General features: G+C 63.2%; 189 protein-coding genes, 5 pseudogenes and 2 riboswitches (2 of these 196 running past the window's edge). Of the genes and pseudogenes, 79 read left to right on the top strand and 115 right to left on the bottom strand.

Annotated features, from left to right (window positions below):
* The 7 genes from pqqF to ACP691_RS16730 all read left to right on the top strand — a co-directional run.
* Nucleotides 1–1,957, top strand: partial view of a pyrroloquinoline quinone biosynthesis protein PqqF gene (gene pqqF, locus ACP691_RS16760; RefSeq protein WP_426151303.1) — the 3' portion only. The gene continues 506 nt to the left of window position 1, outside the view; 1,957 of the gene's 2,463 nt are visible here — the last part of the coding sequence; its start codon lies beyond the left edge, outside the window; its stop codon occupies nucleotides 1,955–1,957.
* 138 nt (nucleotides 1,958–2,095) lie between these two features.
* Nucleotides 2,096–2,167: a pyrroloquinoline quinone precursor peptide PqqA gene (pqqA, locus tag ACP691_RS16755; protein WP_003243383.1), complete on the top strand. Its 72-nt coding sequence runs from the start codon at nucleotides 2,096–2,098 to the stop codon at nucleotides 2,165–2,167.
* Between the two features lie 99 nt (nucleotides 2,168–2,266).
* The gene (pqqB, locus tag ACP691_RS16750) at nucleotides 2,267–3,178 is read left to right on the top strand and encodes a pyrroloquinoline quinone biosynthesis protein PqqB (protein WP_426151305.1); all 912 of its coding nucleotides are present in this window, start codon (nucleotides 2,267–2,269) and stop codon (nucleotides 3,176–3,178) included.
* A gap of 81 nt (nucleotides 3,179–3,259) precedes the next feature.
* Nucleotides 3,260–4,012, top strand: coding sequence for a pyrroloquinoline-quinone synthase PqqC (gene pqqC, locus ACP691_RS16745; protein WP_426151307.1), 753 nt, complete (start codon nucleotides 3,260–3,262; stop codon nucleotides 4,010–4,012).
* Entirely contained in the window at nucleotides 4,009–4,284 is a 276-nt protein-coding gene (gene pqqD / locus ACP691_RS16740) for a pyrroloquinoline quinone biosynthesis peptide chaperone PqqD (RefSeq protein ID WP_426151309.1), read from the top strand. Before pqqC ends, pqqD begins: the two co-directional genes overlap by 4 nt.
* On the top strand, nucleotides 4,256–5,413 hold the full coding sequence (pqqE, locus tag ACP691_RS16735; protein WP_426151311.1) for a pyrroloquinoline quinone biosynthesis protein PqqE: 1,158 nt from the start codon (nucleotides 4,256–4,258) through the stop codon (nucleotides 5,411–5,413). The genes pqqD and pqqE overlap by 29 nt, the downstream gene beginning before the upstream one ends.
* A complete protein-coding gene (locus tag ACP691_RS16730) occupies nucleotides 5,379–7,211 on the top strand; it encodes an alpha/beta hydrolase family protein (RefSeq protein WP_426151313.1) in 1,833 nt (610 codons plus the stop codon). The genes pqqE and ACP691_RS16730 overlap by 35 nt, the downstream gene beginning before the upstream one ends.
* A 111-nt stretch (nucleotides 7,212–7,322) precedes the next feature.
* On the opposite strand, the gene ACP691_RS16725 is transcribed toward ACP691_RS16730, so the two are convergent.
* The 10 genes from ACP691_RS16725 to bioB form a co-directional block, all read right to left on the bottom strand.
* Nucleotides 7,323–7,481, bottom strand: a complete 159-nt coding sequence (locus ACP691_RS16725) for a YqaE/Pmp3 family membrane protein (RefSeq protein WP_011063854.1) — start codon at nucleotides 7,479–7,481, stop codon at nucleotides 7,323–7,325.
* A 302-nt stretch (nucleotides 7,482–7,783) separates the two neighbouring features.
* Nucleotides 7,784–9,559 carry an acyl-CoA dehydrogenase C-terminal domain-containing protein gene (locus ACP691_RS16720; protein WP_426151315.1) on the bottom strand — a complete coding sequence of 592 codons (1,776 nt, stop codon included), beginning with the start codon at nucleotides 9,557–9,559 and terminating at the stop codon, nucleotides 7,784–7,786.
* A 96-nt stretch (nucleotides 9,560–9,655) separates the two neighbouring features.
* Nucleotides 9,656–10,939 (bottom strand): diguanylate cyclase, encoded by a 1,284-nt coding sequence (locus ACP691_RS16715; protein ID WP_426151317.1) that lies wholly within the window; start codon nucleotides 10,937–10,939, stop codon nucleotides 9,656–9,658.
* A 310-nt stretch (nucleotides 10,940–11,249) separates the two neighbouring features.
* Nucleotides 11,250–13,055, bottom strand: coding sequence for a phenylacyl-CoA dehydrogenase (locus tag ACP691_RS16710; protein WP_426151319.1), 1,806 nt, complete (start codon nucleotides 13,053–13,055; stop codon nucleotides 11,250–11,252).
* A 247-nt stretch (nucleotides 13,056–13,302) separates the two neighbouring features.
* Nucleotides 13,303–13,593, bottom strand: a complete 291-nt coding sequence (locus ACP691_RS16705) for a pyrroloquinoline quinone biosynthesis protein PqqE (protein ID WP_426151321.1) — start codon at nucleotides 13,591–13,593, stop codon at nucleotides 13,303–13,305.
* A gap of 71 nt (nucleotides 13,594–13,664) precedes the next feature.
* Complete coding sequence (gene bioD / locus ACP691_RS16700; protein ID WP_426151323.1) at nucleotides 13,665–14,345, bottom strand: dethiobiotin synthase; 681 nt, start codon at nucleotides 14,343–14,345, stop codon at nucleotides 13,665–13,667.
* Between the two features lie 12 nt (nucleotides 14,346–14,357).
* Nucleotides 14,358–15,152: a malonyl-ACP O-methyltransferase BioC gene (gene bioC / locus ACP691_RS16695; protein WP_426151325.1), complete on the bottom strand. Its 795-nt coding sequence runs from the start codon at nucleotides 15,150–15,152 to the stop codon at nucleotides 14,358–14,360.
* On the bottom strand, nucleotides 15,149–15,856 hold the full coding sequence (locus tag ACP691_RS16690) for an alpha/beta fold hydrolase (protein ID WP_426151327.1): 708 nt from the start codon (nucleotides 15,854–15,856) through the stop codon (nucleotides 15,149–15,151). Before ACP691_RS16690 ends, bioC begins: the two co-directional genes overlap by 4 nt.
* A complete protein-coding gene (gene bioF, locus ACP691_RS16685) occupies nucleotides 15,849–17,021 on the bottom strand; it encodes an 8-amino-7-oxononanoate synthase (protein WP_426151329.1) in 1,173 nt (390 codons plus the stop codon). The genes ACP691_RS16690 and bioF overlap by 8 nt, the downstream gene beginning before the upstream one ends.
* 3 nt (nucleotides 17,022–17,024) lie before the next feature.
* On the bottom strand, nucleotides 17,025–18,083 hold the full coding sequence (gene bioB, locus ACP691_RS16680) for a biotin synthase BioB (RefSeq protein WP_426151331.1): 1,059 nt from the start codon (nucleotides 18,081–18,083) through the stop codon (nucleotides 17,025–17,027).
* An 83-nt stretch (nucleotides 18,084–18,166) separates the two neighbouring features.
* Between bioB and ACP691_RS16675 the strand changes: the two genes are divergently transcribed.
* The 5 genes from ACP691_RS16675 to rarD all read left to right on the top strand — a co-directional run bounded on the left by ACP691_RS16675 (nucleotide 18,167) and on the right by rarD (nucleotide 23,643).
* Nucleotides 18,167–18,904 carry a phosphoribosyltransferase family protein gene (locus ACP691_RS16675; RefSeq protein ID WP_426151332.1) on the top strand — a complete coding sequence of 246 codons (738 nt, stop codon included), beginning with the start codon at nucleotides 18,167–18,169 and terminating at the stop codon, nucleotides 18,902–18,904.
* Nucleotides 18,905–18,952: 48 nt separating this feature from the next.
* On the top strand, nucleotides 18,953–19,717 hold the full coding sequence (locus ACP691_RS16670) for a TOBE domain-containing protein (protein WP_426151334.1): 765 nt from the start codon (nucleotides 18,953–18,955) through the stop codon (nucleotides 19,715–19,717).
* A gap of 73 nt (nucleotides 19,718–19,790) precedes the next feature.
* Nucleotides 19,791–21,695: a PhoX family protein gene (locus tag ACP691_RS16665; RefSeq protein WP_426151336.1), complete on the top strand. Its 1,905-nt coding sequence runs from the start codon at nucleotides 19,791–19,793 to the stop codon at nucleotides 21,693–21,695.
* A gap of 49 nt (nucleotides 21,696–21,744) precedes the next feature.
* Complete coding sequence (locus ACP691_RS16660) at nucleotides 21,745–22,719, top strand: serine/threonine protein kinase (RefSeq protein WP_426151338.1); 975 nt, start codon at nucleotides 21,745–21,747, stop codon at nucleotides 22,717–22,719.
* Between the two features lie 36 nt (nucleotides 22,720–22,755).
* The gene (gene rarD, locus ACP691_RS16655) at nucleotides 22,756–23,643 is read left to right on the top strand and encodes an EamA family transporter RarD (RefSeq protein ID WP_426151340.1); all 888 of its coding nucleotides are present in this window, start codon (nucleotides 22,756–22,758) and stop codon (nucleotides 23,641–23,643) included.
* A gap of 212 nt (nucleotides 23,644–23,855) precedes the next feature.
* Here rarD and ACP691_RS16650 read toward each other — a convergent pair whose 3' ends face one another.
* Nucleotides 23,856–24,374: a glycine cleavage system protein R gene (locus ACP691_RS16650; RefSeq protein WP_426151342.1), complete on the bottom strand. Its 519-nt coding sequence runs from the start codon at nucleotides 24,372–24,374 to the stop codon at nucleotides 23,856–23,858.
* 185 nt (nucleotides 24,375–24,559) lie between these two features.
* On the opposite strand from ACP691_RS16650, the gene ACP691_RS16645 reads away from it, so the two are divergent.
* The gene (locus ACP691_RS16645) at nucleotides 24,560–26,749 is read left to right on the top strand and encodes a malate synthase G (RefSeq protein WP_426151344.1); all 2,190 of its coding nucleotides are present in this window, start codon (nucleotides 24,560–24,562) and stop codon (nucleotides 26,747–26,749) included.
* 84 nt (nucleotides 26,750–26,833) lie between these two features.
* Here ACP691_RS16645 and ACP691_RS16640 read toward each other — a convergent pair whose 3' ends face one another.
* The 3 genes from ACP691_RS16640 to ACP691_RS16630 form a co-directional block, all read right to left on the bottom strand.
* Nucleotides 26,834–28,168: an OprD family porin gene (locus tag ACP691_RS16640; protein ID WP_426151346.1), complete on the bottom strand. Its 1,335-nt coding sequence runs from the start codon at nucleotides 28,166–28,168 to the stop codon at nucleotides 26,834–26,836.
* A gap of 267 nt (nucleotides 28,169–28,435) precedes the next feature.
* On the bottom strand, nucleotides 28,436–28,879 hold the full coding sequence (locus tag ACP691_RS16635; RefSeq protein ID WP_426151348.1) for a response regulator: 444 nt from the start codon (nucleotides 28,877–28,879) through the stop codon (nucleotides 28,436–28,438).
* A gap of 215 nt (nucleotides 28,880–29,094) precedes the next feature.
* Nucleotides 29,095–29,598, bottom strand: a complete 504-nt coding sequence (locus tag ACP691_RS16630; protein WP_426151350.1) for an ATP-dependent zinc protease — start codon at nucleotides 29,596–29,598, stop codon at nucleotides 29,095–29,097.
* 188 nt (nucleotides 29,599–29,786) lie between these two features.
* On the opposite strand from ACP691_RS16630, the gene ACP691_RS16625 reads away from it, so the two are divergent.
* Together ACP691_RS16625 and ACP691_RS16620 are read left to right on the top strand one after the other, a co-directional pair.
* Nucleotides 29,787–30,674, top strand: coding sequence for an acyltransferase (locus tag ACP691_RS16625; RefSeq protein ID WP_426151352.1), 888 nt, complete (start codon nucleotides 29,787–29,789; stop codon nucleotides 30,672–30,674).
* A gap of 146 nt (nucleotides 30,675–30,820) precedes the next feature.
* Entirely contained in the window at nucleotides 30,821–31,516 is a 696-nt protein-coding gene (locus tag ACP691_RS16620; protein ID WP_426151354.1) for an RHS repeat-associated core domain-containing protein, read from the top strand.
* Between the two features lie 222 nt (nucleotides 31,517–31,738).
* Here ACP691_RS16620 and ACP691_RS16615 read toward each other — a convergent pair whose 3' ends face one another.
* The 14 genes and pseudogenes from ACP691_RS16615 to ACP691_RS16550 all read right to left on the bottom strand — a co-directional run bounded on the left by ACP691_RS16615 (nucleotide 31,739) and on the right by ACP691_RS16550 (nucleotide 48,494).
* Entirely contained in the window at nucleotides 31,739–32,302 is a 564-nt protein-coding gene (locus ACP691_RS16615) for a DUF2780 domain-containing protein (RefSeq protein ID WP_426151356.1), read from the bottom strand.
* Nucleotides 32,303–32,423: 121 nt separating this feature from the next.
* Entirely contained in the window at nucleotides 32,424–34,829 is a 2,406-nt protein-coding gene (locus tag ACP691_RS16610; RefSeq protein WP_426151358.1) for a glucose/quinate/shikimate family membrane-bound PQQ-dependent dehydrogenase, read from the bottom strand.
* A 408-nt stretch (nucleotides 34,830–35,237) separates the two neighbouring features.
* A pseudogene (locus tag ACP691_RS16605) lies at nucleotides 35,238–35,425 on the bottom strand (IS256 family transposase); the annotation flags it as partial.
* A 511-nt stretch (nucleotides 35,426–35,936) separates the two neighbouring features.
* Nucleotides 35,937–36,134: pseudogene (locus tag ACP691_RS16600) on the bottom strand (RHS repeat-associated core domain-containing protein); the annotation flags it as partial.
* Between the two features lie 553 nt (nucleotides 36,135–36,687).
* On the bottom strand, nucleotides 36,688–37,887 hold the full coding sequence (gene fdhA, locus ACP691_RS16595; RefSeq protein WP_426151360.1) for a formaldehyde dehydrogenase, glutathione-independent: 1,200 nt from the start codon (nucleotides 37,885–37,887) through the stop codon (nucleotides 36,688–36,690).
* Between the two features lie 111 nt (nucleotides 37,888–37,998).
* Nucleotides 37,999–38,856, bottom strand: a complete 858-nt coding sequence (purU, locus tag ACP691_RS16590) for a formyltetrahydrofolate deformylase (RefSeq protein ID WP_426151362.1) — start codon at nucleotides 38,854–38,856, stop codon at nucleotides 37,999–38,001.
* A gap of 103 nt (nucleotides 38,857–38,959) precedes the next feature.
* On the bottom strand, nucleotides 38,960–39,592 hold the full coding sequence (locus tag ACP691_RS16585) for a sarcosine oxidase subunit gamma (protein WP_426151364.1): 633 nt from the start codon (nucleotides 39,590–39,592) through the stop codon (nucleotides 38,960–38,962).
* A 30-nt stretch (nucleotides 39,593–39,622) separates the two neighbouring features.
* Nucleotides 39,623–42,640, bottom strand: coding sequence for a sarcosine oxidase subunit alpha (locus tag ACP691_RS16580; protein ID WP_426151366.1), 3,018 nt, complete (start codon nucleotides 42,638–42,640; stop codon nucleotides 39,623–39,625).
* Entirely contained in the window at nucleotides 42,637–42,969 is a 333-nt protein-coding gene (locus ACP691_RS16575; protein WP_426151368.1) for a sarcosine oxidase subunit delta, read from the bottom strand. Before ACP691_RS16575 ends, ACP691_RS16580 begins: the two co-directional genes overlap by 4 nt.
* Before the next feature lie 13 nt (nucleotides 42,970–42,982).
* A complete protein-coding gene (locus ACP691_RS16570) occupies nucleotides 42,983–44,233 on the bottom strand; it encodes a sarcosine oxidase subunit beta family protein (RefSeq protein ID WP_426151370.1) in 1,251 nt (416 codons plus the stop codon).
* A gap of 15 nt (nucleotides 44,234–44,248) precedes the next feature.
* Nucleotides 44,249–45,502 carry a serine hydroxymethyltransferase gene (gene glyA / locus ACP691_RS16565; protein WP_426151372.1) on the bottom strand — a complete coding sequence of 418 codons (1,254 nt, stop codon included), beginning with the start codon at nucleotides 45,500–45,502 and terminating at the stop codon, nucleotides 44,249–44,251.
* A gap of 156 nt (nucleotides 45,503–45,658) precedes the next feature.
* Nucleotides 45,659–46,858, bottom strand: a complete 1,200-nt coding sequence (locus ACP691_RS16560) for a hypothetical protein (RefSeq protein ID WP_426151374.1) — start codon at nucleotides 46,856–46,858, stop codon at nucleotides 45,659–45,661.
* A complete protein-coding gene (locus ACP691_RS16555) occupies nucleotides 46,855–48,180 on the bottom strand; it encodes a dTDP-4-dehydrorhamnose 3,5-epimerase family protein (protein ID WP_426151376.1) in 1,326 nt (441 codons plus the stop codon). The genes ACP691_RS16560 and ACP691_RS16555 overlap by 4 nt, the downstream gene beginning before the upstream one ends.
* 50 nt (nucleotides 48,181–48,230) lie before the next feature.
* Nucleotides 48,231–48,494, bottom strand: coding sequence for an XRE family transcriptional regulator (locus ACP691_RS16550; protein ID WP_426151378.1), 264 nt, complete (start codon nucleotides 48,492–48,494; stop codon nucleotides 48,231–48,233).
* A 372-nt stretch (nucleotides 48,495–48,866) separates the two neighbouring features.
* Between ACP691_RS16550 and ACP691_RS16545 the strand changes: the two genes are divergently transcribed.
* A complete protein-coding gene (locus tag ACP691_RS16545) occupies nucleotides 48,867–49,907 on the top strand; it encodes a threonine aldolase family protein (protein ID WP_426151380.1) in 1,041 nt (346 codons plus the stop codon).
* A 73-nt stretch (nucleotides 49,908–49,980) separates the two neighbouring features.
* Here the strand turns inward: ACP691_RS16545 and ACP691_RS16540 are convergent, their stop codons facing one another.
* The 3 genes from ACP691_RS16540 to gbcB form a co-directional block, all read right to left on the bottom strand.
* Nucleotides 49,981–50,283, bottom strand: coding sequence for a cell division protein ZapA (locus ACP691_RS16540; RefSeq protein ID WP_040259705.1), 303 nt, complete (start codon nucleotides 50,281–50,283; stop codon nucleotides 49,981–49,983).
* A complete protein-coding gene (locus ACP691_RS16535) occupies nucleotides 50,280–50,510 on the bottom strand; it encodes a hypothetical protein (protein ID WP_426151382.1) in 231 nt (76 codons plus the stop codon). Before ACP691_RS16535 ends, ACP691_RS16540 begins: the two co-directional genes overlap by 4 nt.
* Nucleotides 50,511–50,720: 210 nt before the next feature.
* The gene (gbcB, locus tag ACP691_RS16530; protein ID WP_426151384.1) at nucleotides 50,721–51,821 is read right to left on the bottom strand and encodes a glycine-betaine demethylase subunit GbcB; all 1,101 of its coding nucleotides are present in this window, start codon (nucleotides 51,819–51,821) and stop codon (nucleotides 50,721–50,723) included.
* Nucleotides 51,822–52,119: 298 nt separating this feature from the next.
* Between gbcB and gbcA the strand changes: the two genes are divergently transcribed.
* Entirely contained in the window at nucleotides 52,120–53,415 is a 1,296-nt protein-coding gene (gbcA, locus tag ACP691_RS16525; protein ID WP_426151386.1) for a glycine-betaine demethylase subunit GbcA, read from the top strand.
* Between the two features lie 102 nt (nucleotides 53,416–53,517).
* Here the strand turns inward: gbcA and ACP691_RS16520 are convergent, their stop codons facing one another.
* The gene (locus ACP691_RS16520; protein WP_426151388.1) at nucleotides 53,518–54,225 is read right to left on the bottom strand and encodes an RHS repeat-associated core domain-containing protein; all 708 of its coding nucleotides are present in this window, start codon (nucleotides 54,223–54,225) and stop codon (nucleotides 53,518–53,520) included.
* Nucleotides 54,226–54,381: 156 nt separating this feature from the next.
* Between ACP691_RS16520 and ACP691_RS16515 the strand changes: the two genes are divergently transcribed.
* The gene (locus ACP691_RS16515; RefSeq protein WP_426151390.1) at nucleotides 54,382–56,481 is read left to right on the top strand and encodes a TonB-dependent siderophore receptor; all 2,100 of its coding nucleotides are present in this window, start codon (nucleotides 54,382–54,384) and stop codon (nucleotides 56,479–56,481) included.
* A gap of 48 nt (nucleotides 56,482–56,529) precedes the next feature.
* On the opposite strand, the gene ACP691_RS16510 is transcribed toward ACP691_RS16515, so the two are convergent.
* The 7 genes from ACP691_RS16510 to ACP691_RS16480 all read right to left on the bottom strand — a co-directional run bounded on the left by ACP691_RS16510 (nucleotide 56,530) and on the right by ACP691_RS16480 (nucleotide 66,105).
* Nucleotides 56,530–57,309 carry an electron transfer flavoprotein subunit beta gene (locus ACP691_RS16510; protein ID WP_426151391.1) on the bottom strand — a complete coding sequence of 260 codons (780 nt, stop codon included), beginning with the start codon at nucleotides 57,307–57,309 and terminating at the stop codon, nucleotides 56,530–56,532.
* A gap of 10 nt (nucleotides 57,310–57,319) precedes the next feature.
* The gene (locus tag ACP691_RS16505; protein ID WP_426151393.1) at nucleotides 57,320–58,540 is read right to left on the bottom strand and encodes an electron transfer flavoprotein subunit alpha/FixB family protein; all 1,221 of its coding nucleotides are present in this window, start codon (nucleotides 58,538–58,540) and stop codon (nucleotides 57,320–57,322) included.
* The gene (gene dgcB / locus ACP691_RS16500; RefSeq protein ID WP_426151395.1) at nucleotides 58,540–60,504 is read right to left on the bottom strand and encodes a dimethylglycine demethylation protein DgcB; all 1,965 of its coding nucleotides are present in this window, start codon (nucleotides 60,502–60,504) and stop codon (nucleotides 58,540–58,542) included. The genes ACP691_RS16505 and dgcB overlap by 1 nt, the downstream gene beginning before the upstream one ends.
* Nucleotides 60,505–60,644: 140 nt before the next feature.
* Entirely contained in the window at nucleotides 60,645–62,705 is a 2,061-nt protein-coding gene (dgcA, locus tag ACP691_RS16495) for a dimethylglycine demethylation protein DgcA (protein WP_426151397.1), read from the bottom strand.
* Nucleotides 62,706–62,721: 16 nt separating this feature from the next.
* On the bottom strand, nucleotides 62,722–63,252 hold the full coding sequence (locus ACP691_RS16490) for a DUF5943 domain-containing protein (protein WP_426151399.1): 531 nt from the start codon (nucleotides 63,250–63,252) through the stop codon (nucleotides 62,722–62,724).
* Between the two features lie 62 nt (nucleotides 63,253–63,314).
* Nucleotides 63,315–64,292, bottom strand: coding sequence for a dipeptidase (locus ACP691_RS16485; protein ID WP_426151401.1), 978 nt, complete (start codon nucleotides 64,290–64,292; stop codon nucleotides 63,315–63,317).
* Between the two features lie 184 nt (nucleotides 64,293–64,476).
* On the bottom strand, nucleotides 64,477–66,105 hold the full coding sequence (locus ACP691_RS16480; protein ID WP_426151403.1) for a zinc-dependent metalloprotease family protein: 1,629 nt from the start codon (nucleotides 66,103–66,105) through the stop codon (nucleotides 64,477–64,479).
* A gap of 194 nt (nucleotides 66,106–66,299) precedes the next feature.
* Here ACP691_RS16480 and ACP691_RS16475 point away from each other — a divergent pair, with 194 nt between their 5' ends.
* From ACP691_RS16475 to ACP691_RS16465, 3 genes are all read left to right on the top strand, one after another.
* Entirely contained in the window at nucleotides 66,300–66,725 is a 426-nt protein-coding gene (locus ACP691_RS16475; protein ID WP_426151405.1) for a lysozyme inhibitor LprI family protein, read from the top strand.
* A 162-nt stretch (nucleotides 66,726–66,887) separates the two neighbouring features.
* Nucleotides 66,888–67,625, top strand: a complete 738-nt coding sequence (locus ACP691_RS16470) for a hypothetical protein (RefSeq protein ID WP_426151407.1) — start codon at nucleotides 66,888–66,890, stop codon at nucleotides 67,623–67,625.
* Between the two features lie 55 nt (nucleotides 67,626–67,680).
* The gene (locus ACP691_RS16465; protein ID WP_426151409.1) at nucleotides 67,681–68,244 is read left to right on the top strand and encodes a hypothetical protein; all 564 of its coding nucleotides are present in this window, start codon (nucleotides 67,681–67,683) and stop codon (nucleotides 68,242–68,244) included.
* Between the two features lie 6 nt (nucleotides 68,245–68,250).
* On the opposite strand, the gene ACP691_RS16460 is transcribed toward ACP691_RS16465, so the two are convergent.
* The gene (locus tag ACP691_RS16460; RefSeq protein ID WP_426151411.1) at nucleotides 68,251–69,192 is read right to left on the bottom strand and encodes a GlxA family transcriptional regulator; all 942 of its coding nucleotides are present in this window, start codon (nucleotides 69,190–69,192) and stop codon (nucleotides 68,251–68,253) included.
* Nucleotides 69,193–69,578: 386 nt separating this feature from the next.
* Here ACP691_RS16460 and ACP691_RS16455 point away from each other — a divergent pair, with 386 nt between their 5' ends.
* A complete protein-coding gene (locus ACP691_RS16455) occupies nucleotides 69,579–69,830 on the top strand; it encodes a hypothetical protein (protein WP_426151413.1) in 252 nt (83 codons plus the stop codon).
* Nucleotides 69,831–70,056: 226 nt separating this feature from the next.
* Here ACP691_RS16455 and ACP691_RS16450 read toward each other — a convergent pair whose 3' ends face one another.
* The gene (locus tag ACP691_RS16450; RefSeq protein WP_426151415.1) at nucleotides 70,057–71,160 is read right to left on the bottom strand and encodes a GlxA family transcriptional regulator; all 1,104 of its coding nucleotides are present in this window, start codon (nucleotides 71,158–71,160) and stop codon (nucleotides 70,057–70,059) included.
* Nucleotides 71,161–71,487: 327 nt separating this feature from the next.
* Complete coding sequence (locus ACP691_RS16445; RefSeq protein ID WP_426151419.1) at nucleotides 71,488–72,864, bottom strand: L-serine ammonia-lyase; 1,377 nt, start codon at nucleotides 72,862–72,864, stop codon at nucleotides 71,488–71,490.
* 427 nt (nucleotides 72,865–73,291) lie between these two features.
* Between ACP691_RS16445 and ACP691_RS16440 the strand changes: the two genes are divergently transcribed.
* The 6 genes from ACP691_RS16440 to betA all read left to right on the top strand — a co-directional run bounded on the left by ACP691_RS16440 (nucleotide 73,292) and on the right by betA (nucleotide 80,424).
* On the top strand, nucleotides 73,292–74,239 hold the full coding sequence (locus tag ACP691_RS16440; RefSeq protein WP_426151421.1) for a choline ABC transporter substrate-binding protein: 948 nt from the start codon (nucleotides 73,292–73,294) through the stop codon (nucleotides 74,237–74,239).
* A 65-nt stretch (nucleotides 74,240–74,304) separates the two neighbouring features.
* Nucleotides 74,305–75,150 (top strand): choline ABC transporter permease subunit, encoded by an 846-nt coding sequence (gene choW, locus ACP691_RS16435; RefSeq protein ID WP_040259682.1) that lies wholly within the window; start codon nucleotides 74,305–74,307, stop codon nucleotides 75,148–75,150.
* On the top strand, nucleotides 75,147–76,382 hold the full coding sequence (choV, locus tag ACP691_RS16430; RefSeq protein ID WP_426151424.1) for a choline ABC transporter ATP-binding protein: 1,236 nt from the start codon (nucleotides 75,147–75,149) through the stop codon (nucleotides 76,380–76,382). Before choW ends, choV begins: the two co-directional genes overlap by 4 nt.
* A 138-nt stretch (nucleotides 76,383–76,520) precedes the next feature.
* Complete coding sequence (betI, locus tag ACP691_RS16425; RefSeq protein ID WP_426151426.1) at nucleotides 76,521–77,120, top strand: transcriptional regulator BetI; 600 nt, start codon at nucleotides 76,521–76,523, stop codon at nucleotides 77,118–77,120.
* Between the two features lie 68 nt (nucleotides 77,121–77,188).
* Nucleotides 77,189–78,661, top strand: coding sequence for a betaine-aldehyde dehydrogenase (gene betB / locus ACP691_RS16420; RefSeq protein ID WP_426151428.1), 1,473 nt, complete (start codon nucleotides 77,189–77,191; stop codon nucleotides 78,659–78,661).
* A 56-nt stretch (nucleotides 78,662–78,717) separates the two neighbouring features.
* A complete protein-coding gene (betA, locus tag ACP691_RS16415) occupies nucleotides 78,718–80,424 on the top strand; it encodes a choline dehydrogenase (RefSeq protein ID WP_426151430.1) in 1,707 nt (568 codons plus the stop codon).
* Nucleotides 80,425–80,492: 68 nt separating this feature from the next.
* On the opposite strand, the gene serB is transcribed toward betA, so the two are convergent.
* On the bottom strand, nucleotides 80,493–81,710 hold the full coding sequence (gene serB / locus ACP691_RS16410) for a phosphoserine phosphatase SerB (RefSeq protein WP_426151432.1): 1,218 nt from the start codon (nucleotides 81,708–81,710) through the stop codon (nucleotides 80,493–80,495).
* Nucleotides 81,711–81,833: 123 nt separating this feature from the next.
* On the opposite strand from serB, the gene ACP691_RS16405 reads away from it, so the two are divergent.
* Nucleotides 81,834–83,321: a histidine kinase gene (locus tag ACP691_RS16405; RefSeq protein WP_426151434.1), complete on the top strand. Its 1,488-nt coding sequence runs from the start codon at nucleotides 81,834–81,836 to the stop codon at nucleotides 83,319–83,321.
* 149 nt (nucleotides 83,322–83,470) lie between these two features.
* Here ACP691_RS16405 and ACP691_RS16400 read toward each other — a convergent pair whose 3' ends face one another.
* The 10 genes from ACP691_RS16400 to ACP691_RS16355 form a co-directional block, all read right to left on the bottom strand.
* Nucleotides 83,471–84,178, bottom strand: coding sequence for a PqiC family protein (locus ACP691_RS16400; protein ID WP_426151436.1), 708 nt, complete (start codon nucleotides 84,176–84,178; stop codon nucleotides 83,471–83,473).
* Between the two features lie 161 nt (nucleotides 84,179–84,339).
* The gene (gene parC, locus ACP691_RS16395; protein WP_426151438.1) at nucleotides 84,340–86,598 is read right to left on the bottom strand and encodes a DNA topoisomerase IV subunit A; all 2,259 of its coding nucleotides are present in this window, start codon (nucleotides 86,596–86,598) and stop codon (nucleotides 84,340–84,342) included.
* A 7-nt stretch (nucleotides 86,599–86,605) separates the two neighbouring features.
* Entirely contained in the window at nucleotides 86,606–87,127 is a 522-nt protein-coding gene (locus ACP691_RS16390; protein ID WP_426151440.1) for a retropepsin-like aspartic protease family protein, read from the bottom strand.
* On the bottom strand, nucleotides 87,124–88,113 hold the full coding sequence (locus ACP691_RS16385) for an esterase-like activity of phytase family protein (RefSeq protein WP_426151442.1): 990 nt from the start codon (nucleotides 88,111–88,113) through the stop codon (nucleotides 87,124–87,126). The genes ACP691_RS16390 and ACP691_RS16385 overlap by 4 nt, the downstream gene beginning before the upstream one ends.
* The gene (gene parE, locus ACP691_RS16380) at nucleotides 88,110–90,014 is read right to left on the bottom strand and encodes a DNA topoisomerase IV subunit B (protein WP_426151444.1); all 1,905 of its coding nucleotides are present in this window, start codon (nucleotides 90,012–90,014) and stop codon (nucleotides 88,110–88,112) included. Before parE ends, ACP691_RS16385 begins: the two co-directional genes overlap by 4 nt.
* Nucleotides 90,015–90,043: 29 nt before the next feature.
* On the bottom strand, nucleotides 90,044–90,652 hold the full coding sequence (locus tag ACP691_RS16375; protein WP_426151446.1) for a YqiA/YcfP family alpha/beta fold hydrolase: 609 nt from the start codon (nucleotides 90,650–90,652) through the stop codon (nucleotides 90,044–90,046).
* A 54-nt stretch (nucleotides 90,653–90,706) separates the two neighbouring features.
* The gene (cpdA, locus tag ACP691_RS16370; RefSeq protein WP_426151448.1) at nucleotides 90,707–91,519 is read right to left on the bottom strand and encodes a 3',5'-cyclic-AMP phosphodiesterase; all 813 of its coding nucleotides are present in this window, start codon (nucleotides 91,517–91,519) and stop codon (nucleotides 90,707–90,709) included.
* 78 nt (nucleotides 91,520–91,597) lie between these two features.
* Nucleotides 91,598–91,930 (bottom strand): hypothetical protein, encoded by a 333-nt coding sequence (locus ACP691_RS16365; protein ID WP_426151450.1) that lies wholly within the window; start codon nucleotides 91,928–91,930, stop codon nucleotides 91,598–91,600.
* A gap of 199 nt (nucleotides 91,931–92,129) precedes the next feature.
* Nucleotides 92,130–92,582: a DUF1249 domain-containing protein gene (locus tag ACP691_RS16360; protein WP_426151452.1), complete on the bottom strand. Its 453-nt coding sequence runs from the start codon at nucleotides 92,580–92,582 to the stop codon at nucleotides 92,130–92,132.
* The gene (locus tag ACP691_RS16355) at nucleotides 92,573–93,190 is read right to left on the bottom strand and encodes an NUDIX domain-containing protein (RefSeq protein ID WP_426151454.1); all 618 of its coding nucleotides are present in this window, start codon (nucleotides 93,188–93,190) and stop codon (nucleotides 92,573–92,575) included. The genes ACP691_RS16360 and ACP691_RS16355 overlap by 10 nt, the downstream gene beginning before the upstream one ends.
* Nucleotides 93,191–93,323: 133 nt before the next feature.
* On the opposite strand from ACP691_RS16355, the gene ACP691_RS16350 reads away from it, so the two are divergent.
* The gene (locus ACP691_RS16350) at nucleotides 93,324–94,067 is read left to right on the top strand and encodes an RsiV family protein (protein WP_426151456.1); all 744 of its coding nucleotides are present in this window, start codon (nucleotides 93,324–93,326) and stop codon (nucleotides 94,065–94,067) included.
* Here the strand turns inward: ACP691_RS16350 and cytX are convergent.
* Nucleotides 94,027–95,325, bottom strand: a complete 1,299-nt coding sequence (cytX, locus tag ACP691_RS16345; protein WP_426151803.1) for a putative hydroxymethylpyrimidine transporter CytX — start codon at nucleotides 95,323–95,325, stop codon at nucleotides 94,027–94,029. The two genes, ACP691_RS16350 and cytX, sit on opposite strands and share 41 nt — an antisense overlap.
* A 47-nt stretch (nucleotides 95,326–95,372) precedes the next feature.
* Nucleotides 95,373–97,259: a phosphomethylpyrimidine synthase ThiC gene (gene thiC, locus ACP691_RS16340; RefSeq protein ID WP_426151458.1), complete on the bottom strand. Its 1,887-nt coding sequence runs from the start codon at nucleotides 97,257–97,259 to the stop codon at nucleotides 95,373–95,375.
* A 130-nt stretch (nucleotides 97,260–97,389) separates the two neighbouring features.
* A riboswitch (TPP riboswitch) is annotated at nucleotides 97,390–97,496 on the bottom strand.
* Between the two features lie 109 nt (nucleotides 97,497–97,605).
* Here thiC and ACP691_RS16335 point away from each other — a divergent pair.
* Entirely contained in the window at nucleotides 97,606–99,042 is a 1,437-nt protein-coding gene (locus ACP691_RS16335) for a TolC family outer membrane protein (protein WP_426151460.1), read from the top strand.
* A 144-nt stretch (nucleotides 99,043–99,186) separates the two neighbouring features.
* Here ACP691_RS16335 and waaA read toward each other — a convergent pair whose 3' ends face one another.
* Genes waaA through ACP691_RS16310 form a run of 5 tightly spaced genes read right to left on the bottom strand, consistent with a single transcriptional unit; the run spans nucleotide 99,187 to nucleotide 104,868 of the window.
* On the bottom strand, nucleotides 99,187–100,470 hold the full coding sequence (gene waaA / locus ACP691_RS16330) for a lipid IV(A) 3-deoxy-D-manno-octulosonic acid transferase (protein WP_426151462.1): 1,284 nt from the start codon (nucleotides 100,468–100,470) through the stop codon (nucleotides 99,187–99,189).
* A 48-nt stretch (nucleotides 100,471–100,518) separates the two neighbouring features.
* Nucleotides 100,519–101,274 (bottom strand): 2,3-dihydro-2,3-dihydroxybenzoate dehydrogenase, encoded by a 756-nt coding sequence (gene dhbA / locus ACP691_RS16325; protein WP_426151464.1) that lies wholly within the window; start codon nucleotides 101,272–101,274, stop codon nucleotides 100,519–100,521.
* 47 nt (nucleotides 101,275–101,321) lie between these two features.
* Nucleotides 101,322–102,197, bottom strand: a complete 876-nt coding sequence (locus tag ACP691_RS16320; protein ID WP_426151466.1) for an isochorismatase family protein — start codon at nucleotides 102,195–102,197, stop codon at nucleotides 101,322–101,324.
* Between the two features lie 14 nt (nucleotides 102,198–102,211).
* Entirely contained in the window at nucleotides 102,212–103,846 is a 1,635-nt protein-coding gene (locus ACP691_RS16315; RefSeq protein WP_426151468.1) for a (2,3-dihydroxybenzoyl)adenylate synthase, read from the bottom strand.
* Entirely contained in the window at nucleotides 103,843–104,868 is a 1,026-nt protein-coding gene (locus ACP691_RS16310) for an isochorismate synthase (RefSeq protein WP_426151470.1), read from the bottom strand. The genes ACP691_RS16315 and ACP691_RS16310 overlap by 4 nt, the downstream gene beginning before the upstream one ends.
* 388 nt (nucleotides 104,869–105,256) lie before the next feature.
* Here ACP691_RS16310 and fepB point away from each other — a divergent pair, with 388 nt between their 5' ends.
* Nucleotides 105,257–106,234, top strand: a complete 978-nt coding sequence (gene fepB, locus ACP691_RS16305) for a Fe2+-enterobactin ABC transporter substrate-binding protein (protein WP_426151472.1) — start codon at nucleotides 105,257–105,259, stop codon at nucleotides 106,232–106,234.
* Nucleotides 106,235–106,250: 16 nt separating this feature from the next.
* Here fepB and entS read toward each other — a convergent pair whose 3' ends face one another.
* Entirely contained in the window at nucleotides 106,251–107,528 is a 1,278-nt protein-coding gene (gene entS / locus ACP691_RS16300) for an enterobactin transporter EntS (protein WP_426151474.1), read from the bottom strand.
* A gap of 81 nt (nucleotides 107,529–107,609) precedes the next feature.
* Between entS and ACP691_RS16295 the strand changes: the two genes are divergently transcribed.
* From ACP691_RS16295 to ACP691_RS16285, 3 genes are read left to right on the top strand one after another with little or no spacing between them, the layout of a single operon-like run.
* A complete protein-coding gene (locus tag ACP691_RS16295) occupies nucleotides 107,610–108,596 on the top strand; it encodes an iron chelate uptake ABC transporter family permease subunit (RefSeq protein WP_426151476.1) in 987 nt (328 codons plus the stop codon).
* On the top strand, nucleotides 108,593–109,612 hold the full coding sequence (gene fepG, locus ACP691_RS16290; RefSeq protein ID WP_426151478.1) for an iron-enterobactin ABC transporter permease: 1,020 nt from the start codon (nucleotides 108,593–108,595) through the stop codon (nucleotides 109,610–109,612). The genes ACP691_RS16295 and fepG overlap by 4 nt, the downstream gene beginning before the upstream one ends.
* Nucleotides 109,609–110,427: an ATP-binding cassette domain-containing protein gene (locus ACP691_RS16285; RefSeq protein ID WP_426151480.1), complete on the top strand. Its 819-nt coding sequence runs from the start codon at nucleotides 109,609–109,611 to the stop codon at nucleotides 110,425–110,427. The genes fepG and ACP691_RS16285 overlap by 4 nt, the downstream gene beginning before the upstream one ends.
* A 107-nt stretch (nucleotides 110,428–110,534) precedes the next feature.
* On the opposite strand, the gene ACP691_RS16280 is transcribed toward ACP691_RS16285, so the two are convergent.
* The 6 genes and pseudogenes from ACP691_RS16280 to ACP691_RS16255 all read right to left on the bottom strand — a co-directional run bounded on the left by ACP691_RS16280 (nucleotide 110,535) and on the right by ACP691_RS16255 (nucleotide 119,120).
* Nucleotides 110,535–114,506: an enterobactin synthase subunit F gene (locus ACP691_RS16280; RefSeq protein WP_426151482.1), complete on the bottom strand. Its 3,972-nt coding sequence runs from the start codon at nucleotides 114,504–114,506 to the stop codon at nucleotides 110,535–110,537.
* Entirely contained in the window at nucleotides 114,503–114,709 is a 207-nt protein-coding gene (locus ACP691_RS16275; RefSeq protein ID WP_426151484.1) for an MbtH family protein, read from the bottom strand. Before ACP691_RS16275 ends, ACP691_RS16280 begins: the two co-directional genes overlap by 4 nt.
* A gap of 34 nt (nucleotides 114,710–114,743) precedes the next feature.
* Entirely contained in the window at nucleotides 114,744–115,997 is a 1,254-nt protein-coding gene (gene fes / locus ACP691_RS16270; RefSeq protein ID WP_426151486.1) for an enterochelin esterase, read from the bottom strand.
* 57 nt (nucleotides 115,998–116,054) lie between these two features.
* A complete protein-coding gene (locus tag ACP691_RS16265) occupies nucleotides 116,055–118,247 on the bottom strand; it encodes a TonB-dependent siderophore receptor (RefSeq protein WP_426151488.1) in 2,193 nt (730 codons plus the stop codon).
* Nucleotides 118,248–118,558: 311 nt separating this feature from the next.
* Nucleotides 118,559–118,855 (bottom strand): annotated as a pseudogene (locus ACP691_RS16260) (PIN domain-containing protein); the annotation flags it as partial.
* Nucleotides 118,856–118,880: 25 nt separating this feature from the next.
* On the bottom strand, nucleotides 118,881–119,120 hold the full coding sequence (locus tag ACP691_RS16255; RefSeq protein ID WP_426151490.1) for a ribbon-helix-helix domain-containing protein: 240 nt from the start codon (nucleotides 119,118–119,120) through the stop codon (nucleotides 118,881–118,883).
* A gap of 159 nt (nucleotides 119,121–119,279) precedes the next feature.
* On the opposite strand from ACP691_RS16255, the gene ACP691_RS16250 reads away from it, so the two are divergent.
* The 4 genes from ACP691_RS16250 to ACP691_RS16235 all read left to right on the top strand — a co-directional run bounded on the left by ACP691_RS16250 (nucleotide 119,280) and on the right by ACP691_RS16235 (nucleotide 122,671).
* Nucleotides 119,280–119,612, top strand: a complete 333-nt coding sequence (locus ACP691_RS16250) for a DMT family transporter (RefSeq protein ID WP_040259647.1) — start codon at nucleotides 119,280–119,282, stop codon at nucleotides 119,610–119,612.
* A 70-nt stretch (nucleotides 119,613–119,682) separates the two neighbouring features.
* Nucleotides 119,683–120,855: an NAD(P)/FAD-dependent oxidoreductase gene (locus tag ACP691_RS16245; protein ID WP_426151492.1), complete on the top strand. Its 1,173-nt coding sequence runs from the start codon at nucleotides 119,683–119,685 to the stop codon at nucleotides 120,853–120,855.
* The gene (locus ACP691_RS16240) at nucleotides 120,852–121,664 is read left to right on the top strand and encodes an aldo/keto reductase (RefSeq protein WP_426151494.1); all 813 of its coding nucleotides are present in this window, start codon (nucleotides 120,852–120,854) and stop codon (nucleotides 121,662–121,664) included. The genes ACP691_RS16245 and ACP691_RS16240 overlap by 4 nt, the downstream gene beginning before the upstream one ends.
* 35 nt (nucleotides 121,665–121,699) lie before the next feature.
* Nucleotides 121,700–122,671, top strand: coding sequence for a metal ABC transporter ATPase (locus tag ACP691_RS16235; RefSeq protein ID WP_426151496.1), 972 nt, complete (start codon nucleotides 121,700–121,702; stop codon nucleotides 122,669–122,671).
* A 33-nt stretch (nucleotides 122,672–122,704) separates the two neighbouring features.
* On the opposite strand, the gene hldE is transcribed toward ACP691_RS16235, so the two are convergent.
* From hldE to msbA, 3 genes are all read right to left on the bottom strand, one after another.
* On the bottom strand, nucleotides 122,705–124,126 hold the full coding sequence (hldE, locus tag ACP691_RS16230; RefSeq protein WP_426151498.1) for a bifunctional D-glycero-beta-D-manno-heptose-7-phosphate kinase/D-glycero-beta-D-manno-heptose 1-phosphate adenylyltransferase HldE: 1,422 nt from the start codon (nucleotides 124,124–124,126) through the stop codon (nucleotides 122,705–122,707).
* Between the two features lie 84 nt (nucleotides 124,127–124,210).
* Nucleotides 124,211–124,810 (bottom strand): sulfotransferase family 2 domain-containing protein, encoded by a 600-nt coding sequence (locus ACP691_RS16225; RefSeq protein ID WP_052469122.1) that lies wholly within the window; start codon nucleotides 124,808–124,810, stop codon nucleotides 124,211–124,213.
* A gap of 237 nt (nucleotides 124,811–125,047) precedes the next feature.
* Nucleotides 125,048–126,850, bottom strand: a complete 1,803-nt coding sequence (msbA, locus tag ACP691_RS16220) for a lipid A export permease/ATP-binding protein MsbA (RefSeq protein WP_426151500.1) — start codon at nucleotides 126,848–126,850, stop codon at nucleotides 125,048–125,050.
* 157 nt (nucleotides 126,851–127,007) lie between these two features.
* On the opposite strand from msbA, the gene ACP691_RS16215 reads away from it, so the two are divergent.
* Nucleotides 127,008–127,649 carry a phosphotransferase gene (locus ACP691_RS16215; protein WP_426151502.1) on the top strand — a complete coding sequence of 214 codons (642 nt, stop codon included), beginning with the start codon at nucleotides 127,008–127,010 and terminating at the stop codon, nucleotides 127,647–127,649.
* On the opposite strand, the gene ACP691_RS16210 is transcribed toward ACP691_RS16215, so the two are convergent.
* The 6 genes from ACP691_RS16210 to ACP691_RS16185 form a co-directional block, all read right to left on the bottom strand.
* Entirely contained in the window at nucleotides 127,646–128,803 is a 1,158-nt protein-coding gene (locus tag ACP691_RS16210; RefSeq protein WP_426151504.1) for an O-antigen ligase domain-containing protein, read from the bottom strand. The genes ACP691_RS16215 and ACP691_RS16210 overlap by 4 nt on opposite strands.
* Nucleotides 128,804–128,891: 88 nt before the next feature.
* On the bottom strand, nucleotides 128,892–129,848 hold the full coding sequence (locus tag ACP691_RS16205) for a glycosyltransferase family protein (RefSeq protein WP_426151506.1): 957 nt from the start codon (nucleotides 129,846–129,848) through the stop codon (nucleotides 128,892–128,894).
* Nucleotides 129,849–129,879: 31 nt separating this feature from the next.
* The gene (locus ACP691_RS16200) at nucleotides 129,880–131,283 is read right to left on the bottom strand and encodes a PIG-L deacetylase family protein (protein WP_426151508.1); all 1,404 of its coding nucleotides are present in this window, start codon (nucleotides 131,281–131,283) and stop codon (nucleotides 129,880–129,882) included.
* A complete protein-coding gene (locus tag ACP691_RS16195) occupies nucleotides 131,280–132,176 on the bottom strand; it encodes a GNAT family N-acetyltransferase (protein ID WP_426151805.1) in 897 nt (298 codons plus the stop codon). The genes ACP691_RS16200 and ACP691_RS16195 overlap by 4 nt, the downstream gene beginning before the upstream one ends.
* Entirely contained in the window at nucleotides 132,176–133,306 is a 1,131-nt protein-coding gene (locus ACP691_RS16190) for a glycosyltransferase (RefSeq protein ID WP_426151510.1), read from the bottom strand. The genes ACP691_RS16195 and ACP691_RS16190 overlap by 1 nt, the downstream gene beginning before the upstream one ends.
* Nucleotides 133,290–135,047: a carbamoyltransferase family protein gene (locus tag ACP691_RS16185; RefSeq protein WP_426151512.1), complete on the bottom strand. Its 1,758-nt coding sequence runs from the start codon at nucleotides 135,045–135,047 to the stop codon at nucleotides 133,290–133,292. Before ACP691_RS16185 ends, ACP691_RS16190 begins: the two co-directional genes overlap by 17 nt.
* 165 nt (nucleotides 135,048–135,212) lie before the next feature.
* Here ACP691_RS16185 and ACP691_RS16180 point away from each other — a divergent pair, with 165 nt between their 5' ends.
* Nucleotides 135,213–138,149, top strand: coding sequence for a dermonecrotic toxin domain-containing protein (locus ACP691_RS16180; protein ID WP_426151514.1), 2,937 nt, complete (start codon nucleotides 135,213–135,215; stop codon nucleotides 138,147–138,149).
* 33 nt (nucleotides 138,150–138,182) lie between these two features.
* Here ACP691_RS16180 and ACP691_RS16175 read toward each other — a convergent pair whose 3' ends face one another.
* The 8 genes and pseudogenes from ACP691_RS16175 to glnE all read right to left on the bottom strand — a co-directional run.
* Complete coding sequence (locus tag ACP691_RS16175; RefSeq protein ID WP_426151516.1) at nucleotides 138,183–139,622, bottom strand: lipopolysaccharide kinase InaA family protein; 1,440 nt, start codon at nucleotides 139,620–139,622, stop codon at nucleotides 138,183–138,185.
* A complete protein-coding gene (locus tag ACP691_RS16170; RefSeq protein WP_426151518.1) occupies nucleotides 139,622–140,374 on the bottom strand; it encodes a lipopolysaccharide kinase InaA family protein in 753 nt (250 codons plus the stop codon). Before ACP691_RS16170 ends, ACP691_RS16175 begins: the two co-directional genes overlap by 1 nt.
* Complete coding sequence (locus tag ACP691_RS16165) at nucleotides 140,371–141,105, bottom strand: lipopolysaccharide kinase InaA family protein (protein ID WP_426151520.1); 735 nt, start codon at nucleotides 141,103–141,105, stop codon at nucleotides 140,371–140,373. The genes ACP691_RS16170 and ACP691_RS16165 overlap by 4 nt, the downstream gene beginning before the upstream one ends.
* On the bottom strand, nucleotides 141,105–141,911 hold the full coding sequence (rfaP, locus tag ACP691_RS16160; RefSeq protein ID WP_426151522.1) for a lipopolysaccharide core heptose(I) kinase RfaP: 807 nt from the start codon (nucleotides 141,909–141,911) through the stop codon (nucleotides 141,105–141,107). The genes ACP691_RS16165 and rfaP overlap by 1 nt, the downstream gene beginning before the upstream one ends.
* Nucleotides 141,908–143,032, bottom strand: a complete 1,125-nt coding sequence (locus ACP691_RS16155) for a glycosyltransferase family 4 protein (protein ID WP_426151524.1) — start codon at nucleotides 143,030–143,032, stop codon at nucleotides 141,908–141,910. Before ACP691_RS16155 ends, rfaP begins: the two co-directional genes overlap by 4 nt.
* Nucleotides 143,032–144,093 (bottom strand): lipopolysaccharide heptosyltransferase I, encoded by a 1,062-nt coding sequence (gene waaC, locus ACP691_RS16150; protein WP_040259624.1) that lies wholly within the window; start codon nucleotides 144,091–144,093, stop codon nucleotides 143,032–143,034. Before waaC ends, ACP691_RS16155 begins: the two co-directional genes overlap by 1 nt.
* Nucleotides 144,093–145,139: a lipopolysaccharide heptosyltransferase II gene (waaF, locus tag ACP691_RS16145; protein ID WP_426151526.1), complete on the bottom strand. Its 1,047-nt coding sequence runs from the start codon at nucleotides 145,137–145,139 to the stop codon at nucleotides 144,093–144,095. Before waaF ends, waaC begins: the two co-directional genes overlap by 1 nt.
* Before the next feature lie 54 nt (nucleotides 145,140–145,193).
* Nucleotides 145,194–147,992: pseudogene (gene glnE / locus ACP691_RS16140) on the bottom strand (bifunctional [glutamate--ammonia ligase]-adenylyl-L-tyrosine phosphorylase/[glutamate--ammonia-ligase] adenylyltransferase); the annotation flags it as partial.
* Between the two features lie 517 nt (nucleotides 147,993–148,509).
* Here glnE and aceE point away from each other — a divergent pair.
* The 4 genes from aceE (at nucleotide 148,510) to msrA (ending at nucleotide 156,848) form a co-directional block, all read left to right on the top strand.
* Nucleotides 148,510–151,158 carry a pyruvate dehydrogenase (acetyl-transferring), homodimeric type gene (gene aceE / locus ACP691_RS16135; protein WP_040259619.1) on the top strand — a complete coding sequence of 883 codons (2,649 nt, stop codon included), beginning with the start codon at nucleotides 148,510–148,512 and terminating at the stop codon, nucleotides 151,156–151,158.
* Nucleotides 151,159–151,169: 11 nt separating this feature from the next.
* A complete protein-coding gene (gene aceF / locus ACP691_RS16130) occupies nucleotides 151,170–153,140 on the top strand; it encodes a dihydrolipoyllysine-residue acetyltransferase (protein ID WP_426151528.1) in 1,971 nt (656 codons plus the stop codon).
* 329 nt (nucleotides 153,141–153,469) lie between these two features.
* A complete protein-coding gene (locus ACP691_RS16125) occupies nucleotides 153,470–156,142 on the top strand; it encodes a putative bifunctional diguanylate cyclase/phosphodiesterase (RefSeq protein WP_426151530.1) in 2,673 nt (890 codons plus the stop codon).
* Nucleotides 156,143–156,200: 58 nt separating this feature from the next.
* Nucleotides 156,201–156,848 carry a peptide-methionine (S)-S-oxide reductase MsrA gene (gene msrA, locus ACP691_RS16120; RefSeq protein WP_426151532.1) on the top strand — a complete coding sequence of 216 codons (648 nt, stop codon included), beginning with the start codon at nucleotides 156,201–156,203 and terminating at the stop codon, nucleotides 156,846–156,848.
* A 186-nt stretch (nucleotides 156,849–157,034) separates the two neighbouring features.
* On the opposite strand, the gene ACP691_RS16115 is transcribed toward msrA, so the two are convergent.
* Together ACP691_RS16115 and putP are read right to left on the bottom strand one after the other, a co-directional pair.
* Nucleotides 157,035–157,871, bottom strand: coding sequence for a 23S rRNA (adenine(2030)-N(6))-methyltransferase RlmJ (locus ACP691_RS16115; RefSeq protein WP_426151534.1), 837 nt, complete (start codon nucleotides 157,869–157,871; stop codon nucleotides 157,035–157,037).
* A 73-nt stretch (nucleotides 157,872–157,944) separates the two neighbouring features.
* Nucleotides 157,945–159,435 carry a sodium/proline symporter PutP gene (gene putP, locus ACP691_RS16110; RefSeq protein WP_426151536.1) on the bottom strand — a complete coding sequence of 497 codons (1,491 nt, stop codon included), beginning with the start codon at nucleotides 159,433–159,435 and terminating at the stop codon, nucleotides 157,945–157,947.
* A gap of 322 nt (nucleotides 159,436–159,757) precedes the next feature.
* Here putP and putA point away from each other — a divergent pair, with 322 nt between their 5' ends.
* The 4 genes from putA (at nucleotide 159,758) to selO (ending at nucleotide 170,539) form a co-directional block, all read left to right on the top strand.
* Nucleotides 159,758–163,708, top strand: a complete 3,951-nt coding sequence (gene putA, locus ACP691_RS16105; RefSeq protein WP_426151538.1) for a trifunctional transcriptional regulator/proline dehydrogenase/L-glutamate gamma-semialdehyde dehydrogenase — start codon at nucleotides 159,758–159,760, stop codon at nucleotides 163,706–163,708.
* A gap of 173 nt (nucleotides 163,709–163,881) precedes the next feature.
* On the top strand, nucleotides 163,882–165,624 hold the full coding sequence (locus ACP691_RS16100) for a potassium/proton antiporter (protein WP_040259609.1): 1,743 nt from the start codon (nucleotides 163,882–163,884) through the stop codon (nucleotides 165,622–165,624).
* A gap of 110 nt (nucleotides 165,625–165,734) precedes the next feature.
* Complete coding sequence (mscK, locus tag ACP691_RS16095) at nucleotides 165,735–169,037, top strand: mechanosensitive channel MscK (protein WP_426151541.1); 3,303 nt, start codon at nucleotides 165,735–165,737, stop codon at nucleotides 169,035–169,037.
* A gap of 38 nt (nucleotides 169,038–169,075) precedes the next feature.
* Nucleotides 169,076–170,539 (top strand): protein adenylyltransferase SelO, encoded by a 1,464-nt coding sequence (selO, locus tag ACP691_RS16090; protein ID WP_426151543.1) that lies wholly within the window; start codon nucleotides 169,076–169,078, stop codon nucleotides 170,537–170,539.
* 118 nt (nucleotides 170,540–170,657) lie between these two features.
* Here the strand turns inward: selO and ACP691_RS16085 are convergent, their stop codons facing one another.
* From ACP691_RS16085 to ACP691_RS16070, 4 genes are all read right to left on the bottom strand, one after another.
* Nucleotides 170,658–171,290 (bottom strand): GAD-like domain-containing protein, encoded by a 633-nt coding sequence (locus ACP691_RS16085; protein WP_426151545.1) that lies wholly within the window; start codon nucleotides 171,288–171,290, stop codon nucleotides 170,658–170,660.
* Nucleotides 171,291–171,369: 79 nt separating this feature from the next.
* Entirely contained in the window at nucleotides 171,370–172,002 is a 633-nt protein-coding gene (locus ACP691_RS16080) for a GAD-like domain-containing protein (protein ID WP_426151547.1), read from the bottom strand.
* Nucleotides 172,003–172,074: 72 nt separating this feature from the next.
* Nucleotides 172,075–172,695, bottom strand: a complete 621-nt coding sequence (locus tag ACP691_RS16075) for a GAD-like domain-containing protein (protein ID WP_426151549.1) — start codon at nucleotides 172,693–172,695, stop codon at nucleotides 172,075–172,077.
* An 11-nt stretch (nucleotides 172,696–172,706) separates the two neighbouring features.
* Nucleotides 172,707–174,071, bottom strand: a complete 1,365-nt coding sequence (locus ACP691_RS16070) for a DUF6861 domain-containing protein (RefSeq protein ID WP_426151551.1) — start codon at nucleotides 174,069–174,071, stop codon at nucleotides 172,707–172,709.
* A 255-nt stretch (nucleotides 174,072–174,326) separates the two neighbouring features.
* Here ACP691_RS16070 and yccS point away from each other — a divergent pair, with 255 nt between their 5' ends.
* Nucleotides 174,327–176,528, top strand: coding sequence for a YccS family putative transporter (gene yccS, locus ACP691_RS16065; RefSeq protein WP_426151553.1), 2,202 nt, complete (start codon nucleotides 174,327–174,329; stop codon nucleotides 176,526–176,528).
* Here yccS and ACP691_RS16060 read toward each other — a convergent pair.
* Entirely contained in the window at nucleotides 176,503–177,264 is a 762-nt protein-coding gene (locus tag ACP691_RS16060; protein WP_426151555.1) for a substrate-binding periplasmic protein, read from the bottom strand. The genes yccS and ACP691_RS16060 overlap by 26 nt on opposite strands.
* Nucleotides 177,265–177,423: 159 nt before the next feature.
* Nucleotides 177,424–179,541: a putative bifunctional diguanylate cyclase/phosphodiesterase gene (locus ACP691_RS16055; protein ID WP_426151557.1), complete on the bottom strand. Its 2,118-nt coding sequence runs from the start codon at nucleotides 179,539–179,541 to the stop codon at nucleotides 177,424–177,426.
* A gap of 337 nt (nucleotides 179,542–179,878) precedes the next feature.
* On the opposite strand from ACP691_RS16055, the gene ACP691_RS16050 reads away from it, so the two are divergent.
* Nucleotides 179,879–180,553: a polysaccharide lyase family 7 protein gene (locus ACP691_RS16050; RefSeq protein ID WP_426151559.1), complete on the top strand. Its 675-nt coding sequence runs from the start codon at nucleotides 179,879–179,881 to the stop codon at nucleotides 180,551–180,553.
* A 71-nt stretch (nucleotides 180,554–180,624) separates the two neighbouring features.
* Here the strand turns inward: ACP691_RS16050 and fba are convergent, their stop codons facing one another.
* From fba to tkt, 5 genes and pseudogenes are all read right to left on the bottom strand, one after another.
* Nucleotides 180,625–181,689: a class II fructose-bisphosphate aldolase gene (fba, locus tag ACP691_RS16045; RefSeq protein WP_426151561.1), complete on the bottom strand. Its 1,065-nt coding sequence runs from the start codon at nucleotides 181,687–181,689 to the stop codon at nucleotides 180,625–180,627.
* Between the two features lie 171 nt (nucleotides 181,690–181,860).
* Complete coding sequence (locus ACP691_RS16040) at nucleotides 181,861–182,064, bottom strand: hypothetical protein (protein WP_040259596.1); 204 nt, start codon at nucleotides 182,062–182,064, stop codon at nucleotides 181,861–181,863.
* Nucleotides 182,065–182,365: 301 nt separating this feature from the next.
* Nucleotides 182,366–183,529 (bottom strand): phosphoglycerate kinase, encoded by a 1,164-nt coding sequence (locus ACP691_RS16035; protein ID WP_426151563.1) that lies wholly within the window; start codon nucleotides 183,527–183,529, stop codon nucleotides 182,366–182,368.
* A gap of 3 nt (nucleotides 183,530–183,532) precedes the next feature.
* A pseudogene (gene epd / locus ACP691_RS16030) lies at nucleotides 183,533–184,598 on the bottom strand (erythrose-4-phosphate dehydrogenase).
* A 75-nt stretch (nucleotides 184,599–184,673) separates the two neighbouring features.
* Nucleotides 184,674–186,671 (bottom strand): transketolase, encoded by a 1,998-nt coding sequence (gene tkt / locus ACP691_RS16025; protein ID WP_040259590.1) that lies wholly within the window; start codon nucleotides 186,669–186,671, stop codon nucleotides 184,674–184,676.
* Nucleotides 186,672–186,854: 183 nt separating this feature from the next.
* Here tkt and ACP691_RS16020 point away from each other — a divergent pair, with 183 nt between their 5' ends.
* The 4 genes from ACP691_RS16020 to ACP691_RS16005 all read left to right on the top strand — a co-directional run bounded on the left by ACP691_RS16020 (nucleotide 186,855) and on the right by ACP691_RS16005 (nucleotide 191,318).
* Complete coding sequence (locus ACP691_RS16020; RefSeq protein ID WP_426151566.1) at nucleotides 186,855–187,850, top strand: ArsR/SmtB family transcription factor; 996 nt, start codon at nucleotides 186,855–186,857, stop codon at nucleotides 187,848–187,850.
* Between the two features lie 21 nt (nucleotides 187,851–187,871).
* The gene (gene metK / locus ACP691_RS16015) at nucleotides 187,872–189,062 is read left to right on the top strand and encodes a methionine adenosyltransferase (RefSeq protein WP_426151568.1); all 1,191 of its coding nucleotides are present in this window, start codon (nucleotides 187,872–187,874) and stop codon (nucleotides 189,060–189,062) included.
* A gap of 118 nt (nucleotides 189,063–189,180) precedes the next feature.
* A complete protein-coding gene (gene ligB / locus ACP691_RS16010; protein WP_426151570.1) occupies nucleotides 189,181–190,926 on the top strand; it encodes an NAD-dependent DNA ligase LigB in 1,746 nt (581 codons plus the stop codon).
* Nucleotides 190,923–191,318: a DUF1090 domain-containing protein gene (locus tag ACP691_RS16005; RefSeq protein ID WP_426151572.1), complete on the top strand. Its 396-nt coding sequence runs from the start codon at nucleotides 190,923–190,925 to the stop codon at nucleotides 191,316–191,318. The genes ligB and ACP691_RS16005 overlap by 4 nt, the downstream gene beginning before the upstream one ends.
* 18 nt (nucleotides 191,319–191,336) lie before the next feature.
* Here the strand turns inward: ACP691_RS16005 and ACP691_RS16000 are convergent, their stop codons facing one another.
* The 3 genes from ACP691_RS16000 to ACP691_RS15990 all read right to left on the bottom strand — a co-directional run bounded on the left by ACP691_RS16000 (nucleotide 191,337) and on the right by ACP691_RS15990 (nucleotide 193,253).
* Nucleotides 191,337–191,723, bottom strand: a complete 387-nt coding sequence (locus ACP691_RS16000; protein ID WP_426151574.1) for an MAPEG family protein — start codon at nucleotides 191,721–191,723, stop codon at nucleotides 191,337–191,339.
* 19 nt (nucleotides 191,724–191,742) lie between these two features.
* Complete coding sequence (locus ACP691_RS15995; protein ID WP_426151576.1) at nucleotides 191,743–192,579, bottom strand: EamA family transporter; 837 nt, start codon at nucleotides 192,577–192,579, stop codon at nucleotides 191,743–191,745.
* 269 nt (nucleotides 192,580–192,848) lie between these two features.
* Nucleotides 192,849–193,253 (bottom strand): acyl-CoA thioesterase, encoded by a 405-nt coding sequence (locus tag ACP691_RS15990; protein WP_426151578.1) that lies wholly within the window; start codon nucleotides 193,251–193,253, stop codon nucleotides 192,849–192,851.
* A 168-nt stretch (nucleotides 193,254–193,421) separates the two neighbouring features.
* A riboswitch (S-adenosyl-L-homocysteine riboswitch) is annotated at nucleotides 193,422–193,538 on the top strand.
* 22 nt (nucleotides 193,539–193,560) lie between these two features.
* On the opposite strand from ACP691_RS15990, the gene ahcY reads away from it, so the two are divergent.
* The 4 genes from ahcY to ACP691_RS15970 all read left to right on the top strand — a co-directional run bounded on the left by ahcY (nucleotide 193,561) and on the right by ACP691_RS15970 (nucleotide 198,990).
* A complete protein-coding gene (gene ahcY, locus ACP691_RS15985) occupies nucleotides 193,561–194,970 on the top strand; it encodes an adenosylhomocysteinase (protein ID WP_426151580.1) in 1,410 nt (469 codons plus the stop codon).
* 93 nt (nucleotides 194,971–195,063) lie between these two features.
* Nucleotides 195,064–195,912 carry a methylenetetrahydrofolate reductase [NAD(P)H] gene (metF, locus tag ACP691_RS15980; protein WP_426151807.1) on the top strand — a complete coding sequence of 283 codons (849 nt, stop codon included), beginning with the start codon at nucleotides 195,064–195,066 and terminating at the stop codon, nucleotides 195,910–195,912.
* A gap of 208 nt (nucleotides 195,913–196,120) precedes the next feature.
* Nucleotides 196,121–196,852: a substrate-binding periplasmic protein gene (locus tag ACP691_RS15975; protein WP_426151582.1), complete on the top strand. Its 732-nt coding sequence runs from the start codon at nucleotides 196,121–196,123 to the stop codon at nucleotides 196,850–196,852.
* 266 nt (nucleotides 196,853–197,118) lie between these two features.
* Entirely contained in the window at nucleotides 197,119–198,990 is a 1,872-nt protein-coding gene (locus ACP691_RS15970; RefSeq protein ID WP_426151584.1) for a DEAD/DEAH box helicase, read from the top strand.
* A gap of 66 nt (nucleotides 198,991–199,056) precedes the next feature.
* Here the strand turns inward: ACP691_RS15970 and ACP691_RS15965 are convergent, their stop codons facing one another.
* Both ACP691_RS15965 and ACP691_RS15960 read right to left on the bottom strand, forming a co-directional pair.
* Nucleotides 199,057–199,656, bottom strand: coding sequence for a YceI family protein (locus ACP691_RS15965; RefSeq protein ID WP_426151586.1), 600 nt, complete (start codon nucleotides 199,654–199,656; stop codon nucleotides 199,057–199,059).
* A 34-nt stretch (nucleotides 199,657–199,690) separates the two neighbouring features.
* On the bottom strand, nucleotides 199,691–200,242 hold the full coding sequence (locus ACP691_RS15960) for a cytochrome b (protein WP_426151588.1): 552 nt from the start codon (nucleotides 200,240–200,242) through the stop codon (nucleotides 199,691–199,693).
* A gap of 282 nt (nucleotides 200,243–200,524) precedes the next feature.
* Here ACP691_RS15960 and ACP691_RS15955 point away from each other — a divergent pair, with 282 nt between their 5' ends.
* Complete coding sequence (locus ACP691_RS15955) at nucleotides 200,525–201,931, top strand: adenosylmethionine--8-amino-7-oxononanoate transaminase (protein ID WP_426151590.1); 1,407 nt, start codon at nucleotides 200,525–200,527, stop codon at nucleotides 201,929–201,931.
* A 36-nt stretch (nucleotides 201,932–201,967) separates the two neighbouring features.
* Entirely contained in the window at nucleotides 201,968–202,702 is a 735-nt protein-coding gene (locus tag ACP691_RS15950) for a 16S rRNA (uracil(1498)-N(3))-methyltransferase (RefSeq protein ID WP_426151592.1), read from the top strand.
* Here the strand turns inward: ACP691_RS15950 and ACP691_RS15945 are convergent.
* From ACP691_RS15945 to ACP691_RS15920, 6 genes are all read right to left on the bottom strand, one after another.
* Complete coding sequence (locus ACP691_RS15945) at nucleotides 202,683–203,141, bottom strand: chemotaxis protein CheW (protein WP_426151594.1); 459 nt, start codon at nucleotides 203,139–203,141, stop codon at nucleotides 202,683–202,685. The genes ACP691_RS15950 and ACP691_RS15945 overlap by 20 nt on opposite strands.
* Nucleotides 203,134–207,900 (bottom strand): Hpt domain-containing protein, encoded by a 4,767-nt coding sequence (locus ACP691_RS15940; protein WP_426151596.1) that lies wholly within the window; start codon nucleotides 207,898–207,900, stop codon nucleotides 203,134–203,136. The genes ACP691_RS15945 and ACP691_RS15940 overlap by 8 nt, the downstream gene beginning before the upstream one ends.
* A 63-nt stretch (nucleotides 207,901–207,963) precedes the next feature.
* Entirely contained in the window at nucleotides 207,964–210,009 is a 2,046-nt protein-coding gene (locus ACP691_RS15935) for a methyl-accepting chemotaxis protein (protein ID WP_426151598.1), read from the bottom strand.
* Between the two features lie 21 nt (nucleotides 210,010–210,030).
* Nucleotides 210,031–210,570, bottom strand: coding sequence for a chemotaxis protein CheW (locus tag ACP691_RS15930; RefSeq protein ID WP_426151600.1), 540 nt, complete (start codon nucleotides 210,568–210,570; stop codon nucleotides 210,031–210,033).
* 6 nt (nucleotides 210,571–210,576) lie between these two features.
* On the bottom strand, nucleotides 210,577–210,942 hold the full coding sequence (gene pilH / locus ACP691_RS15925) for a twitching motility response regulator PilH (RefSeq protein ID WP_040259571.1): 366 nt from the start codon (nucleotides 210,940–210,942) through the stop codon (nucleotides 210,577–210,579).
* A 55-nt stretch (nucleotides 210,943–210,997) separates the two neighbouring features.
* Nucleotides 210,998–211,399 (bottom strand): response regulator, encoded by a 402-nt coding sequence (locus tag ACP691_RS15920; RefSeq protein ID WP_040259569.1) that lies wholly within the window; start codon nucleotides 211,397–211,399, stop codon nucleotides 210,998–211,000.
* A 189-nt stretch (nucleotides 211,400–211,588) separates the two neighbouring features.
* On the opposite strand from ACP691_RS15920, the gene gshB reads away from it, so the two are divergent.
* From gshB to ACP691_RS15880, 8 genes are all read left to right on the top strand, one after another.
* Nucleotides 211,589–212,542, top strand: coding sequence for a glutathione synthase (gshB, locus tag ACP691_RS15915; RefSeq protein ID WP_426151603.1), 954 nt, complete (start codon nucleotides 211,589–211,591; stop codon nucleotides 212,540–212,542).
* Between the two features lie 100 nt (nucleotides 212,543–212,642).
* Complete coding sequence (locus ACP691_RS15910) at nucleotides 212,643–213,545, top strand: TonB family protein (protein WP_426151605.1); 903 nt, start codon at nucleotides 212,643–212,645, stop codon at nucleotides 213,543–213,545.
* A gap of 101 nt (nucleotides 213,546–213,646) precedes the next feature.
* The gene (locus tag ACP691_RS15905) at nucleotides 213,647–214,216 is read left to right on the top strand and encodes a YqgE/AlgH family protein (RefSeq protein WP_426151607.1); all 570 of its coding nucleotides are present in this window, start codon (nucleotides 213,647–213,649) and stop codon (nucleotides 214,214–214,216) included.
* Nucleotides 214,216–214,656 (top strand): Holliday junction resolvase RuvX, encoded by a 441-nt coding sequence (gene ruvX, locus ACP691_RS15900; RefSeq protein ID WP_426151609.1) that lies wholly within the window; start codon nucleotides 214,216–214,218, stop codon nucleotides 214,654–214,656. The genes ACP691_RS15905 and ruvX overlap by 1 nt, the downstream gene beginning before the upstream one ends.
* Before the next feature lie 16 nt (nucleotides 214,657–214,672).
* On the top strand, nucleotides 214,673–215,206 hold the full coding sequence (gene pyrR / locus ACP691_RS15895; protein ID WP_426151611.1) for a bifunctional pyr operon transcriptional regulator/uracil phosphoribosyltransferase PyrR: 534 nt from the start codon (nucleotides 214,673–214,675) through the stop codon (nucleotides 215,204–215,206).
* Nucleotides 215,203–216,207 (top strand): aspartate carbamoyltransferase catalytic subunit, encoded by a 1,005-nt coding sequence (locus ACP691_RS15890; protein WP_426151613.1) that lies wholly within the window; start codon nucleotides 215,203–215,205, stop codon nucleotides 216,205–216,207. The genes pyrR and ACP691_RS15890 overlap by 4 nt, the downstream gene beginning before the upstream one ends.
* Complete coding sequence (locus ACP691_RS15885; protein ID WP_426151615.1) at nucleotides 216,204–217,475, top strand: dihydroorotase; 1,272 nt, start codon at nucleotides 216,204–216,206, stop codon at nucleotides 217,473–217,475. The genes ACP691_RS15890 and ACP691_RS15885 overlap by 4 nt, the downstream gene beginning before the upstream one ends.
* 222 nt (nucleotides 217,476–217,697) lie before the next feature.
* Nucleotides 217,698–218,495 (top strand): lipopolysaccharide biosynthesis protein, encoded by a 798-nt coding sequence (locus tag ACP691_RS15880; RefSeq protein WP_426151617.1) that lies wholly within the window; start codon nucleotides 217,698–217,700, stop codon nucleotides 218,493–218,495.
* Here ACP691_RS15880 and ACP691_RS15875 read toward each other — a convergent pair.
* A complete protein-coding gene (locus ACP691_RS15875) occupies nucleotides 218,462–219,478 on the bottom strand; it encodes a hypothetical protein (RefSeq protein WP_426151619.1) in 1,017 nt (338 codons plus the stop codon). The genes ACP691_RS15880 and ACP691_RS15875 overlap by 34 nt on opposite strands.
* Before the next feature lie 42 nt (nucleotides 219,479–219,520).
* On the bottom strand, nucleotides 219,521–219,982 hold the full coding sequence (locus ACP691_RS15870) for an NINE protein (RefSeq protein ID WP_426151621.1): 462 nt from the start codon (nucleotides 219,980–219,982) through the stop codon (nucleotides 219,521–219,523).
* A 247-nt stretch (nucleotides 219,983–220,229) separates the two neighbouring features.
* Between ACP691_RS15870 and ACP691_RS15865 the strand changes: the two genes are divergently transcribed.
* Nucleotides 220,230–220,862, top strand: a complete 633-nt coding sequence (locus ACP691_RS15865) for a C40 family peptidase (protein ID WP_426151623.1) — start codon at nucleotides 220,230–220,232, stop codon at nucleotides 220,860–220,862.
* A gap of 37 nt (nucleotides 220,863–220,899) precedes the next feature.
* Here ACP691_RS15865 and ACP691_RS15860 read toward each other — a convergent pair whose 3' ends face one another.
* Complete coding sequence (locus tag ACP691_RS15860; protein ID WP_040259557.1) at nucleotides 220,900–221,934, bottom strand: type IV pilus twitching motility protein PilT; 1,035 nt, start codon at nucleotides 221,932–221,934, stop codon at nucleotides 220,900–220,902.
* 66 nt (nucleotides 221,935–222,000) lie between these two features.
* On the opposite strand from ACP691_RS15860, the gene ACP691_RS15855 reads away from it, so the two are divergent.
* The 8 genes from ACP691_RS15855 (at nucleotide 222,001) to ACP691_RS15820 (ending at nucleotide 228,329) form a co-directional block, all read left to right on the top strand.
* Nucleotides 222,001–222,693 carry a YggS family pyridoxal phosphate-dependent enzyme gene (locus ACP691_RS15855; protein ID WP_426151625.1) on the top strand — a complete coding sequence of 231 codons (693 nt, stop codon included), beginning with the start codon at nucleotides 222,001–222,003 and terminating at the stop codon, nucleotides 222,691–222,693.
* 22 nt (nucleotides 222,694–222,715) lie between these two features.
* Nucleotides 222,716–223,534 carry a pyrroline-5-carboxylate reductase gene (proC, locus tag ACP691_RS15850; protein WP_426151627.1) on the top strand — a complete coding sequence of 273 codons (819 nt, stop codon included), beginning with the start codon at nucleotides 222,716–222,718 and terminating at the stop codon, nucleotides 223,532–223,534.
* A 12-nt stretch (nucleotides 223,535–223,546) separates the two neighbouring features.
* Complete coding sequence (locus ACP691_RS15845) at nucleotides 223,547–224,137, top strand: YggT family protein (protein WP_426151629.1); 591 nt, start codon at nucleotides 223,547–223,549, stop codon at nucleotides 224,135–224,137.
* A 248-nt stretch (nucleotides 224,138–224,385) separates the two neighbouring features.
* Nucleotides 224,386–225,525 (top strand): homoserine O-succinyltransferase MetX, encoded by a 1,140-nt coding sequence (metX, locus tag ACP691_RS15840; protein WP_426151631.1) that lies wholly within the window; start codon nucleotides 224,386–224,388, stop codon nucleotides 225,523–225,525.
* 7 nt (nucleotides 225,526–225,532) lie between these two features.
* Nucleotides 225,533–226,153, top strand: coding sequence for a methionine biosynthesis protein MetW (gene metW / locus ACP691_RS15835; protein WP_426151633.1), 621 nt, complete (start codon nucleotides 225,533–225,535; stop codon nucleotides 226,151–226,153).
* 100 nt (nucleotides 226,154–226,253) lie between these two features.
* Nucleotides 226,254–226,850, top strand: coding sequence for an RdgB/HAM1 family non-canonical purine NTP pyrophosphatase (gene rdgB, locus ACP691_RS15830; protein WP_426151635.1), 597 nt, complete (start codon nucleotides 226,254–226,256; stop codon nucleotides 226,848–226,850).
* Nucleotides 226,847–227,995 carry a radical SAM family heme chaperone HemW gene (hemW, locus tag ACP691_RS15825; RefSeq protein ID WP_426151637.1) on the top strand — a complete coding sequence of 383 codons (1,149 nt, stop codon included), beginning with the start codon at nucleotides 226,847–226,849 and terminating at the stop codon, nucleotides 227,993–227,995. Before rdgB ends, hemW begins: the two co-directional genes overlap by 4 nt.
* 10 nt (nucleotides 227,996–228,005) lie before the next feature.
* Nucleotides 228,006–228,329 (top strand): DUF3392 family protein, encoded by a 324-nt coding sequence (locus ACP691_RS15820; protein ID WP_426151639.1) that lies wholly within the window; start codon nucleotides 228,006–228,008, stop codon nucleotides 228,327–228,329.
* A gap of 19 nt (nucleotides 228,330–228,348) precedes the next feature.
* Here ACP691_RS15820 and trmB read toward each other — a convergent pair whose 3' ends face one another.
* From trmB to ACP691_RS15800, 4 genes are all read right to left on the bottom strand, one after another.
* Entirely contained in the window at nucleotides 228,349–229,071 is a 723-nt protein-coding gene (gene trmB, locus ACP691_RS15815) for a tRNA (guanosine(46)-N7)-methyltransferase TrmB (protein WP_426151641.1), read from the bottom strand.
* 9 nt (nucleotides 229,072–229,080) lie between these two features.
* On the bottom strand, nucleotides 229,081–229,875 hold the full coding sequence (locus tag ACP691_RS15810) for a thiazole synthase (protein WP_040259851.1): 795 nt from the start codon (nucleotides 229,873–229,875) through the stop codon (nucleotides 229,081–229,083).
* An 84-nt stretch (nucleotides 229,876–229,959) separates the two neighbouring features.
* On the bottom strand, nucleotides 229,960–230,160 hold the full coding sequence (gene thiS, locus ACP691_RS15805; protein WP_040259545.1) for a sulfur carrier protein ThiS: 201 nt from the start codon (nucleotides 230,158–230,160) through the stop codon (nucleotides 229,960–229,962).
* Between the two features lie 72 nt (nucleotides 230,161–230,232).
* A complete protein-coding gene (locus ACP691_RS15800) occupies nucleotides 230,233–230,610 on the bottom strand; it encodes a DUF423 domain-containing protein (RefSeq protein ID WP_426151643.1) in 378 nt (125 codons plus the stop codon).
* Nucleotides 230,611–230,682: 72 nt separating this feature from the next.
* On the opposite strand from ACP691_RS15800, the gene mtgA reads away from it, so the two are divergent.
* Nucleotides 230,683–230,686 carry the 5' end (the start) of a monofunctional biosynthetic peptidoglycan transglycosylase gene (gene mtgA / locus ACP691_RS15795; protein WP_426151810.1) on the top strand. The gene runs 719 nt beyond the window's last position, so only the first 4 of its 723 coding nucleotides appear in the window; its start codon is at nucleotides 230,683–230,685; its stop codon lies beyond the right edge, outside the window.

The following is a 230,686-nucleotide window of genomic DNA, read 5'->3' as shown; positions in this document are numbered from 1 at the left end:
CAGCCTGCCGCTGGGCCGCGCGGATTTCCAGGTCGCCCTGCGGCAGTTCCACCTGGACCATTATCACAGCGGTCGCATGACCCTGACGCTGGTGGGCCCGCAGCCGGAAGACTACCTGATGCGGGTGGCCCAGCGCGCCGCGTCGGTGATACCGCGCGGCAAGCCACGTCCGGCCCCGGCCCCACCGCGGCTGCTGGATGACAGCGGCGAGCCACAGGCACAGCCCCCGGGGCCTCGCTTCAACCTGGCGTTCGCTTGCGAGGGCCTGCCCGAGGGCACGCCCCAGGCCATCGCATTCTTCAGCACCTGGTGCGCCAATGCCCAGCCCGGCGGCTTGCAGGCCGAGCTGCTGCGCCGGGAGTTGATCGAAAGCCTGCGGGTCAAGGTGCCTTATCAGTACCAGGACCAGGCCCTGATCGACATCGAATTCCAGCTTACCGCCAGCGGCCAGCAGGCCCTCCCCGCCATCAAGGCGCTGGCCTTCGACTGGCTGGAATTCTTCGAGGCAGTGGACGACTGGCCGATGCTGCGCGAGGAATATGCGTTACTGCAGAACCGCCAGCGGCTGACCTGCGGCGCCCTGGAGCTGGCGCGTCGGCTGGCCCAACCGCAAATACACGGGCCTTGCCTGGATGCCCAGGGTCTGAGCGCGCTACGCGCCTTATTGGGACAGTTGCGCCCGGAGCGGGCCTTGCATCCGCTGCCACCGTCACCGGCCGGGGCGTCTGTCATCAGCGCACATTGGCGGCTGCCCCAGCGCAATCGCTTCCTGCGGCCCAGCCGACGTCCCGAGCAGCCAGTGCCAGACCCGCGGGCCATGCGCTATGCCAGTGGCGCCGACAAGGCAGGCCATGAAGCTGAAGTGATACTGCGCTGGAACCTGGGCGGCTCGCACCAGCAGGGGTTGTGGCAAGTGGTCGATCGGGGCCAGCAGCGCCTGGTGCAGGAAGCGCGCCAAGCTGGGGTCAAGCTGTTGTTCACCCGCCTGGGTGAAGATTGGCAACTGCGCTTGAGCGGTATCGGCGAGCCCATGCCGGCGCTGCTTGAACAGGTACTGGCCGTATGTGCCGCCCCCCCACCCGAAGCCTGGCGCCACGCCGAAACCCTGCCGTCTACCCCGCAAACCCCTATTCGCGAACTGCTGCGCCAATTGCCCGAGCACTGCCTGGGGCTGTCACGCGTTACCGTGCGCCAGCAACCTGGAGATATCCAGCCCGGCAGGCTGCACAAGTTGTGGAGCGTGGCCCGTTGGGAAGGCTTGGCGGTGGGCTTCAATGATGCGAGCCGCAGCGCGCTGAACCTTGCCTTGCGCGCCATGCCGGGCCAGCCAGACCCTCGCATGCCAGCGCGAGCACGGCCGATGCAAGGCAAGCGTTGGCAACCCATTTCCGCGGCCAATGGCGAGCACGCGCTTCTGCTCTTCTGCCCCGCCCCAGCGGCCTCGATCGCGGAAGATGCCGCCTGGCGGTTCATCGCCCAGATCGCCCAGACGCCCTTCTATGAGCGGCTACGAGTGGAGCAGCAACTTGGGTATGCCGTGTTCAGCAGCTTCCGCCAGATCGCCGGCCAGCCCGGCCTGGTATTCGGCGTGCAGTCGCCAGGCACGGATCAGCCGGCGTTGCTGGGCCATATCGAACAGTTCCTCAAGCAGTTGCCGCGGTTGGTCGGCAACCTGGGCAGCGAGAAACTGGCGGGGCTACGGCAGGCGCTGCTCAACCGGCTCAAACCCGAAGAAATGGATAACGGCCAGTTGGCCGACACCCTTTGGCAAGCTCACCTGGGCGGCCATAGCGAGGGCTACCTTGGGCGCTTGCAGCAGGCCCTGGGCGATTTGCGCTCGGCCGACCTGGTCAGCGCGGCGTGGCGCCTGGTCAATGCCGAGCATGGCTGGCTGGTGCTGGCCAACGGCGGCGAGGCACCCAAAGGGTGGGCGGCGGGGACGGCATCTTTACCGTAACGGTAAAGCGCTTTCTTTTTTTTTAGCCTAACTGGCCGGTTACTTTCGGTACAATGGTGGCCTGACTCGGCTTGAACGTCCGCTCCTACGGGTGGACTAAACTATGCCGACCTATCATCCCTTACCGAGGATCTGCCCATGTGGACTAAACCTGCCTACACCGACCTGCGCATCGGCTTCGAAGTGACCATGTACTTCGCCAACCGTTGATCGCGCTGACTCCGACGGGCCTTGCTGCCGTCGGAGCCTTTCGCAAGCGACGCCCCGAACTTCCGGGGCGTTTTCATTTGCGCTCGACAGGGAGCCCTCATGTACATTCAGATCCTCGGCTCGGCGGCCGGTGGGGGTTTTCCCCAATGGAACTGCAACTGCCCCAACTGCCACGGCTTGCGCAAAGGCACGCTGCGGGCCCAGGCCCGGACCCAGTCGTCCATCGCCTTGTCCGACGATGGCGTGAACTGGATTCTGTGCAATGCCTCGCCGGATATTCGCGCCCAGCTGCAAAGCTTCGCCCCGCTGCAACCCGGCCGTGCGCTGCGTGACACCGGCATCGGCGCGATCATCCTGCTCGACAGCCAGATCGACCATACCACCGGCCTGCTCAGCCTGCGCGAGGGCTGCCCGCATCAGGTCTGGTGCACGGACATGGTCCACCAGGACCTCACCACCGGCTTTCCGTTGTTCAACATGCTCAGCCACTGGAACGGCGGTCTGCAGTGGCAACCCATTGGCCTGGACCAGCCCTTCACCGTGCCCGCCTGCCCCGCCTTGCGCTTTACCCCGCTGCCACTGCGCAGCGCCGCGCCACCCTATTCGCCGCACCGGTTCGACCCCCACCCTGGGGATAACCTGGGGCTGATCGTGGAAGACCTGAACACCGGCGGTCGCCTGTTCTACGCGCCTGGCCTGGGCCAGGTGGATGATACCCTGCTGGCGCGCATGGCCGAGGCCGATTGCCTGCTGGTGGACGGTACCCTATGGGAAGACGACGAAATGCAGCGCCGTGGGGTAGGCACCCGCACCGGGCGGGAGATGGGACACCTGGCTCAGAACGGCCCCGGCGGCATGCTCGAGGTGCTGGACGGGCTGAACGTACCACGCAAGGTGCTGATCCACATCAACAACACCAACCCCATCCTGGACGAGGACTCGCCGGAACGCGCCGAAGTGGAGCGCCGTGGCGTGGAAGTCGCCTACGATGGCATGAGCATCCGGCTATAGAAGGCAGCGAAGCTGGCGCAGGTGGCCTGCTGTCATGGCCCAGCCAGCTTCACCGGCAGTTACACAGACATGAGAGGCCCCATGAGCCAACACGCCATGACCCCGGCACAATTCGAACAGGCCCTGCGTGCCAAGGGAGCCTATTACCACATCTATCACCCTTATCACGTGGCGATGTACGAAGGCCACGCCACCCGCGAGCAGATCCAGGGCTGGGTCGCCAACCGCTTCTATTATCAGGTGAACATTCCGCTGAAGGACGCGGCCATCCTGGCCAACTGCCCTGACCGCGAAGTACGCCGCGAGTGGATTCAGCGCTTGCTCGACCACGACGGCGCGCCCGGCGAGGACGGTGGCATCGAAGCCTGGCTGCGCCTGGGCCAGGCCGTGGGACTGGACCCTGACCAGCTGCGCTCGCAGGAGCTGGTACTGCCGGGGGTGCGTTTCGCGGTGGATGCCTATGTGAACTTCGCTCGCCGTGCCAGCTGGCAGGAAGCGGCCAGCAGTTCGCTCACGGAACTGTTCGCCCCGCAGATCCACCAGTCGCGCCTGGACAGTTGGCCAACCCATTACCCCTGGATCGACCCAGCCGGGTATGAGTATTTCCGCACCCGCCTGGGCCAGGCCCGCCGGGACGTCGAGCACGGCCTGGCCATTACCCTGGCCCACTACACCACGGTAGAAGGCCAGCAGCGCATGCTGGAAATCCTGCAATTCAAACTGGACATTCTCTGGACCATGCTCGACGCCATGACCATGGCCTACGCGCTGGACCGGCCCCCTTACCACAGTGTGACCCGGGAACGGGTCTGGCACAAAGGCATTGCCCTATGACCTTCGACCGTACCCGCGTTCCCCAGTGGCGCCCTGGTTATCGATTCCAATATGAGCCTGCGCAGAAGGGGCACGTCCTGCTCTACCCCGAGGGCATGATCAAGCTCAACGCAAGTGCCGGCGCCATAGGCGCGCTGATCGATGGCCAGCGCAGCGTGGCGGCCATCATCGACAGCCTCGAACAGCAGTTCCCCGGCGTGCCGGAGCTGGCCGACGACGTCGAACAGTTCATGGAGGTTGCGCGTGAAAAGCATTGGCTCCAGCTCGTCTGAGCCAGCGGCCCCGCCCGTGGGCCTACCGCTCTGGCTGTTGGCCGAGTTGACCTACCGCTGCCCGCTGCAATGTCCCTATTGCTCCAACCCCCTGGACTTCGCCGCCCAGGGCAAGGAATTGAGCACCGAGGAATGGTTCCGGGTCATGGCCCAGGCGCGGGAAATGGGCGCCGCCCAGATCGGCTTTTCCGGTGGCGAGCCGCTGGTGCGCCAGGATCTGGCCGAGCTGATCGGCGAGGCCCGGCGACTGGGGTACTACACCAACCTCATCACCTCTGGCATCGGCTTGACCGAAGAACGCCTGGACAGCTTCAAGGCCGCGGGCCTTGACCATATCCAGATCAGTTTCCAGGCCAGCGACGAGCAGGTGAACAACCTACTGGCCGGCTCGAAGAAAGCCTTCGCCCAGAAGCTGGCCATGGCCAAGGCCGTCAAGGCGCGCGGTTATCCCATGGTGCTCAATTTCGTGACCCATCGACATAACATCGACCGCATCGACCGCATCATCGAGTTGTGCCTGGCGCTGGAGGCGGATTTCGTCGAGCTCGCCACCTGCCAGTTCTATGGCTGGGCGGAGCTCAACCGTGTCGGCCTGCTGCCGACCCGCGCCCAGCTGGAGCGCGCCGAGCGCATCACCAACGAGTACCGCGCGCGTCTGGAAGCCCAGGGCCACCCGTGCAAGCTCATTTTCGTAACACCAGATTATTATGAAGAGCGCCCCAAGGCCTGCATGAACGGCTGGGGCAGCCTGTTCCTGACCGTCACGCCGGACGGCACCGCCCTGCCCTGTCATGGCGCCCGCCAGCTGCCGGTGGCCTTCCCCAATGTGCGCGAGCATTCCCTGGACGACATCTGGTATCGCTCCTTTGGGTTCAACCGTTTCCGCGGCTATGACTGGATGCCGGAGCCTTGCCGCTCCTGCGACGAGAAAACCAAGGACTTCGGCGGCTGCCGCTGCCAGGCCTTCATGCTCACCGGCGACGCCAGCAACGCAGATCCGGTCTGCGCCAAGTCGGCCCATCACGGGGTGATTCTCGCCGCGCGCGAAGAAGCTGAATACAGTACAACGCCCATCGAAGAGCTGACCTATCGAAATGAGCGGAACTCAAAAATCATCGCACGGGGCTGAGCGCCTCGACGCCATGGCCGTCGTAGCCGCCGGACGCGACTTCGCCGAGCTGGCCCTGAGCGAGGCCGGCCTGTTCTGGAACGAGTTTCGCCCGGAGGAAGGCGGCTGCCGCCTGTACCACTGGCACAACGGCCACGCCCAATTGGTAACGCCCCCCGAGGTCAGCGTGCGCAGCCGTGTCTATGAATATGGCGGTGGGTCGTTCTGCGCGGGCCCGGACGCGCTCTTCTTCGTCAACGAGCGTGACCAGCAACTGTATCGGCTACCCCTGGCAAAGCGAACCGCGCCAGTGCTGCTCAGCGCTGGCGGCTACCGCTACGGCGGCCTGGCCTACCATCGAGGCCAGGTATTGGCGGTCGAAGAGTGCCCAGGTCAGCCCTACCCCAGCCATCGCCTGGTCGCCTTCGATGGTGCCAGTGGTGAGCGCAGCGTACTGGCCGAGGGGGCGGACTTCTACGCCGCCGCCACGCTCAGCCCTGCGGGAGACCGCCTGGCCTGGGTGGAATGGAGCCGCCCGGAACTGCCCTGGACCCGTACCCGGTTGATGTGCGCCCAGCGCGAGCGGAACGGTAACTGGTCGCGGCCCATCTGTATCGCTGGACAGGAAGAAGCCGAATCCCTGCAGCAGCCGCGCTTCGATGCTCAAGGCCGTCTCGGCTGCCTGAGCGACCGCAACGGCTATTGGCAGCCCTGGGCCGAGCAGGCATCCGGCTGGGGCCCCTTGCCCGCCGAGCCGGGCGATCACGCGGCGGCGCCTTGGCAGCTGGGCCCCGCCACCTGGCATCCCTTGGGCGAGGGCGGCTTTATCGCGACCTGGTTCAGCGAGGGGTACGGCCACCTGGGCGAGCGTCGGGCCGGGCGCGACCTGCGTGAATACGGCAATGGTTTCAGCCGCTTCCGCAGCCTGTGTGCTGATGACACCCATGTCTACGCCATCGCCGCCTCGCCTGTCAGACCGGCCTCGGTGGTGGCGGTAGACCGGGCCAGCGGCGAGCTTCAGGTACTGGCAGGCGCCGAGCCACTGCTTCCGGCCGAGCAGATCAGCCAACCCAGACCATTCTCCTATCCCAGCGGCGACGGTCAGGCCCATGGTTTCTTTTATCCTGCCGCCAGCGATGCCACGCAAGCACCTTTGTTGGTGTTCATCCATGGCGGTCCTACCTCGGCTACCTACCCGGTGCTGGACCCGCGCATCCAGTTCTGGTGCCAGCGTGGCTTTGCCGTGGCCGACCTGAATTACCGTGGCAGCAGCGGCTATGGCCGTGATTACCGCATGGCGCTGCATCAGCGATGGGGCGTAGTGGATGTGGAGGATGCTGGCAATGCCGTGACCTGGCTACGCGACCAGGGCTGGGTACGCAGCCAGCGCGCCTTCATTCGCGGCAGCAGCGCCGGCGGTTACACCACACTGTGCGCCCTGGCTATGCTCGATACGTTCAGCGGCGGCGCCAGCCTCTATGGCGTGAGCGACCCCAAGGCCCTGGCCCTGGAAACCCACAAATTCGAGGCGGATTACCTGGATTGGCTTATCGGCGATCCCGCCCGGGATGCCCAGCGCTATGCCGAACGCACACCCTTGATCCATGCGGAACGCATCCAGGTGCCGGTCATTTTCTTCCAGGGCGCGCTGGATACGGTAGTGGTGCCGGAGCAGACCGCCGCGATGGTCGCTTCCCTGGAGGCCAAGGGAATTCCCGTGCAAGCCCACTATTACCCGGAAGAGCGCCACGGGTTCCGCCTGGCCAGCAACCTGGCCCATGCCCTGGAATGCGAATGGGCGTTTTACGATAGCCTGTAGAGGCCAGCGCCTTTCGCTAGCTTGCGCTAGCTCCTACTACCTGCCATGAGCGGGAAAGCAATCCAGTAGGAAGCAGCGCCAGCTGCCGAAATCCCATATCCGCAAGCGCGCCTAGCGTTTGGCGATGATGTACACGGCATGCACGATGCCGGGGATGTAGCCGCATAGGGTCAGCAGGATGTTCAGCCAGAAGGCGCCACCGAAGCCGACTTGCAGGAAAACGCCCAGCGGAGGCAGGAGAATGGCGAAGATGATGCGGATCAGGTCCATGGCTTGGCTTCCTTGAAGGTATACCGAACAGACCTTGGCGCGCCGCTGCGGTTCAGTGGCGCAAAGGCTCCGGACCTTTATAGCCCGCAAACAAGAAACCCCGCCGAAGCGGGGTTTGCAGACTTGTTTCCCTGAAATCCTTGTCATCCCGCCAACCTTGGCAGTAATCCTTGTCGTGTCCCTTTTCTGTTCGGCGCTTCCTGCGCTACGTCCATGTGCACAAGATACCGAAGCCCCCCAAGGCCGCCAATCAGTCATTTCCACCAGGGTATGTAAGCTGTGGCTTACACCTTGTAAGCCCTTCAGAAGTCGGCCGCGTCCATGAGATAGAGCGACTCGCTGCCTGCCTTGACCGCCGCGGCCAGGGAATGGATGCGCGGCAGCAACCGAGCGAAATAGAACCGCGCCGTGCCCAGCTTGCTGGCGTAGAAGGTGTCCCCTTCACCCTTGAGCGCGGCCTGCGCCATGCGAGCCCACATATAGGCATAGGCGGTATAGCCGAACGCTTGCAGGTATTCGACCGAGGCTGCACCGATTTCCTGCGGGTTCGCCTTGGCCCGGTCCAATACCCAGTTCGTAAGTGCATCCAGCGTGTTCAACGCGGCCAACAAGGGGCCTGTAAACTCGCGCAGGTGGTCATCGCCGGCCTCGGCGAAAGCCCGCGCCTCGTCCGAGAACAGTTTGTAGAAGGCTCCGCCGTTACCCACTACCTTGCGCCCCATGAGGTCCAGCGCCTGGATGCCGTTGGTGCCTTCGTAGATCTGGGTGATCCGCACGTCGCGTACCAGCTGCTCCTGGCCCCACTCGCGGATATAACCATGGCCGCCGAATACCTGCTGGCCATGGACCGTGGTTTCCAGTCCGGCATCGGTGAGAAACGCCTTGGCCACCGGCGTCAGCAGTGCCACCAGGTTCTCCGCGCGGGTGCGTTGAGCAGCGTCTTCGGCGTACTTGGCCACGTCAAGCTGCATGGCCACATAGGTGGAAAACGCCCGCCCGCCTTCATTCAGCGCCTTCATGGTCAGCAGCATCCGGCGCACATCCGGGTGGACGATGATGGGGTCGGCGATCTTGTCCTTTGCCTGGGCGCCGGTGGGCGCACGGCTCTGCAAGCGCTCCCGGGCGTACTCGATGGCGTTCTGGTAAGACCGCTCTCCAGAGGCCAGGCCTTGGATGCCTACGCCCAATCGTTCGTAGTTCATCATGGTGAACATGGCCGCCAGGCCTTTGTTCTCTTCGCCCACCAGGTAGCCAACGGCGTCGTCGAAGTTCATCACGCAGGTCGCCGATGCCTGGATGCCCATCTTGTGCTCGATGGAACCGCAGGTCACGGCGTTGCGCTGCCCGAGGCTGCAATCGTCGTTCACCATCACCTTGGGCACCAGGAACAGGGAGATACCCTTGGGCCCGGCAGGCGCATCGGGCAGCTTGGCCAACACCAGGTGAATGATGTTTTCAGCAAGGTCATGCTCGCCACCGGTGATGAAGATCTTGGTACCGCTGACCCGGTAACTGCCGTCGCCCTGAGGAACGGCGCGGGTGCGGATGATCCCCAGATCCGTGCCGGCATGAGGCTCGGTCAGGCACATGGAGCCGGCCCAGACGCCGGCATACATATTGGGCAGGTAGCGTTCCTTCAGCGCCTCGCTGGCATGGGCGGCGATGGACAGACAGGCTCCGGACGTGAGCATGGGGTACAGGCCGAAGGCGAGGCTGGAGGCGTTGACCATCTCCTCGACCTGAGCCGAGATAGCCTTGGGCATGCCCATGCCGCCGTAGACCGGGTCGCCGCCAACGCCGACCCAACCGCCTTCAGCGTAGGTCTTGTAAGCTTCGACGAAGCCCTTGGGCGTAGTGACCACAGTATCGGCATAGTGGCAGCCTTCTTCGTCCGCGGCGCGGCTCAAGGGCGCGATCGCACTGGCCGTCAGCTTGCCGGCCTCTTCCAGCACCGCCATGGCGGTTTCACTGTCCACCACTTCTGCCAGGCCTGGGAGTGCAGCCCACTGCGCGGGCGCATCGAACACCTCTTCCAATACGAAACGCATATCACGCAGCGGAGCTTTGTAGTCGGCCATGGCAACCTCGCAGTAAAGGTACAGGGATGGCGCCAGTGTAGCCCAACAACAAATCAGAGACGTAGCGTCATGGCATGACCAAAACCGCCATAAAAGTCACGCAGCCTTGGTACGGATGGCGCCTCGCCGGTTTTGGCCCTGGGCGATCACACAGTTGCGTCCAGCCCCCTTCGCCGCATAAAGGGCCTGGTCGGCAGCCTTGATGACTTCTTCCGGGCTACGCTGCTCCAGTTGCCGCTCGGCCACGCCAATGCTGATGGTCACCGATACCTGGGAGGCGCCGCTGGCTCCGCGCCGTTGTCGGCCTTGCTGGTCATCCACCGGCCGGTCCGGGTCGCGCAAGTGAATGACGTAGGCGGCGATCACGCCGCGCACCACTTCCAGATGAGGCAGGCACTCCTCCAGCGTCTTGCCTGCGAACACCAGCGCGAACTCCTCTCCACCGTAGCGGTAGGCGCGGCCGCCACCGCCGATCTTGCCCAGCTTGCTGGCCACCAGGCGTAGCACCTGGTCACCTACATCATGGCCATGGGTGTCGTTGAAGCGCTTGAAGTGGTCCACATCGCTCATGGCGATCACATAATTGCGCCCCAACCGCTGCAGGCGCTCATTGAGCGCCCGCCGCCCCGGCAGGCCGGTCAGCTCGTCACGGAAGGCCATCTGGTAGCCCTCGTGGGCAACAGCCGCGGCAATCATCAGCATCACCTGGCTGCACATGATGTTCAGGGTGAACGGCAGGATGAAGGTCTTCGGCAGCATCCAGAACAGCCCTGCCAAGCCGACCAACTGGGCGGCATGCAAGGGCCTGGGGCTACGCACGTATTGCACCCCCAGAAGAACGAACATCAAGACGAAGACCGGATAGGCCAACTGGATCAGGCTCATCCATTGCCCATGCAACGCCGGCCAGCGTATGTCCGCCAGCCAGTTCAACAGGGCCTGGGGAAAACTTTGCTCGAGCCCCAGGGCTACGCTGCCCACCGCCAGCAGCACGGCGAAGCGGGCGACCATATCCTGGAGCAAGTGGGTGCGTTCCTGCCAGGCGCCGTAAAGCCCATAGAGCAGGGGCAACAAGAGGCAACAGAGATGGAAGATCACGGCGGCGTCTTCCCTGACCTTACCGTTGTCCCGGTAATAGTCGGTCTGGGTATCGAGCAGGAAATAGGCGATGTACACCGTCACCATGAGGAACAGCTCCCGCTGGCGGCGATAGACCGTGCAGTAGGCGCCGCCCAACAGCAGGACCAAGGTAGGAAGGACATTGAACAGCGACGTGAAGAACACATTCAGGTCCCGCACGTACGCTGCCGCCAGGCCCGCCACAAGCAGCAGGACAGACGGAACGAAATGGCTATAGCGATAGGCGGATAAACGCGGCAAGGGGACTGGCTCCGACCCAGCAGACAGGTTATGGCATTGTGCCTTTATTTGTATCGGCCTTGCCTGCGAAAGAATGAGGCATTCGTCAAAGGACGAAGCGAAACTCTAGCAGCTCGATACACATTAGCGGCGCAATTGGTCGGAAGGCTTGCTTGGAAAATTCGATTCATACAGCCGCGCAAGCGCGGCTGCCTGGAACTCTCCGGAAGGTTTTTGATGGGATCCAGCGACAGCGGCGAATGGCCGTGAATCAAGGCCGAATTCGCCAGCTTCGCTGGCTCCCACCGGGTGAATCAAGACAGCGCAGGCTTCAATAACCCAGGTCGAACGCCGCTTCGTCCAGTTCCATCAGGTTGCCGGCACCGGACAGCATGGCCGCCACGTGGGTACGGGTACGCGGCAGGATGCGCTGGAAGTAGAAGCGCGCGGTGCTGATCTTGGCCTTGTAGAAGGCTTCCTCGGACGTACCTTCGGCCAGCTTGGCGGCGGCCACACGCGCCATGTCCGCCCAGAAGTAGGCCAGGCAGGCGTAACCGGAGTACATCAGGTAGTCCACCGAGGCGGCACCCACTTCTTCGCGGTCCTTCATGGCGGCCATGCCCACTTTCATGGTCAGCTCGCCCCACTCCTTGTTCAATTGCGCCAGGGGCGCCACGAACTCGGCCACGGCGGCATTGCCTTCCTGGGCCTGGCAGAACTTGTGCACGATCTTGGTGAAGCCCTTGAGCGCCTCGCCCTGAGTCATCAACACCTTGCGGCCCAGCAGGTCGAGGGCCTGCACGCCGGTGGTGCCTTCATAGAGCATGGAAATACGACTGTCGCGTACATTCTGCTCCATGCCCCACTCGGCGATGAAGCCGTGGCCTCCGTAGATCTGCACGCCGTGGTTGGCGGCTTCGAAGCCCACTTCGGTCATGAAGGCCTTGGCGATAGGCGTCATGAAGGCCAGCAGGCCATCAGCGCGCTTCTTCTCTTCCTCGTCCTGGCTGTACTTGACGATGTCCACCAGCTTGGAGGTGAAGTACACCATCGCCCGGTTGCCTTCAGCGAAGGCTTTCATGGTCAGCAACATGCGACGCACGTCCGGATGCACGATGATCGGGTCGGCCGGTTTTTCCGGTGCTTTCGGGCCGGTCAGCGAACGCATCTGCAGGCGCTCGCGGGCATATTTGAGGCCGCCCTGGAAGGCGATCTCGGCATGGGCCAGGCCCTGCAGCGCGGTGCCCAGGCGCGCGGTGTTCATGAAGGTGAACATGCAATTCAGGCCCTTGTTGGCCGGGCCGATCAGGAAGCCGGTCGCGCCGTCGAAGTTCATCACGCAGGTGGCGTTGCCGTGGATACCCATCTTGTGCTCCAGGGAACCACAGGACACGCCGTTGCGCTCACCCACGCCACCTTCGGCATTGGGCAGGAACTTGGGCACGATGAAAAGGGAAATCCCCTTGGTGCCGGCGGGAGCATCCGGCAGGCGAGCCAGTACGATGTGCACGATGTTCTCGGCCATGTCGTGTTCGCCGGCCGAGATGAAGATCTTGGTGCCGCTGACCTTGTAGCTGCCATCGGCCTGTGGCTCGGCCTTGGTGCGCAGCATGCCCAGGTCGGTACCGCAGTGGGGCTCGGTCAGGCACATGGTGCCGGTCCATTGGCCGGACACCAGCTTGGTCAGGTAGGTGTGCTGTTGCTCAGGGGTGCCATGCGCGGAAATGGTGTTCATGGCGCCATGGGACAGGCCCGGGTACATGCCCCAGGACCAGTTGGCGGTACCCACCAGTTCGCTGATCGCCAGGCCCAGGGACTCGGGAAGGCCCTGGCCACCGTGTTCAACGTCATGGGCCAGGCTTGGCCAGCCGCCTTCGACGAACTGCTGGTAGGCTTCCTTGAAACCGGTAGGGGTCTTTACCCCTGCTTCGGACCAGGTGCAGCCTTCCAGGTCGCCGACGCGGTTGAGCGGCGCCAGCACCTGCTCGCAGAACTTGGCGCCTTCCTCGAGGATGGCATCCACCATATCCGGAGTCGCGTCCTGGCAGCCAGGCAGGCTTTGATAGTGCGCCTCGTAGCCGAGCAATTCGTCACGAACGAAGCGAATATCACGCAAGGGGGCCTTGAACTCGGGCATAACGAAAACCTCTGTGCTGAATCCGATGGGAGGTAAACCGCAATAATAGAGGCATCCACCCACGGCGGACGCGTCAAACAGGTGTTTGAAACATACGTTTATGCCAGATGGGTTGTCAATAGGCCCTTGGGTGCAGCCTGTCACCTCGAGCCAAAGCAAGACGCCCCGCCTACGCTAAAGCGCGGGCGGGGCGTCTGTGCATTCGGATGCTTAGTGAAGCAAGGTAACGAAGCGTTCAGTGAGCGCTTCAGGCATAGGTATCGATCATCGTTCCCAGTGCCCGGTCGGACGCCTTTTCCACCTTCGCCCCGGCCTCTACCTGCAAGGCTGCCTGGGTCATCTGCACCGTGAGCGCGGCCAGGTCGGTTTGCTGGCTGCTGTCCACGGCCTGGAGCCGTTGGGCCTGGTAGCCAGTGGATTGGCTCAGGGTAGGACTGTCGTTCGCCACGCCGGCCACGGCAGTGGCGGCGTTATCGAAGCGTGCACTGGCAGCCTGGATCAGGCTGAGGCCGGAATTCATCGAAGAGGTAATCTGCATGGCGGCGGTGCCCCTGCTTGGCTATGTGCCATCAGTGTACGCCGTCCACGGACGACGTAAAGCGACGTTGGTCAGGCCAGCCGGCTCAGGTCCAGATGGTCGGCCACTGCGGCAGCGCCGGGAAGGTCCAGGCGCGGCACTCCTCCTAGGCACGGGGCAGACAGCCGTTGGGCCAGGGTATCGAGGTTGGCGTCCAGACGAGAGGTACTAGGGTCGATGATGTTGGCCACCCAGCCCGCCAGTTGCAGGCCATCACGGGCAATGGCTTCGGCCGTAAGCACGGCATGGTTGATACATCCCAGGCGCACTCCGACCACCAGTATCACGGGCAGGCCCAAGGCAATGGCCAGGTCGGACAGGTTGTCTTCCCCGGCCAGGGGTACGCGCCAGCCACCCGCCCCTTCGATCAGGGTGAAGTCTGCCTGCTCGGCGAGCACCTTGCGCATGGGGGACAGCAGGGCCTTGGCGGTCAGCCCTACGCCTGCCTCTTGCGCGGCGATATGGGGTGCAATGGCCGGTTCGAAGGCGTAGGGATTGATGGCTTCATAGGGCAGCTTCAAGGTGCTTTCGGCCATGAGTGCCAAGGCGTCGCTGTTGCGTAGCGCCCCCTCGACCCATTCGCAGCCGGAGGCCACCGGCTTGGCGCCGAGAGTGCTCAGGCCTTGGCGTTTGGCAGCCTGAAGCAGCCCGGCGCTGAGGGTGGTCTTGCCGACTTCGGTATCGGTGCCGGTTACGAAATAAGCAGCAGTCATCAGTCTGTCTCCTCAAGCCTTGCTCAGAACGCCATACACCACTTGATAAGTGGCGGGCAGCCCGGCGGGGGTGCGCCAGCGTTCGTAGGCCTGCAGCATGGCGGCGACACGGGCGCGGCCGGTAAGGCCTCCCGGGCGGCCAGGGTTAAGGTTGTGGGCGCCGAGCGCCTTGAGTTCGTGAGTGAGGCCGCGTACGTCCGGGTAGTGGAGTACCCAAGGCCGGCATTCAAGCTCCAGCACCGTCAGGCCGCTCTCGGCGCACAGGCGCTGGTAGGTTTCGAACGCGCGGAAGCGGTTCACATGCACCTGCCCGTCGGCGGCCTCCCAACTGTTGCGCAACTCGGCCAGGGTGCCGGTGCATAGGCTGCTGAACGCAAAATGCCCCCCGGGCTTGAGCGCATCGCGCACTTGGGCAAGCACCCGACCGAAGTCGCCACACCATTGCAGCGCCAGGCTGCTGAATACCAGGTCCAGCGTGTCAGGGCGCAGAGGCAGGCTCTCTGCATCCGCGGCAATATGCCAGGCAGCCCCGCCCAGTCCACGCGCATGGGCGAGCATGCCCTCGGCGATATCCAGGGCCAGCCCTTGCGCCGAGGTAAAGCATTGGTCCAGCCGACGGCTGAAATGGCCGGTGCCGCTGCCCAGGTCCAGCCACAGGCGCGGCGTCAGCGTTGGAGGAAGCATGCTTAACAGATGCTCCCCGACCCCACGCTGGAAGGCGGCGACGCTGTCGTAGGTCGTGGCGGCGCGGGAGAACGAGGCCGCGACCTGACGCTTGTCCGGCAAACCGGCATGAATCTCGGTCATGCCGTCTCCTCAATGAACGCTGCCACTCGGACCGCCACCTCCGTGGCCGCCTCGTTCACCCAGGCATGGCATCCGGGCATCGTTGCCACAATGGCGCCTGGTGCCAGCTTGCCCAAGGCCGTGGCAGCCGCTATCGGCACCAAGGCATCAGCCTCGGCGAACAGGTGCAACTGTGGCAGTCGCAGGCGCGCCATGGCGGCTCGGTTGTCCAGCGCGGCCAGTAATCCCAGCGCGGCCGAGTCGGCATAGGCGGGGCCGCCCTCGGCCAACTGCTTGGCCAGGCCACGCGCAGCCGGGCTCCCCTGAGCGCAGAGCAGCGAGAAGCGCTTGAGCGTAGCGGCCCGGTCGGTTGCGCACAGCTGTGCAAAGCCGTCGAATACCTCTGGCGCCATGGCCGCAGGCCAATCCTCGCGGGCGACGAAACAGGGGTTGCTGGCAAAGGTAATCAGCCCCGGGCAAGCCGCGCCACGACGCGCCGCCAGCGCGGTTGCCAGCATGCCGCCCAACGACCAGCCCAGCAGCCAGGCACCTGCGGGCACTACCTGGTCCAGCGCGGTCAGCGCTGCCCCAGCGGCGCCTAGCTGTGGCAGCGGTATGAGTTCCACCTGCACGCCCGGGCGAGCGGCTTCCAGCGCCTTGGCCAAAGGTTGCAATGGCTCCAGGCCCAACCCCCAGCCCGACAGCAGGGCCAATACTTCACTCATCCAAGGCCCCCAGTTGCGCCTGGCATTCAGCCAAACCCTCAAGCAGGCGCGCGACTTGGGCCTGGCTATGGGCCGCGCTCAGGGTGACTCGCAAGCGGGCGCTGCCGGCCGGCACCGTGGGCGGGCGAATGGCCGTGACCAGCAAGCCGCGTTCGCGCAAACGCCCGGACCACGCCATGGCACGCTCGCTACTGCCCACCACGATGGGCTGGATGGGCGTGTGGCTGGGCATCAGGTCAAGGCCCAAGGCCTGGGCACCGCTGCGAAACTGCTCTACCAGGGCCGCCAGGTGCTCCCGCCGCCAGGTTTCCCGGCGCGCCAACTCCAGGCTCTTCAAGGTTGCGCAAGCCAGCGCGGGGGGCTGGCCGGTGGTGTAGATGTAAGGCCGGGCGAACTGGATCAAGCACTCGATCAGGGCTTCGCTACCGGCGACGAAGGCGCCAGCGGTGCCGAACGCCTTGCCGAGGGTGCCGACCAATACGGGCACCTCCTCCAGGCCAAGACCGAAGTGCTCCACGATGCCGCCTCCCTGGGCGCCGAGCACACCCACGCCATGAGCATCGTCCACCATCAGCCATGCATCCCTGGCCCGGGCCACCTGGGCAAGGGCAGGCAAATCGGCGAGGTTGCCATCCATGCTGAACACGCCGTCGGTGATCACCAGGGCGTCTCCCTGGGCGCCCGCCAGTCGGCTGGCCAGGCTGGCCGGGTCGTTGTGCAAATAGCGAGAGAAACGGGCACCGCTGAGCAGGCCCGCGTCCAGCAGGGACGCATGGTTGAGGCGATCCTCGAACACACTGTCGCCTTTGCCTACCAAGGCCGTCACGGCCCCCAGGTTGGCCATGTAGCCTGTGGAAAACAGCAGGGCGCGGGGTCGCCCGGTCAATTCGGCCAGGGCTTCCTCCAGCGCATGGTGCGGGGCGCTATGGCCGATCACCAGATGCGATGCCCCGGCACCTACGCCCCAGCGTTCGGCACCGTCGCGCCACGCCTTGATCACCTCCGGATGATTGCCCAGGCCCAGGTAATCGTTACTGCAGAAAGCCAATAACCGCTGGCCATCCACGACTACGTCTGGCCCTTGGGGACTTTCCAGGGTGGGACGCTGGCGATAAAGGCTTTCAGCGCGCCGTTGAGCCAGGCGCGCCTGAAGGTCGAACGCCATGCCTTACACGGCCGCCGCGTCGTAGAACAGTTCGCCGCTACGCTGCTCCACCAACGCTTGCTCGATCGCCGCCTGGTGAACCTCGTCGTCATGCTCTTCACGGGCCTCCGGGCGGATACCCAGGCGGGCGAACAGGCGCATGTCCTTGTCCGCCTGAGGGTTGGCGGTGGTCAGCAGCTTCTCGCCGTAGAAGATGGAGTTGGCTCCGGCCATGAAGGCCAAGGCCTGCATTTGTTCGTTCATCTGCTCGCGACCCGCGGACAGCCGTACATGAGAACGGGGCATCAGGATGCGCGCCACGGCCAGCATGCGAATGAAATCGAAGGGGTCGACGTCCTCGGCATTTTCCAGCGGGGTGCCAGCGACCTTCACCAGCATGTTGATCGGTACCGACTCCGGATGCTCCGGCAGGTTCGCCAGTTGAATCAGCAGGCCGGCGCGGTCGTCCAGGGACTCGCCCATGCCCAGGATGCCGCCGGAGCAGATCTTCATGCCCGCGTCGCGGACATAGGCCAGGGTCTGCAGGCGCTCGCCATAGGTACGGGTTGTGATGATGTTGCCGTAGAACTCCGGCGAGGTATCCAGGTTGTGGTTGTAGTAGTCCAGGCCGGCTTCGGCCAGGGCCACGGTCTGGTCACGGTCCAGGCGCCCCAGGGTCATGCAGGTTTCCAGGCCCAGCGCCTTGACTCCACGGACCATCTCCAGCACATAAGGCATGTCCTTGGCCGACGGATGCTTCCAGGCCGCGCCCATGCAGAAGCGCGTGGAACCAATGGCCTTGGCGCGGGCGGCTTCCTCGATGACCTTCTGCACTTCGAGCAGCTTTTCTTTCTCCAGGCCAGTGTTGTAGTGCCCGGACTGTGGGCAGTACTTGCAGTCTTCCGGGCAGGCGCCGGTCTTGATCGACAGCAGCGTGGAAACCTGAACCTGGTTGGGATCGAAGTGGGCGCGGTGCACGCTCATGGCCTGGAACAGCAGGTCGTTGAAGGGCTGGGTAAAGAGGGCCTTGACTTCGGACAGGGTCCAATCATGACGCAGCGGGCTGTTCAGGCTGGCGCTCATCGGGGTTTCCTTGTTTTATGCAGAGGCGCCGGGCGACCACGCCTGGCGGTTCACGGTAGTAAACAAATGGTCAAGGAAGGCCCATGCGCTGTCAACCGCTACGCGACCTGCTGGTCGACATATGCTCAAAATTTAATCAAACCTGTTATTTCTGTGGGGCCCGCGGCGATAACCCTTACCCGCTCTGCTCGGGCTGCGAAGAGGATTTGCCCTGGGCCCGCCAGCGTTGCCTGCACTGCGCGCTGCCGCTGACCTTCGATAGCCAGTGTTGCGCGAAATGCGAAGTGGCACCGCCGCCGTTCGCCTGCGTCGAAGCCCCCTGGACCTACGATTTCCCTCTGGATGCAGCCATCCTGGCCTTTAAACACAGGGGAAACCGCCCGATGGGTCGACTGCTGGCCGACAGGCTTGGCGCTTGGCTCACTCACCGCTACCAGCAGGGGCTGCAGCGGCCCCAGCAATTGCTGGCCGTACCGGTGGCGGCCAAGCGCTTGCGCCAGCGCGGCTTCAACCAGGCGCAAGCCTTGGCCGATGACCTATCGAGACGGCTGCGCATCCCGGCACCGGCCGGTAGCCTGGTGCGCCTGCGCAACACGCCGGCCCAGCAAGGCCTGGACCTGGTTGCCCGACAAGGCAACCTGAAGGGGGCCTTCGCCTTGAGCGCGAAGGCGAAGGTCCAGGGCCTGCACCTGGCCATCGTCGATGACGTCATGACCACTGGCGCGACCGCGACGGCCCTGGCAAGGCTACTGCTCGAGGCAGACGCCCACCGGGTGGATGTCTATTGCCTGGCCCGTACCGCCAGTGGCGTGGTGGCTTGACGAGGGGCCAGGCGCGGCGCAAGGTCATGGCTTTGCGCGAACCTGGCCATGTCTTTACCGCCCGAACTGTCCCACTACTTCTGGCAGCGCCCACAGCGGATCGCGTTGTTGCAGCACATTGCCGAACAGGGCTCCATCACCCGGGCGGCGCGAGCGGCCGGCCTTAGCTACAAAGGGGCCTGGGACGCCATCGACGAGCTCAACAACCTGGCGCCTTGCCCACTGGTGGAGCGCAGCGTGGGAGGCCGAGGCGGAGGCGGCGCGCGCCTGAGCGAGGACGGCGCCCGCGTGTTGCGGCTGTACCAGCGCTTGCAGGCGCTGCAAGCCCAGATCCTGGCAATCGCTGAAGATAGCGCCGACCTGGACCTGCTTGGCCGCTTGCTGCTGCATACCAGCGCGCGCAACCAGCTGGCCGGCAAGGTAACGCTGATCGAGCGGGCCGAGGGCATGGACCTGATCCACCTGGACCTGGGCGGTGGGGTAGCGATAAAGGCCCGGATCACCCCGGACAGTACCCGTCGCCTGCGGCTGGCCCTGGGGGTACCTGTCAGTGCGCTGATGAAAGCAGGCTGGATCCAGCTGCAAGGCAGCCAGACTTCACCCGCGAACGGACACAACGCCCTGCTGGCTCGCGTCGAAGCCCTTGAGCCAGCTGACTCGGGGCCAGCCGAGGTACGCCTGGCCCTGAGCAATGGCCTAACCCTTTGCGCCCTCGCCGATGGCGAGCAAGTGCAAGCCCTGGGCTTGCGGACCGGCACCGATCTGCTGGCCTGCTTCGACCCTGGCTCCGTGCTGCTGGGGCGGCCGCTCTGACGGGTGACGGCATCGTCACCAAACCGTCATGAGGTCTGGTTAACGTGGCGGGCTGAACCGCAGGGAGCCGACCATGACCACTTATAACGACAACGAACAGCCCACCGATCTCGAACGCTATGTAGGCCTGAGCCGGCGCCGTTTCATCGGCGCCGGGGCCCTGTGCGGCGCCGCCATGTTCCTTGGCGGCGGCCTGCTGGCTCGCAGCACCTTGGCCCAGGCAGTGGAAAACGCCAAGGGGTCGCTGCTAGGCTTCGACTCCATCGCCGCCGTTACCACTGACACCGTTACCTTGCCGCCAGGCTACCAGGCCAAGGTACTGATCAGTTGGGGCCAGCCGCTGCATGCTGGCAGCCCCGCCTTCGACCCCAGCGGGCGGGCCGATGCGAAAACCCATGAGCAGCAGTTCGGTGACAACAACGACGGCATGAGCTTCTTCCCGTTCCCGGACGACCCTGACCGCGCGCTGATGGCGATCAACAACGAATACACCAACTATCGCTATCTGTACGAGCACGGAGGCCAACCTGTGTCGGCCGCCGAGGTGCAAAAGGCACTGGCCGTGGAGGGGGTCTCGGTAATCGAGGTGCGCCGCGAACAAGGCCAATGGCGCTTCGTGCAGGGTTCGAAGTACAACCGGCGTATCCACGGTAACACGCCCTTGCGTTTCAGCGGCCCGGCCGCGGGCGACGAGTTGCTCAAGACCGCCGCCGACCCCAGCGGGCGCCAGGTGTTCGGTACCTTCCAGAACTGCGCCAACGGCAAGACGCCATGGGGTACCTACCTTACCTGCGAGGAGAATTTCACCGACTGTTTCGGCTGCAGCCAGCCGGACGCCAAGCTCGACGCCGCGCAAAAGCGCTACGGGCTGGCCCCCGCCAGCAAAGAAATTGGCTGGCACACCCATGACGAACGCTTCGATGTTTCACGCAACCCCAACGAATTGAACCGCCACGGCTGGGTGGTGGAAATCGACCCCTTCGACCCGGCCTCCACCCCGGTCAAGCGCACTGCGCTGGGCCGTTTCAAGCACGAAAACGCGGCCGTGGGCGAAACCGCCGATGGCCGGGCGGTGGTGTACATGGGTGACGATGAACGCGGGGAGTTCATTTACAAATTCATCAGCCGTGACCGCATCGACCACGCCAACCCCAAGGCCAACCGCGACCTGCTCGACCACGGCACCCTCTACGTCGCCCGCTTCGACGCCGGCGACGGCAATCCGGACCGGCCCAAGGGCCGCGGCGAGTGGGTGGCGCTGGAGCATGGGCGTGATGGGCTGGACGCCCAGGCCGGCTTCGCCAGCCAGGCACAGGTCCTGGTGCATGCGCGCCTGGCCGCAAGCGCGGTCAAGGCCACGCGGATGGACCGCCCCGAGTGGATCGTCATCAGCCCCCTGGACGGCCAGGTGTACTGCACCCTGACCAACAACGTGAAACGCGGCGAGGACGGTCAGCCTGTGGGTGGGCCGAACCCGCGCGAGAAGAACGTCTACGGTCAGATCCTGCGCTGGAAGCCCGAGGCCAATGACCACGGCGCCGCAGCGTTCGAATGGGACCTGTTCGTGGTGGCGGGCAACCCTCAGGCCAACCCTCAAGGGCCCAAGCGCGGCTCGGCCAACATTACCGCGCAGAACATGTTCAACAGCCCGGACGGCCTTGGCTTCGATGCCAGCGGGCGGCTGTGGATACTGACCGATGGGGACGTGAGCAATACCGGTGATTTCGCAGGCATGGGCAACAACCAGATGCTCGCCGCGGACCCGGCCACGGGCGAGATCCGCCGGTTCATGGTGGGCCCGGTCGGCTGCGAAGTCACTGGCATCGCCTTCGCGCCAGACTATCGAACCCTCTTCGTGGGCATTCAGCATCCCGGTGAGAACGGCGGCTCAACCTTCCCTGAGCACCTGCCCAATGGCAAGCCGCGTTCTTCGGTGATGGTGATCACGCGTCAGGACGGTGGCTTGATAGGCGCCTGAGGCGGCGGCGTGCGCTACCATGTGTAGCCACACGCGCCCAGGAGCCGGCATGTCTCACCCCTTCGATACACTCACCCCCGACCGGGTACTCGATGCTGTCGAAAGCATCGGGTACCTGTGCGACGCCCGGGTTACGGCCCTCAACAGCTACGAAAACCGGGTGTATCAGGTCGGCATCGAAGACACCGAGCCCTTGATCGCCAAGTTTTACCGGCCCGGCCGCTGGAGCGATGCCGCCATCCTCGAAGAGCATGCCTTCACCGCTGAACTGGCCGACTGCGAGGTGCCCGTGGTTGCGCCCTTGGTGCGTGACGGTGTAAGCCTGTTCGCCCATGGCGAGTTTCGCTTCGCGCTCTTTCCCCGGCGCGGCGGTCGCGCGCCGGAGCCTGGCAACCTGGATCAACTGTATCGGCTCGGGCAGCTACTAGGACGGCTGCATGCGGTAGGCGCCAGCAAGCCCTTTCTGGCTCGCGAAGCGCTGACAGTGGATAACTTCGGCAGCGCCTCGCTGACTACTCTCCTGGACGGTGGCTTCATTCCCGCCAGTCTGCTGCCGGCCTACTCCAGCGTAGCCAGGGATGTATTGGCGCGGGTCGAGGCCGCCTTCGCCAGCACAACGTTCGCATCGATTCGCCTGCATGGCGACTGCCACCCTGGCAACATGATGTGCCGCGACGAAGTTTTCCACCTGGTGGACCTCGACGATTGCCGCACCGGCCCGGCAGTGCAGGACCTGTGGATGATGCTGGCTGGCGACCGTCAGGAGCGGCTCGCCCAGTTGGCCGAGCTCATGGACGGCTACAATGAATTCCACAGCTTCGACCCCCGGGAGCTGGCGCTCATCGAACCGCTGCGTGCCTTGCGCCTGATGCATTACAGTGCCTGGCTTGCGCGCCGCTGGGACGACCCGGCCTTCCCGCGAAGCTTCCCCTGGTTCGGCAGTGAGCGTTACTGGGGCGACCAGGTACTGGCGCTGCGCGAACAATTGGCCGCCCTCGGCGAAGAACCGTTACGGCTGTATTGAGCGAAGCTATCCCTTCGAACCTGACAAGGACTAATCATGCAAACCGCCAACCCCCGGCGCGGCTACGTTCTGGGGCTGACCGCCTACATAATCTGGGGCGTATTCCCGATCTATTTCAAACTGCTGCAAAGCGTGCCTTCGATGGAGATCATCGTTCAACGCGTGCTCTGGTCCGCGGTCTTCGCGGTATTGACCCTGTTGGTGTGGAAACACCCTGGCTGGTGGCGCCAGCTTGTGGATAACCCGAAACGGTTCCTCGTGCTCATGTGCAGCGGCAGCCTGATCGCAGGCAACTGGCTGGTGTATGTCTGGGCGGTGAACAACGGGCGCATGCTCGAGGCCAGCCTGGGCTATTACATCAACCCCTTGGTGAATGTGCTGCTGGGCATGCTGTTGCTAGGGGAGCGTCTGCGCCGCCTGCAGTGGGTCGCCGTAGGCCTGGCGGTGATTGGCGTGGTGCAGCAGCTATGGCTGGTAGGCAGTCTGCCTTGGGTATCCCTGGCCTTGGCGCTGAGCTTTGCGTTCTATGGCCTGATCCGCAAGCAAGCCCCCGTCGCGGCCCTCCCTGGGTTATTGGTGGAGACCTGGATGCTGTTGCCCCTGGCGCTGGGTTGGCTGTTGCTGCATGGCGATGCGGTCACGGCCCAGCCTGAATTCTGGAGCACCTCGGTGGCCTGGTTGCTGGTGGCAGCCGGGCCGGTAACCCTGGTGCCTTTGCTGTGCTTTACGGCGGCTGCGCGCGACCTGCCTTATGCCACCTTGGGCTTTCTCCAATACGTGGCCCCGACCCTGGTGTTGATCCTGGCGGTCAGCTTCTATGATGAGCACCTGAGCACAGGCAACCTGATGGCCTTCGCTTTCATCTGGCTAGCTCTGGCGGTGTATAGCCTGGATGTGTGGCAAGTATTGAGAAAAAACCGCTGATCAAAAAACGAACAACCTGCTACAGCCTGCGATATTCGCGGGCTGTAGCTGAACATCCCAGGGTTATCCACAAGCTGGTCCACTCAGGCTGTGCACAAGACCCATGCTTCTGATCATATTTTGATCACCTCTCTACAAACCTTGCCAACCGCGACATGCAGCGTTCACCCCCCAGGTTATCCACAGCTGGGTTCAAGTTTTCCATGAATAACCTAAACGGCTGCCGTCAGATTCAGCTCTACGAGCAATTCGTCCGCCAAGGCTTCGAAGGCTCGCTGCAGGTCCGCAAGCGCAAGACCTTCTGGCACGGCAAGTTGCGCTTGGGCCTGGAATAGCGTCTCGTTGCTCATGGGCGCGGGACACACCGCTGTGGATAAGCGCTCCACATTTACGCCCAGCCCAGCCAGCAACCGAGAGATATCACGCACGATGCCCGGCCGGTCGTTGGCGGTAAGGCTAAGGTCGACCGGCTTCCAACGCCCCGTTTCCAGCGACGCGGTAGGTTCGCTCAACACCCCGATGCCTCGCTCTTTCAACCGCCCGAGCGCCTCTGTCAGCATCGCCTTCTGGCTGGCAGGAACTTCGATCCGCAAGATACCGGCAAAGTGGCCGCCCATGCGCGCCATCTGGCTTTCCAGCCAGTTACCCTGGTGTGCGGCGACACACTCGGCGATGCTTTCGACCTGGCCGGCTTTATCCGGGGCCAGTACAGTCAACACCAGTTGTTCCACGGCGGCTCTCCCTTGGGTTTGGCTCTGCAGTATAGGCAAGCCCCGCCTACCGGCTGCGCTCGGCACGAATTCGCGGTGACCGCTCAGTCTCATTTTGCCTAATGCGAAGGCTCATGTAGTATCCGTGAAAAACCACTACATAACCGAGTGGGTCCCTCCACGCGACACCTTGAGTGAGGCAGGCAATGACCGAGTATGTCCAAGTAGGCAACTTGCAGGTAGCCCAGGTACTGCGCGATTTCGTCAATGACGAGGTCATTCCCGGCAGCGGCCTGGACGCGCAGGCGTTCTGGGCTGGCGCGGCCGAGGTGATCGAGGCCTTGGCCCCGCGCAATCGTGACCTGCTTGCCCGGCGCGACGCGCTTCAAGCCCGCCTGGACGCCTGGCATCAGGCCCGCCAGGGCCAGCCACACGACGCCATGGCGTACAAGGCCTTCCTGCAGGACATCGGTTACCTGGCGCAGACGCCAGCGGAATTCACCGTGACCACCGCGAATGTGGATGACGAAATCGCCCGCATCGCTGGCCCCCAGCTGGTGGTGCCGGTGATGAATGCGCGCTTCGCATTGAACGCCTGCAACGCGCGCTGGGGTTCGCTCTACGATGCGCTCTACGGCACCGATGCCATCAGCGAGGCGCAGGGCGCGGAGCGCGGCAAGGACTACAACCCGGCACGAGGCGCCAAGGTGGTTGCCTTCGCCAAGGCCTTCCTGGACCAGGCGGCGCCTTTGACAGAAGGTTCTCATGCCCAGGCCACCGCTTACTCCGTCGAAGATGGCACGCTGCGCATAACCCTGACGAACGGGCAAAAAGCCGCGCTGGGCAATCCCGCCCAGTTCGTCGGCTATCAAGGGGCGCCGCAGGCACCGCAGGCGGTGTTGCTCGAACATAACCGTTTGCATTTCGAGATTCAGCTCGACGCCAGCAGCCCGATCGGTCGCACCGACCCGGCGGGCATGAAGGACGTGCTGATGGAGTCGGCCCTCACCACCATCATGGACTGCGAAGATTCGGTCGCCGCGGTGGATGCCGACGACAAGGTACTGGTGTACCGCAACTGGCTTGGGCTGATGAAGGGCGACCTGGCCGAGCCGGTGAACAAGCAGGGCAAGGTGTTCACCCGGACCCTCAATCCGGACCGCGTCTATTCAACGCCCAATGGCGAGTCGTTGACCCTGCATGGCCGCTCGCTGCTCTTTGTGCGCAATGTGGGCCACCTTATGACCAGCGACGCCGTACTGGACCAGAACGGCCATGAAGTGCCGGAAGGCATACTGGACGCGCTCTTCACCAGCCTGGCGGCGCTGCACGACCTGCGCGGCAACGGCAGTCGGCGCAACAGCCGCACAGGCTCGGTGTACATCGTCAAGCCGAAGATGCACGGCCCGGATGAAGTGGCCTTCGCCAACGAACTGTTCGCCCGGGTCGAAAGCGTGTTGGGGCTTGCGGCCAATACCTTGAAAATGGGCATCATGGACGAGGAAAGGCGCACCACGGTGAACCTCGAGGCTTGTATCCAGGCAGCGCGCGAGCGCGTGGTATTCATCAATACCGGCTTCCTGGACCGTACCGGGGATGAAATCCACACCTCCATGGAGGCCGGCCCCATGGTACGCAAGGCCGAGATGAAGGCCCAGCCGTGGATCGCCGCCTACGAGAACCGGAACGTGGATGTCGGCCTGGCATGCGGCCTGCGAGGCCGTGCTCAGATCGGCAAAGGGATGTGGGCCATGCCGGACTTGATGGCCGCCATGCTGGAACAGAAGGTCGCCCATCCGCAATCGGGCGCCAACACCGCCTGGGTACCCTCGCCTACCGCCGCGACCTTGCACGCCTTGCACTATCACCAGGTGGACGTATTCGCCCGTCAGGCCGAACTGGCGAACCGCGAGCCCGCCCGGCTGGATGACATCCTGCGCATCCCGGTGGCGCCGGAGGCCAACTGGAGCGAGGAAGCGATCCGCCAGGAACTGGATAACAACGCCCAAGGCATTCTTGGCTACGTGGTGCGCTGGATAGACCAGGGCGTGGGTTGCTCCAAGGTGCCGGACATCCACGATGTAGGGTTGATGGAAGACCGCGCCACCCTGCGGATCTCCAGCCAGCTTCTGGCGAACTGGTTGCGCCATGGCGTGGTGAGCCAGGCCCAGGTGGTGGAGAGCCTCGAGCGCATGGCACTGGTAGTGGACCGTCAGAACGCCTCGGACCCGGCCTACCGGCCCATGGCACCGGCGTTCGGCAGCAATATCGCGTTCCAGGCCGCGCTGGAACTGGTGCTCGAAGGCGCGCGACAGCCCAATGGCTACACCGAGCCGGTGCTGCATCGTCGGCGCCGCCAGTACAAGGCTGCCATGGGTTCGTCCAGCACCGTCTGAACCTATAGGAGCCAGCGCCAACTGGCGAAGCGGCGCGGCAATCGCAAGCTCGCCCGCTTCGCTGGCTCCTGCAGGCTAGGCGGATTACAGCAACGGCAAGCTGTAGCTGACGATCAGGCGATTCTGGTCCTGGTCGTAGTCACCGCTGACGTTGGTGCGCAGCATCCCGTTACGCCAGCCGAAGCCGACACCTTTGAAGGTGCCGCTCTGGACCACGTAGTCCACCGCGATGTCACGTTCCCACTCTTTGGTATCGCTACCGCTGGTGGCTTCGATCCCGGTGCCCTTGAGGTAGGTGACCGAAGCGGTCAGCCCCGGGATGCCAACCTGGCTGAAGTTGTAGGCATACTGACCGAAGCGCGTTTGTTCACCAGCCCGGGTGAAGGTGGAAATCAGACGGTCGGTGAACAGGTAGAGGCTAGCACCGCCAGCGCCTTCGTTGACCAGGCCGCTCTGGTTCAACTGAACGAAGTTGCTGTTATCGGAAACGCTCTGATAACCGGCGGTGAAGGAGTGACCGCCCAGAGCGTAGGTGAAGATGGCGCTCCAGGTGTCGTTGTCGATCTTGCCGTTGGTGCCATTGCTGTACCCACCCACCTTGTAGCCCGCGGCACGGCCACCGGCCGAGTCGTTGGCGCCATCGGCGTCGGTCTTGAAGTAACGCAGGTCAGTCTTGAAGGACTGGTCCTTGCTGATCGGGTAAACGTGCACCAGGCCCGCGAAGTGCTGCTTGTAATAATCTTCCAGGTTGGCGTAGTAGTACTGGGCGGTCAGCTGGTCATTGATCGTGTAGTCGGCACCACCGAACCAGAACTCGTTGCTCTCCTGGGTGCCACCCGATACCGCCATGCCGGTACGGTTGGTGGAGGCACGACCCACCACATGTTCAAGGCGACCAGCCGTCAGCTTGAGGCCGTCGATTTCATTGGAGGTGATCATGCCGCCTTCGAAGGTCTGCGGCAGCAGGCGACCGTCGTTGGACACCAGGATCGGCAGCTTGGGCTGCAGGTTGCCGTAGCGCAGCTCGGTCTTGGACAGGCGCACCTTGCCGGTCACACCCGCGTGGCTCCACTGGTCTACCGCGTCACCATTGGACTCCGAAGGAATCATGGTGCTGCCCTGGTGACGGCCGCTGCCACTGTCCAGGGTCAGGCCCAGGAGCGCCTGGGCATCCAGGCCGAAGCCTAGGGTCCCGTCGGTGAAGCCGGATTTATAGTCGAGAACGAACCCTTGCCCCCACTCGGCCAGCTTGCTGCCCGCGCTTGAGGTTTGTTCCCGGTAATCGTTATTGAAGTAGAAGTTGCGCATCGACAGCGTAGCCTTGCTGTCCTTGATGAAATCGGCGAGGGCCAGCGTTGGCAGGCACAACCCAGCGCCCACGGCCAATGCGCTCAGCCGAGTCTTGGTGGTTACAGTCATTTGGTGCTCCCCATGTGTTTCTAATTTTTGCGGGGGCATAGATATCAGGCAGGTGACATGTCTTGCAATGGTGTGTTGCGTGTTATGTAACAAGCCGATGCGCTTCAATACGCTTGAGGAAGGAATCCAAGACTTGGAGAAACGCCAAAAAGCTATCAGTTGGCTTGATATGCATTAAAATTCGCCGATAAATGCAATCCAGGGACTAGGTTTTTTGAAAGCAGGCTATGCAAAAAAGATCTGAAGAATGGAGTTTTTATTCGGACGTCAGTTCATACCCAGCTCGCGCCTAACCAGGGTAATGAGCTGATAGGGATCAATGGGTTTCAGGAGAAAGTCTACGACGCTCAAGTGCATGGCCTCGATCGCATCTTTTACACCAGCGTCGCCTGAAACGATGATGATAGGCAGCGCCGCTCGCTCTGACTCGCGTATCCGGCGTACAAGGTCCAATCCCGAGGCGGGCGCCATGCGTAGGTCTGTAACCAGCAAGCCTAGGGTACGGTCGCTCATCAGCAGCTCGAAGGCCGATTGGGCATCGCTCGCAGTCGAAGCCTGCACCCCATGCAAGGCCAGAATCTGCGCCAGCAACTCACGGGCATCAGCATCATCGTCCACAATGAGCACGCCCGGAGGCGCCAACCTGGGCACCAGCAAAATCTCATTAAGGGCCTCGCGCTCCTCGTCGCTGAGGATATCCAGGTCTGACATCGGGCTCGCCATCCGTTACTTGCAAAACAGGTCTGACGCGCGCCTTGGCCAAGCCGGCGGGCGCGACAGGCTGCATAAGGTGCAGCATAGCCCTGCGCTTGCCAACCTGAAAAAGCCCTGTTTCACAAGCGATACCTACAACCGGCGTCAGTTGGCCTCGTATCGCGACCAGGCGGGCCTCAGGCGATACTCCTTACCAATCCCGATACCTACGGCTAGCATTCAGGCTGGCCGGCGACATAGCGCCGCGCCGGATTCACCGCCGCGCCGAACTCGCGCAAGCCCTTGGCGCCAATCAGCAGGGGATAGTTGAAGCTGCTACGGTCGGTGAGGTTCACCTCGATAGTCTGCTTGACATCGCCCAGGCACATTTCCAAGTCGATTACGGGGCGATGAGCAACCTCGACCCCCTCTTCGTCCCCATCGTTTTCATCAGCACGGCTTTTGATTCGGCTCGTACGGGAAACCTTGTGCTCGTACACCTTGCCGTCCGAGTCCTTGGTGGCAAGCTGGAAGCGTACCCAGTCTTCGCCGTTGCGGATGAAGGTTTCGATATTGCGCGCTGACAGCGAAGCCGTGAGCGCTCCGGTATCCATCTTGGCTTTGAGCGTCTGGCCCAGCTCTGGCAGCTTGAAGTATTCGTAGCGGCCATACAGGGTAGGTTCGGCGGCCAAGGCCGGTAGCGATAACAGCGACAACAGGGCAAGCACGGCTTTCACGGACGTATTCCTTAGGGGGCGCGAAAAATTAGAGCGTTGCGCGACTATAAGTTCGGCAAAAGCTAAGGTAAGGGCAAGTGGAAGAAGAAAAAGTAAAACTTTCGTGAAGTCCCGCTCAGTCGGATGCATTTGGCGCAGCCGCGACACCCCATTATGATGTCGGCCTCCTTTCATATACGAGTGCGTTCATGCTTCGCCTGCTCAATGGCTGCCTCACCGCTTCGCTGCTGCTCATCAATACCCTGGTATTCATCGGCCCGTTGACAGTGCTTGCATTGGTGAAATTGGTGACACCGCCCCGCATGCGCGACAGGGCGTCTCGTGGGGTGATGTGGATCGCCGAAACCTGGGCGGAGATCGACAAGGCCATCTTCGCCCTGTGCACGCCTACTCGCTGGGACATTCGTGGCCTGGAAGCGCTGCATGTGGACGCGTCCTACCTGGTGGTGAGCAATCACCAGTCGTGGGTGGACATTCCGGCACTGATCCAGGCGTTCAACCGCCGCGCGCCCTTCTTCAAGTTTTTCCTCAAGAAAGAACTGATCTGGGTACCGCTGCTGGGCCTGGCCTGGTGGGCGCTGGACTACCCTTTCATGAAGCGCTACAGCAAGGCATTCCTGGACAAGCACCCACACCTGCGTGGCAAGGACCTGGAGATCACTCGCAAGGCATGTGAGCTATACAAGCGCCAGCCGGTAACCGTGGTGAACTACCTGGAAGGCACTCGCTTCACCCAGGCCAAGCATGACCAGCAGGCCTCGCCCTTCCGTCATTTGCTCAAGCCGAAGGCTGGCGGCGTGGCTTTCGTGCTCGCCGCCATGGGCGCCCAGCTGAATCAGTTGCTGGACGTGACCGTGGTCTATCCCAGCCAACGCATTCCCGGATTCTGGGACCTGCTCTGCGGCCGGGTGAACAAAGTGATCGTGGACATCCGCGCCCGCGCCATCGACCCGGCCCTTATCCAGGGCGACTATGAGAACGACCCCGCCTTCCGTCAGCAGGTGCAGGCCTGGGTGAACGAGTTGTGGGCGGAAAAGGATGCCCGCATCGAAGCGCTACGGGCGCGGCACGGCTAGGGCCCAGGCGTTCCTATGGGCGGCGACAGGAATAAAAGAGCCAAGCGGACATAGAGGGTTTGCTTTCGCGCATCTACCTGTCCTGTCAGGTACTCAAGGTTTGCAAAGCGGCGTACGTTCGAGCTTTGTTCAACCGAGGCAAAGATATGAGACTGCTGGCTTCAGACTCATTGCATACCATCCTTCAGGCTGGAAGCTCCAGACGAAGCTACATGCCGTTTGGTGCGGCGCTACCCTGGGGCTCTGGCAACTCAGGCTTACATGGGCAGCTGAACGAGCCGAATCTCCATGGTTACCTTCTAGGCCATGGCTATCGGCATTATCTGCCTACGCTCATGCGGTTCGCCAAGTCGGATTCTCTGAGTCCGTTCGCGGCAGGAGGGCTGAACAGCTACGCATTCTGCATGGGTGAGCCTGTCAACCAGCAGGATATAAGCGGCGCCGCTCCACTTCCAAAACTACTCAGATTATTCAAGAAAACCCCAAAGTTTGATACTCAGTTTCCTGTAACGATCAGAAACGCCAGTAATGGTCGAACGCTGGTTGTCGCCGACGAAGCCAACGCTAAGCTGATCTTCAAAACGACCATGAAATTCAGCGCCGATGCCTGGACTGATGTCGACTCCCTCCGCACTGGGAACAACTTTTTACAGTTGACTGATCGAGCTTTCAGAAAACAGGAGATGCTCAAAGACTTGAGTAAGGACTTACGTGTCTCACGCACTTATTACGAAAGGCGAGCTCGGAAGGTGAACCACCTGTTTCCGGAGTGGCCAGGCCCATGGAGGGAACCTGGGCCAATGGTTAACCACCGGCGGGCGGTGCCGAATGAGTACCGATAGTGTTTCCTGACTCTGATCAGGGAAGGCAGCGTTCAAACCGCCTTCTTCTTGAACCGACCCGTGCTTGGAAGACAGGGCCTCTTACCACTGTGTAAAGGATGCAGAAATCACCAACGAGGCTTGCAAGCCGTACAAGCGCCAGCGGTGACTACAGTGAGTTCCTCGAAAGGCCCGTTCCGTAGAGAAAGACACCTGTATCGAAGCGCCAAGGTTGCGGCATGCTTAGGGCTTGGCACCCCACAGGGAGGCCAGGCTGGACAGCGCCGAGCCGTTGGCGCCCTGCTGGCCCAGATACTGAAGAATGATGGGCGCGAACTGGCTGACCATAGTGCTGTTCATGCCCAGCTGGGTGAAGGCGCTGTTCATGTCCTGGGCGGTCTTGACGTTCGTCAGGGCATTGTTCAGCGCGTTGGCTTTCTGGCTATCCGACTTGCCCATCAAGCCACTCAAGCCCACCAGCCCGCCCAGGGCATTGTTGCCGGAGAGCTTGTCCAGGCCCGGAACCGACTTGCTAAGCTCCTTGTATTGGGCGGCGGGTAGTTGATTCTTCGCCAGGCCCAGCATCGCCCCGGTACCGCCAATGGCCTGCTCCGGCGTGATGTTCAGTTGGGTACCCAGCGTATTCAACAACCCCGCCGCCGGTGCCGCGGCAGCCACAGGCGCGCCGTTCTGCTTGCCGTTCTGCAGGGTAGCGGCGGCATTCACCGCGTCATTGAGGTTGAAGGCCATGGCCTGGCCGGCTACCAGAGCAAGGGAAAACGCCAGCAGGCTGGGTGAGATACGCATCGGGTACTGCTCCTGAAACACATACGGAAGACCCTTATTGGACGCGACTGGGCCAAAGGGTTCAACCTCCGGCCTCGATAAAGGAAGGCAGAGCCAAGCCCGCCTTCCGATCGAAGCGGGATCAGTCCCGATCTGGCAAAGCGAACGCCATCACCATATCTCCACGGTCCGGGGACTGGCGCGCGCCGCCCACGGTCAGCAGCACGTACTGCTTGCCGGTTTTCGGCGATACATAGGTCATGGGGCCGGACTGACTACCTACTGGCAGGCGAGCCTTCCAAACTTCGTTACCCGTGCGCGAATCATAGGCGCGCAGGTAGAAGTCCTGGGTGCCGGCGAAGAACACAAGCCCGGACTGAGTAGCCAGGGAGCCGCCCAAGGTAGGCATGCCAATCGGGATCGGCATATGCATGCGGATACCCAGCGGGCCGGTGTCCTGGACGGTGCCCACCGGCACCTGCCAAACCATTTTCTTGGTTTTCAGATCGATCGCCGACATGGTCCCGAACGGCGGCTTCTGGCAAGGGATGCCTACAGCCGAGAGGAAGCGCTGACGCATGGCGCCATAGGGAGTGCCCACTTGAGGCACTACGCCCATTTCGATGCCGTTGGAGTTCTTCGGCATGTTCTCGCGCTTGATCATGTAGTTGGCCAGGCCCAGGCGCATGTCGTTCACGAACATATAGTTCGTGGTCGGGTCCACCGACACGCTGCCCCAGTTCATGCCACCCAGGGAGCCTGGGAATTGCAGCGCGTGATCCAGCCCTGGCGGCGTGTAGACGCCTTCATGGCGCATGCCCTTGAAGCTGATGCGGCACAGCAATTGGTCGAAAGGTGTCGCGCCCCACATGTCCGCTTCGGCAAGGGTCTGGTTGCCAATGTTCGGCAGCTCCACCGAGAACGGCTGAGTCGGCGAATAACGTTCGCCTTCCAGGTTGCCTTGAGGTACCGGACGTTCTTCCACCTTCGCCAGCGGCACGCCGGTTTCCCGGTTGAGCATGAAGATCATGCCCTGCTTGGTTACCTGCACCAGTGCCGGATCGGTACCGCCGTGATCGTTGGGCACATCGTAGAGCAGCGGCTGGGCCGGCAGGTCGAAGTCCCAGAGGTCGTGGTGGGTGGTCTGGAAGTGCCAGCGCACCCGGCCAGTGCCCACTTCCACCGCCACGATCGAGGAACTGTACTTGTCGTCCTGCGCCGTGCGAGTGCCGCCGAAGAAGTCCGGCGTGGCGTTGCCAGTGGGCAGGTACACCAGGCCGAGCTTGGCGTCATAGGCCATGGCCGACCATACGTTCGGCGTGCCGGGAGTGTAGGTCTGACCGGCAGGCGGACGCTTGGTGGTGTCCGGGTTGCCCGGATCGAAGGCCCAGGCCAGTTCGCCGCTGTGCACGTCATAGGCACGGACCACCCCCGGCGGCTCGCCAGTGGACCAGTTGTCCGCTACTCGGCCACCTACGATGACCTTGTCACCCGCTACGAGTGGCGTAGAGGTTTGCTGGTAGAAGCCGGGCTTGACCTCACCCATGTCTACTTTCAGATCGACCACGCCGTGGTCGCCGAAGTCTTCGCAGGGCTTGCCGGTATCGGCGTCGAGGGCCACCAGACGAGCATCGCCGGTGGGCAGGAAAAGTCGCTTTCGACAGGCCGCGGCCGGTATCGAAGCCGCTGACGCAACGGCCACATCCATGACAGCGGTGGCGGAGGCCTCGGCGTCGTCGTGGTATCCCAGGCCACGGCAGCGCTGCCAGTTAGGCGCGCTGCCCTTGGGATCGAAGGTCCATTTCTGCGTACCGGTATCGGCGTCCAGGGCGAATACCTTGCCGTAGGCGGTGCAGGCGTAGACGGTATCGCCGATTTGCAGAGGCGTGTTCTGGTCTTCGGCGCCCGCGCCTGTACTTTGCGGAATGTCGCCGGTGTGGAAGGTCCAGGCGACTTGCAGTTTGCTCACGTTCTCCCGGGTAATCTGATCCAGCGCGGCGAAACGGTTGCCGTGCGTGGTATTGCCCCAGTGCTCCCAGTTCTTCTGCTCACTGCCTGGCGCCACAGGTTGCACCGGAGGCGCGGTTTCGCTGGCCACCAGAACATTTTTTGGCGAGAACATCGCCACCAAGGTAGCGACCACGCCTACTGCCAGCACACCGGCAATACCGTAAGCCGCGCGGCCGCCGGGCTGACCAGCGGCGCGCTTGAGGCTGGGGTACGCCAATGCCACTACCAGCGCGATCACGGCGAAGGTCAATACACGCGAGACCAGCGGCCAGTATTCCCAGCCCGCGTCCCATACTGCCCAAAAGCCAGTCAACACAAATGCTGCGGCATATATCCAGGCGCCCCGAGGATCACGCCGGGCGATCAACAGGCCGGCCACGATCATGGCCAGCCCCATCAGTAAAAAGTACCAGCTCCCGCCCAAGGTCGTCAGGTAAACACCCCCCGCCCCAAGGAACAGGCCCAGAAGCGCGATGATCACGCCCAAGGCTCCCAGAAGCAGATTTCGCGGGCCTGCCGCACGATTTTCAGTAGTCATCAACCCTATACCTTGATTTCTTCATTCTTCGACCGAATCGGCTGCATCGAGCAAACACTCAGCCCCAGGTCAACAATGCTTATTAACCAACCAGTTCGTTTTCCAATAGTACCAAAACCGGCCGTTCAGCTGCGACAAATTGGCTCACCTGTACAGGAAGAAAGACTGTTACGCCCCGAGCAATAATTCAGCGTTCCGTCTTCCCTACCGGGTAGCCCTTGCAATGCTTGACACGTCGTAGCTGGCGATGCACCCGAACGACCGCTGGTAAAGGTTAGTCGACTGCTACCCAGGCATACCGCATCGAAGACTGACACCTAGCCATAGGGCGCCCTCGAAGCCCGTTCTAGTCGCCCTTGAGTCATGCAAGGGCGATACAGAGCCTTTCGTGGACACGGTGCTTTCCAATCATGTCCCGAGGGGAGTAGTGCAACTCGTGATGGCTCTGGCCACCAAGTTTGCCGTTTGGTCGGCCACGGCCGATAGCTTGGCCCGTGGACTGTCGTTGACGACCTCGTAAACCTCCAACCGTATATATCGCCTTCGCAGGCACGGCTGTTCTGCTCCAATAGCACCGCGCCTACCAGCCGCGCTGCAGAGTCGCCTCGATAAACACTAATGGATGGCCTGTCGGGCGACGTCGAAACCCAGACCTTCGAGGTAGCGAGCCGGCCGCTCCAGCCTCATGGCATCAGGGCGAAAATGCCCCGAGTGATTGGTCAGGAGTATTTCGCCAAGCGATCCTTTACTCAGCATTCCAGCGCTCTCGACCGGTGCGCCAGGCATAAGCTCCGCCACGACCGCGTGGGATATATAGCGCTGGCCACCCTTGGCCCCGCTGGGGGACACAATGAGTCGATCGTCGGCAAAGACAAACTTGTATTCAACACCTGTATCGAGTCGCACAACGTCTGGCGTCGTGGTGATAATACGCCGAGGATCTTGCCTATAGTTTTCTGCGAACAGGTTGTACTCAGCTTCCAAGTGTTGCGGGTATCCGTTACGCAGCCCCTTGACGCTAGTATCCCTGGAAACCTTGGAGCCCCCGCGTGATTTCCTGACGCCACGCCCGAGCAACCGCCTAAAGAGTTTCGCTATGGAGGCCGCGCCGCTGGGGTCGATCCTGTTGACAGGATCACTCAGGCAATAGCCATAAGCATTGCGGCCGCCATGCCCGAAAGGCGAAAGCACGTCGGGCTGAATGAAACGGCCAAGAGAAGAAAGGTAGGCTCGATAACCACGCCCGACCACAAGTCCCGACTGTGGTACTTCGAATTTTTTGCCTTTGTAGTAGGTCGATTGCATCAAGTCCCGAAAGTGCGCCCCGAAGGGGGTCATGCGCCCACCCGGCAGTGAATGAGACCCGCTCATCAACCAGTCAGTCTTTATTGATCGAAAGGAATTTTGAGACCCCAAGACATTGTCCTCGAATTTTAGTTTTACAGCGATGCAACTTATACAGTCTCATTCAGGGAACCCTATGCTGTAAACCTGACCAAATATCAGGAAAGTTTTATCGGGGTTTTCCAGTATCGCGATCATGACACTTCTTGACGGCTCACTGTGGTACTGGGAAGGGTATTGTCGCCACCCTGGTAGCCTTTGCCGGCAACCAAGGTTGGTCTGGCGTAAACGGGCGAGGCTGCCGCGACCTTTACATACCGACAGCGGGTTTCACTTACACTGGGCAGTTATTTTCAAGCTTGAATCGGCCGCCCCCTATTAAGGCCGAATAAGAAGTTAAGACGCCATTCAGGAACAACCTTCGTTCACGGATATGGAGCGCAATATTCCATCTCAAGACCTTATACCGTTAGGCGAAACGGAAGCGCGCCGCAGCGTCGCGCTTCCGTTTTTATCATGCCGCGCTGAACAATCCATGCGGGTCGATCACGAATTTCTTCGGTACCCCCGCATCGAATTCGCCATAGCCCTGGGGCGCCTGATCCAGGCTGATCACCTGCACGCCGACCACCTCGGCAATATTGATTCGGTCCCACATGATGGCTTGCATCAGTTGCCGGTTGTATTTCATGACCGGAGTCTGCCCGGTGTGCAGGCTGTGGGACTTGGCCCAGCCCAGGCCGAAGCGGATGCTCAGGCTGCCCAGCTTGGCGGCGGCGTCGTGGGCGCCGGGGTCTTCGGTGACGTACAGGCCGGGGATGCCGATTTTCCCGGCCACGCGGGTGATCTGCATCAGCGAGTTGAGTACCGTGGCGGGCGCTTCCTGTTGCGCGCCGGCGTGGCCATGGCCGCGGGCTTCGAAGCCGACCGCGTCCACGGCACAATCCACTTCCGGCTCGCCCAGGAGATTGGCGATCTGTTCGTGCAGCGGTGTGTCCTGAGACAGGTCGGCGACCTCGAAACCTTGAGCCTTGGCGTGAGCAAGGCGCGTAGGGTTCACGTCGCCGACGATCACCACCGCGGCACCCAGTAGCCGGGCCGAGGCAGCGGCCGCCAGGCCTACCGGGCCAGCGCCAGCCACATACACCGAGCTACCTGGCCCGACGCCAGCCGTCACCGCGCCATGATAGCCGGTGGGCAGGATGTCCGAGAGGCAAGTGAGGTCACGAATCTTTTCCATGGCCTTGTCGCGGTTGGGCAGCTTGAGCAGGTTGAAGTCCGCGTAAGGCACCAACACATATTCAGCCTGCCCTCCAGTCCAGTCGCCCATGTCCACATAGCCGTAGGCACCGCCGGCACGGGCCGGGTTTACCGTCAGGCATACGCCCGTGTGTTGCTCCTTGCAGGAGCGGCAACGACCACAGGCCACATTGAAGGGTACCGACACCAGGTCACCGATTTGCAGATGCTCCACGTCGCTGCCCTTCTCGATCACCTCGCCGGTGATTTCGTGGCCCAGTACCAGGCCCACCTGGGCGGTAGTGCGTCCGCGCACCATGTGCTGGTCCGAGCCGCAGATGTTGGTGGAAACGACTCGCAGGATCACGCCATGCTCGATCTTGCGGCCGCGGGGGTCTTGCATCTTCGGGTAGGCGATGGGCTGGACTTCGACCTTGCCGGTTCCCAGGTACACAACGCCACGATTGTCAGCCATGCTTGTTTTACCTCGCTCTTGTTGTTTTTTTGAGCCCCAAGCTTCACGCAGCAAGCTGCAGGAGACGGCTATGCACGCGAGCTTCGTGCCGCTTACGGCTTGCAGCCGTTTCTAAAGCACTACCGTGCGGTTTGCGTTCAGGAACACCCGCCGCTCGATGTGATAACCCACGGCCCGGGCCAGGGTGAGGCACTCGATGTCCCGCCCCTTGGCCACCAGGTCTTCGGGGTAGTGGGCATGATCCACAGCCTCGACGCCCTGGGTTATGATTGGCCCTTCGTCCAGATCGTTGTTGATGTAGTGGGCAGTGGCGCCCACCAGCTTCACACCCTTGTTGTAGGCCTGGTGGTAGGGCTTGGCACCCTTGAAACCAGGTAGCAGGGAGTGATGGATGTTGATGGCCCAGCCATCGAGTCGGCGGCATAGCTCTGGCGAGAGCACTTGCATGTACCGGGCAAGGATCACCAGTTCGGCGCCAGTGGCCTCGATCACATCGAGCACCTTCCGCTCCTGGGCAGGTTTGTCAGCCGGGTCCAGCGGGAAATGATGGTAGGCAATGCCGTGCCAACGGGCCAGGGGCTCCAGGTCGGGATGATTGGATATCACCGCCGTCACGTCCATGTTCAGCTGGCCGATGCGCTGACGATAGAGCAGGTCGTTCAGGCAGTGGTCCGCCTTGGACACCATGATCACTACCTTGGGGCGGTAACCGGGCGCGGTCAGCTCGATGTTCATGTCGAAGCCGCCTACTCGCTCCGCCAGGCCGGCGCGGAAGCCTGCTTCGTCGAAGCCGGCGGGCTGGCGGAACTCGATACGGATGAAAAAGCGCGTCGAGAGGCGGTCATCGAAAGAGTGATGCTCCGTTACATAGCAGCCTTGCTCGAACAGGTAGCGGGTCACGGCGTCCACTGTGCCGAGGCGGCTGGGGCAATCGGCCGCGAGAATCCAGGTGTCGGGGTTGCGGCTCATGGGGCTCTCCGAATGTAGGGTGGAGCTGTGGGCAGGGCCTGCCGGCGAACGGGCAGCAAGGCTTCCGAATTCGCCAGCGGACCCTGGCTCCGACGCGAACAGATTAGTCCACGACCGCCAATCCATATTCCGCGCTTGCGTCCTGCAGCCAGAGCCACCAGTAATCGGCGAAACTACGTCGTATCACCAGCTCCCAGGTGTCTTCGCCCATGCGCCGGATATTGAGCTGCGACTTGGCGAATACCGTGCCCACGCCCTTGCCCACTGGGAAATTGTTCGGATGCACGTCATAGCTGGTCGATTTCATCAGCACCTGGCGCACATTCGGTCCGCTCAGCTCTAGCACTGTCTGCCCACCGCTCACATTGACGACCTGGATGTGCAGCCCCGCCAGAGCCTCGCGCAAGCGCTGCTCCAGGGCATACTCCTCGCCACGCGGGCAGATCAGCAACCACTCATCCGGGCCCATCCATTGCAGCGTGGTTTCGCCGCTCCCTACCACGTTCAGCGCCATGGGCAGCTCCAGGCCCAGGGCCTTGTGCACGCCTGCGGCGAAGGCCGGGTCCTTGGCATCGCCGCGCAAGCTAAGGTGCCCCAGCAGCTTTTTTTCCCGCAGCGTTACACCAGCACCTGCACGGCCCTTGCCCACCAGGCTGGGGAGGTCGGCATGGTGCAGTGGCGACTCGGCCTTGGCCGTCTCTTCAGGTCGCTGGGCATATACGTTGACTGTGCTCATTTCAAAGGCCTTCCGTTAAGGAGTGGTGGCTCATACGTTTTGCCGCTCACCTTTAGGGTCAACGAATACCGAACCGCAGATCTCCGCCTCGATGGAGCGGCCGTCGGCCAAGGGTGCCCACACCTTCTGCCCCATGCGCTTGAGCCCGCCCTTGACCACCGCCATGGCGAAGGAACGGCCCAAGGTGCTGCTCATGTAGCTGGAAGTCACGTGGCCGACCATGTCCATGGGAATGGGTTGTCTGGGGTCGAATACCAGTTGCGCGCCTTCCGGCAATACACGGTTCGGGTCCACCGGCTTGAGCCCTACCAGTTGCTTGCGGTCTTCGCGAACGCAGTCTTCACGGTTCATGCCGCGCCAGCCGATCCAGGAGAACGGTTTGGTCCGACCGACGCACCAGCCCATGTTGAGGTCGTCAGGCGTCATGGAGGCATCGGTGTCCTGACCCACAATGATGAACCCCTTCTCGGCTCGCAGCACGTGCATGGTTTCGGTGCCGTATGGCGTGAGGTTGTAGGCCTTGCCCGCTTCGGCAATGGCTTCGAGCACGCCCATGGCATAGTCCGCCTGTACGTTCACCTCGTAGGAAAGCTCGCCGGTGAAGGAAATCCGGAATACTCGCGCCGGTACGCCCGCCACCTTGCCCTCCTTCCAGGTCATGAATGGGAAGGTGTCTTTGTCCAGGTCGATGTCAGTCACCTGGCTTAGCAGCTTGCGGCTGTTGGGGCCGGAAAGAGTCAGGGTCGCCCAGTGATCGGTGACTGAGGTGAAATACACCTTCAATTCGGGCCATTCAGTCTGGTGGTACAGCTCCAGCCACTGCAACACCCGCGCGGCGCCGCCGGTGGTGGTGGTCATCAGGAAGTGGTTGTCGGCCAGGCAGGCAGTCACCCCGTCGTCGAAGACCATGCCGTCTTCCTTGCACATGAGGCCATAACGCGCTTTGCCCACGTCCAGCTTGGTCCAGGCGTTGGTATAGACGCGGTTGAGGAATTCCCGGGCGTCCGGCCCCTGGATATCGATCTTGCCCAGGGTCGAGGCGTCCAGCAGGCCCACGCTTTCGCGCACGGCCTTGCATTCACGCGCCACGGCGCTATGCAGATCCTCGCCTCGACGAGGGAAATACCAAGGCCGTTTCCACTGGCCCACGTCCTCGAACTCAGCGCCCTGCCTGACATGCCAGGCATGCAAGGCGGTAAAGCGCACGGCGTCGAACAAGTGGCCACAATTGCGCCCCGCTACCGCGCCAAAGGTCACGGGCGTGTAGTTGGGGCGGAACATGGTGGTGCCCATCTCCGGAATGGAAATGCCCCGCGAACGGGCGGCGATGGCCAGGCCGTTGATGTTGCCCAGCTTGCCCTGGTCGGTACCGAAGCCCAGCGCGGTATACCGCTTGACGTGCTCCACCGACTCGAAGCCTTCGCGTGTGGCCAGTTCGATGGCGGCGGCGGTGACATCGTTTTGTTGGTCCACGAATTGCTTGGGGGCACGCGCGGTGGTCTTGTCGTGGGGTACCTGGAACAGCGCCAGGGCCGGTTCCTCGGCCCGGCTCACGGTCTTGGGCAGCACGCCCTCGACGATCTTGAAGCCGGTCTCGGCCGCGGCACGAGCGCCGCCCTCGAAGCCATCGGCCAGGGCATCACCCAGGCTGTAGACGCCGTTGATTCCGCCCACGCAGACGCGCTTCTGCGGCGCCTCGCCCGGCACGAAGCCGAGAATATCTTCACGCCACACTGGCCGGCCGCCCAGGTGAGATGCCAGATGCACCACCGGGCTGTAGCCCCCGGAGCTGCCGACCAGGTCACAGTCCAGCCATTCCCCCGGGCTGGTGACTTTCATGGCGCGAGGATCGATGGCAGCTACCCGGGCGCCGGTGACCCGGCGCGTACCCCGAGTTTCGATGACTGCGCTACTGGTCAGCACAGGCACGCCCTGGGCACGGGCCTCATCGACCAGCGCGCCACGTGGGTTGGGCCGAGCATCCGCGACGGCCACGACTTGCAAGCCCGCCTCCAGCCAATCCAGCGCGGCCCGGTAAGCGTGATCGTTGTTGGTGCTAAGCACCAGCCGCTTGCCCGGAGCTACGCCATACCGACGCACATAGGTGGAGATGGCGCCGGCCAGCATGTTGCCCGGCAGGTCGTTATTGCCATACACCAAGGGCCGTTCGTGGGCCCCGGTGGCGAGCACGACGCGCCCGGCGCGGACCCGGTGTACCCGCTGGCGCACCTGGCCTATCGGCGCGCGGTCGCCGAGGTGGTCGGTAAGGCGCTGATGGATGGTCAGGAAGTTATGGTCGTGATAACCATTCACAGTGGCGCGCGGCAGCAAGGTGACCTCGCTCAGCCCGCCCAGCTCAGCCAGTACACGAGCGACCCATTCCCCGGCGGGGCGACCGTCCAGGGTTTCCCGGGTATCCAGCAGGCTGCCGCCGAATTCTTCCTGCTCGTCGGCCAGGATCACCCGCGCGCCACTACGGGCCGCCGCCAGGGCTGCCGCCAGGCCGGCAGGGCCCGCGCCTACCACCAGCACATCACAATGCTGGTTCATGTAGTCATAGGTATCGGGGTCGTTCTCCAACGGGGAACGGCCCAGCCCAGCGGCCTTGCGGATGTACTTTTCGTAAGTCATCCAGAAGGACTGCGGATACATGAAGGTCTTGTAGTAGAACCCCGGCGGCATGAGCTTGCCGCCCACCTTGCCGAGGATGCCCATCATGTCATTGTTGACATTGGGCCAGCCATTGGTGCTGCTAGCCACCAGGCCCGGATAGAGGGCCTGCTGGGTAGCACGCACGTTGGGGATCTGCGTCGCTTCGGTAGCGCCCAGTTGCAGCACGGCATTGGGCTCTTCGCTGCCAGCGGCGACGATGCCTCGTGGCCTGGAATACTTGAAGCTACGCCCGATCACGTCCACGCCGTTGGCCAGCAGGGCGGAGGCGAGCGTATCGCCTTCAAAGCCGAGGTAGCGCTGGCCGTTGAAGGTGAATTCGATGCGTTTGTTGCGGTCGACACGGCCGCCGTGGGACAGGCGATTGACCTGGCTCATACCTTTTCCCCTTGCACGCGCGCCTGGCCCGGGGCTTGCGCCACGGGCTTCTGAGTGACCTGGGGCTTGGCCCCGATCGGGTAGGTTTCGTAGATCTCGTAGGTAAGGGTGTCGCGGCTCATGTTGAAGTAGCGGCGGCAACCGGCCGCGTGGTTCCAAAGTTCGTGGTGGATGCCACGCACGTTGTCACGGAAGAACATGTAGATGCCCCACTCCTCGTCGCTACAGGCGCCGGGGTCCAAAGGGCGGGCGATATGCGCTTGGCCGGCGACCTGGAACTCCTCTTCGGAACGGGTTTCGCCGCAGTACGGACAGAAGATGTGCAGCATGATGAGGCTCCGGTCAGTGGGCGACGGCGGCGGCGCCGTGTTCGTCGATAAGGGCGCCGTTGTAGAAGCGCTCGATGGAGAAGGGCTTGGCCAGCGGATGCATTTCGCCCTTGGCCAGGCTGGCGGCGAAGACATTTCCTGAACCCGGGGTGGCCTTGAAGCCGCCGGTGCCCCAGCCGCAATTGAAGAAGAGGTTCTTGATCGGAGTTTTGCTGATGATCGGGCAGGCATCAGGGGTGGTATCGACGATGCCGCCCCATTGCCGGTTCATGCGCACTCGGGAAAGGATCGGGAACATCTCGACGATGGCCTGCAGGGTATGCTCGATCACAGGATAAGAACCACGCTGACCATAGCCGACCCAGCTATCGATACCGGCGCCTATCACCAGGTCGCCCTTGTCGGACTGGCTGATGTAACCGTGTACGGCGTTGCTCATGATCACGCTGTCGATGATCGGCTTGAGCGGCTCGGACACCAGCGCCTGTAGCGGATGAGACTCCAGCGGCAGACGGAACCCCGCCAGGCCAGCCATGTAGCCGGAGTTGCCGGCGGTGACCACCCCTACCCGCTTGGCGCCGATGAAACCACGGTTGGTTTCCACGCCTACCACGGCGCCGTTTTCCTTGCGGAAACCCGTGACCTCGGTTTGCTGAATCAGGTCCACGCCCAGGGCGTCGGCCGCCCGGGCGAAGCCCCAGGCTACCGCGTCGTGGCGGGCAACGCCGCCGCGCCGTTGCACGGTGGCGCCCATGATTGGGTAGCGAGTATTCTTCGAGCAATCCAGGTAGGGAATTTCATCGGCCACCTGCTGGGCATTCAGCAATTCCCCGTCCACCCCATTGAGGCGGTTGGCGCTCACGCGGCGCTCGGAGTCACGCATGTCTTGCAGGGTATGACAAAGGTTGTAGACGCCCCGCTGGGAGAACATCACGTTGTAGTTCAGGTCTTGGGAAAGGCCTTCCCAGAGCTTCATGGCATGCTCGTACAGGTGTGCCGATTCGTCCCACAGGTAGTTGGAGCGCACGATGGTGGTGTTGCGCGCGGTGTTGCCACCGCCCAGCCAGCCTTTTTCCACCACGGCGACGTTAGTGATGCCGTGCTCCTTGGCCAAGTAATAGGCCGTTGCCAGGCCATGTCCGCCGCCGCCCACGATGACCACGTCATAGACCGGCTTGGGCGCGGGTGTGCGCCACATGCGCTGCCAGTTTTCATGATGGCTGAGGGAGTGCTTGAAAAGGCCGAAGCCTGAATAACGCTGCATAGTCGGTACTCCAGCTCAGCGGTAAACCGGGAACTCAGCGCACAGGGCACTGACCTGCGCGGCCACATTGGCTTCCACATCGGCGTCGCCGAGATTGTCGAGGATGTCGCAGATCCAGCCGGCCAAGCGCTGGCACTGTTCGGCCCGGAAGCCCCGGCTGGTGACGGCCGGGGTGCCGATGCGCAGTCCGGAGGTCACGAAGGGCGACTGTGGGTCGTTGGGCACCGCGTTCTTGTTTACCGTGATGTGCGCTCGCCCCAAGGCCGCGTCGGCGTCCTTGCCGGTCAGGCCTTGGCGAATCAGGCTGACCAGGAACAAGTGGTTATCGGTGCCGCCGGAGACGACATCGTAGCCACGCTCGATGAACACACCTGCCATGGCCTGGGCGTTGTGGATCACCTGCTGTTGGTAGGCCTTGAAGCCTGGCTCCAGAGCTTCCTTGAAGCATACGGCCTTGGCGGCTATCACGTGCATCAGAGGCCCGCCCTGACCGCCGGGGAATACCGCGGCGTTGAGCTTCTTTTCCAACTCTTCGTTGCGCCGGGCCAGGATCAGCCCTCCACGCGGGCCGCGCAGCGTCTTGTGTGTGGTGGTGGTGACCACGTCGGCAAAGGGCAGTGGGTTCGGGTAGAGCCCGGCGGCCACCAACCCAGCTACGTGGGCCATGTCCACGAACAGATAGGCGCCCACCTTGTCGGCGATTTCACGGAAGCGAGCGAAGTCCAGCGTCTTGGAGTAGGCCGAGAAGCCCGCGATCAGCATCTTTGGCTTGCATTCCAGGGCCAAACGCTCGACCTCCTCGTAGTCGATCAGGCCCGTGGCACTATCCAGCCCGTACTGCACTGCGTTGTACAGTTTCCCCGAAAAGCTGACTTTCGCTCCGTGGGTCAGGTGACCGCCGTGGGCCAGGCTCATGCCCAGCACGGTATCGCCCGGTTGCAACAGCGCCAGGTAAACCGCGGCGTTGGCCTGGGAGCCGGAGTGGGGCTGCACGTTGGCATAGTCGGCGCCGAACAACGCCTTGGCGCGATCGATGGCCAACTGTTCGACCTGGTCTACATACTCACAACCGCCGTAGTAACGCTTGCCCGGATAGCCTTCGGCATATTTGTTGGTCAAGCCGCTGCCTTGGGCCTGCATCACTCGCTTGCTGGTGTAGTTTTCCGACGCGATCAGCTCGATATGGTCTTCCTGGCGCTGCTCCTCAGCATTCATCGCCGCCAGCAGCGCGTCATCGTATCCCTGGATCTGGTCTTGCTTGCTGAACATCGCGGATCTCCCAGCGCTGCGGCGCCTGTTGTAGGTGCATTGGCAGCGATGGTAGGGCTGGCGCCGGTGCGTCAGATGCCTATGGGCGCCACGCATCGGCGCGATTACGACATAAGCGCGACACTCATTCGGCAGCCGGATAGTGCCACGCCGCAGTCAGGGCGAGGTGGTACCGCGAGCGAAGGCGTGAGTTGTCTTGCATTGAGCTATCACGCCTAGTACGCCGGTACAGGTCACTAGCATGGCACCTGCCATAAGCAGCGCTGGCATAGAGGGCCGATCCCCCGCCAGGTACAGCACCAGCCCTACAATCGGCAACACTGCCTGCCCCGACAGCACCATCAGCGAGGCCACCCGCGCCAGCCTCTGCGGTGGTACCAGGCGAATACGCAGGCTTCGGCTGAAATTGTTCATGAACACCTTGCCGCCAATGCTCAGGCCATAGAGCGCGAGGAAGCCAGGCAAACTTCCTTGGGCGGCCAGCATCGACGCACCGGCGACAAGAGTGACCAGGCTGGCCAGCATATACAGGCGTAGCGCGGGTATGCAGGCAAGCACCCGCGGGTAAAGCAGAGTCGCCGCCACGCCACAGGCACCCGCGCAAATGTCGAGAAACGCGAAATACTGGATGGGCAGTTGCATGGCGCGATCGATCAGCGCCACCGTACTGGCCTCGACCACACCGTCGAAAGCGTTGTTGCCGATCGCTACCAGGATCAGGCACAGCAACGCGGGGGTCGTCAGCAACAAGCGCGCGGCCCCGCCATTGGGCAGTGGCCTTTGGATCGTTGCCTCCTGCGGCTGGTTCGGAATCCTTCGGTTGAAGCAGTAACAGATGGCGTTGGCCATATACATCGTGGTCGCGATCAGCAGCAGGCTCACCGCCCCGCTGGCATAGCCCAGCAAGCCGGCGACAGGCCCGAGGGCCATGGCGAATTGGTCGATCCGCCCGAGGATATTCACGTCGTGATCGATACGATGACTGGCCAGGGCGATCATCTTTTCGTAGGCAATCAGGCTTTGTGCGCTACCGATGGCCACCAGGCCACTCAACAGGCCACCCGACAGGGTGACCACCAAAGGCTCCGGTCGGTGCCACATCAAGGCTGCAACCGCCAGGCAAGCTGCCGCCTTGATGACATCTGAAACGACAGAAACCAGCCGCACACCCCAGTGATCGATGAACGCCCCTACCAAAGGTGTCAGCAGGATGCGCGGCAGCCAAGCCATGGCGTAAGCCAATCCCGACCAGGCGAGGCTTTGTGTCACGCCATAGATCATCACCGGCACCAGAAACAGCAGAAGCGCATCCGCAGTGAGCACTAGAAGCAACAGTGCGGCAAGGGCTCTGGTCACTGGACGGGCTCTGCGGACGTGGCTTGAGGCGCTCGAGTGAGCACGACTTTCACTTGTTTACCGGTAGCCGGATCCTGAATCAAAAACGCCTTCGGCGTTTCAAGATCAGACTCGCTGGCAACGACACGCGCTTGCAGCGCGGCTAGGGATTCTAGATAGGCCACGGAGGCGGGCCGCTGATGAGGATCGAGTATGGGGTAAGTCGTGTCCGTCAGGGGCCAGTCGATGACATCCTTGCCAGGTTGATAAGCGCCTTCCGCGTCGAGGTAAAGCACCGGTCGGTTCAGCGTGTAGATACTCCCCATATTGAAAAGCGCATGAGCCACGCCAGGCGGAATGATGAGCTCGACCTGGGGATCGCAAGCGAATACAAGCCACTCTTCCTTATGAAGGGCCGGCGAGCCACGCCGCATATCCACAAGCTTCAAACCGATCATGCGGTGCCCCTCGCCCAGGAAGGTCAGATGATCTTCTTGACCTAGGTGTATTCCGTAAGAATCAAAATCGTAGGCCTCTTCCCCATGGTCAACCACATAGAATGGCGAAGGGCCAGGCACTGGCGAGATATAGCTATCTGGGCCAGTGGTTACCCGAGGGTGCCGCCTAAAGGAGACGCCCTCGATAGTGGAAGCGGGCAAGGCCTCCCGCTCATCCGGCTCAGGGGAATTGGCCTTGAGCATCAAGCGCACCTGCCGGCTATTGGCCAAGGTAAAGGTTCGCGTTTCAGCATGAGGCATCTCGGTCTCACCCATGGCTCTTAGCTGATACTCGCCTATTCGATAATAAACGGCATTGGCTGCCGGCTCGCTCATGGGAACGACGCCCTCTATAGTCGCAGGTGGGATATCCAGCGGCAGATTGATAATGTCGCTTTCCGGCATCCATCCCAGAGATGATTTGATCAAATCCTCCAGGGGAGGCAAAAACAGGTCATACGCATTGAGCGTTATTATGCCTTCCAGCCCATTGAACGTATGCGCTACACCGGGAGGTATGATCAGAGTACGCGCTGAAGATGGCGTGAACTTGAATTCTTCTACGCGACGGAAAGTGGGCGAATGCTTCCTGCAGTCGATAAAGCGTCCAACTATTGTTTTCCGACTGGCTCCCAGAAAGGTCAGCACATCCTGTTGACCAAGATGAATCCCGTATTGACCGTAATCAAATCTTCGCTCACCGTGAGTCACAATATTCACAGGGCGGGTAGTTGGAAAAGGCACTACGTAGGTCCCAGACTTTCCGTTGCTTACTCTCCACCGTTCAACCCAGCGTAGGCCTTCGATGGAAATCTGGGTATTCATGGTATGGACTTCTGTCAGCATAACGCCTGCCTCCCGACTGGCCAGGCGCCGACCGACGCCTGGCCTTAGGTTTAGATGCTCATGATCTGGGCATTGAAGCCAGCCCTTCTGGCGCTTTCCAGAAGCGTATCGAGGTTAGTGGTATCCAGTTTTCGGTACTGTTCATCGAGAGGGGCAGCCTTTATCCCGGCCAAGTAGGCAAGCCGATCACCGGCATCTACCACCTTGTCTTTCGCAGCCCTCATCAGCTCAAGAAAGCTGTTATCTTGAACAGCCAGTGCGTCATTCACTTTTGGAGCGATCTCATAAAAACCAGCGACTTCAGATGCGTTCATACAGATGTCTCCGCTGCTTATGGATTGATTGGCGCGCTACAGGCGCAATTACATACTTGACCCTTAAAAGCGGTTCGTCAAGCCGAATATCATTCGACTTTACTTGCTTAACGCCTGGAAACTTCAATCACAGATAAAAGCAAGGGACACTTTCTGAAGTGTTTGAAGGAATTTTCTGAAAGATTGCCATAAACAATCTCTTTACATGAAATCAGCCATAATAAGGAAATACCATGCAACAACTCTTCTGAACCTTAGGTTCGCTTCTGACCTTCCTTCGCACGCCAACCGAGCGCTGGGTGTCACGCCTACCTCTATAGGTCGTCAGAAAAGTTCGCTACAGTGGCGCGGTCGACCCATCAGGACCTGCCCATGACAGATCAAAGCCAGCAATTCGCCAGCGACAACTATTCCGGCGTGTGTCCTGAAGCCTGGGCGGCGATGGAGGCAGCCAACCAGGGTCATCAACGGGCCTATGGCGAGGATGAGTGGACAGCCCGGGCCGCCGACCATTTCCGTCGGCTATTCCAGACCGATTGCGAGGTATTCTTCGCGTTCAACGGCACTGCCGCCAACTCCCTGGCCTTGTCGGCGCTGTGCCAGAGTTATCACAGCGTCATCTGTTCAGACGTGGCCCACGTGGAAACGGATGAGTGCGGAGCGCCTGAATTCTTTTCCAACGGCTCCAAGCTGCTCACGGCCCGTAGTGAAGGGGGCAAGCTTACGCCCGAGGCCATTCGTGAGATCGCCCTCAAGCGCCAGGATATCCACTACCCCAAGCCCCGCGTCGTGACCCTGACCCAGGCCACCGAAGTGGGGACGCTCTACCGTCCCGAGGACGTCGCCGCCATCAGCGCCACCTGCCGCGAGCTGGGGCTGAACCTGCATATGGACGGGGCCCGCTTCGCCAACGCCTGCGCCTCCCTGGGATGCAGCCCGGCGGAATTGACCTGGAAAGCGGGTGTGGATGTGCTCTGTTTCGGCGGCACCAAAAACGGCATGGCGGTAGGCGAGGCGATTCTGTTCTTTCGCCACGACCTGGCCGAAGACTTCGATTACCGTTGCAAGCAGGCTGGGCAACTGGCTTCGAAGATGCGATTTCTTTCGGCGCCTTGGGTGGGGCTGTTGGAAGGCGACGCCTGGCTGCGCCACGCCCGTCACGCCAACGAATGCGCCCGATTGCTGGCGCGATTGATCGCTGACGTTCCGCAGGTAAGCCTGATGTTTCCCGTAGAGGCCAACGGCGTCTTCCTGAACATGGCACCGGCGGCCATCAGCCGGCTGCGCGAGCGCGGCTGGCGGTTCTATACCTTCATTGGCGGAGGGGCCAGGTTCATGTGCGCCTGGGACACCGACCAGGCGCGGGTACGGGAGTTGGCCGCCGACATCCGCGCCGTCACCTCTGAACCTTGATGGTAGGAGCTAGCGGCAGCTAGCGAAGTTCGGCACTGGGCTGCCTCCTGCCTCAGGAAGCAGCACTGGCGAATCACTCAGCCGCCCGGCTGACGGTACGCTCCAGTTGCTCTACCGTGGCATTGACCTTGTGCTCATACTGAGCCAAGGCCTCACGGTGCTCCTTGCGAGCATCGAGGATCTGCGAGCAGAGATTCATGGCCGTCAACACCAGCAGGCGGTCCCCGACCAGAGTCGGGTGCTTCTTCTTGGTTTCGGCGAGGCTGGACTTAAGCATCATCGCCGCTTCGAACAAGGCTTCTTCCTGCTCGGCCGGCGCGCGCAAGGTGTAATCGTTGCCGAGTATCTCGACCACCCGCGTGGTGTTCTGGCTCATGCGTCGGCCGCGGCAGGGCTGACCCGCTCGATCAAGGCCTGGATACGCGCCGCGGTGGCGCCTTGCTGCTCTTCCTGTTCCAGCAAGGTGAGCTGCAAGCTGTCGTTCTCTTCCCGGGCCTGCGCCAACTCGACGGTGAGCGCGGCATGGGCCTCGGCCAGCTGACGGTTTTGCTCCAGCAGCTGGCCAACCAGCGCTTCCAATTTATTCAGGGATGCTTCCAACATGGGGTACTCGAAACCAGGATGAACATGTGAAGGGCACGTACGATAAGAAAAAAGCGCGCGCCTCGCCAGTGCGAAGCAGCACGCCATGAAAAGGAAAGGGCCCGCCACCACGCGATGGGCCATGGACTGACAGAAAAGTGTGCGGTTCCGCACAAAACATGACAATGGACGGACGGTCTTCAGGATTCCCGTCCGAAACGGCACTGCGGCTTAATACTCGATCCGCACATCCCCCTTGGGCACGCTACAGCAGGAAAGGATGTACCCCTCGGCTTCGTCCTCCTCGGTAATGCCGCCGTTGTGGTCCATTTCCACCTCACCACTGAGCTTGAGCACCTTGCAAGTGCCGCAGATGCCCATGCCGCAGGCCTTGGGAATGGTCAGCCCGAGCTTGGCCGCCGCCGCATGCACGGTTTCCCCCGGGGCTACCCGAATGCTCTTGCCGGTGTCCACGAACTCGACCTGATGCAATTCGGCGGCAGGCACTTCCGGCGCATCGGCTGCCTGCTCGGCCTGCTCCACCGCATCGGCCTTGGCTTCCGGCGGGGTGGCACCGAAGGATTCCTCATGGTAACGGCGCATGTCGAAGCCGGCCTGCTCCAGCAAACGCTTCACCGCTGTCATGTAGGGGGTGGGCCCACAACAGAAGACCTCCCGCTCCAGGAAATCAGGAGCCATCAGTTCCAGCATGGCCCGGTTCAGGTAGCCCCGATAACCGGCCCAAGGCTCGCCCAGGCCGTGCTTCTCGCAGATGACATGCAGGGCGAAATTGCTGATGCGCGCGGCCATTTGCTCAAGCTCGCGCTGATAGATGATGTCCCGGGGAGAGCGGGCGCTGTGCACGAAGATCATGTCCACATTGGCGTTGGTGTCGTAGAACCAGCGAGCCATGGACATGACCGGCGTGATGCCTACGCCGCCGCTCAGGTAAAGCACCTTGGGCGAGGGGAAATCGATGGCGTTGAACAACCCCACCGGCCCGTGCACGGCCAGCTCCTGGCCTTCATGAAGGGTATCGTGCAGCCAGTTCGATACTCGCCCGCCAGGCACGCGCTTGATGGTGATCGAGAAACTGTAGGGCACCGAGGGTGAACTGGAGATGGTATACGAACGCATCACCTGCTGGCCGTCGATGTCCAGCTCCAGAGTCACGAACTGCCCCGGCTTGAAAAAGAACATCACGGGCTGATCGGCCATGAAACAGAAGGTGCGCACATCCCAGGTTTCCTGGATCACCTTGACGCAGCGCACCAGGTGTCGCCCATTGGCCCACGTCTGAGTATTCACCGGGCTCAGGAAATTATTGGACATGCTCGCCTCTCCATAGCCGACCGCCGGCCTTCTGCTGGATTCTGCGTGGCGACGGGCGGCTGCTCTTTCCCATTCGCGACATTCACATGCTTGTGGCGACCAGCCTTGCCAGCATGGGCTTGGCGCGTCGGGAACGGATGCGGCCATGTCGTCCATGGATAAGGATCCGACCCGCACCGCACGCACACTCGCCGCAGATTGAACGCAACCTGCGACCAGGTTCGCGGCGAACCGTGAAGCGCATCACGCGCGCCCCCAAAAGCCCTGCCGCCGGCGCGCCGGCCTCGAGGATAGAACGATGGACGTCACCCAGAACCTGAGCCTTGGCGACCCCCTGGAACCCGCGCGCGCCGCTACCGCCCATATGCTGCAGACCCGGGAACGCACCTATTCCTTGCCACAACCGTTCTATACCGACGAGCGTCTTTTCGAGATCGACATGCAGGAGATCTTCCACAAGGAATGGTTGATCGCCGGCATGACGTGCGAGATTCCCAAGAAGGGCAACTACCTGACCCTGGAAATCGGCAAGAACCCGGTCATCGTGGTACGCGGCGCCGACAATGCCGTCCATGCTTTCCATAACGTATGCCGTCACCGGGGCTCCCGCCTGTGCGCCGGTGAAAAGGGCAAGGTTGCCAAGCTGGTATGCCCCTATCACCAATGGACTTACGAGCTGGACGGCCGGCTGCTGTTCGCCGGCAGCGAAATGGGCGATGACTTCGATATGAAGGCCTTCGGCCTCAAGCCGGTGCACCTGAAAACCGCCGGGGGCTATATCTTCATCAGCCTGGCGCAGAACCCGCCGGCCATCGATGAGTTCCTCCAGACCCTGGGCCACTACATGGAGCCCTACGACATGGAGAACACCAAGGTCGCGGTGCAGACCACGCTGCGGGAGAAGGCCAACTGGAAGCTGGTGCTGGAGAACAACCGCGAATGCTACCACTGCAACGGCTCACACCCTGAACTGCTCAATACCTTGCTCGAATGGGACGACACCAACGATCCACGCGCCGACCAGGCCTTCAAGGATCACGTGGCGCATTCGGCCGCGGCCTGGGAAGCAGAAAAGATCCCTTACCTGCACGCCAGCTTCGGCCTGCGCAATCGCATCGTACGCATGCCCTTGCTCAAGGGTACGGTGTCCATGACCATGGATGGCAAGCCGGGCTGCAACAAACTGATGGGGCGCATCCAGAACCCGGACCTGGGCTCCATGCGCATCCTTCATTTGCCCCACTCCTGGAATCACTGCATGGGCGACCACGTCATCGTGTTCACCGTATGGCCCATCAGCGCCCAGGAGAGCATCGTGACCACCAAGTGGCTGGTACACAAGGATGCGGTAGAGGGGGTGGACTATGATCCAACGCGCCTACGCCAGGTATGGGATGCCACCAACGACCAGGACCGTCGCCTGGCCGAGGAAAACCAGCGCGGCATCAATTCCACCGCCTACCAGCCCGGGCCCTATTCGAAAACCTACGAGTTTGGCGTGGTCAACTTCATCGACTGGTACAGCGAGCGGATGCTCAACAACCTGGGCGCGGCCCCGGCCCCTTATCTCAAGGGTGTCGCGGCTCACGAGTGAGGTTCGATCGGGCCGGCGACCACCGCAGGCCTATGGCCGAGGCGCTATAGGCCGCGGAACCGATCCGGCCGACCACCGTCGCGACCATGGCCAGGCCGGTGCTCAGCGTGGTTGCATGCGAGCAAGTTCATAATGCCCTCTACGGGGGCCGATGGTCATTCCACGGCGCACACCCAATAGACGCCCGAAGAATTTCCTCGAGCCGCTGTTACGGAGCTGGGGTACCGCCACGGATAACCGCAACGCGGCGGAGCCGAGCCCCAAGCCGATGGATGCCCAGGTCAGCGCCGTTCTCTGCGAGCTGTCCTCGGCCACCACTCCAGCGGTTATGCCTGATGCCACCGCTGCAAGGCCGGCCAGGATCGCCAAGCGCAGCCCCCACATCATGCGCGCCGGGGTAGTTTTGGCACTTCTGGTACCAATCATGACGGCCTGTAGGACAGCACTGGCGCCACCCGCCACGATACTGCCGATGATCAGAGGGGTGAACGCCGCTCCGGTAGGATCCGTTCGATTGACAGGGTCGACGCCGCAGTAGGCGTAGGGACTCAGGCCACCGACACCGAACGGGCTATGGCGGTCCGGCTGTGCGAACCGCTTCGGGCTCGGCAGGTATGCACGATAGCCATTGCCAAGCAGGTACAGATCACCGTCCGCCGAGCGCCACTGCCCCGTGAAGGCGACCTGCCCAGGGCCGGGCGCAATGCCTAACCCACCAAACGGCTCATGATTCAAGCGCTGTGTCTGTCGGCAACGCGTACGCAGGATGACTGTCTGGCTTCGCTCGGCCATCAAAAGTCGGATCGGCATGAAAGTGCTCAAAAAAAATTCAAGTATAGGCTGCCTGGTCGAAGGCAAGAGCTGGCAGATACACCAGGTTTTTCAAGGAGTTAAGCAATTGCAGCTATACGATGGCTGCGCACTTAAATAGAATGGTTATCATTAACATTCAACCTGGTTATCTTGATGCTTACTTCTTCTTCCCGAACAGTGCTTGCCTGGACAATGTGCGCGCTGCCCTTGGCTACTTTCGCGCAATCCGAATCAGCGACTGTCGAGTTGGGCCCCATTCAAGTCCAGGGCGAAGCGGCGGATGCATCCGCCGGCTACCATCGCGACCAGGCCAGCACCGCGAGCAAGTCCGAAGTACCCATTCGTGACGAAGCCCAGACCCTCAATGTGGTTACGGAACGAACCCTGCAAGACTTTGCGCCAACTTCCCTGGACGATGCGCTCAAGTTCGTCAGCGGCGTTTCCCAAGGCAATACTCTGGGCAACACCAAGGACGCCTTGGTCAAGCGCGGCTTCGGCACCAACGATGACGGCAGCATCCTGCGCGACGGCGTGCGCTCGGTGGTAGGCCACAACCTGAGTGCCACCACCGATCATATCGAAGTGCTCAAAGGCCCCGCCTCTTTACTGTATGGCGCGCTGGAGCCTGGCGGCCTGGTGAATGTCATCAGCAAGCGCCCGCAATATACCCAGAGCACGACAATCACCGGCTCGGCCTACAGCGAAGGTGGCGGCACCCTCAGCGTGGACACTACAGGTCCTCTGGGCGAAAGCGGGCTGGCCTACCGCCTGGTAGCCGAGCGGCAGCACGAAGACTATTGGCGCAACTACGGCACCAACGAGCATACCCTGGTGGCGCCATCCCTGAGCTGGACCGGCGAGCGCGCCAGCCTCACGCTCTCCTACGAGTACAACGACTACAGCAGCCCCTTCGACCGCGGCACGGTGTTCGTCGACGGCCACCCCGCCGCTGTGAGCTACAGCACGCGGCTCGACGAGAAATGGGCCAAGGCCGTGGGCATCTCGGAAACGGCCCAGGCGCAGTTCGAGTATCAGCTCAGCGATACCTGGAAAACCCGGGCGACCTACGGCTGGAACAATGATCGCTATAGCCTGGCGATCGCACAGCCTTCCACCTTGGTGAACGGTACTCTGAGTCGGCGAGCCAACGGCGGCCACTATGATTATGAAACCCGTTACGCCAGCCTCGATTTCATAGGCGAGCAGCAACTTTTCGGCCAGCGCCACGACCTCCTGACAGGTGTGGATAACGAAGCCAGCGACAAGTACCGAGGTAAAACATACCGTAATAAGGTGTCATCAGGTTTCAGCATCTACGACCCAGCCTACGGGGCGATGGCTGAACCGAGCCTGGTAGATCCTGCTACCAGTAACCTGCGTAACGAGCTGACCTCCACTTCGGTATATTTCAAGGACAACTGGCACCTCAACGACCGTTGGATCGCGGTATTCGGCGGGCGCCAGCAACATTATGATCAATACAGTATCCAGGGAATCCCCCGCGCCAGTACCCCAAACCGCGACGACAACGGCGAAGCCTTCATCCCCTTCGTCGGCCTTGTGTACCAACCCAACGACGCCTGGGCCCTGTATGGCAACTACAGCCGCTCCTTCGTGCCTAATGACACGGTGGACGACACTGGGCACACCTTCGATCCGGAGGAAGGTCGCAGCTATGAAGTGGGCGCCAAGTACACGCCGTCCTCTGCGCTGAACGTCAACGTCGCGCTTTTCGATATCGTCAAGACCAACGTGGTCACCGAGAATGCCCTGGGCGAGTCCGAGGCCGCCGGCAAAGTCGGCTCGCGCGGCCTGGAGCTGGATGTCACCGGCCGGCTGGCGCCCCGCTGGGACCTGATCGGTACCTACGCCTACACCCACACGGAAATTCTCGACGACCCGGACAACCAAGGTCATCGGCTGAACGACGCCCCAAAGCACACCGCCAGCCTCTACCTGAGCCATCACTTGCGCATGCCTGACGCTACCGGCCAATGGCATGCCGGAGCCGGGGCCCGTTACGTGGGCGAACGTGCCGGGGATAACGCAAACAGCTATTGGATGAGCAGTTACACCGTGGCTGATGCCTTCCTGCGCTGGGACCTGCCCACTGCTGGCTACAAGACACGGCTGCAGTTGAACGTCGATAACCTGTTCAACAAACAGTATTACCCTTCGAGCACTGGCAGCGAGTTGCAGGTGAATGTAGGAGAGCCGCGCACCGCGAGGCTGACTGCCAGCGTAACCTTCTAACCCGCCCTGCCCAGGTCCTGACCGGGCCAGCGTAACCAGGCCGGGCGGTTACGGCGATCGACGCATTACCCCTTCCTCGACCAGCAACTTCAGGATCGCCGCCGCCCCCTCCTCCGGGGTCACGCCCTTCAGAACCTTGCCACCGCCGCCGCTGGCCTTGGCGGTGGCGGCCTTCATGCGGTCCGCCCCGCTCTTGGCCTTGATTACCTTGAGCCGCTTGGGCCGCGCCCGGGCGGGCTCGAGTTCGGCATGGGCCAGCAAGCTGTCTTCGACCAGTTCCACTTCCTGTGCCTGGAGCCGTCCACGGCGGGCCGGACCATAGGCGCTTTGCCGAGGCTTGGGGCCGGCGCTGTCCACGGTCGCGACCATGGGTAGGCGTACCCGCAAGCGCCGACGCTGCCCCCGAGGCAACGCCTGTAGCACCTGCGCCACACCATTTTCGATGCGCTCCACTTCAGCGAGGCCTACCACTACTGGCCAGCCAAGGCGCTCACCCAGCAGATAAGGCAGCATGCCCGAGCCTTCGCCGGTCTCGGCCTGGCTGCCGGTCAATACCAGCTGCGCGCCGGTGTCGCGCAAGTAATCGGCCAGGCCGGGCAAGGCATCAGCCCCGGCGGGCTGTTCCAATACGTCCAGGCTGTCCACGCCCATGCCCAGGTAGTCACGCAGCACAGATTGCCGCGGGTCGCCAGCGTGTACGACTCGCAGGTGTTCACCGGCCAGGCGCAAGCCCAGCTCCAGGGCGCGAGCATCCTGCTCGGCGCGACGGGGACGTCCGGAAGTGGGGTGGGCGCCCACCGATACCAAGGTCACGATTTGGGTACTCATCTACAGAGCCTCAGGCAGCGTTGCGTTCGGCGCCACGGCGCCAGGCATTCACGGCGTTCATCAGCGCCAGCAACAGCGCCGTGCTGTCACCGATCACCGAGAGGTCGGCGCGCTTGACCATGTCGCAGGCCGGATCCTGATTGATGGCGATCACCTTGTCGCAGGCGCCGATACCCTGCAAATGCTGGATGGCGCCGGAGATCCCGACGGCCACATACACCCGCGCGGTAACCCAGGTGCCACTGGCCCCTACCTGCCGCTCCCGGGTCATGAAGCCGTCGTCCACGGCCACTCGGGAAGCACCTTCGGTGGCTCCCAGCGATACCGCGGCCTGGTGGAACAGTGGCCAGTCCTTGACCCCGTTTCCGCCGGAAAGAATGAATTCGGCCTCGGCCATGGGAATGGCAGCGGGGTCGACGGCCACCGCGCCAGCATCCTCGATACGTCCGAGCGTGCGGGCTACGGGGCATGCCAGGGTCACCGGCAAGGCTTCATGACGGGCGTCATCCACGGGCTCGGCACACTCGGCGGCGGCCAGGATAAAGCGAGGCAGCGGCTGCGTCAGGTCGTGCTGCCCCGCGCCGGCACGGCCCTGACACAATCCATCCTTGAGCTGCCAAACCCGGGTCGCGGGGCGTTCGCCAAGGCGCGCCGCCAGGCGCCGCCCCAACTCGCCGCCGCCGTCATGGCTGTCAGGCATCAGCCAGTAACGAGGGTTGAATTCAGTATCCGCCGTTTGCAAGGCTTGCACTCGCTGCTCGGGCGCGTACCCGTTGTATTGCGCGCCGCTGAGGGTCAGCAGCCGGTCCACCCCGGCGGTGTCGAATGCCGGCTCCTTGTGCTCGCCAAACACAATCGCCAGCACGGCCCCTTCTTTTCCAGCCAATCGCCGGGCCAAGCCAAGAAGGTCGCGATCATGACTGCTCAGACGGCCGCCAACCAGATCTGGGACCACCGCCACGAGGAACGTCGGCGCCGGTATGCTGCGCAACGGTAGCTGCGGCTCGGCTTGGGCGATACGCCGTAGGTTCCCCCCCTGCTGGGCGCCGCTGCGATCGATGCGACGTATGCCGTTGGGGCCCATGAAACCCACCGCATGGGGGTTCTTGCGCACCACGCCTGAAGGGCCCTGCCATGCCGCCTGCTGGGGTTGCAGGCTGCCATGCAAGGGGTGCAAGCGATTGCGGGCGATCCACTCGGCGCGTGGGTCCCGCCGTAGAAACTGGCTCATCAGTTCACCTCCGCTATTTCGCGGGCACTGGCCCGCGGCGTCGCCACCGCCGCTGGCGCTTCCACCAGCGCGTCAGCCACCAGCTCGGCAATGTCCTTGATTTCCGGACGAGGGGCGACCACCCCCTCCAACATGGCCGTGCACTGCGGGCAGCCTACTGCCACCAGCTCGGCGCCGGTTTCGCGAATGTCGCCCATGCGCATGTCCGGAATACGCTGCTTGCCGGGAATGTCAGTGATAGGAGCGCCCCCGCCTCCACCGCAGCAACGAGACCTGAACCCTGAGCGCTGCATTTCCTTCACCTCGATGCCCAGGCCACGCAGCACCTGGCGCGGTGCTTCGTACTCGCCGTTGTAACGCCCCAGGTAACAAGGGTCGTGGTAGGTCACGCTGCCGCCTCGATAGGGCGTCAAGGTCAAGCGTTGAGCGCTCATCAGGTCGGCCATGTAGGTGCTGTGATGATGCACCTCATAATGTCCGCCGAAGGCCCCGTATTCGTTCTTCAGCACATGGAAGCTGTGGGGGTCGCAGGTCACGATGCGGTTGAAGCGGTATTGGCCAAGGCTGTGGATGTTGCGCTTGGCCAGAAGCTGGAAGGTAGCCTCATCACCCAGGCGACGAGCCACGTCACCACTGTCACGCTCTTCCACACCCAGCACGGCGAAGTCCACCGCGGCGGCCTTGAGCACCTTGACGAAGGCACGCAAGGTGCGTTGGTTGCGCATGTCGAAGGCTCCATCGCCCACCCAGAAGAGCACGTCGGCCTGTTTCACTTCAGCCATCAGGGGCAGCGCCAGATCCGTAGCCCAGTGCAGCCGTCCGCCGGGAGCGAAGCCGCCGGGGTTGTCCGTGGCGATCAGGTTTTCCAGCACCTCGGCGCCCTTGTTGGGCGTCGCGCCCTTTTCCAGGGTTAGGTGACGGCGCATGTCGACGATGGCATCCACGTGCTCGATCATCATTGGGCACTCTTCCACACACGCGCGGCAGGTGGTGCATGCCCACAGGGTATCGGCGCTGACCAGGCCATCGACGATAGGCTGGTGGGCATTGCCGCCGTGATCACCCAAGGGCCTGCCCTTGCCGTCAGCCGAGGGATAGGGGCTGCCGGCGTAGCGCGCGTCGGTTCCGCCTGCCAGGCCGATGACCATGTCCTGGATCAGTTTCTTGGGGTTCAGTGGCTGGCCAGCGGCGAACGCCGGGCACATGGCCTCGCAGCGGCCGCATTGCACACAGGCATCGAAGCCCAGCAGTTGGTTCCAGGTAAAATCCTTGGGTTTCTCCACCCCTAGCGGCGCGGCGGCGTCCGTCAGGTCCAGGGGTTTCAGGCCACTGGAGCGCCCACCACCGAAACGTTCAGGCCGACGGTGCCAGGCCAGGTGCAAGGCACCGGCGAAGGCATGCTTGAGCGGCCCGCCCCAGGTCATGCCGAGGAACAGCTCGCACACCCCCCAAAGCACGCCTAGTGCCAGCAGTGCCGCCAACACCCAGCCCCCAAAATCGACAGGCAATACCCCCGCTACAGGCAAGGTGGCGATAAAAAAGCTGCCGGCGAACATCAGCAAGCTCTTGGGCAAGCGCATCCAGGGCCCTTTGGAGAGACGCGCCGGCGGGTTCAGACGGCGCTTGTAAACGAACAGCGCGCCGCAGAACATCACTGCGCTGGCGACCAGCAAGGCGATGCCCAACACTCGGTGATGCCAGCCGAAGCCATGCACGGCCACGGCCAACACCGCCGCCAGGGCGAAGCCGCCCGCGGTGGCCACGTGGGTATTGGACATATACCGATCCCGCGCCACCACATGGTGCAGATCCACCAGGTAACGCCGGGGCATCGCTAACAAGCCGCCTAGAAGACTGACCTTCGCGCGCCGTCCCTGGCGCCACAAGGCCACGCGGCGAGTCGCGCCCAGCAGGGTCAAGGCCAGGGCGGTGAACAGCAGGATGGGGAGAATGGTCTTCAGCATGGCACAAAGGCCTCCGGCAAAACCAAGCAACACGGGCCCCGGCGGGAACCAGCGAAGCTGGCGAATGTGCTGACGCCTTTGGGCGTTATTCGCTAGCTCGCGCTAGCTCCCACCGATACGCGCGTTCGAAGGCGGCGGTATCAGAAATCCTTGCACAGCCGCAGGGCGTCATAGATGGCCGCGTGCACGTTGCGCTGGGCCACGCAGTCGCCGATGCGGTACAGCAAGTAGCCCTCACCCGGCTGGCTTAGCGCCGGTTGTGGCTCGATGGCGAACAGGGCTTCCACGTCGATCTGCCCCTTGTTGCGCGAGCCCTCCTTGAGGCCGTAGTAGAGGGTTTCGTCCGGGCGCACGCCGTTCTCGATCACCACCTGGTCCACTACCCGCTCTTCCTTGGCGCCGGTGTACTCGTTCTCCAGCAATGCCACCAGCTTGTCGCCTTCGCGGTAGACCTTCTCCAGCATCAGGTCCCCGGTCATGATGACTTCCTTGGGGTAAAGGCTGCGGTAGTACGTGGGGAAAGTGGTGCCGCCCATGGCCACGCCGGGCTTGATGTCGTCGGTGACGATTTCCACCTGGCTGCCTTTGTCCGCCAGGAAATCAGCCACGGACATGCCCGTGAACTCGCAGATGGTGTCGTACACCAGCACGTTCTTGCCCGGCGCGACCTTGCCGTCGAGCACGTCCCAACTGCTCACCACCAGGCCCTCGGCGGCGCCCCAATGCTCATTCTGCTCCACGAAGGGATGGCCACCGTTGGCCAGCACGACCACATCCGGGCGCAGGTCCATCAGGGTGTCGATATCCGCCGCCGTACCCAGGCGCAGGTCCACATTCAGGCGCGCCAATTCCAGTTGGTACCAGCGGGTAATGCCGGCGATCTGGTCACGCTGGGGCGCCTTGGCGGCGATGGTGATCTGCCCGCCGAGTTGTTCCTTTTTCTCGAACAGGGTCACATCGTGGCCCCGCTCCGCCGACACCCGCGCAGCCTCGAGGCCAGCGGGGCCGGCGCCAACGATGACCACCTTGCGTCGGGGCCCGCTGCTTTTCTCGATGATATGGGGCACACCCATGTATTCCCGAGAGGTGGCCGCGTTCTGGATGCAGAGGACGTCCAGCCCTTGGTACTGACGGTCGATGCAATAGTTGGCGCCCACGCACTGCTTGATCTGGTCGACCTTGCCCATCCTGATCTTGGCGATGAGATGCGGGTCGGCGATATGGGCTCGGGTCATGCCGACCATGTCCACGTAGCCGCCCTCCAGGATGCGGGTCGCCTGGTTGGGGTCCTTGATGTTCTGGGCATGCAGCACCGGGACCTTGACCACCTCCTTGATGCCGGCCGCCAGGTGCAGGAACGGCTCCGGCGGATAGCTCATGTTCGGAATCACGTTGGCCAGAGTGTTATGGGTGTCGCATCCGGAACCCACCACGCCGAAGAAGTCCACCATGCCAGTGGCGTCGTAGTAGGCCGCGATCTGCTTCATGTCCTCATGGCTCAGGCCGTCGGGATGGAATTCATCGCCACAGATGCGCAGGCCCACGCAGAAGTCATCGCCCACTTCGGCACGTACCGCCTTGAGCACCTCAAGGCCGAAGCGCATGCGGTTCTCGAAGCTGCCACCCCATTCATCCGTGCGCTTGTTGACCCGGGGGCTCCAGAACTGGTCGATCATGTGCTGGTGCACGGCCGACAGCTCCACGCCATCCAGGCCGCCGGCCTTGGCGCGCCGGGCCGCCTGGGCGTAGTTGCCGATCACGCGCAGGATCTCTTCGGACTCGATGGTCTTGCAGGTGGCCCGGTGCACGGGCTCGCGAATGCCGGAGGGCGACATCAGGGTCGGCCAGTGCTCGCCATCCCAGCGAGAGCGGCGGCCCATGTGGGTAATCTGGATCATGATCTTGGCCCCATGCTTGTGCATGGCGTCGGCCAGGTTCTGAAAATGCGGGATGATACGGTCGGTAGACAGATTCACCGACTTCCACCAGCCCTGAGGGCTGTCGATGGCCACGGTGGAGGAACCGCCACAGATGGCCAGGCCGATGCCACCCTTGGCTTTCTCTTCGTAGTATTTGACGTAGCGTTCGGTGGTCATGCCGCCATCGGTGGCGTACACCTCGGCATGGGCGGTACTGAGCACCCGGTTGCGGATGGTGAGCTTGCCGATCTGGATCGGCTGGAACATCGCTTCGAAAGCCATGGCACGGTCCTCGGGGTTACAACGGCTTGACGACGAACAGGCCGTCGTCGTGGCCCGCTTCGGAGCCTCCGTACACTTGTTCAGCCCGGGTGCGCAGGCTACTGCCACGCGCCGCCAGGATCTGGTCCAGGGCCCCGGCGAACCAGCCGGTGAACATGTAGTCCACCTTGCGCCCGACCTTGCCGTAGACGTAAACGAACGCCGAGTGCTCCAGCTTCACGCTGGCGGTGCCTTTATCCAGATCGATTTCCTGGATCTTGAACAGCCCCCAGCCGCGCTGGGACAAACGTTTCATGTAGTGTTCGAATACCGCTACCCCTTCCAGGCCATGGCATTCGGCCTCCTTCTCGCACCAGTGCCAGGCCGACTTGTAGCCGGCTTTGTAGAGGATCTCGGCATAGGCGTCGGCGCCCAGCGCTTCTTCGATCGCCATGTGGTTGTTTACGAAGAAGTGTCGCGGCACGTACAGCATGGGCAACGCGTCGGTGGTCCAGACGCCGGTCTCGCTGTCGACTTCGATGGGCAATTCGGGGGCGTGCTTGGCCATGGAACTTAGCTCCAGTCAAAAGATGTTCTAGTCGCTTGCAGGGGTGTTGCGGCGGGAATTACCTATTCACCCCAGACGTCCGCAAGCACGTTGAGCCAGTTCTCGCCCATGATCTTGCGCACCACCCGCTCACCATGACCGCGTTTGAGCAGCGTTTCGGTGAGGTTGGGGAATTCGCCCACAGTGCGAATGCCCAGGGGGTTGATGATCTTGCCGAAGTTGGTCAGCCGCCGGGCGTAACCCTTGTCGTGGGTCAGGTACTCGAAGAAGTCCTGACCATGGCCCTGAGTGAAGTCCGTGCCGATGCCGATGGCATCCTCGCCGACGATGTTCATCACGTACTCGATGGCCTCGGCGTAGTCGTCGATGGTCGAATCGATACCCTTGGCCAGGAAGGGCGCGAACATGGTCACGCCGACGAAGCCGCCATGGTCGGCGATGAACTTGAGCTCGGCATCGGATTTGTTGCGCGGATGTTCCTTCAGGCCCAGGGGCAGGCAATGGGAATAGGTGACCGGCTTCTTCGATTCGAGAATCACTTCTTCGGATGTTTTCGAACCCACATGGGAAAGGTCGCACATGATGCCCACGCGGTTCATCTCGGCCACCACCTCGCGACCAAAACCCGACAGCCCGCCGTCGCGCTCATAACAGCCGGTGCCCACCAGGTTCTGGGTGTTGTAGCACAGCTGCACGATGCCCACGCCCAACTGATTGAACAGTTCCACGTAGCCCAGCTGATCCTCGAAAGCGTGAGCGTTCTGGAAGCCGAACAGGATACCGGTCTTGCCCTGTTCCTTGGCCCGACGGATGTCAGCGGTAGTGCGCACCGGCATCACCAGGTCGCTGTTCTCGCGGATCAGCTTCTGGCTAGCGGCGATGTTGTCGCAGGTGGCCTTGAAGCCCTCCCACACCGACACGGTGCAATTGGCGGCGGTAAGCCCCCCCTTGCGCATGTCCTCGAACAGCTCGCGGTTCCACTTGGCGATGATCAGCCCGTCTATGACGATGCTGTCGGCGTGCAGTTCGGCTGGGCTCATGGCTGGGCTCATCAGGCGGTTCCCCTTGTCAGCGGTCGCCGGATCGTTCGCCGGCGCTTTCGGGCCAGCATATGCCCCCACGCCAGGGGGCCCGGATGCAAAAACGACCGGGGGATTGCCGAAAGCGTCAAGGACATAGAACAGACCGAGCCTACGGGCAGTCGGCCCGGCTGTCGTGCATCTATCAGCGGTATTCCAAACGACGAATATTGCCCAACACCGGTGGGCTGAGCTGCTCGATGAAAACACCCTCGGGCAGGTCCTGTTTGCTATCTAAAACCTTGATGCTGTAATCACCAGACCGTATGTTGCTATAGCAAGCGGCAGCGGGGTTCCCTACCGCCGCCTTGAAACAAAGCCTGACAGCCTCATGGGCCCCGATTATCCGGGCTGACTGGACTCTAGCGCCCATATCGGCACAATCCGGCCCGCTTTCCGTGATCGTTTTCGTTTCGTTTCGGCTTAAAACGATGGGGCAAGAGCGACCAGTGAAATTTCGGCCTTCGAAGAGCTCAACGACCACGGATGAATCGGGTGAAGGATAAAAGTCTTCTACCGCTTCCCTGCGTTCGTTGAGAAGTCGCGCGACGTCGTTATGCTCGACCGTTCCAAGAGGCTCCTTTTGATAAGTCAGGCGAGGGTTGGAAAAATGACCAAGCTGCGGGCAGGAGGGAGAGCAATCAGCGGACATCTGAGTCCTGAATCGCCCGGCTGGTAGCTTGTAGCCCCACATATAGGGAGGGCTGCCTGGGGCATTACCCGGCGCCCAGTTATGGTCCGCTCCCAGGGTGTGACCCAGCTCGTGGCCCAATGAGCCATAGCACATCACGATGGCAAATGCGTTTGTCTTGTTGGCATTGCGGTATGCCCTGCCGCAAACATTTCCTTTATCGGAAATCACTACGACCACATCCGCGCGGTTAACTTCACGCACTTTTGCCAAGTTTTTGCCAAACGGCACCTGCGGGTTTGCAGCCTCGTTCAGTATTTCTATATCCGTTTTCGTAGTCTCGTCATAGTCCGCATCGTATATCGCTGCTATTTCATAAGTGATGTCCACTTGGCTATTGCGCAATACAGCGTTGGCTTGTTCCACTGCCTGGACGATCCTGGCATGTATCGCCGGGTCTCGTTCCCTTGGATAATCCGTAGTCACCATGAGCAACCGAATGGTGCTGTGTGCGCTCTTTGGGGCGCCAAGGGGCAGGCCTAGGTTATCGCCTTTAGGACTGGAGATTGGCTCGCCCTCGGGCGGCAGCTTGGCCTCGTCCACTCTCACCAGTGCATGCTGTCCTGGACTCAGGTATTCCAGATGGTAAAGCTGGCCATCTACTCGGAGGCTGCCCACCAGCTTGTCGCCATCCCTGACGATGGAAATGGTGTTGAACGGATCGACCTTTATTTCAGAGGGCAAGGCAGTTGAAGCCTGCGGAGCACGAAGTATGCCGCCTTGCCATCCTTGCATGCCGTCAAAGGCATCGCTGAAGTGCTCAAGGGCGAATCTTACGCTTTTGCCATTGGGCATTGGCAGCTCGAGGTCTGGGCTGCTGGCGGCCACTAGTTGTGGTTGCGCATTTATCAACCATATATCCTGTACAGCAGGGTTGCTGAGCAGTGTCGCAAGATAGCCGCCCCCTGCCCCTTTCTGCTGAATTTCATTCCGATCCATAGGTTGCAGCTCGAACAACCTGCGTTCTTCTGCCACGCCCGCTACTGCGACGTTGCTCAAAAAATACATGAACATCAACCAGGCAACTGGCCGTTTTGTGTCGTCGCCCTTGCGAGAGGGCCGTCTCCTGAAAAGCGTCATCATCGACTGGGTTCCGTGGTGAGAATGAAATCCCAGAACACCATGGCGGTGGTAGAGGGTCCAGCTAGCAGAACTGCCAGGATCAGTGTCTTGAAACCGACGCAGGAATAAGTGAAACATTGGGGGCAGGCTGTTAATCAGTTGTGCCTTCAGCCAAAATTGCTGAATTCTTTCCTACATTCCCAAGGGGCGTGGCAATGAAAGCGTGGTTAGGGATACTGGCATTGATCGCAATGGGCGCGCAGGCCGATGACGACGGCCCCACCCCTTGCGACAACGTGGAAACCAGCCAGCAGAGCCTGGAGTGCTCGGTGTACAATCGCAAAACCGCCGAGAGTGAGCTCAACGACGCCTACAATGGCCTCAATGCCCGGATCAGCGCGCAATACGGCGACCAGCCCGCGCTGCTCAAGGATTACCTGGCCAAGGTCAAGGCCGCCCAGGACCTTTGGCGCAAACTGCGCGACGCCGATTGCGCGGTCGAGGTGCTCGAGGCTGACAAGGACGGCAACTCCAGCCAGACCGCCCTTAACGACTGCATGGCGCAACGCAGCGATGAGCGTAGCGAGTACCTGCAGACCATCGGCACCCAGGGCGACGAGAACGACGCACCGGATCAATAACCCCCAGGCTCGTCGCCACCGCCCGCCAGGCTCCGGATCAGGCGCCTGGAACCGCTTGCCGGTTACCGCTGCTTACCATTCCCGCCATAGTGCCCGCGACCTGCAAGGGGTCGATACAGGCCGGGGCACTCTTTTGCCCTTTCACATCAAGGAATGGAAACCATGACTACCGAAGCGTTCGTGAGCCAGTTGCCGATGCCTAAATCCCCCATGGAGCAAGCCATCGAGGCGCTCAAGAAGGAAGGTGAGGAACGCGTGCTGCTGATCGGCAATACCGTCTGCATCTTTGCCGATAACGTGCCTGGGGAAGTGGCGGAAGACGTTGCCGCCAGCATGCGGTTGATTGGCTTGTCGTCAGAGAAAGCCTTCGACAAGGAAACCCAGCAGCGCGAGTGGTACAACTACTATACCAATGGCCTGGCCAAGCTGGGCTGGACCATGACAGGCGCGGCCCACACCGAGGAAGCCATGGAGCAGGAAAGATCGACCCTGGCCGATATCGCGGTCGGCCTCATCGTTCGCGATTTCGGCCCACACCACCGCATGGCCCGCTGCCTGCGGCGCGGCCTGGGCTTCATCGATCAGGCCCCAGCGGCACGAGGGCTGTTCGAACGCTCCACCACCAGCGTCTCGGGCCGATCCAGTACCTTCCAGGCTGTGGACTGCGAAATCAGCCCACAAGGTATGCCCATCATGCACATGAAAAGCTTCCAGATCGCCTATGACCGTGTTCTGACCGCCGGCGAAGCACTGTCCAGGCAATTGGAAAAGGGATCGACACGGGTGTACCGAGCCTCTCAGCAAGGCACCTTCAGCCGCCGGCAGTTCGACGCTCTTCGCGACGCGGTGAACCGTAAGCTGGCGTCCCAGGCCGACGATATCCTGGGGTTGGACATCTGACCTGGCCTGCAAGCGCCGTTTCCTTGAGACGGCGCCCTCACGCTGGAGGCCCGCGATGATCACCCCACCGCCTACATCGCCCCTGTATGAAGATGCCTTGGCGACGTTGCGCCTGGCGACCTTGCTCGCCACAAGCGCCCATCACCCGGAGAAGGCAGCCCCAGGCTGGCTGGAAGCGCTCATCCAACAGTTGCAGCTCTTCGGCTGGGACCCGGCATCCCGGGAGCAGCTCAACGTGGTCTATACGCCGACGGCCGACATCTGGAAAGCGGTGTTCCTAGGCCAAATGCCCGATCGACAAAGGCTCAATACCCGCTTCAAGAGCCTGGTCGGCCATGTGATTCGTACTCGGTCAGATGGAACGCAGCCATTACCACCCTCTGTGAGTGATACGAACATCGCCACCCACTTGCAAGCCCGGATACAGCTACCTACCGACGCGCCAGCGCGGCTACGGCTGGTCCAGACCTCAGGGTCGCCCGACCCGCAAGCGCCGAAAACGCGGCTCCCTGTAGCACGCACGCGCTGGGAAGGGATCTGGAACCCAGGCCGATTCGAAACTCAGCGTCCCTATATCGAACATCGCTTGCAGGCCTTCGAACAAGCCGCCCTCGAATAGCACGGCTTAGCCAGACAACGAACGATCGTCTCGCGGCGGTCGCCCGAAGCGCCCTTTGTAGCGTCGGGCAAAATAGGACGGCAGCTCGAAGCCGCAGGCAATGCTCACCTCAGTCACGCTCATGTCGGTCTGGCGCAGCAGCTGACGCGCCTTGTCCAAGCGCAGGCCAAGATAAAAATTGCTGGGTGTGTCCTGTAAATGCAGGCGGAATAGCCGTTCCAACTGACGCCGGGTGACCTGCACGGATTCAGCCAGCGCGGCAGTGGTCAGCAGCGGCTCAGTTTGCTGCTCCATGGCGGCGATGACCTGCATCAGCTTCTTATTGCGCGTGCCGTAGCGCGAGGCCAGGGCCATGCGCTGGTGGTCCTGCCGCGGCCGGATCCGCCCCAGTACGAACTGCTCGGACACCTGGATTGCCAATGCGCTGCCATGGGCCTGGCTGATCAGGTCCAGCATAAGGTCGATAGAGGCGGTGCCACCCGCGCAGGTAATGCGGTGGTCATCGATCTCGAATAGCTCCTGGGTAACCTGAACCTGCGGCCAACGCTCTCGGAAGGCATCCAACGCCTCCCAGTGCAGAGTAACCCGAGCCTGGTCCAGCAGCCCGGCCGCGGCCAGCACGAACGCGCCGGTATCGATGCCGCCGAGGGTGCCCTGGGCCGCGGCCACCCGCCTAAGCCAGGCACGCAAGGTCGGTGAGAAGGCTTTCAGTGGCTCAAAACCGGCCACCACGAACAGGGTCGCGCCACGCTCCAAGGTTTCGAGGCCGGCATCGGCATTGATCGACATGCCATTACTGGCCAGCACGGCGCCGCCCTCCAGGCTCAGGATTCGCCAATGGTAAAGCCCTGGGCAGAAACGATTGGCCACGCGCAACGGTTCGGTGGCGTTGATGAAGCCCAAGGCGGAAAAACCGGGGAGCAGCAGGAAATGGAACACCTTGGGCATGGCGTAGGCTCCGCTTGAATGGCTGTGTAATAGCGCAGCGGTTGGCAATGTGCAAGTGGCGGTCGCCGCCGTGCGAATGTGCCAGCAAGCGGGGGCGTAGCCTGATTTCAAGGCGCGTAGACGCCCTTTCCCATAACACCATGCCGAAGAAGCTCGCCCATGACCCGTTTGATCCGCTGTGGTGTGCTGTTACTGACCGCTCTTGCCCCCCTCGCCTAGGCCGCGGACCAGGCCAGTTGCAAGGTCATCGCGTTGCCAGAACGCGTGGCGCTTGGCTGAAAACGACACCTTCGTGCCCACGGCTGCCATTGACAGCGAACGCCTATTGCCCCGCGGCCGGGGCCTGAACACAATCGGCCAATCCACTCGACGGAGGAAGCCGAGCCATGATGCACACCGACTTGATCGACCAGGAAGACCTGCTGGGGCAGTTGCGTGCCCTGGGTTTCGAGATGCCGGCCGGAGCCACTGCCGAGCAAGCCTGCGAATGTGCGGTACGTGGCCTGGATGCCCACCGCGCCAAGGCGCTACGCGGTATGGTGGAGCAACTGCTCGGCGGCCGCGCGACCTTGTTGCCCGTTGTACGCCAGGCCATCGACCGCAACTTGCTGCCGGCGCTGGCTTCTTTCGCCCGATAACATATTGGCTGCGGCGGCTAGACGTGGTGGGGGGCAGGCCTGCCGCTGCCAAGGCCGGCGCCCCCCCTTGTAGCAGGCCGCCCTGGCGGCGACCGGGGGTAATGAGGGTCAAACCCTGTCGCGAGCAAGCTCGGCTGCTACCGCCGATACCGGGCCCCACCCCCGTTAAACCCTGTCGCGAGCAAGCCAGGATGGCTAGCTCGGTTACGAAGATTATCGCGGGCGGTCATAAACGAACACTGGCGAAGGTCGACTCGTTTCGCGCCTGGCTGAGGGCGGCCAACGGGCCGGACAGCGGTGCCAGCACCGCGGCCTGGGGAATGGGTAACAGGGCCACGGGCTGGCTGGTGTTGGAACCGACCCGCTCGTCGCGCGGTGGAATGCCGAAGTATTCCCGATAGCACTTGGAGAAGTGTGGGGTAGACACGAACCCGCATACCGAGGCCACCTCGATGATCGACATGGGCGTTTGCTTGAGCAACTGCCGCGCCCGGATCAACCGCAGCTTCAGGTAATAGCGTGACGGCGAGCAATGCAGGTACTTCTGGAACAACCGCTCCAGCTGGCGCCGTGACACCGAGACGTATACCGCCAGTTCGTCCAGATCGATGGGCTCCTCCAGGTTGGCTTCCATCAGGGCCACGATCTCCTGCAGCTTGGGCTGGTTGGTACCCAGCATATGCTTGAGCGGGATGCGCTGATGATCCTGTTCATTGCGGATACGCTCGTAGACGAACATCTCGGAGATGGCGGCGGAAAGTTCTCGACCATGGTCGCGGCTGATCAGGTGCAGCATCATGTCCAGTGGCGCGGTGCCGCCGGAACTGGTGAAACGGTTACGGTCCAGGGTGAACAACCGGGTGCTTACGTTTGCCCTGGGGAAAGCCTCCTGCATCGCTGCCAGGCACTCCCAATGCACGCTGCAATCGAAGCCGTCGAGCAATCCGGCACAGGCCAGGGCCCAACTGCCGGTGCAAACGGCACCCAGGCGGCGCGATTGCCGCGCCTGGCTCTGCAGCCAAGTGACATGCTCGCGCTTGACCGCGCGTTGAATCCCTACCCCACCACAGACGATCGCCGTGTCGATGGCCGGCGCCTGGTGCATGGCCGCGTCCGGGGTGATCTGCAAGCCATCGCTGGCCCAGACCTGGCCACCATCCACGCTCAAGGTCGTCCAACGATACAACTCGCGCCCTGAAAGCTGGTTAGCCATTCGCAAAGGCTCCACGGCCGAAGCGAGAGAGATGAGCGTGAAGTTATCCAGTAGCAGGAAGCCGATGGACTGGGGCGCGCGGTTCTGGGGTTGAGCCCCGGCGTTGGACAACGTCATCGCGGTATCTCCTCTCGTTCAGGCAAAGGTGGCCAGAAGCACTGGCTCTTGTTTTCGTCCTTTGACATGGAGCAATTGCCATGCCGAACTTTGAACAGCCGTTCAACGACGCCTGAAAACGACGTCGCAAACAGTCTGGCAAGGAGAAGGGGGCCGGGGCTCTCGACGCGTTGACCTCAAAGTGCCACTGCCTGCTATGGGCAATTCCGTAGCAGCAAGCGCGCTAAAACGGGGCTGATAGCGCAGCGGGTGTCACCAAGCGATGCATCCACCAAGCGATGCATCCGAGGCGCCACTGGAAAGAGCCAGCGAGGCGCAGAGCGTCGGCTAGCACTCCACGGTGCTGACGGCCAGGCCGCCGCGAGACGTTTCCTTGTACTTGTCATGCATGTCGGCCCCGGTGTCGCGCATGGTACGGATCACCCGATCCAGGGAAATGAAATGATTGCCATCGCCACGTAGAGCCATCTGCGCGGCGTTGATGGCCTTAACCGCGGCAATGGCATTGCGCTCGATACAGGGTACCTGCACCAGGCCGCCTACCGGGTCGCAGGTCAGGCCAAGATTGTGCTCCAGGCCAATCTCGGCGGCGTTCTCAAGTTGTTCCGGGGTCGCCCCCAGCACTTCGGCCAGGCCGGCGGCAGCCATGGCGCAGGCAGAGCCCACTTCGCCCTGGCAGCCCACTTCGGCGCCGGAGATGGACGCATTCTTCTTGCACAGGATGCCCACCGCGGCGGCGGCCAGGAAGAACCTGACGATATCGTCCTCGCTGGGCTGCTCGCTGAACTTCATGTAGTAATGCAGCACAGCGGGAATGATGCCCGCCGCCCCGTTGGTGGGCGCGGTAACCATGCGGCCACCAGCGGCATTTTCTTCGTTCACCGCCAGGGCGAACAGGTTCACCCATTCCATGGCGGTCAGGGTCGAGCCGATCACGTTCGGCTTGCTCAGGTCCCGGAGGCTGCGATGCAGGCGCGCTGCCCGCCGGCGTACCGCCAGCCCGCCGGGCAAGGTGCCCTCCTCGGCCAGTCCTTGGTGAACGCAGTCTTGCATGGCCTGCCACAGCCGCAGCAACCCTGCGCGGATATCCGCCTCGCTGCGCCACACCTTTTCGTTTTCCAGCATCAGGGCCGATACGCTCAACCCATGGAGCTGGCAAAGGCGCAACAACTCGGCGGCGCTATGAAAGTCATAGGGCAGTTCCGTGGTATCGCTGCCTGAGCCACCGGCCGCGGCCTGAGCCGCATCGACCACGAAACCGCCACCTACCGAGTAATAGGTTTCTTCCAGCAACACTTGGTTTTCACCTTCGGCCAGCAAGGTCATCGCGTTCGGATGGTACGGCAGGCTCTCCTCCAGCAGCCGCATGTCTCGCCTCCAGTCGAAAGCCACTGGGTAGCGACCATCCAGCATCAGTTGCCCAGCGCTCTTCACCCGGTTCACGGTCGGCAGGATGGCGCGCGGGTCCACGCTGTCCGGCCAGGCGCCATTGAGCCCCATGATCACGGCGTTATCGGTGCCGTGCCCCACCCCCGTGGCGGAAAGCGACCCGTACAGCCTCGCTTCTACCCGCCGGACCCGGGCCAGCACCTTGCGCTCGCGCAATGCCTGGGTGAACAGCGCCGCGGCCCGCATGGGCCCCACGGTGTGGGAACTGGACGGCCCAATGCCAATCTTGAACAGGTCGAACACGCTGATAGCCATGACCGGCGAACCTCCTGCATGGGCGCGAAGGCCCGGTGAAGACGACGGCCAAAAGGCTCGACCGCCGCCCGTTGGCGGCATCATTGGGCTTTTGCCGGGCCGCGGGGCGTCTGCAACCGACCCAGCCTTGCCCAACAACGCCCTGCCCGGGGGAGGCCGTTTTTATCAGGCCACAGCCGCGCAAAAGGCTGGGGCATGCCCTGGCGCACCGGATACGACCTCATCGGCACTGGATACGACTCTGCCTGTACTGGATACGACTCACCCAGTAGGCGTTTGCCCGGCGCTGTTGGATGATCGAAAGCGCCCCGCCCGTGCCGCGAGCCTGGCCTGATGGCCGAACCTCTGCCTGGCCGCGCCACCCTGGCGCTTGCAACGCACACGATAACGGCGTCAGCCGCATAGAAAACACCAAGGAGTCCACCCGATGAGATCCGTACCATCGCTATTGCTGGCCGCCGCGTTGTGTTTGCCGTTGGCGGCCCAGGCCGCCGAGCCGGAGCAATGCGGCACCGTCAATTTCTCGGACGTAGGCTGGACCGACATCACCGTGACCACGGCCGTCACCAGCGCGGTGTTGCAATCGCTGGGCTACAAGACCAGAACCACGATGATCTCGGTGCCGGTGACTTACAAATCGTTGGCCGATGGCAAGAACATGGACGTTTTCCTGGGCAACTGGATGCCGACCATGGAAAACGACATCAAGCCCTACCGTGAAGCCGGTACGGTGGAAACCGTGCGCGCCAACCTGGAGAACGCCAAGTACACCCTGGCCGTGCCCGAAGAGCTGTGGAGCCAGGGGCTCAAGGATTTTGCCGATCTGCCCAAGTTCAAGGACCAGCTCGATGGCAAGATCTACGGCATCGAGCCCGGCAACGATGGCAACCGGTTGATTGAGTCGATGATCGACAAGAATGCCTTCGGCCTCAAGGACGCAGGCTTCAAGCTGGTGGAGTCCAGCGAGGCCGGCATGCTCGCCCAGGTGGATCGCGCCCAGAAGCGCCACGGCGGCATCGTCTTCCTGGGCTGGGAACCCCATCCCATGAATACGCGCTTCAAGATCAGATACCTTACCGGTGGGGATGATTTCTTCGGCCCGAACTTCGGCCAAACCACCATCTATACCAATACTCGCAAGGGCTACGTCCAGGAATGCCCGAACGTGGGCCAGTTGCTGAAGAACCTGTCGTTCAGCTTGAGCATGGAAAGCGGGCTGATGGGCAATGTGCTGGATGACAAGATGAAGCCGGACGCCGCCGCCAAGGCCTGGCTGAAGAAAAACCCGGAGGTGCTCGATACCTGGCTCGCCGGCGTGACCACGCGGGATGGCCAGCCGGGCCTGGAAGCCGCCCGGGCCAGATTGACCCAGTAACTGCCGATACCCGGCAGGCCAACCTGCCGGATCTTCCCATCACTGCGCAGGTAGGTGCTCATACCATGCTGACAGACCATAAACTCCCGCTTGGCGAGCATATAGCCGCCTTCGTCGACTGGCTGACCCAACACGGCGCCAGTGTGTTCGACTGGATCGCCTCCAGCCTCGAAGCCATGATCCACGGCCTCACGGCAATGCTTACCTGGTTCCCCCCACTGGCCCTGGTGGCGATCTTCGCCGGGCTGGCTTATCTGATCCAGCGCAAGATCAGTCTGGCCGTGTTCGTGGCCTTGTCGTTCCTGCTGATTCTCAACCTGGGCTACTGGCAGGAGACCATGGAAACCCTCGCCCAGGTGACCTTCGCCACGGTGGTGTGCGTGGCCATCGGCGTGCCGCTGGGCATAGTCGCGGCCCACCATCCGTTGTTCTACACCCTCATGCGGCCGGTACTGGACCTGATGCAAACCGTGCCCACCTTTGTATACCTGATCCCGACCCTGACGCTGTTCGGCCTGGGCGTGGTGCCCGGGCTCATCTCCACGGTGGTGTTCGCCATCGCCGCGCCTATTCGCCTGACTTACCTGGGTATCTGCGACGTGCCTCATGAGCTGATGGACGCTGGCAAAGCCTTCGGTTGTTCGCGCCGCCAACTGCTTACGCGGATCGAGTTGCCCCATGCCATGCCCAGCATCGCCGCCGGGGTAACCCAATGCATCATGCTGTCGCTGTCCATGGTGGTGATCGCTGCCCTGGTGGGCGCCGATGGCCTGGGCAAGCCGGTAGTCAACGCACTCAATACCGCCGATATCGCCTTGGGGTTCGAAGCCGGCCTGGCTATTGTGCTACTGGCCATCATGCTCGACCGGATCTGCAAACAGCCCGATGTAAAGATCGGAGGTGACGCATGAGCATCATTCGCTTCGAAGACGTGGACGTCGTATTCAGCAAGCACCCCAAGGAGGCCCTCAAGCTGCTGGACGAAGGCCTTAGCCGGCCGGAAATTCTCAAGCGCACCGGGCATGTGGTGGGTGTGGAAAAAGCCAACCTGGAAGTGAACAAGGGCGAGATCTGTGTGCTGATGGGGCTGTCCGGCTCAGGCAAGTCCAGCCTGCTGCGCTGCATCAACGGGTTGAACAGGGTCAGCCGTGGAAAACTGTTCGTCGAGCACGAAGGCAGTCAGATCGATATTGCCTCCTGCACCGCCGCGGAACTGAAAATGATGCGCACCAAGCGTATTGCCATGGTGTTCCAGAAATTCGCGCTCATGCCGTGGCTGACCGTGCGGGAAAACATCAGCTTCGGCCTGGAGATGCAGGGCCGGCCCGCGGAGGAGCGCCGCCGCCTGGTGGACGAGAAACTGGAGCTGGTGGGACTGACCCAATGGCGCAACAAAAAGCCCGATGAGCTTTCCGGTGGCATGCAACAGCGGGTGGGCCTGGCACGCGCGCTGGCCATGGACGCGGACATCCTGCTGATGGACGAACCCTTCTCCGCCCTCGACCCGCTCATTCGCCAGGGCTTGCAGGATGAACTACTGGACCTGCAACGCAAGTTGCAGAAAACCATCGTGTTCGTGAGCCACGACCTGGACGAAGCTCTCAAGCTGGGTAGCCGTATCGCCATTATGAAAGACGGCAAGATCATCCAGTATTCACGCCCGGAAGAAATCGTGCTCAACCCGGCCGACGACTACGTGCGTACCTTCGTGGCCCATACCAACCCATTGAATGTGCTCTGTGGCCGCAGCCTGATGCGGCCCCTGGCAGCTTGCAAGCACTTGGACAATGACGTATGCCTGGACCCAGGCAGCAATATCTGGCTGAGCCTTGGCGAACAGAACGCCCTCAAGAGCGCCCGCATGGGTGACCTGCCCTTGAACGTACAGAGCTGGCATCCCGGGCAACCAGTGGAGAACCTGGGGCGGCATCCCACGCTGGTCAGTTCGGACATCGGCATGCGCGAAGCGCTGGAGATCCGCTATCACACCGGCAACAAGCTGGTGTTGCATGAACACAACCAGATCATCGGCATTCTTGGCGATACCGAGCTGTACCACGCGCTGCTCGGCAAAAGCCTGGGCCAGCCGGCGCAACCCGCCCCGCGCAACGATGCGGTCGTTCCCTTGCGCAAAGCCAACTGAAACCGAGACGGTCGCCAGACACGCTGGGCGACCGCCGCTCATGAATCGCAGCCACCCATTCTTATTTGAACGATCAATCAAAATAAAATAGACTGCCCTGGTCGATGCCATTGAAGTGTCCAGCCAGGAGATCAGCCCGTGCCCAAGGTCGGAATGCAGCCCATACGTCGCCAGCAGTTGATCGAAGCCACGCTCCAGGCCGTCGACCAGGTAGGCATGGCCGACGCCAGCATCGGAGTGATCGCCAAGACCGCTGGCGTCTCCAACGGCATCATCAGCCATTATTTCCAGGACAAGAACGGCCTGATCGAGGCCACCATGGGTTACCTGATGCGTGCCTTGGCCACCAACGTGGCCGCCCGGCGCCAGGCGTTGCGGGAAGAGAGCCCTCGGGCCCACCTGAGGGTGATCATCGAGGGCAACTTCGACGCCAGCCAGGTCAACGGCGCCGCCATGAAGACCTGGCTGGCGTTCTGGGCAGCGAGCATGCACCAGCCTTCGCTGCATCGTCTGCAGCGCATCAATGACCACCGCCTGTATTCCAACCTGTGCTGGCAATTCCGGCGGGTACTTCCAGTAGGCCAGGCCCGCGCGGCCGCCCGCGGGTTGGCGGCCCTGATCGACGGCCTCTGGCTGCGTGGCGCGCTGTCCGGCGATGCCTTCGACACCGATCAGGCACTGCGCATCGCCTACGAATACCTGGACCTGCAACTGGCGAAGCAAGCGCCCACCGCCTGAATCGGTGGCCTATCGCCTTTAACCGTGCCGGCGTCCGCTGGCGCCCCAGAACTCAAGCGAGGAACGACATGGCCCGTTTCGGATTGCAAAAACTCTATATCGATGGCGGCTACGTGGACGCCAGCGGCGATGGCGTCTTCGATGCCATCAACCCGGCCACCGGTGAAGTGCTGGCACAGGTACAGCGCGCTACCGCCGCCGATGTCGAGAAAGCCGTGACCAGTGCAGAGAAAGGCCAGAAGATATGGGCGGGGATGACCGCCATGGAGCGCTCGCGCATCCTGCGCCGTGCCGTCGACCTGCTGCGCGAGCGTAACGATGAGCTGGCGATGCTGGAAACCCTGGACACTGGCAAAGCCTATTCGGAAACCCGCTATGTGGACATCGTCACTGGCGCCGACGTGCTGGAATACTACGCCGGCCTGGTACCCGCCATCGAGGGCGAGCAGATTCCCCTGCGCGAGACGTCCTTCGTCTACACCCGTCGCGAACCCCTGGGCGTTACTGTCGGCATCGGAGCCTGGAACTACCCCATCCAGATCGCATTGTGGAAATCCGCGCCGGCATTGGCGGCGGGTAATGCCATGATCTTCAAGCCCAGCGAAGTCACCTCCCTGACCACGCTCAAGCTGGCGCAGATCTACACCGAAGCCGGCCTGCCCGATGGCGTGTTCAACGTACTGACCGGCAGCGGTCGGGACGTAGGCACTTGGCTGACCGAGCATCCGCGCATCGAGAAAGTGTCGTTCACCGGCGGCACCGACACCGGCAAGAAGGTCATGGCCAGCGCTTCGAGTTCTTCGCTCAAGGAAGTAACCATGGAGCTGGGCGGGAAATCGCCACTGATCATCTGCGCCGATGCCGACTTGGACAAGGCCGCCGACATCGCGATGATGGCCAATTTCTATAGCTCGGGCCAGGTGTGCACCAACGGCACACGGGTGTTCGTGCCCACTTCGCTGAAAGCGGCCTTCGAGGCCAAGGTGCTCGAGCGGGTGCGGCGTATCCGGGTAGGCGACCCGCAGGCCGAAACCACCAACTTCGGCCCGCTGGTGAGCTTCCAGCACATGGAAAGCGTACTGGGCCATATCGCCAAGGGCAGGGCCGAAGGGGCGCGTCTGCTCTGCGGCGGCGAGCGCCTGACCGAAGGTCCGCTGGCCCGGGGCGCCTACGTGGCACCCACGGTATTCACCGACTGCACGGATCAGATGACCATCGTGCGCGAGGAAATCTTCGGGCCGGTGATGAGCATCCTGGCCTATGAGAGCGAAGACGAGGTTATCCGTCGCGCCAACGACACCGATTTCGGCCTGGCAGCCGGAGTGGTGACACCGGACCTCAACCGCGCCCATCGACTGATCCACAAGCTCGAAGCCGGTATCTGCTGGATCAACGCCTGGGGCGAATCGCCGGCGCAGATGCCCGTGGGGGGCTACAAGCAGTCCGGTGTCGGCCGCGAGAACGGCATCGCTGCCCTGGCCCAGTACACGCGCGTCAAGTCCGTGCAAGTGGAACTGGGTGACTACGCCTCGGTGTTCTGAGGCCGCTATTTGTCCGCGGCCTGCCGAGCAGGCCGCCTGCATCCAAAAGGTGCCCTATGACCAAGGAATACGACTACATCATCATCGGTGCCGGTTCGGCCGGTAATGTTCTGGCCACGCGGCTGACCGAAGATCCGGGGGTAAGCGTGCTACTGCTCGAAGCCGGTGGCCCGGACTACCGCATGGACTTTCGTACCCAGATGCCGGCCGCCCTCGCCTTCCCGTTGCAGGGTCGCCGCTACAACTGGGCCTATGAAACCGACCCTGAGCCACATATGAACAACCGTCGCATGGAGTGTGGACGGGGCAAGGGGCTGGGAGGCTCATCGCTGATCAACGGCATGTGTTACATCCGCGGCAATGCCCTGGACTACGACGGCTGGGCGGCGCTACCGGGTCTGGACAACTGGTCGTACCTGGATTGCCTGCCCTATTTCCGCAAGGCGGAAACCCGGGATATCGGCCCCAACGACTATCACGGTGGGGACGGGCCAGTCAGCGTGACCACACCCAAACCCGGTAACAACCCATTGTTTGCCGCCATGGTCGAGGCCGGGGTGCAAGCGGGCTATCCGCGCACCGACGATCTCAATGGCTACCAGCAGGAAGGCTTCGGCCCCATGGACCGCACCGTGACACCCAAGGGCCGTCGCGCCAGCACGGCCCGTGGCTACCTGGATCAGGCCAAGCGCCGTGACAGCCTGACCATCGTTACCCACGCCCTGACCGATCGTATCCTGTTCGAGGGCAAGCGCGCCGTGGGCGTAGCCTACCTGGAAGGCGACGCCACCAGCCCCACCGAGGCACGGGCGCGTCGCGAGGTTCTACTGTGCGCGGGCGCCATCGCCTCGCCGCAGATTCTTCAGCGCTCCGGGGTGGGGCCGGCACCGTTGCTCAAGGAGCAAGGCGTTCCCCTGGTGCATGAGCTGCCGGGCGTGGGCGAGAACCTGCAGGACCATCTGGAAATGTACTTGCAGTACGCCTGCAAGCAACCGGTCTCGCTTTACCCTTCGTTGCTATGGTGGAACCAGCCGGCCATCGGTGCCGAATGGATGTTCAACGGCACCGGCATCGGTGCCAGCAACCAGTTCGAGGCCGGGGGATTCATTCGCAGCCGGCCGGAGTTCGCCTGGCCTAACATCCAGTATCACTTCCTGCCGGTCGCCATTAACTACAACGGCAGCAATGGGGTGAAGGAACATGGCTTCCAGGCTCATGTCGGCTCCATGCGCTCCCCTAGCCGGGGCCGTGTGCGCATTACCTCCCGTGACCCACGCAAACACCCAAGCATCCTGTTCAACTACATGTCCACCGAGCAGGACTGGCAGGAGTTTCGCGACGCGATCCGCATTACCCGGGAGATCATGGCGCAGCCGGCGCTGGACCCGTACCGTGGTCGCGAGATATCTCCAGGTATCGATGTGCAGAGCGATGAGGAGCTGGATGCGTTCGTGCGTGAACATGCCGAGACCGCCTTCCACCCCTCCTGCTCTTGCAAGATGGGCACGGACGACATGGCGGTGGTGGACGACCAGGGCCGCGTTCATGGCCTGCAGGGCCTGCGCGTGGTTGATGCTTCGATCATGCCGATCATCACCACCGGCAACCTGAACGCGCCGACCATCATGATCGCCGAGAAGATTGCCGACCGCATCCGTGGTCGCCAGCCCTTGCCACGCAGCACCGCCAGTTACTACGTGGCCGGGGATGCGCCGGTACGCGGAGCGCCGGTGCGGCCGGTCGCCGAAACCACAACGGCTTGAAACCTGTGGAGCCAACGAGCTGGCGAATAGGGCTGGGAACGCCTGCCTGATTCGCCGGTTTAGAAGGTTCAGCCCCGCAACAGGCGCTCTTCCACACCCAGCAGGTACAGGACGCCATCGAGCCCAAGGCTAGAGATGGCCTGCTTGGCCGAGGCCCTGACCAAAGGCTTGGCGCGGAAGGCCACGCCTAGCCCGGCCAGGGCCAGCATGGGCAAGTCATTGGCGCCATCGCCCACGGCAATGGTCTGTTCCAGGGCCAGGCCTTCCCGAGCCGCCAGCTCGCGTAGCAGGTCAGCCTTGCGCTGGGCATCGACGATAGGCTCCACCGCCACCCCGGTACATTTGCCGTCTTCGACCTGCAGCTCGTTGGCATAGACGTAGTCGATGCCAAGCCGGGCTTGTACCTGGCGGGCGAAGTAGGTGAACCCACCCGACAGGATGGCTGTCTTGTAGCCCAGACGCTTGAGCCCGGCAAACAGGGCCTCGGCGCCATCCGTCAGGCGCAGGGAGGCGCCGATCTCGTCCAATACGGAGACGTCCAGCCCCTTGAGCAAGGCCATGCGCTCGGTGAAGCTGGCGCGGAAATCGATTTCACCACGCATCGCGCGCTCGGTGATGGCCGCTACCCGATCACCGACACCGGCGGCCTTGGCCAGCTCGTCGATCACTTCGGCCTGGATCAGGGTAGAGTCCATGTCGAACACGGCCAGGCAGCGATGGCGGCGATTGAGGTCATCCAGCTGCAGGCCCAGGTCCACGCCCAGGTCCTGGGCGGCGCTCAATAGCTCGGCACGCAGGGCCTCGGTGTCCAGGGGGGCACCCTGCAGGCGTAGCTCGATACAGCCGTGGCCAGTGGCAGGCGTTTGCGAAGACACCGCCAAGGGCCGGGAAAGACGGTCGATACGCTCGATGGCCAGGCCATGCCGCTCGATGATGTCGCTTACCTGACGTAGTTGGGCGGCGCTCAGGCCATGGCTGAGCAGGCTGAGCACGTAGCGCGGCTGGTCCTGTGCCTGGGCCCAGTGCTCATAGCCGGCCAGGTCCAGCCGTTGGGCCTGCACGCTCAGCGCCGAATCCGTGCCGAGGCCACGCAAACGGTCGGCCAGCGCCTCCAGGGCGAGCCCGCCCTCGGCTTGCGCCATGACCGCCAGACTCAGGTTGCCATGCAGTACCGCCTGGGCGACATCCAGCAGCTTGAGGTCAGCGTCGGCAAGCATGCCGGTGAGCTCAGCGCTCAGCCCTGGCCGATCCTGGCCACTGACGGTGATGAGGACGAATTCGCGCAAAGCCCACCTCGATATTGGCAAAAAAAGCGCATTCTACCCAGTTTCGGTGCCCACGGGCGCTTTGAACCCCAGGGGTCGCTCGCTATACTGCGCAGCACCTTACAGCCTCAAGAGCCGAGCGCAGTGAACCGGCCCACGCCAGTCAAAAACGATAATTTCTTCCTGCTGATCTTCCGCGCCCTGCGTCACCGCCGCGTACCGATAGCACTGCGCATTGCTACCCACAACGTGATTCTGGTCGCGGTGGCGCTGCTGATCTACGCCTGCGTGATGGGTCTGCAATTCAAGCAGGCCATGCATGACCAGGCCGACGCGGTGGGCCAGAGCCTGACCACCCAGACAGCGGTGTCCGCCACCGAGCTGCTCGTTTCCAACGACATCCTCAGCCTTAACGTACTGCTCAACAATCTGGTGAAGAACCCGCTGGTGGCCCATGCCGCCATCTTCAGCGGAGACAACCGCGTGATCGCCGAGGCCGGGCAGAAGCCCAAGCCGGGCTTGATGACCATGTCCGGCGGGGTCTATGAAACGCGGCTTTCCTTCCAGGATGTGAACACCGGCACGCTGCGGGTAAGCCTGAACATGGACCAGTTCCAGCAGCCGATGACCATCAGCCTGCAGAGCATGGGCATCCTGAGCGCCATCCTGCTGGCCCTGGCCTTGGCCCTGAGCCTGCGCATCGGCCGCAACCTGACCACCCCTCTGCTGCAACTGCGGGTGTGGCTGCGCCATGTGGACCCCTACACGCCCGCCATTGACCGTCAGGATGAGATCGGCGACGTGGCCCGGGACCTTCACGCCAAGTACGCGCCCGAGCCACCTCCAGAGCCGGAGCCGGAGCCGGAAGCCGAGGAAGAAGCGCCCGCCGCCCCTGCCTTCGCGCCCTTTACCGGGGCCGCGCCCAAGCCCGCGCCCGCGGCCCGTCGCGTACTGGCCGAGGAAGACGAGGAAGATGACGCCGCCTTCGCCGACCTTGGCGACCTCAGCGTGCCAGGCCCCTCGGCCATGTCGGCAGCCCCGCAAGCCCCAGCCGAGCCTCAGTACAGCGTGGTCCTGGCGGTGCAGCTCGGCTCACAGGAACAACTCAAGCGCCTGCCCCGCGCGCGGTTGCAGGAGCTGTTCGACCGTCATCGCGGCTTCCTGGCCCAGGCAGCGTCCCTCTACCAGGGGCATGTGAACCACCTGGTCGACGGTAGCAGCCTGGTGCTGTTCCACACCCACGACGGAGGTGACGATTACCTCACCAACGCCATCTGCTGTGGCGAATTGCTGCGGGCGCTGGGTCACGAGTTGCAGATCGAAGTCGCCGACAGTGGCATTACCCTACAGCTGCAGTTGGGCCTGGCCCTGGCTGACTCACTGCACGGCCTGGATCAAACCGCCCTGGTGGCCACTGACGCCGCCCGCGCCGCCGTGGCCCTGTCCCAGCACAGCCGCAACCTGCTGCTGGTGGAGCGCAAGGTCAATGAAGACCCGCTGATCCGCCAACGGGCACGCATCCGCTCCATCGCCAGCCCGGAAGGCGCTTCCTGTGTGGAACGCTTGCTGGAGCCCTACCCTTCGTTGCTGGAGAAACAGCTGGCGCGCATTGCCGATCGGCGCCCCCGTTAAAAGAAAAACTCCGAACGGGGTTTCCAGGAGCGTCTCGTAGCAGCCGGCCTTGGTTGCGACCGGGCCGGGCACCTCATCGTGAGCCCCGGTCGCCGGCAAGCCCGGCTACGAGCTCGAAAACGCCTTATCCCTCGAAATGCGGACGACCGTCAGAACCGAAATACTTCCGTGTTGTTGCGCACCGGCGTAGCCAAAGGGATCTTCGGCTTTTCCGGCTCGTCCTTCTTCACCTGGCTGGCGCTGGGCTTGCGCGACTCGTCGGCCAGGGCAGGCTGGTTGGCCAGGGGCTTGACCGCCGCGCTGATCTGCGCGGCCAGGCGTTGCAGGAGCATGCCCTGGGCCTGGACCTGCGCCATGGTGCTGCCGTCGTGCTTCTCCTCTAGATGTACCAGCTTGCTGTCGCGAACCTGGCCGCGACGATCGAGTACACGCCACTGAGCGTCCAGCACCGCGGGCTGAGCATGGCCGGAGTCCAGGCGAGTGATGGACAACAGCACCTGGGCGTCTGGATTGAAGTTGGCCGTGGTCGGTGCCAGGACCACCCGTTGGGTATCCAGACGCCAGGCCATTTGCCGCAACAACAGCTGGTCGATGTCCGCGCTCAGGCTGCCTGCCCAGCGCCCATCGGTGGCGGCGGTGAGGCTGCCGTCCTTCTGCCGTTGTAGCAGCGTTTCACGCTGCAGGTAGTCGGCAATGGAGACTGGCCCCAGCAAAACGGACATACCGCTGCCTTGCTTGGGCTGGCCGGGGTGGCCACTGTCGAGCTGATACAAGGCCACGGGTTGGTGAACGCTGCAACCGGCCAGGCCGAGCATACCGGTGAGCAATACAGCGAAAGGAAGGCGCAGAAAATTCATGATTCCATCCAGGCGGCCCGCTTCGACCGGGCCACAGTGATACCGATACCGATGGGCGCCATAAGGTCCGCGCCACAGGGCCCATATCATCCGTGAATACCGCGCCGGACTCCAGCGTCCAGTGACCGGCTACCGGAATCCGACAGCCGGTCGACGCCAGCCTATGCGCCCGGTTCCACCACCAAGGCATCGACGCGCTGGAAACCTCGCGGCAGCTTGTTACCCCGCCGGCCGCGTTCGCCCTTGTAGTGTTCCAGGTCATCGGCCTTGAGCGACAGCGTGCGCTTGCCCGCTTGCAATACCAGGGTCGCGCCGTCGCCAAGGACGGCCAGGTCGGTGACGTATTCATCTCGGCTGGCGACCCGCTCCCCCGGCACGCCGATGATCTTGTTGCCCTTACCCTTGCCCAGCTGTGGCAGGTCCGCCACCTTGAATACCAGTAGCCGCCCTTCGGTGGTCACTGCCGCCACCCACTCGTGCTCGCGATCCTTGAGCGGCCGCGGCGCCATGACCTTGGCTCCGGTGGGCAGGCTGATCAACGCCTTGCCGGCCTTGTTCTTGGCCTGCAGATCCTCCCCCTTGACCACGAAGCCGTAACCGGCATCGGAGGCGACCACATAGAGCGCGTCATCATCAGGCAGCAACAGGCATTCGAACTGCGCGCCTGGGGGCGGCGTCAAGCGGCCGGTCAATGGCTCGCCCTGGCCACGGGCCGAAGGCAGGCTGTGGGCCGGCAGCGAGTAACTACGCCCCGTGGAATCGATGAATACCGCGTACTGGTTGGAGCGGCCTGGCGCGGCGGCCTTGAAGCCATCCCCGGCCTTATAGGAAAGCGCCGTTGCGTCGATGTCATGGCCCTTGGCGCAGCGCACCCAGCCCTTTTCCGACAACACCACTGTCACCGGCTCGGTGGGCATCAGCTCGTTTTCCGACAGGGCCCTGGCTTCGGCACGCTCCACGATGGGCGAGCGGCGGTCGTCGCCATAGGTCTTGGCATCGGCCAGCAACTCGCTGCGTACCAGCTTTTTCAGCTTCGCTTCGCTGGCCAGCAATGCCAGCAACTTTTCCCGCTCCTTGGCCAAGGCTTCCTGTTCGTCGCGAATCTTCATTTCTTCGAGGCGCGCGAGCTGACGCAGGCGCGTGTCGAGAATGTAGTCGGCCTGGGTTTCGGACAGGCCGAAGCGCTCGATCAGTCGCGCCTTCGGATGGTCCTCGGTGCGGATGATATGGATGACTTCATCGAGGTTGAGGAAGGCCACCAGCAGGCCTTCGAGCAGGTGGAGGCGGCGCTCGACCTTGTCCAGCCGGAACTGCAGGCGTCGGCGAACCGTCCGCACCCGGAACTCCAGCCACTCCTGCAGCAGTGCCCGCAGGTTTTTCAACTGTGGGCGGCCATCCAGGCCGATGATGTTCATATTGACCCGGTAGGTGGTTTCCAGGTCGGTGGTGGCAAACAGGTGCTGCATCAGCTCGGCCGCGTCCACGCGGTTAGAGCGAGGGATGATGACGATCCGGCAGGGGTTCTCGTGATCCGACTCGTCGCGCAGGTCTGCCACCATGGGAAGCTTCTTGGCCTGCATCTGGGCGGCGATCTGCTCCAACACCTTGGCCCCGGAAACCTGGTGCGGCAACGAGGTCACCACCACGTCCCCGTCTTCAACCCGGTATACCGCGCGCATCCGAACCGAGCCGCGCCCGTTCTCGTACATCTTCAGCAATTCGTGACGCGGCGTGACGATTTCCGCTTCGGTCGGGTAGTCCGGGCCCGGCAGATGCTCGCAAAGCTGCTCCACGCTGGCACTCGGCTCATCGAGCAGACGCACGCATGCGGTAGCGACTTCACGCAGGTTATGCGGGGGCACATCGGTTGCCATGCCCACCGCGATGCCGGTGGTGCCGTTGAGCAGGATATTGGGCAGCCGCGCCGGCAATACCGCGGGCTCGTCCAGCGTACCGTCGAAGTTGGGTACCCAATCCGCCGTGCCCTGACCTAGCTCGCTGAGCAGCACCTCGGAATAACGGGAAAGGCGGGCCTCGGTATAACGCATGGCGGCGAAGGACTTCGGATCGTCCGGGGCGCCCCAGTTGCCCTGGCCGTCGATCAAGGTGTAGCGATAGCTGAAGGGCTGGGCCATCAGCACCATGGCCTCATAGCAGGCCGAGTCGCCATGGGGGTGGAACTTGCCCAGCACATCGCCCACGGTACGCGCGGATTTCTTGTGCTTGGCGTCGGCGTCCAGGCCCAGCTCGCTCATGGCGTAGACGATACGCCGCTGTACCGGCTTGAGGCCGTCGCCAATATGCGGCAGCGCCCGATCCATGATCACGTACATGGAGTAGTTGAGGTAGGCCTGTTCGGTGAAGTCAGCCAGGGACCGGCGCTCCACGCCATCCAGGCTGAGATCGGTTGATTCGCTCATGCAAGCCTCATCGATGGATGTTCTGGCGTAACAGCATGGTGCCGTCACGCAAGGTGAATTCAAGACGTTTCAGGGCGCTCATGCCGAGCAGTACTTGCTCGCCTGGCAGCCCGGGCACCACCACGGCGCTGACCTGGGTCAGCCGGATCTCGCTCAGTGCCAGAGCATCCAGGCGGGTGCGATAGCCCGCGGTGTTGCCATTGGCGGTATGCAGCATGACCGGTGCGCCCTTCTCCAGGCCGAGCCGGCTCGCCAGTTCGGCGGGAATCGCTACCTCGGTGGCACCCGTGTCGACCATGAAGGTCACGATTTGCTCGTTGATCCGGCCGTCGGCCACGAAATGCCCTTGCCGGTTGGCGCGCAGGGCAACTTCAACGAAACCCGCGCCATGACTGGCAACTGGCGAACGATTGGGGTTTTCTTGTTTCTGCTCCCAGTCACCAAAGAACCGCGTGGCCAGGTAGAGCCCGGCAACCCAGGCCAGAACCAGCAGCCAGCGGCCGGCCGAGCGCCCAGCTACCGAGCTCATGGTGCCTCCCAGCCGCCAACGGGCGCGGCGAACCGCCATACCACCGGGCGGCCCTCGCCGTCGGCGCGTACCCAGTCGTTATTGTCAGTGCCTATCCAGGCTCCAGTATCGTCCAGGGCAAGCGCTTCGGTCAGTCCATAGGGCTTGTCATAGCGCCGCGAGGGCGCCAGGCCGGTCTCGGCGAACGACCAGCAGCGCTCCACCGCAGCGGTATCGGGGTCGCGCCGACAGACCTTGTAGGCGTTGCGCTCCAGGGTGAACAGCTTGCCCTTGAAATAGGCCAGGTCCGAAAAATCCTTGGCGTAGCTGAGCCCGATGCGCATGACTGGCGGCACTTCTTCAGAGCCGCCTTCGCTCAGCAGCACGCAGGGCGTACCGCAATGCCAGCCTTCGGCTTCCAGGCGCAGGCCCAGCAGGCCGCGCCGTTCCCGTTCTGCGGCCAGCCACAGCCGCTGGCCGCTTGGGTCAATGGCAAGCCCTTCGAAGATGGCGTTGAAGTGGTGCAACAGGCCCTGCTGTCGGGCTTCGGCCACCAGGCCACCGGGCAAGGGCAGCCATCGGGCCTCACCGCCGGGGCTCAGGCGCAGCACAGCGGCCTTGGCTTCGCTCACCAGATAAAGCTGGTGCCGGGCGTCACAGGCGATGCCTTCGAAATCCAGGCTTCCGCCTCGGATCAATCCGGCCGCCGTTGCCCGCGCGACTATACTCCAGGGCAGCCCCATGTCCGGCGCGGCTGGCGCGGTGAAGGTCAGTGGCTTGCCCTCCCACACTGCATCGGCACGATCCAGGCGATACACCTGGTCGTCGTCGCGGTCCGACACCGTCCACAGCTCGCCATCGCAGGACGCCAGACCCGAAAGGTTGCCGCCACGCATGCCTTGGACGGGGTATTCGCCAAGCAGGCTCAACTCCGGCACTTCATTGGCGGCCTGGGCCGAACCCAGGGATGCCATCAATAGCCAGGCCGCGAGCGCGGTTCTGATCAACTGAGCACCTCGGCCAGGTTACCCTTGGCCTCCAGCCAGGACTTGCGGTCCCCCGCGCGCTTCTTGGCCAGCAGCATGTCCATGACCTCGCGAGTGCCGTCCACGTCTTCCAGGGTCAGTTGCACCAGGCGCCGAGTGTTCGGGTCCATGGTGGTTTCGCGCAATTGCGGCGGATTCATCTCACCCAGGCCCTTGAAGCGCGTGACCTGAGGCTTGCCGCGTTTCTTTTCCGCCACCAGCCGGTCAAGGATGCCATCGCGCTCGGCTTCGTCCAGGGCGTAGTAGATTTCCTTGCCCAGGTCGATGCGGTACAGCGGTGGCATGGCTACATAGACGTGGCCGGCATCCACCAGCGGGCGGAAATGCTGGACGAAGAGCGCGCACAGCAGGGTCGCGATGTGTAGGCCGTCCGAGTCGGCGTCTGCCAGGATGCAGATCTTGCCGTAGCGCAGCTGGCTCATGTCCGTGGCACCCGGATCTACCCCGATGGCCACCGCGATATTGTGCACTTCCTGGCTGGCCAGCACTTCGTTGCCGTCCACTTCCCAGGTATTGAGGATCTTCCCGCGCAGCGGCAGGATGGCCTGGTATTCCTTGTCCCGGGCCTGCTTGGCGGAGCCACCGGCCGAGTCACCCTCGACCAGGAACAGCTCGGCCCGGGCCGGGTCCTGCCCGGCGCAGTCGGCCAGTTTGCCTGGCAGCGCGGGCCCTTGGGTGATGCGCTTGCGCTCGACCTTCTTGCTGGCCTTCAGGCGCCGGCCGGCATTGCTGATGGCCAGCTCCGCCAGTTGCAGACCCAGTTCAGGATGGGCATTGAGCCACAGGCTGAAGGCATCCTTGACCACGCCGGACACGAAGGCCGCCGCCTCGCGGGACGACAGGCGCTCCTTGGTTTGCCCGGAGAACTGCGCGTCCTGCATCTTCATGGACAGCACGAATGCGATCCGCTCCCAGACGTCCTCCGGTGCCAGCTTAAGGCCACGGGGCAGCAGGTTGCGGAACTCGCAGAACTCGCGCATGGCGTCGAGCAGGCCCTGGCGCAGGCCATTGACGTGGGTACCGCCCTGGGCCGTGGGAATCAGGTTGACGTAGCTTTCCTGCACCGCGTCCCCGCCCTCCGGCAGCCAGAGCAAAGCCCAGTCAACGGCTTCCTTGTTGCCGGCCAGGCTGCCGCAGAAGGGCTCCGTCGGCAGCCGGGCGAACTCGCTGACGGCGTCGGCCAGATAGGAGCGCAAGCCATCTTCGTAGTGCCACTCGGTTTTTTCGCCGCTGGCCTTGTCTTCGAAGGTGACCGACAGGCCAGGGCACAGAACGGCCTTGGCCTTGAGTACGTGCTTGAGACGGCTGATGGAAAACTTGGGCGAATCGAAGTATTTCGGGTCCGGCGCGAAATACACGCTGGTGCCGGTATTGCGCTTGCCCACCGTACCGATGACCTGCAGGTCGCTGGCCTTGAAGCCGTCGGCGAAGGTCATTTCGTATTCCTGGCCGTCGCGCTTGACCCGCACCCGCACCAGGGTGGAGAGCGCGTTGACCACGGAAATGCCGACGCCATGGAGGCCGCCGGAAAACTGGTAGTTCTTGTTGGAAAATTTGCCACCGGCATGCAGCTTGGTCAGGATAAGCTCCACGCCCGGCACGCCTTCCTCGGGGTGGATGTCCACCGGCATGCCGCGACCGTTGTCGATCACTTCCAGGGAGTGGTCGGCATGCAGGATGACCTGGATAGCGGTGGCATGCCCCGCCAGGGCTTCGTCCACGCTGTTGTCGATGACTTCCTGGGCCAGATGGTTGGGCCGCTGGGTGTCGGTGTACATGCCCGGGCGTTTGCGCACCGGGTCGAGGCCCGAGAGGACTTCGATGGCGTCGGCGTTATAAGAGCTAGCGCTGGGAGTGGCCATGGGGTCTCTTCGTCAATCGTAAATTAGGGTCACAAGGTGGCAAGGTCCAGGGCCGCGCAGCGCTCAGGCGGCACGCCGGCCAGGCGCAGCAGTTCAGGCAGGCGGTCGGCGAAGCCCTGGTAGCTATGGTCCCCGCCCTCTCGCACATCGAGGGCGCAGCCTTGGTAGAAGGCTTCGGCATGGCGGTAGTCCAGGGTTTCGTCCGCGGTTTGCAGCCAGACCTGGAACCGTTCGCCGGCCTGGGGCGGCGGCACCTCCAGCTCGGCCAGTGCCTGCACATGGTCCGCCGTCAGTTGCCATTCTTCTCCGGTGTACAGGTTCCGCTGCACGCCCAGGTAGCCATCGAACAGCCGATGCGGGTTCACCGCCGGGTTGATCAATACGGCCGTCAGGCCATGCCGCTGCGCCAAGTGGGTGGCATAGTAGCCCCCAAGGGAGCTACCGACCAGCAGGGGTTTACCCAGGGTTACAATCGCCTCTTCCAATTGGGCCAGCGCTTGGCGCGGGTGATGGTGCAACGCGGGCACGCTTACCCGCTCGGCCAGGCCAAGCTGGCGCGCCGCCTTGATCAGTTGCTGTGCCTTGCGCGAGGCGGGCGAGCTATTGAGCCCATGGATATACAAGAGCGAAGGGGCCACGGAGCCTCCTGGGGTACGGTCAAGACAGCCGAGTGTATCCCACCCCCGGCCGAATCAATAACCGCTGCCGCCGAAGTCCGCCGCGAACTCGAACCCAGGCACCCGCGATACGTCTGTATCCAGGCTACCGTCCGGGTGCAACCGCAGCCACCGATAGCCAGGCGCGACACGGTCCAGGGAAAAGTCTTCGCTCAGCGGCTCGAACTGTACGCAGGTTGACGGGGTGGCCAATAGGCGCACTCCGTTGCGCTCACGGTCCAGGCGCTGGTGGATGTGCCCCCAGAGCAATACCCGTACCTGAGGATAACGGTCGATGATCTCCAGGAAGGCGTCGGCATTGCGCAGGCCGATGGGCTCCATCCATTTGCAGTCGATGGAAATCGGGTGATGGTGCAGACACACCAGGGCATGACGATCCGGCGCTTCGTTCAGCGCCCGCTCCAGCAGTTCCAGCTGGCTATCGGCCAACCAGCCCGGCACCGAGCCGCTGACCGAGGAATCCAGCAGTACGACGCGCCAGTTGCCGATATCGATCACCGGCTGCATCACATCCGTATGGCCGAAATGCTCGGCCATCACCGCTGCCTCATCATGATTCCCAGCCAGCCAACGGTGGGGAGCCTCGATGGCAGCGGTCATGGCCTGGAAGCGCTGGTAGGACTCCAGCGTGCCATCCTGGGACAGATCTCCGGTGGCCAGCATCAGGTCTACATGCGGCTGCTCGGCCATCACCCGCTCCATCACCTGGGCCAGGCTTGCCGCGGTATTCATGCCCAGCAGCGTGCCCTCTTGTTCGGCGAACAGATGACTGTCGGTGATCTGCAGCAGCAAGACCGAGGATTCTCGCGAGATATGAGGGTTCGGCAAGGCCCGGCTCCTGGGGAAGACACGTCGAGCATTATGGTGCAGTTTCGGCGGTTGCGCCTAGATGGAGGATTGTCGAGCCTAACGATCCCTGGCTAATTCCTCGGCGTCGGTAAGGCGCTGGATATCCTTCCAGATTTCGCCTACATAGGGGTCGGACAGGGCATAGACCCCGTGCCCGAGACGCATGACCAGATTCTCGGCTACAAGCGCGTTCAGGATGGGCTGGATTTCGTCGACCCTCACGTCCCGGCCAATGGCCTTTGAATAATCGGCGGCCGCCTCCGCTGAGTAGAGTTTTTTCACGGGCTTATCGGATGACGCGATGCGCCCGAAGATCTCCATGGCTAGGCTGCCAAGTTTTTCCGGTACGGCGTAGTCCGGAAATAAAAAGCCCGGATCGAAGATTCTCATCGAGAACCCCAGGATGAAGCAGTTGATGAGCCATCTGCTCGGCCAGTTGGTATCGATGGAAAATCATGAGTTATCCGGAATCATGGCTGAGCAATAATTATTGGCTGTCCATAATTCTGAATAATAGCCACGCAGCTGTCCAGAAGCCGATGTTTGCCGGATATGAGGCTCATGCTAGGGTCAGCATGGCAGGAACCCGCTACCTCACATACTCATACTCATGCCCACACGCCAGGCAATGGCTCAGCCATTCCCCCAGGAACAGGTTCAGCTGCGCCTTTTCATCCGGCTGGTGCATGGCCGCGTTGGGATAGGGGTAGATGCCTTGGAAGCGGCGGGCATGCTGGGCGCCGATGACCTCGGCCATGCGCGCGTCGTGGTACACCTGCACCTCCATGCGCGGTACCGGCAGCCAGGGCAGGCTGTGCTTCTGGCTCACGCTCAGGGTGGTGGTATAAGGGCTGGCCTGGATCACCTCCAGGCTCAACACGCCAAGCGTCTGGTCGCCCTGGGTCATGCCGATCTGGCGAAAGCGCTGCTCGCCACGCATGCCCGGCAACAGCCGCATCAGGCGTGCGTAGTTGGCCTCGCAGGCCGCTTGCAACGCGGCCAGGTCGACCCGATAGCGCTCGCGCAACAGATTCACTTCCACAACCCCCTGACTTCATCGCGGTTCAGCGCCAGCCATTGAATGGCGATCAGCGCGGCCGCGTTAATGATTCGGCCATCGCGCACGGCCTGCAGGGCATCCTCGAACGCCCAGACCCGCACGCGAATGTCCTCCCCCTCTTCCTCCAGGCCATGCAGGCCACCGGCCCCTTCGCTGCTACAGCGCCCCAGGTAGAGATGAACGTATTCATCGCTGCCACCCGGCGAAGGGAAATACTTGGTGATCGGCCACAGGGCCTGGAACTTCAGCCCAGCTTCCTCTTCCGCTTCCCGATGCGCAACCGCTTCGGGGGTTTCATCCTTGTCGATCAACCCGGCGACCATCTCGACCAGCCAGGGGTTGGCGACCTTGCCCATGGCACCGACACGGAACTGCTCGATCAGCACCACTTCGTCACGTTGCGGGTCGTAGGGCAGCACGCACACCGCGTCGTGGCGCACGAACAGCTCACGGCTGATTTCCTTGCCCAGGCCACCGGCGAACAGTTCATGGCGCAGGAATAGCTTGTCGACCTTGTAGAAGCCCTTGAAGCAATTTTCCCGCTTGGTGATCTCGACCTTCGTTGGCACTGAATGGTTAGCGTCTGTCATACGAATCCTCTTTTTCCATCGTCAGGGCCGCATCATTGCAGCCCTTGTGCCTGATCTTGAGTGTTCGGCCCTATGGAGAACCGATCGCTGCGTTTATAGTCCAAGCACGATCCTATACCCGCGAAGGAATACCATGTCACCCTTGAAAATGTCGGCGCTGGCGCTTGCAGTCTTGAGTCTTGGTGCCTGCCAAAGCCTTTTTCAACCGGATTACGACAAACCGCTGAAAACCGAACGCGAGGCCTGGGAGCATATCAAGCCCGGCTGCGCCACCGCAGAATGCCCGCTGGTCAACCTCGATACCGTGCACTTTCCCGACGAACCGGCCCTCGATGCCCTGACCCAGCAGCGCCTGCTGCGCATGACGGACAACAATCCGGACGTACCCCAGGCGACCTCCCTGTCCGCTTATGAACAGCAATTCTTCAGCATGGCCGAATCGGGCAACTCCACCTACCTGCAAGCCAAGGTAAGAGAGCAGCATGACGGGCTGGTGATCGTGGAGCTTTCCAGTTACCTGGACACCGGCGGCGCCCACGGCATGCCGGGTCGTGGATTCATCACCTGGTCACGACAGCAGCACAGGGCGCTGGCCCTGGCCGACATGCTCGTGCCAGGCCAGGAAACAGCTTTCTGGATGGCGGCCCAGGAAGCCCACCGGGGCTGGATGATCGCCTCCAACCTGGACAAGGACCCGGAGTTCGTGAAGCAGTGGCCTTTCCAGCGCACGGAAAACATCGCCCTGGCGTCCGACGCGGTGGTGCTTAAATACAATGTTTATAGCATCGCGCCGTACGCCATGGGTCATATCGAGCTGAAGATTCCGTATGCCCGGCTTAACGGGGTGATTCGGCCAGAGCTGCGCCCGCGCCGTTGAGCACCCGCGAAAGCCCCAGGTGGAGCGTGCCGGCGGCAATCAACGACGGCAAGGTGGCGCCCAGGTCGGGGCAATAGCGCGCCAAGGCCTGGTACAGCGCAATCCCAGCCACCCAGGCCAGCAATGCGCCGCCGCGCCAGGCCGTTCCCTGACCAAGGGTTCGGCGCTGGCGCAGCAAATAGTGATCCACCAGTACCACGCCGAACAGCGGCGCGAATACCGAACCGATCAGCAACAGGAAGTTCTGGTACTGGGCCAGGGGCGCAAAGGCGGCGATCAGGGTACAAACGACGCCCACCGCAACGGCTAGGTGCTCCACCTTCAAGCGAACCAACAGCCCGCTGGACACAGCGGCCGAGTGGATATCGGCGAAGGCGTTTTCGGACTCATCCAGCAAGATCAGCAGCAAGGGGACGCCCATGCCCGCCCCCGCCAACGCGAGCAATAGCGCATTGGCTTCCCCGCTGGGCGCGAATGCCAAGGTATAGGCCACGCCCAGGCTCATCAGCCACAGGTTGCCCAACATGAAGCCCAGAGCCGTGCCGGTGAATACCGGGCGCGCGGCCCGACCAAAGCGGGAATAGTCGGCGATCAGGGGCAGCCAGGAGAGCGGCATGGCAATGGCAATATCGAAGCCGGCGGCGAACGCCAGGCTGCCATCCCCGGCACGCCCCCAGAGCGCGGCCAGGTCCGCCTCGCTGAGCAGGTTCCAGGTCAGCCAAGCGCAGGCACCGAGCAGCAGCCAGATCCCCCACTTGCGCAACACCCGCCGCACGAAGGTCAAGGGCCCGGTAGCGGCCAGGGCCGTGGCCAGCGCGCCGAAGGCCAGGGTCCAGGGCAGGGGGTTGGCCCAGGCGCCGCCCTCTCCCCAGCGGTTGGCGGCCAATAGACTGGCGGCATCGCGCATGACGATCAGTTCGAAAGCGCCCCAACCGATCAATTGGCACAGATTCAACACTGCCGGGAGCGCAGCGCCTCGGCGGCCCAGGCTGGTTTTCAGGGAAGCCATGGCCGAGAGCCCGGTGTCGCTGCCGATCACCGCGGTCGCGGCCAGCAGCAGCACCCCGATCAAGGTGCCGAGTGCAATGGCCAGGACGCCTTGGGCCAAGCCGAGCCCGGGCGCCAGCAGAGCGCCGGTTTGCAGCACCATCAGCCCCACGCCAAGGGAGAACCATAGGGTGAAAAGGTCCCGGGCGCCGAATACACGGTGGTCCGCGCTCACGGGAAGGTCAGGGGAATACTGGGTCAAGGGTCGAATCTCGAATGAAAAGAAAGACGCGCCCGGCCTGGCCAGGCGCGGGAGAGTCAAACTTTCTGGTACAGCTGGCTACCTTCGGCGCGGAAACGCTCGGCCTGAGCCTTCATTCCGGTTTCCGCCTCCAGGTCCACGCTGGGAATCTGGTTGGCGGCGTACTCGCGCACTTCCTGGGTGATCTTCATGGAGCAGAATTTCGGCCCACACATGGAGCAGAAATGCGCCACCTTCGCCGATTCCTTGGGCAGGGTTTCGTCGTGGTAGGCTCGGGCCGTGTCCGGGTCCAGGCCGAGGTTGAACTGGTCTTCCCAGCGAAACTCGAAGCGCGCCTTGGACAGCGCATTGTCTCGGATCTGCGCCCCTGGATGGCCCTTGGCAAGGTCCGCGGCGTGCGCCGCGATTTTGTAGGTGATGATTCCCGTCTTCACGTCATCCTTGTTGGGCAGGCCCAGGTGTTCCTTGGGCGTGACATAGCAGAGCATGGCGCAGCCGAACCAGCCGATCATGGCGGCGCCGATCCCGGAGGTGATGTGGTCATAGCCGGGGGCGATGTCGGTGGTAAGCGGGCCGAGGGTGTAGAACGGAGCTTCGTCGCAGCACTCGAGCTGCTTGTCCATGTTCTCCTTGATCAGTTGCATGGGCACATGGCCGGGCCCTTCGATCATGCACTGCACGTCATGCTTCCAGGCGATCTTGGTCAGCTCGCCCAGGGTTTCCAGTTCGCCGAACTGGGCCTGGTCGTTGGCATCGGCGATCGAGCCCGGGCGCAAGCCATCTCCGAGGGAGAAGCTCACGTCGTAGGCCTTCATGATTTCGCAGATGTCTTCGAAATGGGTGTACAGGAAGTTCTCCTGGTGATGAGCCAGGCACCACTTGGCCATGATGGAGCCGCCGCGGCTGACGATGCCGGTCACTCGCTTGGCCGTGAGCGGCACATAGCGCAGCAGCACACCGGCATGGATGGTGAAATAGTCCACCCCCTGCTCGGCCTGCTCGATCAGAGTGTCGCGGAACAGCTCCCAGGTGAGGTCTTCGGCGATACCGCCGACCTTTTCCAGGGCTTGGTAGATAGGCACCGTGCCGATGGGCACTGGCGAGTTGCGGATGATCCACTCACGGGTTTCATGGATATGCTTGCCGGTGGACAGGTCCATCACCGTGTCCGAGCCCCAGCGGATGCCCCAGGTCAGCTTGGCCACTTCCTCCTCGATGGAGGAACCCAGGGCGCTGTTGCCAATGTTGCCGTTGATCTTCACCAGGAAGTTACGCCCGATGATCATGGGCTCCAGCTCGGGGTGGTTGATGTTGGCAGGAATGATCGCCCGGCCCCGGGCAATTTCCTGACGCACGAATTCCGGAGTGATTTCCTTGGGAATGCTCGCGCCGAAGCTGTGCCCGCCATGCTGCTGGCTCAGCAGGCCCGCCGTCCGGGCTTCCTGCAACTTCATGTTCTCGCGAATGGCCACGTATTCCATCTCGGCGGTGATGATGCCTTGGCGGGCGTAATGCATCTGGGTCACATTGGCTCCGGCCTTGGCCCGACGCGGGTTGCGCACATGGGCGAAGCGCAGCCGGGCCAGGGCCGGGTCGGCCAGCCGTTGCTGACCGAAGCGGGAGCTCAGGCCGGGCAACCGCTCGGTATCGCCGCGAGCGTCGAGCCAACCTGCGCGCACGTCACCCAGGCCCTGGCGAACGTCGATCCGCACGTCCGGATCGGTGTAGGGGCCGGAAGTGTCATACACCAGCACCGGCGGGTTGATCTCCCCGCCGAAATCCGTCGGTGTCACATCCAGGCTGATCTCCCGCATGGGTACGCGGATGTCCGGGCGCGAGCCCTCTACATAGATTTTCCGCGACCGTGGGAAGGGTTGCACCGATTGCTGGTCGACCTGGGCCGATTCGCTGAGGTAGGTGGCGCTGTGTTGTTGTTCGCTCATACAGGTTCTCCAGCCAGGCAAGGGGGCGTCGGAGCGAACCTGTGGCCGGATTGGGCCCGTGGAGTTGTGCTGGAGCGGAGCGCGTGCATGAACACGACATCCCGGACCGAGCACAAGAGCACTCGCCGGGAGGGCGAGAAATCTTGTTCCCTACGCAGGCATCAACCTGATCAGGTTCAACGGGATCCGGACATATCCGATCTCAGCCCCTCGCGTGGGGCACCCCGACAAGAACGGAGCAGAGTCTAGCCACATAGCAGTGGTAACGCCAACTTCCCTGGATAATACTTGCCTACGGGCGGTCTGACCGACCACGCAGCGGCTGATTTCATGACAAGGACTGACTATGTTTCGCGCGATACCGCTGGCGGTAGGCATGATGGGTTTGCTCGGCGGCCTGGCACAGGCCGCCACCGCTCCGCTGGCCAGCCAGACCGACCTGATGAGCGTCTACCAGCAGGCCGTGGAGAACAACGCTGACCTGGCCGCTTCCCGCGCCGATTTCGCCGCCCGCCAGGAAGCCGTGCCCCAGGCGCGGGCCGGCCTGCTACCCAACCTGTCGGCTGGCGCCGACGTCAACGATACCCGTCAGGCCCTGGACAAGCCGGCCATGACCGCCAACCGCAGTGGCACCTCCTACCGGGCAACCTTGAGCCAACCGATTTTCAGGGCCGATCGCTGGTTCCAGCTCAAGGCCGCGCAGGCCAGCGATGAACAGGCTGGGCTGGAGCTCTCCGCCACGGAGCAGAACCTGATCCTGCAAACCGCGGAACGCTACTTCGCGGTATTGCGCGCCCAGGACAGCCTGGCCACGGCGCGGGCCGAGGAAAATGCTTTCCTGCGCCAGCTGGACCAGTCCAAGGAACGTTTCAACGTTGGCCTGACAGACAAGACCGACATGCTTCAGTCCCAGGCCAGCTACGATACCGCCCGGGCCAACCGCAGCACGGCCGAACGCCAGGTGGCCGATGCCTTCCAGGCCTTGGTCACCCTCACCAACCGCGATTACAACGCCCTGCAAGGCGTGGTGCATACCCTGCCGGTATTGCCGCCCCTGCCCAACGACGCGTGGGCCTGGGTAGACACGGCCACGCAGCAGAACCTGCAACTGCTGGCCAGTAACTTCGCCGTGGACGCGGCCGAGCAGACCCTGCGCCAGCGCAAGGCCGGCCATGCCCCTACCCTGGATGCGGTGGCCCAATACGAAAAGGGCGATAACGACAACTTCGAGCTGAGCAACCCTGCGGCCCGGGATGGGCTGGTGTACGGCAGCGATGTGGAACGTCGCACGGTGGGCCTGCGCCTGGAGATCCCCTTGTACAGCGGCGGCCTGACCAGCTCCCAGGTACGCGAGGCCTACCAGCGCTTCAGTCAGAGTGAATACCGCCGCGAGGGGCTGCGCCGCCAGGTAGTGGAAAACACCCGCAACCTGCACCGGGCGGTGAATACCGACGTGGAACTTGTGCAGGCGCGCAAGCAATCGATCATTTCCAACCAGAGCGCGGTAGAAGCCACCGAGATCGGCTATCAGGTGGGCACACGCAATGTGGTGGACGTGCTCGACGCGCAGCGCCAGCTGTATGCGTCCGTGAGGGACTACAACAACAGCCGATACGACTACATCCTCGACAACCTGCGCCTGAAACAGGCCGCGGGTACCCTCAGCCCGCAGGATCTGCAAGACCTAGGCCGCTACCTCAAGCCCGATTACAACCCCGACAAGGATTTCCTTCCACCGGACCTGCAAGCTCAGGCCCAGGCGTTGCTGAAGCCGAATCGATGAACGCTGGCAGGCTAGCCCTTCGCGAGCTCCGCCCGCTTCCTACAGGCAGACATCCTGATGTAGGAAGGGGGCGAAGCTCCCGAAGAAGCTGGCACCCGGTAGGCGACGAACAGGTTCGCGAGCTGCGCCCGGCTACAGGCTGCGCTACCGCTGGCCCGGCATAAGATGGGCCACAGCCTCCAGCAACCGCTCCAACGCGCCCTGGTTGGCGCGCATCACGGTCAGGCCCGCCTCGCCCTGGCGCCGGGCGGCCTGGGGCAGCTCCACCAGGTGGCGCACCGCATCGGCCAGGCCGCTCGCATCATCGACCACCTGCAAGGCCTCAGCCTGGGCCAGCCGTTCGGCAATATCCTGGAAGTTGAACAGATGGGGGCCGCTCAGTACTGGCTTGCTCAACGCCGCCGGCTCCAGCAGGTTGTGACCGCCGTTGGGTACCAGGCTGCCACCGACGAAGGCGATGTCGGCCAGCGCGTACAGGAAAAGCAGCTCCCCCATGGTGTCGCCGAGCATCACCTGGGTATCAGCGCCAACGGCCTCGCCGGTGGAACGTCGCGACAGCGTCATGCCGGCCCCCGTGATAAGCGTAGCCACCTGGCCAAAGCGTTCCGGATGGCGAGGCACCAGAATGAGCAGGGCATCAGCATGATGCCGCAGCAGCTCGCGGTGGGCGGCCAGGATGATTTCATCCTCGCCCTGATGGGTGCTTGCGGCTATCCATGCCGGCCGCTGGCTCGCGCCCCAGAATTGCCGCAGCGCCGCCGCCCGCTCGGGCAAGGCCGGGTCGGGGTGCAGGTCGTATTTGATCGAGCCGGTCACTCTCACACGCTCGGGCCGGGCACCGAGTTCGCGGAAACGCTGGGCTTCGGTTTCAGTCTGTACCGCCAGCAGGCTCATGCGCGCCAGCATGGGCGCGGTAAGGCCGGCAAAGCGAGCGTAGCCCCGGGCCGATCGGGCCGAGAGGCGGCCGTTGGCCAAGGCAACTGGCACCTTGCGGCGGGCGCACTGATCCACCAGGTTGGGCCATAGCTCGGTTTCCATGACAATGGCCAGGCACGGGCGCACATGGTCGAGAAAACGCCCCATGGCCCAAGGCAGGTCATAGGGGAGGTAGCAGTGTTGGACCCGCGGCTCATGGCCGAACAAAGCCTTGATTCGCTCCGAACCCGTGGGGGTCATGCAGGTCAGGGTGACCGGCAGCTGTGGATAACGCGCCAGCAAGGCCTTGACCAAGGGCGCCGCGGCAATGCTTTCACCTACCGAAACGGCATGCACCCAAAGCCCGCCCTGGGCCATGGGTGGCAAGCCGCGAGCGAAGCGCTCGCCGAGGCGCTCGGCATAGGCCGGCGCCCGGCGCGCGCGCCACCACAGGCGCAGGGCAATCAACGGCAGGGCCAGGTGAAACAGGGCGGTATAGAGGGGTCTGTTCATGGCGGCGCAGTGTACCCCAAGGGCTGCGCCCTGACACCGCTCCTCAGCCTAGGCCGCCAGGGTCGCGCCACCGTCGACCACGATATCCTGCATCGTGATATGGCTGGCCAGGTCCGATGCCAGGAACAGCACGGTGTTGGCGATTTCGTCCGGGCGAGCGATCTTGCCCAGGGGAATGCTCAGCTTGTACTGCTCGGGCAGGCCGTCCACCAGGCGTTGCAGTCCCGCCTCGTCGCCGACCATGTCGCGCAGCATGGGCGTGTCGGTCGACCCCGGCGACACAAGGTTGCAACGCACGCCATGTGCCGCCAGCTCCAGCCCGACGCAGTTGTTCAGCGCGACCAGGGCGGCCTTGGAGGCGCAGTAACCGGCCATGTTCAGCCGGGGCACATGAGCCGCGTTGGAGGCGATGCTGACGATCGCGCCGCTGCGCTGGGCCTTGAATACGGGCACCAATTGGCGGAATAGCAAGAACGGCCCGGTTACGTTCACCGCCATGCAGGCGTTCCAGTCTTCCAGGCTCAAGCTGTCGCTGTTGCCCAGGCGCAGGATGCCGGCACCGTTGACCAGCACGTCCACGCGACGGCGCTCGTTGAGCAGTTGCTGACACACCTGCTCCACTTGCTGGGAGCTGGTCACATCCAGCGTGACCGTGCGGAACGGGTAATCGGATTCGGCGAAAGCCTTGTCCAGCCCCACAACCTCCGCTCCGGCGGCCTGGAAGCGCATGGCCGTATGCAAGCCGATGCCTTGGCCCGCGCCAGTGACCCAGACGCGCTTGCCGGTGAAGTCCAACGTATTCATGAAAAGGCTCCGAGAGCCGACCGTCGGTCGGCCCATGAAAGTGGAAATCAGGCCGCGGACGGCGCCTTGCTGCTAATGATCTTCAGCCAGCCGTCCAGGGTAGGTTGCGTGGCCAGCTCGGCGAAGCTGACCTCAAGCCCAAGGCGCTGCCAGGCGGACACCAGGGTCATCACCTGCACGGAGTCCAGCCCATAGTCCATCAGGTTGTCCGAGCCTTCGGGCAGGTCGTCGTCCTGATCCAGGTAAGGCGCCAGCTCGGCCAACAACCAGGCCTGGTCGAAGCGTGGCGCGGCCTTGCCAGTCAGCGCCTCGTAGCCAATCACGCTACCGCAGCGGGTAGCCACGTAGCGCAGGGCCATGCGGTGTTCTTCTTCGGAGAAGTCACCCACTGCATCGCCAATGAAGAATGGCTGGATGTCGCGCATGAAGGCATCGGTAGCGGTGACCATGCAGCCGATGTGGGCGTAAACGCCGCAGATCAGCAACTGATCACGGCGCCACTCTTTCATCAGGTCCTGCAAGGGGGAGCGCAGGAAGGCGCTGTAGCGCCATTTGGTCAATACGGTGTCATGGCTGGCCGGCGCCAGCGGAGCCACCACTGCCTGCAGGGCAGGGTCGGCCGTGGTCAGGCCCGGCCCCCACATATCGTTGAGCAGAGCGCGGTCTTCCGGGCTCTGTTCGGTGGGCTGGGCGGTGTAGACCACCGGAATGCCCTGGGCGTCGCACCACTGGCGCACCTTGGCGATGCGCGCCACCAACGCTTCCACCAGCGGGCTATCGTCACCCCAGAAGGCGGTGAAATACGCCTGCATGTCGTGAATGAGCAACACCGCCCGCGACGGGTCCAGCGTCCAGCTCACCTTGTTGGCCGGGAAGCTGTCCGGGGTGGGCAGTGCATAGGATGCAAGTCTTGGAATAGCCATGTCTGAAAGCCTTATCACTGTTCGCTTGAAGACGCCTGCAGGGCATTGCGCAGGCGCTGCTTGTCGATCTTGCCGACGGCGGTGAGAGGTAGCTGCTCCAGGAACTGGAAGCGATCCGGCAGCTTGAATTCGGCCACGCCCTGGGCACGCAGGTATTTGCGTAGGGCCGCGGGCTTGAGGGCGCTGTCACTGGCCACCACACAAGCGCAGCTCTTCTCGCCCATGAGCTCATCCGGCATGGCGACCACTGCCGCATGGGTAATGCCGGGATGCTGCAACAGCAGGTTTTCCACCTCGGCCGCGGCGATCTTTTCTCCGCCCCGGTTGATCTGGTCTTTCACCCGGCCAACCACGCGCAGATAGCCCTTGGCATCCTGTTCGACCAGGTCTCCGGAGTAATAAAAGCCTTCGGCGTCGAATACCTGGGCATTGTGCTCCGGGCTCTGGTAATAGCCCCTGAAGGTATAGGGGCCTCGTGTCGCCAGCATGCCGGGCTGCCCCTGGGGCACAGGCTGGCCGTCTACATCCATTACACGGATCTCATCGTCCGGGCTCATCGGGCAGCCCTGGGTGGTGAAGATGCGCTCGGGCTCGTCGTCCAGGCGGGTGTAGTTCACCAGGCCCTCGGCCATGCCGAACACCTGTTGCAACTGGCAGCCCAACTCAGCGGGAACCCGACGGGCCAGGGCTTCGGCGAAGTTGGCACCGCCTACCTGGATTGTCTTGAGCGAAGCCAGGCGTGGCAGGTGCCCAGGCGCTTCCTTCAGCCACAGGGCAACCGCGGGAGGCACCAGGGGTACCCAATCGACCTGGTGCCGCTCGATCAGCGCAAAGCAGTTCAAGGGTTCAGGATCGCGGGCCATGACCACGGTACCACCGGCCACGAACACGCCCAGCACCCCAGGCGAACTCATGGTGTAGTTATGCCCCGCCGGCAGCGCGCAGAGGAAGCGGGTTTCCGGGCTCAGCTGGCAGATCTCCACGCTACGGCGCACGCTGTAGTAGTAATCATTGTGCGTGCGGGGAATCAGCTTGGGCGTACCTGTGCTGCCACCTGACAGCTGGAAGAAGGCGACCTGGTCTGCCGGGGTAGGTGTCGGTGCATAGCCCTCAGCGGGCGCGGCAAGGCAATCGGCCAGGCTTAGACAGCCGGTAGGCAATGGCGCGCCCTCGCTGGCCTCGAGCACAACGGCATGCAGGCTCGGCGACACATCCCGGAGCTCGTTGAGGAAATCGCCGTTGGCGAACAGCGGGTGCTGGGTCGAGCCAATGACCAGACGCGGCTGGATTTGCCTGGCATAGGCAAGCAATTCCAGACGCTGGTGGCTGAACAAGGCGTTGACCGGGGCGACACCCAGCTTGAGCAACGCCAGGTAGGTGATGAAGAACTCGGCCTGGTTCGGCAGTTGCACCAGGGCGGTGTCATGGGTACGCAGCCCCTGCTGATGAAGGGCCGCGGCCAGACTGGCCGACAGGCTATCGAGCTGGGCGTAGCTGAAGCTGCGCTCCCCGCACAGGATGGCCGGTGCCTCGGGCCGCTGACGCATCTGCTCTTGCAGGATGTGGGTCATGGGCAGGTCGAGCCAGTAACCCTTGGCCCGATAACGCGCGGCCAGCTCGGCCGGCCAGGGTGTGAAAGCGATGCTCATGCCTGGCCCTCCGCCAGGCCGCAGGCCGCCAGCATGGTACCCAGCTTGGCCTGGGTTTCGGCCCATTCCGCCGCCGGGTCGGACGCCTCGACGATACCCGCCCCCGCGAACAGACGCAGCCGATCCCCAACCACGGTGCCGCAGCGGATGGTCACTACCCATTCACCATTGCCGGCCGCATCGCACCAGCCCACCATGCCGGTGAACAGCCCGCGCTCGAAGGGCTCGACCAGGTTGATCAGCTTGCGCGCCAGATCCGTGGGCGCCCCGCAGACCGCGGGGGTGGGATGCAGCTTGCAGGCCAATTGCAAGGAGGAATGCCGAGGGTCGCGCAGCTCGCCTTCCAGCGCGGTGGACAGGTGCCACATGGCAGCGGTGCTCAGCAGCGAAGGCTGCTCCGGGATGTGCAACTGTGTGCAATGGGGGGTCAGGACACGGCGAATATCCTCGACCACCAGACGGTGCTCGTAGTGGTCCTTCTCCGAGTTCAGCAAGGCGTCGGCCACGCTCCGGTCTTCCTGGGCATCGACGCGGCGTTTCGCCGAACCGGCCAAGGGATTGCTGTACAGGCGGTTGCCGCGCTTGCGCACCAGCAGCTCCGGGCTTACCCCGATCAACTCGCCTTCTCCAGGCAAGGGAATGCGGAAGTGATAACCCTGGGCATTCTGTTGCGCCAGGCGCGCCAGGATATTTTCCACCTGCACGGGCCCGTCCAGCTGAAGCTCAAGCATGCGTGAGAGCACTGCCTTGCGAATGGTGCTGCTACGGAAGTTGGCGATCGCCTGGCTGACAGCCGCCTTGAAACCCGCTTCGTCCGGCACGCTGCGCTGGCTCAGTACGGTGGGCGCCGAGCCCGCCGCGCCTGGCTGCGGGCGAGCAGGTTCGCCCTCAACCCAACGGTATCTGGCAGGCACGTATAGACAGGAAGGCTCGGTGGTGTCGAAGGGGATGGCCCCCATCAGCACGGGCTGCTCGATGCCGGCGGCTCGCGCCCTTTCGAAAGCCTGCTCTACCGCGACCATCAGGGCTTGACCCCCGGATGTGGCCGCCGGCGTTGTGATGGAGCTGAAAACCCCCTCCCCGCGAAGGCACCGGGTACCTGAGCGGAAAAGAAATTCGGCGGTATCGGCTGTAGGGACGGCCATCCCGGACCCGCTGTCCAGCGCAAGGCTAGTCACAGAAGCTGCGGTCATATTTTTTCACCAAAAGCGTAACGAGAATTGTTATCAAACTATTTCAGGGTAGGTAGCCAGCTATCCTATGTCAATGCTGGCATCCCCCTGCCAGCGTTTTTATCAATAGGTAACCGTCTGAATACGAAGGCTTAAAAGCCTGAAAAAACGGCCGGGTTGCGAACTCACTGAAGGCCGCCGAAAATGCGAGTCTTTCTCGTCTCCCTGGGAGTCACTGATGTCGTCTCGCCCCCTGCTCGGCTTTCACCGCCTCGCCCAATGCCTGGCACTAGCATTCACCCTGGGCCTTGCCCTGGTGGCCCAGGCCGATGAAGGCTGGCCACGTACCCTGCCTAGCCGCATGGGCGAAGTGACCTTGGACAAGCCGCCGCAGCGCATCGTCTCCACCAGCGTTACCCTTACCGGTTCGCTGCTGGCCTTGGACGCCCCAGTCATCGCCAGCGGCGCCACGGCACCGAACAACCGCTTCGCCGATGGGCAAGGGTTCTTCCGGCAATGGGGCGAGGTGGCCGCGCAGCGTCAGGTAAAACGGCTATACATTGGAGAGGCCAACGCCGAAGCCGTGGCGGCCGAGGCGCCAGACCTGATCATTGTCAGCGCTTCGGGCGCCGACTCCGCCGCCGCCCTGTACAGCCAGTTCTCGTCGATTGCCCCTACGCTGGTGGTGGACTACGACGACCAGAGCTGGCAAGACGTGATGCGCCTGCTGGGCCGCGCTTCGGGCCATGAGGCTCAAGCCGAGGCGCGCATCGATGCATTTTCCCAGCGGGTCACTGCGCTCAAGGGGCGGTTGCAACTGCCTCCGCAACCTGTAACCGCATTCGTGTACAACGCCTCCGCTCGCCAGGCCAATCTGTGGACTGGCGAGTCCGCCCAGGGCCGCTTGCTGACTTCCCTGGGTTTCGAACTCGCAACGCCGCCGTCGGACCTTCCCATCTTCGTCAGCCAGGGCAAACGCAAGGACATCGTGCAGGTGGGCGGCGAGCACCTGGCGGCGGGGCTGAACGGGCAGAGCTGGCTGATGTTCGCCGCCGAAGCCAGCGACGCGGACGCGCTCAAGGGCAATACTTTGCTGGCCCACCTGCCAGCGGTGAAGTCACAGCACTTGTACGCCCTCGGTAACGATACCTTCCGGCTGGACTACTACAGCGCGGGGCATTTGCTGGATCGCCTCGAAGCGGCCTTTGTCCACTGAGCGACTCCCGACCGTCTCAAGAGGCCGTCGCCGGCCCAAGCCGCCGCAGCCCGGTCAGGCCCAACGCGATCATCAACCCAGCCAGGACGGCGGCCATGCCGAAGCCGGTAGCCGCGGCGGTGGGGCTGACCCAGGCGCCAAGCCCACCGAGCAAGGCCGCGCCCACGGCGTCGCCGCAGATGTTCTGGGCGGTCCATAGGCCATTGACTCGCCCCAGCAAGGCATCCGGTGTCTGCGCCTGGATGATCGCGTATTGCAACAGAGCGTTGATCGCGCTGAGGTAGCCGAACGCGGCCAGGCAGAACCAGGCCAGGCTGAACCCGGGCGCCAGGCCGAACAGCAGGATGCAGGCAAAGGCGCCCATGGCCGTGAACAGCATCAGTTGCCCCGGCTTGGCGTGCGCGCCCACCCGCCCGCTTGTGAGGGTGCCAAGCGCCGCGCCGAAAGGGGTCGCGGCGAAGAGCAGGCCAAGCTGGCCCCCTTGCAGATGCCAATCAGAAGCCAGCGCCGGATACAACACACGCACGGCGCTGGCCATGGTCACCAAGGCCCCGACCAGGGCCACCGCGCCCACCACCTTGTTGGTGAGCAGGAACTTCAAGCCTGTGGCCAGAGCGCGCAAGGGATGTTCCCGTTGCGCCTGGGGCGCCGGCAAGGCGGGTAGCCGCAGCAGCAAGAGCACGGTCAGCAGCGTTCCGAAAGCGGTCGCCAGGTAATTCCAGAGTACGCCGCCCTGAGCGATCAACAGGCCACCAAGCAAGGGCGAGGCTACAGTGCCCAGGCGCACGGTGAGCTGGCTGATCGCCCCGGCGCGCACCATGTTTTCCCGCCCGACCAATGCCGGCGTGGCCGCCAGCAGGGCGGTCACGCCAATGGCGCCGAAGAAGCCGTCCCAGCAACCCAGAACATAAATGGCCAGCAGCGAAGGCTCGGGCAACGCGGCGTTGAGCGCAAGGCTCAGGAAACCGAGCCCGCAGGTCGAGCGTGCCAGCAAAATCAGCCGCCGCCGCTCGTAGCGGTCAGCCAGCACGCCACCGAACACCAGCCCGACGAACATCCCTATGCCGGTAAGGGTCACGCACAGGCCTACCTGAGCGGGCGAGCCGGTCATGGCCTGCACCTGTACCGCCACGGCCATGGCCAGCAGGCCCAGGGAAAGGATGGAAATCAGCCGGGCAATGAATACGGCGCGAAAGGCGGGATGGGTTCTGAGCAGGCTCAGGTCGATCAACAATGAAGGTTTACTCATGCTCACCACGGCGGGAAAGGTTTCTACATCGGAGTCGCCGGGCATGGTAGCATCCGATACTCAGTGGCATTGGACAATGCTTCGTATTACCGCAGATACATGCAGCCGCTCGAGTAACCGCTTCCCATGCGTTTTGCCTTTACCCTCCTTGGGCTGGGCCTTGCCTTGTCGTTGGCCATTGCGCTCAGCCTGCAGGTCGGCGCCAGCTATGTTCCCTTGGCCGAGGTCGCCCATGCCCTGGCCGGCCAGTGCGCCACCCCTGTCTGCACCCTGGTCACCGATGCACGCCTGCCGCGAACCCTGGCCGGCCTGGTGGCGGGCATCGCTCTGGGCACCGCTGGAGTGCTGATGCAAACCCTGACGCGCAACCCGCTGGCTGATCCCGGGGTGCTCGGGGTCAATGCCGGCGCCAGCTTCGCCATCACCGTCGGCATCGCCTTCTTCTCCGCCCAGAGCCCCTTTGCCTATCTGGCCTGGGCCTGTGCCGGGGCCCTGGCCGCCGCGCTGCTGGTTACGCTCACGGGCATGGCCAGTGGGCGCCGCTTCAGCCCGGTACGCCTGCTGTTGGTCGGGGTAGCCCTGGGCGCCGCGCTGGAAGGCCTCGGCTCGGGTATTTCACTGCTGCACCCGCTGGTGTACGACCACGTTCGCTACTGGCAGGCAGGCTCCCTGGATATCCGTGACTTCGCCCTGCTGCACTGGGCGGCGCCCGCCATCATCGGCGGCGTGCTGCTGGCCCTGAGCCTGGCTCGCTCGCTGGACAGCCTGGGACTGGGCGATGACCTGGCCGCGGCCCTCGGAACCGGTGTGCTGCGTACACAGGTACTGGGGTTGGTCTGCATCACCCTGCTATGTGGCGCTACCACGGCGCTGGTGGGGCCGGTCGCCTTCGTTGGGCTGATGGTGCCGCACATGGCGCGGCGCGTCGCCGGCCCGGCTCATGGCCGCGCGCTGCCGGCTGTGTTGCTGATCACGCCCTTGTTGCTGTTGCTGGCGGACACCCTCGGCCGAGTGCTCACCGCCACGGAGTTGCGGGTATCCATTGTCACCGCCTTGCTGGGGGCGCCCATGCTGGTGCTGCTGGCGCGGCGCAGTCGCTTGGTGGCCCTGTGAGCGGCCTTGCAAGGGGCGTTGCCAGCGGGGCTTGGCTGCGGCCGCGCGTGCTGGGATGCGCCCTCGGCCTGGCCGTGGCCTGCGTTTGCCTAGGGTTCTATGCCTTGGGCAAAGGCACCCTGGCGCTCGCGCCCGAGCAGCTTCTCGACGTCCTGCTCGGCCGTGGGCCGAACGCCATGCGCCTGGTCGTGATGGAGTGGCGCCTGCCTCGGGTCGTGGCCGCGCTGTGCCTGGGCGCGGCCCTGGGGGTAAGCGGGGCCATTTTCCAATCATTGCTGCGCAACCCGCTGGGGAGCCCGGACATTCTTGGCTTCAATCTCGGCGCCTATACCGGCGTACTGGTGCTGGTGGTGCTTTTCAAGGGCAGCGTACTGGCCAGCACCGGCGCCGCCATGCTCGGTGGCCTGCTTACCGCCGGGCTGGTCTACCGCCTGGCCTGGAACGGCAGCCTGAGCGCGTTGCGCCTGATCGTCATCGGCCTGGGCGTACGGGCTTTTCTGCTCGCAGTGAACAATTGGCTGGTGACCAACACCACCCTGGATACGGCGGTTTCGGCGGGCTTGTGGAACGCCGGTTCGCTCAATGGAGTGACCTGGGCCAAGGCCGCGCCGGCGCTGGCGATCATCGGGCTGGCGCTGATCGCCGCCTTGCTGTTGAGCCGGCGCATGCGCCTGCTCGAAATGGGCGACGACCTGGCCTGTGCCCTGGGCGTACCCGTGGAGCGCTCGCGGCTGTGGCTGTTGCTGGCGGGTATCGCCTTGGCCGCGGCGGCAACCGCGGTGGCAGGGCCCATTGCCTTCGTGGCTCTGGCCGCGCCCCAGATCGCCCGTCGCCTTAGTGGTGGCCAGGCCCTGGCGTTGCCCATGGCCGCGCTGAGCGGAGCGTTTCTGCTGCTAAGCGCGGACTTCGCCGCGCAACACCTGCTCAGCCCCTATCAAGTGCCTGTTGGCCTGATCACTGTGAGTGTGGGCGGGCTGTACCTGATCGCTCTGCTGATTCGCGAGGCTCGCCGATGACCCTACGCCCCCCTGTTGCCAGCCGGCTCAGCGCCACGGACCTGACCCTCGCCTACGATGGCAAGGTGGTGGTGCGCGACCTTTCGGTGGTTATCCCGGAAGGCGAGCTGACCGTGATCATCGGCCCGAACGCCTGTGGCAAGTCGACCCTGCTGCGCAGCCTCAGTCGCCTGCTGCAGCCGGCCGGCGGGCAGGTGTGGCTCGACGGTCAGGCGATTCATGCCTACCCCACCAAGGAAGTGGCGCGGCGCTTGAGCCTGCTACCGCAAAGCGCCAGCGCCCCAGGGGATATCACCGTCAAGGACCTGGTCGCCCGGGGCCGCTATCCTCATCAGGGCCTGCTCAGCCGCTGGCGGGCCGAGGACGAACGCGCCGTGCAAAAGGCCATGGCGGCCACCGGCGTCGACGGCCTCTGGGCCGAGCCTGTGGATACCTTGTCTGGCGGCCAGCGTCAGCGGGTATGGATCGCCATGGTACTGGCCCAGCAAACCCCGCTGGTATTGATGGACGAACCCACCACCTGGCTGGACATCACCCATCAGATCGAGCTGCTCGAGCTGCTCGAACACCTGAACCAGGACCACGGCCATACCCTGGCGGTGGTCTTGCACGACCTCAACCAGGCCTGCCGCTACGCCACCCACCTGATCGCCATGCGCGACGGCAAGATCGTCGCCAGCGGCCGCCCCAAAGACATCGTTACGGTGGAGCTGATCCAGCAGGTCTACGATCTGCCTTGCACCATCATCGAAGACCCGGTCGCCCATACCCCGCTGATCATTCCGCTGGGTAGCCGCCCTGGCCGGCGCCCATGATCCAGCGAACCCCGTAGGCGCCAGCGCTAGCCGGCGAATGGGCGCCTATCAGTGTCACCCATTATTCACCAGCTAGCGCTGGTTCCCATAGGGTGCGCGCCCCGCTTTTACAGCGCCTTCAAGGCACGGTTGATCATCGGCCCCACCTGGGCCAGCATCGCTGGCGAGATAATGTCCACGTGGGCGCAATCCAGGCGTTGCACGGCCAGCTTGTCGACGAAGCGGCCCCAGGTCTGGTTCACGTCCATACCCAGGGGCAGGGTCTTCTCCGCCACGTACAGAGTGGCGGTACCCGCGAAGTGAACACTGCGGGCGGTCGCCAGCAGGCGCACGGCGTCGCCGTAGTTGGCCTCGATCTGCTCGAACAACCGGGTTCCGCCTTCACCCCCCGCTTCGCCCAGCACGCCGCGCTGGGCCGCCAGGAACTGTTCCCGCTCTCGGTTCACTTCCGCCAGCACTTCCGGGTCCAACTGGTGCTGGCCGGCGCGTTCGTCCCAGTTCTGGGTTTCCGGTGGATAGGTATCGAGCAGGCCCAGGAAAGCCACTTCCTCCCCAGCGTCGCGCAGGCGCGCGGCAATACCGTGGGCCAGGGTGCCACCCAGGGAATAACCCAGGAAGTGATAGGGCCCGTGGGGCTGCACGCTGCGAACCAGGGTCAGGTGAGCTTCGCAGACTTCGTCCAGGTGCTGGCCGCGCTGCAATGGGCCTGGCGGCGAGGAATCCTGGCCACGAGGCGACTGAATGCCCACCAGCGCCCAGTGCGGATCGATATAGCGCTGCAACACACTGAACTGCCAGGCGAAGCCGGAGGCAGGATGGAAGCAGAACAGGGTCGGCCCCTTGCCCGGGCGCAACGGCAGCAACGCGTCGGCACCGGCGGCCTGGGCCTCGGCTTCGCTGCGCTGGGTTTCGAGCAGGCGCGCCAGGCGCTCGACCGAGGACGCGATCATCACCTGGCCCACGGCCACGGGTCGCTCCAGGGTTCGGCGCAAGGTCGCGGCCAAGGTCATGGCCAGCAACGAATGCCCGCCCAAGGCGAAGAAGTCGTCTTCGGCGTGAACGTCATCGCGGCCCAGGATCTGCCCGAAGGCTTCGGCGATGCGCTGTTCCAGGCCGGGCGCCGGGGCGCGGCCGGCGGCCTTGCTCTGCACGTTCGGCGGCGGCAAGGCCTTGCGGTCCAGCTTGCCGGTGGCCCCCAGGGGGAAGGCGTCCAGGGGTACCAAGGCCACCGGCACCATATGAGCCGGCAGGCGGTCCGCAAGGGTGCCGCGCAAGGCCTCCAGGTCCAGCTCGACGCCTGGCTGGGCAATTACATAGCCCACCAGTTGCCGGGCATCGCCGCCGTCGGCCGGGGCGGTGTCGCTCAACACACGGGCGTGGGTCACGGCCTGGGCTACGCCGGGGAGCGCCAGCAAGGCATGGTCGATCTCGCTGAGTTCGATGCGCTGCCCTCGAATCTTCAACTGGTCATCGCTGCGCCCCAGGTACTCCACTGCGCCGTTGTCCAGCCAGCGGGCCACATCACCGGTACGGTACATACGCTGGCCGTCCGCGTAGGGGTCGGCCACGAACCGGCTGGCGGTCAGTTCCGCTCGCCCCAGATAACCGTGGGCCAGTTGCACCCCCGTCAGGTACAGGTCCCCCGCTACGCCGGGCGGTACCTGGCGCAGGCGACGGTCGAGAATGCGCAGGCCGGTGTTCCAGACCGCAAAGCCGATGGGCACGCTGGCGCCGCTGACCTCGGCCAGGACCGGGCCATGGGCCGGGTACCAGCTGACATCCACCGCCGCCTCGGTCGGGCCGTAAAGGTTATGCAGAGCTACGCCGGTACGCCGCTCCCAGCGGCGGCATAGCTCGGTGGGCAGGGCTTCGCCACTGCAGAACACCTGGCGAAGCGGCCTGCAGCGCGCCACCGCTTCGGGAGCGTCAAGGGTCGCGACGAAAGCGGCCAGCATCGAAGGCACGAAGTGCATGGTGGTGACGCGCTCCTGCTCGATCAGCCGCTGCAAGGCCTCCGGGTCCCGGTGCGCCTCGGGCGGGGCCATATGCAGCCGCGCGCCTACCATCAAGGGCCAGAAGAACTCCCATACCGAAACGTCGAAGCTGCTCGGGGTTTTCTGCAATACCACGTCGGCCAAGCCGATGGGGTATTGGTGCTGCATCCACTGCAAGCGGTTGACGATGGCCTGGTGCCCTACCACGACCCCCTTTGGGCGACCGGTGGAGCCGGACGTGTAGATGATATAGGCCGCGCTGGCAGGGCTTGGTCCACGGAAGCCGCGGGGCAGTGCCGGGTCGGCCTGCAGCAGGGTGTCATAGCGCAACATCGGGCTGGCGCAGGCGTTGCCCAGGCGCTCGGCCTGGTCCGCCGAGGCCAGCACCAGGCGCGGGCTGGCGTCCTCCAGCATCAGCGCCAGACGCTCATCCGGGTAGCCGCTGTCCAGCGGCAGATAGGCCGCCCCTACTTCCAGAATGGCCATCAGGGCCAACGACAGGAACACCGAGCGCGGCATCGCGACGGCAACGGTATCGCCAGGGCGCACACCCTGCTGAACCAGGCGCTGGGCCAAAGCCACTACCTGTTCGCGCACCTGCCGATAATCCAGCTGATGTTCCGCGTCGGAAAGCGCTGGCGCCCCTGGGGTGAGTTCGGCCTGCCGGCGCAGTAGACTGGCCAGCGTGTCCTCACTCAGGAAGCGTGCCGTATCGTTCACCTTGGCCAGCAGGGCATGGTCCGTGGCGTCCAGCAGGTCGACCGCCTGGCAAGGCTGTTGTGGGTCCGCGGCGAACTGGCGGGCCAGCCAGCCGAAGCGCTGGACATGCCGCGCCAAGGCCCGGACTTCATAGCGCTCGGCGTTGGCCAGTACCTCAAGAGTCAACTGCTGGGCCTGATCCAGATAAAGGGTGATTTCCAGGTCCCGCACCGGCCCCGCAGCCAACGCGTGGGTGGTACCTGGCACACCCGCCAGGTCCAGCTGGAAGTCGAACAGCTTGAGGTTGATCACCGCGCCATACAGCGGCTGGGCATCGCCGACGCGGCCCAGGTCCCGCTGGATCTGCTCAGCTTCATAACGCTGGCGGCGGCGCAGCGTCCTGAGTTCCTTGGCCACGGTCGCCGCCAGATCCACAAGGCGGTCTTCGGCCCCCACACGCACTTGCATCGGCAATACGTTGATGACCGCGCCCGCCGCGGTGGCCGCCGCCGAGCCCAGGCGGCGCATGAAGATGAAGCCCGTGGTGAAATCGTCCAGCCCACCCAGGCGCGACAGCCAAAGCCCTACCAGCGCCACGGCCACGTCCGCCGCGCTCAGGCGCTGTGCCTCGGCGGCAGCGATCAGGGGGCGCAGCGTATCAGGCGCGACGACGCAGCGTTCGCGCAGCAGTTGGGTCGTAGGTACCTGTCCGCCAAGCGGAGCGGGCGAGAGACTGACCGCCGGGGGCAGTTGGCTGGCTTTTTCCTGCCAGAAGGCGCGGTCCTGCTGGTATTTGTCCGATGCCTCGTAGGCCTGATATTCCTCCACCACTCGCTCGAAAGGCGTCCAGGGCGACGGCCCGGGCGCTTCGCCGCGCATGGCCGCGCTGTAGCGTTGGGCGATACGACGGGTAAGGCCAGCGAAGCTGTAGCCGTCCAGCGCCAGGTGATGGTAACGCTGGTACCAGCACCAACGCTGTTCGCCGGTGCGCAGCAGCACATTGCTCCACTGCAAACCCTTGGCCGTGGCGCGCAGGTCCTGGCGCAAATCCGCCTGCATCCACGCCCGGGCGGCAGCATGCGGGTCTGGCTGGCCGCGCATGTCCAGCACCACCGCTTCAGGCAAAGGCGCCCGCGGGTCGAAGCGCTGGGTGGGCACGCCGTCGCGTTCCTCGAACACCATCCGCAGGGTATCGACTTCCGCCATTCCATCCGCGATGGCCTGGCGCAGGACATCCAGGTTCAGCTCACCGTCCAGCTCCACATAATGGGCCACGGCGTAAGCGTTAGGGTGGGGCGTGAGCTGGTCGGCTACCCAGATGCCCGGTTGCGCCGCCACCAGCGGCAGCTCGCGCTCGGTTGCCATGCTTGCGTTGAGTTCGATCATTGTTCGCTCCCCTCGGCCGCGGCCAGGCTCGTCCAGGCTAGCTCCACCCACTGGCCACAGGCTTCCCGGCTGGCGGGGCCATGGACCTGACGCCAGCCAGCCGGGATGACCGCGAAGGCAGGCCACAGGCTATGCTGGCCTTGCCCATTGGCCAGGACGTAGCACAGTTGATCGGGATCATCGAAGGGGTTGAGCTGTTCCACGGGCGTATCCTTTTCAATCCAAAAACGAAAACGGCTAACGGGCGACATCCGCCCAGAGCGAGGCCAGGCCATCGAGCAGGCCGCCGCGCCAACAGAGAGCATCGTGGCCGCCGTCCACGCGGCGCCAATCGAAAGCCCAACCCCGCTCGGTCAGCAGCTCAACCAGGCGCAGGTTGGCCCGATCGATCAGCGGTTCGCGCTGCCCCGCTTCCAGGTAGAGCTTCAGGTCAGCCCCTTGCCCCAGTCCCTGTTCGAGCTGCTGAATCAGCCAGCCATCGCTGGCGGCGTCCGCCGCTTCGCGCCTTGGCCACCAATAGGAGCCGGATTGGCTCAGTACGCAGCCGAAACGCTCTGGCCAATGTAAGCCGGCGTAGAGCGCCGAGAGGCCGCCGAAGCTTTGCCCGGCCACTACAGTGGTAGCGGCGGCCTCGCTGAAGCAGGCATGGTGGCGCGCCAAGGGCAGCAGCTCCTGTTGCACGGCGTGCCAGAAATCAGGATTACAGGTGAGTTCGCGAGCGCGATGCTGGCTGTCGATATTGTCGATCAGCAGGTAAACGGCGCCGGGCAGTACGCCTGCCCCCGTCAACTGGGCGATGGCAGGGCCTACCGGTACGGTTTCGGCCCAGAACCTGCCATCGAGCAGCAAGGCCAGGGGACGCCGCTGGTCGCTGTCGTCGCCCGTGACGCCCAGCCACACCCGGCGCTTGTTGCCCAGCATCGGGCTGTCCCACTCCAAGGCCTGCCAGCGGGGAAAGCCTGGGGCGGGCCAGGGCTCACCGCGATCGAAACCTGCCCAGGCGGCTTGCGCCGGAGCCTCGGGCAGTTGCGCCGTGGAAACCTGGATGCCACGTTGCCCCGTCCAGCCCCGCGCGCGATTGAGCGGGTCCGGGCGCGCGGCCTGGAAGCGTGCACGCCACCAGGCTCGCAGCGCCTCGCGATCGCCTTCCGGCCCTGCCGCTTGCTCGCTGGGAATCAGGCTGTAGGTGCCTCGCCAGGTAGCGGGCAGTTCGATCTGGAAGTACCACAGGTCCGTATCACCCCAGCGCGTCAGGCTACGCGGCCCGCCAGGTTGATGGTGATCAGTGACGCCGGTGATGTTGATCCATACCCGTTGGGTACTGGAGTGCTCGGCGCGCCCTTGAGGGTCTCGCCATAGGAAAGTCAGTAGGCAGTGGCCAGGCCCCGCCGCTTCGATCAGCGGCGTGCCTTCGACGGCCACTGCCTGCCACCAGTGTTCGGTAGCGATGTCGCTACGCTGCAGCCAGGCGCTGCGGGCGGTGTCAGGCATCAGCGCGTTCCAGGTGCGGCCACGGGCCGGGGTGAGCCGGCCGCGACGCTTGAGGGGTCAGAAGTCGTAGCGCGCGCCCACAGTGAGGCTACGCGATGGGCCGTACATGTTGAAGGTGGACACCGAGCCGACGCGGGAGTAGTAATCCCGGTCGAACAGGTTGTTCACGTCCAGGGTGGCGGTAAGCTGCTTGGTGACCGGGTAGGCCAGTTTGGCATCCACGGTGGCATAGCCCGGCGCGCTGATCTTGTAGTTGCTACCCTCTATATAGAAATCGCTCATGCCAGTAACGCCCGCACCTAGACTCAGCCCAGATAGAAGCCCACCGTCCAAGGTGTATTTGCTCCATACCGAAGCCTGATGGCGAGGCATAGTCATGAACGCAGTAGTGGCCGCGCCCTCTAGGGTCTCGGTTTTCATATAGGTGTAACCGGCGATCACGTCCCAGTTGGGGGTGAGGTTACCGCTGACCTCGAACTCGGCGCCGCGGATGCGCGATTTACCTTGGGCTACGTAGTAGCTCGCAGTGTTCCCATTGGCATCCACCGGGTTGACCGCCCGGTTCTTGTCGTTCAGCTGGAAGGTCGACACCCGGGCGTTGAGGTTGCCGTCCAGGTAGCTGCCCTTGATGCCTACCTCGAACTGCTCGCCTTCATGAGGCTTGATCAGCTTGCCGTCCTGGCCGACCTGGGATTGCGGCTTGAACACCTGGGAGTAGCTGGCGTAGAGCGAGTGATGCTCGTCCAGGTCGAAGACCAGGCCGCCGTAAGGGGTCACATGGCTGTTGACGTCACGGTCGCTGCCACTTTTAGCGCCGCTGGACAGCGTGGTGGTGTAGCCCTCGCCACGGTAGTTGCTCAAGCGCGCGCCACCGATCAGCGCCAGCCGCTCGATGGGGCGGAAGGTGACCTTCGAATACAGGCCCAGCTCCTGCTCGTCAGTATCCACCTGGCTGGTATAGAACTTGGAAGGCTTGGCTACGCTACTCGGATCATAGTTATAGACATTGATCGATGCCAGATTAGCTTTCGTACCATCCTTATAGCTGGTGTTGTAGTGCTTGTAGTCGGTCCCCACCACGAACTCGCTCACCTGGCCCAGGGCCGCGAAGGGCTGGCTGTAGCTGGCGTCCATGGAGAAGGTGTCTTGCTCGAAGTCCCGGGCCGTAGCACGCAGGCTAGTGCTTCCATCAGCCTTTACCGCGCCGCCGGTGAAGGCATACATGTACTGGGTGTCGCGCTGGGAGCCGCGCAGGGCGATACGGCCATAGCCGCCGTTTTCGAAGCGGTGGGTCAGCTCGGCGGTGAGGTCCGTGGTCTTGCCGTCGAAGGAGTTCCAGTCCGCGCCGAAGAACTTCGAGTGGCTGAAGTTCAGCAGGTTGCCCTTGCTGTCAGTGGGGTAGCCGTTGTTGGGGCTCAGGTTCTTGACTTCGTGCAGCAGACCGAAGGACAACTGCGTGCTGTCGTTCAGGTCAACGTCCAGCGCGCCGTAGTAGGTGTTGCTGGTGTTGTCGTTGTAGTCCGCCTCGCCATTGGTGTCGGCGCGAGAGGCGATGAAACGCCCACGCACGCGGCCGGCTTCATCCAGCGGGCCGGAGACGTCCACTTCCTGGTAATTCTGGTCCCAGGTGCCGTAGCGGCCTTCCACATGGCCCTGGAACTCGGAGGTCGGGCGCTTGCGCACCATGTTCACCACGCCGCCCAGCTCGCTGGTGCTGTTGAACAGCCCGGACGGGCCGCGCATCACTTCCACCCGGTCGAAGGCAACCAGCGACGGCACGGTGCCGAAGATGCTGGCCATGGGCGCGGGCAGGCCGTCGATGTTGAATTCGTCGTACTCATAGCCGCGGGCATAGATGGACGAACGGCCGCTGTCGTTGCTCAGGGTTCGCAGGCCAGCGGTGTACTTGGCCAGGTCATCGAGGTGCACGAACTGGCGGTCGCGGATGTACTCGTTGGTGTAGCTGGTGGTGGACTGGGGAATGTCACGCAGGGCGGCCGGGGTCTTGCTGCCTACCGTGGCCGAGTCGACGGTATAGCCACCGGTTTGCTCGGAAGGTGGCATGTCGTACAGCCGATTGCCCTCGACCGTCAGGGTGTCCAGCTCCACGGCCGGCTCCTGCAAGGCGACCGTCTCGGCCAGCGCGCTGAGCGGAAACGGCGCCAGAAGGCTGGCTGAAACCCCTGCCAGCAACGAGCGCTGGGCGCGACGGCTTGTGAACAGCTGCGTGATTCCCCGGTGAACGTTCATCTTATGTCCTTTGTATGCCACGTTGCGGTAAGCAGACCGGCCTTGCGGGCTTGTGGGCTGCGGTACAGCGCCCCCGTCTATGAGCCGGTCAGCGAATGGTATTGAAGCGGCGCAAGCGCGAGGAAACAGACTGTACTTGCCACCGCGTCATTCGGGTGCGAGGAACACCCTTCACCCGGGCCGCCGGGATGGTAATCAATCTCAATAACATCCGCAAACACATTGCGCGTTATATAGAGATTGATACATTCGAATGGATAGGCGTTGCCAAGGGTATGTGAAGATGGCGTCTACAAGGCCTGGTAGCAGAACTAGGCCGGAGTGACTATTCGGGCTCGACCGAATCGTTCCCGCTGGAGCAAACCAGCCCGGCGGTCACCTGTGATCAGATAATCAGCCTCGCCAGCCAGGGCCATGCTTGAAAGAAAAGCGTCATCGGGGTCCTCCGTCTCCTCCGTGATCAATAGCCGCTCCGGCACAATGGCTCGCTGAAGGTTGTCCACCATCGCTCCAACCTTGGCCGGTTGCAGAATTGCTCGAAGCTTAGGATATCGGCTCGCCCGCCGGATCTCGTCAAGCTGATGACGGGAAGTCACCAGCTCGAACCGATATTGCTGTCCAACACCACCCGCATCAGGATCTACGAGCCCACGTAAGTGCTTCTTCTACCGCGCCGCTGACAGTTTCCTCAGATAATTCGGCGTTTGTCAGCTTCGCTTGCTTGGCGCTTTGCTCAAGGATGTAGCAGCGAACTGCTTCTTCGATGAATCTGGAAAGGTCGCCTTTGCGCCCTCCACCCTGGCTCGCAAGAAACATGCGAAGCTTGCGATCAATTTCAGCCGACACGGCCAGATTCCAACGAACAGTATCCATGGAGAACTCTCCCGCCTGATAGGTGTATAAGCGCATACACCTATTGAGCCGTATCATAAAGTCCGCCTCGACGGAGATGAACGCAAATATCCTTGCGTCTGCTGTCGCCTCCCCCTCCGCTTCCCTAGAATGACCGAAAACAGCCGACGGACCGCTTCAATGACTGCCTACTACTACCTCGCCATCGCCATCTGCGCCGAAGTGATCGCCACCGTTTCCATGAAGGCGGTGAAGGGCCTGAGCACGCCTTTGCCCCTGGCGCTGGTCATCCTGGGGTACGGCATCGCCTTCTTCATGCTCACTCTGGTGGTGCGCAGCATCCCGGTAGGCATTGCCTATGCGATCTGGGCGGGGATGGGCATTGTGATGGTAAGCATCGCCGCGCTCTTTGTTTATGGGCAGCGCCTGGATGTTCCGGCCATGGCGGGCATGGGGTTGATCGTGGCCGGGGTGGTGGTGATACAGCTGTTCTCGAAAACCGCGGGGCACTGAGCCAGGCAGAGCGACGCCGAGCTTGCTGAGTAAAGGTATACTGCGGGCCGGTTTGTACACGAGGTCGCTCATGCCCACCCCCATTTCCACTGATGTGCTCATCGTCGGCGCAGGCGTCGCTGGCCTGTGGCTGAACGCGCGCTTGCGCCGGGCTGGCTGGTCTACCCTGCTGGTCGAGCGCGGCCCCTTGGGGGGCGGCCAGACCCTCAAGGCCCAGGGCATCATTCACGGGGGGGCGAAATACGCCCTGCATGGCGCGCTTACCGGCGCTTCCGAAGCCATCGCCGACATGCCCAGGCGCTGGCGCGAGGCCTTGGCAGGCATGGGTGAGCTGGACCTGCGCGGTGTGCGTCTGTTATCCGATGCTCATTATCTGTGGTCACCCGGCACCCTGGCGGGCAACCTGACCAGCTTTTTCGCCAGCAAGGCCGTGCGTGGCCGGGTGGATACGGTCAAGGGTGACCAGCTTCCGCCAGCGCTGCAAAACCCGGCCTTCAGGGGCAAGGTCTACCGCCTGGCCGAGTTGGTGGTGGACGTACCGAGCCTGGTGGCTCGTCTGGCCGAACTGGCTGCTGGCAGCCTGCTGGCCGGTGAATGCCTGCAGCCTTTGCGTGAAGACGGCCGCTTGGTGGGCCTGCGCGTCGACGGCCGCGACATCCGAGCGCAACGCATCGTGCTCAGCGCCGGCGCGGGCAACGAAGCGCTGCTCAGCGAACTCGGGGTAGCGCAGCCGGCCATGCAGCGGCGTCCGCTGCACATGGTGCTGGTCAAGGGCCCGGCGCTCAAGCCTTTGTATGCCCACTGCCTGGGTGGCGGTCCCAAGCCGCGGCTGACAGTGACCACCCACCCTGGCAGCGATGGTCAGTGGGTCTGGTACCTGGGCGGCGAATTGGCCGAGGCGGACGGCGTGGCCCGCAGTGAAGCCCAGCAGATCGAAGCGGCCCAACGTGAGCTTGGCCAATTGCTGCCCTGGCTGGACCAGAGCGGCCTGCACTGGTCCACCTTGCGGGTGGATCGCGCCGAGCCTGCCCAGTCAGGCCTGGTTCGCCCGGACAATGCCTTCCTGGCCACCGATGCCCCCCTGCTGGTGGGCTGGCCCACCAAACTGGCCCTGGCGCCGGACTTCACCGACCGGGTAATCGCCGCGCTGGAGCGCGACGGCGTTCGCCCTGGGCCCGCCGAGCCATTGCCACCGTTACCGGCACCGCCCCTGGGCGTGCCTGCCTGGGCGGCGTTGCCATGAGCCTGCCTAGCCTGCACGGCTTGTGGCGCCAGCTGGGCGCAACGGGCGCGAAGGTATCACCCCTGGGTCTGGGCACGGTGAAGCTCGGACGCGACCAGGGAGTAAAATACCCCAACGGCTTCACCATTCCTGACGACCAGCAGGCCGCGGCGCTATTGCGCCAGGCCCAAGCCCTGGGCATCAACCTGCTGGACACCGCGCCGGCCTATGGCCACAGCGAAACCCGCCTGGGGCCCCTGTTGCGAGGCCAGCGCGACCAGTGGGTGATCGTGAGCAAGGTGGGTGAGGAATTCGAGAACAACCAGTCCCGTTTCGACTTCAGTGCCGAGCACACCCGTTTTTCAGTGGAGCGCAGCCTGAAAAGGCTGGAGACCGATCGCCTCGATCTGGTTCTGGTGCATTCGGATGGCAACGACCTGGACATACTCCAGCGAACCGACGTGTACCCTACCCTGGCCCGGCTGAAACAGGAGGGCAAAATCCTCGCCTATGGTTTTTCCGGTAAAACCGTTGCCGGGGGGCTCAAGGCGCTGGAGCATGGCGACTGCGCGATGGTCACTTACAATCTGAACGAACAGGCGGAACGCCCGGTCATTGAATACGCAGCGTCACATGGCAAAGGCATTCTGATAAAAAAAGCCTTGGCCAGCGGCCATGTCTGCTTACAGCCAGGCATAGACCCGGTACGGGCCAGTTTCCAGGCCTTGTTCGGTCAGCCGGGCGTGACCGCGGCCATCGTCGGCACCATCAACCCTGTTCACCTGGCCCACAACGTGGCCACCGCCGCCGCGGTTCTGCGAGCCCCTTGAGGCGAAGGCGCGGCGGTCGCTGAAAAGGAAACCTTATGCCGCGCATCCTTCGCCGAAGCAATCCGACCAACTTCAAGACCCTGCGCATCTCGGTCCAGGCCTCCGCGGACGGCCTCGCCTACCAGGGCACCGGCATGCCCATCAACTTCAGCCAGATGCTGGATAAACGCCGCCCCATGGAGGTTGAAGACCCGCATGCGTTCGAGCTGGAACTGGCCAACCTTGGCGTGTCGGTACGCCTGACCCTGGCCTGGGAAGGCAACGAGTATTGGGTGCTGGTACGACAACACCGGCTGGACCGGCGCGATGTAGTGCTCAAGATGATTTCCGGCTATGTACCGGCCCATGAGCTCAACCTGCCGTTGCATACCGCTGTGCAGGAAATCGCCGAGGAATGCCTGCTGGAAACCGCCGACGGCTGGCTCAACGGTCGTTTCAAGGAGACTTGGCTACCGGCCCCCTACAGCGCAGCCCTGCGCTATACGGACAACACGCCCTTTGCGCTGCGCCCGGTGACCGGAGACGCCCCTCCGGTGCGTAGCGGCAGCCTGACGCTGATCGAGCGCCCTCGTGCCTATGTGCATTTGCCCACGGCCTCTTTGCAGCTGGTCTATGACATGCGCCTGGAAGCGCCCAAGGAAGCCCGCGAGCTGAGCCTCTATCATGTGGACGAGCGGCTGGACAAAGGCGAGCTGGTCACCCAGCTCAGCCGCGGCCGGCCTGACCTGTATCTGATTCCATTGAAGAACGGAGTGCCCCTCCCTCAGTTGTATACCCTGCGCAAGGGAAAGCTGTTTCCCGCGTCCACGCGTGGGCTGTACCTGGCGGAAAACTTTGGCCGCCAGGAAGGCTGGGTGGTGCGCGAAGAACGGGTGCGCTGGCGGGAATGGCTGGCCCGGCAGGGCGTGAACGCACCGGTGAAGCGCAAGTCCCGGCTCGGCCGCATCACTACCCGGGCCAAGGCGTTGATACGCCTGGCACGGCAGGGGCGGAAGGGGAAAGGCTAAGCCCGGGAGCTTCCCAGGCATGACGTTCAGCGCCTAGCGGTTGCGGATCTTATCCACGATCGCCGTGGTAGAGCTGTTTTCCACCAGCCCCAGCACCTTCACCGTGCCGCCATAGGCTTTGACGATGTCCGCGCCTACCACTTGGTCCACGCTGTAGTCGCCGCCTTTGACCAGCACGTCTGGCTTGACCTCGCGCAGCAGGTTTTCCGGCGTGCTTTCAGCGAAGCTGACCACCCAATCCACGGCGCCCAGGCCGGCGAGCACGGCCATGCGACGGTCCACACTGTTGATAGGACGCCCCGGGCCTTTCAGGTTGGCCACCGAGGCGTCGTCGTTGATCGCTACGACCAGGCGGTCTCCTTGGGCGCGGGCCTGCTCCAGGTAGGTCACGTGACCGGCATGCAGAATGTCGAAGCAGCCGTTGGTAAAGACGATCTTCTCCTGATGGGCCCGGGCATCGTCTACCGCCAGCAGCAGTTGTTCGAGGCTCAGCACACCGCGCTCCGAACCCTGCTCACGGGAGATGGCCCGGCGCAACTCCGGAGCACTGATGGCTGCGGTACCCAGCTTGCCCACGACGATTCCCGCGGCCAGGTTGGCCAGGGCGACGGCGTGGGGCAGTTCTTCGCCCGCCGCGATGGCGGCTGCCAGGGTAGAGATCACCGTGTCGCCGGCGCCGGTCACGTCGAACACTTCCCGCGCGCGGGCAGGCAGGTGCAGGGCCGGTTGCTCCGGACGCAACAGGGTCATGCCATGTTCGCCGCGAGTCACCAGCAGCGCGCCCAGCTCAAGGTCAGCCATCAGGGCCGCGCCCTTGGCGACCAGGTCCGCTTCGTCGACGCAGCCGCCGACAATGGCCTCGAACTCACTGAGGTTGGGCGTGATCAGGCTGGCGCCGCGATAGCGGGTGAAATCCTTGCCCTTGGGGTCCGCCAGTACGGGAATGCCACGTGCCCGCGCGGCCTGGATCAGCGTTTGGTGGTTGCGCAGCGCGCCCTTGCCGTAGTCCGACAAGACCAGCACCTTCACCCCCGTCAGCAGGGCCTCCACGTCGCTGCCCAAACGCACCGCGTCCGTGGCGAAGGGCTCTTCGAAATCGATGCGCAGCAATTGCTGGTGACGGCTCATCACCCGCAGTTTGACAATGGTGGGCTGGTGCGCAATGCGCTGGAAATGCGCCTTCACACCAGCGGCATTCAGGCTGGCGGCCAGGCTTTCGGCGGCTTCGTCTTCGCCGGTCACCCCTACCAGGGAGGCAGGCGCGCCCAGGGCGGCGATATTCAGCGCCACGTTGGCAGCCCCACCGGGACGGTCCTCGATCTGGTCCACCCGCACCACCGGCACCGGCGCCTCCGGTGAAATCCGCGAGGTGCCACCGTGCCAATAGCGGTCGAGCATCACATCACCGACCACCAGGACAGGTGCTTGATCGAAACGTGGCATCGACAACTTCATGGCCCAACCCATCTACCTATGAACAAAGGCGGCGATAGTACCACAAGGTCCGGCACGCCATGCCCGCGGGGCGACGGCCTTAGCCTAGGCGTAGCCCAGCACCTCATAATCGCGCTGGTACAACTGCCGCAGCCGCTTGCGCGCCAATGGCCCGACGGCATAGCGCGAGCTACGGGGCGTGCGTTCATAAGCTGGCGCCGACCAGGGCAGCACGGCGGGAAGGCACAGGAAATCGGCCATGGATTGAAAATCCCGCATCAGGCTTTCGTAGTGGCCGATGAAATCCAGGCGCACCCGCCCTTGGCTGTCCTCGAGGAAGTCGGTTTGCGGTCGGAAGTCCAGGCGGTCCTGCAAGTCCGGCGGTGCGAGGCCTTCAACGAAGGCATCGAAGTCTTCTTCCTCGTCCAGGCTGGCGCTGCTTTCCGCGGCCTGGAACAGCCGCGCTTCACGCCAGCGAGCCCAGGCCACATAGGCACGCTCCAGGGGGTCGCGCACGAAAGCGAACTTGAAGCTGGTGGCGAATTCCGGAGCGAAGCGTTCTTCGTACCAGCGCAGGGGAACGGGCCCAGGGCTATTGGCGCCGAAGAGCGCCGTATACACGGCCTCGCTCTCGCATCCTGGCACGTTGACGAACAGACAGCGGTGAGCACGGAATGCATCGGGAAAGCGCTGCGGACCACGCATGAAGGCGGCCGGAGCGCCACCTTGTCGAGCAAGACGCCCCTGGATAGTCGAAGACGATAATGGCTTCACGTTGACGCTGGACTGTATCCCCTCCCGAGCCGACCCTGCGGCCATCTCGACAGTAGCAAATCGCCAGCGACGCTACATCATCGTTTCGTCCGATCAGGTAACCTTCCGGCTACAAAAACCAAAGACGCGTTCCAGGGGAGGCGCGCCTTCATGTCTAGTCCGGGTCGGTTATGCCATGTCCAGGTGCCCAGGCTCTTCGAGACCCATCGCATGGAGGCGCGCATAGAAGCCATTGAGGCTCAGCAGGTGCTGGTGGGTACCTCGCTCCACGATTTCGCCCTGGTCCATCACCAGGATCAGATCCGCCTTTTCGATGGTGGACAAGCGGTGCGCGATCACCAGGGTGGTACGCCCCTGCATGACATGATCCAGGGCCGCCTGGATATGCCGCTCAGACTCGGTATCCAGGGCAGAAGTGGCCTCGTCGAGAATGAGCAGCGGAGCATTTTTCAACAGTGCCCGGGCGATGGCCAGGCGCTGGCGCTGGCCGCCGGAAAGCAGCACGCCATTCTCGCCCACGTCGGTATCGAAGCCTTGCGGTAGTTGGTCGATGAAGTCCCTGGCGAAGGCATCGCGAGCGGCCGCCTCTATCTGCTCCCGCGGCGCGCCCGCCAGGTCACCGTAGGCGATGTTGTTGGCCACGGTGTCGTTGAACAGCGTCACCTGCTGGTTCACCTGAGCAATGTGCCGACGCAGGTTACGCAGCCTGTAATCCTGCACCTCCACGCCATCGAGCAGGATTTCACCTTCGCTGTGTTGATAGAAACGCGGGATCAGGTTGGCCAGGGTGGACTTGCCACTGCCTGACCGCCCCACGAGGGCGATCATCTGCCCCGGCTCCGCCGTGAAGCTGATGTCCTTGAGCACTGGGCGGTCGGTACCGGGATAGACGAAATTCAGGTGGCGAACCTCGAGGCGGCCGCTGACCTGGTCTCGTTCCACGGTGCCGGTGTCCTGTTCCGGCGTGACATCCAGTTGCTCGAAGATGCTTTCCGCGCCGGCCACGCCGCGCTGGATGGTGGAGCTCACCTCGGACAGCTGGCGAATCGGCTTGGGCAGCAGGCCGGCCGCGGTGATATAGGCCACCAGGTCTCCGGCGCTGGCATCGCCGCGCAACCAGAGTACCAGGAACATCAGCACCGCCATGGCGGTATAGATGACCAGTTGCAGCATCGGGGTATAGACCGCCCCGGTCTTGGTCATGCGCAACTGCTTGTCGGTATTGCTCTGGCTGGCCTTGCGGAAGCGCTCGGCCTCGTAGCTTTCGCCGCCGAAGCTGCGCACCACCCGATAGCCCTGGATGGTTTCCGAGGCCACATGGGTCACGTCGCCCATGGCGACCTGGATCTTCTTGCTCTGCTTGCGGAATTTCTTGCTGGTGCTGCTGACCATGATCGCGATCAGCGGCAGGATCGCCAGCATGACAAGGGTCAGGCGCCAGTTCATCACCAGCAGGTAGCCGAACAGGAAGACTACGGTCAGGCCTTCGCGGATCACCACCTTGATAGCGTCTGTCGCGGCCCCGGTGACCATGGTCACGTTGAAGGTGATGCGGGAGATCAGATGGCCCGAGTTGTGCGTATCGTAATAACGGTTCGGCAACACCAGCAGCTTGTCGAACAGCGCCAGGCGCAGATCATGGATCAACCCCAGGGAGACCTTGGCCAGGAAATAGTTGCCCAGGTACGAGCCCACCCCCTGCCACGCGGCGATGAGTACGATCAACAGGGGCACCGCCTGCAGCAGTTTAAGGTCACGCAGGTACGGTACCGTCGGGAACAGTACCGCCTCGGGATTGTTGAGGCCGTCGACGAAATACTTGAGGATGCCGGCGAGCATCGGCTGGGTGGACGCGAATACCACGAAGCCTACGATGCTGAGGCTGAACAGCCCGATGTAGGGGCGCATGTAAGACAGCAGCCGGAGGTAGATCTTCAGGCTCGAAGGCGCGGAGGAATCGGGGTGGCTCATGAGCGATCATCGTATTGAAATAGCCCGGCATTGTAGCACAGGGGGCCATCACGCTGTCCGGTGCGCTACCATAGGCGCGGCTCTTCGCTAGCGGGTGCCAGCGCTCTGCAGGCATTCGCCAACACCACCCGAGACAGCGTTTTATATGAGAGAAGGCATGCAACCACTCGATCACCGCCGCTACCTGGCCTTGAGGGAGGGCGCCCAGGTACTGGAGGCGGACGGCTCCGGCGACAAGGTGTTGCGCCTGGCCGATGGGAGCATGTTCAAGCTCTTCCGACGCAAACGGCTGTTCACGTCCGCGGCCTGGTATCCCTATGCCAGGCGCTTCGCGGACAATTGCCGTCACCTGCAGGGCCGGTCCATCCCCTGTCCCGGGGTCATGGCCGTCTACCGCATCGCTGAAATCCAGCGTGATGCCGTGCACTACGCCCCCTTGCCAGGTGACACCCTGCGCCAGCTCATTGCCAGCGGCAATGCCACAGCCCAACTGCGCACAGACCTCGGCGCCTTCCTTGGGCGCCTGCATGAAAGCGGGGTGTACTTCCGCTCCGTACATCTGGGCAATGTGGTGCTCACCCCCGAGTACCGGCTCGGCCTGATCGATATCGCCGACCTGCGCCTGTACCGCAGGCCGCTCAGCCGCTCGCTGCGCTTGCGCAACTTCCGCCATATGCTGCGCTACGCCACGGATCGCCACTGGCTCACCGAACATACCGATGCGTTTATCCAGGGCTACATGGCCAGCCAGACACGCTGCCCCGCCGAGGCTGTCAGCGAGGCACTTGCCGCGCTTTAACTCCGAGCGTCGCCGATGGATACGCGCCTACGGGCAACAGCGCCACCCAGGATCACCGCCGCTGGCAACAGCACAAGCATCCAGAGTTCATCCGGGTTGCCCACCAGCTTGCTGCCGTCGAAGTTGAGCATCAGCAAGGCCGCGGCCAGGTAGAGACCCCAAGGGTCTCGTGCCCGCCAGGCTTGCAACAAGGTAGCCGCCATCAGCGGCACGAAGATCAACAGCGAGATGCCGCCGGTGTAAAGGCCAAACGCCACGAAGATGTTATGCGGATGCGGGATCGGGATGCCGCCTGGCAGGGTCTGGCTGGTATGGAAGTTCACGCCGCAACCCAGCGCCCAGCCACAGTTGAACCACTCGCCGGTCATGATACGGAACAGGTCGGTGCGGTAGGAGTCGCCACGGCCGATCAGCGATACCAGCCAGCTTTCATGCCAGACACACCAAAGGATCAGGCCAAGCCCGACCAGGATCGCCGCCGCTATGGGCGCCGCTACGCGAGGGTAACGGTAGACGTTGCAAAGCCCCCAGGCGGCCATCACGAACACGCCACCTACAATGCCGGTACGGGTTTGCAGTACGAAAGCCACTGCCACGAACGCCAGTACGACGCCCAGCGCCATTTCGACGTAACGCCGTTCGCGCGCCCACGCTGGCAATGCCAAGGCCATGGCGCAGACCAGCCAGATGCTGGTGTAGATGACGTTTTCCATGCGAGCCGGAAGTATGTCTACCCGCGCGCCGAAGGGTATCCGGCCTGTCAGGTACATATAGGCCGAACAGGCATAGATATACAGGCTGATGATCCAGAACAGCGCCCTGGCCGTGCGGCCGAGGTGAAAAAAACGATGCTCGGTGAGGCTGGCCACTATGGCCACGAACAATCCGGTGTAAACGATGTGCTTATAGAACTGCGTGCCCTCGTCTCGCGCCGCTGGCACCAGGCACCACAACAACAGCAGGAGCCAGCCCAGAGCCAAGGGTTCGCGCGTCAGTCCAGCACCTCGATAACGAACCAGCGCTACCAGCCCCGGCAGTGCAATCAAGGCGTAGTACAGATTGTTGGTCCACTTCGCCGAGCCCTGCACGAGGAAGCTGATGATGAACGCCACCAGCAGCGTGGTGAAATAACGGGAAACGGACTGGCTTGCCAAAACGACCTCTTGGGCTGTTTACGAAAAGGAGTTTGTGCAGGATGTGGTGAATACCATTTTCAAACGGCTGACCGCCATGAAGCTGTGCTCAGACTCCCAGGCGATTGCGCAGGCGGGCGACCCAACCGGGCGCTGGCGATGGCCGCAAGGGTGAGCGCAGGCAATTCACGATCTGGCTCCCTATGCTATGGAAACCGTAACGCTCGTGCACCAGGGCTTGCCCGCGAGCGGCGATGCCTGCCGCCAGCGCCGGCTGTTCGCGCAGTTGCGCCAGCTTGCGGCGGAGCTCGGCAAGGTCTCGGTACAGCACCAGGTTGACGCCGTCCTCGAAGCCCAGGGCGCGATTTTCTTCTTCTCCCTGGTCGTAGGCCAGAAGTACGCATCCGGCGGCCATGGCCTCGAAGTTCTTGATCATGTACTCCCCCATTCCCACGTCCGCGCTGACGAAGAACCGGATACGGTTGAGCATGCGATTGTAGTCGGCACCGGACTCGGTCCGGGTGATCAGCAGGTTTTCCTCTTGCGCCAGCGCTTCCAGAAATGCCTTGCGCTGGGCATAGGCCACGCTCTTGAGACTGCCGACAAACCCCAGCTCGATGTCCCGTTGCAGCCCCAGTTCGCCAACCAGGGTCTGGTCATAGCCTTTGGGCACGAAGTGGGCGTCCACGCCTTCCTCGCGCAAGCGCCGCGCCACCTGGGCGCCGGAACTGATGACCCGGGCCCACGGCAGTTGCCGGTAATGCCGGCTGAACTTGCCGGTGTATTTGCAGGGAATGTAGTTCTGGTATGCATCATGCTCGAGGATCACCAGGTTAGGCACGCTGCGGATAAAGCCCACCTGCCGGATCTCTTGCTTGAAACGCAAAAAGAAGAGGATGCGATCGTAGCGGGAGGCATCTACCTCACGCTTGAAATAGCGGCGTAGATGCCGTTGCTCATCGCTGTCCAGCCAACGCAGGTCACACTCGCAATGTGCCGCCACGCCTCGATACAACTCATCGAGAATGGCGCGCTGGTCTTTCTGCACCAGGAACAGAACTTTCATCGATATCTCTCAAGGCCGCTGGCGGGGCGAATCAAGGGTCCAGGCGCCATAGCAGTTCGTGGCGCCGTACCGCCTTGCGGAAGAATTCGTTTTCCCCTTCCACGGGCCAGCGACGCCCAGCGAGCAAGCGTTGCAGCCCACGGCGCAGCCGACGTTTGAAGGGCAACGGAGGTTGCAGGTCGTGCATCATGCCCAGGGCCATGGCTTTGTCCAGCCGTGCCTGAGCGGTCAATGGCAGGCTCACTGGCCAGCAGGCACCGGCCGGATCGAACCGGGGCGGCAAGGCGACACCCTGGTGGGCATTGCCCATGGGCCAGCGGTCGTTGTCATGGAGATGATTGGCGTAGCCGAGCAGGTACGATGGTTGCCAGGCCAGCCCCTCCAGCGCTTCGCGCACGGCCAGGTGGGCCTGGATATGATCCGGATGAGGATCGAGCGCAGGATCCGGCAGCACGATCACCTCTGGCCTGGCCAGGGTAAGCAGCGCACGCAGGTCCGCGATCAGGTTGTTCCAGGTGGGCAGGCCATCATCGCCAGGCAAGGCCAGGCGATTGTACTGGCGAAACAGCCGGGTATCCTGCAGGCCCGCTTCACGCGAGGAAACCGGCTCGCTGGGCGCCTGGTGCATGGCGTCCAGTTGCAGGCAGAAATACCCCAGCTGGACACAGCGCTCTTCAGGTATCCCAGCCCAGCGCGGCACGGCCAGACTGTCCCAGGCGCGGAGCCGGCCTTTGAGGCGAGCGGCGGCCTGTGCCTCCAGCCCCATGGCGCGGTAGTGCTCGGCCTCGATTTCCCCGGCGGTGAGGGTAACGACCCAGCTTTCGGCAGCCTGGCTGTATAGGCCGTACGCCGCCAGCTCCGCGTCGTCAGCGTGGGGCGCGATCACCATTACCCGCCGCTGCCGGTAATCAGGCTGAGCGAAGGCATATACCTGGGGTGCTTCGCGCAGGCGGCAGTGGCGCCCGATCAGGTCCAACCCCGTGGGCAGAATGCTTTCCTGGCCAGACAGGTTGAGGTAACGCAGCCCGCCGCAGCCCCGCTCGAAGGCCTGGGCGTCCTGGTCCTTGCCTTGGCCGATGAGCACAGCAGGGTCCAGCAGACGCCCCAGCCAGGTGGATGTCAGTCGCACCTGTGCGACAAGGGTATGCGCCTGGTCATTGGGCAGAGGCTCTTCAAGCACCAGGCGGCGCCCGTCCCAGCGGCTGGCCAACAGCCGGCCTCCTTCACCGAAGCGGTAGCGATAGTCCTGCCGGGGGGAATAGAACAGATGATCGGCAAACCAGGCTTCGTGGGCCGCCCAGGCCAAAACGGCCAGCAGTAGCGGCAACCACCAGGCCAGCAGCACCCCAGCCAGCAGCAACAGTACGCCAGCGCCCAGCAAGGCGAGCCTTTTGTTGCGTCGATGACGCCGCAACAGCGCCTGCTTGCGGCTCATACCTTGAACACCTGGGCGGGGTTGCACCAGCGGGCCTTGTATTCACGGTCCGCTCGGCCAAAGGAAAAGCGCAGCGCCTTGCCCCGCCCGCGCGCATCCTCCCAGGCCGCCTGGGTATTGAGGTAGCTGAGCACGCTGCCCGGGCTGAAATCCCGGGTAAGCGGGTCGACACCACCGTTGACATACTCGACGCTCACCCAGCTAGGCGCCTCCACCCGATACAACAGCTGGATCGCGATCGCCGCGCCGTTGAGCAAGAGCACCGAACCGACCATGAACTCGCGCAGCAGCTCGAGCACCTCGGCCATATGCGCGGCACCCGTGGCGGGAAAATTCCACCGGCGCTGGAACAGATCGCAGTACAGGGCCGCGAACTCGACGCTGGAAAAGTCGCTTACCGGCCGCACTTGGCCGCCGGCTTCCTCCAGCAGGCGCAACTCACGGCGCTGGTTATAGCGAAACTTCTTGGAAAGGTCCTCGGGCGCGCGGGCCAGCGCCAGGGCTTCAGCCTGGGTAGCCAGGCCGGAAAAGCGCCCGATGTTCGGCTCGCCCAGGTACCGGCCCAGGTGGCGTAGCGGGGCCTGCGCATCGGCCTCGCCTGGAAGGATGATCTCGGCATTGCCCAGGTCGAACAGGCCCTTCTTGCCGACCCGTTTGAGCACGTCCTTGGACAGCGCCAGATGCCGCCCCCATACCGGGATGGCAGCGCGCAAGCGGCCTTCCTGTTCCCAGCCCAGGTAGCGCACCGGCAGTCGGGCCAGGCCCGCCAGACGCTCGACGACCTGGGGATGGGTCGCCACGCTGCCGCCGTGGCGGGCCCAGAGCTCGGCATAGCTGGCCGCGTCTATGGGGGTCCAGCCACGCTCGCGCCAGAATCGAAAGCGGTTGAGGATCATAGGGCCGCGTCCAGCCCTGCCAGCGCCGGCAGGCGCCAGAAGGCTTCACGGACCGCCTGATCGCTGAAGCGTGCCTGCAGTCGCTCGGCCATGCTGGCCGCCAAGGCGTCACGGCAACCCGGCCCGTAGTTGGCCACTTCCAGCAGCGCCTGCGCCAAGGCGGTGGCGTCGCCCAGGGGGAATAGCAGGCCGGCGCCTTCGACTACTTCCCGGGCGCCACCACAAGCGGTGGCAAGAATAGGCACGCCTGCAACCATGGCCTCAAGCAATACCATGCCGAAAGGCTCGTGGTCCGAACTCAAGGCAAATACATCGAAGGCGCGGAAATAGCAGGTAGCGTTCGGCACCTGCCCGGTGAAGCGAACCTGGGCCGTGATGCCCAGCTCTTCAGCGAGACGCTTGAGCGCGCCCTCGAGCCGACCTTCGCCCATGATCACCAGGCGCGCCCCTTGGGGCAGGCCAGGCAAGGCCTGGGCGAAGCCACGCAGCAGGGTGGCCTGGTCCTTGTCGGGATGAAGCCGCCCTACGTTGCCTACCACCCAGGCATCGACCGGCAGCCCCAAGGCCTCTCGCGCCTGCGCTGGGCTCAACAGGGCCTGCTGCCGGGCAGTCACGTCCACCCGGTTGTAGAGGGTCTGGATACGCTCGGCCGGCCAGTCGGACAGGCATCGGCGAATGTCGTCGCGTACCGCATCGGATACGCCCAGCAGGCTCAGTCGCCGCCGGAACAGGTTCGCAAACAGCCGCCGCCCACGGCGCTGGTAGTCGCCGAAAGCGTGATGCACGCCCAGCACCGGCAGTTGAGTCGCCAGCAGGGCGACATAGATGGGCTTGAAACGGTGAGCGATGCAGAAAGCGAAATCGCGCTCGGCGACGATGCGGCGAAGCCGGGCGATGGCGCCCAGCTTCAGGCCACGCACATCCTTGGAGGACAGCTCGAGGAACAGCACCTCGGCCGACGCGCAGGCCGCGGCCACCTCATCGCTGGCACGGCCGGTCAGAAACACCGTGGTGACCGCATGGCCGCTTCCAGTGAAAAGGCTCGCGTACTGTCGGGCACAGTCCAGGAACGGGCCGTCATAGCCGTGGCAGAACTGCAGTACCCGCCGCTCAGGCGCCTGTGTCATAGGCGTTCGCGCCTTCCTTCACCACCAGAATGTCTTCCATGATCAGGTATTGCAGGTCGGAGCCAAAGAACATGTTCAGCGCATCCGTAGGCGAACAGATCATCGGCTCGCCACGCCGGTTGAGCGACGTATTCAGCGACACGCCGTTACCCGTCAGTTCTTCCAACGCCTTCATCATGTCGTAGTAGCGCGGGTTGTATTCGCGCTTGAGCACCTGGGCGCGGGAAGTGCCGTCTTCGTGCACCACTTCCGGCACGCGGGCTTTCCACTCCTCGGCAACCTCGAAGGTGAAGGTCATGAAGGGGGCCGGATGGTCCACCTTGATCATCTGCGGGGCCACCGTGTCCAGCATCGACGGGCAGAAGGGGCGCCAGCGTTCGCGGAACTTGATCTGCTCGTTGATGCGGTCGGCCACGCCCGGCACGCTCGGGCAGCCGATGATCGAGCGGCCGCCGAGTGCCCGCGGGCCGAACTCCATGCGCCCCTGGAACCAGGCTACCGGGTTGCCGTCGACCATGATCCTGGCGATGCGCTGGGGCATGTCGTCGATCTGGCGCCAGGCCGGCTTGCTCGGATGACGAGCACAGGCGGCGATGACGTCTTCGTTGGAATAGGAAGGGCCAAGATAGACGTGCTCCATCTTCTCCACCGGCACGCCACGCGCATGGGAAACGTAGGCGGCCGCGCCCACGGCGGTTCCGGCGTCGCCCGAGGCCGGCTGCACGAACAGCTCCTTCACGTCCGGCCGGGCGATGATCTTCTGGTTCAGCTTCACGTTCAGGGCGCAACCGCCCGCGAACGCCAGCTTGCCGGTTTCCTTGAGGATGTCGCCCAGGTAGTGGTCGATCATCTGCAGGGCGAGCTTCTCGAACAGCGCCTGCATGCTGGCAGCGTAGTGGATGTAAGGCTCGTCGGCGATGTCGCCTTCGCGCTTGGGCCCCAGCCACTCGATCAGCTTGGGCGAGAAATAGAAGCCCTTGCCTTTCTCCTTGTAGCGCCGCAGGCCGATCACGTTGGCGTATTCGGTGTTGATCACCAGCTCGCCGTTCTCGAAGCTGGCCAGGCGGGAAAAGTCATACTTGCTGGCGTCACCATAGGGCGCCATGCCCATGACCTTGAACTCACCGTCGAGCATCTCGAAACCGAGGAATTCGGTGATCGCGCCATACAGGCCGCCAAGGGAGTCCGGGTCGTAGAATTCCTTGAGCTTGTGGATCTTCCCGTTCTCGCCATAGCCGAAGAAGGTGGTGGCGTACTCACCCTTGCCGTCGATCCCGAGGATGGCGGTTTTCTCGGTGAAGCCGGAGCAATGATAGGCGCTCGAGGCGTGGGCCAGGTGGTGCTCGACCGGCTCGATCTTGACCTTCCTGGGGTCGAAGCCCAGCTGTTCCAGGCACCAGACGATCTTCCTGCGGTAGCGCTTGTAGCGACGGTTGCCCATGAGCAACGCGTCCAGGGCCCGGTCCGGCGCGTACCAGTAGCGTTTCGCATAATGCCAGCGGGCCTCGCCGAACAGACTGATGGGCGCGAACGGAATGGCGACCACATCGACGTCGGCCGCAGTGATGCCGGCCTGCTCCAGGCAGAACTTTGCCGACTCGTAGGGCATGCGGTTCTTGGCATGCTTGTCTCGCACGAAGCGCTCTTCTTCGGCGGCCGCGATCAGCTTGCCGTCGATATACAACGCAGCGGAGGGGTCGTGGCTGAGGGCGCCGGACAGCCCGAGAATCGTCAATGCCAAGGGTCAGAGCCTCTGTGTACTCAATACGCGCCCAGCAAGGCGCAGGTATTGCTGTTGATCGAAAACGCGGGAGTATAACCCAACCACGGATCGCCCAATACCTATGCACGCCCCGCGATGGGTCAGGCCTGGACAGGCTGATGCTTTTCAACCGGAGCATCACCCATGACCGAGGCAAATCCTCAAACCGACCCCCTTGGCCACCTGAACGACCTCGAAGCCCGATGGCGGCGCGGGCTGGCTGAACTGCCCAGTCTGCTGGCAACCCTGAGCCGACGCTATGGCGACGCGATGCCGGGAGCCTTGGGCGAGCAGCCGCTGCAGCACCTTTGCCTTGGCGACAGGCCATTTACCTATCATCTGGCTCGGCTCGCCAGTGGACAGCCCTTGCCCCCAGGCGATATCACCCATCGCACGCCTTGGGACGAAGCCATCGTCAAGGAGCCACAGGCACAATGGGCCCGCAACTTTCTCCGGCAGGCTGGCACTGACATGCGCCAGCTATACCTGGACCATTTGAAACGGTTCTGGGGCTTCGCCAAAGTGGAAAACCGCCCGGCTCGGGAATGGGCGACAGCCCTGCACCGCGACTGGTTGGCCGCCCAGATACCACTGCGACAGGGCGATCGGACCCTGAACCGGACCATGGCGGCACTGGCTACCGATGTGGTTGCCGGACAGGCGCTGCGCTTTTGGCAAGGCGTGCCGCTGGTGCAGGTGGCAGACGCTCGCTGGCCGCTGGTCGGCAGTTTCGTGTTCAGCCGCCTCGACCCCAGAGCGCATCCTGGCGAGCCGGTATTGCTCAACACGCTGGCCCATGGCCTGGAAAGCTTCGAGTCGCTGAACGCTCTGCATCTGGAACTGGCCGAGCGACTGGAAGATGAACGCCAAGGCCAACCGCTCTTGCTGGCCCTGGATAGCGAACGGCGCAAGCGCTTCCTGGAAAGCGAGGCCCTGATCTTCGAGCCCTTCCCCGGTAATGTGTTCGAGGCGTTGCAAGCCCAGCTCGAACAGCGTCAGCGCCTGAACATCTCCCATGCCTGGGAAACGGTCAAGCCGCTATTGAAAGAAGGAAGCCTGGAGGCCGCTAGCGCTGTCTTGGCTGAAGCCGCGGACCTGGCTGACCTGGTATCGAGCCAGGCCATTCGCATGACGCGCTATGCGCAGCTGCTGGACCGCAACATGCCGAGCTGGATGCGGCGACTGTCTCAAATCCAACGCCTGGAGCTAATCCTGGCAATGCGGGACCTGTCCATTGCGACCGCGAGCGCCGTTGCGCCGGGCCTGCCGACCATTTCCGAGTTCGCCACTCCGGCCTGGCTGCAAGGCTACGCCCAGGAAGCGCTCGAGCGTCGATTGCAGGCCATGGATATCGACCTGCCGCCCGAACGCATCATGGTCAGTGTGACCACCACTGAGCCGGGTGGTGGCCTGGTGAACCCCTTGAGCCCCTCCGGCCTGGTAGTGGCGCGCCGCCCCGACCAGACCGGGCCCACCATCCGCTTCACGACTCACACACGCAACCTGGTGCAATTGGCGCTGGAAAACATTTCCGCGCTGGATTGGGACTACCTGCTGACCGCCCGTGTACATGACGAAAACGGCAGGCCCATTCCCGGCCTGAACGGCCCCAAGGCTCGCGCCTTGGTACGCCATGCCAATGTCGGTGGCAGTTACGGACGTCATCTTTTGACGCGGCTACGCTATGGGCCCGAAGCGCACTGGCGCCGTGAGCGCCACGCCCGGCTGATGAGAGCGAAGCTTCGGGTAGAGATTCTGCGCGCCAGTCATCGCGGCCAGCTTGGCCCTCAGGGTATGGGCCTGGCGTGGCTCGAAGCGGTCTTGAATTACCCGAGCCCTGCCCAAAGGCCGTTGGTCGACGGCTTGCGCATCAGCGCCTGGCAATTGTTTATTCGTGCCACCCCCGTGGATGGGGTCTATCTGATCGGCCCCGACGACCCTACCACCGTTCAACCTGTCCTGGTGTATGTCGCAAGCGGCCCTTCGAGGCAGCGCTGGCGCTGGTTCGACCACCGTCGCCAACTCATGGCCCAATGGTTGAGCGCGGCAGAGCAACGCCCCCTGATACTGAACCATGTCGCTCTGGCGGAGCGCGCGCCCATCGCCGACCTGCTCGACGACCCACGGTTGAGCAGTCACATCGAGGAGCGCCTGATCAAAGTGGATTTTTTCAACAATGCCTACCGCTCGGAAACCCGGCTGGTGATGAGCAATGCCGATGCTCTGAGTGTCTCGAACCGAGAGTCGAATCTACAAAGCACCGTCGAGGTTGCGCTGACCCTCACTGAAATCATGTGCGTGTTCCTGCCTGGACGGATTTCCGCCGTATTTTCCTTGACCCGCGCGCTCTGGGCGTTCGGCCAGGCCTATGCCGCCCTGGACGAGGATCGGCCCGGCAATGTACTGCTTCGAGCCTTCGACGGATTCGCCAACCTCTTCGAGGTCTCGGTAGCACTCACCACAAGCCCTGTCTTTGGCAAACTGGTACGCCGCGTGCCGCTCGGCACGCCTGTTCCTCTGCATACCCATTATGCCGTCAAGCAGCAACGTACATTCTTGCGCTATCGTCTGGCTACCGACTACTCCGAGGATGTATATGAAGCTCAGCGCAAGGATGACGGCGCTGCGGAATATTACATTCATGACCAGGCCGGCCATCGATACCAGGTGATCCATGATGGCGAGCACTGGCGCGTGATCGACCCTCGCATGCCTGAGGCGCTGCATAAACCCATCGTGCGCGAAGGGCCTGCCGGTGACTGGCAGATGATTGACGAAATACGCTGGCAAGGCTTGGTGCCCGACGGCCCGGCACTGCTGCGGCAGATCGCGGTGCACCCGGCGCCGGCCGTGACCGCCGACAAGCCCACGCCGATAAACGGCAAGCTGTACATGCGCCTGGGCCAGCATGTAGTGGCGTTGCGTCGCAGCCTGGTGCCGGGACGCTATACGGTGTCCATACCTGCGCAGCGGCACCCACCCGGCTTTCTGACCATCTTGCTGCGCCCGGCACAGGACGGCGGTTGGCAAGCCAAGGTCCGGCAGAGCAGCCTCAGCAGCGGCTGGTTCGACCTGGCCTGAACGGGCCCTGGCATGTAGAAGATCGGCGATGACTCATGACAAGCGTGGCAACCGCGCATCCAACCGTTGATACAGGGTGCTGTCGGCCGGCCAGTTGCGCAGGAAACGGGCCCGGTCACGGGCATAGGCCTGCGCGAAGCTGCCAGCAGTGCCATGCTGCTGCATGGCGTCCAGGTCGATCAGGGCCCAGCGTCCGTGCTCCCAGAACAGATTATGGGCCTTGAGGTCGCCATGGCTGATGCGCTCACGGATCAGCCCGGCGAACAGTTCGTCCAAGGCTGCCAGCTGCGCTTCGGGCACCTGCCCGTCTTGCACATGGCCACTGAAGCAGTGCATCAGGTCAGGCCCTTGCAAGTGCTCCGTCACCAGGTAAGCCTTGCCCCGCAGCCCAAGGGTACGACGCTCTTGCACAGCCAAGGGGCGCGGCGTGGCGAACCCCAGGAACATCAGCCGCTGCGCCTCGATCCAGGAATGCCAGGCTCGGCTGGGGCGCCAGAAGCGCTTGAACCAGTGGGCGACCCCTTTGATGTTGTAGCGTTTGATGAGCAATACCCGACCATTGGCATTGACCCGGGCGACCGTGGCCGCGCCGCCGGTCTTGTAGAGGTGGCCCTGGTCGATGAGCCGGTCAGGGTCGGCCAGCACGGGCGCCATGGCCGCTTCCTGATCGCGGGGCGTCGCTTGCAGCAACGACGGGCCTTGTTTCACACTGAACAGGGTGCAATCCCGACCGGCCTTGGCCAGCAGGTCTCGCAGCCGCCAGGCTCGCACCTTGTCGATCTGCTTTTGCAACGCCTCCAGGGGCAGCGCATGCTCACTGTTGGCCAAGAGGTAGTACACCAGCAGCTCTTCCAGGCAAGGCGCCAGCGCCTGGGGAAGCTGGGCGAAAAACACCCCCAGGTTTTCCAGCACGCGTTGACGCGAGAGGGGCTGGCCTGGCTGTTCGGCGCGCACGCCTCCACCATCGACCACATAGAGCCTACCCCCGCTGCGCAGCAGGTTGTCCAGATGCAGATCCTCCTGCCACAACCCTTTGGCATGCATGCCGGCGATGGCCTGCAACGCCTCGGCGATCACTTCTGTCTGGGCATCGGCCAAGGGCGGCAGGCCTTCCACTTGCGCCCAGGCATCAGCCAGGCTTTGCCCTTGCTCGAGAAATTCGAACAGCAACCAGCCACCCTGCCCTGGCCGCAGGCCATCGGCCAGCAGGGTCGGCGTGGCCAGCCCCTGGGCCGCCAACAAGCGGGCCCCCTCGCGTTCACGCTGGAACTGACGAGGGGCACGAGGACCTACCAGCAATTTGGCAAGCACGGCACGGCCGCGCCACACTCCGGCGCCGACATACCGCTGCCCTGGCAAGATCCGCAGCAGGCTGAGCAATTGCAGCTGCGCCGGGCCGGCGGCGTCTTCCAGTTCAATGCTCATCGGCAGCGTCGGGGCGCGACCGGCACGCGCCAGGTTTTGCAAATCCATCAGCGGGTTTCCTTATGGCGCCGACGCGCCACCAATCGCTCCATCCAGGTCGTGACTTGGGCGTCGGTACCCGGCATGCCCAGGTAGGCTGTCAGGAAGCCCCGGATATCCGCCTCTCCCCAGGCAGCGGCCCGGCGCAGCAGAGGCTCCAGATCACGCACGCGGTCCCGCTGGCCAAACCAGGCGCGGCGGGTTTTCTCCAAGTCGATCAGGCAGGCTTCGAAGCCCTCGCCAGTAGCCCGCAAGAAGATATGCTTGGGATAGAAGCAGCCGTGGACCAGGCCCGCGTCATGCAAGCGACGCGCAAGCTGGCCACAGGCCGCGACCAGCGCGCCGCGACGCGGGGGCGTCAGCACTGGCCATTGCGCCAACCAGGCGCCAAGCTCGCTCCAGTCATCCAGGCCTTTGGTCAACAGCAGTCCCTGCCATTCCCCGCCTTGCCGGCGTTCAGCGAAATAACTGGCCTGCAGCGCGGGAATGTCCAGCTGTTGGTAAAGGCGAATATTGCGAAACTCCCGGGTAACGGTAGGCTCACCCATGGGATGGCGCAGGCTGCGGGTCAGATAATTGGCCTGGCGCTTGAGGTAAAAACCATGCCCGGCCAGGTCCAGACGAAATACCTGGCTCCATCCGCCGCGCCCGGTGTTGGCCTCGTCCACCGCGGTCAAAGGCAGAGCCCAGAGTGCGTCGAAGTCGGCCAGGCCATGGGTGGCCAGGAGCGATTGGGCATCTGCCGCGATAAAAGGCTTCATTCTCGCCCCTCGAAGAAACTCAGGATATGGCGGATACGCTTCTTGTCCGCCGCATTGAGCCGGTCGCGACGCCGGTACTGGAGGTAGAAGCGCAGCCGCTGGGTGGCCGAGAGCTGGTATTTGGCAACCTTGTCCAGGCAGGCCAGGTCCTTGGTGATCCGATAGCGCAGCATGAATCCCCACCAGAACGCGCCGTTGGGGCAATCGATCAGGTAAAGCGTTCCGGCGTCGTCCACCAACAGGTTGCGCCACTTGAGGTCGTTGTGGGTGAAGTGATGGTCATGCAGGGTGCGCGTGTGCCGCGCCAGCTGATCACTCACATGGTCCACCCACGCCCTGTCCCGAAGCCGTGGATCGTGCTGCTTGACCAGGGCGAGCAGATCTTCGCTGGCGGGCAGCCCCAGGGTGATCATCGCGCCACGCTCGAAGGACCCGCCGTCACGCTCGAGGCCGAAGCCCACCACTTCGGCGGTGGGTATGCCCCACTTGGCGAAGCGCTTGAGGTTCTGCCACTCGGCCTTGACCCTGGGCTTGCCCAGGTAGCGGCGCAAGCCTCTGCCAGCGCTGGTATAGCGCTTGACGTAATAGGCCGCGCCCTGGTGGTCGACCTTGATCAATTCGGACAGCGCGTCCTGGGTCAGGCGTTCACCCTGGGCGGCGAAAACCGCGTCCAGGCTGCCGAATATCCCATCCAGCCCCGCGAAGGCCGGGTCCAGGTTCCAGCCGGCCATCAGAGCGCGTCTCCGTAGCGTTGCTTGCGCGCATAGAGCTTGGCCGCCTTGCCTTCCAGCCAGACGAGCAATGCCGCCTCGTCACGCAGCACCTGGCGCAGCGGCTGCCGGAAGTACGCGCGGAGAAAGCGCAGCTTGTCCCGTGACGTCAGACCGATGTCCAAGGCGGAAAAATAAAGGGCGGCCAGGTCCTTGTCTCGCCAGCGGCGGCTGATCCGGGGGCGGGTCTGGGCCCGGTGCAGATCGATGACCGACAGCTTGAAGCTAGCCGGGTCGAAGGGGCGGTCCGTGTGCAGCAGAAAATGGCAGATGTAGCAATCCCGGTGATTGACGCCAGCGCGATGCATGCCCCCCGTCATCTCGGCCACCCGCTGGATCAGCGCCCATTTCACCGCCGGCGCTGGCGGCTGGGCACGCCAATCGAGGCTGTAGTCCTCGAGGCTGATGGTGGGTGCCAGTTCCTCGGTGACGATGAACGAATGCTGGGCAGCGGGATTGGCGCCGCGCTCGCCGTAGGCCACGGCGGTCATGGTAGGCACCCCTGCCTGGTGCAGGCGCTCGATGGCCGTCCACTCCTGGCCTGCGCCCAGCACCGGCAGCTTGGCGCTGAGCAGGTTCTTGAGGATCTCCCCCCAGCCGATGCCGCGGTGAATCTTGACGAAATAGCCGCGGCCGTCCACTTCCGTGCGCAGGGTGCGACGCCCCTCCAGCTCACGGTAGACCTGGCCTTGCAAGGTCTCGACCGCGACGAAGGGGTCGGCCCCGGCCCAGAGGGCCTTGAACGGCGGCTGCAGCAACAGCTTCATTGGAGGCGCTCCGCCAGGATCAGGTCGGCGGCGTGCCGGGGCATGCTGTACAAGTCCGCGCTGTCGGCGAAGGCCAGGCCATTACGTCCCCACTGAGCGCGCGCGGGTTTGTCTTCGAGCATGCGCTGCAACTGGCGGTTGAGGTCCGCTTGGTCGAACGGCTCGGGTATCACGATGCCAGCCTGGGCTTCATCGATGTAATGGGCATAGCCACAGACTTCGGTTACCAGTACAGGCAGCCCGGCCACCACCGCTTCGAGCAAAACGGTACCGGTGTTTTCGTTATAGGCCGGGTGGATCAGTGCATCAGCGCCAAGCAGGAAGCGCGGTATATCGCTGCGTCCCTTCATGAAGCTGACCTGATCGTTCAGGCCAAGGGCAGTACTCTGCAACTGGAAGACTTTCGGGTCATCCTGGCCTATCACGAACAGGCGGGTGCGCTGGCGCAGGTCGGCTGGCAGCGCCGCCAGGGCCTTGAGGGAACGGTCCACCCCCTTGGTCTTGAAGCCGGAGCCAATCTGCACCAGCAGCAAATCGTCTTCGCCCAGGCCGAATTCCTCGCGGAAGGCGGCCCGGACCTGCGCGGCGTTGGCCGGCGCGCGGCGATCCTGGGAAATACCCGGCGGCAGCAGGTGGAAGCGCTGCGCGGGCGTGCCGTAATGCTTCACGAACAGCGGTTGCTGGACCTGGGAAATCATCAGGATTTCAGTGCGCGCCTCAGGCGCGAAGACCGCGCGCTCGTACTCGGCGAAGTGGCGGTAGCGACCCCAGCGGCGATACAACCCATTGCGCAGCGTTTGCGCCTTGTCCTCGAAGCAGCCATCAGCGGCATAGTACAGGTCCAGCCCTGGCATCTTGTTGAAACCGATGAGCCGATCCACGGGGCGCCGGGCCAGGTCGGCGGCCATCCAGGCGCTGAGTTTCTCGTTGCGGCGGTGGTTGAACAGTGCCTTCACCGGAGCGACCAGCACTTCGAACCCTGGCGGCACGTCCCCCTCCCAGATCAAGGTGTACACCCTTATCTGATGGCCCCGGGCCTGGCATTCAAGGGCGATACGCATGAAATCGCGCTGCAGGCCGCCGAAGGGGAAATATTTGTACAGCACGAAAGCCAATTGCATCAACGCAGGTCCTCAGCCAACAACAGCGCGCTCAGGCGTCCTGCCACTCGTTCGGGATTGACGCGAGTGAAGCACAGCGGCCACTCGCGCTTGATATCGTGCCGACGCAGGTCTTCTGGCGTCGGCTTGTAGGTGCAGGTTTTCTGCAGGCAGGGCGCGCACGGCCAGTCACTGCCCAGATGGACCTGGGCCCGGCCATAGGCGCCGGTCAGGCCAGGATTGGTAGGCCCGTAGATCGACACGGTGGGCACATCCAGCGCGGCGGCCAGGTGCCCCAGCCCGGTGTCCACGGCCACGCAGGCCCGGGACTGGATCATCACCTCGGCCACCCCCGCCAGGTTCAACTTCGGCAGCACGGCGACATTGTGCAAGCCAGCCGCGATCCGGTGAGCGCGGCGAAACTCAGCCTCGTTGCCCCATGGCAAGCGCACACCGATGTTGGCCAGCCCCAGGCGCTCGGCCATTTCGCGCCAATAAGCCTCGGGCCAGTGCTTGCTGTCCCAGGTGGTACCGTGCAGGAACACCACGAAGGGCACCGGGTGGGGCACCGCCAGTTGCCGCGAACGGCTGAGCCCGTATTGGCCCAGGGTATCGGGCAGGTCATAACCCAACGCCAGGGCGAACAGCTGGCGAACCCGCTCCACCGCATGCTGGCCTCGGGCGACGCCAAGCTTGCGATCATAGAAGCGGCTGGCCAGGGGCTCCCGAGCCGAGCGTTTGTCCAACCCCGCCACCGGCGCCTTCACGTAGCGCGTCAACCAGGCGCTTTTGAGCAGGCCCTGGGCATCGATCACCAGGTCATAGGTGCGCTCGCGCAACTGCGCCTTGAAGCGCCGCCACTCCCCACTCTTGACGGTTGCCCAGGGCGCCTTGCGCCAGCGCCGGATGGCGACTGGAATCACCTTGTCCACCGCTGGATGCCAGGTGGGGATCTCACGGAAGCCCTCCTCCACCACCCAGTCGAAGCGAATGCCCGGGATGGCGCGCGCCGCGTCGGTCAACGCGGGCAAAGCGTGAATCACGTCCCCCAGGGAAGACGTCTTGATCAGCAGAACCCGCACTAGTCAGCCTCCGCCATCTGCTGGGCCTCGGGAGTACCCATGCGTTCCAGCGCATCCACCACCCGCTGCGAGTCCAAAAGGCGCAAGCAATTGTAATGGCCCAGCGGGCAGGTGCGTTGGAAACAGGGCGAGCAGTCCACCCCCAGACGCACCACTTCGACCTGATCGGCCAGCGGAGGCGTAAAGCCGGGGGACGTGGAGCCATATACCGCCACCAGAGGGCGGTTGAGCGCCGCGGCCACGTGCATCAGCCCCGAGTCGTTGGACACTACCGCTCCGGCGCAGGACATCAGGTCGATGGCCTCGGCCAGCGAGGTGTCGCCGCACAGGTTCACCGCTTCCTCACGCAACCCGGGAATCAGCCGCTCGCGTATCGCCTCGGCCACGGGCTGATCCTTCTTGGAGCCGAACAGCCATACTTGCCAGCCCTGGCGGATTCGCGCCTCGGCCACTTCGGCGTAGTGCTCGGCGGGCCAACGCTTGGATTCGCCGAATTCCGCGCCTGGGCAGAGGGCAAGCACCGGGCGATCCAGTTCCAGGCCGAACCGCTCCAGCGCCGCGCTCCGGCTCGCCGGGTCGATGCGCAGGCGAGGCTGGGGATAAGGCGTGGGAAGGGCTTCATCCGGCGCGTAGGCCAGGGCCATGAAGCGTTCGATCATTAGCGGGTAACGGGCCTTGTCGAGCACCCGCAGGTCGTTGAGCAGGCCGTAGCGCAGCTCGCCTTTCCAGCCCGTGCGTCGGGCGATGCTCGCAAAGAACGGCACCAGGGCAGACTTCAGCGAATTGGGCAGCACAATGGCCTGGTCATACTGGCCCCGGAACGAGCGGCCGATGCGGCGCCGCGTTGCCAGCTCCAGCGCCCCGTGGCCGAGCGGAAAGCTCAAGGCCTGCCGTACCTGGGGCATGCGCTCGAGTATCGGCCGGCTCCATTCAGGCGCGAGCACGTCGATCTGGCAGTCGGAGTGGCGGCTTTTCAAGCACTGGAACAGGGTCTGTGCCATCACCATGTCGCCGACCCAGCTGGGCCCGATGATCAGAATTCTCATGGGTTTTCCGCAAACGATCAGGGAGGCGGTGGCCTCCCCGGTGGATTCTCACAATCAGCCTAGCCCCAGCTCGGCCCAGATCCGCATCACCGCGCGACGCTCGGCAACGAACTGGTTGCCGGCGATCACGGCGGCCTGCTTCTGCAGCGCCCGCCGATGCGCCACGGCACGATAGGCCTTGTATGCCTCGCGCAGGAGACTGGCATCGCCTCCCGGCAGCAGCCCGGCCTGCTCGAGCCCCTCGAGAATACGGATGTTGTCGGTGTAGCGCAGCAGTGCGGGATGCTCGCGCGACCAGGCCAGGGCCGCGTATTGCACCATAAATTCAATATCGACGATACCTCCGGCGTCCTGCTTGATATCGAAGGTCGCGTGAGCATCGAAGGCATTGTCGGCTCGGCCGGCGGCCGTGGGGCGCGTGCCAAGGTTGTCGCGCATCTTGGCCCGCATCTCGCTCACCTCGATGGCCAGGGCCTTGGGGTCGCGCTCGCGCCCCAGCACCGCCGCGCGGATGGTTTCGAACGCGGCGGCGACATCCTGCCCCCCTACCAGTACCCGCGCTCGCACCAGCGCCTGGTGCTCCCAGGTCCAGGCTTCGTGCTGCTGGTAACGCTCGAAGGCGCCCAGCGAGCTGACCAGTAGCCCCGCCGCGCCCGAAGGCCGCAGGCGCATGTCTACCTCATACAATTGCCCGGAGTTGGTCTGCGCTGTGAGCAAGTGAATGATGCGCTGGCCCAGTCGGGTGAAGAACTGTGCGCCGTCGATCGCTCGCGGCCCATCGGTTTCCGCCACGCTATCGGCGTCATGGATGAACACCAGGTCCAGGTCCGAGCCGTGCCCCAGCTCCAGCCCGCCCATCTTGCCGTAGCCGACGATGATGAAGCCCGGATCACAGGGGCTGCCATCCGGGCGCCGCGGCGTGCCGTGGCGGGCAACCGTCTGGCGCCAGGCCAGGGCCAGCACCTGGGCCAGAATGGCCTCGGCCAGCCAGGTCAGGTAATCGCTGACTTTCATCAGCGGCAGGGTGCCCGCGATCTCGGAAGCCGCCACGCGCAGGCTGTGGGCCAATTTGAAGTGCCGCAAGGCTTCCATTTGCTGTTCGAGGTCGTCCTCGGGGATCCGCGCCAGCCGCTCCCGCAGCTCGGCAGCCAGTTCGGGTGCCTGGGGCGGGTGGAACAGCCGCGCTTCGTTGAGCAACTCATCGAGCAGGAGCGGGAAGCGGGTGATCTGTTCGGCAATCCAGGGGCTGGCGGCGCACAGGGTGAGCAGTTGGCGTAACGCGCCGGGGTTTTCCGTCAGCAGTACCAGGTAGGCCGACCTTCGCGCCACTGCCTCGACCAGGGGCAGCACGCGTTCGAGCACAAGATCAGGCTCGGCATGCTCGCTGGCCTGGGCCAGCAGGCGGGGAATGAAGGCATCCAGGCGCTCGCGGCCCATCCGCTGCATCGCCCGAAGCTGGCCACTGGCGCGCAGGCTGGCCAGGCGCTCCAGGGCCTTGGCGGGGTTGGCGAAACCGCTCTCGGCCAGTTGCCTGATCGCCGCTTCGTCGTCTTGTCGCTCTTCCCACAAGGGCAGCCACTCGCCCCCGACCACGACTTCGCCATGCCCTTCGTCTTCGTCCGGGTCGGCGATCACGCCTTTGAAATGCCAGTCGACGCGCCCACGCCAGGCCATGAGCTGGGCATGGAAACCGGCCCAGTCGCGAAAGCCCAGCATGGCGGCGACGCGCATCTGATCCCGCTCGGTGTCAGGCAGCATTTGAGTCTGGCGATCGGCGATGGCCTGCAGGGCATGCTCGGTATAGCGCAGGAATTCGTAGCCCTGGCGCAGCTCGGTCACTACCTCCGCGGGCAGATAACCTTGGCGCTCAAGAGTGCCGAGCACATTCAAGAGCGATCGCTGCTGCAGGCTCAGGTCCCGGCCGCCATGGATCAGCTGGAACGCCTGGGCAATGAACTCCACTTCGCGAATGCCACCGGCGCCCAGCTTGATGTTGTCAGCCATGCCCTTGCGCCGCACTTCCTGCTGGATCAACTGCTTCATGGTGCGCAACGCTTCGATGGCGGAAAAGTCCAGGTAGCGGCGGTAGACGAAGGGGCGCAGCATCTGCAGCAACTGGGCTCCCGCGGCTTGGTCGCCAGCCACTACACGGGCCTTGATCATGGCGTAGCGCTCCCAGTCCCGCCCCTGGTCCTGGTAGTACTGCTCCAGAGCGTTGAAGCTGAGTACCAGGGCTCCGACCGAACCATAGGGGCGCAGGCGCATGTCCACTCGGAACACGAAACCATCGGCGGTCACCGGGTCCAGCGCCTTGATCAACCGCTGACCGAGGCGGATGAAAAACGCCTGGTTGTCCTGCGGACGTTTGACCCCTTCGGTTTCGCCGCCCTCCGGGTAAGCGAAGATCAGGTCAATATCCGATGAAAGGTTCAGCTCCCCCGCGCCCAGCTTGCCCATGCCCAGCACGATCATGTGCTGGGGCTGGCCGGAGCGCCGCCCGATAGGCGTGCCGAATTGCTGGCAATGGCGGGGGTATAGCCACTGGTAGGCTTCGTCGATGCAGGTGTCGGCCAGCTCGGACAGGTCCCTGCAGGTTTCCTGCAGGTCGGCCTCGCGAAGCAGGTCGCGCCAGATGATGCGCACCTGCTCACGGTTGCGCTGGCGACGCAGGGCTATCCCGAGGGCGTCTTCATCCTGGCAGCGTGCCAGTGCAGCACGCACCTGCCCACGCAGCTCCCCTTCGCTCAGGGTCCGAGCCAGCTGACCACTGTCGACCAGTTCCCGCCAGAGCCCAGGATCGCGCAGCAGCTGCTCGAACACGAAGTCGCTCAAGGCACACACCCGTCCAAGGGCTTCGCGTAGCCCCCACGGCTCTGTTTCAGCCTGAGCCTGGAGGACGGCCCCGGCCTCGGCCAGGCGCGCCAGGCGCTCGGCCGCCAGGGCCTGCAATACGTCGGGTAATCGGATCAGGGGCGGACGGCTCATGGTCTATCCTTCAAGGCGCCTACAGGCGAGGGGGGCTGGGGGAAACCGCGAAGCGAGCGGCTGGCCGGACTGTCCAACAAAAGCTGAAAATAGCCGAAAACGGATGATTTTTGGTGGCAGGCTTCAAAAGCATTCCTCCGCGGGCGATTTTCGACAGGCACGGATGGTTTTAGCCGACCGAGGAATGCCCAAGACGCACCCCCTTATGTGAGGTATTCCTCTTCCCCCTGTCGCTGCGGTGCATGAAATGAACAAGGATTTGTAGTAAAACTACAGGACACCGGGCCAACCAACCGGTGATCCAAGAATTCATGTCGTCTGCCCACAAGGCCAGTCGCAAACTCAGGTCATCGATTCTGGTGGCCTTTCCGCCCTGGAGCAAGCCATGCAAGACCTCGATCCCGTCGAAACCCAGGAATGGCTGGACGCCCTGGAGTCGGTTCTCGACAAAGAAGGCGAAGACCGCGCTCACTACCTGATGACTCGCATGGGCGAGTTGGCCACCCGCAGTGGTTCGCAACTCCCCTACGCAATCACCACGCCATACCGCAACACCATTCCCGTGACCCACGAAGCGCGCATGCCTGGCGACCTGTTCATGGAACGCCGCATCCGCTCGCTGGTTCGCTGGAACGCGCTGGCCATGGTCGTTCGCACCAACCTCAGGGACTCGGACCTGGGCGGACACATCTCCAGCTTCGCCTCGAGCGCGACGCTGTACGATATCGGTTTCAACTACTTCTTCCAGGCACCCACCGAAGAGCACGGCGGCGACCTGATCTTCTTCCAGGGCCACGCCTCGCCGGGCGTCTACGCCCGTGCCTTCATGGAAGGTCGCATCAGTGAAGAGCAGATGGACAACTTCCGCCAGGAAGTCGATGGTAAGGGCCTGTCGTCCTACCCGCACCCCTGGCTGATGCCTGATTTCTGGCAGTTCCCCACCGTCTCCATGGGCTTGGGCCCGATCCAGGCGATCTACCAGGCCCGCTTCATGAAGTACCTTGAAGCCCGTGGCTACATTCCCGCCGGAAAGCAGAAGGTCTGGTGCTTCATGGGCGACGGCGAGTGCGACGAGCCGGAATCCCTGGGCGCCATCGCCCTGGCCGGCCGCGAGAAGCTGGACAACCTGATCTTCGTCATCAACTGCAACCTGCAGCGCCTCGACGGCCCGGTTCGCGGCAACGGCAAGATCATCCAGGAACTCGAAGGCGTGTTCCGTGGCGGCGGCTGGAACGTCAACAAGGTAGTCTGGGGTCGCTTCTGGGACCCGCTGCTGGCCAAGGACACCGACGGTATCCTGCAACGCCGCATGGACGAAGTCGTCGACGGCGAATACCAGAACTACAAGGCCAAGGACGGCGCGTTCGTCCGCGAGCACTTCTTCAACACCCCGGAACTCAAGGCGATGGTCGCTGACCTGTCCGACGACGAGATCTGGAAACTCAACCGCGGCGGCCACGATCCGTACAAGGTGTACGCGGCTTACCATGACGCCGTGAACAACCACAATGGTCAGCCGACCGTTGTATTGGCCAAGACCATCAAGGGTTATGGCACCGGTGCCGGCGAAGCCAAGAACACGGCCCACAACACCAAGAAGGTGGATGTGGACAGCCTGCGCAAATTCCGCGACCGCTTCGACATCCCGGTACGCGACGAAGACCTGGAGAAGCTGCCGTTCTACAAGCCCGAGCCAGGCAGCGCCGAAGCCAAGTACCTGAGCGAGCGCCGCAATGCCCTGGGCGGCTTCGTGCCTCAGCGCCGCAGCAAGAGCTTCAATGTTCCGGTACCGCCACTCGACACCCTCAAGGCTATCCTCGATGGCTCCGGTGATCGCGAAATCTCCACCACCATGGCATTCGTGCGCATCCTGACCCAACTGGTGAAGGACAAGGAACTGGGCCACCGCATCGTTCCGATCATCCCGGACGAAGCCCGTACCTTCGGCATGGAAGGCATGTTCCGCCAGCTGGGTATCTACTCGTCCGTAGGCCAGCTCTACGAACCCGTGGATAAAGACCAGGTGATGTTCTACCGCGAGGACAAGAAGGGCCAGATCCTCGAGGAAGGCATCAACGAGGCCGGCGCCATGTCGTCCTTCATCGCTGCCGGCACCGCGTACAGCTGCCACAACCAGCCGATGCTGCCGTTCTACATCTTCTATTCGATGTTCGGTTTCCAGCGTATCGGCGATCTGGCCTGGGCCGCTGGCGACAGCCGCACCCGTGGCTTCCTGATCGGCGGCACCGCCGGACGTACCACCCTCAACGGTGAAGGCCTGCAGCACGAAGACGGCCACAGCCACCTGATGGCGGCGACCATTCCGAACTGCCGCAGCTACGACCCCACCTATGGCTATGAACTGGCGGTGATCATCCGCGAAGGCATGCGCCAGATGATGGAAGAGCAGCAGGACATCTTCTACTACATCACCGTGATGAACGAAGCCTATGCCCAGCCGGCACTGCCGGCCGGCGCCGAGGAAGGCATCATCAAGGGTATGTACCTGCTGGAGAACGATACTCGCGAAGCGGCGCACCATGTGCAGCTGCTGGGCTCGGGCACCATCCTGCGCGAAGTGCGCGAGGCGGCGAAAATCCTGCGCGAAGAGTTCAACGTGGGCGCCGATGTATGGAGCGTCACCAGCTTCAACGAGCTGCGCCGCGACGGCCTGGCCGTCGAGCGCAGCAACCGCCTGCACCCGGGCGAGAAACCGGCGCAGAGCTACGTCGAGCAGTGCCTGGGCGGCCGCAAGGGGCCGGTCATCGCATCGACCGACTACATGAAGCTGTTCGCCGAGCAGATCCGCCAGTGGGTTCCAAGCAAGGAATTCAAGGTCCTGGGCACCGACGGCTTCGGCCGCAGCGACAGCCGCAAGAAGCTGCGCCACTTCTTCGAAGTGGATCGTCACTTCATTGTGCTGGCCGCCCTGGAAGCCTTGTCAGATCGTGGCGACATCGAACCGAAGGTCGTGGCCGAAGCCATCGCCCGGTTTGGCATCGACCCTGACAAGCGCAACCCCCTGGACTGCTGAGGAGAACATTCGTGAGCGAGCTTATTCGCGTACCTGACATCGGCAGCGGTGAAGGGGAAGTAATCGAGATCCAGGTCAAGGTCGGCGACCGTATCGAAGCCGAACAGAGCCTGGTGACCCTCGAGTCGGACAAGGCCAGCATGGAAGTGCCCGCGCCCAAGGCCGGCGTGGTCAAGGCCATCAAGGTCAAGCTGGGCGATCGCCTGAAGGAAGGCGACGAACTGCTGGAACTGGACGTGGAGGGCGCCTCGGCGCCCGCCGAACAGGCCGCCCCCGCTGCGGCGCCTGCCAGCGCTCCGGACGAAGCCGAGGAAACCCGGCCGTCCGCGCCTGCTCCTGCCGCCAATGGCGGTGGCGCCAGCCAGGACGTACACGTACCGGACATCGGCTCCTCGGGCAAGGCCCAAGTGATCGAGATCCAGGTGAAGGTCGGCGATACCGTCGAGGCTGATCAATCCTTGATCACCCTGGAGTCCGACAAGGCCAGCATGGAGATCCCTTCTCCCGCTGCCGGCGTGGTCGAAAGCATCGGCGTGAAGCTGAACGACGAAGTCGGCACCGGTGACCTTATCCTGGTGCTCAAGGGCGCTGGCGGCGCTTCGGCTGCCGCCCCGGCGCCGGCGGCCAGTGCGCCAGCAGCTTCGGCTCCGGCTTCGGCACCCGCGGCGGCACCCGCCAGCGCGCCGGCCGGCGATACCGTCAAGGATATCCACGTGCCGGATATCGGCTCGTCGGGCAAGGCCAAGGTCATCGAAGTGCTGGTCAAGGCCGGTGACAAGGTCGAGAAGGACCAGTCGCTGATTACCCTTGAGTCGGACAAGGCGAGCATGGAAATCCCCTGCCCCGAAGCGGGCGTGGTGGAAAGCGTGATCGCGCAGCTGGAAAGCGAAGTCGGTACCGGCGACCTTATCCTCAAGCTGAAAGTCGCAGGTGCCGCCGCGCCCGCGGCATCCACGCCGAAAGAAGCCGCCCAGGCTCCGGTTGCCGCGGCCACGCCCCCAACGGCCGCCAAGCCTGCCAGCGCCCCCGCTGCCGCTCCGGCCGCTCCGGTTGCCGCGCCCAGCGGCAAGGTTCATGCAGGCCCCGCGGTACGCCTGTTGGCCCGTGAGTTTGGCGTGGACCTGGCCCAGGTAGGTGCCACCGGCCCCCATGGTCGTATCCTGAAAGAAGACGTGCAGGCGTACGTCAAGACCATGATGGCCAAGGCCAAGGAGGCGCCAGCCGCCGCCGCGACTACGGGGGGCGCGGGTATTCCGCCCATCCCCACCGTGGACTTCAGCCGCTTCGGCGAAGTGGAAGAGGTGCCGATGACGCGCCTGATGCAGGTCGGCGCCGCCAACCTGCACCGCAGCTGGCTCAACGTGCCTCACGTGACCCAGTTCGACCAGGCCGACATCACCGAGCTGGAAGCCTTCCGGGTGGCCCAGAAGGCGGTGGCCGAGAAAGCCGGAGTCAAGCTGACCGTGCTGCCGCTGCTGCTCAAGGCCTGCGCCTTCCTGCTCAAGGAGCTGCCAGACTTCAACAGCTCCCTGGCCCCAAGCGGCAAGGCGATCATCCGCAAGAAGTACGTGCACATCGGCTTCGCCGTGGATACCCCGGACGGCTTGCTGGTCCCGGTGATCAAGAATGTCGACCAGAAGAGCCTGCTTCAACTGGCCGCCGAAGCCGCCGCCCTGGCGGAGAAGGCGCGCACCAAGAAGCTGGCGTCGGATGACATGCAGGGCGCCTGCTTCACCATCTCCAGCCTTGGGCATATCGGCGGTACTGGCTTCACCCCGATCGTCAATGCGCCTGAAGTGGCCATCCTCGGTGTATCCAAGGCCGCCATGCAGCCGGTATGGGACGGCAAGGCCTTCCAGCCACGTCTGATGCTGCCGCTGTCGCTGTCCTATGATCACCGCGTGATCAACGGTGCCGCCGCCGCGCGCTTCACCAAGCGCTTGAGCGACGTGCTGGGCGATATCCGCGCGATGCTGTTGTAACACCCCTGCCATGCCCAAGCGGGCATGGCATCTGTCTTGAGCCGCTATGCTCGAAACCTCGACCCCGCCTCGGCGGGGTTTTTTTTGAGCCCGCCAGTGACGGTCCTGGCCCGACCGAGTTGACGCCAATATATCGGCGATTCCAGTTTTACCGCGGCTTGCCGATAGACAAACATTGAAGTGGCAAATAACTGACGTGAATGCCAACCAATGAAGGCATTAAGCCACTGTTGTGCTTGTCAGCCGAAGCGGCATGATGCAACCTTGCCGAACGCGACAATTATCACCAGATGGATCTGTGTAACCCGTATTTCTCAAGCGAGTTCTCGATGAAAAGCCAACCGGATGCCGCCTCTCGCATGGCGGCCGAGGTCGTCACGCAGCTTCCGGTGCCGTCGCGCCTGGGCATGCTTCGTTTCGAACGGCTCAACGAGGCAAACTGGGCCCTCCTATACCTTGACCCAACTTGTGAGAAGGACTTCGGCCTACCGGCTTCCGAGCTTTGCGCACTGATCGGCTCACCTTATGCGAGCCTGATGGAGCCTGAGGCGCGCTATCGATTGCACGATGCCATCCAGGCGCAGCTGGCCATGCGCGCCTACTATCTGGTCCGCTACGTCTTGCATGCAGTCGATGGTCCTCGCCATGTTCTTGAGGTAGGCGAGCCTTTCAAACAGCACAACCGGCAATTGCTGCGCGGGTATCTGCTGGCGGTCGACGAACCTGTCGCGGACAGTTTCGCCATGGGAAAGCCCGACGCCCAGGCGCTCCTGGCAGGCCTGGATACGCACCTGGAATCGACACTGGCGCTACAAGCCGACCCTGTCCGGCAACTGGAACGGATGCGGGCCCAGCAAGACCTCATGCTGCGCCTGGCTCGCTTGCGCTATGCCACCGATGATCCCTTGCGAGAAGCCGGGGAGCTTATTACTCGTGGCGCGTGCGAAGTCTGTGAAAGCGATAGCGTCAGCCTCTGGCGGATAGAGGGGCAGAAGCTGCTCCCCGTCATGGCCTGGCGTGCGGCGACCCAGGCTCACCATGTGCCCACGCAGGTCGAACCCGGACGCTATTCAGCCTACCTGCAAAGCCTGCGGCGCGGCCCGACAGCAAGCCCAACCGCTACCAGCGAGCTCGCCTTGCAGGCTCTGCCAGGTGGCCTGGCCAGTGTGTTGGATGCCTGCATTCGCGTGGATGGCCAGGTGGTCGGCGTGCTGTGCCTGGAGCACATGAGCGAACGGGCCTGGCAGGCGAGCGATATCGCCTTCATGCATGAATTGGCCGACCAGCTTGTCCAAGTGATTTCCAATCACGATCGCCGGGCGGCGACAAGCGCCCTGCACCTGTTCCAGCGAGCGGTCGAGCAAAGCGCCAACGCCTTTCTGCTGGTGAACCGCGACGGCGTGGTGGAGTACGTAAACCCGAGCTTTACAGCAATCACCCAATATACGTCGGACGAAGTCCATGGCCACCGCCTGTCCGAGCTTCCTGCGCTGGAGAACCTAAGCGAACTGTTGTTCGATGCACCGTCCAGCCTGGCCAAGAGCAACAGTTGGCAGGGCGAATTCAAAAGCCGACGCAAGAACCTTGAGCCCTACTGGGGGCAGCTCTCCATATCCAAGGTTTTCAATGACCATCGTGAACTGACCCATTACATCGGCATTTACGAGGACATCACCCAGACCAAGCTGGCCCAGCAGCGCATCGAGCGCCTGGCCTATACAGACAATCTGACCAATCTGGGCAACCGACCGGCTTTCATCCGCTCTCTGGATGAGCGCTTCGCCTCCGACGCGGAAACGCCCCTGGCACTGATGCTGGTGGACATCGACAACTTCAAGCGCATCAATGACAGCCTTGGTCATCAGACTGGCGACAAACTGCTTATCAGCCTGGCCCGCCGCCTGCGCAACAGCCTGAGTCCGTCCGGCACCCTGGCGCGTTTCGCCAGCAACGAGTTCGCGGTACTGCTGGACGACACCGTGCCCGAGGCCGCTCAGCAGCTGGCACTACAGGTGCTCAAGACCCTCGACAAGCCCATGTTCGTGGATAACCAGCTGATCAACGTCACGGCCTCGGTAGGGCTGGCCTGCGCGCCACTGCACGGGCGAGACCCGCAGACCCTGATGAAGAATGCAGGGCTGGCGCTGCACAAGGCCAAGGCCAATGGCAAACATCAGGTGCAGGTGTTCACCGAAGTGCTCAATGCCGAGGCCAACTACAAGCTGTTCGTGGAAAACAATCTGCGCCGGGCCCTGACCCAGAACGAGCTGGAAGTGTTCTACCAGCCCAAGCTTTGCCTGCGCACCGGCCGCCTGCTGGGCATGGAAGCCCTGTTGCGCTGGAACCATCCTGAAAAAGGCATGATTCGCCCTGATCAGTTCATCAGCGTGGCCGAGGAAACCGGACTGATCATTCCCATCGGCAAGTGGGTAGTCCGCCAGGCCTGTCGCATGAGCCGCCAGCTGACGGCCGCTGGCCATGGGCCGCTACATGTGGCGATCAACCTCTCGCCCAAGCAGTTCTCCGACCCGGACCTGGTCGCTTCCATCAGTCAGATCCTGACCGAGGAGCGACTGCCTCCAAGCCTGCTGGAGCTGGAGCTTACCGAGGGGCTGTTGCTGGAAGCGACCGAAGATACCCGCCAACTGCTAGGGCAGCTCAAGGGCCTGGGACTGTCGCTGGCCATGGACGACTTCGGCACAGGTTATTCGTCCCTGAGCTATCTAAAGAAGTTTCCGATCGACATCATCAAGATCGACCGCAGCTTCATCAACGATATCCCCACCAGCCAGGACGATATGGAAATCACCTCGGCCGTGATCGCCATGGCGCACAACCTCAAGCTCAAGGTCGTGGCCGAGGGCATCGAGACGGCCGAACAGCTCAACTTCCTGCGCCGTCATCGTTGTGACGTGGGCCAAGGGTACTTGTTCGACCGCCCTATCCCCTCGGCGCGACTGGTGGACGCCTTGAAACGCTACCCCCGCGGCCCGATGACCTGACAGCCGCGCCCGGCTCGGGCACACTGTGGGTCTGTCGCCAACCTTTGCGGAGAAAGCCATGGTCTTGCGCTCTGAGATCCTCGTGAACAAAAACGAATTGCCGACCCAGCAGCAAGCGCTGCCCGGGCGGGAAACCCCCATGGCTGTGCCTGAAGAACACTTCGTCAACGGCCGCACCCTGCAAGCGCCCTTCCCTGCCGGATTGGAAGTGGCCTATTTCGGGCTGGGCTGCTTCTGGGGCGCTGAGCGCCGCTTGTGGCAACAGCCAGGCGTCTATACCACAGCCGTGGGCTATGCCGGCGGGTATACCCCCAATCCTACCTATGAAGAAGTTTGCTCGGGCCTGACCGGGCACAGCGAAGTGGTGATGGTGGTCTTCGACCCGAAGGAAACCTCCTACGAAGCCCTGCTGAAGGTATTCTGGGAGTCCCACAATCCTACCCAGGGCATGCGCCAGGGCAATGACATCGGCACCCAGTACCGCTCGGTGATCTTCGCCACCAGCGAAGCGCAGCTTCACGCCGCGCTGGCCAGCCGGGAGGCCTTCCAGGGCGAACTGCGCAAGGCCGGGCACCCGGAAATCACCACCGAGATCCAGCACGCCCCGGCGTTCTATTACGCGGAGGCTTACCACCAGCAATACCTGGCCAAGAACCCCGGCGGCTATTGCGGCATCGGCGGTACCGGGGTATGCCTGCCGGCCTGATCATGCCGGCCGGCATGGTAGAACCCGTCGCCGCCAAGGCGGGCGGCTACGAGGGTGGGTCTGGTCTCGCGTGGCAGCCGCGCCGGGCCACGCTGGCTTGCGCGCGACAAAGGCCCCACGCCGTCGCCACGCCCGGTCGCTGCCAAGGCAGGCTGTTGCGGGCTGGGGCCGGTATCTTGTGGGGGGTTATTCGGGAATGGGCCAGTCCATCCGCCAGCTACCCTGGCTCTGGGCGAGCAACCGGGCAAGCCAGGGCAGCAGGGCGTGGAGTTCCTCTTCCAACCCCCACGGCGGATTGCTGATCGCCAGGCCGGAGCCGTTGAGCCGGGTGTCGGTGTCCGCCGGATGGACGAAAAGCTCCGCCTTGAGCAACTTGGGCGCGCCTGTGCTGGTGAGCTCCTGATAGAAACGCCGCATCGCCCTTTCGTCCTTGATGGGATACCAGAGCACTACCACCGCCTGACGCATGCGAGCGATGGCTTCCTTCATGGCCTTGGCGCAACGCTGAAGCTCATCAGCCTGCTCGAAGGGCGGGTCCACCAGGATGATCGCCCGCTTTTCCGGAGTGGGAAGCAATGCCCTGGGCACGTGCCAGCCTTCGCCGCGATGGACCGCCACGCGAGGGTCGCGCTTCATGTTTTCCTTGAGCGCCAGGCCGTCGTCGGGGTGTTTTTCGTTGAACTGCAGGCTGTCCTGCTGGCGAGCCAGGCGGCGCGCCAGCTCAGGGGAGCCAGGGTAGTAACGCAATGTGCCGTCAGGGTTGAGCTTGCGCAGGATACGCAGGTAGTCTGCCGCCAACTCCGGCACCTCTTGCGCGCCCCAGAGGCGCGACACACCTTCCAGGTACTCACCCGTCCGGCTGGCCTGATCTCCATGCAGGTCGTACAGGCCTACCCCGGCATGGGTGTCGAGATAGGCGAACGGCTGCTCCTTGCGCGACATCAGCGCGATAAGACGGCTGAGCACCAGGTGCTTGAAGACATCGGCGTGGTTGCCGGCATGGAAGGCGTGGCGGTAATTCATGGTTACTCCTGCAGGGGCGGCAAGTTTACCCCGCAGCGGCCCCTCAGCCAAAGGCCGAGGGGCCCGATGGCGCCTATCGACGCGCGGCGCGCCAGGCCTGGTTGGCGGCTTCGAAACGCTTGGCTACGGAATCACCGGCCTGGCCAGCGGCACTGACCGCCATGATCGCCAGGCAGGCCAGGACAAACCCGGGAATGATTTCATAGACGCCGGTCTCGCTCATCAGCTGTTTCCATGCCACCACGGTAACCGCCCCGGTCACGATGCCCGCCAAGGCGCCATTACGCGTCATGCCTTTCCAGAGCACCGAAATGATGACCACCGGGCCGAAGGCGGCACCGAAGCCAGCCCAGGCGTAGCTGACCAGGTCGAGTACGCGGCTGTCCGGATCCGCGGCCAGGTAGATGGCGACCAATGCCACGAGCAGCACCATGGCACGCCCTACCCAGACAAGCTCACGCTGGGAAGCGTCCTTGCGCAGGAAATGCCGGTAGAAGTCCTCGGTCAGGGAACTGGAGCACACCAGCAATTGACAGCTGAGGGTGCTCATGACCGCCGCCAGGATGGCGGAAAGCAGTACGCCAGCGACCCACGGATTGAACAGCAACTGGGTGATTTCGATGAAGATGCGCTCGGGGTTGTCCTTCAGCACCATCGCGGCATCAGGATAAGCCTCGAAATAGGCGATGCCGAAGAAGCCCACCGCGCTGGTGCCTGCCAGGCACAGCACCATCCAGGCCATGGAAATGCGCCGCGCATGATGGATCGCCTTCACCGAGCCGGCGGCCATGAAGCGCGCCAGGATATGCGGCTGGCCAAAATAGCCCAGGCCCCAGGCCAGCAGTGAGGCGATGCCCAGCCAGGTGGTGCCGGTGAACAGATCGAAGCTGGCCGGCTTGGCGGCCTCGATGTGCCAGAGCGCCGTATCCACGCCGCCACTGGCCAGGACTACCACAATGGGAGTGAGAATGAGCGCGAACAGCATGAGCGAAGCCTGCACGGTATCGGTCCAGCTTACCGCCAGGAAACCGCCGAGGAAGGTATAGGCGATGGTGGCCGCCGCGCCTGCCCACAGAGCGGTTTCATAGGGAAGATCGAAGGTGCTCTCGAACAGGCGAGCCCCCGCCACGATGCCGGAAGCACAATAGATGGTGAAGAACACCATGATGACGACCGCCGACAGCACCCGTAGCAGGCCGTGCCGGTCTTCGAAGCGAGCGGCGAAGTAATCCGGCAGCGTCAGGGCATCCCCATTGTGCTCGGTATGTACCCGAAGGCGACCCGCCACCAGCCGCCAGTTCAGGTAGGCGCCGATGACCAGGCCGATGGCGATCCAGACCTCGGACAGGCCACTGACAAAAATGGCCCCAGGCAGGCCCATCAGCAGCCAGCCGCTCATGTCCGATGCCCCGGCGGACAGGGCGGTAACGAAGCTCCCGAGGCGGCGGCCACCAAGGATATAGTCCGAGAGATTACGGGTGGCGCGCCAGGCCAGCAGGCCTATCAGCAGCATCAGGCCGATGTAGATGGTGAAAGCGACCAGTGTCGGATTGCTCAGGCTCATGGGTACTCCTGCCCTTTTTATTAGGTGCACCAGGGTTGCACCGAGAGCGGCATCCTAGGGAGGCGAGCGACATTGATACAAGGGCGACCGGGCAGTTTAGGAATAGTCCTACAGGACTATCAGACAGGTCCCCAAGTACAACCCCACTCCACGCCACGCACCTTTTTAGGGCGCGGTCTCCGATCATATTTGGCCAGTCAGCCGTCCGGACAAATAGTTCCCCTTTTTGGGTTGCACCCGGTTGCACCCCGTTAAGCCCCCAGATAATCTTCCGCCACGCACAAGCCACGCGAGAGTGGCAACCCGATGAGGACAATCAAAAATGGCGACGACTACCCTTGGGGTCAAACTTGACGACCCGACCCGCGAGCGCTTGAAGGCGGCGGCTCAGTCCATCGACCGCACTCCGCACTGGCTCATCAAGCAAGCGATCTTCAATTATCTGGAGAAGCTCGAGGGTGGGGCCTCCCTGACCGAACTCAACGGCAGCGTCGCCACCCTTGGTGAAGAAGCGGGTGAAGTACCCGCGGAAGGCACGCACCAATGCTTCCTGGAATTCGCTGAAAGCATCCTCCCGCAATCGGTTTTGCGGGCAGCGATCACTGGCGCCTATCGCCGGCCCGAACAGGAAATGGTTCCCATGCTGCTGGAGCAGGCACGACTGCCCGCCGCCATGGGCGAGGCCGCGAACAAGCTGGCCGCCGGCATCGCCGAGAAACTTCGCAACCAGAAGAACGCCACGGGCCGGGCAGGCCTGGTTCAAGGGCTGCTGCAGGAATTTTCGCTGTCGTCCCAGGAAGGCGTTGCGCTGATGTGCCTGGCCGAGGCCCTGCTGCGCATTCCCGACAAGGGCACCCGGGACGCACTCATCCGGGACAAGATCAGCAATGGCAACTGGCAGCCGCACCTGGGCAACAGTCCATCGCTGTTCGTCAATGCCGCGACCTGGGGCCTGCTGCTCACCGGCAAGCTGGTGTCCACCCATAATGAGGCTGGCCTCACCTCCTCCTTGAGCCGCATCATTGGCAAGAGCGGCGAGCCCATGATCCGCAAAGGCGTGGACATGGCGATGCGCCTGATGGGCGAACAGTTCGTGACAGGCGAGACCATCGCCGAGGCCCTGGCCAACGCCAGCAAATTCGAGAGCAAGGGTTTCCGCTATTCCTACGACATGCTGGGCGAAGCGGCATTGACCGAGCACGACGCCCAGAAGTATCTGGCGTCCTACGAGCAGGCCATTCATTCCATCGGCAAGGCCTCCCATGGCCGTGGCATCTACGAAGGCCCCGGCATCTCCATCAAGCTGTCAGCGCTGCACCCGCGCTACAGCCGCGCCCAGTACGAGCGCGTGATGGACGAACTCTACCCTCGCCTGCTCTCGCTGACGCTGCTGGCCAAGCAATACGATATCGGCTTGAACATCGATGCCGAGGAAGCGGACCGCCTCGAGCTGTCCCTGGACCTGCTCGAGCGCCTGTGCTTCGAGCCGCAACTGGCTGGCTGGAACGGCATCGGCTTCGTGATCCAGGCTTACCAGAAGCGCTGCCCGTACGTGATCGACTACGTGATCGACCTGGCCCGGCGCAGCCGGCATCGCCTGATGATCCGCCTGGTGAAAGGTGCCTATTGGGACAGCGAGATCAAGCGCGCCCAGATGGAAGGGCTGGAAGGCTACCCGGTCTATACCCGCAAGGTGTACACGGACGTGTCCTACATCGCCTGTGCCCGCAAGCTGCTGGGGGCGCCGGAAGCCATTTATCCACAATTCGCCACTCATAACGCCCATACCCTGGCGGCCATCTACCAGATCGCCGGCCAGAACTACTACCCCGGCCAGTACGAATTCCAGTGCCTGCATGGCATGGGCGAACCGCTGTACGAGCAAGTGGTGGGCAAGATCGCCGATGGCAAGCTGAATCGCCCCTGCCGTGTGTACGCGCCCGTGGGTACCCATGAAACGCTGCTGGCCTACCTGGTGCGCCGCTTGCTGGAAAACGGTGCGAACACGTCTTTCGTCAACCGCATCGCCGACCATTCCATTTCCATCCAGGAACTGGTGGCCGACCCGGTGGCCACCATCGAGCGCCTGGGCGCCCAGGAGGGCGCATTCGGCCTGCCGCATCCGCGCATCCCGCTGCCACGCGACCTCTATGGCAGCGAACGCCAGAACTCGGCAGGTATCGACCTGGCCAACGAACACCGCCTGGCTTCCCTGAGCAGCGCCCTGCTGGCCACCGCTCATAACGACTGGACGGCCGGCCCGCTGCTCGGTTGCGAAGCCTCACAGGGCCAGGCGCAGCCGGTGCTGAACCCGGCGGACCACCGCGATGTGGTTGGCCAGGTACAGGAAGCGGACATCAGCGACGTGGACGCCGCCATCCAATGCGCCCTGATCAACGGCCCTATCTGGCAAGCGACCCCGCCAGTGGAGCGCGCCTCCATCCTCGAGCGCGCCGCGGACCTCATGGAAGCGCAGATCCAGCCCTTGATGGGCCTGCTGGTGCGCGAGGCCGGCAAGACCTTCGCCAACGCCATCGCCGAGGTACGCGAAGCTGTCGATTTCCTGCGCTATTACGCGGTGCAGGCTCGCCACGATTTCACCAACGAGGCTCATCGCCCGCTCGGGCCGGTGGTGTGTATCAGCCCATGGAACTTCCCTCTGGCCATTTTCACCGGCCAGGTCGCCGCCGCCCTGGCCGCGGGCAATCCTGTACTGGCCAAGCCCGCCGAGCAGACGCCTCTGGTCGCGGCCCAGGCTGTGCGAATCCTGCTGGAAGCCGGCATTCCCGAGGGTGTGGTGCAATTGCTGCCAGGCCGTGGTGAAACCGTGGGCGCTCGCCTGGTAGGCGATGAGCGCGTCAAGGGCGTGATGTTCACCGGCTCCACCGAGGTGGCCCGGCTGCTCCAGCGCAACATCGCCGGACGCCTGGATGCCCAGGGCCGGCCGATTCCGCTGATCGCTGAAACCGGCGGGCAGAACGCGATGATCGTGGATTCTTCCGCCCTCACCGAACAGGTGGTGATCGACGTGGTGTCCTCGGCGTTCGACAGTGCTGGCCAGCGTTGCTCCGCCCTGCGGGTGCTGTGCCTGCAGGAAGACAGCGCCGACCGCGTGATCGAAATGCTCAAGGGCGCCATGGCCCAGGCTCGCCTGGGCAATCCCGAGCGCCTGGCCGTGGATATCGGCCCGGTGATCGACGCCGAGGCCAAGGCCGGCATCGAGCAGCATATCCAGGGCATGCGCGAAAAAGGCCGCACCGTTTATCAAGTGGCGATCGCCGACAGCGCCGAATGCCGCCGCGGCACCTTCGTGATGCCCACCCTGATCGAATTGGAAAGCTTCGATGAGCTCAAGCGGGAAATCTTCGGCCCTGTGCTCCACGTGGTGCGCTACAAGCGCAAGGACCTGGAGGCCTTGATCGGCCAGATCAACGCCTCTGGCTATGGCCTGACCCTTGGGGTCCATACCCGGATCGACGAAACCATCGCCAAGGTGGTGGAGAACGTCAACGCCGGCAACCTGTATGTGAACCGCAATATCGTCGGCGCCGTGGTGGGTGTCCAGCCCTTTGGTGGCGAAGGCCTTTCCGGGACGGGGCCCAAGGCGGGCGGCCCGCTGTACCTGTACCGTCTGCTGTCTACCCGGCCGGCCGATGCAGTGCTCCGTACCTTCGAGCGCAGCGACCTGGCCACCCCGGACAGCCGCGCCCGCGAGGCCCTGCTCAAGCCGCTGCAGGTACTCAAGGCCTGGGGCGAAGGCAAGCAGGAAGCAAGCCTGGTGGAGGCTTGCAACCAGTACGCCGTACAATCTCAGAGCGGTGTGACTCGCCTCCTGCCAGGCCCGACGGGCGAACGCAACAGCTATACCATTCTGCCGCGCGAGCGAGTGCTTTGCCTGGCCGATAACGAAGCCGACCTGCTGACCCAGCTGGCCGCAGTGCTGGCGGTGGGCAGTCGGGCGGTCTTCGCCGATGGCGAACCGGCTCGCGGCCTGGTCAATCGTCTGCCGAAGGAAGTACAGGGTCGAATCCAGCTCATCGCGGACTGGAAGCGCGACGAGGCGCACTTCGACGCGGTCATCCACCACGGTGACTCCGATCAGCTGCGTGGCCTGTGCGAAGCCATCGCGGCCCGCGCCGGCGCGATCATCGGCGTGCAGGGGCTGTCTCATGGTGAAACCGGCATCGCCCTGGAGCGCCTGGTCATCGAGCGGGCCGTCAGCGTCAACACGGCCGCCGCGGGAGGGAACGCCAGCCTGATGACCATCGGCTGACCCTGGTTGCGACACCCTGCGGCCCGGCTTATTGCCGGGCCGTTTCATTTTCGCGGGCCTACCCTTGGCGTCAGAACCAGACGTGCTTTGACAGAATGCCAAAGCTACGGGTTAGAATCGGTTGGCACGTTCTCTGCACGTGCCTTGCCCTTGATTTGAATGGAGTACTGCCCTTGGATGCCGCAACCATCAACAGCCTGTTCCTCATCGGCGCGTTGCTGGTCGGTGCGAGCATCCTGGTGAGCTCGCTCTCGTCTCGCCTCGGCATTCCGATTCTCGTCATCATCCTGGCCGTTGGCATGGTCGCGGGAGTGGACGGTGCCGGCATCGTGTTCGACAACTATCCTACGGCCTATCTGGTCGGTAACCTCGCCCTGGCGGTGATCCTGTTGGACGGCGGCTTGCGCACCCGGGTCGCCAGCTTCCGGGTGGCCTTGTGGCCGGCGCTGTCAATGGCCACCGTGGGCGTGATGATCACCACCGGGCTCACCGGGGTCGTGGCGGCCTGGCTATTCGACCTCAACCTCATGCAAGGGCTGCTGATTGGCGCCATCGTCGGCTCGACGGATGCCGCGGCGGTGTTTTCCCTATTGGGCGGCAAGGGCTTGAACGAGCGGGTCACCGCCACCCTTGAGATCGAGTCCGGCAGCAATGACCCCATGGCGGTATTCCTGACCGTCACCCTCATCGACATGCTCGCCAGCGGCGAAACGGGCTTTCACCTGGGCCTGCTGATGCATCTGGTTCGTGAATTCGGCATCGGTGGGCTAGTCGGGCTGGCTGGCGGCTGGCTGATGCTCACCCTCGTGAACCGCATCAACCTGGCCAACGGGCTGTATCCGCTGCTGGTCATCAGTGGTGGCCTGGCGGTATTCGCACTGACCAACGCCTTGCATGGCAGCGGCTTCCTGGCCGTGTATCTTTGCGGACTGGTCATCGGCAACAGGCCGGTGCGGAGCCGCCATGGCATCCTGCACATGCTCGACGGCATGGCCTGGCTCGCTCAGATCGGCATGTTCCTCGTGCTGGGCTTGCTGGTGACTCCCCACGACCTGCTGCCGATCGCGCTGCCCGCCCTGGCACTGGCCTTGTGGATGATTCTCTTCGCGCGGCCGCTCTCGGTACTGGTAGGCCTGGCGCCTTTCAAGGCCTTCCATGGGCGTGAGAAAGGCTTCATCAGTTGGGTAGGCCTGCGCGGCGCGGTCCCCATCATCCTGGCGGTGTTTCCGTTGATGGCCGGGCTGCCCCAGGCCCAGCTGTACTTCAACCTGGCATTTTTCATCGTGCTGGTTTCGCTGCTCGTGCAGGGCACCAGCCTGCCGTGGATGGCGCGCCTGCTCAAGGTTACGGTACCGCCGGATCCTGCGCCGATCTCCCGCTCCGCCCTGGAGGTGCACCACACCAGCGAGTGGGAGTTGTTCGTCTATCGGCTGGGCGCCGAAAAATGGTGCATCGGCGCCGCGCTGCGGGAACTGAAAATGCCGGAAGGCACGCGCATCGCCGCGCTTTTCCGCAACGAGCAGTTGTTGCACCCGTCGGGCAGTACGGTGCTGGAAGCGGACGATATTCTCTGCGTGATCGGCCATGAGCATGACCTGCCAGCCTTGGGCAAATTGTTCAGCCAGGCCCCGGAACGCGGGCTGGACCTGCGCTTCTTCGGCGACTTCGTGCTCGAGGGCGACGCCGAACTGGGCGCGGTCGCCGCGCTCTATGGCCTGCAGCTTGAAGGCGAAGACCCGCAAACCTCCCTTGGCAGGTTCATCAGTCACCGTGTGGGTGGCGCGCCCGTGGTGGGTGACCAGGTCGAATGGAACGGCACACTCTGGACCGTAGCGCTCATGGATGCCAACCGCATCGCCAAGGTTGGGGTACGTTTCCCTGAAGGCAGCAAACCTGGGCCTGGGCTGTTCCTGTAACCACTGGTTTTAAAAAACTCGCCAGGGTACATAACCCAGCCACATAACGGCGCCACAGGAAAGGCCGGAGCCGGTAAACTGCCAGGCTTCGTCAGTTGACCTTGCCTAACATGCCTATCTTTCGTGCTTTTCTCTGGGCAGCCCTGCTGGGGTTGCTCACTCCCATGGCGCATGCCGCGGACGCGCCCACCCCGGCCAGCGTCCAGCAAAGCCTCGACCACATTGCCGAACGCAAGCTGCCGGACGCCGACCAGAAAGCGCTGGAGCAGGTGCTGGAGCAAACCCTGGGGCTGCTCGGCACCAAGGCCGAGCGGGAACAGCAATTGGCCCAGGTGAAGCAACAGATTGCCGAGGCGCCGCGGCAAACCAGTGAGAACCAGCGGGAACTGGACCGTCTGAAAGCGACCCGGACAGCGCCCGTGGCACAGCGCTATGCCAATGCCAGCGTGCCTCAGCTGGAGCAATACCTGGCCGATCGCGGTAACCAGCAAAGTGAACTGCAAAAGGCATTGGGCGAAGCCAACACCTTGGCCATCACCGCGCAAACCCGTCCGGAGCGGGCCCAGACCGAAATCGCCGATGCGCAAACCCGGATCAGCCAGATCAACACCATCCTGAAAAACGGCAAGGACGCGGGTAAACCGCTCAGTTCAGACCTGCGCAATCAATACCTGGCCGAGCAGGCTTCGCTCAGTGCGTTGATCAACCTGCGCCGCCAGGAACTGGCCGGCAACAGCCTGCTGCAAGACCTGGGCAACAGCCAGCACGACCTGCTGATAGAGAAAATCGGTCGCCTGGCGCAGGAAATCCAGGACCTGCAGTCACTGATCAACCAGAAGCGCCTGGCGCAATCCCAGGAAACCGTTACGCAGCAGTCGCTGGAGGCGCAGAAAGCGGGTAACAGCAGCCTGCTGGCCACCGAAAGCGCGACCAACGTAAAGCTCTCGGACTACCTGCTGCGCAGCACGGACGAGCTCAACGAGCTGACCCAGCGCAACCTGCACACCAAACAGCAACTGGATACCCTGACCCAGGCTGACCAGGCCCTGGACGAGCAGATCAACGTCCTCAAAGGCAGCCTGCTGCTGTCCAAGATCCTCTATACCCAGAAGCAGGCGCTGCCTACGCTCAAGGTGGACCGGAACCTGGCGGACCGCATCGCCGACATCCGCTTGTACCAGTTCGACGTCAATCAGCAACGCGAGGCTCTGAGCAACCCGGCGACCTACGTAGACAACCTGCTCGCCAGCCAGCCCGCCGAGGAAGCCACTCCGGCTCTGCGCAAGTCGTTGCTGGACATTGCCGTCACCCGGGCAGACCTGCTCGAACGCCTGAATCGGGAACTCAGCGCCCTGCTCAATGAATCCATCACGCTGCAGCTCAACCAGAAGCAGCTGCTGGACACCGCCCAGGGGCTGCGCGCGACCCTGGACGAACAGATGTTCTGGATTCCCAGCAACAAACCCCTGGACACCGAGTGGCTGAGCAATCTGCCGCGACGCATGGCCAAGCAGGTGACCACCCTGCCTTGGGTATCGAGCGTCAAGGAGCTTGCCGACGGCCTGGCGCAACGCCCGCTGTTGTTCCTTCCGTTGTTGCTGGCCATTGGCGCCTTGCTGTGGCGCCGCAAGTATCTGTACGACAAGCTTGGCCAGGTCCACCGAAACGTCGGGCATTTCCGCCGCGATAGCCAATGGCACACGCCGCTGGCCATCCTGGTGAATGTACTGCTGGCCATGCCGGTGGCCCTGGCCCTGGCGGTATGCGGTATCGCCCTGCAGATCGATGCCCGCGGGCAGAACCTGAGCCTGGGTTCAGCCCTGCTGCAAATGGCCCAGGCCTGGCTGGTGTTCTACACGGCCTACCGCGTGCTGGCGCCGGGCGGGGTCGCCGAGCTCCACTTCCGTTGGGAAAAGGCCCAGGTCACCTTCCTTCAGGGCTGGGTACGGCGCCTGGGCATCGTGGTCATGGCCCTGGTGGCCGTGGTGGCGGTGGCGGAACTGCAACCGTCCGGGCTGGCCGACGATACCCTCGGCATCCTGGTGGTGCTGGCCTGCTTCGCCCTCATGGCCTGGCTGCTCAGCCGCCTGCTGCTGTCCAGCCCCACCCATCGCAATGCCTCGCTGTTCCGCAAGCTGATCGGCGTCGCCTTCACCTTGCTGCCCGTGGGCCTGTTCCTGGCGGTCTGCTTCGGCTACTACTACACCGCGCTCAAGCTGACTGATCGGCTGATCGACACCCTTTACCTGATGATGCTCTGGCTGGTGATCGAGGCGGCCTTCGTGCGCGGCCTGAGCGTAGCGGCCCGGCGCCTGGCCTATAACCGGGCCCTGAGCAAGCGTCAGGCGGCGCGGGAAACCGGCGGTGACCCGGAGACGCTGATCGAGGAGCCTACCCTGGACATCGAGCAGGTGAACCAGCAGTCGCTGAGGCTGATCCGCCTCGTGCTGCTGGGCAGCTTCCTTGGCGCGCTTTACTGGGTATGGGCCGACTTGATCAGCGTCTTCGCCTACCTGGACAACATCACCCTCTACGAATACACCAGCGGCACGGGGGCGAGCATGAGCATGGTGCCCATCAGCCTGGGCGACTTCCTCGGCGCGCTGGTGATCATCGGCATCACCTTCGTGCTCGCGGGCAACCTGCCGGGCCTGCTGGAAGTGTTCGTGCTGTCCAAGCTCAATCTGGCCCAGGGCAGCGCCTATGCCACCACCACCTTGTTGTCGTACACCATCGCCGGCATCGGTTTCGTCTCCACCCTCTCCACCCTGGGAGTGAGCTGGGACAAGCTGCAATGGCTAGTGGCGGCCTTGTCCGTGGGCCTGGGCTTCGGCATGCAGGAGATCTTCGCCAACTTCATTTCCGGCATCATGATCCTGTTCGAACGCCCCGTGCGCATCGGTGACACCATCACCATCGGCAACCTGTCCGGCACGGTGAGCAAGATCCGCATTCGCGCCACCACCATCACCGACTTCGACCGCAAGGACATCATTGTCCCTAACAAGACCTTCATCACCGGGCAACTGATCAACTGGTCGCTGACCGACACCATCACCCGGGTTACGCTGAAGATCGGTGTGGACTACGGCTCGGACCTGGAAGTGGTACGTCGGCTACTGCTGCAGGCGGCGGATGAAAACCCAAGAGTGCTGAAGGATCCGGCACCTATCGTGTACTTCCTGGCCTTCGGGGAAAGCAGCCTGGACCACGAGCTGCGCATGCATGTGCGTGACCTGGGCGACCGTAACCCGGCCCTGGATGAAATCAACCGCTTCATCAATACCGAGTTCAAGAAGCAGAGCGTGAACATTTCCTTCCGCCAACTGGAGGTGCACCTGAAGAACCCCGAGGGCATCGAGCGACAACTGGCGGTGCGCAATCCGGGTTCCGATCGCACCGATCCGGCCTGAGAACGGTCCACCCTCTATGCTCTTTTCGGTGAGTGGCCATGAAAGCCTTGGATGAACTGCAGTTCGATAATCGTTTCGCCCACCTGGGCGACGCCTTTTCCACCCATGTGCTGCCGGAGCCGATCCAGGCGCCGCGGCTGGTGGTGGCCAGTGAAGCAGCCCTGGCGCTGCTCGACCTGGCGCCCGCGGAGGCCGAAGGCAGCCTGTTCGCTCAGGTGTTCAGCGGGCATAAGCTCTGGGAAGCGGCCGACCCACGGGCCATGGTGTATTCGGGTCACCAGTTCGGCCATTACAATCCGCAACTGGGGGACGGCCGCGGTCTGCTGCTGGGCGAAGTGGTCAACGAGGCAGGACAGCATTGGGACCTTCACCTCAAGGGCGCGGGGCAGACCCCCTGGTCTCGCATGGGTGACGGTCGGGCCGTGTTGCGCTCGTCCATTCGTGAGTTCCTCGCTTCCGAGGCACTGCACGCCCTGGGCATTCCCACTACCCGTGCGCTGTGCGTAATCGGTTCCGACACGCCGGTATGGCGGGAACGGCAAGAGCGAGCCGCCACGCTGCTGCGCCTGTCGCCCAGCCATGTGCGGTTCGGCCACTTCGAATACTTCTACTACACCCGCCAACCCGAGTTGCACAAGCGACTGGCCGACCATGTGCTGGGCGCGCACTTTCCTGAATGCGCCGAGGCGCAGCAGCCCTACCTGGCGATGTTCCGTACCGTGGTGGAGCGCAACGCCGAACTCATCGCCAAATGGCAAGCCTATGGCTTCTGCCATGGCGTCATGAACACGGACAATATGTCGATCCTGGGGCTCACCTTCGACTTCGGCCCCTTTGCCTTCCTGGATGATTTCGACGCCCGTTTCATCTGCAACCATTCCGACCATGAAGGGCGCTATGCCTACAGCAACCAGGTACCCATCGCTCACTGGAACCTCAGTGCCCTGGCCCAGGCGTTGACGCCCCTGATCGAGGTGGATGCGCTGCGTGAAGCCCTTGGCCTGTTCCTGCCGCTCTACCAGGCTCACTACCTGGACTTGATGCGCCGTCGTCTCGGCTTGCTGACCGCCGAAGACGACGACCAAGAGCTGGTCGAACGCCTGCTGCAACTCATGCAGGGTAGCGCCGTGGACTACAGCCTGTTCTTCCGCCGCCTCGGTGAGCAGCCCGCCGCGCTCGCGCTCAGGCAGTTAAGGGATGATTTCGTCGACCTGGCCGGGTTCGACAGCTGGAGCGAGGCCCTGCTGGCTCGCCTCGGCCGCCAGCCGCAAGAGGACGAGCCAGCGCGGCAGGCACGGATGAACGCGGTAAACCCGCTGTATATCCTGCGCAACTACCTGGCGCAAAACGCAATCGAAGCCGCCGAAGCCGGCGACTACAGCGAGGTGCGTCGCTTGCACCAAGTACTGTGCCGCCCCTTCGAAGCCCAGGCGGGCATGGAAGCCTATGCGCAGCGGCCGCCGGATTGGGGCAAGCATCTGGAGATCAGTTGTTCGTCCTGAAGCCGTGATCGCGCATCCTTTCCGATGGCCGCGGCGCCTCCGATGAGACGCGGGATACCTCCCTCCCAGCACCGTATGATTCCAGCCCCTGATCAGGGCTGAAATCTTCGGCGCATCGCTAGGTTTCGGTGAGGCCCCAGCCTGGGAACTCCCAGTGCTGCAGGAGCTCCAGCTGTGCAAGCAGCAGCATATGCTCTACGTCCTTCACCTTATTAAGGCGTTTGAGCGACGGCTCGCCGCCGAAAGCAAGGGCCGGGACGAAGCCGTAGATTTCGTCGTATTTCAAGCGCCCAAGAGTTGCCAGCGCTGGTGAAAAAAGATTAGAAACATCAATATATTCAATGTCCTGAAACGCAAAGAATAAACTAACGGCACGTGGATCTTCGTTACGCCCCAAGGCCTTACCGTTATAAAAATATTTATTAAAATATGAAGCTATGGTAAGGCAGTTCGCTGTTTCTTCACCCCATAAATATAGCTCACCGAAGCCACTCCTAGCGATGACGTGGTAGGTGTCAGACGCATGGAAATCCGTTCCTTCGAGAAACGCATCCACCACCGGCTCATAGTCCTGGGGGTTCACTGTCCAGAACAAGCCGTCCGCATAGCCGCACCAGCCATAAGCCTGCCAATACTCCATCAGCCTATCAGGAAGCCTGCCTTTGTACCTCCTTATTGAAGTATCAGAGACATTGCGGCGATCAAATCCATCTCCGACATGCTTCAGGAAACATTCAAAATCTTCGTCCATTTCATTCCAACCAAAAGACACTGCTGCGATGGGCAGCGTCGCAAACTCTTCGATAACGGCTAAAAAGGCCAGTCTGCATCTAGGTTTCGGTCAAGTCCCAGCCCGGAAACTCCCAGTGCTGCAGGGGCTGCAACTGAGCGAGCAGTAGCATATGCTCCACGTCTTTGACTTTTCTCAAGCGCTTCAGGGTTGGCTCGCCGCCGAAGGCAAGCGCTGGGACGAAGCCGTAAATTTCGTCGTGTTTAAGACGCCCTAAGGATTTCAGAGCGGGCTCGAACAAATCGTTCATATCATTATAACTAGGCGTTTGAAATGCGAAAAAAAAGCTCACGGCGCGGGGACCATTATGAATATCGGACGTTTTGGGGTTATAGAAATATTTATTGAAATAGGACGATATCTTAAGACAATTAGCAGTTTTTTCGCCCCAGAGATATAGCTCACCAAATCCACTCTTGGCAATTACATGGTAAGTGTCCCGCGTTTCGAAAAGCGTTCCTTCGAGAAATGCCTTCACCACGTCTTCGTAGTCCTGAGGGTTTACCGTCCAGAACAAACCCTCTGCGTAGCCACACCAACCATAGAATTTCCAATATTTCATCAGCCTTTCCGGAAGCTTTCCTTTGTAACGTTCTGTAGAAGCTTGAGGCACTTCACGCCGCTCAAATCCAGCGCCGAATTTCTTTAGAAAATATTGAAAGTCTTCGTCCATTGCACTTCCCTGAGGGCAGCAATCTGCATGAAGCCTAACCATCGCCTGGGTTTTCCAGCAGGTCCCTATGGGTCAAACATCACCTGGAAACCTGAATTGCTGCATAGGCGCTAACTGGGCAAGAAAAAGCAGATGCTCAACATCTTTTACCCTTTTCAAGTTCTTGAAATCAAGCATACCTCCCAGGGCAAATGCGGGGAAGAAACCATAAATTTCATCATACTTCAACGCGCCAAGCTCGGTGCTGGCCTTTTCAAAAAAACCTTCAAAATCATTATCTTCAGGCGATTGAAACGCAAAAAAACATTCTATTGCCCAAGCATCACTTTTTTTCTTAGACGCTGCTTCGTCATAGCCGAAATGGTTCAGGTACGCCGCAAGGGTAAGGCAATCGAAAGTCTTCTCTCCCCATAGGTAAAGTTCCCCAAAAGCCCCCTTCGCAATGACATGGTAGGTATCATTCGCTGCAAATTCTGTCCCCTCAAGAAAAGCAGCAACGACCGGTTCGTAATCCTCAGGATTTACCGTCCAGAACAACCCTTTTGCATATCCACACCAACCATAGGTCTTCCAATACTCAAGGAGCTTTTGAGGGAGCCTATTACGATACTTCTCAATTACCGCACCTGAAACCTCTCTTCGATCGAAACCTACTCCAAATCTTTCCATAAAATACTCAAAGCCATCTCTCATACCTAAACCCTCTAATTACAACGTGTAAGCGCCGCGTTGATCTTGGTGGCATCCCTGAGTGATTCTGGGACTTCACTTGCAACTTTATCCAAGCCATCTAAGCGACTTTTCCACTGAGGCCCGATGGTAGCATTGACTTGGCGATCACCAAACCCACTAATAACATCCTTTCCACCAGCAATCATATCTGGGTTGTGCAATGCGGCAAGATCCCTCATCTTTCTTTCCGCAATTTTTTCCGCTAAAGTATTCGCCTCTTTCCAGTCAATCCCTTCGTCGACCATACGTTCGGCGCTTTCTTGCCTAAGTCTATTTGAAAAATCTCTTCGTGCTCTTTTAGGAATTTCCCCATTCCGCCGGACTTTTCCCGCCCCAAACAAAGCCCTCGCATCCAAATACTCCTGAACCGTCAAATCATTCAGCCCCCTTTCTTGGCCTTTGAGCTGCCGGTCGAATTCAGGAATCTTTTTCTTCGGCAACCTGTAGGCCTTGAAGCAAGGCACCTGGTAGCGCGGCGCGCGTCGATATTGGCGGCCGCGCGGGGCATGCCTGTCGTTCGGCTGCATGCCTGGCGCCTGCCTCGGCGGCGGCACCTGGGGATGCGGCGCCTCCGCCATCACGAACAGTGGCCTGCGTGGCTGCAGCGCAGGATGGGCCAGCAAGGCCTCCTGATGCCTGGCCAACCATTGGGCGATCCGTTTGCCGCGCTGGGTCGTTTGCAGTTTGCTGGCCAGCCCGTTGAGGTTGCCCCGCTCCCTCAGCAGGTGAGCAACCACGGCGCTCAATAGCAGCATCACCGCTTCTTCATGGGCTAGCCCGAACTTCAGGCTGCCATTGCCGGTGAGCCTTGTAGCGTAATGCCTGCCCAGCGGATCCCGGTTTTCGGTGACACTGTTGTAGGCCTGCCAGGACGCCTGGGCATACAGGCCGGCGATACGGGGCAGTTTCTCCGCAAGCTCACCGGCCAGCTCGGCGAGGCCAAAGACGCCAATGGCGGCACCCGCGGTGCGCAGGCCCAGCGTGGCGCCACTGACGAACCCCGGCCCCGCGCCCACGCCGCCGGCGAAACTGCCGCCGATCGCCCCGATGGTACCGCCACCCAGGGCCGCGGCAGCCATGTACATGGCGAGGGTTTCAGCCTCTCCCATCAAGCTGTCTAGAACGTCATCGATATCGAGGTTTTCGAGACGTTGGCGAAGCCTGATGACGGCGATCCGCCGGCCTTCTTCACTGGCGCTCTGGATAGCGAGCACCCGTTTTCTGATCAGGGCGCTTGATGGCAAGTTACTACGAATTGCGCTTCCCGGCAGATGCCAGCCTTTTGTTTCCAGCCACTCACTCAGGCGTAGCCAACTTGACCCTATTCCATATTGCACCCAGTGCTCCTTGCACTTTTGAAACTTGGGCGATTATGGGAAGCGGGTTTTATACAAGGCAAGTTCGAAGGGCAAAACTTCCCTCTTTCCTACACGCATTGTTCAACTATGTTTCTTGATATTTAAATATGATTCTATTTGTAAAAATCCGATTCAAATTGACACTTAGCGTCAGCCGCCAGGCCGGGAGGGTCGCTGAGGTGCAGCGTGCCTTGATCCTGTATCATCGCCCCATACTGTCCACGGCTTTTCTCCATGGCTTCCAAATCCCTCGGCAACACGCTTCGGCGCCTCTGGGCGCGAGACAAGTTCAGCTACAGCGTGCGAGTGTTCATCGCCCTCACGGGCAGCATGGCCCTGTGCTGGTCGCAGCATGACTTGCACATGCTGATCCCTCTTTTCCTGGGCATCATCGCCAGCGCCCTGGCCGAAACCGACGACAACTGGCAAGGGCGCCTGACCGCCCTGCTGGTCACCTTGGTATGCTTCAGCATTGCCGCGTTTTCGGTGGAGCTGCTGTTCCCTTACCCACTGATCTTCGTGCCTGCCATGGCGGTGGCGGCCTTTGCCCTGACCATGCTGGGCGCCTTGGGTGAGCGTTACGGCGCGATTGCCTACGCCACGCTTATCCTGGCGGTGTACACCATGATCGGCGTGGACCAGCGCGGCGGCGAGCTGGCCAGCTATTGGCGCGAGCCGGCGCTGCTGGTGGCAGGGGCGGCCTGGTACGGCCTGCTGTCTGTGCTGTGGCAGGCCCTGTTTTCCAACCAGCCGGTGCAGCAGAGCCTGGCGCGGGTATTCTTCGAGCTCGGCCAGTACCTGAAGATCAAATCTTCTCTGTTCGAGCCCATCCGCGGCCTGGACGTGGAGGGCCGTCGCCTGGAATTGGCCCGCCAGAACGGCCGGGTAGTGGCGGCGTTGAACACGTCCAAGGAAATCATTTTCAACCGGGTAGGCAATTCCCGGCCCGGTTCCAAGGTCAGTCGCTACTTGAAGCTGTACTTTCTCGCCCAGGATATTCACGAGCGCGCCAGTTCCACTCACTACCCTTATAACGCGTTGGCCGAAGCCTTCTTCCACAGCGACGTGCTATTCAGGTGCCAACGGCTGCTGCGCCAGCAAGGCAGCGCCTGCCAGCGGTTATCGGAAACCCTGCAACTGCGCCAGCCGTTCGTGTATGACGACTCCTTCGCCGAGGCGTTGGGCGACTTGCATGCTTCCCTGGAACACCTGCGTATCCAGAGCAATCCGGCCTGGAAGGGCTTGCTGCGCTCGCTCAGAGCCCTGGCGACCAACCTGGGCACCCTGGACCGCCTGCTCAGCGATGCGAGCAACCCAGACCTACTGGCCGAAGCCACCGACAGCAGCCTACTGGACCGCTCGCCCCGCACTCTTGGCGACGTGTGGAAACGGATCCGGCAACACCTGACTCCCACCTCCCTGCTGTTTCGCCACGCCTTGCGCCTGCCCCTGGCGCTGACGATCGGCTATGGAATGGTGCACCTCATTCACCCCAGCCAGGGCTATTGGATCATTCTGACCACCCTGTTCGTCTGCCAGCCCAGTTATGGCGCTACCCGCCGCAAGCTTGGCCAGCGAATCATCGGCACGGCCATCGGCCTGACCGCGGGCTGGGCGCTGTTCGATCTGTTCCCCAGCCCCATCATCCAGTCCTTCTTTGCAGTCGCCGCGGGCCTGGTGTTCTTCGTCAACCGCACCACCCGGTATACCCTGGCCACGGCGGCAATCACCCTGATGGTGCTGTTCTGCTTCAACCAGACGGGCAATGGCTATGGCCTGTTCCTGCCGCGCCTGCTCGATACGCTATTGGGCAGCCTGATCGCCGGCCTGGCGGTATTCCTGTTCCTGCCGGACTGGCAAGGCCGAAGACTGAACAAGGTGCTGGCCAATACCCTGAGCTGCAACAGCGAATACCTGCGGCAGATCCTGCGCCAGTATGCCGAGGGCAAGCGCGACGACCTGGCCTATCGCCTGGCCCGACGCAATGCCCATAACGCCGATGCGGCATTGTCCACAACACTCTCCAACATGCTGCTGGAGCCAGGTCATTTCCGGAAGGAGGCCGATGCCGGGTTCCGTTTCCTGGTGTTGTCCCATACCTTGCTCAGCTACCTCTCCGGCCTGGGCGCCCATCGTGGCACCACCTTGCCGGAAGACGTACGTGATGAGTTGATCGGCAAGGTGGGCGAGCGCCTGGCCGTCAGCCTGGACGAAATAGCCCAAGGCCTGGCCGAGCGCACCAGCGTGGCCGTGGAAAACGAAACGGAGCAGGCAATGGCTGAACAACTGGAGCAAATGCCCGAGGAGCTCGACGAGAGCCAGCGGCTGGTGCAGAGCCAACTTGCGCTGATCGCGCGACAACTGGCGCCACTACGCACCATGGCGGCCCATCTGGCGCAGCCTGCCCCGGTCAGGGCACCGGCACCGGGCTTGTGACGCCATAGGCTTTGAACAAGGCTTGCAGGGAGCCGTCAGCGCGCATCGCGGCGATGGCTTGGTTGAAGGCCTCCGCGATGGCGCCATAGTCGGGGCGCTTCAGGCTCACCAGAATCCTCAAACCGTTTTCCGCCAATGGCGGGTCGAGGAGCTTGAGCTTGTCCCGCACCGTCACGGGCTGCAACGCCAGCAGGTAGTCGGCAACGTATTCATCTTCCAGGGCCAGTTGAACGCGACCCGCCGCCAGCATGGAGAGCGCCGCCTGGAAGCTTTGAACCGGGACCCTCTTCAGTTGCGAGTCGTTGTCGAATTCAGGGGTATAGGCGTAACCGCGCACTACGGCAATGGAATAGGGGTATAGAGCAGACAACCCTCGGGCAACGGAAATATCGCTGCCCCGAAGCGCGACGAACCGCAGCCGGTTCGTAAGGAAGGGGGCCGAGAAACGCCCGATCCGGGCGCGCTCGTCGCTGTACCAGGCATCGACCAGTACATCGTAACGGCCTTCCTCGATGCCCTTGAGCGCGCGAGCCCATGGTGCCTCTTCGAAAGTGACCTGGTAATGAGCCCGCTCCAGCGCCGCGCGTACGATGGCCGTGGCCAGGCCGCCGTCTTTCAGGCTGGCGCCGACGAAAGGCGGCCACGGGTCGCCAACCAAGCGCAGGGTATCGCTCCAGCCGGCCGTTGGCAGGGCAAGCACCGCCACCAGGCCAATGCGCTGATACCATCGCCACATGGGTGTCTACCCCTGTTCGTCATCGCTTCAATGAAGAGTCGCTACAAGCTTCTGAGCGCTGCTGGCGATGGAAACCAGCAAAGCGCCAACTGGCCAGGCCGAACCGTCAGGTCCGCTGGTGACTACCACGCCTTACCCACCCTTTACCAGGGGCCGGCTCTAAGCGAAATCCCACTGGTAGCGCGCCGGAAACTGGCTCGCATCGCTCGCTGTCAACGGGTGCGCGATGACGAAGCCCTGGATGTACTCGCATCCGTTGTCACGCAGCCAGCGGGATTGTTCGGCCGTTTCCACGCCCTCGGCAATGACTGTGATAGAGAACTGGCGGCACAGATCCAGGATCGTCCGGGCTATGCCGGCATCGCGCTCCGAGTTCGGAAGCTGTGCTACCAGCTGCCGATCCAGCTTGAGGGTATCGATAGGCAGGTCTCGGAGGATCTTCAGCGAGCAATGGTCCCAGCCGAAGTCATCCAGGGCTACTCGGACGCCCAGGCCGCGGAGTAGGGAAAGCTGGCGCCGGCTCTCTTCCAGGTTATGCAGCAACGAAGGCTCTATTACTTCGATTTCAAGCTGCTGGGGCATAAGGCCATGCGTCGAGATGGCGTGTTGCAGCTCGGCGATCAGGTTCGGCATGCTGAATTGAGCGTTACTCAAGCTCACCGCCAGCACCAGGTCTTCATCGAAACGCTCGCGCCAGTGCTTACGCTGGCTGGCGCCTTCCTGATAGATCCATGAGGTCAGTCGGCTGATCAGCCGGGCTTCTTCCAACAGGGGGATGAACAACCCCGGCGGTACGTCTCCCACGCTGGGGTGTTGCCAACGCAACAATGCCTCGAAACCACGCAGACGCCCATCGGACAGGCGAACCTGCGGCTGGTACACCAGCGAGAACTCTTTATGCTCGATGGCCGCCGACACACTCTCTTCCAGCAACAGCCGCGAGCGGGCCCGCACGTTCAGATCCTGATCGTAATAGCGGTACTGCTGCTTGCCAGCCTGTTTGGCGGCATACATGGCGATATCCGCGGCTCGGAGCAGGTGCTCAAGGTTGACACCGCATTCGGGATAGGTCGCGATACCGATGCTTATACCCAAGGTCACTTCGAGACCGTCGATTTCACTGCAGCTGCGCATCCGCTCGAGGATCTTCTCCGCCACCTTGGCGGCTTGCTCGGGGTAGTCCAGGGTGTCCAGCAGTACCGTGAACTCATCTCCGCCAATTCGCCCGATGATGTCATAGGGTCGCAGCAGCTCCTTGAGCTGCATGGCCACCCAGCGCAATACCCGGTCACCAGCGTCGTGGCCATGGGTATCATTGATGCGCTTGAAGCCGTCCATGTCCAGGTACAGCAAGGCCTGGCTTTTCTCCGGGCGCTCATTGCGCACCAGGGCGCTTTCCACGGTCTGGTAGAAGCCGCGCCGGTTCAGCAAGCCGGTGAGTGGGTCCGTAACCGCCTGGAATTCCAATTGCTGGTGCAGGTTGCGCACCACGGACATGTCCTGCACTGTCAGCACCATGGCCTTTTCGCTGGCCAAGGGCGCGCAAGACAACGACACCGGCAGGGATTGCCCCGAATAGGTACGCAAAATGGCATCGTGTACGCGATGGATGTCGCGCAAGGTATAAGCACGGAAGAATTCCGACTCATGCCAGCTGGCGACGCTGGGCTTCTCTATGAAATCCAGCAGCCTGGCGCTTTGCAGCTCATCCACCGTAGCCCCGAGCAAGCGCGAAATAGCCGGGTTGGCGAAGCGGATGTTGCCGATTTCATCGATGACCATGATGCCTTCGGCAGCATTCTCCAGCACCGAGGCGTTGAAGGCGCGTGCCGCCTCCAGGTCACGCGTCAGGCGTTGCAGCTCGCGCCGGCTGCGCTGCTGCTCGAGAATGGCCTGGACCTTGGGCTTGAGGATTTCCGGGTCGATGGGTTTGAAGAGGTAGTCTACCGCCCCGTTGGCGTACCCTTTGAGCACTGCCGCTTCGGACTGCTCGTTGGCGGTAAGGAAAATGATCGGCGTCAGGCGCGTACGCTGGCTGCCTTTCATCAGCCTGGCCACTTCAAAGCCATCCATGCCGGGCATCTGCACGTCGAGCAGGACCAGGTCCACTTCATGCTGCAGCAGCAGGCCCAGCGCTTCTACCCCGGATGGGGCGGTCATCACTTGCCAATCCTGGCGCTCCAGCAGCGCCCGCATGCTCAGCAGGTTCTCTGGATAGTCGTCCACCACAAGGATGGTGGACCGGTCTTCGGTCGGTTTGGCGTGCGCGCGATCCATGCTACTTCTCATCAACAGGGTGGCCACAAGCCAGCGCTCGCTGGCTTGGGTTAAAGACACTCTAGCTGCGGTTTTGTCGCATAACGCAACGGGAAAAGTCCCATTTTGTGACGTACCTGACGAACGGCATCTTGCTGAAACCGCATGAATCAAGGGGTTACGCAACCCCGACAAACGGTTGGCGCCAAAGGGATGGCGCCATCGATAATTCAATGTATCTTTTTAGACATACAGAGGGGGGCCGCCCTTGTTATACGCCCGATTGCATCGGGTTTTTTTGATCATTTCATTCGGCCATTAACTTTTCTTCAGAATTAGTAGTGTAGGTGAAAGTATCATGATCGACCTGTCCACTTGGAACCTCAGCATTCCCGTTGGTAGCCCTGCCAAGACCATCGATACGCCAGTGCTGGCAAAAGGATATAAGGACCAGTATTTCCACGCCGATAGTGGCACTTTGTTCTTCTGGGCTCCGGTAACCGGCACCACTACCAAGAGCGCCAAGTACCCACGTAGTGAGTTGCGTGAGACCAATGCTGACGGTTCGTTGCGCAACTGGAAATATACGGCGGCGGATAACTACCTGCGCGCCAGCGTCACCGTGAACAAAGTCCCTTCCACCGGCAAGATCGTGATTGGACAGATCCACCAGCACGACAGCAATGACCCGCTGATCAAGCTCGAGTACCAGTACAAGACCAGCAGCAAGACCGGTAACATCGTTGCCAAGCTGCGTTCTTCTCCTTCGCAGGACGATCCGACCGTTGTCCAGATCGGCACCGGCGTAAAGCTGAACACCAAGTTCGAGTACACCATTCACTTGGACAAGGAGGGCAACTTGACGGTGAACGCAGCTAACTACCAGTGGAGCACCAAGCTGAATTCCGCCTGGAAAACCAAGAACCTGTACTTCAAGGCAGGCGTCTACGTTCAAGACAACGCCGGTTATTCCACCGAAGGCGGCCAGGTGATATTCGACAAACTGGCCATCAGCCATGTAACCGGCTCTTGATAAGCCAGTCGTAGAAACGAAAAACGGCGGATGGGGCCTTTGCCTCCTCCGCCGTTCTGCTTTAAGGCGACTTAGTTGACCTTCGCCGCCAACTCACCTTTCGCGTAACGCTGGAACATCACTTCCAGGGAAACAGGCTTGATCTTCGACGCATGGCCGGCCGTTCCGAAGGCTTCGTAACGGGCGATGCAGACGTCGCGCATGGCCTTGACCGTTTCGGCCAGGTATTTGCGCGGGTCGAACTCGCTCGGGTGCTGTGCCATGAAGCGGCGAATGGCACCCGTGGACGCCAGACGCAGGTCGGTATCGATGTTGACCTTGCGCACGCCGTACTTGATGCCCTCGACGATTTCCTCGACGGGCACACCGTAGGTTTCCTTGATGTCGCCACCGTGCTCGTTGATGATCGCCAGCCAGTCCTGCGGCACCGAGGAAGAGCCGTGCATCACCAAGTGGGTATTGGGGATGCGCTTGTGGATTTCCTTGATGCGGTCGATCGCCAACACGTCGCCGGTTGGCGGCTTGGTGAACTTGTAGGCGCCGTGGCTGGTGCCGATGGCGATGGCCAGCGCGTCCACCTGGGTCTTCTTGACGAAGTCAGCGGCTTCTTCAGGGTCGGTCAGCATCTGGCTATGGTCCAGGATGCCTTCGGCGCCGACGCCATCTTCTTCGCCCGCCTGGCCGGTTTCCAGGGAGCCCAGGCACCCGAGCTCACCTTCCACCGAAACGCCGCAGGCATGGGCGAAGGCGACGGTCTGCTGGGTGACCCGTACGTTGTACTCGTAGTCCGATGGGGTCTTGCCATCCTCCTTGAGCGAGCCGTCCATCATCACCGAGCTGAAGCCCAGCTGGATGGAACGCTGGCACACATCCGGGCTGGTGCCGTGGTCCTGGTGCATGACCACCGGGATGTGCGGGAATTCTTCGACAGCCGCCAGGATCAGATGACGCAGGAAGGGCGCGCCAGCATATTTGCGAGCGCCTGCCGAAGCCTGCACGATCACCGGCGAGTCGGTCTTGTCGGCCGCTTCCATGATCGCGCGCATCTGCTCAAGGTTGTTCACGTTGAACGCCGGCACGCCGTAACCGAATTCGGCGGCGTGGTCCAGCAACTGGCGCATGCTAATCAGTGCCATGGTTTATCTCTCTCCCGGTCCAGGGTCGGTGAAGTTGCATGTGCGGCTACCCTAGGGCAACCGCGCTACAGGCTAATTACGGGCCTCAAACGGGCCCGGGCATGTTCACGGACCGCCGCGGCGCTCCGGTAATCCGGCCAGGCTCGGCATGCGCGTCACCTGGCGGCAAGGTCAATCCGACTCGCAATTCTGCTGGCTGTTTCCAGCTACTGTCGGATCTCCCGTTGCGTTGGTCTGTACTCGCTGGTCGTTCTGGTTGCTTGGCAGTTCCACGGGCGCGGGGCTGAATACCTCGCAGGGGCTGCCCTGGCCACCGAACATCGAACAACCTGACAACACAAGCATGGCGCAAGCCAAAGCCGTTACTGACTTCATGATGGACTCCTTTCTCATACCGGGACGGTCTTCAAAAGACCGCTCCGGTGGCCGTTCGTTGCTCAGGGACAAGGCGCTTGGCCATCGCTCTCGGCATCGAAGGTTTCCAGGGCCTCCTGCCCTTGGCGTCTGGTGATCACGGGCGCGGTCTCGGCCTGCCAGCGCAGCCGCCAGTTCGGCTGGCTGCAATCTGGCGCGGGCGAGGCGGAACCAGCCGTCGTCCGCCCCGGATCCGCAGTGTGACTGCAACCGGCGAGCAGACCGACCGTGAACAGCAAGCAAGCACCACGCCTCATGCGGATCAGCCCTTGGCTCGCTGTTCCAGCATATCGACAGCCGGCAATACCTTGCCTTCGACGAACTCGAGGAAGGCACCGCCGCCCGTAGAGATGTAGGAAATCTGCTCGGCCACTTGGTATTTATCGATAGCGGCAAGGGTATCGCCACCACCTGCAATGGAAAATGCGTCGCTTTGCGCGATGCCTTTGGCCAATACCTTGGTACCGTTGCCGAACTGGTCGAATTCGAAGACACCTACCGGGCCGTTCCAGAGGATGGTCTTGGCGCTCTTGAGCAATTCGGCGAACTGCTCGGCGGTTTTCGGGCCAATGTCCAGAATCATGTCGTCGTCGGCCACGTCGGCGATGGCCTTGACCGTGGCCGCGGCGCTCTCGGCGAACTCCTTGGCTACGACCACGTCCACCGGCAGCGGCACGCTGACCTTGGCGGCGATGGCCTTGGCCGTTTCGATCAGGTCAGGCTCGTACAAGGATTTGCCCACCTTGTGGCCAGCCGCGGCCAGGAAAGTGTTGGCGATGCCGCCCCCAACGATCAGTTGGTCGCACACCGCGCTCAGGCTGTTGAGCACATCGAGCTTGGTGGACACCTTCGAGCCCGCGACAATGGCCGCCATCGGCTTCGCGGGCGCCTTCAAGGCCTTGCCCAGGGCGTCCAGCTCTGCCGCCAGGAGGGGGCCGGCCGCCGCTACCTTGGCGAACTTGGCCACACCGTGGGTCGAGGCCTCGGCGCGGTGAGCAGTGCCGAAGGCGTCCATGACGAAGACATCGCAGAGCGCCGCGTACTTCTGGGCCAGGTCATCGGCATTCTTCTTTTCGCCAGTGTTGAAGCGCACGTTCTCGAACAACACCACCTGCCCCGGCTCGACGGCTACGCCGCCCAGGTAATCCTTGACCAGGGGCACCTCGCGGCCAAGGGCCTTGCTCAGGTAGGCCGCCACCGGCTGCAGGCTGTTCTCGGCGGAGAACTCCCCTTCAGTGGGACGCCCCAGGTGAGAGCAGACCATCACCGCCGCGCCCTTCTCCAAGGCGAGCTTCAAGGTAGGCAACGCAGCAAGGATGCGCGCGTCGCTTGCCACGGCGCCATCCTTGATCGGGACGTTCAGGTCTTCGCGAATCAGCACGCGCTTGCCTTGCAGGTCCAGCTCGCTCATTTTCAACACGGTCATGTGTCAGTCCTTAGGCGTGTTCGTTCTTGGTTGTGGCGATGCCGAGAAAGTGGTTCGCGACATCGAGCATTCGATTGGCAAAGCCCCATTCGTTATCGAACCAGGCAAGCAGGTTCACCAGCCGGGGGCCGGATACCCGGGTCTGGCTGGCATCGACGATGGCTGAATGAGGGTCATGGTTGAAATCACAACTGGCGTGCGGCAACTCCGTATAGGCCAGCAACCCCTGCAGAGGCCCGCCGGATGCCGCTTCGCGCAATACGCGGTTGACCTCCCGAGCATCCGTGTCACGGGCTGTTTGCAAGGTGATATCCAGGCAAGACACATTGACGGTGGGTACGCGCACTGCTTTGGCCTGAATTCGGCCCGCAAGTTCCGGAAGCAGTCGTTCTATTCCGCGCGCAAGCCCGGTAGATACCGGAATCACCGACTGGAAGGCTGAACGGGTGCGTCGCAGGTCTTCATGGTGATAGGCGTCGATGACCGGCTGGTCGTTCATCGCCGAATGAATGGTGGTGATGGAGGCGTACTCGATGCCGAAGGCGGCATCCAGCAGGCGCAGCAACGGCACCGCGCAGTTGGTGGTGCAGGATGCGTTGGACACCAGCCGCTCGCTACCGCTCAGATGATGCTGGTTGATGCCGTAGACCACGGTCGCGTCCACATCCGACTCGCTAGCCATGGGCTGGGAGAACAGCACGCGTGGGGCGCCGGCGGCCAGGAAGCGCTCACCGTCAGCCCGGGTATGCCATGCGCCGGAACACTCCATGACCAGGTCCAGCTCCAGGGAGGCCCAATCCACGCCCTCGGGGGTGGCACTGCGCATGACGGTCAGATAGCGGCCATCGATGCTCAAGCCGCCGTCGACCCGGTGCACCTCGCCCGGGAAGCGGCCGTGGGTAGAGTCGAAGCGGGTCAGGTACTCCAGACTGGCCAGGTCCGCCAGATCATTGAGCGCCACCACTTCCAGGCCGCCACGCCCACGACGCTCGTGGAGCGCGCGCAACACGCAGCGGCCAATGCGGCCATAACCGTTGAGGGCAACCCGATAGGGGCGAGACAGGGACATGGCGCGGCTCATTTTCCGGGTAAACCAGCGCCGCCTCGCCCTCCCTGCCCGGGAAAGCGGGGCGGCGCGGTGGGGTCAGTCTTCCAGCAGCTCATTGGCGATGCCCACGATGTTCGCCACCGTGAAACCGAACTCCTCGAACAGCGCCGGGGCCGGCGCGGACTCACCGAAGGTGGTCATGCCGACGATGCGACCTTCCAGGCCCACATACTTGTACCAGAAGTCCGCATGGGCAGCCTCGATGGCGATCCGCGCGCTGACTTCCAGCGGCAGGACCGCCTGCTTGTAGGCCGCGTCCTGAGCATCGAACACGCTGGTGCTTGGCATGGAAACCACGCGCACCTTCCGACCTTCGGCGGTCAAGGCGTCGGCGGCCTGTACGGCCAGGCCGACTTCGGAACCGGTGGCGATCAGGATCAACTCCGGCTCGCCGGCGCAGTCCTTGAGTACGTAGCCGCCCTTGCTGACGTTGGCCAGCTGTTCGGCGTCGCGGGCCTGATGGGTCAGGTTCTGCCGGCTGAAAATCAGTGCCGAAGGGCCGTCCTTGCGCTCCAGGGCATGCTTCCAGGCAATGGCCGACTCCACCGCATCCGCGGGGCGCCAGGTGTCGAGGTTTGGCGTACCGCGCAGACTGGCCAACTGCTCGATCGGCTGGTGGGTAGGGCCGTCTTCGCCCAGGCCGATGGAGTCATGGGTGAACACGTACAGCACGCGCTTCTTCATCAAAGCGGACATGCGCACTGCGTTGCGGGCGTATTCCATGAAGATCAGGAAGGTCGCGCCGTAGGGCACGAAGCCGCCATGCAAGGCGATGCCGTTCATGATGGCGCTCATGCCGAACTCGCGAACGCCGTAGTACAGGTAGTTGCCGGCCGCGTCCTCGGCGCTGATGCCCTTGCAGCCCTTCCACAAGGTGAGGTTGGAACCGGCCAGGTCCGCCGAACCGCCAAGCAGTTCAGGCAGCAGTGGGCCGAAGGCATTGAGGGTGTTCTGGCTGGCCTTGCGGCTGGCGATGGTTTCGCCCTTGGCGGCCACTTCGGCGATGATGGCATCGGCCTGCGCGGCGAAATCGGCTGGGAGCTCGCCACTCATGCGGCGGATCAGCTCGTTGGCCAGGTCCGGGTGGGCAGCGGAATAGGCAGCGAAGCGCTGGTCCCAGTCAGCCTCGAAAGCGGCACCCTTCTCGCGGCCGTTCCACTCTTTATAGATGTCGTCCGGGATTTCGAAGGGACCGTGGCTCCACTTCAGGTTGGCGCGGGTCAGGGCGATTTCGTCGGCGCCCAGCGGAGCGCCATGGCACTCTTCCTTGCCTTGCTTGTTCGGGGAGCCGAAGCCGATGGTGGTCTTGCAGCAGATCAAGGTAGGCTGGGCACTCTTGCGCGCGGTTTCGATGGCGGTCTTGATCTCGTCGGCGTCATGGCCGTCGACGTTGCGTATCACCTGCCAGCCATAGGCTTCGAAGCGCTTGGGCGTATCGTCGCTGAACCAGCCCTCGACCTCGCCGTCGATGGAAATGCCGTTGTCATCGTAGAAGGCGATGAGCTTGCCCAGGCCCAGGGTACCGGCCAGTGAGCAGACTTCATGGGAAATGCCTTCCATCATGCAGCCATCACCCAGGAACACATAGGTGTGGTGATCGATGATGTTATGACCTGGGCGGTTGAACTGCGCCGCCAGGGCCTTTTCGGCGATGGCGAAGCCAACGGCGTTGGCGAGGCCCTGGCCAAGCGGGCCAGTGGTGGTTTCAACGCCAGGGGTATAGCCGTATTCCGGATGGCCTGGCGTGCGGCTGTGCAACTGGCGGAAGTTCTTCAGATCGTCGATGGACAGGTCGTAGCCGGTCAGGTGCAACAGCGAATAGACCAGCATGGAACCGTGGCCGTTGGACATGACGAAGCGGTCCCGGTCCACGAACGCCGGGTTGGCCGGGTTGTGCTTGAGAAAGTCGCGCCACAGGACCTCGGCGATATCGGCCATTCCCATGGGGGCCCCGGGGTGACCGCTGTTGGCTTTCTGCACGGCATCCATGCTGAGGGCACGAATGGCGTTGGCACGCTCACGACGGCTGGGCATCGCTGATCTCCATTGAAATGATGAAACGACAAAGGCGGCATTTTCGCCCATGGCCGGGGTGCTCGCAATCGAAGATAAAGGGCGCGGCGCTTTTTTCGCCCTTAAACGGTTCACCCCTTCAATATCAAAAGTTTTTGATATTAGCCTTGCGAGCACCCGGTGGCGGCACTAGACTCCCGCCCCATGAGCCTGCGCGTACCCACTCTTCGCCACGAACCCGCCGATGACCTGGCCAGCCTGTGCAAGGCCGGCGGGGATCCGCTGCGCTTGAACGTGCTGCGCGCCCTGGCATGGGATTCCTTCGGCGTGCTGGAGCTGGCGCAGATCTTCGACATCGGTCAGTCGGGCATGAGCCACCATTTGAAAGTGCTCGCCCAGGCCGGGCTGGTGGCGACGCGGCGGGAAGGCAATGCCATTTTCTACCGCCGTACCCTGCCGGCGGACCAACGCCTCGGCGGCCGCCTGCATGGCGCCTTGTTGCAGGAAGCCGATACCCTCGCGCTGCCGGCGTCAGCCCAGCAGCGCATGGCCGAAGTACAACGCCAGCGTGCCGCGGCCAGCCAGGTGTTCTTCTCGCGCATGGCCGAGCGGTTCCGCGCCCAGCAGGATCTGATCGCCGGCCTGCCGCAATACCGGGACAGCCTGCTGGCCCTGCTGGACACTCTCGCCCTGGGCCCGAGTGCCACGGCGCTGGAGGTCGGCCCCGGCGACGGCGGCTTCCTGCCTGACCTGGCGCAACGTTTCACCCGGGTGACCGCGGTGGACAACAGCCCGGAAATGCTCGACCTTGCCCGGCAGCTCTGCGAACGCCAAGGGCTGGGAAATGTCGCGGTCGAGCTGGGCGACGCCTTGAACAGCGGGGGCGAAGGCGCTGACTGCGTAGTCGTGAACATGGTATTGCATCATTTCAGCGACCCTGCCCACGCCATGAAACAACTGGCCGCCCGGGTGAACCCAGGCGGCAGCCTGCTTGTAACCGAGTTGTGCAGCCACGACCAGGATTGGGCCAGGACGGCCTGCGGAGATCTTTGGCTGGGCTTTGAACAGGAAGAACTGGCCCGCTGGGCCACCGCTGCGGGGCTACTCCCCGGGGATGGGCTCTATGTGGGCCTGCGTAACGGTTTCCAGATCCAGGTGCGCCACTTCCGGCGGCCGGCTGGCAACACTCACCATCGGTAATTTTTTCAGGAAGCCGTCGAGATGAGCGAATACTCCATTTTTACCTCTGAGTCCGTGTCCGAAGGGCACCCGGACAAGATCGCCGACCAGATTTCCGATGCGGTGCTGGACGCCATCATCGCCGAAGACAAGCATGCCCGCGTAGCCTGCGAAACCCTGGTCAAGACCGGCGTGGCCATCATCGCCGGCGAGGTGACCACCTCCGCCTGGGTCGATCTCGAGGAGATCGTGCGCGAGGTCATCATCGACATCGGCTATAACAGCTCCGAAGTGGGTTTCGATGGCGCCACCTGCGCCGTGATGAACATCATCGGCAAGCAATCGGTGGACATTGCCCAGGGCGTGGACCGCAGCAAGCCGGAGGACCAGGGTGCCGGCGACCAGGGCCTGATGTTCGGCTATGCCAGCAACGAAACCGATGTGCTGATGCCCGCGCCCATTCGCTTCTCCCACGCGCTGGTGGAGCGCCAGGCCGAAGCGCGCAAGTCCGGCCTGCTGCCATGGCTGCGCCCGGATGCCAAATCCCAGGTGACCTGCCGCTATGAAAACGGCCGCGTCACCGGCATCGACGCGGTTGTGCTGTCCACTCAGCACAACCCGGAGGTGAGGTACAACGACCTGCGCGAAGCGGTGATGGAGCTGATCGTCAAGCACAGCCTGCCGGCCGAACTGCTGCACAAGGATACCCAGTTCCACATCAACCCCACCGGCAACTTCATCATCGGTGGCCCGGTAGGTGACTGTGGCCTGACCGGCCGCAAGATCATCGTCGACACCTACGGCGGCATGGCGCGTCATGGCGGCGGCGCCTTCTCCGGCAAGGACCCGTCCAAGGTAGACCGCTCCGCCGCCTACGCTGGCCGCTACGTGGCCAAGAACATCGTGGCCGCGGGCCTGGCTGACCGCTGTGAGATCCAGGTGTCCTACGCCATCGGCGTGGCCCAACCCACGTCCATTTCGCTCAACACTTTCGGCACCGGCAAGCTGTCGGACGAGAAGATCATCCAGCTGGTGCGCGAGCACTTCGATCTGCGGCCTTATGCCATTACCCGCATGCTCGACCTGCTGCACCCGATGTATCAGGCGACCGCGGCCTATGGCCACTTCGGACGCAACCCCTATGAAATGACCGTGGGCGAAGACACCTTTACCGCGTTCACCTGGGAACGCACCGATCGCGCCGAGGCCCTGCGGGCGGCGGCTGGGCTCTAAGCTCCGTCGGCCGGCGCGGCCTGCGCCCCGCGCGCAATATGTCGTAAGAAAGCCTTCCCTCGGGAAGGCTTTCTTCGTTCTAGGCTATGGCATCACCCCGGAGCAAGGATGCTCGATCATGCAACGCCTGTTATTGCTCGCCCTGGGCTGCTTCGGCAGTACTTTCGCCCTGGCCTGTCCCCGCTGGGAGGATCACGAAACCGAACAACGTCTGCGCGGCCTGGATGCCCAGATACGCCAGTGGCAGGTTGCCTATCATCGAGATGGCGAGGCGAAGGTGGCCGATGAGGTCTATGACCAGGCCCTGGACCGCCTGCGGCATTGGCAAGGATGCTTTCCCCACATCCCCTTACAGGCTCAGGCGCCCCTGGCGAGCGCTATCGGCCCGCTGCCTCACCCTATTCCCCATACCGGCGTCGGAAAGCTCAAGAACCAGACCGAGGTGCAAAGCTGGTTGTCAGGTCGCCAACAGGTTTGGGTACAACCCAAGGTCGACGGGGTCGCGGTAAGCGTCAGCTACCGCCAGGGCCGGCTTGCCCAGGTACTTAGCCGAGGCGACGGCATGCGGGGCCATGACTGGACCGGCAAGGCCCGGAAGATCGGCGCCCTGCCCGCGAGTTTGCCCGAGCCGCTGGACCTGGATCTGCAAGGCGAGATCTACCTTCGCCTGGACGGTCACGTGCAGTCGAAAACGGGAGGCCGCAATGCCCGCGGCGAAGTCGCCGGGCTAATGGCTCGCCGCGACCTGCCCGACCACGAAGCGAGCCGCCTCGGTTTCTTCCCCTGGGCATGGCCAGAAGGGCCGGAAACCCTGGAGGCGCGCCTTTCCCGCCTGGCCGAGTTGGGCTTTATGGATCCGCAACGCTACAGCCATCCGGTCATGACCCTTGACGACGCGAGCCGCTGGCGAGAGCACTGGTACAACAACCCGCTACCCTTCGCCAGCGATGGGATCATTCTGCGCGAAAGCCGTCGACCACCCGCCAGCCGCTGGAGGGCGAAGCCCGCGCATTGGGTGACGGCCTGGAAATACCCCTGGCGCAGCGCCCTGGCCGAGGTACGCGGCCTCAGCTTCGAGGTCGGCCGCACCGGGCGTGTCACCCCCGTGCTGGAACTGGAACCCGTGCGCCTGGACGACCGCATTGTGCGTCGGGTAAGCCTCGGTTCACTGGCGCGCTGGAAAGCCTTGGACGTCCAGCCCGGCGACCAGATTTCCTTGGAGCTGGCGGGGCTCACCATCCCCCGACTGGGCGAGGTGGTATGGCGCAGCCCGTTGCGCGGGCCAGTCACTCCCCCGGAGCCGTCCCGCTATGGCCCATTGACCTGCTGGACGCCCAGTGATGGCTGTCGCAGTCAGTACTTGGCCAGGCTGCGCTGGATGAGCCATCGGGACACGCTCGCCCTGCCCGGGGTCGGCAAGGGAACCTGGGAACGTTTGCTGGATGCGGGCCTGCTACCCGAGCTTCACAGCTGGTTGAACCTGGATGAAGACACCCTGGCCAAGGTAGACGGCATCGGCCCTCGCCAGGCTGAACGAATTGCCGCCAGCTTCGCCCTGGCTCGGAAAAAACCCTTCAGGCTTTGGCTGAAAGCGATGAGCGTGCCGCCCATGCATCGCCCGAAGGAAGTCGCCACCTGGGCAACCCTGGCCGGCCGCAGCCTCGAGGTCTGGACCAATGAAACCGGGACCGGCCCCCTTCGGGCGCGGCAACTGACGGCCTTTTTCCAGCACCCGCCAGCCCTGCGAATGGCGGCCGCGCTCGGCCGGCTTGGCGTCGACGGGTTCACCGAAGGGTTTGAACTTCCTTCGGACATCCGTTCCAATGGCCCTGACCTGAGCGCAACGAACCCGGAGAATTCATGAAAGTCTTGCTTACCTTGGCCCTGCTTTTCGGTGTGGTGGCTCAACCATCCCTTGCCGCCACCCCCGACGAGACCGCCGGCCTGAAGGGTTGCGCCGCCAAGGAGCAGCGCGTGCAGGCGCAGATCGACCGCGCCCGCAAGGACGGTAACACGCATGAACTGGAAGGCCTGCAGATCGCCCTGGGCGAACTGCAGGCCAATTGCACCGATGAACGCTTGCAGAAAGAGCGTGAAACCAAGGTGCTGGAGGCAAAGAAGGAGGTCAGCGAGCGTCAGGCTGATCTCGACAAGGCCATGAAGAAAGGCGACCCGGACAAGATCAACAAGCGCAAGGACAAGCTCGCCGAAGCTCGCAAGCAACTGCAGGAAGCCGTGGACGAGCTCGACAAGTAAACGCCCGAAAGCGCGCGATCACGCCGCTACGCAGAACAACGCAACGATGGAGCCCAGGCCGATCAACCAGCACAACGAGCGAAGCGTGGCCTGGTCTGCCAGGTAGCAGAGGATATAGGCCAGGCGGCTGACCACGAACAGTAGCGCGAGCCCGTTCAGGGTACCTTGTTCGGCGCCTCCGGCCAGATGCGCGATGATCACGGCCGCCGCAAAGGCCGGGGTGATCTCGAAGCCGTTAAGCTGCGCGGCATGGGCCCGGCGAGGCAAGCCCTGAAGCTTATCCAGATACGCCCTGGGGTCGCGGTTGGCGCCGCCCGCGTAGCGGCCGCCGACCGCCTTGGCGACCACGGTACACACATAAGGCAGCAGGATAGCTACCAGCACACACCAGTAGGCAGTCGTCATCTTTCGTTCCTTCCCGTTCTCAATGAAGCTTCATGATCATGATGCCGGCCACCACCAAGGTGCAGGCCAGCAGCCGAGGCGCCCCCATGGGTTCCTTCAGGTACCGCATTCCGAACAGTACCACCAGAATCACACTGGTTTCCCGCAATGCCGCCGCCTCCGCAACCGAGCCCGCGGCCATGGCCCACAACACCAGGGCATAGCTGGCCAGAACACAGACGCCCACCGCAGTGCCCAGGCGCCATTGGGCCTGCCAGAAACGGGCGAACGCCTGGCGCCGCCCCAACGCTGCCAGGGTGGGAAAAGGCCAGGCACTGATCAGCGTCAGCCAGACGAGGTAATCCAGCGGCCGAGACCATCGCTGCAGCGCCTGGCCATCGATCCAGGTGTAGCTACCGATGCAAACGCCGATCATCAGTACCACGGGCAATACCGTCCATGGCAAACGCTCCCCACCTCCGGCCTGCCAGAGCAGGCACGCCATGCCACATGGAATCAAGAGAATCCCCAGCACCTGGTGAGTGCCCAGGGGCTCGCTGCCTGCCAGCAGCGTCAAGGCCAGGACCACCAGCGGCGACAGGCCACGCATCAACGGGTACACCAGCCCCAGATCCGCCGACCGATACGCCCGGATCAGCAGGTAGCGATACAACAGCTCGAACAAGGCGCTGGCGATCAACCAGGGCCATAGCGGCCCGGGCGGCAAGCTGACGAAGGGCAACAGGGGAATGACTGCCAGAAAGGCGATTGCATCCATGCTGGCCACCACCAGCCAGCGCTCGGCGCTGAACTTGACCAGGATATTCCAGGCCGCGTGCAGCACGGCCGCTAACAATACGAGGGTGGTGGCGAACAAACCGGTTCCTTGTTTCCCGCTCGCCGTGGGCAGCGGCGGAGCGTCTCGCGTAAGTGAGGAAAGGCTTCATGGTAGCGCCTGGTCGCTTGCGCTTTCCATGAGCGCCGCCTCGTGCCTCCGTACAACCGCCCATGGTCAATACCAGGAAGGCTCCCAGCGTAAACCCGCATGACATGACTTCTCCGGCAACGCGACCGCGACCCTTGCAGGCAGGCCCGAACCTCCTACGAGTCAGCGCCTTGCGGTGGCGCCGCAGGGCATTTCCGGCGTCAATTGCTCCGGGCATCCTCGGCGAACTGATCCTTGATGTAGCGGATCTCGGTACGCCCATGGGGAGCGGGCAAGCCATCTTCGCCCAGGTTCACGAATACCAGCTTGTCCACCGTCAGGATGCTCTTGCGCGTAATCTTGTTGCGGACTTCGCACGTCAGCGTGATAGAGGTGCGGCCGAATTCGGTAGCGGTGATACCCAATTCGATGATGTCGCCCTGACGCGAGGCACTGACGAAGTTGATTTCCGAGATGTACTTGGTAACGACACGCTGGTTGCCGAGCTGCACGATGGCGTAGATGGCCGCCTCTTCGTCGATCCAGCGCAGCAGGCTGCCACCGAACAGGGTGCCGTTGGGGTTCAGGTCTTCAGGCTTCACCCATTTGCGGGTATGAAAGTTCATGTGCATCCCTCATGTATGTCCGGGCACCAGCATGGCAGAGCCCGGGCCGCGCCTCTACGGCTGTTTCGTCGCGAGCGACCAGTCGCCCGGCGGATTCGACACTCTGCCCAGGCAGCCTATATACTGACGGACGTTCACCGCCTACGTTCATGTAGGCACTCCCGCCACCCAGCCGAGGGGCGCTGCAGCAGGTCATACCTGTCAGGCTCGGTTGGGACGTTTGCACGGTCGGCACTGACCGGCCTCGGGTCAACTGGCCCGGACGCACAACGGCGCCCATTCGCATATTACGAATGGAGACTCTCGAATGAGTGCTGTACTGACGCCTGCCGATTTTTCCGACTACAAGGTCGCCGACATTTCCCTGGCCCCCTGGGGCCGTCGTGAAATCATCATCGCCGAATCGGAAATGCCCGCCTTGATGGGGCTGCGCCGCAAGTATGCCGGTGAGCAACCGCTCAAGGGCGCCAGGATCCTGGGTTGCATTCACATGACCATCCAGACCGCCGTGCTGATCGAGACCCTGGTTGCCCTGGGTGCCGAGGTACGCTGGTCTTCGTGCAACATTTTCTCCACCCAGGACCAGGCCGCCGCCGCCATCGCCGCCGCTGGCGTGCCCGTGTTCGCGTGGAAAGGTGAAACCGAAGCCGAATACGAATGGTGCATCGAACAGACCATCCTCAAGGATGGCCAGCCATGGGATGCCAATATGGTGCTGGACGACGGCGGCGACCTGACCGAGATCCTGCACAAGAAATACCCGGCGATGCTTGACCGCATCCACGGCATCACCGAGGAAACCACCACGGGCGTGCACCGCCTGCTCGACATGCTCGCCAAAGGTACCCTCAAGGTACCGGCGATCAACGTCAATGACTCGGTGACCAAGAGCAAGAACGACAACAAGTACGGCTGCCGTCACAGCCTCAACGACGCCATCAAGCGTGGCACCGACCATCTGCTCTCCGGCAAGCAGGCGCTGGTGATCGGCTACGGTGACGTGGGCAAGGGCTCGGCCCAGTCCCTTCGCCAGGAAGGCATGATCGTCAAGGTCAGCGAAGTGGACCCGATCTGTGCCATGCAGGCCTGCATGGACGGCTTCGAAGTGGTTTCGCCCTACCAGGACGGCATCAATGACGGCACCGAAGCTTCGGTCAACCGTGAACTGCTGGGACGCATCGACCTTATCGTCACCACCACCGGCAACGTGAACGTCTGCGACGCCAATATGCTGCGTGCGCTGAAGAAACGCGCCGTAGTCTGCAACATCGGGCATTTCGACAACGAGATCGATACCGCCTTCATGCGCCAGAACTGGGCGTGGGAAGAGGTCAAGCCTCAGGTGCACAAGGTACACCGCACCGGCGCCGGCAGCTTCGATGCACAGAACGACGATTACCTGATCCTGCTGGCCGAAGGCCGCCTGGTCAACCTGGGCAATGCCACTGGCCACCCTAGCCGGATCATGGACGGCTCCTTCGCCAACCAGGTACTGGCGCAGATTCACCTGTTCGCCCAGAAGTTCGCCGACCTGGCTCCAGCCGCCAAGGCTGAGCGCCTGACCGTGGAAGTACTGCCCAAGAAGCTGGACGAAGAAGTAGCCCTGGAGATGGTCCGCGGCTTTGGCGGCGTAGTGACCCGGCTCACGCCCAAGCAGGCCGACTACATTGGCGTGACCGTCGAAGGTCCGTTCAAGCCAGACACCTACCGTTACTAAATCAGCGTTGGCGGCGGTCGGCAGGGGCAAGCCTGAAACACGGCTTACCACTGCCGACCCGCGGCCGCGCTTCTTCGAAGAGCTGTCTTGACCATGTCCTTTGCCGATAAAAGCTTCAGCTTCGAATTCTTCCCGACCAAGACCGAGGCCGGGCATGAGAAGCTGATGGCCGTGGCGCGCCAACTGGCCGCCTACCAGCCGGAATTCTTCTCCTGCACCTATGGTGCCGGTGGCTCCACCCGCGACCGCACCTTCGATACCGTCATGCAACTGGAGCGGGAAGTGCAGGTGCCCGCCGCGCCTCACCTTTCCTGCGTGGGCGACAGCAAGGCCGAACTGCGCCATCTGCTGGCCCAGTATCGCGATGCCGGCATCAAGCGCATCGTGGCCCTGCGCGGCGACCTGCCGTCCGGGATGGGCATGGCCGCGAGCGAGCTGCGCCATGCCAATGACCTGGTTGAATTCATCCGCGCCGAAACCGGTGACCATTTCCATATCGAGGTAGCGGCTTACCCGGAAATGCACCCCCAGGCTCGCAATCTGGAAGACGACCTGGCCCATTTCGCCCGCAAGGCCAAGGCTGGCGCCGATAGCGCGATCACCCAATACTTCTTCAACGCCGACAGCTACTTCTACTTCGTGGAACGGATTCGCAAGCTCGGCGTGGAGATTCCAATCGTGCCCGGCATCATGCCCATCACCAACTACAGCAAGCTGGCACGTTTCTCCGAAGCCTGTGGCGCGGAGATTCCACGCTGGATCCGTAAGCAGCTGGAGGCCTATAACGACGACAGCGCAAGCATCCAGGCCTTCGGCGAAGAGATGATTTCCCGGATGTGCGAGCAACTGCTCGTCGGCGGCGCCCCAGGGTTGCACTTCTACACCCTCAACCAGGCCCAGGCGAGCCTGGCCATCTGGAAGAACCTGGGCAGGAGTGCCTGAGCCGTTTCAGCCTGCAAGCGCGGCAGCCCGGCCCGCTTGCAGGAACTGGCGCCAGCTAGTGCATGCCGAATTCGCCAGTTGGTGCTGGCTCCCACCGGGTTCCGGGCGTTTACGGCACCGCTGGCGCCAACGGACGACAGCGCCGTCACATTGCCATTAAGGGAAAGCCTGACTAGCCAGGCGTCTACCCGGCCCTTACTCTGCGCCCATGCGCGCCCTAGCCATTTCCCTGCTTGCCTTGCTTCTCTGCCCCATGCTGGCCATGGCCGGCGCGCGCTCCCTGCATCTGGTTACCAACCCCTGGGAACCTTACGTGTACCGGGACGGCGCAACGCTCAAAGGCATTGACTACGAGATCGCAAGCGAAGTCTTTCGTCGCCTGGGTATTGAAGTGGAATGGGAGCTGCTGCCGTGGAAGCGCTGCCTGATGATGCTCGACCGAGGGCAGGCCGATGGCGCTCTGGATATCTTCCGGACATCGGCCAGGGAAGCGCTGCTGGTCTATGCCCTGGAGCCGTTGTCTACAGTGAACTTCGTATTTTTCCAGGCGCAGGCGCGACCGCTGCCCCTGGCACGGCTCGGCACATTGCAAGGCGTGCGCGTGGGCATCGCGCCCGGCTTTGTCTACGGGCCGGAATTCAACGCCAGCCTGGCCATCCAGGAGCCAGCACCTACCCTGGAGGCCAACTTCGGCAAACTGCTCCTAGGACGCGTGGACCTGGTCATCAGCGACCGACGCCAAGGCCATGCCGCCCTCGAGCACCTAGGCCTGACCGACAGGGTTGAGGAAATCCCCAGGCTGGTGCACCGGGACGTCCTCTATCTGGCCTTGCGGCGCGAGGGCGATGGCCCGTCATTGGCCGAGCGGTTCGCCGGCGCTCTTCGCGCCTTCAAGCGCGAGCCCGGCTACAGGCGATTGCTCGAACGTTATGGAATGTAAGCACCCGGCATAAAAACATGACCTTCGGGCTGCGAAATATCAGCGGCACCGCAAGGCTCTGTTATACTCCGGCGTTCCCGCCAGGCTTACGCCCGGACGCCGGTCCTCGCTTCCCATATCCGTATGCCCGCGCCAGGCTCATGCCCCGGCAGCCCGCTGCGACCCTCCGCGAGCACCAGCAGTACCGGACGCGGTTGCGTCGATATCCGCCCCGCGCCAGGCAAACGTTTCTCGGGCCCAAGCCCCTACAACGAACAGGATTGCCCATGTCCTTTGCTTCCCTCGGTCTCTCCGAGGCTCTCGTCCGTGCTATCGAGGCTGCTGGCTATACGCAGCCAACCCCCGTGCAACAGCGGGCCATTCCCGCCGTGTTGCAAGGCCGTGACCTCATGGTGGCGGCCCAGACGGGTACCGGCAAGACGGGCGGTTTCGCCCTGCCCATCCTGGAGCTTCTGTTCCCGGCGGGCCATCCCGACAAATCCCAGCGTCATGGCCCACGCCAGCCGCGTGTGCTGGTCCTGACGCCTACCCGTGAACTGGCGGCCCAGGTTCATGACAGCTTCCGCCTCTATGCGCGGGACCTGAAGTTCGTCAGCGCCTGCGTCTTTGGCGGCGTGGGCATCAACCCGCAGGTGCAGGCGCTGGCCAAGGGTGTAGACGTACTGGTGGCTTGCCCGGGGCGCCTGCTGGACCTGGCTGGCCAGGGCAGTGTAGACCTCGCCCATGTGGAAATACTGGTGCTGGACGAAGCCGACCGCATGCTGGACATGGGCTTCATCCACGATGTCAAGAAGGTACTGGCACGCCTGCCGGAGAAGCGTCAGAACTTACTGTTCTCGGCTACCTTCTCCAAGGACATCACCGACCTGGCCGGCAAGCTGCTGCACAATCCCGAGCGCATCGAGGTCACCCCGCCCAACACTACCGTCGAGCGCATCGAACAACGGGTATACCACGTCGCCGCCAGCCACAAGCGTGCCTTGCTGGCTCACCTGATCACCCAGGGTGCCTGGGAGCAGGTCCTGGTGTTCACCCGCACAAAGCACGGCGCCAACCGCCTGGCCGAATACCTGGAAAAGCACGGCCTGACCGCAGCCGCCATCCACGGCAACAAGAGCCAGAACGCGCGCACCAAGGCGCTGGCCGACTTCAAGGCCAACACCGTGCGCGTGCTGGTGGCTACCGATATCGCCGCGCGCGGGCTGGACATCGACCAACTGCCCCACGTCGTCAACTTCGAACTGCCCAACGTTGAAGAAGACTACGTTCACCGGATCGGCCGTACCGGCCGGGCGGGCCGCAACGGAGAAGCCATTTCCCTGGTCGCCCCCGACGAGGAAAAGCTGCTCAAGAGCATCGAGCGCATGACTCGTCAGAAGATCCCGGATGGCGAACTCATGGGTTTCGACCCCAGCACCATCGAAGCGGAGAAGCCGGAAACCCGTGAGCGTCCGCCTGCCAACAAGGGACGCGGCCGCGAGCCTCGTGGTGACAAGCCAGCTGGCGGCCGCAAGGACAAAGGCAAGGACAAGGGCAAGGACAAGCCTCGGGAAAAAACCGCCGAAGGCAGCGCTCCCCGTGGCGAAGCGCGCCAGCCAAAGGGCCGCGCCCAGTCCGGCCGTCAGCCCCAGCGTTCGACCCAGGCAGCGCCGGTACCTCTAGCCGAGCTGGGCAATCGTGACCCGGAAGTCTTCCTGGACGACGAGATCGACAACTTCGGCAATCGGGCAGACTACGTCAGCCCGTACCAGAATCAGAAAGGTCAAGGGCGCAACCGCCGTCCAGGCGCGGCAGCCGGACAGGCGCCTGCCGCCGGCAAGAGCAATGGACAAGCGCCGCGCCGCGGCCAGCCAAGCGCCACTGCACGCCCGGCCAACGAGGCTGGGGCCAAGCGTTCCGGCCCGCGCAACCCCAAGCAGGGCAGTGGCCAGCCACGCCGGGACAACCCACGCAATCGTCGTCCTCGCGAAGAGCTGGGTGCCTCCCTGCCGACCGAAACCCGCCGTGAAGCGCCGAAGCCGGTGATCATCATGAAAGAGTCCAAGCTGGACCGGTCGCTGACCGCCGAGCAGCTCGATGACTTGCAGAGCCGCGCCAAGACCGGGGAAAAGCCAGCCTTGCTGACGCGCAAGAACTGAGTCGAACCCCGGAAAGAGAAACGCCGCGCCCTGGAAGGGGCGCGGCGTTTTTCATTGCGAGGCGGTTTACTTCTTCTGTACGCCTTCGAAGGAGAAGTACAGCTCTACCGTATCGGACTGTGGGCCCAGGTCCATGGTCTTGGGCGCGAAATCCTTGCGGTTGATGCTGGTGGTACCTTCGAAACCGGCGCGGTAGCCGCCCCACGGGTCCTTGCCTTCGCCGAGGAAGGTGGCCTTGATGACTACAGGCTTGGTGACGCCCTGCAGGGTCAGATCACCGGTCACGTCCGCGGTCAGCTTGCCGTCAGCGTTCTTGCCGGTGGGCTTGACGCTGGTGGACTTGAAGGTGGCTTCCGGATATTGGGCAACGTTGAGGAAATCCTTGCTGCTGATGTGCTTGTCACGTTCGGCATGGTTGGTGAAAACGCTGGCGGTTTTCAGGGTGACGTCGATCTTGGCGTCTTCGGGTTTGGCGGCATCGAAGCTGAAATTGCCGTCGAAGTCCTTGAAGGTACCGGTAATGAAGCTGTAGCCCAGGTGGCTGATCTTGAAGTCGACGAAGGCGTGCTGGCCTTCCTTGTCGATGTGGTAATCAGCGGCCATGGCCTGGCCAGCGGTCAATGCGGTAGTGGTCAGGGCCAGCGCGGCCAGTGTGTGCTTCAACATGAGAGGGTTTCCTTTTCGTGAGTAGTCATTGTGGTCAAGCGCGGCGGCCCAGCATGCGCACCAAGGTGGCATCCCGGTCGACGAAATGGTGTTTGAGCGCGGCCAGGCCATGCAATACGGAGAAAACGACCAGTGCCCAGGCCAGGTAGAGGTGAATATCGCCTGCCCGCTCCGCCTGGTTCTCGATGCCGCTGAAGGCCGCTGGAACCTGGAACCAGCCGAATACTGAAATGCCTACGCCATCGGCGGTGGAAATCAGGTAGCCGGTAATCATGACCAGGAACAGGTCCAGGTACAGGAACATATGCACCGCCACGGCAGCTACCCGAGTGGGCTTGCCCTGGTTGGGCGTTGGTGGCGGAGGCGGGCTGACGAACCGCCAGATCGCCCGCAGCAGCATGAACAAGAACAGCATCAGGCCAATGCTTTTGTGCAGTTCTGGCGCGGCCTTGCGCCAGGGGTCGTAATAGCCGAGTCCGACCATCCAAAGGCCCAGGGCGAACATGCCGAATACCGCGAGCGCCACACCCCAATGCAGGAAGAGGCTGACGGCACCATAGCGTGAGGGAGAATTGCGAAGCTGCATGACAGCGTTCCTTGAAATCGATGGTGGAAGGTTAGCGGCTTACCTATCGAAAAAAAGCGGAAAATTTCGCTTCAACCTATCGAGGGTAACGATAGGAATAATGCTCTAGCACCGTTAAGGCAAGGTTAATCCAGGCAAGCGCCGTGATGCGCCGCCTGCCAGCGCGGCGCCATGACGCAAGTCACTCCCTGAGTTTATGGGTTGTTCGCCGCGGCGGCATTGCATAGGCTTGCGTCTTTATTTTTCAGCGGCCCTGTACCATAGGCGCCACGGAGCTTGACCTTGAGTCTCAATCAACACTGGATGGACCGGGACCTGGACGTGCTATGGCACCCCTGCACCCAGATGAAAGACCACGAACGGCTGCCTGTCATCCCGATCAAGCGTGGTGATGGCGTGTGGCTGGAAGACTTCGATGGCAAGCGCTATCTGGACGCGGTCAGCTCCTGGTGGGTCAACGTGTTCGGCCACGCCAACCCGCGGATAAACCAGCGCATCAAGGATCAGGTCGACCAGCTGGAACATGTCATCCTGGCAGGGTTCAGCCACGCCCCGGTCATCGAGCTGTCCGAGCGCCTGGTCAAGATCACTCCGGCCGGCCTGGACCGGGTGTTCTACGCAGACAACGGCTCCTCGTGCATCGAAGTGGCGCTCAAGATGAGCTATCACTACTGGCTCAACCGCGGCCAGCCGAAGAAGAGGCGCTTCGTCACCCTCACCAACAGCTATCACGGCGAAACCATCGCGGCCATGTCCGTAGGTGACGTGCCGCTGTTCACGGAAACCTACAAGGCCTTGCTGCTCGATACGCTCAAGGTACCGAGCCCGGATTGCTATCTGCGCCCTGAAGGCAGGAGTTGGGAAGACCATTCGCGCACGCTGTTCGCGGCCATGGAACAAACCCTGGCCGAGCATCACGAAAGCGTGGCCGCGGTCATCATCGAGCCGCTGATCCAGGGTGCCGGCGGCATGCGCATGTACCATCCGGTGTACCTGCGACTGCTGCGCGAGGCCTGCGACCGCTACGGCGTGCACCTGATCCATGACGAAATCGCGGTAGGCTTCGGCCGCACTGGAACCCTGTTCGCCTGCGAGCAGGCCGGCATTCGCCCGGATTTCCTCTGCCTTTCCAAGGCGCTGACGGGGGGTTACCTGCCCCTGGCCGCATGCCTGACCACCGACGAGGTGTATCAGGCGTTCTACGACGACTATTCCACCCTGCGTGCTTTCCTGCATTCGCACAGCTACACGGGCAACCCTTTGGCCTGCGCCGCCGCGCTGGCCACACTGGACATCTTCGAACAGGACCAGGTCATCGAGCGCAACCAGGCACTGGCCCGGCGCATGGCTACGGCAACCGCGCACCTGGCTGACCACCCCCATGTGGCGGAGGTGCGCCAGACCGGGATGGTCCTGGCCATCGAGATGGTGCAAGACAAGGCCAGCCGCCAGCCCTACCCTTGGCAGGAGCGACGCGGGTTGCGGGTGTTCGAGCATGCCTTGACCCGTGGCGCCCTGCTGCGCCCGCTGGGGAGCGTAGTGTATTTCCTGCCGCCTTATGTGATTACCCCCGAGCAGATCGACTTCCTGGCCGAGGTGGCCAGCGAAGGCATCGACATGGCTACCCGACAGGGCGCGCCGGTCAGCGTATCGGCGGCTGGGCCGGCGAATTTCCGTGATCCGGGCTAGGCCCTTGGTATTTTCCTTTAATCAGCGATCAGGCTCATGAGACTTTCCCGCTTCCATGTCGACCTTCCTCTGTCCCTGGGCGAGCACCTGCTTCCCGAGGCCCAGGCTCATTACATCGGCCGCGTGCTGCGCCTGGCCGAAGGCGATCGCGTCCAGCTGTTCGATGGACTCGGCCAGGAGTACCTGGCCACGCTGCTGCACATGGGCAAGAAAGCCTTGAGCGTTCGCGTCGATGAGGTGTTACCCGGCCTGCCGGAATCTTCGCTGACGATTCACCTGGGTCAAGGGTTGTCCCGCGGCGAACGGATGGATTGGGCCATCCAGAAGGCAACCGAACTGGGCGTGGCCGAGCTCACGCCGATCCTCACCCAACGGTGCGAAGTGCGCCTGAAGGACGAGCGCGCAGACAAGCGCCTGGCCCACTGGCGCCAGGTGGCGATCAGCGCCTGCGAACAAAGCGGTCGTTCCCGGGTGCCGCTGATTCATCCACCCCTGCCCTTGACGGACTGGCTCGATCAGTGCGAAGCCGAGCTGAAGCTGGTGCTGCACCCGGTTGCCGAGCCGCTGACCCGTCACCCGGCCCCAGGCGCCCTGGCGTTCCTGATCGGCCCGGAAGGCGGCTTGAGCGAAGAGGAAGTCCAGCAAGCGCGCCAGGCCGGCTTTCAACCCGCGCGTCTGGGGCCTCGGGTATTACGAACGGAAACCGCGCCCGTGGTCGCCCTGGCCGTGGCTCAGCAGCTGTGGGGCGATTTCAGCCAGGACGGCCATTGAGGACCAGAGTGGCCAGGCCATCCAGGTCTGGCACCCGCACCGCATCCTGGCCGACCAGGACGGCCGCCAGCTCCAGGGGCGCCAGTGGCACGTCAACGTAGCTCAGCTGACTGTCGACCTTCAGCGTGCGTGGAATGCCCTGCATCAATAGGGCAAAGAACGGCAGCCGTTCGCCTACCCCATGCATTACCGCCACGCGCACCCGCTCGCCCCGGGGCAAGGGCTGTCCGCAGGCAGCCTCGAAACTGACCAAGGGCAATTGACGTCCCCGCCAGGGGATATCCCCCAGGTCCCAGGGCGCGGCCTGGCCTGCGGCGTCCCTGGGCCGGTAGCCAATGAGTTCGGCCACCGCTACGTCCGGCACCATCAATTGCCGGCCAGCCAGGGGCAATAGCAGCACGTTCAAGGTTTCCCGCCGTGAAAATATCCGGTCAGGCATGTTGGCTGCTCCAGAAGCGAACCAGGTGCAACAGCTGGGATTCTTGATAAGGCTTGCCCAGGAATTCGCTGACGCCCAGGGTCATTGCCCGCTGGCGGTGCTTCTCGCCAGTACGGGACGTGATCATGATCACCGGGATTGCCGCCAACCTGGGCTCGGACTTGAGCCGGCTCACCAATTCGAAGCCGTCCATGCGCGGCATCTCGATATCCACCAACAGCACGTCTGGCTGGTGTTCGGCCAAGGCATGCAAGGCTTCGACCCCATCCCGCGCGGTGATCACCCGTACCCCATGACGCTCCAGCAAGCGCCCCGTGACCTTGCGCACCGTCACTGAATCATCGACCACCATGGCCAAGGGCGGCCTGGTGGCTGGCGTGTCGTAACGCACTTCAGGATTCAGCCTGGGCGTCGGACGCACGTGTGCCGCCCGAATCTGGGCAAGCAGGTCCAGGATCAATACCACGCGCCCGTCACCCAGCAAAGTGGCGCCGCTCACCCCTGGCAGCGCGGCGAACTGTGGCCCCAGGCTTTTGACCACGATCTCCCTGGCCCCGGCCAGGGCATCCACATGCACGGCAACCTGATGATCCGGTGCGCGAATCAGCATCAGCGGCTGTGGCAGGTCACGGTCGATCGTCCCTGGCCGCGCCGAGGCATCCAGAACCTCGCCCAGGTAGCGCAGGTCGTAGGACAAGCCTGAGAAACGGTAACGTGGTGGCTGGACAGCATAGGCAGCTTCCAGCTCCTGGGCATCCACCCGCACGATGCCTTCAATGCTGTTCAGCGGCACCGCGAACAACTCCTCGCCGCATTGCACCATCAGGGCCCGGTTGACCGACACGCTGAACGGCAGCCGGATCACGAAACGCGCGCCGCTCCCCACCCGGCTGTCGATGATCATGGTTCCGCCCAGTTGCTTGACCTCTTCGTGGACGACGTCCATGCCCAGGCCACGCCCGGAAATCTGGGTGATCTTCTGGGCAGTCGAAAAACCCGGCTGAAGAATGAACTGAAGCACGTCGTGATCGGGCAAGTCGCTATCCGGGCCTAGCAACCCTCGCTTGGTCGCTTTCGCCCGTACGGCTTCCAGCGGGATGCCCGCGCCGTCGTCGATCATTTCGATCACGATCTCACCGCCCTCATGGGCTACCCGCAGCGTCACCAGGCCGCGCTCAGGCTTGCCGGCGGCGCGGCGGCCCTCGGCCGATTCCAGGCCATGGTCGATCGCGTTACGCAGCATGTGCTCCAGAGGCGCGATCATCCGCTCCAGGACGGTGCGGTCCATCTCGACTTCGGTATCGCTGGTTTCGAATTCCACCTCCTTGCCCAGTTCTTCGGCGACTTGCCGCACGATACGCTGCAAGCGCGGCAGCACCCTGGCGAAGGGGACCATGCGAGTACGCATCAGGCCTTCCTGCAGTCCCGAACAGATGCGCCCCTGCTGGGCCAGCAAGCGCTGGGCATCCTGGGTCTGCGTGGCCAGGGTGTCACGCAGGTCGGAAAGGTCCGATACAGCTTCGAGCAACGCTCGGCTCAGCTCACGCAGGTGGGTCTGGCGCTCCAGCTCCAGCGGGTCGAAGCCGTCTTCGGGCGCGCTTGCGCCACGCCCCGGCAGGGGTTGCAAGGTCTCGCTGTCCAGATGCACCAGATGGTCGCGCATGCGCGCCAAGGTCGTTTCCATTTCCAGCAACGCGGTCTGCCCGTCGTTCACCTGTTGCTCGACCCGCCCCCGGATGATGGACGCTTCACCGGCAAGGTTGGCCAGGTCTTCGAGCATCAGTGCCGCGACCTTCACCTGGTCACTGGTACCACGCTCGGATGCCGGGGCGAGATCGCCGACCGCCGTGCGCGCCGGCTCCTGCGCCGGGGGCAGCAGACGGCTTCCGTAACCCTGGATGCTTTGCAGCAGGGCATCGTCCACCGGGGCCGGCTCACCCGAGCGTACAGCGTCAAGCATCAGCGCGAGGCGATCGTGCCCCTTGTGCAACAGCTTGAACAACGCGGGGGCGACGGGAAGCTCTCCGGTAGAGATCCGCTCGTAGAGCGTTTCCAGCTCATGGGCCAGGTCGCCCACCGGGCCTACTTCAGCCATGCGCGCGCCACCTTTGAGGGTGTGCAGGTCACGCAGCAGGTTTTCTACCTCCAGAGCATTGGCCGGCTCCGCTTGCCAGCGAGCCAGGGCGGCGCCCGCGGCCTCGATAAGGTCCGCGCCTTCCTCGAGGAAAACGTGCAGCAACTCCTGCTCGTCACTGGCCAGGGCTTCCGACGCTTCATCCCCGAAGGGGGCATGGAGCTCAGCCAGCCAGTGCTCGATTGGTATCTCGCTTGCGGTGGCTTGGAGTTGATCAAGCCAGTACCGCAGGCGCTCGTGGGCCTGACGGGCACGGGCCCGCTCTTCTTCGGACTGGTCCAGGCGTGGGTAGAGGTCGCGCAGGCTGGCCGCGTAATCAGCCAACGGCAGGAACCCAGCCAGCCGGGCGCCGCCTGCCAGGGTATCCAGGTCACGCTGCAATGCGGCCAAGGCCGCCTCACGCTCGCCCCCTTGGAGCCATGAGCGCAGCGCATCGTCGGCATTGTCGAGCAGGTCGCTGGCTTCAGCGCGGAAAAGGCAGGCCAGGCTGGGTTGGTCGGTGGGAGCGACATCGGACCAGGTTCTGCTGGGCAAGGGCATCGCGCCACTTGGGCGAACGATGCCCAGCTCATTCGGGGCGAGGGCCAGGCCCAGCCAATGCCGGAGTCGCTTCAGCGCCTCTTCTCCCGGCGTCAACGATTGCCCCGCCGCCAATTCGTCGAACTGGTCGTACAGTGCCTCCTGTGCCTGCCGGGCATCGCTAAGCAATGCCTCATCGGCACTGAGGCTGCCTTCCTCGACCGCGCCGTACAGATCGAGCAAGGCCTCGCAGAGCGCATCCATCTCAGGAAGCTCAGCCAGGTGCGCCTGTTCACCCAGACGCTCGACGGCTTCCAGCAGCGCGGTCAACTCCGCGAAGCCGCCAGGTGTCCGCTGCCAGCGGGTCAGCAGTTCCTGGGCCTGGTCAAGCTCGTCGATACCCTCGCGCAGCAATATCCGGCGCGCCTCGCGTGTGCCCTGCTCCTGAGCAGAAGCCGGGCCGCCTGTAGCGGTACCAAGCAAGGCATCGACACGGGTGGCCAGGTCCTCCCTGTCGATAGCCTCGGGCGCATGCCGAGCGACCTGGGCCAAGCCCTGCTCGAGCATGTCCAGCGCTGTGCCCAACAGGGCCAGGTCAGCGGCGTCCAAGGCTTGCTCGCGGGCCCGCCGCTCCTTGCAAAGCCGGTAGATGGAGGCCGCCAGCTCGCCCAACGCCGGAACGCCCGCCATGAAGGCGCTGCCCTTGAGGGTGTGCAGCGCGCGCTGCAAGGCGTCGGTCACCGCCGCTGGTGCCATGGCCTTGCGCAAGAAGCCGCGCAGGATCTCCACATAGGTATGGGCTTCGTGGTGGAAAATGTCGAGCAGCTGCGCATCCAGCGGCTCGGCCAAGTGCGGATTCGAGACCTCTGCTGGCGCGGGCGCGATGCTGGAAGCGGCCATAGCGGTCGCATCACTGCTCAACCCGGCCAAGGCATGGCGGGCGCTGGCCAACAACGCTTCCTCCGCTTCCCGTGGGTCGACCATCCAGCGACGCAGCATCCATTCGATCGCGCACAGAGCATCGGCCAGGGTTTCCAGCACCTGCGCCGCTGGCCGCTCGGTCGCTGGCAGCAGGCGCTCATGGGCATAACGTTCCAGGGCCCCAAGCAACTGCAACAGGGCTTCCGGGCGCACCATGGCCAGGGCGCTGCGCAATTCGAGCAATTGGGTAGGCACCTGCGCAAGGCGCGAGGCTACCCAGCCGCCTTCCAGACATTCACTGATGGATTGCTCGATCCGCTCGAGGGCGGTCAGAGCTTCTTCGATCGCCAGATGGTGGATGCGCTCCAGTTCCGTAGGCGCGACCTGCGTGGCATCGGCGGCGCGCTCTTGCGGCCCGACCATGCCGGCCAGGGTCCCTTCGACGTAGAGCAAGGCACCCGCGGCATCCAGGATGCTGGCGTCGTCCAGGTCCGAATCCTGGGCCAACGCTTGTACCGTACTCATCTGGTCAAGGATCGCTCGCCGTGGCTGCTGGAAACCCAGCACCGCCAGGGCATCGGCGATGCGGCGCAGCGAAGGGGCGATCACCCCAAGGCCGTCGCGGTCGCGGTGGGGGTCGCTGAGGTAGCGATCCAGGCGAGCCTTGTTCAAGGACAATTCTTCGCAAAGGGCACCGACCAAGGGGCCAAGCCCGGCCCTGTCCGGGGTTACCCTAGGCATGCTCGCCAGCGGCTCCAGCGCATGCTGAGGGCCGACCAGGGCGTTCAGCGCCTGCGTAGGCAAGGCAGGCTCGCCAAGGGCGGCGCTGATCTCGTTCAACCAAGGATGCAGCAGCGAAGGCAGGTCCTGCCGGGCCTCGACCACTCGCTCCAGATAGGCCGGGAGCCGGTCGATCAACTGCCGCAACAGCGTCAGCGCCGTCGGCGAGGGCTGGGCCAGCCGGGCCAGCCGTTCCAGGTCACCGGCCAGGCGCGCCGCGCCGGGGAAATTGACGAATCCCAGCGCGGCGACGACCTCATGCAGCGCTTCGGCGCACTGCCTGCGTGCTGTTCCGTCGGCTGAGCCGTCCAAGGCCTGGCGAGCCTGCGCCAGGGTTGTGGCAAGTTCAGGCCGCAGCCACTGCAGGCCGACGATGTCGGGGCGCCCGTGCCTGTCCAGGTTCATGCCCTTGCCCTCGGTCGGCGGGACCAGGCCCGGCCCTCGGTACCGCCAAGGGGGCCCATGAGCTCAGTTCCCATCGCCGGCGGGCAAGGTGAAGCCTGACACTGACCGCCGCATCTCGCTGGCCATCTGCGCCAGGTTGCTCATGCTTTCAGCCGCAGCGGTGGAGTCGGCGGAGGTCTGGGTAGTGATTTCCTGGATCACCGCCATGGTATGGGATATCTGCCCCGAGGAGGACGTCTGCTGCTGGGCCGCGTTGGAAATCCGCTGGATCAATGCCGCCAGGTCCTGGGACACGCTTTCGATCTCTTCCAGCGCCACACCGGCGTCTTGGGCCAGGCGGGCGCCACGTACCACTTCGTAGGTCGTCTGTTCCATGGACATCACCGCCTCGTTGGTATCGGCCTGGATCGCTCGCACCAGCATCTCGATCTGTCGGGTGGCGGCCGATGAGCGTTCCGCCAGCCGCTGTACTTCATCGGCGACCACCGCGAAGCCCCGGCCTGCTTCTCCGGCCATGGACGCCTGGATCGCCGCGTTCAGGGCCAGGATGTTGGTCTGCTCGGCGATGTCATCGATCAAGCCCACGATATCGCCGATTTCCTGGGAAGACTCACCGAGCCGCTTGATACGCTTGGACGTGTCCTGGATCTGGAAGCGGATCACGTCCATGCCCTGGATGGTGTTATGCACCGTCTCGCTGCCTTTGTTGGCAATGTTCACCGAACGCTCGGCCACCTTGGCCGACTCGTAGGCGTTGAACGACACATGGTCGATGGATTCGGCCATGTCGCCGATGGCCCTGGACGCTTCGCTGATCTGCTGCGCCTGGTGTTCGGACGCCTTGGCCAACTGGCTGGCCGTGCCCTGGGTATCCTGCACCGCGGTGGCTACTCGCTCGGCGGCGCGGTTGATGGTGGCTACCAGGCCACGCAACTGGTCGATGGAGTGGTTGATGGAATCGGCGATGGCACCAGTGAAGTCTTCGGTCACCGACGCGGTCACGGTCAGGTCACCGGCGGCCAAGCCCTCGATCTCATCGAGCAGGCGCATGATCGCATGCTGGTTGCGCTCGTTTTTCTGGGCGGTTTCCCGCAGTCGCCGGTTGGTTTCCCGGACCATCACCACCGCCATCAGAATGATCGATGCCAAGGCCAGCAAGCCCAGTACGTAGCCGCCTGCCACATCCATGCGGCGGCCAGCGGCGAGCGATTCGAAACCACTGGCCAGGCGTGACGCTTCGTCGAGCAACGTCTGGGAAAGCCTGAAGATATCACTGGCAGCAGCGCGAACCTTGAACAGTTCTGGGGATGTTTCAAGGATTTCTCCGACCGACCCCGAGACGAAGGCGAAAAGTTCGGCGATTTCCTGCAGTCGCGCGCGGGCGAGCGGATCGGCCACCTGACGAATGCCTTGGCTAGCGCTGCCATTGAGCATGCCGTCGAGCACGACGCCGAAGCGATTGGCGTCCCGGCCGAACGCTTCGGCAGCCCGAGGCGCGTTCTCGTCGCCAGCCAATACGGTGTTCACCGAGCCAAGGATCCGCTCGGCCAGCAGCGACTGGCGCTGGGCCACGGCCACTTGATCTGCCGGCGCCCCGCGACGTAGCAGGCTGTCGACGACCTTCTCGGACTCCAGCTGCAACTGGGGCACGGTCTCGGCCAGGGTGGCAGCTACCTGATGCAGGGAAAGCACGGTTTGCTCGCTGGCCAGAATGGTATCGGCACCCTGTCGCAGCCGATCCCAATCCCGCTGCACCGCGAGCATTTGCTCATGCACGGCATGGGGAGCCGGAGGAAGGCCGGTATGGGCATCGCCATCGAGCAGGTAGCGCCAGCGTCGATCGAATTCATTGCGCGCCGCGGTCAGCTCGCGAAACGCCTCGGCTTCCCCGGTGGCCGCTTCGGTCGCGCTCTTGGCGATACGCTGAGACACCACCCGCAGCTCACCGGCGTGGCCGATGTACTGCTTGTCGTGGTTGGCCTGGGTATTGAGGTAGGCGAAGTTGGCGAACAGCAGCATGATAAGGATCACCAGCGCCACGAACAGCCCGGCGATCTGGGCGGTACTGCGTGAGCCCTGCAGGCTGCGGGTCAGGCCAGGCATGTTCATCGCGCGACACCTTCCAGCGCATCAGGCCGCCACATCGAGAAACTCCGTTGCCGTGACCAGCGCGAAAGGACTGAACACCGCCCATTCGCGCTCATGGAAGAAGTAACCGCGAACGAAGGGCGCCAAGGCCTCGTCGAGGTTTTCGGGCGGGACCATGGCCAGGTCGGTCGGAGGAAAATGCTGAAGACCGGGCGCCTCATCCACCAGCAGGCCGGTGAACAGGTCGTCGTGGTCGATCACCAGCACCCGCCGCTGTCGCCTGTGGCTGGACAGGGCCGCGCCGAAATAACCGGAGAGGTTCATCACCGGCAGCAGGCGCCCACGCAGGTTCGCCACGCCCAATACCCAGGGCTTGGTGCCCGGAATGCGAGTCATGCGTGGTTCGGGAAGTACTTCGGCCACTTCGCTCATGGGCGCCACATACCAGCCATTGCCTAGGCGAAAGCTGATACCGCTCCACGGCGCTTCGCCATCCTGCTCCACCGGCAGGCTCGCGGCCCGCGCGCGGCAGCGCTGGTCCATGGCCAACAGCAGCTCGAAGGCCGTCGAAGAGGCGTTCATCGCCGCTCAGCGGGCCAGTACGCCGGCGAGGGCGGCGGTGAGCTCGCTTTCCTCGAAGGGCTTGGTCAGGTAAGCCCGTGCCCCCTGGCGCGCGCCCCAGACCTTGTCGGTTTCCTGGTCCTTGCTGGTGATGATGATGATCGGAATCTGCGCGGTGGACTCGTCCTTGGTCAGTTGGCGAGTTGCCTGGAAACCATTCATGCCTGGCATCACGATGTCCATCAACACGGCGTCAGGCCGCTCCTGCCGGGCCAGGGCCACGCCGTCGGCGCCGTTGGCGGCCTTGAGTACCTGGTGGCCCTGGCGTTCGAGCATGCCGGTGAGTTTCTGCAGCTCGGTGGCCGAGTCATCGATGATCAGGATTCGAGCCATGCTGTTCCTCGTAGGATTCGATAAAGGGTGCGCGACAAGGCGCGGGGCGGAGCGCTCACGGCGGCGACGGCTGGAAGTCCGGCACCTGGGCGTGGATGGCCTGCACCAGCGAGGCACGGTCGAAGGGCTTGGTGAGGAACTGGTCGGCCCCCACGGCCCGGGCCCGGGCCCGGTCGAACAGGCCATCGCGCGACGACAGCATGACCACACGAACGCTCGCGAATCGGGGGTTCTGCTTGATCAGTTGGCAGGCCTGGTAACCATCGAGACGCGGCATCATCACATCGATGAATACGACCCGGGGCTGTCGATCAGCCAGGCGCGCCAGCGCGTCGAGACCGTCCACCGCGGTCACCACTTCGCAGCCAACCTGCTCCAATAGCGTTTCGGCCGTGTGGCGGATGGTCTTGGAATCATCCACCACCATGACTTTCAGGCCCTGCGAATGCTGTTCCATGATCGCTCGTTCGGTCTGCCTCGGCTGGCCCGGCACGCCTGCCGGACGGGCGCGGACCTGGGAGCTTTTTAGCATACTCCCATTGCGGCTTCCACGACCAACCGGGTAGCCGCCCTTGACCGCGCCTCTTGCGCGGGCCACCCTGACGGCCATCGAAGCCTGCCCTTTTTTGCCTGGAGACCCGCCACCATGCCTATCCGCGTCGGAATCGTCATGGACCCCATTTCCCGTATCGCCTACAAGAAGGATACGTCCCTGGCGCTGCTCCTGGCCGCCCAGGCCCGCGGCTGGGAACTGACCTACATGGAGCTGCCCGACCTCTACCAGGCCAATGGGCAACCCCGGGCCAAGGCCAGCCCCTTGAAAGTGTTCGCCGACCCGCAGCAATGGTACGCGCTGGAGGCGGCCCAGGACATCGCCCTGGCCGAGCTTGACGTGATCCTGATGCGCAAGGACCCGCCCTTCAACATCGAGTTCGTCTACGCCACCTACTTCCTCGAGCAGGCCGAGCGCGCCGGCGTGCTGGTGGTCAACAAGCCGCAGAGCCTGCGCGACTGCAACGAGAAGCTGTTCGCTACCCAGTTCCCGCAGTGCAACCCGCCGACCCTGGTCAGCCGCCGCCAGGACATCATCCGTGCCTTCGTGGCGGAGCATGGCGATGTCATTCTCAAGCCTCTGGACGAAATGGGCGGTGCGTCCATCTTCCGCCATCGCGAAGGCGACCCGAACCTGTCGGTGATCCTGGAAACCCTGACCGCGCACGGTACCCACCAGACCATGGCACAGGCCTACATCCCGGCGATCAAGGGAGGCGACAAGCGCATCCTGATGATCGATGGCGAGCCTGTGGATTACTGCCTGGCGCGTATTCCGGCCGCTGGGGAAACCCGAGGCAACCTGGCCGCTGGCGGCCGTGGCGAGGCGCGGCCGCTCACCGAGCGGGACCGCTGGATCGCCGCCCAGGTAGGCCCTACCCTGCGGGAAAAGGGCCTGATGTTCGTAGGCCTGGATGTAATAGGCGATTACCTTACCGAGATCAACGTCACCAGCCCGACCTGCGCCCGGGAAATCGACGCTGCCTTCGGTACGGACATCGGCGGGCTGCTGATGGACGCCATCGCGCGCAAGCTCGAACAGCGCTGATAAAGAGGGGCGGGCCGCCAATCGGCTGCGCCGTCCTCATCAGGCTTTTGCGGTATGATGCCGCGCCATTGGCCGCAAGGGCACGCCTGCCGGGAACCCGATGACCAGCTTTACCGACATCTCCGCCAAGCTCACCACCAAGGCCGCCCGTCCGGCGGACCGCTTGGGGTTTGCCCTGTTCGTGGCCGCGCTGGTGCATCTGGCGGTGATCCTGGGGGTGAGCTTCGATCTGCAGCCACCGGCGCAGATCAGCAAGACCCTGGAGGTGACCCTGTCGACCTTCAAGAGCGACAAGGCGCCGGAGCAGGCTGATTACCTTGCCCAGGACAACCAGCAGGGCAGCGGCACCCTGGAACACAAGGCGGTACCGAAAACCACCGAAGTGGCTCCGTTCCAGAGCGAGCAGATCAACAAGGTCACGCCACCGCCAGCGCCACGGCCCGTTCGTGAGCAGGCACCGCAGAAGACCAAGGCAGTCGCCACCACGGCGAGCCAACCCACCAGGACCGAAGCCCGGCCACAGAAGCAGCCCGTGGACGAACGCCCCAAGGCCGCCACTCCAGACTTCGACAGCGCTCAGCTTTCCAGCGAGATCGCCAGCCTCGAGGCCGAGCTTTCCAATGAGCAACAAGCCTATGCCAAGCGCCCGCGCATCTACCGGCTCAGCGCCGCGTCGACCATGCGCGACAAGGGTGCCTGGTACAAGGAAGACTGGCGCAAGAAGGTCGAACGCGTAGGCAACCTCAACTACCCGGACGAAGCGCGTCGGCAGCAGATCTACGGCAGCCTGCGGATGTTGGTATCGATCAACCGGGATGGGTCGCTGTACGAAGTCCTGGTGCTGGAATCCTCGGGGCAGCCCCTGCTGGACGAAGCCGCCCAGCGCATCGTTCGGCTCGCGGCCCCCTTTGCGCCTTTCACCGGGGACCTTTCCGACATCGATCGGCTCGAAATCATTCGAACCTGGCGGTTCTCGAAAGGGGACAGGCTGTCGAGCAACTAGGTTTTCGCGGCACAGGCATTTGCCGGCGGGTTTTCATATCAAAGCCCCGGCTGGGCCATTCCTGGCTTGTAAGCACACCAAGGCGGCGCCACACTACCTTTATGAAGACTCTCGAAACCAGCTACCTCAAGCATCAGTTCCTGATCGCCATGCCGCACATGGCCGATCCGAACTTCGCCCACACGCTTACCTATATCGTGGAGCATACTGATCGTGGCGCCATGGGCCTGGTGGTCAATCGCCCCCAGGAACTGAACCTGGCCGACATCCTCGAGCAGCTTCGCCCGGATGCCACCCCACCGCTGTCCGCGCAACTGGTGCCGGTCTACGGGGGCGGCCCCGTGCAGATGGACCGCGGCTTCGTCCTGCATACCAGCGGGCCAGTGTTCGATGCCACCGTGGACCTGGGCGGCGTGTCCCTTTCCACCTCCCAGGATGTGCTGTTCGCCATCGCCGATGGTAGCGGGCCGGCCCATAGCCTGATCGCCCTGGGCTATGCCGGCTGGGAAGCGGGGCAACTGGAAAGCGAAATGGCCGAGAACGCCTGGCTGACCTGCCCCTTCGATGCCGAGATCCTGTTCAACGTGCCCAGCGAGCAGCGGCTGGAGGCCGCCGCCAGTCGGCTGGGGGTCACGCTGGGGCTGCTTACCAGCCAGGCGGGCCACGCCTGATGAGCGTGCGTTTGCTACTGGGCTTCGACTACGGCAGCAAGCAGATCGGCGTTGCCGTGGGCCAGGTCATCACTGGCCAGGCTCGCGAGCTTTGTGTGCTCAAGGCCCAGAACGGCGTGCCCGACTGGCTCAAGGTGCAAGCGTTGATCACGGAATGGAAGCCCGATGCGCTGGTAGTGGGGCTTCCGCTGAACATGGACGGCACCCCCAGCGACATGAGCGCCCGGGCCGAGCGCTTCGCCCGCCAGCTCAGCGGTCGTTTCAACCTGCCGGCCCATACCCACGACGAGCGCCTGACGACCTTCGAAGCCAAGGGTGAGCGCATGTCGCGAGGCCAGCGCACCCACAGCTACCGTGACAACCCGGTCGACGCCATCGCCGCCCGGCTGTTGCTCGAAGGCTGGCTGGAGGCCAACGCCGCGCAACTTTCCTCTGACTGACCGGACTGGAGCCTGCATGACCCTGCCCAACCCCACCGACCTGATTCGCCAGATGGCCAGCGACCTGCGCGCGCGACTCGGCGCCCGGCGTATCGAAACCCCCCGCTTCATCGGCATTCGCACAGGTGGCGTCTGGGTGGCCCAGGCCTTGCTGGCCGAACTCGGCGTGAGCGACACGCTCGGCACCCTGGACGTGTCCTTCTACCGGGATGACTTCAGCCAGAACGGCTTGCACCCGCAGGTCAGGCCGTCGGAGCTGCCTTTCGAGATCGAAGGCCAGCACCTGGTGCTGGTGGACGATGTACTCATGAGCGGGCGCACGGTGCGGGCCGCGCTGAACGAGCTGTTCGACTATGGCCGCCCTGCCAGCGTGACCCTGGTCACCCTGCTGGACCTGGACGCCGCCGAATTGCCGATCCGGCCGGACGTGGTGGGGGCCAGGCTGTCCCTGGCGCCGAACGAACGTATAAAATTGCTCGGCCCCTCCCCGCTCACCCTGGAACCGCAGGTTCTTGAATCCGCGTCCAGCTTCCAAGAGTCCACCCGATGACGTCGAACCACGCCAAGCGTCCCTTGCAGCTCAACGACCAGGGCCAGCTGCGGCATTTTCTTTCCCTGGACGGCCTGCCCCGCACATTGCTCACCGAAATCCTGGATACCGCCGACTCCTTCCTGGAGGTTGGCGCCCGGGCAGTAAAGAAAGTCCCGCTGCTGCGAGGCAAGACGGTCTGCAACGTATTCTTCGAGAACTCCACCCGCACGCGCACCACCTTCGAGCTGGCCGCGCAAAGGCTTTCGGCGGACGTGATCACCCTGAACGTGTCGACGTCATCCACCAGCAAGGGTGAAACCCTCTTCGATACCCTGCGCAACCTGGAAGCCATGGCGGCGGACATGTTCGTGGTGCGCCACGCCGATTCCGGCGCCGCCCACTACATTGCCGAACATGTCAGCCCACAGGTGGCGGTGATCAATGGCGGTGACGGCCGTCATGCCCACCCTACCCAGGGCATGCTGGACATGCTCACCATCCGTCGGCACAAGGGAGGCTTCGAAAATCTCTCGGTAGCCATCGTCGGGGACATCCTGCACTCGCGCGTGGCGCGCTCCAACATGATCGCCCTGAAGACCCTCGGCTGCCCGGACATCCGGGTGGTTGGTCCGAAAACCCTGCTTCCCATCGGGGTGGAGCAATATGGGGTGAAGGTCTACACGGACCTGGCCGAGGGCCTCAAGGACGTGGATGTGGTGATCATGTTGCGCCTGCAGCGCGAGCGCATGCAGGGTGGGCTGTTGCCCAGCGAGGGCGAGTTCTATCGGCTGTTCGGCCTGACCACCCAACGCCTGGCCCTGGCCAAACCCGACGCCATCGTGATGCACCCGGGCCCGATCAACCGTGGCGTGGAAATCGAATCGGCCGTGGCCGACGGCGAGCAGTCGGTGATTCTCAACCAAGTGACCTACGGCATCGCCGTGCGGATGGCGGTGCTGTCCATGGCGATGAGCGGCCAGGCGACGCAGCGGCAGATCGAGCAGGAGAACCTTCAGTGAGTGCAAGCATCATCGGCGCGCGGGTGATCGACCCGGCCTCGGGCCTGGACCAGGTCACCGACCTTCACCTGCGCGATGGCAAGGTTCTTGCCATCGGGGCGGTACCGGAGGGCTACAAGGCCGAGCAACGGATCGAAGCCGCCGGCCTGGTGGCCGCTCCGGGCCTGGTAGACCTCAACGTGGCATTGCGCGAACCGGGTTATAGCCGCAAGGGCAATATCGCCAGCGAAACCCGGGCGGCCGTGGCGGGTGGCGTTACCTCGCTGTGCTGCCCACCGCTGACTCGCCCCGTGCTGGACAGCTCCGCCGTGGCCGAACTGGTTCTTGACCGCGCACGGGAGGCGGGCAACAGCAAAGTGTTCCCTGTAGGCGCGCTGAGCAAGGGCCTGGACGGCGAGCAACTGGCCGAACTCGTGGCCCTGCGTGACGCGGGCTGCGTCGCGTTCGGCAACGGCTTGAAGAGTTTCAACAATACGCGAACCCTGTGCCGGGCGCTGGAATACGCAGCCACCTTTGACCTGACGGTGGTGTTCCATTCCCAGGATGCAGACCTGGCTGCCGGCGGGCTCGCCCACGAAGGTCCGGTGGCCAGCTTCCTCGGCTTGAGCGGCATACCGGAAACGGCGGAAACCGTGGCCCTGTCTCGTCAGTTGCTGCTGGTGGAACAGAGTGGCGTGCGGGCCCACTTCAGTCAGCTCACCACCGCCCGTGGCGCTGAGATGATTGCCCAGGCGCAGGCCCGCGGCTTGCCTGTGACAGCCGACGTCGCGCTCTACCAGCTGATACTGACCGACGAGGCCCTGACCGGCTTCTCCAGCCTCTATCACGTACAGCCACCCCTGCGTACCGCCAGGGACCGTGACGGCTTGCGCGAAGCGCTCAAGGCTGGCGTCATCCAGGCCATTTCCAGTCATCATCAGCCCCATGAGCGGGATGCCAAGCAAGCGCCGTTCGGGGCCACCGAGCCAGGCATCAGCAGCGTGGAACTATTGTTGCCGCTGGCCCTGACCCTGGTGGAAGAAGGCGTGCTGAGCCTGCCGGAGCTCCTGGCGCGGCTCACCCATGGCCCCGCCCAGGCGCTTCGCCTGCCAGTGGGTCGGCTCATGCCGGGCGCCGCCGCCGACCTGGTACTGTTCGACCCGGCCGCATCGACCCTGGCGGGTGAACGATGGTATTCGCGCGGGCAGAACTGCCCCTTCCTGGGCCATTGCCTGCCCGGCGCCGTTCGCTATACCTGGGTCGACGGGCGCATCGCCCATCAGGCCTGACACCTAGGCCAATTGCCTCGCTCCTTTGGGCGGGGCGGATCCCTACCGTCCTCGACACATAACCACAGGGATGTATCAGGGATGCGACCATGACGACTCATTCAGCTTATATGGGTGGCGTTAAATACGGCGATCGAGCAGCCTCGCCGCCAGGCCACCGTGCGCCCTCCTGGCGGCCATGCGCGGGCAATGCTCCATTGCCTTCAGCGTGGTCCGCCCCTCATGTTGTTCCCACTCGCAACCGCTCAGCCATGCTTCAGTGAATGCCGCGATACCCGGCAAGGGCCGGTGATCATCCTCGCTTCGGGCCCGTCCACCCAGGATTTCCCTCTCGAGGAGTTCGCCTCGATCCCGATCATCACCATGAACGGTGCCATCTCACGATTGTTGCCTACAAGCATCGAGCCACTGTTCTATGTCTGCACGGATCGCGGCTTTCCACTCCAGCAACCGGAGCTATATGAAGCCGCCTTGGCCAGGGCCAGCCACCTGGCCCTGTGGCCTGACGAGATCGCCCGCCTGACGCCTTCCAGGCGTCTTCAGGCGTATGCGTTGCGACGTGCCCCCGCTACTTGCTGGCGGCATCTTTTCGGGAAGGAACGTGAACAGGCAGTGCGTTCGCGCAACGTATTGAGCAAACGATGCCGGAGTATCGGTTTCAGCCAGGACATGAGCTATGGATTCTTCGATGCTCGTACCGTGGCCTATGTCTGTGCGCAACTGGCCTACCACCTGGGTTTCGAGAAGGTCTTCCTGGTGGGCGTGGACCTCGACGGCACGGCCCAGCGGTTCTATGACCGGGAAACCAGGACGCTCTCCCCGTGCGGGCTGAACGATCACTTCGACACTCGGATAGTGCCCAGCTTCGAAGTGCTCCAGCGCGCGTTCCGCCGTGCAGGCCGGCAGGTCTTCAACCTGTCGGCACGCAGTCGGCTACCGGCCTCGGTGATTCCCAGGGCTGACCTGGGTACCTTGCGCCGCGCGCTCTACGGCTCCTTGACAGGACATGGCCACCCCTGAGCCTCGGCAACCAGACGATCGAGCATGGCATCCGGGGAATAACGGTACAACACCGTATCAGGCAACGGCGCCAGAGGGGCGGCCAGAAACGCACCGAGGCCCGCCAACCCGCCCTGCTCGCTATCCTCAAAGCCGTTCGGCAAGCCCTTCGGCAAGCCCTTTTCCCATATGAACACGTTGTTGGGGTGGTACAAGGGAAGCTGAGCGACAGCCGCGTTATTGGTGATGAGCTTTTTGCCAAAGTAGGCAGCTTCAAGGGTGCGCAAGGTCGCTCCAGACTGTCCTGGCTGGTTGATTTCCACCAGCACATCGGCTCGCTGTGCCCGGGCCAGGTTTTCCTCGTAATCCAGTAGGTCGTCTACGTGATAGGGGCAGGCCTTTTCCGTGCTGTCATCACGAACAATATGGAAGTCGGGCTCGCAGCCATTGGCTATCAAACCCTCGGCGAGCGCCTGCAATATCGATGCGCGGTGCTTGTCACGGCCCAGGAAAAAACATGTTCGCGGCCGCTCGGCCATGCCTTGGCCTCGCCTGGCCCTGGCCTCTTCGTAACCCAGCGCAAAGAACTGATCCAGTGGCAGCATGCCCAGGGCCGCGCATTGCTGCTGGTCGAAGCTGTAGATCGCGTTGAACCATGGCCGGACCTGGGCCACGAAAGCCGAGTCCACCAGATCGCGTACCAGTAATACTTTGCGCCCCGGGAAAGCCCGCACCACTGCCGGGTTGATGTGCCGACGAACCTGCCCTTCATTGCACACCAGCAAGTCCTCCGGGCCCGCTCCGCTCAGGCGACACGCCAGCCGCCCAAGCCAGGCATCGCCCAGGGGGGCGCCCATGAGGCGCTTGTTCAAGGATTGAAGCTTGCGCTGGGCGCGTTGAAGCACCCTGGCTGGCCGCAAGTGCCGCACTGGACGATGGCCGGCCAGGGCCGCGATCAAGCGCTGCTCGTATTGAGCCGTCCAGCCCAGAAAAAACGCTTTCACCGGGTCAGGCCCTCAATTGCTCGCCACTGGCGCGAAGCGGGATTATCGCAGCCGCTCTTGACCCAGGCCAGGGCCGCGTCGGGCCTGGCCAGCCTGGCGATTGCGCAGGGACAGTTGATCATTGAGCGTCCAGAAGTCGTAGAGCACGCCGATGAGAAAGAACCCGCACGTGAAGAAATACAGGATGCCGGTAATCCATTTGTGCTGGTACAGCCGGTGTATCCCGAATACGCCGAGGAAGGTCAGCAGGAGCCAGGAAACGTTGTAGTCGAAAGGCCCACTGTGGAAGCGCAGGTCTGCCTGGCGGTCCATGGCGGGTATCAGGAAGATGTCGATCAGCCAACCGATGCCGAACAGCCCGAAAGTAAAGAACCAGAGCGTGCCCGTAATCGGCTTTCCATAGTAGAAGCGGTGTGCCCCGGTGAACCCGAAGATCCACAAGGCGTAGCCAAGAACGAGACTATGGGTATCGTGAAGGCGCGGCTCGGCACGATAGGTATTCATAGGCAGAGACCATCCCGTCGATCATTAAATTTTCTGGAAGGAAGTGTGACTTTTAAGGCACGACCCGACAAGCGGTCGGCGAGGACAGGAAACCGTTCAACCCTGCTAATACGGGGTTTGGCTGGCTTTCATAGACATAAAGAACTGCTCAGGGTTCGCTGCAGCCGGGTTTTGGATCGACCAGTGGGCAAAAAACAGGCAAAAAAGCTGTTATAAAGTTGCGCGCCACATCACTGAGCCCTGCCTAATGCATCCAATTATCAAGACATGGCTGACTATTTGCCTTTTATGTCCACTGGCCGCTTACGCCTCCAACCGTGAGCAAACCCTTCCTTCCAGCTTCTCGGGTTATACCGCCGGAGCCGACCACTCCGAGCGGGCTCCGCGCGCGCCGCAGCGCGGCATCAATCACAAGACGCCGGTTCATTCGGCCCAGGCCGCCAGCGCCCAGATGGCGGCTCGGCAAAGCAATGCCGTGCTCAGCCGCGCGGTGAATGTATTGGGCACGCCTTACAAATGGGGCGGCAGCAGCCCTAGCAAAGGCTTCGATTGCAGTGGCCTGGTCAAGTATGCCTTCAATGACGTCAAGGCCGTAGACCTGCCGCGCACGTCCAACGCCATGGCCGACGGCCACGGCATCAAGGTCGCTCGGGAAGACCTCAAGCCCGGTGACCTGCTGTTCTTCAACATCAAGGGCCGCCGTGTGAACCATGTGGCCATCTACCTGGGCGATGACAAGTTCATCCATGCGCCGCGCCGCGGCAAGGCGGTGTCCATCGACACCTTGAGCAAGCCTTACTGGACGCAGCATTACGTAGTAGCCAAGCGCGTGCTGCCCAAGCAGCCACCCGCTACCACGCTTCGCCTGAGCCAGCGCTGAAAGCCGGGCGCCAGCCCCGCGCCAGACGCGGGCTGGCTCAAAGGGCGTCAGGGTTCTTGGCTTTTTCCCTGGCCGCGTCCTTGGCGATCAGCCCCTTGCCCAGCAGTTCCTTGAGGCAAGCGTCCAGGGTCTGCATCCCCAGGGCCCCGCCTGTCTGAATGGCCGAGTACATCTGGGCTACCTTGTCTTCACGTATCAGGTTACGGATGGCCGGTGTGCCGATCATGATTTCATGGGCCGCCACTCGCCCCCCGCCGATCTTGCGCAGCAAGGTCTGGGAAATCACCGCCTGCAACGACTCCGACAGCATCGAACGGACCATGGCTTTCTCTTCGGCAGGGAAAACGTCCACAACCCGGTCGATGGTCTTGGCCGCGGAAGTAGTGTGCAAGGTACCGAACACCAGGTGACCGGTTTCCGCCGCGGTAAGCGCCAGGCGGATGGTTTCAAGGTCGCGCATCTCCCCCACCAGGATCACGTCCGGGTCCTCCCGCAGGGCGGAACGCAGCGCATTGGCGAAGCCGAGGGTATCGCGGTGTACCTCACGCTGGTTCACCAGGCACTTTTTCGACTCATGGACGAACTCGATCGGATCTTCGATGGTAAGGATGTGATGATGCTTGTGGTTGTTCAGGTAGTCGATCATCGCCGCCAGGGTGGTGGACTTGCCCGAGCCGGTCGGACCTGTGACCAGAACGAGACCTCGCGGCACGTCGGTAATACGCCGAAACACATCCCCCATGCCCAAGTCTTCCATGCTCAGCACCTTCGAGGGAATGGTGCGGAACACCGCCCCGGCCCCTCGGTTCTGGTTGAAGGCGTTGACCCGGAAACGCGCCACGCCAGGCACCTCGAAGGAAAAGTCCGTTTCCATGAACTCCTCGAAGTCCTGCCGCTGCTTGTCATTCATGATGTCGTAGATCAGCGATTGCACCGCCTTGTGGTCCAGCGCCGGCAGATTGATGCGTCGCACGTCGCCGTCGACCCGGATCATCGGCGGCAGGCCCGCGGACAGATGAAGGTCCGACGCGCCCTGTTTCGCGCTGAAAGCCAGCAGCTCGGTAATGTCCATGAGACTCCCCAAATACAGACAAGCAGGTAGAATGCCGCAGACCCCTAAAGCCGCTGGCGCCAAGTAATGTCCACCATAGCAGACAACCTTTCTTCGGTGAGCGCGCGAATTCGTAGCGCCGCCCTGGCCGCGGGCCGGCCGGAAAACGCTGTCGACCTGCTGGCCGTGAGCAAGACCAAGCCCGCTGAAGCCATCCGTGAGGCCCATGCCGCCGGGCAGCGGCATTTCGGCGAGAACTATCTCCAGGAGGCACTGGCCAAGCAGGCCGAACTCACGGACCTTGAGTTGACCTGGCACTTCATCGGGCCCATTCAATCCAACAAGACCCGCGCCATTGCCGAGCACTTCGCCTGGGTTCATTCGGTGGATCGGCTCAAGGTCGCCCAACGTTTGGCCGAGCAGCGCCCCGCTGAGCTACCGCCGCTCAATATCTGCCTGCAAGTGAACATCAGCGGCGAAGCCAGCAAGGCCGGCTGCGATCCGGCGGAGCTTCCAGCACTGGCAGGGGCCGTAGCGGCATTGCCGAACCTTCGCTTGCGCGGCTTGATGGCCATTCCCGAACCCTGCGCGGACCCGCAGCGCCAGCAGGCGGTTTTTGCCCAGGTCAAGGCACTACGCGACAGTCTTGATCTGGAGCTGGACACTCTTTCCATGGGCATGAGCGACGACCTGGAAGCCGCCATTGCCCAAGGCGCTACCTGGGTACGCATCGGCACCGCGCTGTTCGGCGCCCGCGACTACAGCAAGCCTCCCCTTTAAGCCGCCAGAACAGGAACCCTGCATGAGCACACCACGAATCGCCTTCATCGGCGCCGGCAACATGGCGGCCAGCCTGATTGGCGGCCTGCGCGCCCAAGGCGTGGAAGCCGACCGGATCACCGCTAGCGACCCTGGAGCGGCTACCCGCGAACGGGTCAGCCTCGAGCACGGTATCGCTACCTTCGAAGACAATGGCGCGGCGGTCGCGCACGCCCAGGTGGTGGTGCTGGCGGTCAAGCCCCAGGCGATGAGGGCCGTCTGCGAAGAGCTGCGACCTGCGTTGCGGGATGACCAACTGATCGTTTCGATCGCCGCCGGCATCACTTGTGGCAGCCTACAGGCCTGGTTGGGCGACCGGCCCGTGGTACGCTGCATGCCCAACACCCCGGCCCTGGTCCGTCGTGGTGCCAGCGGCCTGTATGCCAACCCCCTGGTCACTGGCGAGCAAAAAGCAGCCGCCGAGCAACTGCTCAATGCGGTAGGGTTGGCGCTCTGGCTGGACAGCGAAGCGCAACTGGACGCGGTGACCGCGGTATCCGGCAGTGGTCCGGCTTATTTCTTCCTGCTGATCGAAGCCATGACCCAGGCTGGCGAAGCCTTGGGCCTGTCCCGGGAAACCGCCGCCAGGCTCACTCTCCAGACGGCCCTCGGCGCCGCCGAGATGGCCATGGATAGCGACCTTGACGCCGCCGAGCTGCGTCGCCGGGTGACCTCCCCCGCCGGTACCACCGAAGCGGCCATAAAGACCTTCCAGGCTGGCGGCTTCGAAGCATTGGTAAAAACGGCCCTGGATGCGGCAGCGCATCGCTCGGCTGAACTGGCCGAACAGCTCGGCCGCTAAGGAGCCTTTTCGATGATTGGACTGAACACTGCGTTGATCTACGTGCTGCAAACCCTTGGCAGCCTTTACCTGCTGATCGTCTTGCTACGCTTCGTGCTCCAGCTTGTGCGCGCCGACTTCTACAACCCCCTGAGCCAGTTCGCCGTACGCGCGACCCAGCCGCTGCTGCGGCCGCTGCGGCGGATCATTCCCAGCCTGTTCGGGCTGGACATGTCCTCCCTGATCCTGGCAATCGTCATCCAGATGGCGATCATGGCCCTGACCCTGCTCCTGGCTTACGGGACTACTGGCAACCCGGTTCAGCTACTGATCTGGGCGATCATTGGCGTGACCGCGCTGTTCCTCAATATCTTCTTCTTCGCCATGATCATCAGCGTCATCCTCTCGTGGGTGGCGCCGGCCAGCCACAACCCAGGCGCGGAGCTGGTCAACCAGATCTGCGAGCCGGTACTGGCGCCCTTCCGGCGCATCCTGCCCAACCTGGGCGGCCTGGACATCTCGCCTATCCTGGCCTTCATGGTGCTCAAGCTGCTGGACATGCTGGTGATCAACAACCTGGCCGCCATGACCGGAATGCCGCCGATCCTGCGCACGCTGATCTGACCGGGCAACAGCACCGCAGCAGGGGCTGTTTGAGAGGCTTGAGACGAAGGTCAGGCCGGGCCGCGCAGGCAAGGCGAAAACAGCCGAGGAAGCGCAGTTTACGGGTTGTAAATGAGCATTCCGAGGCTGTTTTCAACGCAGCATCACCGAGTATCAAGGTTTTTCACACGGAGCCTTGGGGCAACGCTGCTTGCCCCCACTGCCCCCCCTCCTTATCCTTACGCCTCATTCACGTGAGAGCAGGGTCGATGTCCACAGTCTTCCCCGAAGATTCGGTCGGTTTAGTCACGCCACAAGTCGCGCAATTCAACGATCCCTTGCCCCTGGCCTGCGGCCGCTCCCTGGCCAGCTACGAGCTGATGTACGAGACCTACGGGCAGCTCAACAGCGACGCCAGCAATGCCGTGCTCATCTGCCATGCCCTTTCCGGTCATCATCATGCGGCGGGTTACCACACACCCAACGATCGCAAGCCTGGCTGGTGGGATAGCGCCATCGGCCCCGGCAAGCCCATCGACACGCGCCGTTTCTTCGTGGTGGCGCTGAACAACCTGGGCGGCTGCAACGGCTCCACCGGCCCCGGCAGCCTTGACCCGGCCACAGGCAAGCCGTTCGGCGCCAACTTTCCCGTGCTCACGGTGGAAGACTGGGTCAACAGCCAGGCCCGCCTGGCGGATCGCCTGGGTATCGGCCAATGGGCAGCGGTGGTGGGGGGCAGCCTCGGTGGCATGCAGGCCCTGCAATGGTCCATCAGCTATCCCGAGCGCCTACGTCACTGTGTCGCCATCGCGTCGGCACCGAAGCTGTCGGCACAGAATATCGCCTTCAACGAAGTGGCGCGCCAGGCGATTCTCTCCGACCCGGAATTCCACGGTGGTAACTTCCAGGCCGAAGGAGTGATTCCCAAGCGCGGCCTGATGCTGGCCCGGATGGTAGGCCACATCACTTACCTGTCGGACGATTCCATGGGCGAGAAATTCGGCCGCGAACTCAAGAGCGACCAGTTGGCCTACGATTTTCACAGCGTGGCCTTCCAGGTAGAGAGCTACCTAAGGTACCAGGGCGAGGAGTTCTCTGGCCGGTTCGATGCCAACACCTACCTGCTGATGACCAAGGCCCTGGACTACTTCGACCCGGCGGCGGCCCATGGAGATGACCTGGCCAGGACCCTGGCCAGCGCCAGCGCGGACTTTTGCATCATGTCGTTCACCACGGACTGGCGCTTCTCCCCGGCCCGCTCACGAGAAATCGTCGACGCCCTCATGGCCGCGCGCAAGAACGTGTCCTATCTGGAAATCGATGCTCCCCAGGGTCACGACGCTTTCCTCATGCCGATTCCGCGCTACCTGCAGGCCTTCGCCAGCTACATGAACCGTATTGTCATCTGAGGTGCCCATGAGAGCCGATCTGGAAATCATCCAGGAATGGATTCCCGCCGGCAGCCGGGTACTGGACCTGGGCTGCGGCAACGGTGAACTCCTCGCCTGGCTACGCGACCACAAGGGCGTGACCGGCTATGGCCTGGAGATCGACCCGGACAACATCAACGAATGCATCCGCAAGGGTGTCAACGTGGTGGAGCAGAACGTCGACAAGGGCCTGGGCAACTTCGCCAGCGACAGCTTCGACGTGGTGGTCATGACCCAGGCCTTGCAAGCCGTGGAATACCCTGACCGCATCTTGGAAGAAATGCTGCGCGTGGGCAGGCAATGCATCATTACCTTCCCCAACTTCGGCCATTGGCGCTGCCGTTGGTACCTGGCCACCAAGGGGCGCATGCCAGTCTCCGAGTTCTTGCCATATACTTGGTACAACACGCCCAACATCCACTTCTGTACCTTCGAAGACTTCGAAAACCTGTGTCGGGAACGCCAGGCCCAGGTCCTCGATCGCCTGGCCGTGGACCGTCTCCATCGTCACGGCTGGGCGAGCCGCGCCTGGCCCAACCTGCTCGGCGAAATCGGCATTTATCGCCTGAGCAGCCCTCAGTTGCGCCCTGAAAACATGGCGGTCTGACCGCCCGGCCGCCACGCTTGCCCCAGGCTCTGGCCAGGGGCATGCTCTGCGCTGTTTCGGCGCCTTGGCGCCGCCCGCTTATCGAGCCTTATCGAAACCCATGACCACTTTCACCCAATTGGTATTGGCCAGCCATAACACTGGCAAGCTCAAGGAACTCCAAGCCATGCTCGGCGGCAGCGTACAGCTGCGCTCCGTGGGCGAGTTCAGTCAGGTGGAGCCGGAAGAAACCGGCCTCTCTTTCGTAGAAAACGCCATTCTCAAGGCGCGCAATGCGGCGCGCCTGTCCGGCTTGCCTGCCCTGGCCGATGATTCCGGCCTGGCTGTGGATTATCTTGGCGGCGCGCCAGGCATTTATTCGGCTCGCTATGCCGATGGCCAAGGCGACGCGGCCAACAATGCCAAGCTGTTGGCCGCGCTGGAAGGCGTACCGCAAGCCGAGCGCGGAGCCCAATTCGTTTGTGTCCTGGCCCTGGTGCGGCACGCTGACGACCCCTTGCCCATTCTCTGCGAGGGCCTCTGGCACGGGCGGATCCTGCCGGCGGCGCGCGGCGCCCATGGCTTCGGCTATGACCCCTTGTTCTGGGTACCGGAGCGGGGCTGTTCCAGTGCCGAACTCAGTCCCGAGGAGAAGAATCAGCTCAGCCACCGCGCCCGGGCCATGGCTCTGCTGCGCCAACGCCTGGGGCTGGCATGAACCCCGTGCCTGGCTTGCCACCGCTGGCGCTATACATTCATATCCCCTGGTGTGTGCGCAAGTGCCCCTACTGCGACTTCAACTCCCACGCCGCGGGATCGGACCTGCCTGAAGACGCCTACGTCAGTGCCCTGCTCGATGACTTCGAGCGAGAGCTGGGCGGCGTACAGGGGCGCCCCCTGTCATCGATCTTCTTCGGCGGCGGCACGCCCAGCCTGTTCAGTGCCGAGGCGCTGGGCCGACTCTTGGACGGCTTGCGCGCGCGCGTTGCCATACCGGAAGACACAGAGATCACTCTGGAGGCGAATCCTGGCACCTTCGAGCAGGAAAAATTCATCGCCTACCGCAAGCTCGGCATCAATCGTTTGTCTATCGGCGTCCAGAGCTTCCAGGCCGACAAGCTCGAAGCGCTAGGTCGCATCCATAGTGGAGATGAAGCCTTGCGCGCGGCGGAAATGGCTCGCCGGGCCGGCTTCGACAACTTCAACCTGGACCTTATGCACGGCTTGCCAGGGCAAACCCAGGAAGAAGCCCTCGATGACCTGCGCCAGGCCATTGCCCTGGCCCCGACTCATTTGTCCTGGTATCAGCTCACGCTCGAGCCCAATACGGTGTTCTGGAACCAGCCGCCGCAATTGCCCGAAGACGATATCCTCTGGGACATCCAGGAAGCCGGCCAGGCATTGTTGGCCCAGGCCGGCTTCGCCCAGTATGAAGTCTCCGCCTATGCCAGGCCTGGCCGAGCCGCGCGCCACAACCTCAACTATTGGCAGTTTGGCGATTTCATCGGCATTGGCGCTGGGGCGCATGGAAAGCTCACCGACGCCAACGGCGGTATCCGACGGACCTGGAAGACCCGCCTGCCAAAGGATTACCTCAACCTGACCAAACCGTACCTGGCCGGCGAAAAATACCTTGAGCCGCAAGAGCTGCCCTTCGAATTCCTGATGAACGCCCTGCGCCTGACGGACGGCGTACCGACGCAACTGTTCGCCGAGCGCACCGGCCTCAGTTTGACGGCCTTGGCCGAGGGGCGGCGCGTGGCCGAACAAAAGGGGCTTGTGCAGGTCGAACCGGCGCGCCTGGTTGCCACGGAGCGAGGCCAGCTGTTTCTCAATGACCTTCTGCAATTGTTCTTAAGCTAAGGATTCACGCATGGACATGCTTCTGGATGTGCTTTCGACGATGTCCCGCTGGTGCCGCGGACAGCTTTCCGAAATTGCCCTGGCGTTGGTGGGCTGCGCCCTGGTGCTCTTCGGCGCGCAGATAAAGGCATGGGCCGAGCAGAAGGTCGGCGGGCTGGGTGGGACCTTGCGGGTGCCCTTGATGGCCCTGGCCTGCGCTGTGGGCAGTGGCGCTGTGCTGATCCACGCCACGCCCTGGGTACTGAAAGGCCTGCAGCAATTCAACAACTACAGCCTGGCGCCCGTATTGGTGGTAGTGCTGGTATTGGTTGGGGTGGTCGCGGACCGCAAGTGATCCGCTGCCCCACCCGGGATCATTCGACGCGTTCGAACTTCAGGTCCCAAACGCCGTGGCCGAGGCGTTCGCCACGACGCTCGAACTTGGTCACCGGCCGCTCGCTGGGCCGCTCGACCCAGCGCCCGTCGCTGGCAAGGTTGCGATAGCCAGGCGCCACGCTCATGACTTCCAGCATATGCTCGGCGTAGGGCTCCCAATCGGTGGCCATGTGCAGGATGCCGCCAGGCTTGAGCTTGCTGCGGACCAGCTCGGCGAAGGCCGGCTGAACGATCCGCCGCTTGTGGTGGCGGCTCTTGTGCCAGGGGTCCGGGAAAAACAGCAGCAGGCGGTCCAGGCTGGCGTCGGCCACACAGCGCTTTAGCACCTCGATGGCATCGCAATCGAATACCCGCACATTCTTCAGCCCTTGGGCCAGCACGCCGTTGAGCAAGGCGCCGACACCGGGACGGTGCACCTCTACCCCGATGAAATCCTGCTCCGGGGCGGCGGCGGCCATTTCCAGCAACGAGTGGCCCATGCCGAAGCCGATCTCGAAGGTGCGTGGCGCCGAGCGCCCAAACACCTCATCGAAATCCATCACGGCGTCCGCCAGCGGCAGAATGAACAGTGGCCCCCCCTGGTCGAGGCCGCGTTGCTGCCCTTCGGTCATGCGGCCGGCGCGCATTACGAAACTCTTGATGGTGCGCCGGTGGGAAGGCGTGTCCTCGGCGGCTACCGGGTTTGGCTGTGAATCGGTCATGGGAGCTCTTTACTTGATCAGGCCATCCAGCGGCGAAGAGGCGCTGGCATAGAGTTTTTTCGGCATGCGTCCGGCGAGCCAGGCCAAACGGCCGGCAACGATCGCATGTTTCATGGCTTCAGCCATCAGCACAGGTGACTGGGCATGGGCGATGGCCGAATTCATCAGCACCGCTTCGCAGCCCAGCTCCATGGCGATGGTCGCGTCGGATGCGGTGCCGACGCCAGCGTCTACCAGCACGGGCACCTTCGCTTCCTCGAGGATGATCCGCAGGTTGTACGGGTTGCAGATACCGAGGCCGGTGCCGATCAGGCCCGCCAGGGGCATGACGGCAATGCAGCCGATTTCGGCCAGCTGACGGGCGATGATGGGGTCATCGCTGGTGTAGACCATCACATCGAAGCCTTCCTTGACCAGTACTTGCGCGGCCTTGAGGGTTTCGATCACATTGGGGAACAGGGTTTTCTGGTCTGCCAGTACTTCCAGCTTGACCAGCTTATGGCCATCGAGCAGCTCGCGGGCCAGGCGACAGGTGCGCACGGCCTCGTTGGCATCGTAGCAACCCGCCGTGTTCGGCAGGATGGTGTAACGGTCAGGTGGCAGCACGTCCAGCAGATTCGGCTCGCCCGGGTTCTGCCCGATATTGGTACGGCGCACCGCCACCGTGACGATTTCAGCACCCGAAGCCTCGATGGCCAGACGGGTTTCTTCCAGGTCGCGGTATTTACCGGTCCCCACCAACAACCGTGACTGATAGGTACGCCCCGCCAGGACGAATGGCTTGTCTGCGTTCATTGTGCTCATGGTCTTCTCGTAGGGAATGAGGTGCGGTACGCCGGCCTGGCTATCCGCGACAGTGGGCAGGTTCACCGATGTTCGGCGCAGCCCCTAGCCGCCACCGATCGCCTGCACGACTTCCACCTGGTCACCTTCGTTAAGCAAAGTGGTGGCGTGCTCGCTGCGCGGCACGATGTCCAGGTTCAGCTCGACCGCGACTCGGCGCCCGGCCAGCTCCATGCGAGCCAGCAGGTCGGCAACGGTTTCGCCGGTCGGCAGCTCGAAGGTGTCTCCGTTCAACTGAATGCGCATGCTCGGCGCCAATGCTATGTGAGGGCGTGCATTCTAGCGAAAATCCAGGGTGGCGACCAAGGCACAGCCTGTTCAGGCAGCGCCGAGCCGCCAGGCGGCCAGGCCCAGGCAGGCCCAGCCGGCCAGGAACGCCAGCCCGCCGAACGGCGTGATGATACCCAGGCGCGGTATCCCACCCAGGGTAAGCGCATACAGGCTTCCGGAAAACAACAGGATGCCCAGGGCGAAGAGCCCACCGCTCCATGCCATCAAGCGTCCGGGAAGGGCATTGCCCAGCACCGCCACTGCAAGCAGGGCCAAGGCATGGATGAGCTGGTACTGCACCCCGGTCTGGAAAATGGCCAGGTATTCCTGGCTGAGTCGGCCCTTGAGACCATGGGCCGCGAAAGCACCCAAGGCCACCCCGGTGAAGCCAAAGAAAGCAGCCAGCATAAGTAAAGTGCGCAACATGGAGTGCCCTTCCGGATCAACGACATCGAGGCCTGTATAATGGCCCGCTCTTTCGCCAGGGCCAAGGACACCATGC

The sequence above is a fragment of the Pseudomonas sp. DC3200b2 genome, assembly GCF_049895785.1.
In the GTDB taxonomy this organism is placed as follows: Bacteria; Pseudomonadota; Gammaproteobacteria; order Pseudomonadales; family Pseudomonadaceae; genus Aquipseudomonas; species Aquipseudomonas massiliensis.
The sequence above is the reverse complement of the archived record's forward strand: the minus strand, read 5'-3'. Positions and strand labels throughout refer to the sequence as shown.

Excerpts from the sequence above, each read along its gene's own strand:
- ACP691_RS16510 (WP_426151391.1), bottom strand. The coding sequence starts at position 57,309 with ATGAGTACCCAAATCGTGACCTTGGTATCGGTGGGCGCCCACCCCACT.
- ACP691_RS16640 (WP_426151346.1), bottom strand. The coding sequence starts at position 28,168 with ATGACTGTAACCACCAAGACTCGGCTGAGCGCATTGGCCGTGGGCGCT.
- ACP691_RS16060 (WP_426151555.1), bottom strand. The coding sequence starts at position 177,264 with ATGTGGCGATGGTATCAGCGCATTGGCCTGGTGGCGGTGCTTGCCCTG.
- ACP691_RS16225 (WP_052469122.1), bottom strand. The coding sequence starts at position 124,810 with ATGCGTGGTCCGCAGCGCTTTCCCGATGCATTCCGTGCTCACCGCTGT.
- ACP691_RS16085 (WP_426151545.1), bottom strand. The coding sequence starts at position 171,290 with ATGGACGAAGATTTTGAATGTTTCCTGAAGCATGTCGGAGATGGATTT.
- metF (WP_426151807.1), top strand. The coding sequence starts at position 195,064 with ATGTCCTTTGCCGATAAAAGCTTCAGCTTCGAATTCTTCCCGACCAAG.
- ACP691_RS16190 (WP_426151510.1), bottom strand. The coding sequence starts at position 133,306 with ATGACACAGGCGCCTGAGCGGCGGGTACTGCAGTTCTGCCACGGCTAT.
- ACP691_RS16610 (WP_426151358.1), bottom strand. The coding sequence starts at position 34,829 with ATGACTACTGAAAATCGTGCGGCAGGCCCGCGAAATCTGCTTCTGGGA.
- ACP691_RS16365 (WP_426151450.1), bottom strand. The coding sequence starts at position 91,930 with ATGAGAATCTTCGATCCGGGCTTTTTATTTCCGGACTACGCCGTACCG.
- ACP691_RS16520 (WP_426151388.1), bottom strand. The coding sequence starts at position 54,225 with ATGCCGATCCGACTTTTGATGGCCGAGCGAAGCCAGACAGTCATCCTG.
- ACP691_RS15820 (WP_426151639.1), top strand. The coding sequence starts at position 228,006 with ATGGACATGCTTCTGGATGTGCTTTCGACGATGTCCCGCTGGTGCCGC.
- hemW (WP_426151637.1), top strand. The coding sequence starts at position 226,847 with ATGAACCCCGTGCCTGGCTTGCCACCGCTGGCGCTATACATTCATATC.
- ACP691_RS16335 (WP_426151460.1), top strand. The coding sequence starts at position 97,606 with ATGTTTCGCGCGATACCGCTGGCGGTAGGCATGATGGGTTTGCTCGGC.
- ACP691_RS16545 (WP_426151380.1), top strand. The coding sequence starts at position 48,867 with ATGACAGATCAAAGCCAGCAATTCGCCAGCGACAACTATTCCGGCGTG.
- ACP691_RS15865 (WP_426151623.1), top strand. The coding sequence starts at position 220,230 with ATGCATCCAATTATCAAGACATGGCTGACTATTTGCCTTTTATGTCCA.
- pqqB (WP_426151305.1), top strand. The coding sequence starts at position 2,267 with ATGTACATTCAGATCCTCGGCTCGGCGGCCGGTGGGGGTTTTCCCCAA.
- ligB (WP_426151570.1), top strand. The coding sequence starts at position 189,181 with ATGCAACGCCTGTTATTGCTCGCCCTGGGCTGCTTCGGCAGTACTTTC.
- yccS (WP_426151553.1), top strand. The coding sequence starts at position 174,327 with ATGGCTTCCAAATCCCTCGGCAACACGCTTCGGCGCCTCTGGGCGCGA.
- ACP691_RS16255 (WP_426151490.1), bottom strand. The coding sequence starts at position 119,120 with ATGGATACTGTTCGTTGGAATCTGGCCGTGTCGGCTGAAATTGATCGC.
- ACP691_RS16175 (WP_426151516.1), bottom strand. The coding sequence starts at position 139,622 with ATGGATTTGCAAAACCTGGCGCGTGCCGGTCGCGCCCCGACGCTGCCG.
- putP (WP_426151536.1), bottom strand. The coding sequence starts at position 159,435 with ATGAGCCTGAGCAATCCGACACTGGTCGCTTTCACCATCTACATCGGC.
- ACP691_RS16450 (WP_426151415.1), bottom strand. The coding sequence starts at position 71,160 with ATGACGTTGTCCAACGCCGGGGCTCAACCCCAGAACCGCGCGCCCCAG.
- ACP691_RS15930 (WP_426151600.1), bottom strand. The coding sequence starts at position 210,570 with ATGAACGCCTCTTCGACGGCCTTCGAGCTGCTGTTGGCCATGGACCAG.
- ACP691_RS16285 (WP_426151480.1), top strand. The coding sequence starts at position 109,609 with ATGACCCTACGCCCCCCTGTTGCCAGCCGGCTCAGCGCCACGGACCTG.
- ACP691_RS16115 (WP_426151534.1), bottom strand. The coding sequence starts at position 157,871 with ATGAATTACCGCCACGCCTTCCATGCCGGCAACCACGCCGATGTCTTC.
- thiS (WP_040259545.1), bottom strand. The coding sequence starts at position 230,160 with ATGCGCATTCAGTTGAACGGAGACACCTTCGAGCTGCCGACCGGCGAA.
- ACP691_RS16470 (WP_426151407.1), top strand. The coding sequence starts at position 66,888 with ATGACTACCGAAGCGTTCGTGAGCCAGTTGCCGATGCCTAAATCCCCC.
- ACP691_RS15870 (WP_426151621.1), bottom strand. The coding sequence starts at position 219,982 with ATGAATACCTATCGTGCCGAGCCGCGCCTTCACGATACCCATAGTCTC.
- ruvX (WP_426151609.1), top strand. The coding sequence starts at position 214,216 with ATGAGCGTGCGTTTGCTACTGGGCTTCGACTACGGCAGCAAGCAGATC.
- dhbA (WP_426151464.1), bottom strand. The coding sequence starts at position 101,274 with ATGAATACGTTGGACTTCACCGGCAAGCGCGTCTGGGTCACTGGCGCG.
- ACP691_RS16660 (WP_426151338.1), top strand. The coding sequence starts at position 21,745 with ATGTCTCACCCCTTCGATACACTCACCCCCGACCGGGTACTCGATGCT.
- ACP691_RS16625 (WP_426151352.1), top strand. The coding sequence starts at position 29,787 with ATGCTTCGCCTGCTCAATGGCTGCCTCACCGCTTCGCTGCTGCTCATC.
- ACP691_RS16540 (WP_040259705.1), bottom strand. The coding sequence starts at position 50,283 with ATGAGCCAGAACACCACGCGGGTGGTCGAGATACTCGGCAACGATTAC.
- bioB (WP_426151331.1), bottom strand. The coding sequence starts at position 18,083 with ATGAGCGCCAGCCTGAACAGCCCGCTGCGTCATGATTGGACCCTGTCC.
- ACP691_RS16170 (WP_426151518.1), bottom strand. The coding sequence starts at position 140,374 with ATGAAGCCTTTTATCGCGGCAGATGCCCAATCGCTCCTGGCCACCCAT.
- ACP691_RS16645 (WP_426151344.1), top strand. The coding sequence starts at position 24,560 with ATGACCGAGTATGTCCAAGTAGGCAACTTGCAGGTAGCCCAGGTACTG.
- ACP691_RS16155 (WP_426151524.1), bottom strand. The coding sequence starts at position 143,032 with ATGCAATTGGCTTTCGTGCTGTACAAATATTTCCCCTTCGGCGGCCTG.
- choV (WP_426151424.1), top strand. The coding sequence starts at position 75,147 with ATGAGCATCATTCGCTTCGAAGACGTGGACGTCGTATTCAGCAAGCAC.
- ACP691_RS15945 (WP_426151594.1), bottom strand. The coding sequence starts at position 203,141 with ATGCCTGACCGGATATTTTCACGGCGGGAAACCTTGAACGTGCTGCTA.
- ACP691_RS16505 (WP_426151393.1), bottom strand. The coding sequence starts at position 58,540 with ATGAGCCAGTTTCTACGGCGGGACCCACGCGCCGAGTGGATCGCCCGC.
- fepB (WP_426151472.1), top strand. The coding sequence starts at position 105,257 with ATGTCGTCTCGCCCCCTGCTCGGCTTTCACCGCCTCGCCCAATGCCTG.
- ACP691_RS15920 (WP_040259569.1), bottom strand. The coding sequence starts at position 211,399 with ATGGAACAGCATTCGCAGGGCCTGAAAGTCATGGTGGTGGATGATTCC.
- ACP691_RS16125 (WP_426151530.1), top strand. The coding sequence starts at position 153,470 with ATGAAAAGCCAACCGGATGCCGCCTCTCGCATGGCGGCCGAGGTCGTC.
- ACP691_RS16020 (WP_426151566.1), top strand. The coding sequence starts at position 186,855 with ATGAGCCTGCGCGTACCCACTCTTCGCCACGAACCCGCCGATGACCTG.
- pyrR (WP_426151611.1), top strand. The coding sequence starts at position 214,673 with ATGACCCTGCCCAACCCCACCGACCTGATTCGCCAGATGGCCAGCGAC.
- ACP691_RS16235 (WP_426151496.1), top strand. The coding sequence starts at position 121,700 with ATGCCGCGCATCCTTCGCCGAAGCAATCCGACCAACTTCAAGACCCTG.
- ACP691_RS16730 (WP_426151313.1), top strand. The coding sequence starts at position 5,379 with ATGAGCGGAACTCAAAAATCATCGCACGGGGCTGAGCGCCTCGACGCC.
- ACP691_RS16265 (WP_426151488.1), bottom strand. The coding sequence starts at position 118,247 with ATGAACGTTCACCGGGGAATCACGCAGCTGTTCACAAGCCGTCGCGCC.
- ACP691_RS15940 (WP_426151596.1), bottom strand. The coding sequence starts at position 207,900 with ATGAACCTGGACAGGCACGGGCGCCCCGACATCGTCGGCCTGCAGTGG.
- metW (WP_426151633.1), top strand. The coding sequence starts at position 225,533 with ATGAGAGCCGATCTGGAAATCATCCAGGAATGGATTCCCGCCGGCAGC.
- ACP691_RS16570 (WP_426151370.1), bottom strand. The coding sequence starts at position 44,233 with ATGCAGCGTTATTCAGGCTTCGGCCTTTTCAAGCACTCCCTCAGCCAT.
- rfaP (WP_426151522.1), bottom strand. The coding sequence starts at position 141,911 with ATGAAGCTGTTGCTGCAGCCGCCGTTCAAGGCCCTCTGGGCCGGGGCC.
- ACP691_RS16040 (WP_040259596.1), bottom strand. The coding sequence starts at position 182,064 with ATGAAGTCAGTAACGGCTTTGGCTTGCGCCATGCTTGTGTTGTCAGGT.
- ACP691_RS16635 (WP_426151348.1), bottom strand. The coding sequence starts at position 28,879 with ATGTCAGACCTGGATATCCTCAGCGACGAGGAGCGCGAGGCCCTTAAT.
- gbcB (WP_426151384.1), bottom strand. The coding sequence starts at position 51,821 with ATGTCCAATAATTTCCTGAGCCCGGTGAATACTCAGACGTGGGCCAAT.
- ACP691_RS16215 (WP_426151502.1), top strand. The coding sequence starts at position 127,008 with ATGCAACCACTCGATCACCGCCGCTACCTGGCCTTGAGGGAGGGCGCC.
- tkt (WP_040259590.1), bottom strand. The coding sequence starts at position 186,671 with ATGCCCAGCCGTCGTGAGCGTGCCAACGCCATTCGTGCCCTCAGCATG.
- ACP691_RS16710 (WP_426151319.1), bottom strand. The coding sequence starts at position 13,055 with ATGCCCGAGTTCAAGGCCCCCTTGCGTGATATTCGCTTCGTTCGTGAC.
- rdgB (WP_426151635.1), top strand. The coding sequence starts at position 226,254 with ATGACCACTTTCACCCAATTGGTATTGGCCAGCCATAACACTGGCAAG.
- choW (WP_040259682.1), top strand. The coding sequence starts at position 74,305 with ATGCTGACAGACCATAAACTCCCGCTTGGCGAGCATATAGCCGCCTTC.
- ACP691_RS16555 (WP_426151376.1), bottom strand. The coding sequence starts at position 48,180 with ATGCTGACAGAAGTCCATACCATGAATACCCAGATTTCCATCGAAGGC.
- ACP691_RS15970 (WP_426151584.1), top strand. The coding sequence starts at position 197,119 with ATGTCCTTTGCTTCCCTCGGTCTCTCCGAGGCTCTCGTCCGTGCTATC.
- ACP691_RS16310 (WP_426151470.1), bottom strand. The coding sequence starts at position 104,868 with ATGGTCGCGGTAGAGCAGGCTTTCGAAAGGGCGCGAGCCGCCGGCATC.
- bioD (WP_426151323.1), bottom strand. The coding sequence starts at position 14,345 with ATGACTGCTGCTTATTTCGTAACCGGCACCGATACCGAAGTCGGCAAG.
- ACP691_RS15965 (WP_426151586.1), bottom strand. The coding sequence starts at position 199,656 with ATGTTGAAGCACACACTGGCCGCGCTGGCCCTGACCACTACCGCATTG.
- fes (WP_426151486.1), bottom strand. The coding sequence starts at position 115,997 with ATGCCTGACACCGCCCGCAGCGCCTGGCTGCAGCGTAGCGACATCGCT.
- ACP691_RS16535 (WP_426151382.1), bottom strand. The coding sequence starts at position 50,510 with ATGTTGGAAGCATCCCTGAATAAATTGGAAGCGCTGGTTGGCCAGCTG.
- ACP691_RS16075 (WP_426151549.1), bottom strand. The coding sequence starts at position 172,695 with ATGAGAGATGGCTTTGAGTATTTTATGGAAAGATTTGGAGTAGGTTTC.
- gshB (WP_426151603.1), top strand. The coding sequence starts at position 211,589 with ATGCCTATCCGCGTCGGAATCGTCATGGACCCCATTTCCCGTATCGCC.
- ACP691_RS15855 (WP_426151625.1), top strand. The coding sequence starts at position 222,001 with ATGTCCACCATAGCAGACAACCTTTCTTCGGTGAGCGCGCGAATTCGT.
- ACP691_RS16315 (WP_426151468.1), bottom strand. The coding sequence starts at position 103,846 with ATGAGCATCGCTTTCACACCCTGGCCGGCCGAGCTGGCCGCGCGTTAT.
- ACP691_RS16485 (WP_426151401.1), bottom strand. The coding sequence starts at position 64,292 with ATGAGCCCAGCCGAACTGCACGCCGACAGCATCGTCATAGACGGGCTG.
- ACP691_RS16580 (WP_426151366.1), bottom strand. The coding sequence starts at position 42,640 with ATGAGCCAGGTCAATCGCCTGTCCCACGGCGGCCGTGTCGACCGCAAC.
- ACP691_RS16445 (WP_426151419.1), bottom strand. The coding sequence starts at position 72,864 with ATGGCTATCAGCGTGTTCGACCTGTTCAAGATTGGCATTGGGCCGTCC.
- bioF (WP_426151329.1), bottom strand. The coding sequence starts at position 17,021 with ATGGCGTTCGACCTTCAGGCGCGCCTGGCTCAACGGCGCGCTGAAAGC.
- ACP691_RS15880 (WP_426151617.1), top strand. The coding sequence starts at position 217,698 with ATGTTGTTCCCACTCGCAACCGCTCAGCCATGCTTCAGTGAATGCCGC.
- betB (WP_426151428.1), top strand. The coding sequence starts at position 77,189 with ATGGCCCGTTTCGGATTGCAAAAACTCTATATCGATGGCGGCTACGTG.
- parC (WP_426151438.1), bottom strand. The coding sequence starts at position 86,598 with ATGAGCGAATCAACCGATCTCAGCCTGGATGGCGTGGAGCGCCGGTCC.
- waaA (WP_426151462.1), bottom strand. The coding sequence starts at position 100,470 with ATGAACAGACCCCTCTATACCGCCCTGTTTCACCTGGCCCTGCCGTTG.
- msbA (WP_426151500.1), bottom strand. The coding sequence starts at position 126,850 with ATGAGCCACCCCGATTCCTCCGCGCCTTCGAGCCTGAAGATCTACCTC.
- ACP691_RS15960 (WP_426151588.1), bottom strand. The coding sequence starts at position 200,242 with ATGCAGCTTCGCAATTCTCCCTCACGCTATGGTGCCGTCAGCCTCTTC.
- ACP691_RS15935 (WP_426151598.1), bottom strand. The coding sequence starts at position 210,009 with ATGAACATGCCTGGCCTGACCCGCAGCCTGCAGGGCTCACGCAGTACC.
- pilH (WP_040259571.1), bottom strand. The coding sequence starts at position 210,942 with ATGGCTCGAATCCTGATCATCGATGACTCGGCCACCGAGCTGCAGAAA.
- pqqD (WP_426151309.1), top strand. The coding sequence starts at position 4,009 with ATGACCTTCGACCGTACCCGCGTTCCCCAGTGGCGCCCTGGTTATCGA.
- ACP691_RS16690 (WP_426151327.1), bottom strand. The coding sequence starts at position 15,856 with ATGAGTGAAGTATTGGCCCTGCTGTCGGGCTGGGGGTTGGGCCTGGAG.
- ACP691_RS16295 (WP_426151476.1), top strand. The coding sequence starts at position 107,610 with ATGCGTTTTGCCTTTACCCTCCTTGGGCTGGGCCTTGCCTTGTCGTTG.
- ACP691_RS16550 (WP_426151378.1), bottom strand. The coding sequence starts at position 48,494 with ATGAACGCATCTGAAGTCGCTGGTTTTTATGAGATCGCTCCAAAAGTG.
- ACP691_RS16240 (WP_426151494.1), top strand. The coding sequence starts at position 120,852 with ATGAGCCTGCCTAGCCTGCACGGCTTGTGGCGCCAGCTGGGCGCAACG.
- ACP691_RS15800 (WP_426151643.1), bottom strand. The coding sequence starts at position 230,610 with ATGTTGCGCACTTTACTTATGCTGGCTGCTTTCTTTGGCTTCACCGGG.
- trmB (WP_426151641.1), bottom strand. The coding sequence starts at position 229,071 with ATGACCGATTCACAGCCAAACCCGGTAGCCGCCGAGGACACGCCTTCC.
- ACP691_RS15910 (WP_426151605.1), top strand. The coding sequence starts at position 212,643 with ATGACCAGCTTTACCGACATCTCCGCCAAGCTCACCACCAAGGCCGCC.
- ACP691_RS16460 (WP_426151411.1), bottom strand. The coding sequence starts at position 69,192 with ATGCCCAAGGTGTTCCATTTCCTGCTGCTCCCCGGTTTTTCCGCCTTG.
- betA (WP_426151430.1), top strand. The coding sequence starts at position 78,718 with ATGACCAAGGAATACGACTACATCATCATCGGTGCCGGTTCGGCCGGT.
- ACP691_RS16080 (WP_426151547.1), bottom strand. The coding sequence starts at position 172,002 with ATGGACGAAGACTTTCAATATTTTCTAAAGAAATTCGGCGCTGGATTT.
- ACP691_RS16705 (WP_426151321.1), bottom strand. The coding sequence starts at position 13,593 with ATGCAGATTACCTCTTCGATGAATTCCGGCCTCAGCCTGATCCAGGCT.
- hldE (WP_426151498.1), bottom strand. The coding sequence starts at position 124,126 with ATGAAGTTGTCGATGCCACGTTTCGATCAAGCACCTGTCCTGGTGGTC.
- ACP691_RS16615 (WP_426151356.1), bottom strand. The coding sequence starts at position 32,302 with ATGCGTATCTCACCCAGCCTGCTGGCGTTTTCCCTTGCTCTGGTAGCC.
- ACP691_RS16455 (WP_426151413.1), top strand. The coding sequence starts at position 69,579 with ATGATGCACACCGACTTGATCGACCAGGAAGACCTGCTGGGGCAGTTG.
- ACP691_RS15845 (WP_426151629.1), top strand. The coding sequence starts at position 223,547 with ATGATTGGACTGAACACTGCGTTGATCTACGTGCTGCAAACCCTTGGC.
- ACP691_RS15950 (WP_426151592.1), top strand. The coding sequence starts at position 201,968 with ATGAGACTTTCCCGCTTCCATGTCGACCTTCCTCTGTCCCTGGGCGAG.
- ACP691_RS16355 (WP_426151454.1), bottom strand. The coding sequence starts at position 93,190 with ATGACAGACGCTAACCATTCAGTGCCAACGAAGGTCGAGATCACCAAG.
- proC (WP_426151627.1), top strand. The coding sequence starts at position 222,716 with ATGAGCACACCACGAATCGCCTTCATCGGCGCCGGCAACATGGCGGCC.
- ACP691_RS16180 (WP_426151514.1), top strand. The coding sequence starts at position 135,213 with ATGACCGAGGCAAATCCTCAAACCGACCCCCTTGGCCACCTGAACGAC.
- mscK (WP_426151541.1), top strand. The coding sequence starts at position 165,735 with ATGCCTATCTTTCGTGCTTTTCTCTGGGCAGCCCTGCTGGGGTTGCTC.
- metK (WP_426151568.1), top strand. The coding sequence starts at position 187,872 with ATGAGCGAATACTCCATTTTTACCTCTGAGTCCGTGTCCGAAGGGCAC.
- ACP691_RS16515 (WP_426151390.1), top strand. The coding sequence starts at position 54,382 with ATGCTTACTTCTTCTTCCCGAACAGTGCTTGCCTGGACAATGTGCGCG.
- ACP691_RS16350 (WP_426151456.1), top strand. The coding sequence starts at position 93,324 with ATGTCACCCTTGAAAATGTCGGCGCTGGCGCTTGCAGTCTTGAGTCTT.
- selO (WP_426151543.1), top strand. The coding sequence starts at position 169,076 with ATGAAAGCCTTGGATGAACTGCAGTTCGATAATCGTTTCGCCCACCTG.
- ACP691_RS16000 (WP_426151574.1), bottom strand. The coding sequence starts at position 191,723 with ATGACGACTGCCTACTGGTGTGTGCTGGTAGCTATCCTGCTGCCTTAT.
- glyA (WP_426151372.1), bottom strand. The coding sequence starts at position 45,502 with ATGTTCAGCAAGCAAGACCAGATCCAGGGATACGATGACGCGCTGCTG.
- ACP691_RS16250 (WP_040259647.1), top strand. The coding sequence starts at position 119,280 with ATGACTGCCTACTACTACCTCGCCATCGCCATCTGCGCCGAAGTGATC.
- waaF (WP_426151526.1), bottom strand. The coding sequence starts at position 145,139 with ATGAGAATTCTGATCATCGGGCCCAGCTGGGTCGGCGACATGGTGATG.
- ACP691_RS16720 (WP_426151315.1), bottom strand. The coding sequence starts at position 9,559 with ATGGCCGACTACAAAGCTCCGCTGCGTGATATGCGTTTCGTATTGGAA.
- ahcY (WP_426151580.1), top strand. The coding sequence starts at position 193,561 with ATGAGTGCTGTACTGACGCCTGCCGATTTTTCCGACTACAAGGTCGCC.
- dgcB (WP_426151395.1), bottom strand. The coding sequence starts at position 60,504 with ATGCTGAAGACCATTCTCCCCATCCTGCTGTTCACCGCCCTGGCCTTG.
- ACP691_RS16475 (WP_426151405.1), top strand. The coding sequence starts at position 66,300 with ATGAAAGCGTGGTTAGGGATACTGGCATTGATCGCAATGGGCGCGCAG.
- ACP691_RS16465 (WP_426151409.1), top strand. The coding sequence starts at position 67,681 with ATGATCACCCCACCGCCTACATCGCCCCTGTATGAAGATGCCTTGGCG.
- ACP691_RS16320 (WP_426151466.1), bottom strand. The coding sequence starts at position 102,197 with ATGGCTATTCCAAGACTTGCATCCTATGCACTGCCCACCCCGGACAGC.
- ACP691_RS16245 (WP_426151492.1), top strand. The coding sequence starts at position 119,683 with ATGCCCACCCCCATTTCCACTGATGTGCTCATCGTCGGCGCAGGCGTC.
- thiC (WP_426151458.1), bottom strand. The coding sequence starts at position 97,259 with ATGAGCGAACAACAACACAGCGCCACCTACCTCAGCGAATCGGCCCAG.
- ACP691_RS15810 (WP_040259851.1), bottom strand. The coding sequence starts at position 229,875 with ATGAGCACAATGAACGCAGACAAGCCATTCGTCCTGGCGGGGCGTACC.
- ACP691_RS16670 (WP_426151334.1), top strand. The coding sequence starts at position 18,953 with ATGTCTTTACCGCCCGAACTGTCCCACTACTTCTGGCAGCGCCCACAG.
- gbcA (WP_426151386.1), top strand. The coding sequence starts at position 52,120 with ATGGACGTCACCCAGAACCTGAGCCTTGGCGACCCCCTGGAACCCGCG.
- entS (WP_426151474.1), bottom strand. The coding sequence starts at position 107,528 with ATGCCCGGCGACTCCGATGTAGAAACCTTTCCCGCCGTGGTGAGCATG.
- ACP691_RS16035 (WP_426151563.1), bottom strand. The coding sequence starts at position 183,529 with ATGACCGTGTTGAAAATGAGCGAGCTGGACCTGCAAGGCAAGCGCGTG.
- ACP691_RS16005 (WP_426151572.1), top strand. The coding sequence starts at position 190,923 with ATGAAAGTCTTGCTTACCTTGGCCCTGCTTTTCGGTGTGGTGGCTCAA.
- ACP691_RS16280 (WP_426151482.1), bottom strand. The coding sequence starts at position 114,506 with ATGATCGAACTCAACGCAAGCATGGCAACCGAGCGCGAGCTGCCGCTG.
- msrA (WP_426151532.1), top strand. The coding sequence starts at position 156,201 with ATGGTCTTGCGCTCTGAGATCCTCGTGAACAAAAACGAATTGCCGACC.
- ACP691_RS16440 (WP_426151421.1), top strand. The coding sequence starts at position 73,292 with ATGAGATCCGTACCATCGCTATTGCTGGCCGCCGCGTTGTGTTTGCCG.
- dgcA (WP_426151397.1), bottom strand. The coding sequence starts at position 62,705 with ATGGCTTTCGAAGCGATGTTCCAGCCGATCCAGATCGGCAAGCTCACC.
- putA (WP_426151538.1), top strand. The coding sequence starts at position 159,758 with ATGGCGACGACTACCCTTGGGGTCAAACTTGACGACCCGACCCGCGAG.
- purU (WP_426151362.1), bottom strand. The coding sequence starts at position 38,856 with ATGAGCCGCAACCCCGACACCTGGATTCTCGCGGCCGATTGCCCCAGC.
- ACP691_RS15890 (WP_426151613.1), top strand. The coding sequence starts at position 215,203 with ATGACGTCGAACCACGCCAAGCGTCCCTTGCAGCTCAACGACCAGGGC.
- ACP691_RS16585 (WP_426151364.1), bottom strand. The coding sequence starts at position 39,592 with ATGAGCACAGTCAACGTATATGCCCAGCGACCTGAAGAGACGGCCAAG.
- ACP691_RS15860 (WP_040259557.1), bottom strand. The coding sequence starts at position 221,934 with ATGGACATTACCGAGCTGCTGGCTTTCAGCGCGAAACAGGGCGCGTCG.
- ACP691_RS16665 (WP_426151336.1), top strand. The coding sequence starts at position 19,791 with ATGACCACTTATAACGACAACGAACAGCCCACCGATCTCGAACGCTAT.
- ACP691_RS16050 (WP_426151559.1), top strand. The coding sequence starts at position 179,879 with ATGATCGACCTGTCCACTTGGAACCTCAGCATTCCCGTTGGTAGCCCT.
- ACP691_RS16675 (WP_426151332.1), top strand. The coding sequence starts at position 18,167 with ATGCGCTGTCAACCGCTACGCGACCTGCTGGTCGACATATGCTCAAAA.
- ACP691_RS15990 (WP_426151578.1), bottom strand. The coding sequence starts at position 193,253 with ATGAACTTTCATACCCGCAAATGGGTGAAGCCTGAAGACCTGAACCCC.
- ACP691_RS16575 (WP_426151368.1), bottom strand. The coding sequence starts at position 42,969 with ATGCTGCACATCTTCTGTCCGTACTGCGGCGAAACCCGTTCCGAAGAG.
- ACP691_RS16390 (WP_426151440.1), bottom strand. The coding sequence starts at position 87,127 with ATGAGCTCGGTAGCTGGGCGCTCGGCCGGCCGCTGGCTGCTGGTTCTG.
- pqqC (WP_426151307.1), top strand. The coding sequence starts at position 3,260 with ATGAGCCAACACGCCATGACCCCGGCACAATTCGAACAGGCCCTGCGT.
- ACP691_RS16480 (WP_426151403.1), bottom strand. The coding sequence starts at position 66,105 with ATGATGACGCTTTTCAGGAGACGGCCCTCTCGCAAGGGCGACGACACA.
- aceE (WP_040259619.1), top strand. The coding sequence starts at position 148,510 with ATGCAAGACCTCGATCCCGTCGAAACCCAGGAATGGCTGGACGCCCTG.
- parE (WP_426151444.1), bottom strand. The coding sequence starts at position 90,014 with ATGGCCACTCCCAGCGCTAGCTCTTATAACGCCGACGCCATCGAAGTC.
- rarD (WP_426151340.1), top strand. The coding sequence starts at position 22,756 with ATGCAAACCGCCAACCCCCGGCGCGGCTACGTTCTGGGGCTGACCGCC.
- ACP691_RS15905 (WP_426151607.1), top strand. The coding sequence starts at position 213,647 with ATGAAGACTCTCGAAACCAGCTACCTCAAGCATCAGTTCCTGATCGCC.
- ACP691_RS15975 (WP_426151582.1), top strand. The coding sequence starts at position 196,121 with ATGCGCGCCCTAGCCATTTCCCTGCTTGCCTTGCTTCTCTGCCCCATG.
- ACP691_RS16200 (WP_426151508.1), bottom strand. The coding sequence starts at position 131,283 with ATGAGCCGCAAGCAGGCGCTGTTGCGGCGTCATCGACGCAACAAAAGG.
- ACP691_RS16725 (WP_011063854.1), bottom strand. The coding sequence starts at position 7,481 with ATGGACCTGATCCGCATCATCTTCGCCATTCTCCTGCCTCCGCTGGGC.
- ACP691_RS16620 (WP_426151354.1), top strand. The coding sequence starts at position 30,821 with ATGAGACTGCTGGCTTCAGACTCATTGCATACCATCCTTCAGGCTGGA.
- ACP691_RS16205 (WP_426151506.1), bottom strand. The coding sequence starts at position 129,848 with ATGAAAGTTCTGTTCCTGGTGCAGAAAGACCAGCGCGCCATTCTCGAT.
- ACP691_RS16490 (WP_426151399.1), bottom strand. The coding sequence starts at position 63,252 with ATGGCCAAGCACGCCCCCGAATTGCCCATCGAAGTCGACAGCGAGACC.
- ACP691_RS16165 (WP_426151520.1), bottom strand. The coding sequence starts at position 141,105 with ATGGCCGGCTGGAACCTGGACCCGGCCTTCGCGGGGCTGGATGGGATA.
- fdhA (WP_426151360.1), bottom strand. The coding sequence starts at position 37,887 with ATGGCTGACAATCGTGGCGTTGTGTACCTGGGAACCGGCAAGGTCGAA.
- ACP691_RS16055 (WP_426151557.1), bottom strand. The coding sequence starts at position 179,541 with ATGGATCGCGCGCACGCCAAACCGACCGAAGACCGGTCCACCATCCTT.
- fba (WP_426151561.1), bottom strand. The coding sequence starts at position 181,689 with ATGGCACTGATTAGCATGCGCCAGTTGCTGGACCACGCCGCCGAATTC.
- metX (WP_426151631.1), top strand. The coding sequence starts at position 224,386 with ATGTCCACAGTCTTCCCCGAAGATTCGGTCGGTTTAGTCACGCCACAA.
- ACP691_RS16400 (WP_426151436.1), bottom strand. The coding sequence starts at position 84,178 with ATGAATTTTCTGCGCCTTCCTTTCGCTGTATTGCTCACCGGTATGCTC.
- bioC (WP_426151325.1), bottom strand. The coding sequence starts at position 15,152 with ATGACCGAGATTCATGCCGGTTTGCCGGACAAGCGTCAGGTCGCGGCC.